Annotated in this window: 195 protein-coding genes, 7 tRNA genes, 3 rRNA genes, 2 other RNA genes and 1 pseudogene (2 of these 208 running past the window's edge); 104 read left to right on the forward strand and 104 right to left on the reverse strand. The window is 57.9% G+C overall.

Annotated elements, in window-relative coordinates:
* Nucleotides 1-356, reverse strand: the 5' portion of a protein-coding gene (locus J8Z22_RS01955; protein WP_252008502.1) for a YbaN family protein. Its footprint begins 118 nt before the window's first position; only the first 356 of its 474 coding nucleotides appear in the window; it begins with the start codon at nt 354-356; the stop codon falls past the left edge of the window.
* Nucleotides 357-448: 92 nt separating this feature from the next.
* On the opposite strand from J8Z22_RS01955, the gene J8Z22_RS01960 reads away from it, so the two are divergent.
* A complete protein-coding gene (locus tag J8Z22_RS01960; protein WP_084144406.1) occupies nt 449-583 on the forward strand; it encodes a DUF3149 domain-containing protein in 135 nt (44 codons plus the stop codon).
* An 87-nt stretch (nt 584-670) separates the two neighbouring features.
* Here the strand turns inward: J8Z22_RS01960 and J8Z22_RS01965 are convergent, their stop codons facing one another.
* The 3 genes from J8Z22_RS01965 to J8Z22_RS01975 form a co-directional block, all read right to left on the reverse strand.
* Nucleotides 671-1,090, reverse strand: a complete 420-nt coding sequence (locus J8Z22_RS01965) for a YbaN family protein (RefSeq protein ID WP_084144407.1) — start codon at nt 1,088-1,090, stop codon at nt 671-673.
* Nucleotides 1,087-4,758: a response regulator gene (locus tag J8Z22_RS01970; protein WP_245595583.1), complete on the reverse strand. Its 3,672-nt coding sequence runs from the start codon at nt 4,756-4,758 to the stop codon at nt 1,087-1,089. Before J8Z22_RS01970 ends, J8Z22_RS01965 begins: the two co-directional genes overlap by 4 nt.
* A 115-nt stretch (nt 4,759-4,873) precedes the next feature.
* A complete protein-coding gene (locus tag J8Z22_RS01975; RefSeq protein ID WP_028112869.1) occupies nt 4,874-6,265 on the reverse strand; it encodes a PhoH family protein in 1,392 nt (463 codons plus the stop codon).
* Between the two features lie 191 nt (nt 6,266-6,456).
* On the opposite strand from J8Z22_RS01975, the gene rapA reads away from it, so the two are divergent.
* A complete protein-coding gene (gene rapA / locus J8Z22_RS01980) occupies nt 6,457-9,366 on the forward strand; it encodes an RNA polymerase-associated protein RapA (RefSeq protein WP_252008504.1) in 2,910 nt (969 codons plus the stop codon).
* Nucleotides 9,367-9,428: 62 nt separating this feature from the next.
* On the opposite strand, the gene J8Z22_RS01985 is transcribed toward rapA, so the two are convergent.
* Nucleotides 9,429-9,701 carry a hypothetical protein gene (locus tag J8Z22_RS01985; RefSeq protein WP_252008506.1) on the reverse strand — a complete coding sequence of 91 codons (273 nt, stop codon included), beginning with the start codon at nt 9,699-9,701 and terminating at the stop codon, nt 9,429-9,431.
* Nucleotides 9,702-9,955: 254 nt separating this feature from the next.
* On the opposite strand from J8Z22_RS01985, the gene J8Z22_RS01990 reads away from it, so the two are divergent.
* Together J8Z22_RS01990 and mgtE are read left to right on the forward strand one after the other, a co-directional pair.
* Nucleotides 9,956-10,552, forward strand: coding sequence for a DUF3530 family protein (locus J8Z22_RS01990; RefSeq protein WP_028112872.1), 597 nt, complete (start codon nt 9,956-9,958; stop codon nt 10,550-10,552).
* A gap of 216 nt (nt 10,553-10,768) precedes the next feature.
* Nucleotides 10,769-12,112, forward strand: coding sequence for a magnesium transporter (gene mgtE, locus J8Z22_RS01995; protein ID WP_028112873.1), 1,344 nt, complete (start codon nt 10,769-10,771; stop codon nt 12,110-12,112).
* Nucleotides 12,113-12,157: 45 nt separating this feature from the next.
* Here the strand turns inward: mgtE and J8Z22_RS02000 are convergent, their stop codons facing one another.
* Nucleotides 12,158-13,990 carry a phosphotransferase gene (locus J8Z22_RS02000; RefSeq protein WP_252008508.1) on the reverse strand — a complete coding sequence of 611 codons (1,833 nt, stop codon included), beginning with the start codon at nt 13,988-13,990 and terminating at the stop codon, nt 12,158-12,160.
* A 175-nt stretch (nt 13,991-14,165) separates the two neighbouring features.
* On the opposite strand from J8Z22_RS02000, the gene J8Z22_RS02005 reads away from it, so the two are divergent.
* Entirely contained in the window at nt 14,166-14,525 is a 360-nt protein-coding gene (locus J8Z22_RS02005; RefSeq protein ID WP_028112875.1) for a hypothetical protein, read from the forward strand.
* A 62-nt stretch (nt 14,526-14,587) separates the two neighbouring features.
* Nucleotides 14,588-15,241 carry a thiopurine S-methyltransferase gene (locus tag J8Z22_RS02010; RefSeq protein ID WP_028112876.1) on the forward strand — a complete coding sequence of 218 codons (654 nt, stop codon included), beginning with the start codon at nt 14,588-14,590 and terminating at the stop codon, nt 15,239-15,241.
* 23 nt (nt 15,242-15,264) lie between these two features.
* On the opposite strand, the gene J8Z22_RS02015 is transcribed toward J8Z22_RS02010, so the two are convergent.
* Nucleotides 15,265-16,167 carry a lysine exporter LysO family protein gene (locus J8Z22_RS02015; RefSeq protein ID WP_028112877.1) on the reverse strand — a complete coding sequence of 301 codons (903 nt, stop codon included), beginning with the start codon at nt 16,165-16,167 and terminating at the stop codon, nt 15,265-15,267.
* A gap of 218 nt (nt 16,168-16,385) precedes the next feature.
* Here J8Z22_RS02015 and J8Z22_RS02020 point away from each other — a divergent pair, with 218 nt between their 5' ends.
* Nucleotides 16,386-17,708: a DEAD/DEAH box helicase gene (locus tag J8Z22_RS02020; RefSeq protein WP_252008510.1), complete on the forward strand. Its 1,323-nt coding sequence runs from the start codon at nt 16,386-16,388 to the stop codon at nt 17,706-17,708.
* Nucleotides 17,709-17,765: 57 nt separating this feature from the next.
* On the opposite strand, the gene J8Z22_RS02025 is transcribed toward J8Z22_RS02020, so the two are convergent.
* The 3 genes and pseudogenes from J8Z22_RS02025 to J8Z22_RS22120 all read right to left on the reverse strand — a co-directional run bounded on the left by J8Z22_RS02025 (nt 17,766) and on the right by J8Z22_RS22120 (nt 18,682).
* The gene (locus J8Z22_RS02025) at nt 17,766-18,122 is read right to left on the reverse strand and encodes a ribonuclease E inhibitor RraB (protein WP_028112879.1); all 357 of its coding nucleotides are present in this window, start codon (nt 18,120-18,122) and stop codon (nt 17,766-17,768) included.
* Between the two features lie 95 nt (nt 18,123-18,217).
* Nucleotides 18,218-18,436, reverse strand: a pseudogene (locus J8Z22_RS02030) (RNA-binding S4 domain-containing protein); the annotation flags it as partial.
* Between the two features lie 111 nt (nt 18,437-18,547).
* Nucleotides 18,548-18,682, reverse strand: a complete 135-nt coding sequence (locus tag J8Z22_RS22120) for a hypothetical protein (protein ID WP_256471615.1) — start codon at nt 18,680-18,682, stop codon at nt 18,548-18,550.
* 338 nt (nt 18,683-19,020) lie between these two features.
* Between J8Z22_RS22120 and J8Z22_RS02035 the strand changes: the two genes are divergently transcribed.
* From J8Z22_RS02035 to J8Z22_RS02060, 6 genes are all read left to right on the forward strand, one after another.
* A complete protein-coding gene (locus J8Z22_RS02035; protein WP_252008512.1) occupies nt 19,021-19,629 on the forward strand; it encodes a hypothetical protein in 609 nt (202 codons plus the stop codon).
* Nucleotides 19,629-20,012 (forward strand): hypothetical protein, encoded by a 384-nt coding sequence (locus J8Z22_RS02040; RefSeq protein WP_252008514.1) that lies wholly within the window; start codon nt 19,629-19,631, stop codon nt 20,010-20,012. Before J8Z22_RS02035 ends, J8Z22_RS02040 begins: the two co-directional genes overlap by 1 nt.
* The gene (locus J8Z22_RS02045) at nt 20,005-20,664 is read left to right on the forward strand and encodes a hypothetical protein (RefSeq protein ID WP_252008516.1); all 660 of its coding nucleotides are present in this window, start codon (nt 20,005-20,007) and stop codon (nt 20,662-20,664) included. Before J8Z22_RS02040 ends, J8Z22_RS02045 begins: the two co-directional genes overlap by 8 nt.
* Before the next feature lie 74 nt (nt 20,665-20,738).
* Nucleotides 20,739-21,644 carry a viperin family antiviral radical SAM protein gene (locus J8Z22_RS02050; RefSeq protein ID WP_252008517.1) on the forward strand — a complete coding sequence of 302 codons (906 nt, stop codon included), beginning with the start codon at nt 20,739-20,741 and terminating at the stop codon, nt 21,642-21,644.
* Between the two features lie 65 nt (nt 21,645-21,709).
* Nucleotides 21,710-21,910, forward strand: a complete 201-nt coding sequence (locus tag J8Z22_RS02055) for a hypothetical protein (RefSeq protein ID WP_084144409.1) — start codon at nt 21,710-21,712, stop codon at nt 21,908-21,910.
* 57 nt (nt 21,911-21,967) lie between these two features.
* Entirely contained in the window at nt 21,968-22,105 is a 138-nt protein-coding gene (locus tag J8Z22_RS02060; RefSeq protein ID WP_169629245.1) for a hypothetical protein, read from the forward strand.
* A 107-nt stretch (nt 22,106-22,212) separates the two neighbouring features.
* Here the strand turns inward: J8Z22_RS02060 and fis are convergent, their stop codons facing one another.
* The 3 genes from fis to prmA form a co-directional block, all read right to left on the reverse strand.
* Nucleotides 22,213-22,518, reverse strand: coding sequence for a DNA-binding transcriptional regulator Fis (fis, locus tag J8Z22_RS02065; RefSeq protein WP_028109733.1), 306 nt, complete (start codon nt 22,516-22,518; stop codon nt 22,213-22,215).
* Nucleotides 22,519-22,544: 26 nt separating this feature from the next.
* Entirely contained in the window at nt 22,545-23,504 is a 960-nt protein-coding gene (dusB, locus tag J8Z22_RS02070; protein ID WP_028112881.1) for a tRNA dihydrouridine synthase DusB, read from the reverse strand.
* Between the two features lie 196 nt (nt 23,505-23,700).
* A complete protein-coding gene (gene prmA, locus J8Z22_RS02075) occupies nt 23,701-24,582 on the reverse strand; it encodes a 50S ribosomal protein L11 methyltransferase (RefSeq protein WP_028112882.1) in 882 nt (293 codons plus the stop codon).
* Nucleotides 24,583-24,852: 270 nt separating this feature from the next.
* Between prmA and J8Z22_RS02080 the strand changes: the two genes are divergently transcribed.
* From J8Z22_RS02080 to J8Z22_RS02090, 3 genes are read left to right on the forward strand one after another with little or no spacing between them, the layout of a single operon-like run.
* Entirely contained in the window at nt 24,853-25,554 is a 702-nt protein-coding gene (locus J8Z22_RS02080; RefSeq protein ID WP_028112883.1) for a fumarate reductase cytochrome b subunit, read from the forward strand.
* 12 nt (nt 25,555-25,566) lie between these two features.
* Entirely contained in the window at nt 25,567-27,519 is a 1,953-nt protein-coding gene (locus tag J8Z22_RS02085) for a fumarate reductase flavoprotein subunit (protein WP_252008520.1), read from the forward strand.
* Nucleotides 27,516-28,247: a fumarate reductase iron-sulfur subunit gene (locus J8Z22_RS02090; protein WP_028112885.1), complete on the forward strand. Its 732-nt coding sequence runs from the start codon at nt 27,516-27,518 to the stop codon at nt 28,245-28,247. The genes J8Z22_RS02085 and J8Z22_RS02090 overlap by 4 nt, the downstream gene beginning before the upstream one ends.
* A 48-nt stretch (nt 28,248-28,295) precedes the next feature.
* On the opposite strand, the gene maoP is transcribed toward J8Z22_RS02090, so the two are convergent.
* The gene (maoP, locus tag J8Z22_RS02095; RefSeq protein ID WP_252008522.1) at nt 28,296-28,661 is read right to left on the reverse strand and encodes a DUF413 domain-containing protein; all 366 of its coding nucleotides are present in this window, start codon (nt 28,659-28,661) and stop codon (nt 28,296-28,298) included.
* A gap of 207 nt (nt 28,662-28,868) precedes the next feature.
* Here maoP and J8Z22_RS02100 point away from each other — a divergent pair, with 207 nt between their 5' ends.
* The 3 genes from J8Z22_RS02100 to J8Z22_RS02110 all read left to right on the forward strand — a co-directional run bounded on the left by J8Z22_RS02100 (nt 28,869) and on the right by J8Z22_RS02110 (nt 30,601).
* Complete coding sequence (locus J8Z22_RS02100; protein WP_035415772.1) at nt 28,869-29,210, forward strand: DUF3302 domain-containing protein; 342 nt, start codon at nt 28,869-28,871, stop codon at nt 29,208-29,210.
* Nucleotide 29,211: 1 nt separating this feature from the next.
* Complete coding sequence (locus J8Z22_RS02105) at nt 29,212-30,207, forward strand: HlyD family secretion protein (protein WP_252008525.1); 996 nt, start codon at nt 29,212-29,214, stop codon at nt 30,205-30,207.
* Nucleotides 30,208-30,322: 115 nt separating this feature from the next.
* Nucleotides 30,323-30,601: a winged helix-turn-helix domain-containing protein gene (locus tag J8Z22_RS02110; protein ID WP_252008526.1), complete on the forward strand. Its 279-nt coding sequence runs from the start codon at nt 30,323-30,325 to the stop codon at nt 30,599-30,601.
* A 73-nt stretch (nt 30,602-30,674) separates the two neighbouring features.
* Here J8Z22_RS02110 and udp read toward each other — a convergent pair whose 3' ends face one another.
* Entirely contained in the window at nt 30,675-31,439 is a 765-nt protein-coding gene (gene udp / locus J8Z22_RS02115; protein WP_028112889.1) for a uridine phosphorylase, read from the reverse strand.
* Between the two features lie 536 nt (nt 31,440-31,975).
* On the opposite strand from udp, the gene J8Z22_RS02120 reads away from it, so the two are divergent.
* The 4 genes from J8Z22_RS02120 (at nt 31,976) to J8Z22_RS02135 (ending at nt 37,113) form a co-directional block, all read left to right on the forward strand.
* A 16S ribosomal RNA gene (locus tag J8Z22_RS02120) occupies nt 31,976-33,532 on the forward strand.
* Nucleotides 33,533-33,894: 362 nt separating this feature from the next.
* Nucleotides 33,895-36,783 (forward strand): 23S ribosomal RNA (locus J8Z22_RS02125).
* 92 nt (nt 36,784-36,875) lie between these two features.
* A 5S ribosomal RNA gene (gene rrf, locus J8Z22_RS02130) occupies nt 36,876-36,990 on the forward strand.
* Together the 16S, 23S and 5S rRNA genes with 1 tRNA gene alongside form the textbook arrangement of a ribosomal RNA operon.
* Nucleotides 36,991-37,036: 46 nt before the next feature.
* Nucleotides 37,037-37,113, forward strand: a tRNA-Asp gene (locus J8Z22_RS02135).
* A 1,768-nt stretch (nt 37,114-38,881) separates the two neighbouring features.
* On the opposite strand, the gene J8Z22_RS02140 is transcribed toward J8Z22_RS02135, so the two are convergent.
* The 3 genes from J8Z22_RS02140 to J8Z22_RS02150 all read right to left on the reverse strand — a co-directional run bounded on the left by J8Z22_RS02140 (nt 38,882) and on the right by J8Z22_RS02150 (nt 42,076).
* On the reverse strand, nt 38,882-39,730 hold the full coding sequence (locus J8Z22_RS02140; protein ID WP_252008528.1) for a DNA ligase: 849 nt from the start codon (nt 39,728-39,730) through the stop codon (nt 38,882-38,884).
* A 91-nt stretch (nt 39,731-39,821) separates the two neighbouring features.
* Complete coding sequence (locus tag J8Z22_RS02145; RefSeq protein WP_051252868.1) at nt 39,822-40,499, reverse strand: DJ-1/PfpI family protein; 678 nt, start codon at nt 40,497-40,499, stop codon at nt 39,822-39,824.
* A gap of 203 nt (nt 40,500-40,702) precedes the next feature.
* The gene (locus J8Z22_RS02150; RefSeq protein ID WP_252008531.1) at nt 40,703-42,076 is read right to left on the reverse strand and encodes a hypothetical protein; all 1,374 of its coding nucleotides are present in this window, start codon (nt 42,074-42,076) and stop codon (nt 40,703-40,705) included.
* Nucleotides 42,077-42,537: 461 nt separating this feature from the next.
* Between J8Z22_RS02150 and J8Z22_RS02155 the strand changes: the two genes are divergently transcribed.
* The 6 genes from J8Z22_RS02155 (at nt 42,538) to J8Z22_RS02180 (ending at nt 48,481) form a co-directional block, all read left to right on the forward strand.
* Nucleotides 42,538-43,113, forward strand: a complete 576-nt coding sequence (locus J8Z22_RS02155) for a thiol:disulfide interchange protein DsbA/DsbL (RefSeq protein ID WP_252010437.1) — start codon at nt 42,538-42,540, stop codon at nt 43,111-43,113.
* Nucleotides 43,114-43,121: 8 nt separating this feature from the next.
* On the forward strand, nt 43,122-43,742 hold the full coding sequence (locus J8Z22_RS02160) for a disulfide bond formation protein B (protein WP_028114364.1): 621 nt from the start codon (nt 43,122-43,124) through the stop codon (nt 43,740-43,742).
* 150 nt (nt 43,743-43,892) lie between these two features.
* Nucleotides 43,893-45,683 (forward strand): aryl-sulfate sulfotransferase, encoded by a 1,791-nt coding sequence (locus J8Z22_RS02165; protein WP_252008533.1) that lies wholly within the window; start codon nt 43,893-43,895, stop codon nt 45,681-45,683.
* A 54-nt stretch (nt 45,684-45,737) separates the two neighbouring features.
* A complete protein-coding gene (locus J8Z22_RS02170; RefSeq protein ID WP_252008535.1) occupies nt 45,738-46,499 on the forward strand; it encodes an outer membrane protein OmpK in 762 nt (253 codons plus the stop codon).
* A gap of 23 nt (nt 46,500-46,522) precedes the next feature.
* The gene (locus J8Z22_RS02175) at nt 46,523-47,284 is read left to right on the forward strand and encodes an outer membrane protein OmpK (protein WP_035416229.1); all 762 of its coding nucleotides are present in this window, start codon (nt 46,523-46,525) and stop codon (nt 47,282-47,284) included.
* Between the two features lie 186 nt (nt 47,285-47,470).
* Nucleotides 47,471-48,481, forward strand: a complete 1,011-nt coding sequence (locus tag J8Z22_RS02180; protein WP_051252867.1) for a LysR family transcriptional regulator — start codon at nt 47,471-47,473, stop codon at nt 48,479-48,481.
* 23 nt (nt 48,482-48,504) lie between these two features.
* Here J8Z22_RS02180 and J8Z22_RS02185 read toward each other — a convergent pair whose 3' ends face one another.
* Nucleotides 48,505-48,657, reverse strand: a complete 153-nt coding sequence (locus tag J8Z22_RS02185; RefSeq protein WP_176819274.1) for a hypothetical protein — start codon at nt 48,655-48,657, stop codon at nt 48,505-48,507.
* Nucleotides 48,658-49,047: 390 nt separating this feature from the next.
* Between J8Z22_RS02185 and J8Z22_RS02190 the strand changes: the two genes are divergently transcribed.
* The 6 genes from J8Z22_RS02190 to J8Z22_RS02215 all read left to right on the forward strand — a co-directional run bounded on the left by J8Z22_RS02190 (nt 49,048) and on the right by J8Z22_RS02215 (nt 55,726).
* Complete coding sequence (locus tag J8Z22_RS02190) at nt 49,048-49,257, forward strand: cold-shock protein (RefSeq protein ID WP_028114360.1); 210 nt, start codon at nt 49,048-49,050, stop codon at nt 49,255-49,257.
* Nucleotides 49,258-49,580: 323 nt separating this feature from the next.
* Complete coding sequence (locus tag J8Z22_RS02195) at nt 49,581-51,221, forward strand: ATP-binding protein (RefSeq protein ID WP_252008537.1); 1,641 nt, start codon at nt 49,581-49,583, stop codon at nt 51,219-51,221.
* A gap of 71 nt (nt 51,222-51,292) precedes the next feature.
* Nucleotides 51,293-52,048, forward strand: coding sequence for an HNH endonuclease (locus J8Z22_RS02200; protein ID WP_252008539.1), 756 nt, complete (start codon nt 51,293-51,295; stop codon nt 52,046-52,048).
* Nucleotides 52,045-53,880, forward strand: a complete 1,836-nt coding sequence (locus J8Z22_RS02205; protein ID WP_252008540.1) for a DEAD/DEAH box helicase — start codon at nt 52,045-52,047, stop codon at nt 53,878-53,880. The genes J8Z22_RS02200 and J8Z22_RS02205 overlap by 4 nt, the downstream gene beginning before the upstream one ends.
* A complete protein-coding gene (locus tag J8Z22_RS02210) occupies nt 53,877-54,317 on the forward strand; it encodes an EcoRII N-terminal effector-binding domain-containing protein (RefSeq protein ID WP_252008542.1) in 441 nt (146 codons plus the stop codon). Before J8Z22_RS02205 ends, J8Z22_RS02210 begins: the two co-directional genes overlap by 4 nt.
* A 725-nt stretch (nt 54,318-55,042) precedes the next feature.
* On the forward strand, nt 55,043-55,726 hold the full coding sequence (locus tag J8Z22_RS02215) for an HNH endonuclease signature motif containing protein (protein WP_252008544.1): 684 nt from the start codon (nt 55,043-55,045) through the stop codon (nt 55,724-55,726).
* A 39-nt stretch (nt 55,727-55,765) separates the two neighbouring features.
* Here J8Z22_RS02215 and J8Z22_RS02220 read toward each other — a convergent pair whose 3' ends face one another.
* The 3 genes from J8Z22_RS02220 to J8Z22_RS02230 all read right to left on the reverse strand — a co-directional run bounded on the left by J8Z22_RS02220 (nt 55,766) and on the right by J8Z22_RS02230 (nt 58,270).
* Nucleotides 55,766-56,245 (reverse strand): very short patch repair endonuclease, encoded by a 480-nt coding sequence (locus J8Z22_RS02220; RefSeq protein ID WP_252008546.1) that lies wholly within the window; start codon nt 56,243-56,245, stop codon nt 55,766-55,768.
* Entirely contained in the window at nt 56,245-57,723 is a 1,479-nt protein-coding gene (gene dcm / locus J8Z22_RS02225) for a DNA (cytosine-5-)-methyltransferase (protein ID WP_252008548.1), read from the reverse strand. Before dcm ends, J8Z22_RS02220 begins: the two co-directional genes overlap by 1 nt.
* A gap of 470 nt (nt 57,724-58,193) precedes the next feature.
* Nucleotides 58,194-58,270 (reverse strand) — tRNA-Ile (locus J8Z22_RS02230).
* 320 nt (nt 58,271-58,590) lie between these two features.
* Between J8Z22_RS02230 and J8Z22_RS02235 the strand changes: the two genes are divergently transcribed.
* Together J8Z22_RS02235 and J8Z22_RS02240 are read left to right on the forward strand one after the other, a co-directional pair.
* Nucleotides 58,591-59,034 (forward strand): universal stress protein, encoded by a 444-nt coding sequence (locus J8Z22_RS02235; RefSeq protein ID WP_028114350.1) that lies wholly within the window; start codon nt 58,591-58,593, stop codon nt 59,032-59,034.
* Nucleotides 59,035-59,303: 269 nt separating this feature from the next.
* On the forward strand, nt 59,304-59,747 hold the full coding sequence (locus tag J8Z22_RS02240; RefSeq protein ID WP_252008550.1) for a universal stress protein: 444 nt from the start codon (nt 59,304-59,306) through the stop codon (nt 59,745-59,747).
* 58 nt (nt 59,748-59,805) lie between these two features.
* Here J8Z22_RS02240 and J8Z22_RS02245 read toward each other — a convergent pair whose 3' ends face one another.
* Nucleotides 59,806-60,999 carry an MFS transporter gene (locus tag J8Z22_RS02245; RefSeq protein ID WP_252008552.1) on the reverse strand — a complete coding sequence of 398 codons (1,194 nt, stop codon included), beginning with the start codon at nt 60,997-60,999 and terminating at the stop codon, nt 59,806-59,808.
* Nucleotides 61,000-61,201: 202 nt separating this feature from the next.
* On the opposite strand from J8Z22_RS02245, the gene J8Z22_RS02250 reads away from it, so the two are divergent.
* The 3 genes from J8Z22_RS02250 (at nt 61,202) to J8Z22_RS02260 (ending at nt 64,938) form a co-directional block, all read left to right on the forward strand.
* The gene (locus tag J8Z22_RS02250) at nt 61,202-62,164 is read left to right on the forward strand and encodes a nucleoside hydrolase (protein ID WP_252008554.1); all 963 of its coding nucleotides are present in this window, start codon (nt 61,202-61,204) and stop codon (nt 62,162-62,164) included.
* A 164-nt stretch (nt 62,165-62,328) separates the two neighbouring features.
* Nucleotides 62,329-63,576 (forward strand): GGDEF domain-containing protein, encoded by a 1,248-nt coding sequence (locus tag J8Z22_RS02255; RefSeq protein WP_028114347.1) that lies wholly within the window; start codon nt 62,329-62,331, stop codon nt 63,574-63,576.
* A gap of 120 nt (nt 63,577-63,696) precedes the next feature.
* Nucleotides 63,697-64,938 (forward strand): GGDEF domain-containing protein, encoded by a 1,242-nt coding sequence (locus J8Z22_RS02260; protein ID WP_252008556.1) that lies wholly within the window; start codon nt 63,697-63,699, stop codon nt 64,936-64,938.
* 5 nt (nt 64,939-64,943) lie between these two features.
* Here J8Z22_RS02260 and J8Z22_RS02265 read toward each other — a convergent pair whose 3' ends face one another.
* The 5 genes from J8Z22_RS02265 to pepA all read right to left on the reverse strand — a co-directional run bounded on the left by J8Z22_RS02265 (nt 64,944) and on the right by pepA (nt 73,986).
* The gene (locus J8Z22_RS02265; protein ID WP_252008558.1) at nt 64,944-65,696 is read right to left on the reverse strand and encodes a plasmid partitioning/stability family protein; all 753 of its coding nucleotides are present in this window, start codon (nt 65,694-65,696) and stop codon (nt 64,944-64,946) included.
* A gap of 12 nt (nt 65,697-65,708) precedes the next feature.
* Nucleotides 65,709-66,722 (reverse strand): plasmid segregation protein ParM domain-containing protein, encoded by a 1,014-nt coding sequence (gene parM, locus J8Z22_RS02270; RefSeq protein WP_028114344.1) that lies wholly within the window; start codon nt 66,720-66,722, stop codon nt 65,709-65,711.
* A 2,309-nt stretch (nt 66,723-69,031) separates the two neighbouring features.
* Nucleotides 69,032-71,878 (reverse strand): valine--tRNA ligase, encoded by a 2,847-nt coding sequence (locus tag J8Z22_RS02275; RefSeq protein ID WP_252008566.1) that lies wholly within the window; start codon nt 71,876-71,878, stop codon nt 69,032-69,034.
* A 17-nt stretch (nt 71,879-71,895) separates the two neighbouring features.
* Complete coding sequence (locus tag J8Z22_RS02280) at nt 71,896-72,345, reverse strand: DNA polymerase III subunit chi (protein WP_028114342.1); 450 nt, start codon at nt 72,343-72,345, stop codon at nt 71,896-71,898.
* 135 nt (nt 72,346-72,480) lie between these two features.
* Entirely contained in the window at nt 72,481-73,986 is a 1,506-nt protein-coding gene (gene pepA, locus J8Z22_RS02285; protein WP_028114341.1) for a leucyl aminopeptidase, read from the reverse strand.
* A gap of 237 nt (nt 73,987-74,223) precedes the next feature.
* On the opposite strand from pepA, the gene lptF reads away from it, so the two are divergent.
* Both lptF and lptG read left to right on the forward strand, forming a co-directional pair.
* On the forward strand, nt 74,224-75,324 hold the full coding sequence (lptF, locus tag J8Z22_RS02290; protein ID WP_028114340.1) for an LPS export ABC transporter permease LptF: 1,101 nt from the start codon (nt 74,224-74,226) through the stop codon (nt 75,322-75,324).
* 2 nt (nt 75,325-75,326) lie between these two features.
* Nucleotides 75,327-76,388, forward strand: a complete 1,062-nt coding sequence (lptG, locus tag J8Z22_RS02295) for an LPS export ABC transporter permease LptG (protein ID WP_028114339.1) — start codon at nt 75,327-75,329, stop codon at nt 76,386-76,388.
* A gap of 51 nt (nt 76,389-76,439) precedes the next feature.
* On the opposite strand, the gene J8Z22_RS02300 is transcribed toward lptG, so the two are convergent.
* Complete coding sequence (locus J8Z22_RS02300) at nt 76,440-76,685, reverse strand: GlsB/YeaQ/YmgE family stress response membrane protein (protein ID WP_028114338.1); 246 nt, start codon at nt 76,683-76,685, stop codon at nt 76,440-76,442.
* An 83-nt stretch (nt 76,686-76,768) separates the two neighbouring features.
* Entirely contained in the window at nt 76,769-77,266 is a 498-nt protein-coding gene (locus J8Z22_RS02305) for an RDD family protein (protein ID WP_252008567.1), read from the reverse strand.
* Nucleotides 77,267-77,839: 573 nt separating this feature from the next.
* Between J8Z22_RS02305 and J8Z22_RS02310 the strand changes: the two genes are divergently transcribed.
* On the forward strand, nt 77,840-79,516 hold the full coding sequence (locus J8Z22_RS02310) for a methyl-accepting chemotaxis protein (RefSeq protein ID WP_252008568.1): 1,677 nt from the start codon (nt 77,840-77,842) through the stop codon (nt 79,514-79,516).
* Nucleotides 79,517-79,622: 106 nt separating this feature from the next.
* Nucleotides 79,623-79,709, forward strand: a tRNA-Leu gene (locus J8Z22_RS02315).
* Between the two features lie 147 nt (nt 79,710-79,856).
* Here J8Z22_RS02315 and gltS read toward each other — a convergent pair.
* Complete coding sequence (gltS, locus tag J8Z22_RS02320) at nt 79,857-81,083, reverse strand: sodium/glutamate symporter (protein WP_028114335.1); 1,227 nt, start codon at nt 81,081-81,083, stop codon at nt 79,857-79,859.
* A 353-nt stretch (nt 81,084-81,436) separates the two neighbouring features.
* On the opposite strand from gltS, the gene J8Z22_RS02325 reads away from it, so the two are divergent.
* The 7 genes from J8Z22_RS02325 (at nt 81,437) to J8Z22_RS02355 (ending at nt 85,715) form a co-directional block, all read left to right on the forward strand.
* A complete protein-coding gene (locus J8Z22_RS02325; protein WP_028114334.1) occupies nt 81,437-82,204 on the forward strand; it encodes a DUF4198 domain-containing protein in 768 nt (255 codons plus the stop codon).
* Nucleotides 82,205-82,213: 9 nt separating this feature from the next.
* Entirely contained in the window at nt 82,214-82,825 is a 612-nt protein-coding gene (gene cbiM, locus J8Z22_RS02330; RefSeq protein WP_028114333.1) for a cobalt transporter CbiM, read from the forward strand.
* Nucleotides 82,825-83,358: a hypothetical protein gene (locus tag J8Z22_RS02335; protein ID WP_051252860.1), complete on the forward strand. Its 534-nt coding sequence runs from the start codon at nt 82,825-82,827 to the stop codon at nt 83,356-83,358. The genes cbiM and J8Z22_RS02335 overlap by 1 nt, the downstream gene beginning before the upstream one ends.
* Nucleotides 83,355-84,116 carry a cobalt ECF transporter T component CbiQ gene (cbiQ, locus tag J8Z22_RS02340; protein ID WP_051252872.1) on the forward strand — a complete coding sequence of 254 codons (762 nt, stop codon included), beginning with the start codon at nt 83,355-83,357 and terminating at the stop codon, nt 84,114-84,116. The genes J8Z22_RS02335 and cbiQ overlap by 4 nt, the downstream gene beginning before the upstream one ends.
* Entirely contained in the window at nt 84,113-84,826 is a 714-nt protein-coding gene (locus J8Z22_RS02345; protein WP_028114330.1) for an energy-coupling factor ABC transporter ATP-binding protein, read from the forward strand. Before cbiQ ends, J8Z22_RS02345 begins: the two co-directional genes overlap by 4 nt.
* Before the next feature lie 120 nt (nt 84,827-84,946).
* Nucleotides 84,947-85,255: a DUF134 domain-containing protein gene (locus J8Z22_RS02350; protein ID WP_028114329.1), complete on the forward strand. Its 309-nt coding sequence runs from the start codon at nt 84,947-84,949 to the stop codon at nt 85,253-85,255.
* Between the two features lies 1 nt (nt 85,256).
* Nucleotides 85,257-85,715 carry a NifB/NifX family molybdenum-iron cluster-binding protein gene (locus J8Z22_RS02355; RefSeq protein WP_051252859.1) on the forward strand — a complete coding sequence of 153 codons (459 nt, stop codon included), beginning with the start codon at nt 85,257-85,259 and terminating at the stop codon, nt 85,713-85,715.
* Between the two features lie 39 nt (nt 85,716-85,754).
* Here the strand turns inward: J8Z22_RS02355 and J8Z22_RS02360 are convergent, their stop codons facing one another.
* Genes J8Z22_RS02360 through J8Z22_RS22125 form a run of 4 tightly spaced genes read right to left on the reverse strand, consistent with a single transcriptional unit; the run spans nt 85,755 to nt 88,385 of the window.
* Nucleotides 85,755-86,210, reverse strand: coding sequence for a MarR family winged helix-turn-helix transcriptional regulator (locus tag J8Z22_RS02360; RefSeq protein ID WP_252008569.1), 456 nt, complete (start codon nt 86,208-86,210; stop codon nt 85,755-85,757).
* Complete coding sequence (locus J8Z22_RS02365) at nt 86,173-87,189, reverse strand: DUF2955 domain-containing protein (protein ID WP_252008570.1); 1,017 nt, start codon at nt 87,187-87,189, stop codon at nt 86,173-86,175. Before J8Z22_RS02365 ends, J8Z22_RS02360 begins: the two co-directional genes overlap by 38 nt.
* A 12-nt stretch (nt 87,190-87,201) precedes the next feature.
* The gene (locus J8Z22_RS02370; RefSeq protein WP_252008571.1) at nt 87,202-88,251 is read right to left on the reverse strand and encodes an HlyD family secretion protein; all 1,050 of its coding nucleotides are present in this window, start codon (nt 88,249-88,251) and stop codon (nt 87,202-87,204) included.
* Nucleotides 88,251-88,385, reverse strand: coding sequence for a hypothetical protein (locus J8Z22_RS22125; RefSeq protein ID WP_256471618.1), 135 nt, complete (start codon nt 88,383-88,385; stop codon nt 88,251-88,253). Before J8Z22_RS22125 ends, J8Z22_RS02370 begins: the two co-directional genes overlap by 1 nt.
* Between J8Z22_RS22125 and J8Z22_RS02375 the strand changes: the two genes are divergently transcribed.
* Nucleotides 88,384-88,887, forward strand: a complete 504-nt coding sequence (locus tag J8Z22_RS02375) for a hypothetical protein (RefSeq protein WP_252008573.1) — start codon at nt 88,384-88,386, stop codon at nt 88,885-88,887. The genes J8Z22_RS22125 and J8Z22_RS02375 overlap by 2 nt on opposite strands.
* Here J8Z22_RS02375 and J8Z22_RS02380 read toward each other — a convergent pair.
* From J8Z22_RS02380 to J8Z22_RS02395, 4 genes are all read right to left on the reverse strand, one after another.
* Nucleotides 88,884-90,359, reverse strand: coding sequence for a cell wall metabolism sensor histidine kinase WalK (locus tag J8Z22_RS02380; protein ID WP_252008575.1), 1,476 nt, complete (start codon nt 90,357-90,359; stop codon nt 88,884-88,886). The two genes, J8Z22_RS02375 and J8Z22_RS02380, sit on opposite strands and share 4 nt — an antisense overlap.
* Complete coding sequence (locus tag J8Z22_RS02385; protein ID WP_028114323.1) at nt 90,340-91,038, reverse strand: response regulator transcription factor; 699 nt, start codon at nt 91,036-91,038, stop codon at nt 90,340-90,342. The genes J8Z22_RS02380 and J8Z22_RS02385 overlap by 20 nt, the downstream gene beginning before the upstream one ends.
* A 71-nt stretch (nt 91,039-91,109) precedes the next feature.
* Nucleotides 91,110-91,820 (reverse strand): spondin domain-containing protein, encoded by a 711-nt coding sequence (locus tag J8Z22_RS02390; protein WP_252008577.1) that lies wholly within the window; start codon nt 91,818-91,820, stop codon nt 91,110-91,112.
* A 10-nt stretch (nt 91,821-91,830) separates the two neighbouring features.
* A complete protein-coding gene (locus J8Z22_RS02395) occupies nt 91,831-92,526 on the reverse strand; it encodes a spondin domain-containing protein (protein ID WP_252008579.1) in 696 nt (231 codons plus the stop codon).
* Nucleotides 92,527-93,180: 654 nt separating this feature from the next.
* Here J8Z22_RS02395 and J8Z22_RS02400 point away from each other — a divergent pair.
* Nucleotides 93,181-93,945 carry a TetR/AcrR family transcriptional regulator gene (locus J8Z22_RS02400; RefSeq protein WP_028114320.1) on the forward strand — a complete coding sequence of 255 codons (765 nt, stop codon included), beginning with the start codon at nt 93,181-93,183 and terminating at the stop codon, nt 93,943-93,945.
* Here J8Z22_RS02400 and J8Z22_RS02405 read toward each other — a convergent pair.
* The 6 genes from J8Z22_RS02405 to J8Z22_RS02430 form a co-directional block, all read right to left on the reverse strand.
* Complete coding sequence (locus J8Z22_RS02405) at nt 93,942-94,550, reverse strand: superinfection exclusion B family protein (protein WP_028114319.1); 609 nt, start codon at nt 94,548-94,550, stop codon at nt 93,942-93,944. The genes J8Z22_RS02400 and J8Z22_RS02405 overlap by 4 nt on opposite strands.
* A gap of 108 nt (nt 94,551-94,658) precedes the next feature.
* The gene (locus tag J8Z22_RS02410; protein WP_252008581.1) at nt 94,659-96,323 is read right to left on the reverse strand and encodes a DUF342 domain-containing protein; all 1,665 of its coding nucleotides are present in this window, start codon (nt 96,321-96,323) and stop codon (nt 94,659-94,661) included.
* A 104-nt stretch (nt 96,324-96,427) separates the two neighbouring features.
* A tRNA-Leu gene (locus tag J8Z22_RS02415) sits at nt 96,428-96,514 on the reverse strand.
* 102 nt (nt 96,515-96,616) lie between these two features.
* Nucleotides 96,617-96,703: transfer RNA gene (locus J8Z22_RS02420), tRNA-Leu, on the reverse strand.
* 17 nt (nt 96,704-96,720) lie between these two features.
* Nucleotides 96,721-96,807 (reverse strand) — tRNA-Leu (locus J8Z22_RS02425).
* 99 nt (nt 96,808-96,906) lie between these two features.
* The gene (locus J8Z22_RS02430; protein WP_252008583.1) at nt 96,907-97,929 is read right to left on the reverse strand and encodes a methyltransferase; all 1,023 of its coding nucleotides are present in this window, start codon (nt 97,927-97,929) and stop codon (nt 96,907-96,909) included.
* A 212-nt stretch (nt 97,930-98,141) separates the two neighbouring features.
* On the opposite strand from J8Z22_RS02430, the gene J8Z22_RS02435 reads away from it, so the two are divergent.
* Nucleotides 98,142-100,601 (forward strand): bifunctional diguanylate cyclase/phosphodiesterase, encoded by a 2,460-nt coding sequence (locus J8Z22_RS02435; RefSeq protein WP_252008585.1) that lies wholly within the window; start codon nt 98,142-98,144, stop codon nt 100,599-100,601.
* A 60-nt stretch (nt 100,602-100,661) separates the two neighbouring features.
* Here the strand turns inward: J8Z22_RS02435 and gshB are convergent, their stop codons facing one another.
* The 7 genes from gshB to metK all read right to left on the reverse strand — a co-directional run bounded on the left by gshB (nt 100,662) and on the right by metK (nt 106,833).
* Nucleotides 100,662-101,612, reverse strand: a complete 951-nt coding sequence (gshB, locus tag J8Z22_RS02440; protein WP_252008587.1) for a glutathione synthase — start codon at nt 101,610-101,612, stop codon at nt 100,662-100,664.
* Between the two features lie 12 nt (nt 101,613-101,624).
* On the reverse strand, nt 101,625-102,356 hold the full coding sequence (gene rsmE, locus J8Z22_RS02445) for a 16S rRNA (uracil(1498)-N(3))-methyltransferase (RefSeq protein WP_252008589.1): 732 nt from the start codon (nt 102,354-102,356) through the stop codon (nt 101,625-101,627).
* 10 nt (nt 102,357-102,366) lie between these two features.
* Nucleotides 102,367-103,044, reverse strand: coding sequence for an endonuclease (locus J8Z22_RS02450; RefSeq protein WP_252008591.1), 678 nt, complete (start codon nt 103,042-103,044; stop codon nt 102,367-102,369).
* 64 nt (nt 103,045-103,108) lie between these two features.
* Nucleotides 103,109-103,588, reverse strand: coding sequence for a SprT family zinc-dependent metalloprotease (locus tag J8Z22_RS02455; RefSeq protein ID WP_028114313.1), 480 nt, complete (start codon nt 103,586-103,588; stop codon nt 103,109-103,111).
* Nucleotides 103,588-104,406: an ion transporter gene (locus J8Z22_RS02460; RefSeq protein WP_028114312.1), complete on the reverse strand. Its 819-nt coding sequence runs from the start codon at nt 104,404-104,406 to the stop codon at nt 103,588-103,590. Before J8Z22_RS02460 ends, J8Z22_RS02455 begins: the two co-directional genes overlap by 1 nt.
* 19 nt (nt 104,407-104,425) lie before the next feature.
* Nucleotides 104,426-105,571, reverse strand: a complete 1,146-nt coding sequence (locus tag J8Z22_RS02465) for a hypothetical protein (protein ID WP_252008593.1) — start codon at nt 105,569-105,571, stop codon at nt 104,426-104,428.
* Between the two features lie 107 nt (nt 105,572-105,678).
* Nucleotides 105,679-106,833 (reverse strand): methionine adenosyltransferase, encoded by a 1,155-nt coding sequence (gene metK / locus J8Z22_RS02470; RefSeq protein WP_028114310.1) that lies wholly within the window; start codon nt 106,831-106,833, stop codon nt 105,679-105,681.
* Nucleotides 106,834-107,384: 551 nt separating this feature from the next.
* On the opposite strand from metK, the gene speE reads away from it, so the two are divergent.
* The 3 genes from speE to tkt all read left to right on the forward strand — a co-directional run bounded on the left by speE (nt 107,385) and on the right by tkt (nt 112,301).
* Nucleotides 107,385-108,245 carry a polyamine aminopropyltransferase gene (gene speE, locus J8Z22_RS02475; RefSeq protein WP_252008595.1) on the forward strand — a complete coding sequence of 287 codons (861 nt, stop codon included), beginning with the start codon at nt 107,385-107,387 and terminating at the stop codon, nt 108,243-108,245.
* 13 nt (nt 108,246-108,258) lie between these two features.
* The gene (gene speA / locus J8Z22_RS02480) at nt 108,259-110,157 is read left to right on the forward strand and encodes a biosynthetic arginine decarboxylase (protein WP_252008598.1); all 1,899 of its coding nucleotides are present in this window, start codon (nt 108,259-108,261) and stop codon (nt 110,155-110,157) included.
* 152 nt (nt 110,158-110,309) lie between these two features.
* Nucleotides 110,310-112,301, forward strand: a complete 1,992-nt coding sequence (tkt, locus tag J8Z22_RS02485) for a transketolase (RefSeq protein WP_028114307.1) — start codon at nt 110,310-110,312, stop codon at nt 112,299-112,301.
* 67 nt (nt 112,302-112,368) lie between these two features.
* Here the strand turns inward: tkt and J8Z22_RS02490 are convergent, their stop codons facing one another.
* Nucleotides 112,369-112,845, reverse strand: a complete 477-nt coding sequence (locus tag J8Z22_RS02490; protein ID WP_028114306.1) for a DUF2947 family protein — start codon at nt 112,843-112,845, stop codon at nt 112,369-112,371.
* A 193-nt stretch (nt 112,846-113,038) separates the two neighbouring features.
* Here J8Z22_RS02490 and J8Z22_RS02495 point away from each other — a divergent pair, with 193 nt between their 5' ends.
* The 5 genes from J8Z22_RS02495 to J8Z22_RS02515 all read left to right on the forward strand — a co-directional run bounded on the left by J8Z22_RS02495 (nt 113,039) and on the right by J8Z22_RS02515 (nt 119,990).
* Nucleotides 113,039-115,405, forward strand: coding sequence for a phosphoketolase family protein (locus tag J8Z22_RS02495; RefSeq protein WP_252008600.1), 2,367 nt, complete (start codon nt 113,039-113,041; stop codon nt 115,403-115,405).
* 286 nt (nt 115,406-115,691) lie between these two features.
* Nucleotides 115,692-116,705 (forward strand): erythrose-4-phosphate dehydrogenase, encoded by a 1,014-nt coding sequence (gene epd, locus J8Z22_RS02500; RefSeq protein ID WP_252008602.1) that lies wholly within the window; start codon nt 115,692-115,694, stop codon nt 116,703-116,705.
* Nucleotides 116,706-116,736: 31 nt separating this feature from the next.
* Nucleotides 116,737-117,915 carry a phosphoglycerate kinase gene (locus tag J8Z22_RS02505; RefSeq protein ID WP_252008604.1) on the forward strand — a complete coding sequence of 393 codons (1,179 nt, stop codon included), beginning with the start codon at nt 116,737-116,739 and terminating at the stop codon, nt 117,913-117,915.
* 86 nt (nt 117,916-118,001) lie between these two features.
* Entirely contained in the window at nt 118,002-119,069 is a 1,068-nt protein-coding gene (gene fba / locus J8Z22_RS02510) for a class II fructose-bisphosphate aldolase (RefSeq protein WP_028114302.1), read from the forward strand.
* Between the two features lie 192 nt (nt 119,070-119,261).
* Entirely contained in the window at nt 119,262-119,990 is a 729-nt protein-coding gene (locus J8Z22_RS02515; protein WP_028114301.1) for a YdiY family protein, read from the forward strand.
* Here J8Z22_RS02515 and J8Z22_RS02520 read toward each other — a convergent pair.
* The 4 genes from J8Z22_RS02520 to J8Z22_RS02535 all read right to left on the reverse strand — a co-directional run bounded on the left by J8Z22_RS02520 (nt 119,965) and on the right by J8Z22_RS02535 (nt 124,695).
* Entirely contained in the window at nt 119,965-122,064 is a 2,100-nt protein-coding gene (locus J8Z22_RS02520; protein ID WP_252008606.1) for a PAS domain-containing protein, read from the reverse strand. The two genes, J8Z22_RS02515 and J8Z22_RS02520, sit on opposite strands and share 26 nt — an antisense overlap.
* A 72-nt stretch (nt 122,065-122,136) precedes the next feature.
* On the reverse strand, nt 122,137-122,733 hold the full coding sequence (locus tag J8Z22_RS02525) for a TatD family nuclease-associated radical SAM protein (protein WP_028114299.1): 597 nt from the start codon (nt 122,731-122,733) through the stop codon (nt 122,137-122,139).
* Between the two features lie 46 nt (nt 122,734-122,779).
* Nucleotides 122,780-123,994, reverse strand: coding sequence for an ATP-dependent RNA helicase SrmB (gene srmB, locus J8Z22_RS02530; protein ID WP_028114298.1), 1,215 nt, complete (start codon nt 123,992-123,994; stop codon nt 122,780-122,782).
* 5 nt (nt 123,995-123,999) lie between these two features.
* The gene (locus tag J8Z22_RS02535) at nt 124,000-124,695 is read right to left on the reverse strand and encodes a tRNA1(Val) (adenine(37)-N6)-methyltransferase (RefSeq protein WP_028114297.1); all 696 of its coding nucleotides are present in this window, start codon (nt 124,693-124,695) and stop codon (nt 124,000-124,002) included.
* A gap of 350 nt (nt 124,696-125,045) precedes the next feature.
* On the opposite strand from J8Z22_RS02535, the gene brnQ reads away from it, so the two are divergent.
* Nucleotides 125,046-126,350 carry a branched-chain amino acid transport system II carrier protein gene (brnQ, locus tag J8Z22_RS02540; protein WP_252008609.1) on the forward strand — a complete coding sequence of 435 codons (1,305 nt, stop codon included), beginning with the start codon at nt 125,046-125,048 and terminating at the stop codon, nt 126,348-126,350.
* A gap of 61 nt (nt 126,351-126,411) precedes the next feature.
* Here brnQ and J8Z22_RS02545 read toward each other — a convergent pair whose 3' ends face one another.
* The gene (locus J8Z22_RS02545; RefSeq protein WP_252008611.1) at nt 126,412-127,662 is read right to left on the reverse strand and encodes a hypothetical protein; all 1,251 of its coding nucleotides are present in this window, start codon (nt 127,660-127,662) and stop codon (nt 126,412-126,414) included.
* Between the two features lie 115 nt (nt 127,663-127,777).
* Here J8Z22_RS02545 and J8Z22_RS02550 point away from each other — a divergent pair, with 115 nt between their 5' ends.
* Entirely contained in the window at nt 127,778-128,794 is a 1,017-nt protein-coding gene (locus J8Z22_RS02550) for a hypothetical protein (RefSeq protein ID WP_252008612.1), read from the forward strand.
* Here J8Z22_RS02550 and J8Z22_RS02555 read toward each other — a convergent pair.
* Nucleotides 128,729-129,547, reverse strand: a complete 819-nt coding sequence (locus J8Z22_RS02555) for a hypothetical protein (RefSeq protein WP_252008614.1) — start codon at nt 129,545-129,547, stop codon at nt 128,729-128,731. The genes J8Z22_RS02550 and J8Z22_RS02555 overlap by 66 nt on opposite strands.
* A gap of 134 nt (nt 129,548-129,681) precedes the next feature.
* On the opposite strand from J8Z22_RS02555, the gene J8Z22_RS02560 reads away from it, so the two are divergent.
* From J8Z22_RS02560 to J8Z22_RS02595, 8 genes are read left to right on the forward strand one after another with little or no spacing between them, the layout of a single operon-like run.
* Nucleotides 129,682-130,875 carry a PP2C family protein-serine/threonine phosphatase gene (locus J8Z22_RS02560; protein WP_252008616.1) on the forward strand — a complete coding sequence of 398 codons (1,194 nt, stop codon included), beginning with the start codon at nt 129,682-129,684 and terminating at the stop codon, nt 130,873-130,875.
* A gap of 12 nt (nt 130,876-130,887) precedes the next feature.
* On the forward strand, nt 130,888-131,223 hold the full coding sequence (locus J8Z22_RS02565; RefSeq protein ID WP_028114293.1) for an STAS domain-containing protein: 336 nt from the start codon (nt 130,888-130,890) through the stop codon (nt 131,221-131,223).
* Between the two features lie 20 nt (nt 131,224-131,243).
* A complete protein-coding gene (locus tag J8Z22_RS02570; RefSeq protein WP_252010438.1) occupies nt 131,244-132,383 on the forward strand; it encodes a sugar phosphate nucleotidyltransferase in 1,140 nt (379 codons plus the stop codon).
* Between the two features lie 19 nt (nt 132,384-132,402).
* Nucleotides 132,403-132,837, forward strand: a complete 435-nt coding sequence (locus J8Z22_RS02575; RefSeq protein ID WP_028114292.1) for an ATP-binding protein — start codon at nt 132,403-132,405, stop codon at nt 132,835-132,837.
* An 11-nt stretch (nt 132,838-132,848) separates the two neighbouring features.
* Nucleotides 132,849-134,681, forward strand: coding sequence for a glycosyltransferase (locus J8Z22_RS02580; RefSeq protein ID WP_252008618.1), 1,833 nt, complete (start codon nt 132,849-132,851; stop codon nt 134,679-134,681).
* A 56-nt stretch (nt 134,682-134,737) separates the two neighbouring features.
* Nucleotides 134,738-136,081: a DUF3131 domain-containing protein gene (locus J8Z22_RS02585; protein ID WP_252008619.1), complete on the forward strand. Its 1,344-nt coding sequence runs from the start codon at nt 134,738-134,740 to the stop codon at nt 136,079-136,081.
* 1 nt (nt 136,082) lies between these two features.
* Entirely contained in the window at nt 136,083-137,549 is a 1,467-nt protein-coding gene (locus tag J8Z22_RS02590) for a DUF3131 domain-containing protein (RefSeq protein WP_051252853.1), read from the forward strand.
* The gene (locus tag J8Z22_RS02595) at nt 137,464-138,909 is read left to right on the forward strand and encodes a DUF3131 domain-containing protein (protein WP_252008621.1); all 1,446 of its coding nucleotides are present in this window, start codon (nt 137,464-137,466) and stop codon (nt 138,907-138,909) included. Before J8Z22_RS02590 ends, J8Z22_RS02595 begins: the two co-directional genes overlap by 86 nt.
* 7 nt (nt 138,910-138,916) lie before the next feature.
* On the opposite strand, the gene J8Z22_RS02600 is transcribed toward J8Z22_RS02595, so the two are convergent.
* Nucleotides 138,917-141,163, reverse strand: a complete 2,247-nt coding sequence (locus tag J8Z22_RS02600) for a hypothetical protein (RefSeq protein ID WP_252008623.1) — start codon at nt 141,161-141,163, stop codon at nt 138,917-138,919.
* Nucleotides 141,135-141,758 (reverse strand): HAMP domain-containing protein, encoded by a 624-nt coding sequence (locus J8Z22_RS02605; protein WP_252008625.1) that lies wholly within the window; start codon nt 141,756-141,758, stop codon nt 141,135-141,137. The genes J8Z22_RS02600 and J8Z22_RS02605 overlap by 29 nt, the downstream gene beginning before the upstream one ends.
* Before the next feature lie 51 nt (nt 141,759-141,809).
* Between J8Z22_RS02605 and J8Z22_RS02610 the strand changes: the two genes are divergently transcribed.
* Nucleotides 141,810-142,034, forward strand: a complete 225-nt coding sequence (locus J8Z22_RS02610; protein WP_156897101.1) for a hypothetical protein — start codon at nt 141,810-141,812, stop codon at nt 142,032-142,034.
* Here J8Z22_RS02610 and J8Z22_RS02615 read toward each other — a convergent pair.
* The 4 genes from J8Z22_RS02615 to J8Z22_RS02630 all read right to left on the reverse strand — a co-directional run bounded on the left by J8Z22_RS02615 (nt 142,028) and on the right by J8Z22_RS02630 (nt 150,302).
* Nucleotides 142,028-143,656, reverse strand: a complete 1,629-nt coding sequence (locus tag J8Z22_RS02615) for a glycoside hydrolase family 9 protein (RefSeq protein WP_252008627.1) — start codon at nt 143,654-143,656, stop codon at nt 142,028-142,030. The two genes, J8Z22_RS02610 and J8Z22_RS02615, sit on opposite strands and share 7 nt — an antisense overlap.
* Nucleotides 143,653-145,845 carry a glycoside hydrolase family 2 protein gene (locus J8Z22_RS02620; protein ID WP_252008629.1) on the reverse strand — a complete coding sequence of 731 codons (2,193 nt, stop codon included), beginning with the start codon at nt 145,843-145,845 and terminating at the stop codon, nt 143,653-143,655. Before J8Z22_RS02620 ends, J8Z22_RS02615 begins: the two co-directional genes overlap by 4 nt.
* 139 nt (nt 145,846-145,984) lie before the next feature.
* On the reverse strand, nt 145,985-149,104 hold the full coding sequence (locus J8Z22_RS02625; RefSeq protein ID WP_252010439.1) for an efflux RND transporter permease subunit: 3,120 nt from the start codon (nt 149,102-149,104) through the stop codon (nt 145,985-145,987).
* A 1-nt stretch (nt 149,105) separates the two neighbouring features.
* Complete coding sequence (locus J8Z22_RS02630; RefSeq protein ID WP_252008631.1) at nt 149,106-150,302, reverse strand: efflux RND transporter periplasmic adaptor subunit; 1,197 nt, start codon at nt 150,300-150,302, stop codon at nt 149,106-149,108.
* A 139-nt stretch (nt 150,303-150,441) separates the two neighbouring features.
* Between J8Z22_RS02630 and xerD the strand changes: the two genes are divergently transcribed.
* The 3 genes from xerD to recJ all read left to right on the forward strand — a co-directional run bounded on the left by xerD (nt 150,442) and on the right by recJ (nt 153,935).
* Nucleotides 150,442-151,332 carry a site-specific tyrosine recombinase XerD gene (xerD, locus tag J8Z22_RS02635; protein WP_035416209.1) on the forward strand — a complete coding sequence of 297 codons (891 nt, stop codon included), beginning with the start codon at nt 150,442-150,444 and terminating at the stop codon, nt 151,330-151,332.
* A gap of 88 nt (nt 151,333-151,420) precedes the next feature.
* Nucleotides 151,421-152,131 carry a bifunctional protein-disulfide isomerase/oxidoreductase DsbC gene (gene dsbC, locus J8Z22_RS02640; protein ID WP_028114284.1) on the forward strand — a complete coding sequence of 237 codons (711 nt, stop codon included), beginning with the start codon at nt 151,421-151,423 and terminating at the stop codon, nt 152,129-152,131.
* Nucleotides 152,132-152,210: 79 nt separating this feature from the next.
* Nucleotides 152,211-153,935, forward strand: a complete 1,725-nt coding sequence (gene recJ / locus J8Z22_RS02645) for a single-stranded-DNA-specific exonuclease RecJ (RefSeq protein WP_252008633.1) — start codon at nt 152,211-152,213, stop codon at nt 153,933-153,935.
* On the opposite strand, the gene J8Z22_RS02650 is transcribed toward recJ, so the two are convergent.
* Nucleotides 153,919-155,394 carry a Na+/H+ antiporter NhaC family protein gene (locus tag J8Z22_RS02650; RefSeq protein ID WP_252008634.1) on the reverse strand — a complete coding sequence of 492 codons (1,476 nt, stop codon included), beginning with the start codon at nt 155,392-155,394 and terminating at the stop codon, nt 153,919-153,921. The two genes, recJ and J8Z22_RS02650, sit on opposite strands and share 17 nt — an antisense overlap.
* A 230-nt stretch (nt 155,395-155,624) precedes the next feature.
* Here J8Z22_RS02650 and prfB point away from each other — a divergent pair.
* From prfB to J8Z22_RS02675, 5 genes are all read left to right on the forward strand, one after another.
* Nucleotides 155,625-156,723 (forward strand): peptide chain release factor 2 gene (gene prfB / locus J8Z22_RS02655; RefSeq protein WP_143026609.1). Its coding sequence is split into 2 segments (ribosomal slippage): nt 155,625-155,699 and nt 155,701-156,723, totalling 1,098 coding nucleotides; the frame shifts between segments, so codons are not numbered across the junction.
* Nucleotides 156,724-156,738: 15 nt separating this feature from the next.
* Nucleotides 156,739-158,244, forward strand: coding sequence for a lysine--tRNA ligase (lysS, locus tag J8Z22_RS02660; RefSeq protein WP_028114280.1), 1,506 nt, complete (start codon nt 156,739-156,741; stop codon nt 158,242-158,244).
* Nucleotides 158,245-158,755: 511 nt separating this feature from the next.
* Nucleotides 158,756-160,024 (forward strand): dicarboxylate/amino acid:cation symporter, encoded by a 1,269-nt coding sequence (locus J8Z22_RS02665; RefSeq protein ID WP_252008636.1) that lies wholly within the window; start codon nt 158,756-158,758, stop codon nt 160,022-160,024.
* Between the two features lie 101 nt (nt 160,025-160,125).
* A complete protein-coding gene (locus J8Z22_RS02670; RefSeq protein ID WP_028114278.1) occupies nt 160,126-160,869 on the forward strand; it encodes a ferredoxin--NADP reductase in 744 nt (247 codons plus the stop codon).
* Nucleotides 160,870-160,908: 39 nt separating this feature from the next.
* The gene (locus J8Z22_RS02675; protein ID WP_028114277.1) at nt 160,909-161,499 is read left to right on the forward strand and encodes a glutathione S-transferase family protein; all 591 of its coding nucleotides are present in this window, start codon (nt 160,909-160,911) and stop codon (nt 161,497-161,499) included.
* Nucleotides 161,500-161,554: 55 nt separating this feature from the next.
* On the opposite strand, the gene J8Z22_RS02680 is transcribed toward J8Z22_RS02675, so the two are convergent.
* The 4 genes from J8Z22_RS02680 to J8Z22_RS02695 all read right to left on the reverse strand — a co-directional run bounded on the left by J8Z22_RS02680 (nt 161,555) and on the right by J8Z22_RS02695 (nt 165,040).
* Complete coding sequence (locus J8Z22_RS02680; protein ID WP_028114276.1) at nt 161,555-161,971, reverse strand: nitrate reductase cytochrome c-type subunit; 417 nt, start codon at nt 161,969-161,971, stop codon at nt 161,555-161,557.
* A gap of 11 nt (nt 161,972-161,982) precedes the next feature.
* On the reverse strand, nt 161,983-164,469 hold the full coding sequence (napA, locus tag J8Z22_RS02685; protein WP_028114275.1) for a nitrate reductase catalytic subunit NapA: 2,487 nt from the start codon (nt 164,467-164,469) through the stop codon (nt 161,983-161,985).
* Complete coding sequence (locus J8Z22_RS02690) at nt 164,466-164,729, reverse strand: chaperone NapD (protein ID WP_252008638.1); 264 nt, start codon at nt 164,727-164,729, stop codon at nt 164,466-164,468. The genes napA and J8Z22_RS02690 overlap by 4 nt, the downstream gene beginning before the upstream one ends.
* A 110-nt stretch (nt 164,730-164,839) precedes the next feature.
* On the reverse strand, nt 164,840-165,040 hold the full coding sequence (locus J8Z22_RS02695) for a DUF4250 domain-containing protein (protein ID WP_028114273.1): 201 nt from the start codon (nt 165,038-165,040) through the stop codon (nt 164,840-164,842).
* Nucleotides 165,041-165,227: 187 nt separating this feature from the next.
* Between J8Z22_RS02695 and J8Z22_RS02700 the strand changes: the two genes are divergently transcribed.
* Entirely contained in the window at nt 165,228-166,175 is a 948-nt protein-coding gene (locus tag J8Z22_RS02700) for a DUF3187 family protein (protein WP_252008641.1), read from the forward strand.
* 69 nt (nt 166,176-166,244) lie between these two features.
* Here the strand turns inward: J8Z22_RS02700 and J8Z22_RS02705 are convergent, their stop codons facing one another.
* Together J8Z22_RS02705 and serA are read right to left on the reverse strand one after the other, a co-directional pair.
* A complete protein-coding gene (locus J8Z22_RS02705) occupies nt 166,245-167,129 on the reverse strand; it encodes a folate-binding protein YgfZ (protein ID WP_252008643.1) in 885 nt (294 codons plus the stop codon).
* A 113-nt stretch (nt 167,130-167,242) separates the two neighbouring features.
* Nucleotides 167,243-168,472 carry a phosphoglycerate dehydrogenase gene (serA, locus tag J8Z22_RS02710; protein WP_028114271.1) on the reverse strand — a complete coding sequence of 410 codons (1,230 nt, stop codon included), beginning with the start codon at nt 168,470-168,472 and terminating at the stop codon, nt 167,243-167,245.
* A 178-nt stretch (nt 168,473-168,650) separates the two neighbouring features.
* On the opposite strand from serA, the gene J8Z22_RS02715 reads away from it, so the two are divergent.
* Entirely contained in the window at nt 168,651-169,262 is a 612-nt protein-coding gene (locus J8Z22_RS02715) for a DUF2238 domain-containing protein (protein ID WP_035416203.1), read from the forward strand.
* A gap of 4 nt (nt 169,263-169,266) precedes the next feature.
* Here the strand turns inward: J8Z22_RS02715 and J8Z22_RS02720 are convergent, their stop codons facing one another.
* The 6 genes from J8Z22_RS02720 to J8Z22_RS02745 all read right to left on the reverse strand — a co-directional run bounded on the left by J8Z22_RS02720 (nt 169,267) and on the right by J8Z22_RS02745 (nt 176,150).
* Nucleotides 169,267-169,848: a TetR/AcrR family transcriptional regulator gene (locus tag J8Z22_RS02720; protein WP_252008646.1), complete on the reverse strand. Its 582-nt coding sequence runs from the start codon at nt 169,846-169,848 to the stop codon at nt 169,267-169,269.
* Between the two features lie 9 nt (nt 169,849-169,857).
* Nucleotides 169,858-171,249 (reverse strand): coniferyl aldehyde dehydrogenase, encoded by a 1,392-nt coding sequence (locus tag J8Z22_RS02725; RefSeq protein WP_371878124.1) that lies wholly within the window; start codon nt 171,247-171,249, stop codon nt 169,858-169,860.
* A gap of 138 nt (nt 171,250-171,387) precedes the next feature.
* Nucleotides 171,388-171,936: a glutathione peroxidase gene (locus tag J8Z22_RS02730; RefSeq protein ID WP_051252849.1), complete on the reverse strand. Its 549-nt coding sequence runs from the start codon at nt 171,934-171,936 to the stop codon at nt 171,388-171,390.
* Nucleotides 171,937-172,029: 93 nt separating this feature from the next.
* Nucleotides 172,030-172,686: a ribose-5-phosphate isomerase RpiA gene (gene rpiA, locus J8Z22_RS02735; RefSeq protein WP_028114266.1), complete on the reverse strand. Its 657-nt coding sequence runs from the start codon at nt 172,684-172,686 to the stop codon at nt 172,030-172,032.
* Nucleotides 172,687-172,867: 181 nt separating this feature from the next.
* Nucleotides 172,868-173,308: an Hsp20 family protein gene (locus J8Z22_RS02740; protein ID WP_028114265.1), complete on the reverse strand. Its 441-nt coding sequence runs from the start codon at nt 173,306-173,308 to the stop codon at nt 172,868-172,870.
* 130 nt (nt 173,309-173,438) lie between these two features.
* The gene (locus J8Z22_RS02745) at nt 173,439-176,150 is read right to left on the reverse strand and encodes an ATP-binding protein (RefSeq protein WP_169629310.1); all 2,712 of its coding nucleotides are present in this window, start codon (nt 176,148-176,150) and stop codon (nt 173,439-173,441) included.
* A gap of 99 nt (nt 176,151-176,249) precedes the next feature.
* Here J8Z22_RS02745 and J8Z22_RS02750 point away from each other — a divergent pair, with 99 nt between their 5' ends.
* Together J8Z22_RS02750 and J8Z22_RS02755 are read left to right on the forward strand one after the other, a co-directional pair.
* On the forward strand, nt 176,250-176,708 hold the full coding sequence (locus tag J8Z22_RS02750; protein WP_156897099.1) for a hypothetical protein: 459 nt from the start codon (nt 176,250-176,252) through the stop codon (nt 176,706-176,708).
* The gene (locus J8Z22_RS02755; RefSeq protein ID WP_252008648.1) at nt 176,705-177,739 is read left to right on the forward strand and encodes a hypothetical protein; all 1,035 of its coding nucleotides are present in this window, start codon (nt 176,705-176,707) and stop codon (nt 177,737-177,739) included. The genes J8Z22_RS02750 and J8Z22_RS02755 overlap by 4 nt, the downstream gene beginning before the upstream one ends.
* Before the next feature lies 1 nt (nt 177,740).
* Here the strand turns inward: J8Z22_RS02755 and J8Z22_RS02760 are convergent, their stop codons facing one another.
* The 4 genes from J8Z22_RS02760 to J8Z22_RS02775 form a co-directional block, all read right to left on the reverse strand.
* Nucleotides 177,741-178,334 carry a 5-formyltetrahydrofolate cyclo-ligase gene (locus J8Z22_RS02760; RefSeq protein WP_252008651.1) on the reverse strand — a complete coding sequence of 198 codons (594 nt, stop codon included), beginning with the start codon at nt 178,332-178,334 and terminating at the stop codon, nt 177,741-177,743.
* Nucleotides 178,335-178,414: 80 nt separating this feature from the next.
* A non-coding RNA gene (gene ssrS / locus J8Z22_RS02765) (6S RNA) lies at nt 178,415-178,597 on the reverse strand.
* 138 nt (nt 178,598-178,735) lie between these two features.
* Nucleotides 178,736-178,918: non-coding RNA, 6S RNA (gene ssrS / locus J8Z22_RS02770), on the reverse strand.
* Nucleotides 178,919-178,970: 52 nt separating this feature from the next.
* Nucleotides 178,971-179,309, reverse strand: coding sequence for a cell division protein ZapA (locus J8Z22_RS02775; protein WP_028114261.1), 339 nt, complete (start codon nt 179,307-179,309; stop codon nt 178,971-178,973).
* Between the two features lie 296 nt (nt 179,310-179,605).
* On the opposite strand from J8Z22_RS02775, the gene J8Z22_RS02780 reads away from it, so the two are divergent.
* The 10 genes from J8Z22_RS02780 (at nt 179,606) to J8Z22_RS02825 (ending at nt 190,878) form a co-directional block, all read left to right on the forward strand.
* The gene (locus tag J8Z22_RS02780) at nt 179,606-180,166 is read left to right on the forward strand and encodes a UPF0149 family protein (RefSeq protein ID WP_028114260.1); all 561 of its coding nucleotides are present in this window, start codon (nt 179,606-179,608) and stop codon (nt 180,164-180,166) included.
* A gap of 32 nt (nt 180,167-180,198) precedes the next feature.
* The gene (gene pepP, locus J8Z22_RS02785; RefSeq protein WP_252008653.1) at nt 180,199-181,500 is read left to right on the forward strand and encodes a Xaa-Pro aminopeptidase; all 1,302 of its coding nucleotides are present in this window, start codon (nt 180,199-180,201) and stop codon (nt 181,498-181,500) included.
* A 51-nt stretch (nt 181,501-181,551) separates the two neighbouring features.
* Entirely contained in the window at nt 181,552-182,772 is a 1,221-nt protein-coding gene (ubiH, locus tag J8Z22_RS02790) for a 2-octaprenyl-6-methoxyphenyl hydroxylase (protein ID WP_252008655.1), read from the forward strand.
* Nucleotides 182,766-183,962: an FAD-dependent oxidoreductase gene (locus J8Z22_RS02795; protein WP_252008665.1), complete on the forward strand. Its 1,197-nt coding sequence runs from the start codon at nt 182,766-182,768 to the stop codon at nt 183,960-183,962. Before ubiH ends, J8Z22_RS02795 begins: the two co-directional genes overlap by 7 nt.
* 95 nt (nt 183,963-184,057) lie before the next feature.
* Entirely contained in the window at nt 184,058-185,152 is a 1,095-nt protein-coding gene (gcvT, locus tag J8Z22_RS02800; protein ID WP_028114256.1) for a glycine cleavage system aminomethyltransferase GcvT, read from the forward strand.
* Between the two features lie 25 nt (nt 185,153-185,177).
* Nucleotides 185,178-185,567 carry a glycine cleavage system protein GcvH gene (gcvH, locus tag J8Z22_RS02805; RefSeq protein ID WP_028114255.1) on the forward strand — a complete coding sequence of 130 codons (390 nt, stop codon included), beginning with the start codon at nt 185,178-185,180 and terminating at the stop codon, nt 185,565-185,567.
* A 90-nt stretch (nt 185,568-185,657) separates the two neighbouring features.
* Nucleotides 185,658-188,540: an aminomethyl-transferring glycine dehydrogenase gene (gcvP, locus tag J8Z22_RS02810; RefSeq protein ID WP_252008667.1), complete on the forward strand. Its 2,883-nt coding sequence runs from the start codon at nt 185,658-185,660 to the stop codon at nt 188,538-188,540.
* 147 nt (nt 188,541-188,687) lie between these two features.
* Nucleotides 188,688-189,605, forward strand: a complete 918-nt coding sequence (locus J8Z22_RS02815) for a LysR family transcriptional regulator (RefSeq protein WP_035416194.1) — start codon at nt 188,688-188,690, stop codon at nt 189,603-189,605.
* Between the two features lie 194 nt (nt 189,606-189,799).
* Complete coding sequence (locus J8Z22_RS02820) at nt 189,800-190,579, forward strand: nucleoside phosphorylase (protein ID WP_252008669.1); 780 nt, start codon at nt 189,800-189,802, stop codon at nt 190,577-190,579.
* 77 nt (nt 190,580-190,656) lie between these two features.
* The gene (locus J8Z22_RS02825; protein ID WP_028114252.1) at nt 190,657-190,878 is read left to right on the forward strand and encodes a YgjV family protein; all 222 of its coding nucleotides are present in this window, start codon (nt 190,657-190,659) and stop codon (nt 190,876-190,878) included.
* 13 nt (nt 190,879-190,891) lie between these two features.
* Here J8Z22_RS02825 and J8Z22_RS02830 read toward each other — a convergent pair whose 3' ends face one another.
* Together J8Z22_RS02830 and J8Z22_RS02835 are read right to left on the reverse strand one after the other, a co-directional pair.
* The gene (locus tag J8Z22_RS02830; protein ID WP_028114251.1) at nt 190,892-191,308 is read right to left on the reverse strand and encodes a MarR family winged helix-turn-helix transcriptional regulator; all 417 of its coding nucleotides are present in this window, start codon (nt 191,306-191,308) and stop codon (nt 190,892-190,894) included.
* Between the two features lie 20 nt (nt 191,309-191,328).
* Complete coding sequence (locus J8Z22_RS02835) at nt 191,329-192,045, reverse strand: sulfite exporter TauE/SafE family protein (RefSeq protein WP_252008672.1); 717 nt, start codon at nt 192,043-192,045, stop codon at nt 191,329-191,331.
* Between the two features lie 216 nt (nt 192,046-192,261).
* Between J8Z22_RS02835 and J8Z22_RS02840 the strand changes: the two genes are divergently transcribed.
* Both J8Z22_RS02840 and J8Z22_RS02845 read left to right on the forward strand, forming a co-directional pair.
* Nucleotides 192,262-193,059 (forward strand): hypothetical protein, encoded by a 798-nt coding sequence (locus J8Z22_RS02840; RefSeq protein ID WP_028114249.1) that lies wholly within the window; start codon nt 192,262-192,264, stop codon nt 193,057-193,059.
* Between the two features lie 260 nt (nt 193,060-193,319).
* Entirely contained in the window at nt 193,320-194,252 is a 933-nt protein-coding gene (locus tag J8Z22_RS02845) for a VirK/YbjX family protein (protein WP_051252847.1), read from the forward strand.
* A gap of 75 nt (nt 194,253-194,327) precedes the next feature.
* Here the strand turns inward: J8Z22_RS02845 and J8Z22_RS02850 are convergent, their stop codons facing one another.
* From J8Z22_RS02850 to J8Z22_RS02860, 3 genes are all read right to left on the reverse strand, one after another.
* Nucleotides 194,328-195,251, reverse strand: a complete 924-nt coding sequence (locus tag J8Z22_RS02850; RefSeq protein ID WP_252008674.1) for a M14 family metallocarboxypeptidase — start codon at nt 195,249-195,251, stop codon at nt 194,328-194,330.
* A 169-nt stretch (nt 195,252-195,420) separates the two neighbouring features.
* Nucleotides 195,421-196,389 carry a LysR family transcriptional regulator gene (locus tag J8Z22_RS02855; RefSeq protein WP_028114247.1) on the reverse strand — a complete coding sequence of 323 codons (969 nt, stop codon included), beginning with the start codon at nt 196,387-196,389 and terminating at the stop codon, nt 195,421-195,423.
* Nucleotides 196,386-197,360 carry a LysR family transcriptional regulator gene (locus tag J8Z22_RS02860; RefSeq protein ID WP_084144528.1) on the reverse strand — a complete coding sequence of 325 codons (975 nt, stop codon included), beginning with the start codon at nt 197,358-197,360 and terminating at the stop codon, nt 196,386-196,388. The genes J8Z22_RS02855 and J8Z22_RS02860 overlap by 4 nt, the downstream gene beginning before the upstream one ends.
* 532 nt (nt 197,361-197,892) lie before the next feature.
* Here J8Z22_RS02860 and J8Z22_RS02865 point away from each other — a divergent pair.
* A complete protein-coding gene (locus J8Z22_RS02865; RefSeq protein WP_252008676.1) occupies nt 197,893-200,208 on the forward strand; it encodes an OmcA/MtrC family decaheme c-type cytochrome in 2,316 nt (771 codons plus the stop codon).
* Nucleotides 200,209-200,263: 55 nt separating this feature from the next.
* Here J8Z22_RS02865 and J8Z22_RS02870 read toward each other — a convergent pair whose 3' ends face one another.
* The 8 genes from J8Z22_RS02870 to J8Z22_RS02905 all read right to left on the reverse strand — a co-directional run bounded on the left by J8Z22_RS02870 (nt 200,264) and on the right by J8Z22_RS02905 (nt 210,006).
* On the reverse strand, nt 200,264-201,274 hold the full coding sequence (locus J8Z22_RS02870) for an FAD:protein FMN transferase (RefSeq protein WP_252008677.1): 1,011 nt from the start codon (nt 201,272-201,274) through the stop codon (nt 200,264-200,266).
* Between the two features lie 69 nt (nt 201,275-201,343).
* The gene (locus J8Z22_RS02875; protein ID WP_028114243.1) at nt 201,344-203,092 is read right to left on the reverse strand and encodes a flavocytochrome c; all 1,749 of its coding nucleotides are present in this window, start codon (nt 203,090-203,092) and stop codon (nt 201,344-201,346) included.
* Between the two features lie 15 nt (nt 203,093-203,107).
* A complete protein-coding gene (locus J8Z22_RS02880) occupies nt 203,108-203,854 on the reverse strand; it encodes an outer membrane protein OmpK (protein WP_028114242.1) in 747 nt (248 codons plus the stop codon).
* Nucleotides 203,855-204,201: 347 nt separating this feature from the next.
* A complete protein-coding gene (locus J8Z22_RS02885) occupies nt 204,202-205,410 on the reverse strand; it encodes a HAMP domain-containing sensor histidine kinase (protein WP_252008679.1) in 1,209 nt (402 codons plus the stop codon).
* Nucleotides 205,400-206,074 carry a response regulator transcription factor gene (locus tag J8Z22_RS02890; protein WP_028114240.1) on the reverse strand — a complete coding sequence of 225 codons (675 nt, stop codon included), beginning with the start codon at nt 206,072-206,074 and terminating at the stop codon, nt 205,400-205,402. Before J8Z22_RS02890 ends, J8Z22_RS02885 begins: the two co-directional genes overlap by 11 nt.
* Nucleotides 206,075-206,076: 2 nt before the next feature.
* Nucleotides 206,077-206,820: a helix-turn-helix transcriptional regulator gene (locus J8Z22_RS02895; RefSeq protein WP_252008681.1), complete on the reverse strand. Its 744-nt coding sequence runs from the start codon at nt 206,818-206,820 to the stop codon at nt 206,077-206,079.
* A 200-nt stretch (nt 206,821-207,020) separates the two neighbouring features.
* Nucleotides 207,021-208,991 (reverse strand): bifunctional diguanylate cyclase/phosphodiesterase, encoded by a 1,971-nt coding sequence (locus tag J8Z22_RS02900; RefSeq protein ID WP_252008683.1) that lies wholly within the window; start codon nt 208,989-208,991, stop codon nt 207,021-207,023.
* A gap of 133 nt (nt 208,992-209,124) precedes the next feature.
* Entirely contained in the window at nt 209,125-210,006 is an 882-nt protein-coding gene (locus J8Z22_RS02905) for an AraC family transcriptional regulator (RefSeq protein WP_252008685.1), read from the reverse strand.
* Nucleotides 210,007-210,578: 572 nt separating this feature from the next.
* On the opposite strand from J8Z22_RS02905, the gene J8Z22_RS02910 reads away from it, so the two are divergent.
* The gene (locus J8Z22_RS02910; protein ID WP_028114237.1) at nt 210,579-210,821 is read left to right on the forward strand and encodes a YgjV family protein; all 243 of its coding nucleotides are present in this window, start codon (nt 210,579-210,581) and stop codon (nt 210,819-210,821) included.
* A 3-nt stretch (nt 210,822-210,824) separates the two neighbouring features.
* On the opposite strand, the gene J8Z22_RS02915 is transcribed toward J8Z22_RS02910, so the two are convergent.
* The 6 genes from J8Z22_RS02915 to J8Z22_RS02940 all read right to left on the reverse strand — a co-directional run bounded on the left by J8Z22_RS02915 (nt 210,825) and on the right by J8Z22_RS02940 (nt 217,913).
* Nucleotides 210,825-211,706, reverse strand: coding sequence for an AraC family transcriptional regulator (locus J8Z22_RS02915; protein WP_028114236.1), 882 nt, complete (start codon nt 211,704-211,706; stop codon nt 210,825-210,827).
* Nucleotides 211,707-212,289: 583 nt separating this feature from the next.
* Nucleotides 212,290-213,885 (reverse strand): Ig-like domain-containing protein, encoded by a 1,596-nt coding sequence (locus J8Z22_RS02920; protein WP_252008687.1) that lies wholly within the window; start codon nt 213,883-213,885, stop codon nt 212,290-212,292.
* Nucleotides 213,886-214,147: 262 nt separating this feature from the next.
* Nucleotides 214,148-215,029 carry a helix-turn-helix transcriptional regulator gene (locus J8Z22_RS02925; RefSeq protein WP_252008690.1) on the reverse strand — a complete coding sequence of 294 codons (882 nt, stop codon included), beginning with the start codon at nt 215,027-215,029 and terminating at the stop codon, nt 214,148-214,150.
* A 104-nt stretch (nt 215,030-215,133) separates the two neighbouring features.
* Nucleotides 215,134-216,732, reverse strand: coding sequence for an Ig-like domain-containing protein (locus J8Z22_RS02930; RefSeq protein ID WP_252008691.1), 1,599 nt, complete (start codon nt 216,730-216,732; stop codon nt 215,134-215,136).
* A gap of 223 nt (nt 216,733-216,955) precedes the next feature.
* Nucleotides 216,956-217,585 (reverse strand): triacylglycerol lipase, encoded by a 630-nt coding sequence (locus tag J8Z22_RS02935; protein WP_252008693.1) that lies wholly within the window; start codon nt 217,583-217,585, stop codon nt 216,956-216,958.
* A 40-nt stretch (nt 217,586-217,625) separates the two neighbouring features.
* Nucleotides 217,626-217,913: a hypothetical protein gene (locus J8Z22_RS02940; protein ID WP_028114231.1), complete on the reverse strand. Its 288-nt coding sequence runs from the start codon at nt 217,911-217,913 to the stop codon at nt 217,626-217,628.
* A 212-nt stretch (nt 217,914-218,125) separates the two neighbouring features.
* Here J8Z22_RS02940 and J8Z22_RS02945 point away from each other — a divergent pair, with 212 nt between their 5' ends.
* The 4 genes from J8Z22_RS02945 (at nt 218,126) to J8Z22_RS02960 (ending at nt 223,701) form a co-directional block, all read left to right on the forward strand.
* On the forward strand, nt 218,126-219,607 hold the full coding sequence (locus J8Z22_RS02945; protein ID WP_305881812.1) for a catalase: 1,482 nt from the start codon (nt 218,126-218,128) through the stop codon (nt 219,605-219,607).
* 349 nt (nt 219,608-219,956) lie between these two features.
* A complete protein-coding gene (locus tag J8Z22_RS02950) occupies nt 219,957-221,135 on the forward strand; it encodes an amino acid permease (protein ID WP_252008697.1) in 1,179 nt (392 codons plus the stop codon).
* A gap of 222 nt (nt 221,136-221,357) precedes the next feature.
* Complete coding sequence (locus J8Z22_RS02955; protein WP_252008698.1) at nt 221,358-223,517, forward strand: S46 family peptidase; 2,160 nt, start codon at nt 221,358-221,360, stop codon at nt 223,515-223,517.
* Between the two features lie 110 nt (nt 223,518-223,627).
* A tRNA-Gly gene (locus J8Z22_RS02960) sits at nt 223,628-223,701 on the forward strand.
* 66 nt (nt 223,702-223,767) lie between these two features.
* On the opposite strand, the gene J8Z22_RS02965 is transcribed toward J8Z22_RS02960, so the two are convergent.
* On the reverse strand, nt 223,768-224,982 hold the full coding sequence (locus J8Z22_RS02965; RefSeq protein ID WP_252008700.1) for a LysR family transcriptional regulator: 1,215 nt from the start codon (nt 224,980-224,982) through the stop codon (nt 223,768-223,770).
* Between the two features lie 408 nt (nt 224,983-225,390).
* Here J8Z22_RS02965 and J8Z22_RS02970 point away from each other — a divergent pair, with 408 nt between their 5' ends.
* A complete protein-coding gene (locus J8Z22_RS02970; RefSeq protein ID WP_252008702.1) occupies nt 225,391-227,586 on the forward strand; it encodes an OmcA/MtrC family decaheme c-type cytochrome in 2,196 nt (731 codons plus the stop codon).
* A 95-nt stretch (nt 227,587-227,681) separates the two neighbouring features.
* On the opposite strand, the gene J8Z22_RS02975 is transcribed toward J8Z22_RS02970, so the two are convergent.
* Nucleotides 227,682-228,584: a 1,4-dihydroxy-2-naphthoyl-CoA synthase gene (locus tag J8Z22_RS02975; RefSeq protein ID WP_252008705.1), complete on the reverse strand. Its 903-nt coding sequence runs from the start codon at nt 228,582-228,584 to the stop codon at nt 227,682-227,684.
* A gap of 93 nt (nt 228,585-228,677) precedes the next feature.
* Nucleotides 228,678-229,016 carry the 3' portion of a (deoxy)nucleoside triphosphate pyrophosphohydrolase gene (locus tag J8Z22_RS02980; protein WP_252008706.1) on the reverse strand. 57 nt of this gene lie beyond the right edge of the window, so 339 of the gene's 396 nt are visible here — the last part of the coding sequence; the start codon falls outside the window, past its right edge; it ends in the stop codon at nt 228,678-228,680.

Consider the following 229,016-nt stretch of genomic DNA (forward strand, 5'->3'; position numbering starts at 1 on the left):
GCCAGGGTGATCGCCAGCCCCATGCCCAACCACAGGCTGATCAGGGTCAGGGTTAACTGCCTGGGGCTTACCGGACGCCGATTGAGGTAGGCGTCCAAAGGCGGACCGAGCCAGGGGTGGGTCAGCAACCAGCGTTGACAGCCAGGGTGAGCTTTGCCCAGGCACAGGCTGGCGAGCAGCAGAAACGGCACCGTCGGCAGCAACGGCAGCACCATGCCGATGACGCCAGCCACTACCGACAGGGCGCCGGGGATCAGCCACCAGACGTTGAGGCGGACGGGCTCCAGCGCCTGGGACAGGGCGGGGTTGATGGTCTCGTCGAGCTCGGCAACCTGCTGATTACTCCTGTGCATCATTTGCGCAACACTCCTTGATCCGGATCATGGGGAGGCGGTCAGGCATGGGGTAGGGTAGAAGCCGTATTCACACGTATTACAAGGAGTTTCCCATGTCTCATTGGTTTAACTTGATCATGGACAGCCCCATCGGCTGGATGTCGATGTTGGTGATACTGGCGACCTGTGGCATCGTCGGCTACATCGGTTGGATGTTTTGGAAGAAGTCGGCCCTACCTGGCCAATGACCAGTTAATGATAATTATTCTCATTTTGGGCCGGGCTTCAAGCCGGTGATTGAGGCTAAGTGGGGGAGTGTGAACCGGGTCACGTTGTTAGTCGTGCAGACGGGGCAGCCTGGCAAGATGCACCGATACCGCTAAGCCGATGCCGGCCAGCAGCAGTTTTACCGCCAGCACCGGGGCCAGATAGATGGCGATCCCCATGCCAAACCAGATGCTGGCGATGCTGCCCCACAATTGACGCCGGGTCATCCCTTTCCGTTCCAGGTAGTTGCGCAGCACCGGCCCCAGCAGCCGGTGATTGAACAGCCACGCCTGCATTCGGGCCGATGAGCGGCTGAAACAGGCGGCGGCCAACAGCAGGAAGGGCACCGTTGGCAGCAGCGGCAAAAACATCCCCGCCAACCCCAGGGCGGCACAGAGGCTGCCCAGCCCGATCAGCAGGTAACGGGTCAGCGGGCGGCGCCGGTAGGTTTTGACCTTGGCCGGCGGCTCGATGGGGGCATTACTCATGTCTCGACGCCCTCACCCAGCCAGTGTTTCACGGTGGCGAACAGTTCCGGCAGGATAATGGGCTTGGTAATGTGGTCGTTCATGCCGGCGGCCAGACTCTTTTCGCGATCGCCACTCATGGCGTGGGCGGTCATGGCGATGATCGGCAACTGCTGTTCGTTGGCAAATTCGCGAATGGTGCGACAGGCGGTCAGGCCATCCATCACCGGCATCTGAATGTCCATCAGCACCAGATCGAACTCCTGCTCCTTGACCAGATCCACCGCGACCTGGCCATTTTCCGCGACGCTGACCTGATAGCCGGCGCTCTTGAGCAGTTCGGTGGCCACTTGCTGGTTGATGAGGTTGTCCTCCACCAGCAGGATGTGGGCCTGCTGAGCCGGGGCATCCTGCTCTGGGGTGATGTCCGGAGTCGACTCGATGTTGTCGTTGGAGAAGTTGCTGATCAGCACATCAAACAGCTTCGAGGCGTTGAATGGCTTTTGCATCACCGCCTGAATCTTTCCTTGCTGCACCTGATCCGACAGCGAGCTGCCGGTAAAGGCGGTCATGATCAGAATCACCGGTCGCCGCTCCAGGGTGCCGTCGGCCACCAGTCGGTCGATCTGGTTCACCACTTCGATGCCATCCATGTCCGGCATCATCCAATCCAGCAGCACCAGTTCCGGTTTGGATTGCTTGATGGCGGTGACCGCTTCCTGGCCGTTCTGGGCCAGATCGACGTGGAACTGGAAGTCCCGTAGGTAGGTGGAGTAGATCTGCAGCGCGGTGCTGTTGTCGTCCACCACCAGCGCGGTGAGCTGATTGCCGTGGGGGGAGATCAGCTGGGTCTTCTGCGGTGGTTGCTCGACCCGCTTGGCGTCGATGGTAAAGCTGAAGGTGGAGCCCTCGCCGGGAACGCTGTGCACACTCAGATCGCCGCCCATCAGGTTGACCAGGTGCTTGCTGATGGACAGCCCCAGGCCGGTGCCGCCAAAGCGGCGGGTGGTGGAGCCATCGGCCTGGTTGAAGGCATCGAACAGGAACTTCTGTTTGTCCTCGTCGATGCCGATGCCGGTATCGCGGACCCAGAACTTGAGGCGGATGCGGCCGTTGTGCTCCTTGAGATCTTCACACCCCAGCTCCACTTCGCCGTGGTCGGTGAATTTGACGGCGTTGGACAGCAGGTTGATCAGCACCTGCCCCAGACGCAGGGGGTCGCCAATCAGGTGCAGGTTGGCACTGACCGAGGAGTACAGCTGCAGATCGACCTGTTTCTCTTGTGCCTTGAGCGAGTTGAGGCTGACGGCATGTTCCAGCACCTTATCGAGGCTGAAGCGGGTTTGTTCCAGCTCCAGCTTACCGGCTTCGATCTTGGAGAAATCGAGGATGTCATTGATGATCCGCAGCAGCGACTCGGCGCTGTAACGGGCCTTCTCCAGGTAGTCTTTCTGTTTGGCGGTCAGCTCGGTGCGCAGGGCCAGGTGCATCATGCCGATGATGGCGTTCATCGGCGTGCGGATCTCGTGGCTCATGTTGGCCAGGAATTCGCTCTTGGTGACGTTGGCCAGTTCGGCGTCCTGTTTGGCCTCCAGCAGGATTACTTCGTTGTCTTTCTGCTGGGTAATGTCTTTGTGGGTGCCGAGCAGTCGAATTGGCTCGCCTTCGTCGTCACGCTCCACCAGTCGACCCCGGGACAGAATCCAGCGGTAGTGGCCGTCTTTGCCCTTCATGCGGAACTCGATGTTGAACGGGGTGCTGGAGTCATCCAGGTAGGCGTCGATGTAGCTCTCCACCCGCTGCCGGTCGTCCGGGTGCATCAGCCGGTAGTAGGTTTCGATCAGCAGTGGGAATTCGCCGGACTCGTAGCCCAGCATGGTGTAGTAGGCCGGGTTACAGATCAGCTGGTTGGCATCCAGGTACCAATCCCAGACGCCGTCCTCCACCGAGTCCATGGCCAGGTGGTAGCGCTCTTCCGACTGTTTCAGCTTCTCCTGCTGTTCCGATTCACGGGTGATGTCGCGCCACACCCCAATCAGCCCCAGCAGTTCGCCGCGGCCGTTGTAGAACGGCAGTTTCAGGGTGTCGTACAGCACCGCCCGACCGTTGTATTCGTTCTTCTCGCGGTAGCGCAGCGGCACTCGGTCGCGCAGTACCTGGGCGTCCTCCTCCGCCAGTTGCCGGCCTTTCTCGCCGTCGAGGATGTCGGTGACCGACAGCCCCAGCAATTCGCTCTCCTGGTGGCCGAACAGGGTCTCGGCAGAGCGGTTGCAGCCGAGGAAGCGGCCGTCCACGTCCTTGAACATGATCGCTTCCGGCATGGCGTCGATGAGCGAGCGCATCAGCGAGAAGTCACGCTCACGGCGTTCATTGGCTTCGCGCAGGCGGGCGGTGCGCTTGGCCACCAGTTTGTCCAGGCGCCGATTCTGGGCCGCCAGGTGCTGGGTGTATTGCTGATTCTCTTCAAAGGTGCGGGAGATCAGCTGGAACCAGGGCTCCCAGCCTTCGAGGATCCGCTTCGGCGGCGGTGTCGGTTGGTTGGCGCAGTCTTCCAGGTGGTTGAGCAGCTTGGAGGCCGGGCTGACGAAGGCGCGGCGGGTCAGCCAGTGGACCACGGTCACCAGCAGCGACAGGGCGATGATCACCATCAGGAAGGTGGATTCCAGTTTCTCCCAGGCATCGGCCACCACCTCCTGCTCTGGCTGCAGATACAGCAGCGACCAGGGGGCGTTGGTGAGCTTGATGGCGCGCACGTAGTAGCCGTTGATCAGCTTGGCGTCGGTGTCGTCCAGCAGCCGCTCCAACGGCACGTTGTGCAGTTGCGCTGGAATGCGCTGGCTCAGGTGATAGGTGCGCGGCAATTCATCCAGGTGCATGTCCGGGTAGGACAACACGTTGTTGGCCCGGTCCAGCAGCAGCACCGTGCCCGGAAGATCGAAGTAGCGCTCAATCTGCTCGGTCAGGGTCGACAGCCTCAGCTCCATGTAGATGGCGGCCAGGAAGGTGTCACCCACGTACACCGGAATGCCGACGGTGGTGGCCAGCTTGTCTTCGGCGTTGCGGTGGGCGTCGGACCAGAACACTTTGCGCTCCGGGTTGTTCTCCGGCTTGGCCATGTCAAACAGCGGGCTCTGCAACATCTGCGGCTCGAACTGATGCTCGGGGCCGGGCCAGGGGTAGATGGACATCATCTGCTGAGTCGACAGGTAGTAGATGCTGGCGCTCTTGGGGGCCATCTGTTTGGTCACCGGCAGGCTCAGGGACATCTGGTACAGGGTGTCGAGTTCGCGGTAGAACAGTTCCGAGCGCCCCTCCAATTGGCCCTTACCTGAGATGAAGCCTTTTTCGGCAAAGGTGTTGCGGGCGTTGCGGTAATCCGGGCGCAGCGAGAAACGGTCGCCTTCGCTGACAAACTGGTGCCGAACCTGCAGCTGGGTCATGGAGGCGGCGTCGCTGTTGCGCATGTGGATGGCGGTAAACTCCTGCAGCGCTTGCACCGCCCGTATGCTGGCGTCCAGCAGCAACTCCACCTGATGGGAGTGCTGGGTGACCTGCTCCACTTTTTCGATCAACAGCTGCTGTTTCTGCTTGGTGAACACCATGGCGGCCACCACCAGCGACAGGATCACCACCCCGAGGTAGGTATAGAAAACCGCTTTGTTGTAGTTGTTGAGAATGGGTGTCTTCACAGTGTGCAACTCATGCCCGGCGCCATAATCGAACGGTCAGTGTACCAAAGCTTTGGTCCAGTTGGGATTCTGTGGTGAGATTAGCGCCTGTCCCGTTCAGGAACAGGCGCGGGGATCAGAGTTCGTTTTCGGCGAACTTGGCCAGACGGGAGCGAACCACGCCATTGAGGTAGACGTTGGCACTGCCTTCGAAGTTCTTAAAGCGCTCCACCACGTAGGTGAGGCCGGAGGTGACGGCGGTGAGGTAGTTGGAATCGATCTGCGCCAGGTTACCGGAGCAGACCAGCTTGGTGCCTTCGCCCATGCGGGTAATGATGGTTTTCAGTTGCGAAGGCGTTAGGTTCTGGCACTCGTCCAGCAGCACAAAGGCATTCTGAATCGAGCGGCCGCGCATAAAGTTGATGGACTTAAACTGGATGTTGGCCTTGTCCATGATGTACTGCAGGCTGCCGGCGGGACTTTCGTCCTGCTTGTGCAACACCTCCAGGGTGTCGGTGACCGCCGCCAGCCAGGGGGCCATCTTCTCCTCCTCGGTGCCGGGCAGGAAGCCGATGGACTCGGCGATCTCCGGCGTATTGCGGGTGACGATGACCTTATCGTAACGGCGTTGTTCCACCACCTGCTCCAGGGCGGCCGCCAGCGACAGCAGGGTCTTGCCCGATCCCGCCGGGCCGGTGAGAATTACCATGTCGATGCTGGGGTCCAGCAACGCCTGCAGCGCCATGCCCTGATAGACGTTCTTAGGGTTGATGCCCCAGGCGTGGTAGCCCATCAGCCGTTCCTGGCCCAGGTCCCGCAGCAGTACCTGCTGGTCATTGACCTCCTTGACCTGGCCGCAGAACAGCTTGCTGTCGTCGATGAGGTACTGGTTGATGTAAAGCGACTCCTCCGCCAACTCGTTGCGGGCCAGGGTGTGGTAGACCTCGCGGCCGCGCTGTTCGCTGCTGACCTCCTTAACCTGGTCCCATAGGTTGCCCTCCAGTTCGGCAAAGCCCTTGGCCAGAAACTGGATGTCGTCCACCAGTTGATCGGTGCGGTAGTCCTCCACCTTTTTTAACCCGGCGCCCTTGGCTTTGAGGCGCATGTTGATGTCTTTGGTGACCAGCACAATCTCATCGTCGCTCTGCTGCTGCAGGTACAGGGCCGAGTTGATGATCAGGTTGTCGTTGTTGTCACCGGGCAGGGCCACCGGATTGGCAAACTGAATCTGGTGGTCGGGAAAAATCGACAGGGTGCCCAACTCGTCGTCGGGGGCGTTGGGGTGGTTGAGCAGTACCCCTTGAAGGATCTCCTCCGGTGAGGCATCCACCAGGCAGTCTTCGAGGGTGCGGATGGCAACGCGGGCGTCGCGGCTGACGTCTTTACGGCGGTCTTTTATCTGATCGAGTTCTTCAAGGACGGTCATGGGAATGACCACATCGTGCTCCTGAAAGGAGTAGATGGCGAGAGGTTCGTGCAGTAACACGTTGGTATCCAGCACAAAGCGTTTTTTCTTATCCCTAACCATGGCACCTCCACTATGCTTTATGGATTTAAGGCAAGGTTCTATAGCGATTAAGCGTTGCGCGTGCTTCAGTTCTACCATGGCAGAAGGCGGCGACTTTGGCTAGCACAAATTGAGGATGAATCACTGCCGCAGTTCCGGTAACATACGCCACCTTTTCAGCCTTCTAGCCCATATTAGGAGTCGTTTAGTCGATGTCATTTTCTCTCGGACAACGTTGGATCAGCGATGCTGAATCCGACCTGGGACTGGGTACCGTAGTCGCCGTCGAAGGACGGATGGTATCCGTACTGTTTCCCGCCACCGGAGACAACCGGATGTTTGCGCGGGAAGATGCCCCGCTGACTCGAGTGATTTTCAACCAGGGAGACACCATCACCAGCCACGAGGGCTGGACCCTGGAAGTGGACGCGATACACGAACAGGACGGACTGGTCAGTTACGAAGGCGTCCGCAGTGATACCAATGAGGTGGGGCTGCTGCGGGAAACCATGCTCGACCACCAGATTCGTTTCAATAAGCCGCAGGATCGCCTGTTTGCTGGTCAGATCGATCGCATGGAGTACTTCGTTACCCGTTACCTGTGCCAGCGACAGCGCTTCGGCATGCTGAAAAACCCGCTGCGCGCCCTGCAGGGCCCGCGGGCCGGCCTGATCCCTCACCAGCTGTTTATTGCCAATGAAGTGGGCAACCGCCACGCGCCACGGGTGCTGCTGGCGGATGAAGTGGGCCTGGGTAAGACCATCGAGGCCGGCCACATCATTCATCAGCAATTGCTGTCCGGCAAGGCGGAGCGGATTCTGATCCTGGTGCCGGAAACGCTGCAGCACCAATGGCTGGTGGAGATGCTGCGCCGTTTCAACCTGCGTTTTTCGCTGTTCGATGAGGAGCGCTGCATCGAGGCGCTGGCCGACTGTGACAACCCGTTTGAAACCGAACAACTGGTGATCTGCTCCCTGGACCTGCTGCGCAAGAAAAAGCGCCTGGACCAGGCCAAGGACGCCCCCTGGGATCTGCTGGTGGTGGACGAAGCTCATCACCTGGAGTGGAGTGAAGCGGCCCCGAGCCGCGCCTATCAGGTGGTGGAGACTCTGGCCCAGGAGATCGCCGGGGTGCTGCTGTTGACCGCAACCCCGGATCAGCTCGGCCACCAGAGCCACTTCGCCCGCCTGCGTTTGCTGGATCCGGACCGATTCTACGATTATGACGCCTTCCTCGAGGAGGAGACCAGTTACCAGCAGGTGGCGACCGCCGCCGACGCGCTGCTGGCGGAGCGGCCGTTGAGCGATGACGAACAGCAGGCGCTGGTGGCGCTGCTGGCGGAAAGCGACATCAGCGATGCCCTGAGTCGAATTCAGTCTGGCGACGAGGACCAGCGTCAGCTGGCCTGCCAGGAACTGGTGCGGGAACTGCTGGACCGCCACGGCACCAGTCGGGTGCTGTTCCGCAACACCCGTAGCGGCGTCAGTGGCTTCTGCGGCCGTGAGCTGCACACCTACCCGATGCCCTTGCCCAAGCAATACGCCACCGCCATGCGGGTCAACAGCATGCTCGGCGGCACTCAGAGCACCGACATCAAACTGATGAACCAGCTGTACCCTGAAAAGTTGTACCAGGAGTTTGAAGGCGAGAGCGGTAACGCCAGTTGGTGGCAGTTTGATCCCCGGGTCGACTGGATGATGGAGTTCCTGAAAGCCAACCGCAGCAAGAAGGTGCTGGTGATCGCCTCCAAGGCCCACACCGCTTTGCAGCTGGAAGAGGCCCTGCGTACCCGTGAAGGGATTCTGGCGTCGGTGTTCCACGAAGGGATGTCGATCCTGGAGCGGGACAAGGCGGCGGCGTTCTTCGCCCAGCAGGAGGGCGGTGCCCAGGTGCTGATCTGTTCCGAGATCGGTTCCGAAGGCCGTAACTTCCAGTTTGCCCACCACCTGGTGATGTTCGATCTGCCGCTGAACCCGGACCTGCTGGAGCAGCGCATCGGCCGCCTGGATCGCATCGGCCAGACCCAAACGGTGCAGATTCATGTGCCGCTGCTGGAGGGCACGGCGCAGCAGCCGCTGCTGCGTTGGTACCACGAAGGGATGAACGCCTTTACCCACACCTGCCCGTCTGGCCACCTGATCCACAGTGAATTTGCCGATCAGGTGCGCAGTGAGCTGGCGGGGGAAACCGATGCCGGCGCCCTGGAGACGCTGATCGAGACCACCGCGGCTCGCAACGCCGAACACCAGGCCAAGGCGGAAGCCGGTCGGGATAAGCTGCTGGAGCTCAACTCCAACGGCGGTCAGCAGGCGGCACAGTTGGTGACGGCCCTGGAGCAGGCCGACGACGACACTGACTTCATCAGCTTTATGCTGAAGCTGTGGGACGTGATTGGGGTGTCTCAAGAGGACAAGGGGGAAAACGCGGTGGTGCTCAAGCCCACCGAGCACATGCTGTTCCCCAGCTACCCGGGACTGTCGGAAGAGGGCGCCTCGGTGACCTTCGATCGTGACACCGCCCTGTCGCGAGAAGATTTCCAGTTCCTGACTCCGGCGCACCCCTTGGTGGCGTCCGGCATCGACCTGGTGACCAGCGGCGATACCGGCAGCACCTCGGTGGCACTGCTGAAGAACAAGGCGCTGCCGGCAGGCACCCTGTTCCTGGAGATGATCTTCAAGGTCGAAGCCATCGCCCCGTCCGAGGTGCAGATCGGTCGCTTCCTGCCTCCGACGCCGGTGCGGGTGTTGATGGATAAGAGCGGCAAGGACCTGGCGCCCAACGTCACTTTCGACAGCTTCAACCGTCAGCTGATGCCGGTGAACCGCCATACCGCCAGCAAGCTGGTCAATGCCAGCCAGCCGGTGTTGCATCCGCTGCTCAAGCAGGGCGATGACTACGCCCAGGCGCAGATGACCGAACTGGTGGCCCAGGCTCAGAGTGAGATGGAGCAGCAACTGGGGGCCGAACTGGCCCGTCTGGAAGCGTTGAAAGCGGTCAACCCCAACATTCGTTCGTCGGAGCTGGATGCGGTGCGTGAGCAGATCAGCATGGTGACCGCCCATCTGCAGCGGGCGCAGCTGGAGCTGGATGCGGTACGGATGATCGTGGTGACGCCGGAATAGGCAATTTGGCTCAGCAAAAAGGCGACCCTCGGGTCGCCTTTTTTATGGCTCGGCGTTTAGGGTCAGTCCTGGCGGGAGTTGATCACTTCTCCTTCGATGATCACCCCTGAGGCATGGTCGACATCGGTATCCCGGGCACTCTGAGTGCGGCCCGGGCGGCGGTAACGCCAGGCGGTGTTCATGGCCCAGAACGCCAGGCTGCTCAGCAGCACCAGCGGCAGCATCAACAGCAGCAGCGGCACCATTAACAGCAGCAGAATCAGACCGGCACCAGAAGGTTTAATGATCCGGAATCGATGCTGCCAACCTGCAATGCCACTGGAAAACTGATTCATAATTGGCCCTTAAGTTACCTAGTCGATGGGGGAATGCGGCGCCGCTAAAGTCACGGGTATCACCATCCATTTTATCTGTACTTAGGGCTTTGACAAGGAAAGAACGATTAAGTTTGCAACACTTTACCTCCAACAGGGGCGTCGGTCAGCCCGGGTTCAGCGAGGCCATGGTGGTGGAAAATTGGCGATAGCAACTTGGGTCAGGCCCCGGGGCAGTGATACATTGGCGCCACCGACGCTGCCGATGCCTGAATATGATTGCCCGTTTACTGTTGTCCCTGTTGTTGTTTTGTGGCCTGACTCAGGCCGGTGAGCCCAATCTGTATCCCAGCAACCTGGCGGGGGTGCGGGCCGAAGTGGTGTTGGTGGAGCCCCAGCGAGGCAGCCCCTACCCGGGTCTGGCCCAGGCGCTGATCGCCCAGTTGCCGGATCTGGGTTGGCAGGTGCGGCTGGTGCCGACCCTGCCCGAGGATCCCAGTGAGGTGCTGGGTGGCGACACCGTCTGGCTGGCCCAGGGGGAGGTGGTGGGCACCCTGGCAGCCAAATTGGCGGACGGCAAACTGGAGCCGCCATTGGCGCTGGTCAGCATTGGCGGGTTTCAGTGGCCGCAGCAGGACGTTCCCACCCTGGCGGCCCGACTGGTGATGCAGCCGTCGCCGGTGCTGGATGTGATCTCGGACTGGGATCATCCGCTATCCTTAGCGGGGCAGAAACAGCGTGCCATCGAAGCCAGTCGCAGTAACAAACGCAACTATCGGCAGTGGCGCAACTACCTGGATTACCAGCAGGTGGACGACCATCAGGAGCTGATCACCCGCATCCATGGCTGGCTGAGTCGACAATTGCGTTAACCGGGCCTCTATTGTCTTGATGTGGCTGATGAATGCGCCTACAATCGGCGCGCCTAATTATTTGAGTAAATCAAAAATGGACCCAAGCCCGAGTAGTCCCAGTTGGGACGAAACGAAAACCATAACTTACAATCTGTTTGACGGCCACGAAGTCCACTTCTCATAGGGATACTCTCCCTCCCTGCCTGCTTCGTAGCCAGCCTTTGGAGACGAAGCATGCAAAAAGACACCCTTTTTGCCACCTTAGAGCACGCCATGATTGCCGGCGACAAGCAGTCCGCCCGGGCGACGCTGGAACTGGCTCATGCCGCCGACATTGCGGCGGCGATCTGCGAATTTACCGCCGAACAGGCGGCCCGGTTCCTGTCGATGCTGTCGCTGCCGGATCACGCCAACCTGTTTGGCTACCTGGAGCCACTGGCTCAGGCGGAGATCGCCCGCACCATGAATCGCAACGATCTGGCGGCGCTGTTTTCCCAGATGGAAGCGGACGAACGGGCGGATCTGTTCAACCGCCTGTCTGAAGAAGACCAGCACACCCTGTTGCCCGGCCTGGCCCAGGCGGAGCGGGAGGACGTTCGCCGTCTTGCCAGCTACCCGGAAGAGACCGCTGGCGCCCTGATGACCTCGGATTACGCCACCCTCAAGGGCCACTGGCCGGTGCGTAAGGCGTTGAAACGACTGCGACTGGAAGCGCCGGACAAGGAAACCATCTACCAGACTTACGTTATCGATGCCGATCGCAAACTGCTGGGCACGGTGTCGCTGCGGGAGTTGATTCTGGCCAACCCGGATCGCCTTATCGATGACCTGATGCGTACCGGCGTGGTGCACGCCCGGGTCGATGAAGACCAGGAAGAGGTGACCCAGAAGATTCGTCACTATGACCTGCTGGCCCTGCCGGTACTGGACGGTGACGATCGGCTGGTGGGCATCGTGACCTACGATGACGCCATGGACGCGGCGGTGGAAGAAGCTACCGAGGATGCGCAGAAGAGTGCATCGGTGGCCAAGCTGGACGCCCCCATGAACCAGGTCACCGGCTGGGAGTTGTACCGTAAGCGGGTGTTCTGGCTGGTACTGCTGGTGTTCGGTAGCCTGTTGTCCGGGGCCGGCATCGCCTATTTCGAAGACACCATCGCCAAGTACGTGGCGCTGGTGTTCTTTATGCCGCTGCTGGTGGGCAGTGGCGGTAACGCCGGTTCGCAGTCGGCGGCCCTGATGGTGCGAGCCCTGGCCACCGGTGAGGTGGACATGAAGGACTGGGCCAAGGTACTGGGGCGGGAGTTCCTGGTGGCCGGTGCCCTGGGGCTGACCATGGCGGTGGCGGTGTTCGCCCTCGGCTGGTTCCGCGGCGGCGCCGAGATTGCGCTGGTGGTGGCGTTTGCCATGGTGTCGGTGGTGATGGCCGGCTCCCTCATCGGCCTGTGTCTGCCGTTTATCCTCAGCCGGGTAAAACTGGACCCGGCCACCGCCTCCGGGCCGCTGGTAACCACCATTGTCGATGCCACCGGGGTGCTGATCTACTTTAGCTTTGCCACCATGATTCTCGATCTCTAAGCCGGCTTGCCCCGCACAGAAGAACGCGCCCGATGGCGCGTTTTTTTATGCCTTGGGCTGTCGCAGCCGAGCCAGGGTGGTGCGCGGCGGCGTCAGGTAGTGCACCGGATGACGTGGCCGGGGCACGAAGTGGCGGGTGTTCTTATAGGGCAGCTTCATAAAGCCGGAGATCCCCTGTTCCTGGATCTGGCTGACCTGGGCCAGGATCCGCTGCAGGCACTGGCTGAACTCCTGTTGCCGCTGCGGATCCAGCAGTTTCAGGTAGCTGTGCAGTTTCAGGTGAGTGGGCAGCACTTCGAAGATGATGCAGCCGGTGTGGTGAATGTCGTTGAGGCGCCCCAGTTCGGCCATGATGCCGGCGGGCAGGGACAGGTTTTCGTCCGGGTCGCGGCCATCTTCGAAGTAGCTGTGCAGCCGGGTTTTGTCCTCCAGCTCCGGCACCTCGGCCACCTCAAACGGGATCGCCTGCTCCGGCGCTGGCTGAAACGGCAAGCGGTCGTTGTCCCGCTCGATGTGCAGGGTATCGCGGGCGTTAAAGAAGCAGGCTTTGAACACCCCATGATGGGGAATCGACTGGGCCAGCCGCACCAGGTTGTTGACCGCATGGGCAAAGGGGGCCCTTAAGGTTGGGTCAAACAGGTTGAGGCTGGAGTCGATGGCGACCCCGCCGCCGTGCCAGTGCAGCGCCAGCCCGCCCAGGATTGGAAACTCGCCCAGGCGCCCTACGGCGGTGACAAACGCCTTTTCGCAGTCGCCCATGCCCACCAGGTAATCGCGGTAGTAGCGGTCGATCTGCAGATCGCCGCTGGGGGCCCGGCTGCCGGGGCTCAGGTGTTGCTGCAGAAACGATTTGCGCGAACTGTAGGCGACGGTATCGATGGCGTGACCGAACTGGTGTACCCACACCGGCAGTTGCGCAGTGATGGCAGGCTCGGCCTGCGACGGCGGCTGCCAGGCCGGGCCCCGGGTCAGGCGGTCGATGAAATGGTCGCCGCCCTGGCGCTGGCGAATGGGGTCGTCGCTGAGCATGGCATCCAGGGTGTCTGCCAGGGCCTTGGGCAACCCCAGGCTGGCGGCGGGCAACACGCTGTTGCCGAAGCGGGCCGGCAGTCCCGAGGCCAGCGAGTAGAGGGTGCCGGCCACCCCCTGTTCATCGAACCGCGGCGACGAGCTGTTGCCCGCCAACTGCTCGGCACCGATGAAGTAGAGATCGCCCATGCGAGCGTTGCTGCGCAGCGGCTCGCCGCCCACCCCCAGGCCGGTCTGAGCGATGGGCTCGCCGCTGGCGTCCTGTTGGGCAAACACCGCCGAGCCCCAGTCGATCAGCGACAGGTGATGGTTGCTGGGATCAAACACCAGGTTGGAGGGCTTGATGTCGCCATGGACGATGGGGCGGGGCAGATCCTGCCTCAGGTAGCGCAGCAGTTGCGCCAGTTGCTGGGCGATGGGGGCCAGCCAGCTCAGGGGCAGGGGGCCACAGCGCAGGGCCAGCTGGGCCAGATCCCGACCCGGGGCCAGGGTCATCACCATGATCCCCTGCAGTTTCAGCTGCTGGTAGCGGATCAGCTTGGGAATGTTGGGGTGGTCGACCTGCTCCAGCATCCAGGCTTCCTCCTCCAGCCGCGCCTGCAGATGGGCGGGCAGGGTGATGCGAGAGAATTTAAACACCTGTTCCTGGCCATTGGGGTGGCGACCGGCAAAGACGAAGCCATACACCCCCTTGCCGACGAAGCGGATGTGGCGGTAGCCGAGTCGGGCCAGCTGCTTTTCACACAGCCGTAACCACTGCTTCAGCTTCTGGGCATCGTGGTGACCAAGAAGATAAATCGACTGTTCTTCGGCGATGTAAAATTGCTGTAACGGCGCCGTGTCTGCCATGGAACTCCCTGTTTTACTGGCCATCGTGACGATTTGTCCGATTAAGTTACGCTTTTCTTCCCTGTTCAGCTTTGTAACCGCCACATAGAAGCGTTCACTTCTTTGATCGAAATCAATGGATTCGAGTTCGATTGTGTGATGATTGGATCCGCATTGTAACACGGGAGGGCTAGAGATGGCCGACGTTGCAGCCGCGCCCAAAGTCGCCGAGCTGATTGAATTGTTAAAATATCCGCGCAACAAAATGCGGGATAATATGGATGTGCGTTTTTGTCCTCACGCGGTGTTTTATAACCCGGTGGACGAACGCTGCATCTACTGTCACCAGGGTATGGAATGCAAATGGCTGAACCATAACGACGAGCTGGTGGCCAACGAAACCAAACCCCTGAAAGCGTTCCGCCGTGAACTGACTCAGGCCTGTGACTATGTCGAAGCCCAGTTGACCCCGGCACACCTGTCTCGCCGAGCCTGCAGTTGCGACAACTGCAAGTGGCTGGAGAAGGTTCGCATCGTATTGGATCAGGAGTGGTAGTGTACAACCGCTGACAGAGCCGTTAAGGTGCCAGGCTTGTTTCTAGCAGGATTGGCAAAAAAATGGACGCAGCATTTTGGCACGATAAGTGGGACCGCCAGCTTATCGGCTTTCATCAGGACGACATAAATCCCTTTCTAAAACGCCACTGGCCCGCGATTTCTCATTCGCCGGGCCGGGTTTTGGTGCCCCTGTGCGGCAAGTCGCTGGACATGGTCTGGCTGGCGTCGCTGGGCGACGACATCGTCGGCAGCGAACTCAGTGAATCGGCGGTGCGCAGCTTCTTTAACGAACAACAGCTCGAGCCCGTCTCCGACACTCACGGCGAGCTGACTCGTTTCTGCGACGGCCCGTTCGAGCTGTGGCGGGGCGACCTGTTTGCCCTTAGCCCTGAGCACATCAAACCGGTGACCGCCTTCTACGATCGCGCCGCCCTCATCGCCTTGCCGGAACCGATGCGGCAACGTTACTGGCAGCACCTGGCCAGCCTGCTGCCCGCCGGCACCCCCGGATTGCTGATCACCCTGGATTACCCGCAGCAGCAGTTGTCCGGCCCGCCGTTCAGCGTGACCGAGTCCTGGGTGCGACAGCACAGCGAGGGCCTGTTTGAGGTGGAGTTGCTGGAGCGCAGCGACGTGCTGGCGGACAACCCCAGGTTCGTGAAAAAGCAGGTGGCGAGTCTGGACGAATTGGTGTTCAAGCTGACCCGGCTGTAAGCCGGGCCAGCGTGCTGTCGTGGCTACGCCAGCGACAGCAGGAACGGGATCAGTACCGGGCTGGCCAGGCTCAGCAGGAAGCCGGACACAATGGCCACCGGCACCACCGGGGCGCCGCCGGTTTGCTGCAGCACCGGCAGGGTGAAGTCCATGGCGGTGGCACCGCCGTAGCCGATGGCCGACGCCGGCGAGCGGCGCATCAGCATCGGAATGATCACGATGGCGATCAGTTCACGGCTGAGATCGAACAGGAAGGCCACCGACCCCATCACCGGTCCCAGGCCGTCGGTGATCAGGATGCCGCTGAGAGAATACCAGCCAAAGCCGGCCGCCAGGGTGACGCCGTGAATCACCGGCAGCCCGGCGATCAGCGCGGTCAGGGCCCCGGCCAGCAGCGAGGTGCCGGCGACGATGGCGGCAATGGCCAACCCCCTGGGGTTGAGTAAAATGGCTCGCAGTCCCAGGTTGGAGGCCCGCAGCTGAATGCCGATCAACCCCAGCAGTAGCATCAACGCGGCGTTGGCCCCGGACTCAATGGCATGATGGCCGATGGGCAGCACCAGCCCCAGCGCCACCCCGCCGATCACCACCGCCGCCAGTTTCAGCGATTCCAGCATCATCTTAGCCAGCGGCTGCTGGCCGTTGCTCAGGGTCAGGGCCATGGGCCAGCGCCGATCCACCAGCGGCAACAGCGCCAGGTTCAGCACCAGGCTCAGGCCAATCAGCAGCGCCACCAATTGCAGGATGCTGCTCAGTTCGCCAGCCAGGTTGTCCACCTGGGCCAGCGACAGGCCCATTAACGCCAGAATCAGATAGACGATGGCACTCAGCAGCTTATCGATGCCGGTCAGCAGGGCCGGGCGGGTTACCGGGACCAGATAGCCGGCAAACAGAGGTAGAAGAATAACCAGAGATTCGAAGGACATGGCGCTGTTGGTTGTGAATACGAAGGCTGGCAGAGTAGCAGCCAGACTCAGGCACCACAACCATGGTGGCCAGGGTCATAACCAGCGCCCATGGCGCCCATAGTCGCGGCTTCTGTCCGCTGGCGGGTTCGGGGCCACAATGGCGGTGCTGATGGCCTACTTCCGCCCGGGTTTGGTGTATACTGGGCGCTTTATGACATCCCGCAGGAGACACCCCTTTGCAATTTAAAGAACTGGGCTTGGATAAGCGCTTAGTGGAACGTATGGATCATCAGGGCTTTCAAGGTGCCACTGAGATTCAGCAACAAGCCATTCCGGTGGTGATCGCCGGAAAAGATCTGCTGGCCTCCTCCAAAACCGGGTCCGGTAAAACGCTGGCCTACCTGTTGCCGGCGATGCAAAGGGTGATCAAGCAAAAGGCGCTCAGCAAGCGCGATCCCAGGGTGGTGGTGTTGGCCCCGACCCGGGAACTGGCCAAACAGGTCTACGGTCAACTGCGCGGCCTCACCGCCGGCAGCAACGTCAAAGGGGTGCTGATCCTCGGCGGTGAAGACTTCAACCAGCAGAGCAAGGCGCTGGCCAAGGATCCGCAGTTTGTGATTGCCACCCCGGGGCGGCTGGCGGATCACCTGGAGCACGGTCACCTGGAGCTCAAGGGGCTGGAGATGCTGATTCTGGATGAAGCGGATCGGATGCTGGATCTGGGTTTCTCCAAGCAGCTGACTGCCATCCATAAGGCTGCCGACCACCGTCGTCGGCAGACGCTGATGTTCTCCGCCACCCTGGATAACGCCGTGGTTAACGAGTTTGGCGCCGATCTGTTGTCGGCCCCGGCCCGAGTGCGTATCGATGCCGAGCAGCAGATGCATGACAACATCAGCCACAGCTTCCTGCTGTCGGATCACCTGGATCACAAGCAGGCGCAGCTGATGGCGCTGCTCAAGCAGCGAGACTACAAGCAGGCGATGCTGTTTACCGCCACCCGCGGCGATACCGAGCGGCTGGCCAACTGGCTGGCGGAGCAGGGTTTTTCCACTCTGGCCCTGTCCGGCGATCTCAACCAGGCGGCGCGCAACCGCATCATGGACGAGTTTGCCGCCGGTAAGGCGCAGTTGCTGATCACTACCGACGTGGCCAGCCGCGGCCTCGACATCAGCCAGGTGCAGCTGGTGATCAATTTCGACCTGCCCAAACACTCGGAAGAGTACATTCACCGGGTCGGCCGTACCGGCCGTGCCGGAGCCAGTGGCGCCGCGGTGTCTCTGGTGGGACCGAAAGACTGGGCGGCAGCCATGGCGCTGCAGAGCTTCCTCGGTCACAGCTTGAGCTTTGACGCCCTGGAAGGGCTGGAGGCCAAGTTTACTGGTCTGAAGCCGAAAAAAGCCCCGGCCAAGGCCAGCGACAAGGTGACCAGGACTAAGGCTAAACCGGCCCGTGCCCGCAAATCGGCGGCGCCGAAGAAGGTCAAGAAGACCGCCTTTGTGCTCAAAGACGTCGGTGATGTGCCGTTCGGCAAAAAGAAGGCGCCCCAGGGCGACTAAGGCCGTTGGTCAGGCACAAAAAACGCGCTCAAGGGCGCGTTTTTTTATGGGCCGGTCTTAATCCAGACCGTCGTCGCTGTCGTCGTCTTCCGGCTCCAGCATGCCCCAGCCGTCCACCTTGCCTTTGTACTGCTTGCACAGGGCCTGCAGGGTGGTTTCGATGTCGTTGATGGGGCCATGCTCAGGCACCATCTCTTTGATCAGCCGCAGCTCCCAGTCACCACTTTGTTCGTTGTGGTTCAGAAACAGGCCACAGCCCTCAAACTCTTTTTGGACCCGCTCGGCGGCACGTTGGCCCTTGGCTTCGTCGGCAAACAGCACGTAGAAGTCCAGCATGTAGGGCTGGCTGAGATCGATGCCTTCGTCTTGCATCAGTTGCAGCAGTTCGCCGGTGGGGTCATTGGGAAAAGACATGGATACCTACTCGATGGTTAAAACTGAATAGAGGGGCGAGGTTTCTTCCTGGCCACCTTGGGTTTGTCGTTGCTGGCGGGGCGGGCGTCGGCACTGGCTGCGCCGATGCTGACCTGTTCACCATTGAAGGCCACCACGTCGCCTTCAACCAGCTTGCAGCGCTTGCGGGTTTCCACCTGGCCATTGACCTCCACCAGGCCTTCGGCGATCACCAGTTTGGCGTCGCTTCCGGAGCCGACCCAGGCTTGAATCTTAAGTACTTTGTACAGTTCGACAAAGTCGCAGCCGGGCATCAGTGGCAGTTGTTCGCTCATTGTGGCGTGTCCTCACAGTGTAATGGCCTCATTATAACGGCAAACACCGGTGAACTGGGAGCGACAGGGGTAAGAAAAAAAAGGTGCAGCCTGGGGTTTGTGGTCTGCACCTCAAGGTAACGCTCTGGGTTGGGACAGGTGAGCGTCGATCGGTTCTGGCACAAAGCCACTGATGGCGCTATGGCCCATCAGGATCACCGCACTGCTGTCGACCCCAGGGGTGTTGGTGTTGTCGACCCGATCCAAGCTACGGCGCTAACGGGCCGGGCACAAGGGCGCATGCTTGCCAGGCGCGTAAGTGATTGACCCCAGTAGGAGTGAAAAAAGGCAGATAAATTGGTGGGATACAAAAAAGCCCGCCACGGTTTCCCGGGCGGGCTTTTGAATCAATACTTCAGAGCCATGCCCTGAGCCACGGGATCCCTTTGGTAGAGGTCCACTGCTGAATTGGAGTCGAAGGCGAAAATATTGGTTTGAAGTGACTATGGTTCTGTGCAAGAGTACGAGCCCATTAAAAAAATTATTAATTTTTAGTGGCTTGTGTCTTTGTTTGGCCGATCCACCCCATTCTTCAAGGATGAAAAATGAAATCGATATTGAATACCCTCGACGTACTTCTGGGCCACCTGGTGGCCGGGGGGATGACGTTAGTCCTTTATTTCTGCCTGGCAGTGGTAGCGATCGTTTCTCTGGTTGCGATACCGGGTACTTTTTTTGAGTATGCCTCTGGAATCAGTGATCTGGACTTGTCTGAAATCGGGGTGCTGTTGTTGCTCGGGTTGGTCACATGGCGATTTTTCAGCAGAGGGAAATCGCAATACTGGACCCCCTGGCAGTTAATATGCCGTTTTGTCCATGTTGTTGCCGTCAGTGTAATGGTCATGGCCTTCATTTTGTTCGGCGTTATGGTTCGGGTGTTGTGGATGCAGGGAACTTTACAGCTGAGTGATTTTGCTCGAGCTCAGGAGTTGGTCACCTTTGCCGCTAACCTGATCATTATCATAACTGTCTATGCTGCGACCCCGCTGCCTCCTGTGTTCAACAAAGGCAAAGGTCGCGATCCCGTCGCCTCCGCAGAGCCTGACATGGTCGATTCGGTCGATGACTTGAATCGCACTGCCGACAATGCGGGAGGCGTGCTTTCTAAACTGAAGAGCCTGAATGTCCCTCAAAACCCATGGAAGAATGCCTGATGACTGACTTTAAACGCGGCCTGTTGGTCGCCTTGATGCTGGTGAGCGGTTCACTTCAGGCGAAAGAGATGCCATTTGGGGCCGATGATGCTCAGCTTTTGCAGCAGTCGTGCCGGGAAGTGTTGGAGATCTTTGAGCGCAAAAACCAGGCGGCATCGTACGCGGCAGTGCACACCTCTCTGGCGGAAGCGATGCGGGCCGGGTACTGCATCGGCGTGGTGGTGCAGTACAGCCAACAGTCTCACGACTGTTATTCGAGTCGCTACGTGCGCAGCAGCTGGTTTGAGATGGCCAAGGCCATTGCCAATGAGTCTATTGGGGAAATGGCGCTGAAACGTACTGATGTGAGCGCTTTGTTGCAGCGGGCGTACTGCTATGACTAGTCGCCTTACGATTCCTGAAGCTATCAGGCAGCTGTTTGATCTAGACATGGCCGGGCTGAGCCCTCAGTTGAAATACAAAGCGATGTCATTAGAGCGTAATGGCTTGATAAAGGTAGAGAAGGAGTCAAAGGTTCAGCGGAAAAAGCTGTATCTGGCGCCCGGGCAGTTGACCGTGCTGTACAACGCCCTGCTGCTTAACGCGGTGTTTCCTGACCCCAAACAGGTCAAGGCCATATTTACCGAGCCCCTTCAACGTCAACACTGCGCCGGCATTGTTCAGTCGATGTTTGAAGGCAGCAACTCCTTGATGGGAATCGCCCTCAGTAGCTCTGCCGCGAGGGAGTTTACTCTGGCCCTGGCGGGAGATTTTGATCTATACCACAATCGCTTGCCTAACCCGTTTTCGGTGCTGCCTCAGCTGGCGCTGGGAGACAACCTGAGTTTAATGCATGCACTCCTGGCCCAATCTGCGGCGATGAATCCGGCGGATAATCTGTTGCTGGCTTATCTTCAAGGGGACTTGGATAAGGCCATGACGCTGCTCTCTTCAATGGATAATGATGCTGTCGAACCGCTGCGGCTTCATATAGAGAAAGCGCATAGACAGGCGGTTGAGTTTGATGACCTTTTGGAACAGTTCAGAAATCTGTAGTTTCTTTCATTAATGGCTTGTTAGTGCATTGCACTGAGTGAACCTGCGTTTGTCATCAACAAACGGAGCTTACTATGACAAGCGTGAATGAGATGGTCATCAACTTTCATATGACCGAAACCTGTAACTACCGCTGTGAGTATTGTTATGCCACCTGGGAAGGCAATGATTCACAAGCGGAGTTACATCACTCCTTCGGGGATATCCAATCCCTGTTACGTAAACTGTCGAACTATTTCTTTACCAGTAATGCCCTGAAAACGGCCTTGGGGTATCGCGCGGTCAGAATTAACTTTGCGGGTGGCGAACCGGTGATGCTGGGAGGACGCTTTGTCAAAGCCGTACTGCTGGCAAAGTCCCTGGGGTTTCGTACATCGATAATCACCAACGGCCACCTGCTGTCTACAACGATGATGCGCCGCATCGGCCCTCATTTAGACATGCTGGGATTGAGTTTGGACACGTCGGACGCCCTGTTGGCGCAAAGCATTGGACGGGTAGACCGGAAAGGTGCCTGGTTATCACCTGAAAACGCGTGCGACATTGTGTCTGCCTACAGGCAAGCGAACTCATCCGGAACGGTCAAGATCAACACCGTCGTTAATGCCTTCAATTGGCGAGAAGATATGTCGTCGATGGTCGTGCAGTTGCAGCCTGAACGGTGGAAATTACTGCGGGTACTGCCGGTTTACACCCACCAGTTGACGGTCACGTCTTCCCAGTATCGAGCCTATGTTGAACGGCATGCGGCGTTTTCTGACATTGTCACTATCGAAGACAACCAAGATATGTGGCAGTCCTATTTGATGCTGAATCCACAAGGGTGCTTCTATCAAAATTCCGCTGCCTGTCAGGGCGTGGTTCAAAGCCCACCGGTTCTGGAGGTTGGCGTAGAGGCGGCATTGGAGTCTATCGACTTCAATGCACAGGCCTTTGCCAAGCGTTACCCACATGCTCATTCAGATGCTTCCCAAGCCTGATTCACCCGTTGGAAGAGTTCGTTTTCCATGGCGTGGCTGGCTGCGGGCTCGAATGGAGTTACTCGATGAAAAGATACAGTACAGATAAGGACATTAACTTGCTGGTGCATCAACTGTTGTACCGCCAGGGCTGGACCATCAGGCGAGGGCGCCACCCGGTGCTGATTGCTCCGTCAGGGAAGCGGTTGGCGGTGCCCAGTACTCCAGGGTCACCAAGTTCCTATTTGAACTTTCGTCTCGAGATTCGGCGTTTGCAGAGGGAATGACCAGGATTGCATTGCCGGTTTCGAGTTCATTTATTGCCAACAACCAAGGAGGGCTTTATGCCTGATACCTCAGAAATGTCACAGGATGAATTGGACATCTGGTCGGATATTAATAATCCGAATAACGATGCCGATATGGATGACTGGGCAGATGCTCATAACCCTAATAATGACAACTATTTGGGAGAAGAGTAGTGGGATTAACCCGTTCACCCCTAGCTGGTGATATGGGTTAACAAAGCAAAAAAGCCCGCCACGGTTTCCCGGGCGGGCTTTTGAATCAATACTTCAGAGCAATGCTCTTAGTTCATGCCGTACTTTTTCAGCTTCTTGCGCAGAGTACCACGGTTGATGCCCATGATGTTGGCTGCGCGAGTCTGGTTACCGCGGGTGTACTGCATGATGATGTCCAGCAGAGGCTGCTCTACTTCGCACAGTACCATCTCGTACACTTCTGAGGCTTCTTGGCCGTCCAGCTGCGCAAAGTAATTGCTTACGGCGCGTTTAACGGAGTCGCGTAACAGTTGAGGCTTAACGGTACCGTTAGGAGTCTCGATTTGGCCTACTGTCAGTTGTGCTTCTGGATGGGAGTTCTGCTGATCAAACATACTGCCTTGCTCTTCAAATAAATTTGTTAAACCTGGTCAAAAAAACGCGTCAACGCTTCGACTTGCGCTGTGGCACTTTCTAAACGATTAAAATCGCTTCGCACGGCGTCCTGCTGCTGATGCGACAGATACCACCCCACGTGTTTACGGGCGATGCGAAGACCGCGCTCGTCGCCGTAAAACCCGTGCAGGGTATCCAGATGCTCTAGCATGATGCCCCGCACTTCTTCCTGATTGGGGGCCGCTAACTGGGTACCGGTGCGAAGAAAGTGGTCAATCTCTCGAAACAGCCATGGCCGTCCCTGCGCCGCACGACCAATCATGATCGCATCGGCGTTGGTGTCGGTCAGGACCTGACGCGCTTTCTCCGGACTGTCGATGTCCCCATTGGCGATTACCGGTATCGACACCGACTGCTTAATGGCAGCGATGGTGTCGTATTCCGCGTGCCCTTTGTACATGCACTGTCGAGTGCGACCGTGCACGGCCAAGGCCGCGATACCGTGCTGCTCAGCCAATTGAGCGATATCAACGCCATTTCGATGTTCTGGATCCCAGCCGGTGCGGATCTTCAGGGTCACCGGTACGTCTACGGCCCCTACGACCGCATCCAGTATTCGGCTGACTCTGTCGGGTTCCCGCATCAACGCGGACCCAGCCATCTTCTTATTCACTTTTTTTGCCGGGCAGCCCATGTTGATGTCAATGATCTGGGCACCGCGTTCGACATTCAAACGGGCGGCCTGAGCCATTAACTCTGGTTCTGCACCTGCGATTTGCACTGAACGAATTCCATCTTCGCCACTGTGGTCCATCCGCGACCGCGATTTGTCCGTATCCCAAACCCTGGGATTCGATGACAACATCTCAGACACGGCTAACCCTGCGCCTAATCGGCGACACAGCGTTCGGAAAGGAAGATCAGTAACACCTGCCATAGGCGCCACGATCAGCTGGTTGTCCAGTTGATAGGGTCCAATGCGCATGATTAAAAATCTCCTCGTACGTTCACGAGGGAGCGCATGTTACTCCTTTTTGGCAGTGGTGGGAAGGTTAATAAATGTACGAGAAGTAATTTTTTTGCTTGACATTGATCTAGGATCATCAATGTTAACAGGCTGGCCGAAGTAAGTGGGTGCTCACATACTTCGGCGGCCCTATTTTCTGGTCGTTTTTTAGGCGTTATTTCTTCACGCCGCTGATTCGACACCAATCTTCCATAAAGGCGGTGTCATCCAGCTCGAACCACTGACTGTAAATTTTGCGAAGGTCGTCATTCTGCTCCTGCAGCAAACCGGACAGAGCCAGCTTGCCACCGGGCTTCACCAGCGCGGCGATCACCGGCGCCAGTTCCCGCAGCGGACCGGCCAGGATGTTGGCGATCAGCACGTCGGCCTGCACCTGTTGCGGCTGGTCTTTGGGCAGGTACAGCGACAGCCGATCGCTGACGCCATTGCGGCTGGCGTTGTCGTTACTGGCGGTCAGGGCCTGTGGGTCGATGTCGATGCCGACGCAGTGCTTGGCACCCAGTTTCAGTGCGGCTACTGCCAGAATGCCGGAGCCACAACCAAAGTCGACCACCTGCTTGTCGGCCATCTCCAGGCCATCGAGCCACTCCAGGCACAGGGCGGTGGTGGGGTGAGTACCGGTGCCGAAAGCCAGGCCCGGGTCCAGCAGTACGTTGACCGCTTCTGGCTCCGGGGCTTCGTGCCAGCTTGGGCAGATCCACAACCGCTTGCCAAACTGCATTGGCTTGAAGTTGTCCATCCACTCCCGCTCCCAGTCCTTGTCTTCCAGGGCTTCCACTTTATGGGTGAAGCCTTGGCCCAGCTCGGGCTGCTGCTCCAGCAGGGCGACAATCTGCTTCATGTCGGTAATGGCGTCGTACAGGCCAATGACATCGGTGTCACCCCAGAGGCGGGTTTCCCCTGGCATCGGCTCAAACACCGGAGTGTCCTGAGCGTCGACAAAGGTCACGGAGACGGCACCGGTTTCGGTCAGGTGGTCGCCAATGGTTTCGGCCTGCTCGCCGCTGGTGTTAATGCGGATTTGAATCCAAGGCATAGTGTGCTCGGTATCTAAGCTATGAGAATGGCGCTTATTGTATGCGACAACGGCCTTGGCTGCACCCAACGAGCGGTCTAACCCTTTAGCCAATAGCAGAATCGTCGAGCTTTTGTTCGAATTCGGGGCTTTTGTGATTGATTTCACATGAGCTGAATTCGGCTTGGTGATCTTGATCAATAGATGGCACTTTACTCCTTAACGAGTGCGGTTTCGGACTTTATGTTTGTTGCTCCTCGTACTGACCCTACAACAATAATAGGTTTGACTATGACCCCTAAAGGAGTAAGCGGTCGCACTGCGGCGCGATTGGATCGCTGGCAAGGGCTATCCGGCGCGGCACTGGCTGCCTTCCTGCTGTTCCACCTGCATTTCGAGTCCAGCATTCTGTTCGGTAAAGAGGCGTTTTACCGGGTAGTGCGCATTCTCGAGGCGGGTTTCCTCGACCCTGCCGGTCACGGCTTTCCGGCCTTGACCGTACTGGTGGCACTGACTCTGTTTGTGCTGCTGCTGATTCATGCCATCACCGCCCTGCGACGTTTCCCTCAGAAATACCGTCAATGGAAGGCGTTGAAACAGCAAGCGGTGACCTTTCCGCACCTGGACACCCGCTTATGGCTGGTGCAACTGATCACCGGCTTTTCGCTGTTCTTCCTGGTGCCGGTGCACCTGCTGGGGGTGATGCTCGATCCCGCTGCCATCGGTCCCAACCAGTCGGCTTACCGCATCGTCGAGCAGGGCTTTGGCTGGCTCTATCTGTTGTTGATGCCCGCGGTGGTGCTGCACGCGGTCATCGGCGTATACCGACTGGCACTGAAATGGTTTGGTGACAAAGTCAGCCGCGGCGTCAGCCAGAAGCTGGCCCTGGCCATCGGCCTGTGGCTGCTGCTGATCGGCACCGCCAGTCTGGTGACCTGGCTGATCGTCGGCCAGTCGCTGACACTCCCCGTTACCCCCTACAGCCCCAACTAAGGAACAATAATAATGAAAACGATCTATACCGATGCCCTGGTCATTGGTGGCGGGCTGGCCGGACTGCGGGTGGCCATTGCCTGTAAGGAGCGGGGCTTGGATACCCTGGTGTTGTCGCTGATCCCGGCCAAGCGTTCCCACTCGGCGGCGGCTCAGGGTGGCATGCAGGCCAGCCTGGCCAACAGCATCAAAGGCGAGGGGGACAACGAAGACGTTCACTTCCATGACACCGTTAAGGGCTCTGACTGGGGCTGCGACCAGAACGTGGCACGGATGTTTGCCCAGGTGGCGCCTAAGGCCGTGCGCCAGGCGGCGGCCTGGGGCGTGCCCTGGAGCCGGGTGAATAAGGGCGATCGCACCGCCATTGTCAACGCCGAAGAGGTCACCATCACCGAGCCGGCGGAAGCCCATGGCCTGATCACCGCCCGTGATTTCGGTGGTACCAAGAAGTGGCGTACCTGCTACACCGCCGATGGCACCGGCCACTCCATGCTGTACGCCATGGACAACAAGGCCATCAGCCTGGGCATTCCGGTGCACGAACGCAAAGAAGCCATCGCCCTGATTGAAGACGGTGAGCGCTGCCACGGCGCCGTGGTTCGGGATCTGATCACCGGCGAGCTGGTGGCCTACCTGGCTCGTACCACCACCATCGCCACCGGCGGTTACGGCCGGCTGTGGTCGGTGTCCACCAACGCCATCATCTGTGAAGGCACCGGTCAGGGCATCGCCCTGGAAACCGGCAAGGTGGCGCTGGGTAACCCGGAAGCGATTCAGTTTCACCCCACCGCCATCGTACCGGTCGGTATCCTGACTACCGAAGGGTGCCGTGGTGATGGGGGCTTATTGCGCGACAAAGACGGCTACCGATTTATGCCGGACTACGAGCCGGAGAAGAAGGAGCTGGCTTCGCGAGACGTGGTGTCCCGGCGCATGACCGAACACATGCGTAAAGGCAAAGGGGTGGACAGCCCCTACGGCCCGCACCTGTGGCTGGACATTACCCTGCTGGGGCGCGAGCACATCGAAAAGAACCTGCGCGAGGTGCAGGAGATCTGCCAGTACTTCCTCGGCATTGACCCCGCCGAGGAGTGGATTCCGGTGCGGCCGACCCAGCACTACTCCATGGGCGGCATTCGCACCAATGAGCAGGGCGAAGCGCCGCACCTCAAAGGGCTGTTCTCGGTGGGCGAGGCCGCCTGCTGGGACATGCACGGCTTTAACCGCCTCGGTGGCAACTCGCTGGCAGAGACGGTAGTGGCAGGCATGATCGTCGGCGAGTACGTGGCCGACGCCTGTCAGAGCTATCCTATGGGGAGCCATGCTCTGGGTGAGCAGGCGGTGTCCGCTCAGAATCAACAGATCGATGCATTGCTGGCCGGTGAAGAGGGGGAAAGCCCGTTTGCCCTGCGCGAGCACATGGAAGCGATCATGATGGACAAGGTGGGAATCTTCCGCAGCGGTGACGAGCTGGCCAAGGCGGTGTCGGAGCTGCGCGATCTGGTGCGCCGCTCCGATAACCTGGTGGTGATGAATAAGAAGCGTCACGCCAATCCGGAGCTGGTGGCGGCGATTCGGATTAAGAAGATGCTGAAGGTGGCGCTGTCGGTGGCGTTGGCTGCTGAGGCTCGCACCGAATCCCGTGGCGCCCACTCCCGCGAGGATTACCCGCAGCGCAACGACCGTGACTGGTTGAAGCGGTCGTTAGTGTTCTGGGGTGAGGACAACCAGCCGCGACTGGAGTACGAAGATCTGGACGTGATGGCGATGGAGCTGCCACCCGGCTATCGGGGTTACGGTGAAAACAACGCCATCCCCCATCCGGATACCGACAAGCGTGAGGCGGAGGTGGCGGCCATTGCGGCCCGGTTCGAGGACCGACATCAGCGCCAGCAGCAGACCATGGACTACCAGTTGCCAGAGAAATTTATGCCTAAGAACCAGCGCCGAGGAGAGCTATCATGAGCCGAATCCTGACGTTCCGCATCTTCCGTTTCGACCCTCAGGTGCCGGGTGAAAAGCCGATGACCCAGGAGTACCAGTTACAGGAAGCCCCGGGGATGACGGTGTTCATCGCCCTCAACCAACTGCGGGAGCAGCAGGACCCGTCGTTGCAGTTCGACTTTGTCTGTCGGGCCGGCATCTGCGGCAGCTGCGCCATGGTGATTAACGGGGTGCCGACGCTGGCTTGCCGTACCCTGACCAGCAACTACAAAGACGGCGTGATCACCCTGATGCCGCTGCCGGGCTTTGAGCTGATTGGCGATCTGTCGGTGAACACCGGCAAGTTCATGCGCCAGTTGTCGGAGCGGTTGCAGGCCTGGTTGGTGCCCAGCGATGCCAATGAAGACATGCACCGGCTGGAGCGCCCCATGGACCCGGCTCTGGCAGACGCCATCTACGAGTCAGAGCGCTGCATCGAGTGCGGCTGCTGCGTGTCGGCCTGTGCCACCGCGCAGATGCGCGAAACCTTTGTCGGTGCCGTTGGCTTTAACAAGGTGGCCCGCTTTGCCCTGGACGATCGCGATGCGCGCAGCGCCGACGACTACTACCACATCATCGGCGACGAAGATGGCGTGTTCGGTTGCATGACCCTGCTGGGTTGTCAGGACACCTGCCCCAAGGATCTCGACCACCAGGGACAGATCGCCTACCTGCGGCGTCAGTTAAGCCGCAGTCAGCGCATCCTGTAACGCCGCCAAGACGATCAAAAAAGCCAGCAATGATGCTGGCTTTTCTTTTTAGTCTAACTCGATGAGGTCGTCGTCCTCGGCGGAGACACTCTCATCCTCCTCCTCGCCCGCGACCGGCGCCTTGGAGCTCATGGTAAACAGCTTGCGACGCTGGCTTTTGGCAATGTACTTGGTCCAGGCCTGTTCCAGCTTGTTGTCGGCAGGGCGTTCACCTTTGGCCACGGCCACGAACTGTTGTTCCTGGGCGCTGGCTGGGGTCTGAGTGCCCTCTGCCAGGGCGCGCAGGCGCTGTCCGTAGTGTTCCAGCAAGGCGGCTTCATTCAGGGTGAAATGGCCAGATCGGGCGAATCCCCGGGGAAAGTGTTTGTCATCGAAGAAGCGACCGGCAGCCTGAAATCCTTCAATTTGGTTCATGACATTCTCTCTCGTTGTTCAGTCAAACTACGCCCGTTGTTGTAGGGCAATTAATCGATAGATTTGATGGCGTTTTCAAGACACTTTTATTACTGCGACGCGGGGCATTTGGCAAGGGCATAGCGCACATTTGAATAGTCATATTTGTGCTGTATGTATTCCGGATTGTGTTATGTTTAAAAAACGTTAACTCACCGTAGGTGCCTTATGTTTTTGGACTATTTTGCTCTCGGTTTGTTGTTTTTTGTGGGATTGGTGTTGTTCTACGGGGTCATCGTGATCCACGACATCCCCTACGAAATCTCCAAAAAGCGCAACCACCCTCACCAGGACGCCATCCACGTCGCCGGTTGGATCAGCCTGTTTACCCTGCATACCATCTGGCCGTTCCTGTGGATCTGGGCCACCCTGTATCGCGAAGAGCGCGGCTGGGGCTTTAAGGCACTGGCGGAGAGCGAAGCCGCACTGGAAGTCAAAGTGGCCGAATTGGAGCAGCAGCTCAGCAGCCTGCAGGCACAGGTGGCCGACATGAACAACAAGGAGCAATGATATGGACCTGTTATTGATCCTGACCTACACCGCCCTGTGTGTGGCCATCTTTAAGATATTCAACATTCCGCTGAACAAGTGGAGCGTGCCCACCGCGGTACTGGGCGGCGTGGTGCTGATCGGCACCCTGTTGCTGTTGATGAACTACAACCACCCGTTTACTCCATTGGCACGGCACGTGTTTGTGACCACTCCCATTGTGCCGTCGGTGCGGGGACCGGTGACCGAAGTGCCGGTGCAGCCGAACGTGTTGCTTAAGCAGGGCGATGTGCTGTTCCGCATCGACGATACCCGCTACCGGGAAGTGGTGGGCGAGAAGACCGCCACCGTCCGCGCCGCCACCGCCGATCGCGACCGCACCAAGGGGGAGTACCTGAGGTACAAAGAGGGCTACGACAAAGGCGGTGCCTTCACCCGTTCGGAACTGGACATTCGTGAGCAACTCTATCTGGCCGCCGAGGCCAAGTTGAAAGCCCGCCAGGCAGAGCTGACCAAGGCGGAATATGATCTCAGCGAGACCGTGGTTCGGGCCCCCACCGACGGATACGTCAGCCAGGTGGCGCTGCGCCCGGGAATGATGGCGGTACCGCTGCCGCTGCGACCGGTGATGGTATTCATCAACCGCCAGGATTCGGCCTTTATCGGTGCCTTTAACCAGAAGTCGCTGCTGAAGATTCGCAAAGGCTTCGAGGCCGAAGTGATCTTCGAAGCGGTGCCGGGAAGGGTATTCAAGGCCGACGTCAGTCAGGTGATGCCGAACATTGGTGAAGGCCAGTTCCAGGCCCAGGGCACCTTGTTTACCACCGAGCGCTTCCGCCTGAATGGCCGGGCCTTTGTCGAGGTTAAGGTTCAGGACGATCTGAGTCAGTACGATCTGCCCGATGGTGCCAACGCCGAGATCGCAGTTTACTCCGACACCTTTACCCACGTCTCTATCATTCGCCGGGTATTGCTGCGGATGAAGAGTTGGCAGAACTACCTGTTCTTTGAGCACTAAAGTGTGCCGGCCCAGTCACTCTGGGCCAGCATTGATTGTTGGTTTCACAGAAATCTGATAGACCCTAGTCAGGGTGTTGCCGTCGGGATGGCAACCACAATAAGGAAAGCGCACCATGTTGAATCCAACTTTCAGCCGCCGTTTGCTGTTGCTGCATGAGATCGACCAACACGATAAGGCCAGTGTGCCGGAGTTAATGAAGAGTCTGGGCTGGCCACGGCGAACCCTGCAGGACATTATTAAGGCGCTGCCGGGTCTTGGGGTGCAGATTGAGTTTGTCGAAGATGGCGTCCGCCATAATGACGGCCACTATCGCATTACCGACTGGGGGCCAATCAATCCGAAATGGGTTAAGGCGCAGTTGACCGAACTGCAGCAGTCGATTCAGGCCTGACGACGGAATCGCAGAGATAAAAAAAGCTTCGACCCCAGGGTCGAAGCTTTTTTATGTGCGCAGCCGAAACGGCTTAGCTTTCGGCAACCATGCGACGGGCCGCATCAACCACGATGGAAACCGCAGCAGACTCGGTCTTCTTCATGGTGGCTTCGTCTGGGATCTCTTGCTGGGTGCGGTTTACGATCACACCGGCAACGCAACCTGCGTACAGCTTCTGGCTGGCACACATGGTCAGCAGGGTGGCGGATTCCATCTCGTAGTTGAGAACGCCCATGTCCTGCCACTCCTTCATGGAGCCCTGGAAGCGCTTGGTGACCCGACCCGATACGGTGTCGTAACGCTCCTGGCCAGGGTAGAAGGTGTCGGACGATGCGGTAACGCCGACGTGAGGTTCGTGACCCAGTTCGTTGGCGGCGTTAACCAGAGCGGTGGTGCAGGCGAAGTCGGCCACGGCTGGGAACTCCAGTGGAGCGAAGTGCTGGCTGGCACCGTCGAGGCGAACTGAACCACTGGTAACGATAACGTCACCCACATTCACGTAATCCTGAATGGCGCCGGTGGTGCCGACACGCAGGAAGGTGTTCACGCCCAATTGAGCCAGTTCTTCCACTGCAATAGAAGTAGAGGGGCCGCCAATACCGGTGGAGCACACGACCACAGGTTTACCGTCGAGGAAGCCCAGGTAGCTGGTGAACTCTCGGGTGGCCGCCAGGAAAGTGGGGTTCTCCATCAGCTCGGCAATGCGCTTCACACGCTCTGGATCGCCCGGAACGATGGCCACTTTGGCACCCTGCAGCATCTCTTTGTCTAAACCAAGGTGGAATACTTTACTCATGGTCGTTTCCTTAATTGATAAAAATGGCTTGGCAGTTATTAAATGTGAAACTGATTTTCGTAATTAAACAACATTCAGTCCACATCTTTGTAGACCCATGTAGCATAAATAGCCGATTTCGACGCGCTTGCCTGTGATCTAAGCACAAAAAAGGTAAGTTTTACGCCTGAAGGTCAAAAAAAAGCCAGTTGAATTTTTTTCAGCAAATAGCCCTTGCGTTCCGCTGGGGGCTCCCTATAATGCGCTTCCTGTCGACGGGGCACAGCGGCTTACTTCGTTAAGCACTGAGCAACAATTCGACACTCGGAAAAGCCTTTGAAAATAACGCTTGACGGGGATTGAGGAAAGCGTAAGATACGCAGCCTCAGCAACGGGAACCACGGTTCGGTTGCAACGTTCTTTAACAATTAGTCAGACAATCTGTGTGGGCACTCGCGCAGGATTGATATCTCATATATCAATGTTGCACTGAGTGACTATAACAAGTTAATTCAGTAATTCATTGAGTCGAAGTTTTCGGACTTCAAAAAACTTTTTAATTGAAGAGTTTGATCATGGCTCAGATTGAACGCTGGCGGCAGGCCTAACACATGCAAGTCGAGCGGAAACGACAACAAAGATTCTTCGGATGATTTGTTGGGCGTCGAGCGGCGGACGGGTGAGTAATGCTTAGGAATTTGCCCAGTCGAGGGGGATAACCATTGGAAACGATGGCTAATACCGCATACGCCCTACGGGGGAAAGAGGGGGATGCTTCGGCACCTTTCGCGATTGGATAAGCCTAAGTGAGATTAGCTAGTTGGTGAGGTAAAGGCTCACCAAGGCGACGATCTCTAGCTGGTTTGAGAGGATGATCAGCCACACTGGAACTGAGACACGGTCCAGACTCCTACGGGAGGCAGCAGTGGGGAATATTGCACAATGGGCGCAAGCCTGATGCAGCCATGCCGCGTGTATGAAGAAGGCCTTCGGGTTGTAAAGTACTTTCAGCGAGGAGGAAAGGTTAGTAGTTAATACCTGCTAGCTGTGACGTTACTCGCAGAAGAAGCACCGGCTAACTCCGTGCCAGCAGCCGCGGTAATACGGAGGGTGCGAGCGTTAATCGGAATTACTGGGCGTAAAGCGCATGCAGGCGGTTGATTAAGCGAGATGTGAAAGCCCCGGGCTTAACCTGGGAACTGCATTTCGAACTGGTCAACTAGAGTCTTGTAGAGGGAGGTAGAATTTCAGGTGTAGCGGTGAAATGCGTAGAGATCTGAAGGAATACCAGTGGCGAAGGCGGCCTCCTGGACAAAGACTGACGCTCAGATGCGAAAGCGTGGGGAGCAAACAGGATTAGATACCCTGGTAGTCCACGCCGTAAACGATGTCTATTAGGAGTCTGTGCCCTTGAGGCGTGGGTTCCAAAGCTAACGCATTAAATAGACCGCCTGGGGAGTACGGCCGCAAGGTTAAAACTCAAATGAATTGACGGGGGCCCGCACAAGCGGTGGAGCATGTGGTTTAATTCGATGCAACGCGAAGAACCTTACCATCTCTTGACATCCACGGAAGCTTAGGGAGACCTGAGTGTGCCTTCGGGAACCGTGAGACAGGTGCTGCATGGCTGTCGTCAGCTCGTGTTGTGAAATGTTGGGTTAAGTCCCGCAACGAGCGCAACCCTTGTCCTTAGTTGCCAGCACGTAATGGTGGGAACTCTAGGGAGACTGCCGGTGATAAACCGGAGGAAGGTGGGGACGACGTCAAGTCATCATGGCCCTTACGAGATGGGCTACACACGTGCTACAATGGTCGGTACAAAGGGTTGCCAGCTAGCGATAGTGAGCCAATCCCATAAAGCCGGTCGTAGTCCGGATTGGAGTCTGCAACTCGACTCCATGAAGTCGGAATCGCTAGTAATCGTAGATCAGAATGCTACGGTGAATACGTTCCCGGGCCTTGTACACACCGCCCGTCACACCATGGGAGTGGGCTGCAAAAGAAGTGGGTAGTTTAACCGTTCGCGGAGGACGCTCACCACTTTGTGGTTCATGACTGGGGTGAAGTCGTAACAAGGTAGCCCTAGGGGAACCTGGGGCTGGATCACCTCCTTACGAAACAGATACGGTTTTGCGTTGAGTGTTCACACAGATTGTCTGAAATCATCCTAACGGATGATTTTGGCGTTTTTGCTTATGGCAAAAACTTGCTCTTTAACAATTTGGACAAGCTGATAAATTTCTCGAGATATTTGCAATTTTTGCAAGTGCCTTGAATATCTGGCGATAAATTAACGTATTGGTTGTTTAATCGATTAATACAAACCCGAAAAGACCGTTTCGCGACGGGATTTTGGTTTCAGGTTAGGCGAGATTTGAGCGAGTGAGGGAGTTAACGTCCGTTAATGACCGACACGAGCGAAAAACTCAACGACACCTGAGAGCAAAAGAACCAGCGAAACCCATTGGGGTTGTATGGTTAAGTGACTAAGCGTACACGGTGGATGCCTAGGCAGTCAGAGGCGATGAAGGACGTAGTAACTTGCGATAAGCGATGATTAGGCAGTAACAGCCACTTGAGTCATCGATTTCCGAATGGGGAAACCCGGCCACGTAAGTGGTCACTGTGCACTGAATACATAGGTGTATGGAGCGAACCAGGGGAACTGAAACATCTAAGTACCCTGAGGAAAAGAAATCAATTGAGATTCCCTAAGTAGCGGCGAGCGAACGGGGATTAGCCCTTAAGCGCAGAGGGTGTTAGTGGAACGGTCTGGAAAGTCCGGCGATACAGGGTGATAGCCCCGTACACGAAAACTAACTTTGCGTGAAATCGAGTAGGACGGGACACGTGATATCTTGTCTGAACATGGGGGGACCATCCTCCAAGGCTAAATACTCCTGACTGACCGATAGTGAACCAGTACCGTGAGGGAAAGGCGAAAAGAACCCCTGTGAGGGGAGTGAAATAGAACCTGAAACCGTGTACGTACAAGCAGTGGGAGCCGACTTGTTCGGTGACTGCGTACCTTTTGTATAATGGGTCAGCGACTTACATTTTGTAGCGAGGTTAACCGCATAGGGGAGCCGTAGGGAAACCGAGTCTTAACTGGGCGAATGAGTTGCAAGGTGTAGACCCGAAACCCGGTGATCTATCCATGAGCAGGTTGAAGGTTGGGTAACACCAACTGGAGGACCGAACCCACTAATGTTGCAAAATTAGGGGATGACTTGTGGATAGGGGTGAAAGGCCAATCAAACCGGGAGATAGCTGGTTCTCCTCGAAAGCTATTTAGGTAGCGCCTCGTATCTCACCATTGGGGGTAGAGCACTGTTAAGGCTAGGGGGTCATCCCGACTTACCAACCCTTTGCAAACTCCGAATACCAATGAGTGCAATTACGGGAGACACACGGCGGGTGCTAACGTCCGTCGTGGAGAGGGAAACAACCCAGACCGCCAGCTAAGGTCCCAAAGTTCTAGTTAAGTGGGAAACGATGTGGAAAGGCTCAGACAGCCAGGATGTTGGCTTAGAAGCAGCCATCATTTAAAGAAAGCGTAATAGCTCACTGGTCGAGTCGGTCTGCGCGGAAGATGTAACGGGGCTAAACTAGACACCGAAGCTGCGGATGCACACTTGTGTGCATGGTAGAGGAGCGTTCTGTAAGCGGTTGAAGGTGTGTCGAGAGGCATGCTGGACGTATCAGAAGTGCGAATGCTGACATGAGTAACGTTAAAGCGGGTGAAAAACCCGCTCGCCGGAAGACCAAGGGTTCCTGTCCAACGTTAATCGGGGCAGGGTGAGTCGACCCCTAAGGCGAGGCCGAAAGGCGTAGTCGATGGGAAACGGGTTAATATTCCCGTACTTCTTCTTACTGCGATGGAGTGACGGAGAAGGCTAGGCCAGCGCACTATCGGATGTGCGTTTAAGGTTGTAGGCTGTGTGTTTAGGCAAATCCGGACACACATTAGGCTGAGAGCTGATGACGAGGTGCTACGGCACTGAAGTGGTTGATGCCATGCTTCCAGGAAAAACTTCTAAGCTTCAGGTAAGAAGGAATCGTACCCCAAACCAACACTGGTGGTCAGGTAGAGAATACCAAGGCGCTTGAGAGAACTCGGGTGAAGGAACTAGGCAAAATGGTACCGTAACTTCGGGAGAAGGTACGCCGCTGACGGTGATGGGACTTGCTCCCTAAGCTGTTGGCGGTCGCAGATACCAGGTGGCTGCAACTGTTTATCAAAAACACAGCACTGTGCAAACTCGTAAGAGGACGTATACGGTGTGACGCCTGCCCGGTGCCGGAAGGTTAATTGATGGGGTTATTCTTCGGAAGAAGCTCTTGATCGAAGCCCCGGTAAACGGCGGCCGTAACTATAACGGTCCTAAGGTAGCGAAATTCCTTGTCGGGTAAGTTCCGACCTGCACGAATGGCGTAATGATGGCCACGCTGTCTCCACCCGAGACTCAGTGAAATTGAAATTGCGGTGAAGATGCCGTATACCCGCGGCTAGACGGAAAGACCCCGTGAACCTTTACTACAGCTTGGCACTGAACATTGACCCTACATGTGTAGGATAGGTGGGAGGCTTTGAAACCATGTCGCTAGATGTGGTGGAGCCGACCTTGAAATACCACCCTTGTAGTGTTGATGTTCTAACTTAGGCCCCTGAATCGGGGTTGAGGACAGTGCCTGGTGGGTAGTTTGACTGGGGCGGTCTCCTCCCAAAGAGTAACGGAGGAGCACGAAGGTTGGCTAAGTATGGTCGGACATCATACGGTTAGTGCAATGGCATAAGCCAGCTTAACTGCGAGACAGACACGTCGAGCAGGTACGAAAGTAGGTCATAGTGATCCGGTGGTTCTGCATGGAAGGGCCATCGCTCAACGGATAAAAGGTACTCCGGGGATAACAGGCTGATACCGCCCAAGAGTTCATATCGACGGCGGTGTTTGGCACCTCGATGTCGGCTCATCACATCCTGGGGCTGAAGTCGGTCCCAAGGGTATGGCTGTTCGCCATTTAAAGTGGTACGCGAGCTGGGTTCAGAACGTCGTGAGACAGTTCGGTCCCTATCTGCCGTGGGCGTTTGAGAATTGAGAGGAGCTGCTCCTAGTACGAGAGGACCGGAGTGGACGAACCTCTGGTGTTCCGGTTGTCACGCCAGTGGCATTGCCGGGTAGCTAAGTTCGGAATCGATAACCGCTGAAAGCATCTAAGCGGGAAGCGAGCCTCAAGATGAGTTCTCACTGGGACTTTAAGTCCCCTGAAGGGCCGTGGAAGACTACCACGTTGATAGGCAAGGTGTGTAAGCGTTGTGAGGCGTTGAGCTAACTTGTACTAATGACCCGTGAGGCTTAACCATACAACACCCAATGGGTTTTGATATCCCAGATAGTTAAGCGCTTGCAAGAATGCAAACGAGAAAACAGCTTGTGCGAATTGATACAGTTTTTGTCTGACGACAATAGCGCTGTGGCCCCACCTGATCCCATGCCGAACTCAGAAGTGAAACACAGTAGCGCCGATGGTAGTGTGGGAGTTCCCATGTGAGAGTAGGTCATCGTCAGACTCCCTTTTAGAGAATCGACGCAGTCGGTTGTCTACACAGATTGTGCGGAGTGGTAGTTCAGTTGGTTAGAATACCGGCCTGTCACGCCGGGGGTCGCGGGTTCGAGTCCCGTCCACTCCGCCAACAAACGAAATAGCCCTGACCTTTTGGTCAGGGCTTTTTTCGTTTCTGCGGTTTGAAAAAGCACCGCGCCGATCAGTCGTCACCAATCCGGCCCAATAGCACCGTCGCCCTTGCGAACACGAGGGCCCAGTGTCTTGGTTTTGAGTACGGTGAACAAAGCCACTGGGTACCCGCGTGCGCGGGCACGACGGAGGGAAGGTTGCCGTTGCGGTGCCAACGAGCAGTACCGATCTCTGCCGATAGCCCTGACCTTTTGGTCAGGGCTTTTTTCGTTTCTGCGGTTTGAAAAAGCACCGCGCCGATCCGTAGTCACTAATCTAACCCAATAGCACCGTCGCTCATTGCGAACGCGAGGGCTCAGTGTCTTTGGTTGTGGTTTGGGGAACGTAAGACGCTGGATTCTCGCCTGCGCAAGAATGACGAAAGGCACAGCCACTGGGTACCCGCGTGCGCGGGCACGACGGAGGGATGGCTGGGGTTGCGGTGCCAACGAGCAGTACCGGTCTCTGCCGATAGCCCTGACCTAACGGTCGGGGCTTTTTTCGTTTCTGCGGTTTGAAAAAATGCACCGCGCCGATCTGTCGTCACCAATCTGACCCAATAGCACCGTCGCCCTTGCGAACGCGAGGGGCCAGTGTCTTTGGTTTTGAGTGCGGAGAATAAAAGCCACTGGGTACCCGCGTGCGCGGGCACGACGGAGGGATGGCTGGGGTTGCGGTGCCAACGAGCAGTACCGGTCTCTGCCGATAGCCCTGACCTAACGGTCGGGGCTTTTTTCGTTTCTGAACCTGAAAAAATACAGAGCGCTGCTCGGTTACTTTTTACCTTAACAATAACCACCGTCGCCCTTGCGAACGCGAGGGCCCAGTGTCTTGGTTTTGAGTAGGGTGAACAAAACCACTGGGTACCCGCGTGCGCGGGCACGACGGAAGGATGTTTGGGGTTGGTGGGGTAACTAACTGCACCGAGCTCTGCCGATAGCCCTGACCTAACGGTCGGGGCTTTTTTCGTTTCTGAACCTGAAAAAATACAGAGCGCTGCTCGGTTACTTTTTACCTTAACAATAACCACCGTCGCCCTTGCGAACGCGAGGGCCCAGTGTCTTGGTTTTGAGTAGGGTGAACAAAACCACTGGGTACCCGCGTGCGCGGGCACGACGGAGGGATGGCTGGGGTTGCGGTGCCAACGAGCAGTACCGGTCTCTGCCGATAGCCCTGACCTAACGGTCGGGGCTTTTTTCGTTTCTGAACCTGAAAAAATACAGAGCGCTGCTCGGTTACTTTTTACCTTAACAATAACCACCGTCGCCCTTGCGAACGCGAGGGCCCAGTGTCTTGGTTTTGAGTAGGGTGAACAAAACCACTGGGTACCCGCGTGCGCGGGCACGACGGAGGGATGATTGAGGTTGGTGTGGTAACTAACTACACCGATCTCTGCCGATAGCCCTGACCTAACGGTTAGGGCTTTTTTCGTTTCTGCGGTTTGAAAAAATGCACCGCGCCGATCAGTCGTCACCAATCCGGCCCAGTAGCACCGTCGCCCTTGCGAACGCGAGGGCCTAGTGTCTTTGGGTCTGGTTAGGTGCAAGGAAAGCCACTGGGTACCCGCGTGCGCGGGCACGACGGAGGTTATTTGAAAGTGGGTTGTAGCGGTTAGCTCCGAACGTTGAGGCGGGCTCGGCAGCAAGTGTTCCACAACACCCAAAACGTGTCGCCCTTGCGAACGCGAGGGGCCAGTGTCTTTGGTTTTGCTGCGTGCCCAAAAGCTGTTAAAGCATCGGGTGGGGCCTTAGGTAACGGGCGAAACGGGGCAGGCCGGCGTCGGTGGTGCCGTTGTAGCGGTAGGTGATGACGGTGCCGATGGCGGGAGGGTTCTGGCGCTCGGCATCGCTGAAACCACTGCCGATGCGAAAGCGGCGTCCATCCTGGGTTTCTACCTCTACCGCGCCCAGCATGCCCTGGTATTTGCCTTTGCCTTCCTGGTGGGCCACCACTACCGCCTCGGCATCCTGATAGCTCTTGTATTTCAGCAGTTGGCTGGAACGGCCGGGCAGGTACAGGTTGTCTTTGTGGTGCAGCATCAGTCCCTCGCCCCCTAACTCGGTTACCAGTTGCAGTTGTTGCTGTAATGCATCGGGGCTGCTGATCGGTCGCTGCTCAACAACCTCAATGAAGGAGCGGTCGATGCCACGAGCAATGGCTTGAAGGCGTTGATAGCGCAGTTGAAACGGCTCGGTGCCCATGGGCAGATCAAACAGGTACAACCCCACCTGGCGCCACTGTTTTTCGTCGGGTTGTTGGTCGCGCACTATGGACATCAGGGTCTGGAAGCGACCCCGGCCCATCCACAGTTCGCCTTCCAGTTCGATGGCCGGCAGCGGGGCGGTAAACCAGCTTGGGGCGTGGATGCGTTCTCCGCTGCGACTCCATAGGGTGCTGCCATCCCAATAGGCTCGAATGCCATCGAGCTTTTCGCTGACCAGGTACTGACTTAAGTCTAGGGACTGTGGGTAGTCAGAAGCCAGCATCAGTGTCGGGGCCTGGGCGGTGGCGGTGAAGGGGTAGTGACTGAACGTCAGGCTCAGGCTGACAGCCAAAGCCAGAGAGTGGCGATTCATAGGGTACCTCCTTGTACACCTAAGCGTGATGTTGCTGGCCTCGAGTCGAGGTGTCTTACCGAATCAGTGTAGTCGCTTTTACTCCGTTCGCTTACGCGTCAATGGCGAAGGGGTCGTTGTTTGGGTCGTCGTTCCACTGATACTCGGCCAGGGTGGCAATGCGGTCTGCTTCGGCACGGCCACGGTATTGGCTGATCAGGGCCAGGGCCGCGTCGGTGCCGGCAGAAACCCCCGAGGAGGTGATGAACTGGCGATCATCGACCCAGCGGGCCCGGGTTTGCCACTGTACCTTGTGGTTGAGGCTACGCACCCACTCAAACGCCTGCTTGTTGCTGGTGGCCTTGTAGCCTTCCAACAGAGGAGTGGAGGCCAGCAGTGCCGAACCGGTGCACACCGAGAAGACCTTGTTGGAGACATGACACTGCCGGGTCATCCACTCCAGAAACACTTCATCTTTTACCAGGGCACGGGTCCCCATACCGCCGGGAATAATAAACAGATCGCAGTGATGCACCTGGTTGGTGTCCAGGTCGGCCACGACCTTTGGCCCCTGATAGCTGCGAATGATGCTGCGGGAGCCGACCAGCTCAATGTTGACCCCTTTCATGTGGCCCAGCATCTCGATGGGGCCGTGCAAGTCCAGGGTTTCATAGTCATCAAACACCAGGGCGACAATGCGAAATGTGTCGTGATTGCTGCTGGCATAGAGAGGCAGGGAAGCGGCGGCCATTGAGGCGGAGGTCGCCATAAGGAATTGTCGTCGGTTCATGCTGATGTCCTGGTTGGGTACGATGTGCCCCTGTATTCAGGGTGTTGTCAGCGAAGAGAGTAGCCTAGTGCGTTCAGCCTGGGTACAGGCGTGGGCAAAAAACACGCGGTTTTTCAGGTGCCAAAGCGTTAGTGAATGTGTCGAATTGAGGGGATGTTTCACAAATGTAGGCGGATAACTCCATTTGTTCCGCCTTTGGGGGGTTAATCGTTACTGCAGTTGTCTCGGCTGACAAAGCTCTGCAAGACCAGAGGACCGAACTGATCACCGGTATTCAGAGGCACTGAGCAGGAGGTATGCAAATCCAGAGTCTGCTGCAGGCCATCGGCAGTCAGCAACAGCTTGGTCTGAGCCGGCAGGCGTCCTGCTCGGCCACCGGTACCGTTCGCAACCACCACCAGGTTACCGCCCTTGGCGACGCTGGGGGTCAGCACCAGGATGTCGCGCTGCGGTTGATCGAGGCGGAACTTGTGTTGGAAAGTGGCCACATTGATGTTGTCGGCGTTGTTGAGATCGCCGGTGCACTTGAAGTCGTCCCCTTGGTCATTGTCTGAGGCCGCACAACTGCCACCGACGTAGGTAAAGGTAAGTTGCTTTGGCCGACACTCACAGGCGTTTTGCTGCTCCTGAGGCGTTGACAAACCCGCGGCCACCCAGACGAATGACGCCGGATCGATGGTTTTGCTGCCGTCCGGGTTCAGCACGGTGAGGGGGTCTACATAGGGATCGGTTTCCGACAGAATCTCAATCTCGATGAAATCGACGCCGGCGGGAATGGGCACGTTACGAATGTAATCGTCCCACTCGTCGCCTTGGTTGCTCATCAGAGCGTTGGCGTCACGAATTTCGTTGGCCGGATTGTCGCCCACGCGAATCACGACCACCGAGGGGCGATCGTTACCGGTCTGGCCGTCACCTTCTACGCTGGCGACGAACATCGACAGGTTGGCGAAACGCTCGCTGCCGCTGGGGGCGAACTCAAACCGCACTGGAACGGTTGAGCCCAGCGTCTCGGAGAACTTGTCGGTGCCGGGGTAGTTGCGTTCCCACCATGCGGCGTCGTGGCCATCTTTCAGTTGCAGGGCATTGGATGAGCTATCGCTGTAGATCAGCATGATGCCTGCACCATTTTTACCGTCATCACCAAAATCCGGATTGGGTAGAGCGATGTCGTCCAGGCCAGAGATCAACAGGGTATTACTGCCCGGCTGTACCAGGTTTAAAGCGGTAATGTCGGCTCGAATGGTGGCGCTGTAGGCGTTATAGAACGAGATGCTGGGGCTGCCGCCAAACCCTTCGACATACTCACCAATCACCTCACCGGTGACCATGGTTGGGGCGCCGGAGCCGACCCGCTCCACATCAATATCAAGATCATAGCCGGTGTCTTCATCGAACACTTGCCAGTACAACAGAACCCGTTCGATGGTTTCGCCGCTGTTGACGGTAATGCTGATGCTGCCGGGAGTTTCCGGCAGCGAGTGCAGCCCGGTGCCGGCGATGCGGATCTTGCTGCCCCGTTGCAGGGCCTCTATTAACATCTGATTGCCGGCGGTGTTGGCCACATCCCCCAGCATCTCATTGCCTTCTGAGAAGCTGGACGGGGAGAGAAGCAGAGTGGAAGAGAGTAGTAGGGCTGATATAGACCCTTTAGATAAGCGATAAAGGGTTGAATTCATAACATACTCCTTTCAATGCGTGACGTTGGTACGTCTGAAAAGACCCAAGGAGTATAGTCATTGTCTTACTTTTGGCGAGGTGAATGGCTTACTTTTTTGTGGGCGTGAATTTCGGGCTCGGCAAGGATGTGTCACAGCGCGCTGGTGCCCGGTAAAATACCAATTGCTGATATTAGATTATTTAATATCAACCTGAAAATACTGCACTCCATTGGAATTATTGAAAGCGGATTTTTGATGTAATTTTCGTCGTGAGCAAGATCACTAATTGATTTTTATCCGACCATAGAATGAACTCAACACTTAAAACAGGGTTGGGAAATAAAATGAAAAAACTCATTGTCGCATTATCCATGGTTATGGCGTTTGGTGCTTCTGCCGCTAATTATAAAGAGGGGGTTCATTATCAGGTTTTAAAATCTGAGTCTTTTAATGCGCCTAATTCCGTTGTCAAAATCTATTCTGTAAATTGCCCGTTTTGTTATAAATATGAATTGGGCGTTATTCCAAACATGGTAAAAAACCTGCCCGAAGGAATGACGTACGACGCCTACCACATCACTACTAAACCGCCCTTTGGCAAAGAGAAAGCCAGTGTGATTGCGGTGGCCAAAACACTGGGCCAGGACCAGTACAAGAAAGTGAAGATGGCCTACTACGCCCGGTACCACGATCAGAAGCTCAAGTTCGATACCGCCGGCGAAGTGATCGACTTCGGCATTAACCTGCTGGGCATCAGCCACAGTGAGTTCGACGCCAAACTGGCTTCAGACTCGGTGGTGGCGCTGCTCAAGCAGTGGGATCAAGGGGTGGAGATTGCCAAGATTCAGGGCATTCCGGCGCTGGTGGTGGATGGCAAATACCTGATTAACACCAAGTCCATTACCTCGCTGACCATGTTGGACGACCTGGTTGCCGAGCTGGCCCAGAAATAGGAGGCGGTATGGAACTCATTAAACAAGGCTTTTCTGACTTGAAAGCCTCTCCAATGGACACCCTGATGCTGTGGCAGCGACAGCGATGGATATGGCTGTTGATGAGCTCGGCGGCGGCGTTTTTGATTCTCTCGGCCATGTTCTATTTCCAGTGGTTTTTGGAGATGGACCCGTGCGAAATCTGCGTCTACATCCGTTTCAGCCAGTTTTGCATCTTCTTTGCTGGCCTGCTGATTGCCATTAAGCCCGACAACCAGATTCTAAAGGCGTTGGGGCTGCTGCTGGCCTGGTACGGGGTGGTGCGAGGCATGGCCTGGTCCATTGAGCTGCAACAACTGCATATCACCGCCCACGCCCTGGCGGATGCCATTAGCCAGGGGGGCGACCTGTTTGCCGCCGGTGGTGGCGGTGCCGCTTGCTCTACCGAGCCAACGTTCCCACTGGGCCTGCCGCTTAATGAATGGTTCCCGTATGAATTCCAGCCCTCCGGTATTTGCGGTGAAGACGACTGGAGTCTGCTGGGCATGAATATGGCTGACTACTGCGTGATTGCCTATAGCGTGTTTATGGTGGCGCTGGCCTCGGTATCGGTTGCCTGGATTAAAAGCATCATCAAAAAACAACAATAAGCTCGTCCCTGCACTGCTTGGCGGGTCCGCCCGTCCTTTTTATACCCGCTGTCGATGACTGTTCTTTGTCTCACTGTGCCATTCAGTGGGGCTGGATAAGTGCGGCCGGTCGACAGCAACAGACTTAAATATGAAAACTGGATGACTATTATGAAAAAACACTTAATTTCACTTTCTGTTGTGGCGGCATTGGGAGTGTCGACGTTGGCCACCACGGTGAATGCGGCAGGCTTTAAACCTGCCCCGGCGGCGGGCAATCTGGGCGCCATGCTGGTCAACCCCTATGGAAACTCACCGCTGACCGCCATCCTGGATCTGGGTGGCAAGTTCCCCACCGACGTTAAGGTTGAGGTACAGGGCAAAGGCAAAAACGGCGTGGCGATTCGCTATCCGGTCGGGCCCCAGACTATCAACACCTACGACGGTATTCCGGTGTTTGGCCTGTATGCCAACTTTAAGAACACCGTGACCGTGTCTTACCAGCTGCAGGGCAAGCCGGTGTCGGAGACCTATCAGGTGCTGACCGGCGCCATCAGCAACGACTACCTGGACAACCGCAACATCACCGCCATGCAGGAAGTGAAGGTGAAAACCGTGGCCAAGGGCTTTGAAGACCGGCTGTACATGGTGAACTCGCACACCTACAACCAGCAGGGCTCCGACATTCACTGGGCCGGCGAAAAGGGCAAGAGCGCCGACATGTTCCAGTCCTCGCCCGCCAAAGGGGCACTGCCGTTTGAAAACCCGCCGATGACCTACGTGGTCGACACCCAGGGGGAGGTGCGCTGGTGGCTTAACCAGGACGCGGTCTACAACGCCGCCGACATTGACATCAATAAGCGCGGTTACCTGATGGGGTTCCATGACACCGGCCATGGTGGTTACTCTTTCGTGCAGGGCCAGCGTTATGGCTCCTTTACCCTGCTGGGTAACGTTAACTCCCGCCGTTTGCCTCGCGGCTACATCGATGCGTCTCACGAGCACAACCTGATGCCTAACGGCCATTCACTGGTGCGGGCGGCCAAGTCGAACTACGTCAACCAACAGGGTGACCTGGTACACACCGTACGTGACCACATCCTGGAGTTGGACAAGGACGGCAACCTGGTGGACGTATGGGTGTTGCCACAAATTCTCGACCCCTACCGCGATGCGCTGTTGGAAGCGCTGGACATGGGCGCGGTGTGCCTGAACGTCGACATGGACCACCAGGGTGAAACCGCCGAGATGAAGATCGACGCCCCCTATGGCGACATTCCCGGCGTGGGTGCCGGTCGCAACTGGGCCCACGTCAACTCGGTGGATTACGACCCTGCGGACGATTCCATCATCGTGTCGCTGCGACACCAGGGGGTGATGAAGATTGGCCGCGACAAGCAGGTGAAGTGGATCCTGTCGCCGTCTGAAGGCTGGAACAAGGCGCTGGCGCCGAAGTTGCTGACGCCGGTGAATCACAAGGGCAAGGCGATCTCCTGCACGCCTAAGGGCAAGTGTGAGCAAGGCTTTGACTTTACCTACACCCAGCACACCGCCTGGCTGAACCACGACAAGCATCGCCTGACGGTGTTCGATAACGGCGATGGCCGCGGCCTGGAGCAGCCGGCACTGCCCAGCATGAAGTACAGCCGCTTCGTCGAATATAAGATTGACGAAGCCAAGGGCACGGTGGAGCAGACCTGGTCTTACGGTAAAGACCGCGGTTACGAGTGGTACAGCCCGATCACCTCCAACGTGGAGTACCGCAAAGACCACAACACCATCTTCGGATTTGGTGGCTCCATCAACCTGTACTCTCCGGGGGAGCGCACCGTGGGTAAGATCAACGAAATCGATTACGACACCAAAAAGGTCAAGGTCGAGATCGACGTGCTGTCAGACAAGCCCAATACCCCGCACTACCGGGCATTGATTGTGAACCCCACCAGCCAGTTTGGTCAGTAACCGTCGGAGAGTCACCCCGAGGGTCTGCGACGGCCCTCGGGGGCTAGAACAACAATGAAAAAAACAACTGTACTGTGTATTGCGCTGGCGTCGACCGCCTTGATGAACGTTTCGGTCCAGGCTGAGGTGTTGTACCAGGAAAACAGCGTACGGGTGGGGTATCAAACCCTGCTGGATGCCGAAGACAAAAACCCCAACCGGTATGACCAGGGTTACCTGGCCTATTACCACACCACCCTGGCCGACTGGGGCAGTGCCCTGGGTTGGCTGTGGCTGGAAAACCCGCTGGATAACGCCGACAACCAGCAAGGCGACGATGCCGGCGCCACCACCAAAGGCTGGCTGAAAATCGATTACGCCCTCGGCGACACCCCGTTTAACCTGTGGCTGCAATCGTTCTTTATGGGTAACACCACCTGTATGGAACAGAACCTCTACTTTGGCGGCTCCTACTCGATTCGGGCCGACAACCTCAACGGTACCTTTGGCCTGGGCGCTAACTACTCCTATGGCTCGTTCCGCCCGGCCAACAGCAGCTTCAACGGTGCCAATGGCTATGCGGCCGTGGTGGCGCTGGCCTACAACCTGACGCCGTCACTGGTGGCCCGAGGCTACTACGAGGCCCAGTTCGACCGCGACGACGAGTTTCAGACCGCCCTGGGCTACGACCAGTTTGGCTACCAGGTGCAACTGGGGGTGGACTACCACATTAACAGCAGGCTGATGCTTAGCTCCTCCTACATGTACCTCGACAGCTGGGGCGCCACCAAGCGTGACGGCGGCGAGATGCTGTTTGAACTGGGCGTGAAGTTTTAAGGTCGCAAATAGGGAGAGAGACGATGCGAATCAATACAGTACGCAGTGGGCTGGCCCTGGCGATGGGGCTGCTGCTGGCGCAGCCGGCACTGGCCGATGTGAAGGTACAGCGCACCAGCGTCAAGGTGGGTTACGACACCCTGCTGTCGGCAGACAAAAATAAGAACCTCGGCGACCAGGGCTATCTGGTGGTCAACCACATGACGGTCTCGGACTGGGGCAGCTTCATTGGCTGGTTCCGGTTTGAGAACCCGCTCGACAGCGCCGAAAACCAGTTGGGTAAGGATCTGGGGCCGGCCACCAAAACCTGGATGAAACTGGATTATGGCCTGGGCGAGTCGCCGTTCAACCTGTGGCTGCAGTCGTTTACCCTGGCCAAGTCCACGGCGGTGGAGGAGAACTTCTACCTGGGTCTGTCTTACGATTTGTCTTATGGCAAGTTGCTCGGCACCGTGAGTATGGGGGCGCAATACGCCTACGGCTCGTTCTCGCCCACCAAGGAAAGCTTCTCTGGGATCAGTGGAATGGCAACATCTTTGATGCTGGGTTATAAGCTGACGCCAAAATTGATCGGTAAGTTTTATTATATAGGTCAATTTTTCCGGTCGGATGATCATCAAAATACCTTTGGCTATGACAGTTATGGGCATCAATTGATCACCGGAGTGGAGTATCACGTTAATAAAAGAGTCTTTGTCGGAACATCTTATAAACACAGAAAGAGCTGGGGCGGGGCATTAGAAGCCGGCGACGAACTGCTGTTCGAGGCTGGTTATAAGTTCTGATTATTACTGACTCATATTAACAGATGGAATCAGTCGCCGTATTTGGTTCATGGCGGTGGACGAATAAGCCTCGATCACAACTGTGGGCCAAATACGCCCTTTATTAAAAAAGCGAATTGAATTAGAACTCAAATTAACCGTAATTTAGATTCACCTGCCGCCCAAATTAGTATTAATGGTTTGCCTATGAATATTAACCAGAATGTTAGAGATTTGTCGGTGGCTCATCTGCAGTTAATTCTGTGCCTGCTTAAGTGCGGCAACGCCAGCGTGGCCGCCGAACAGCTGGGCATGAGCCAGTCGTCGGTCAGCTATCAGCTGCGTCGCCTACGGGTGATGTTTGAAGACGAGTTGTTTCTGCGCACCGGCAGCGGCTTAAAACCCACCGAGCGCTGCCAGCAGATAGGCTTCATTGCCGCCGATCTGGTGGTGCGCATTGAGGAAGACCTGCTGCACGCCGGCCACTTCGAGCCGATGGCGGTACGGCGGGACTTGTCGGTGGTGGCCGACGGTACCATTACCGGCTGGTTTGCGCCGCTGTTTCTGGAGTTTCAGAAGCAGATGCCCCGAGCCCGATTGTGTGCCCGCAACTGGCACCTGAATTCGTTCCAGGATCTGGACAAGGGTGAGGTGCACTTTGGGGTGCACGTGATGCCAGCCGACGGCGCCGGCGTGTGCGAAGTGGAGATGGACCCCTGCTACCGGGTGTTTGTGGTTCGAAAATACCACCCGCTGGCGCAAAAAGGCGCAGTGGCGCTGGAAGACCTGGCCATGTACCCGGTGCTGCTGCACGACCTGTGCGGCATGAACAGCCACGGCAATTCACTGATGGAGCGGGTGATGAGCGATCGCGACCAGAAACTGAACCTGGTGTCGAAGATAGGGGAGGTTCACAGCATCTTCGAGATGCTGCGCTACTCCAATGCCATTACCTATGCGGCGGTGGCCAGCCTGCCCCGGGATCTGAGCGATTTTACCTTGCTGAAGGCGCCGGACTGCTTCAGCGCCATTCAGGGCTTCTATCGCTTGTACGTGTGCCGCTCACGTTACGGCTCCCAGGAGACTAACTGGCTGATCGAGTTTCTGCGCGACTCATTCTGCCGCTACATTCAGCTCAAGCACAGCCGCCCGGAGTTGGCGGGGCTGATTCCCGATGATGCACGGCGGTTGTCGACCGAAGCCAGCAGTGCCCTGTGAGCGCCATCGGTTCCCGGCAGGGATCAGGCGTAAATCTTACTGGTGAGGCGATCTTCGCTGCGGCGGCCGGACAGGTGACGGCGATCGGCCTTGTCCTCTTCGAAGCGCACTTCACCGCGACGCTCCTTGTGGCTGCGGCGGTCGTGATCTCGGCGTTCGGTAGTGGGTGATTTCATGGCGGCTCTCTCCCGGTGGCTGATGATTTAGTTATAGGAGAGGTTGTCGGGGCTAGCCAGTCTGCACCGTGATTGGTCTGAGCAGTACGGCGATGGCGAGGGTGGGCGCGGCCTGGCGCCGGGCTTTCTTGACCGCAGCTGACAAATGATCGCGATAAGATCGATACAATGCTATACAAGTGAAGAAAGTGTGTTACCATCTGCCTCGGCCTGAAATCAGACCTATTTATATGAAACGCAATATTATGCTTTAGAACGCTTCGTCCGGACGCTTACGCATCCAGCATCATGAAGTTTTTCCTATCATAAGTTTTAGCTCACATAAGTAATTCATTTCTTGGCTATATCTGCGCATAATGCGAATTATTTTTTGAAAAATTAGGATTAATCATGTCTAAGTCTACTGGTATCGTTAAGTGGTTCAACGAAGAGAAAGGTTTCGGTTTCATCACTCCAGACAACGGCGGTGCTGACGTATTCGTTCACTTCCGTGCCATCGCTTCTGAAGGTTTCAAGACCCTGGCTGAAGGTCAGCAGGTTTCTTTCGAAACTGAGCAAGGCCAGAAAGGCCCTCAAGCTGCTAACGTAGTAGCTCTGTAAGTCAAAGCCTCGCTTTGAACTTCAAAAATGCTGGCTGAGGCCGGCATTTTTTGTGCCTGGCGTTTGCCGCCAGGCCAGCCAGACAAAGGCGCAGCGGTGGTTACCGGCTGCGCCTTTTCGGTTTCTCTCCCCATCGTTTTCGAAGCCCCTTCAGCTGATCCGCATCAGTAAAGCGCCACCTTCATGGTGTAACTCATTGGTATTTATGGTGATATGCCGTAGATTAACCGGTAACGACTGGTCATTACTGTCCCCAGATTCATCGCCAAGGGATAGCCAAGTCTATATGCTTTATAAATTCAGATATTTGCAGGTGCTCGAACATGAATGATTCAGTGACTACTATGCCTAGGATCCAACACCGAGATATGGTTAACGAGCCAGACCCCTCGCGCTTGATACATGGCCTCCGAGATACTGGGTATGACTTATACACAGCAGCTGCCGACATCATAGATAACTCCATTGCAGCTGGCGCCACAAACATAAACATCAACATTGATCTAACCCGAGACGGGCGCAAATTTGTTTACTTCGGCGATGACGGTCATGGTATGGACGCTGACGGCCTTCACAACGCAATGAGATACGGAGCAAAAATCCGTGAAGACTTGGCTTCATTGGGGAAGTTTGGACTTGGGCTGAAGACCGCTTCGAGTTCAGTGTGTCTGAAGTACGCTCTGATTTCACGAACCGATGTTTCCAGCCCACTGCTTAAGCTCACATGGGACTTGGAGCACGTGGAGAATGTTAATGTTTGGGAAATGCTTGATGAGCCGGTATCAGAAGATGAACAAGAGATTTTTGAAGAACTATGTGGAGATTCTGGAACTCTAGTTGTCTGGTCAAAGTGTGATCGACTTCTTAGTAAGGCGTATGAAGAGCCAGGCGGAACCAAAGAACAAAATGCCGTTCGAACCAGAAGAGCAAAGTTAATTGAGCATTGTGCTCTAATTTTTCACAAGTACCTTAACCAGGAAGAGAAGGAGCATCGCACTGTAAACATCACCGTTAACGGTGTCAAAGTTGAACATTGGAACCCTTTCTACCCTGAGAAATCTGAGCAGGTACTCCCTGATAAATTGACTGTTCTTCCTATACAGCGAGAAGATGGAAGCGTGCACAATGCCATTGTAAAAGCCTGGATTCTTCCTCATGCAAAAGACATGACAAAGGAAGAGAATAGAAAACACGCTAAAATCTCTAACCGCGGCCAGGGTTTTTATATTCACCGGGAAGGAAGAGTAATCCATTATGGTGGCTACCTAGGCCTCTGGCGCTCAGATGATCCACACTGGTCCTTGCTCCGAGTAGAGTTTGATTTCGGCCATCAACTAGATGATGCGTTCCGGGTCGATGTTAAAAAGAGCAGAATCCTGTTGGATCCTGCATTAGAGGAGGCCCTTATTGAATTACTGGGACCTGCTCACAAAGAAGCTGATCGTAGATACCGCCGTAAACAGGCAGTCACAGTAACTAGTGGGATATCACACGGAGACTCCAACAAAACGATCTCCGAAACGAAAAATACTTTAAAAGTAACTGCCGAGTCAGTAGATGAGGATTCTGGAACAGCTGTTGTCTCAAACAACAAAGGCCGCGGTATAAAGATACTTACGCCAATTGAAAGCAATGTTAGCCCTGATTCTCTCTTTGTAAGTCCAGTAGACGGGATACCTAGTGGCGCACTCTGGGAGCCTTGCTTGACCAGTGAGAAAGACACTAACCACTCCACTGGTGTACACCTGAATAAGCAGCATGATTTCTATGCCAAGGTTTATAGCCAAACAAAGTCCGGTGTATCCATCGAAGGCCTCGACCTCTTGTTATGGGCTCTCGCTGCAGCCGAGCATAAGAACACCGATCAAGAGCTGTCTATTATGTGGGAAGATATTAGAGATGAGGTATCTTCAAACCTGAAGAAGTTGCTCAGAGCAATCGAAATTCCCACTTCACAGTCCTGAAAACAAGAGCCATGGGTAACAACGAAATAGAGTCCATTACGGATCAGATTAGACAAAGAACTGGAGCCACGATGCGTGGCTATCAGGACCAAGCAGAAGCGCGCCAAGGGCTTTCATTCTGGTTTTATAATTACAATCGCAGCAGTGGACCAATATTTTCCATTCGCCCAGCTGGGCTTAAGCGACACACTGTGTCACTTAAGCTCGGCCCGTATGCAGCACCGTGCGTAGAACACATACAAAATCGAGCTACACATGATGACTATGCTTTTGCATATGCATTTACCGAGAAGCTTAAGGGCTCATTTGACCTGAAAATAAACGGTTTGCAACCTGAAGCCGGCTGGCAGGTTTCCCCAGATTTAAAGATTTCTGTCACTAGAAGGGTATCTAATCAGCAGTCCACAGATGATATTTTACAATCTATAAATTCAATGATGGTTCCTCTAATTGCAGCAATGGCAGAACTAATCGGGTATGAGGATGAAGATGAAAGGCCTGAGGACATTCATTCAGATGTAGAAGGGACTCTCACTCCAACCCTTATACAAAAGAGAGAACGGAGCCTCAGAAATCGTTTACTTTGTTTATCTCTACATGGAGAAAGGTGCGGTGTGTGTGGCTTTGTAACCCAGGATATCTACGGGAAAGAGCTGACATCAATCCTAGAAGTTCATCATATTGAACCTATCGCAGATATCGAGCAACCAAGAGCATATGATCCAAGAACTGATCTGATTCCACTTTGCCCGAATTGCCACAGAGCCATTCATAGACGCAAACCAGCTCTTACACCAGAAGAGCTAAAGGGAATCATGAAACTATGAATCATTCTCTATCCATGCTGGCACATGACTATCGCAAATTTGAAACAGAAAACTTACCTTATTTGTTCTCCGAAAGGCTCCTTAATCCCGTCCTGTATATTGAAAGGAAACAGAGCAAGTATATCGCGTCTCTTGGGGCAAAAATTCGAAAGGCAGGTCAATATCATTTTTTACCTTGTCTAAGTATTCAACACAACTGGTTGTTGGACGGAAATCGGATTAAACCGCTCCCTCACGATGTACCTAAGGTTGTCTGCAATGCACTGCTCGAGGTTAACCCTCAGGATCTGCGTTATCCGGAAGTTTTAAGCCTTATACGAAACGGAATAGAAGGTATTGAGATAAGCGTTGCTCCAAGCGTTACTGAAAAGGCTAACGCAAGATCTGCCGCCATGTCGTTGCCGACAGTCACACAAGGATTGAATGCGTCTTTATATCCTTACCAAGAACATGGAGTAGCTTGGCTGAGTGAGACCCTCGATAGTATTGGCGGAGCAATACTAGCTGACGAGATGGGACTTGGGAAAACACTCCAGATAATTGCAGCCCTTCTTATAAATAAGCCTACTTCAGAGAACCCCGCTCTTATAGTTTGCCCTACAACCTTGATTGCAAACTGGTGTCGAGAGGTGCATAGATTCGCACCCTCGTTCACACTTATGGTGCATAGAGGAGGTGATCGGACGGGTTATTACAAAGACTTAATGCGATCAGACATTGTCATTACCACATACGATACACTGGTCAATGACGTTACCTTGTTCAGAGGTATTGAATGGAGCTATGTCATTTGCGATGAGGCTCAGGCAGTAAAAAATCCAGATGCAAAGAGGCGTATTGCGTTGAGCTCGCTGCCTAGGCGATACACGATACCGGTAACAGGAACGCCGGTGGAAAATTCACTTATGGACCTGTGGTCTTTAGCTGATCTTGCAGTCCCTGGCATCTTAGGGCCTAAAGAAGAATTTCCTGATTTTTATCCGGATACAGAAGAAGGCGCTCAATCTCTGAGTACCTTTTCAGATACTATCGTTCTTAAGCGTCAGGTAAAGGACGTTGCAGATGACCTGCCAAAACGAACTGACGTTGATCTTCCTGTTGAGCTTGATTCTGTAACCATCGAGGAATACGAAAGAATCAGAGAAGAAACAATTGCTGAGTATGGTGCAGCTGGAAAACTGGTTGCTGTTGGACAGTTAGCAATTTATTGCGCGCACCCATGGCTAAGGCTTAAAAAGTCTGGAATCTCTGATTGGGAAGAGCATGTAGAGCTTCATCCTGATCCTAGCTATCCGCTGATGACTCCAAAAATGAAGCTCTGTATTCAATTACTCAGTGAGGCTACTAGAAACAAGAAGAAAGTCCTGATATTTGCTGCTTACAATTGTTGTGGATATCTGATCAAAAAAGCTGCCGATGAGCGTAATGTTCATGTTAGTTATTGGGACTCGATTAACGGATCTACACCTCAGGAAAAACGACAATCTATAGTGGATAACTTTACGTCAGTGAACGGATCTGCAGTGTTGGTTCTAAATCCGAAAGCAGCTGGAGCTGGACTTAACATAACTGCAGCGACCATAGTGATCCACTACACACAAAGCTGGAACCCAGCATTAGAGATGCAGGCTTCGGCAAGGGCCCACCGTCGCGGGCAGGATAAACCAGTCACAATATATCGCCTCTTCTACAAGGGAACTGTTGAGGAAACGATGGTTGAAAGAAGCTTATGGAAAAGGGAGCTAGGGGAAGAAGCCATCCCAATTAGCACTCGCGATGAACAAGATTTTAGAAAGGCACTTTTGGAAAGCCCCGCAAAGGAGGTGAAATGAATACATCTTACGAAAAAGTTCTTACAAAAAATGATACTGGCGAAACCGGCGGGCATCAGGCTGGAATCGTGGTACCGAAGAAAAACCAAGAGCTTATTAATTTTTTCCCTGCACTTGAACTTGAAGAGTTTAACCCAGACGCTTGGTTAGTTTGCATAGATGCTGATGGTGAACAATGGCAAATGCGTTACATTTACTATAATGGAAAGTCTTTTGCTCCCCCCAAAAGTACCAGAAACGAATACAGAATCACTCACATGACCAAGTTTCTTTCTAAATGGGGAGCAAAGCCTGGTGATTCGGTGCAATTTACTTCAACTGAAAGATCGAATACTTTCAGGATTAAAATTAAGCGTAGAGAAAAAATAATTGAAGTACAAAATACGATAGGAGAACCCAAGCCCGTTGTACTTAAGGGATGGAGTCCTGTTTATTGACTTGCTAATTGTTTGTTTCTTTGATGCTTAGATATTCTTCAGAGCTGGTAGCATAAGTCATTCAGTTCTGAAGATTTTTCATTTACCTTAAAGAAGGTTGAAAAAGCGTCATTAGGTTGATTGTCACATGCATTAACGTCGCCACCAAATTGGTTCTATTATTTAGGAATAAACTTAAATAAGGATGCTAAATCGAGGTTTGAATCACTAAGATGCATTCATCGCTGGAATTTTTAATTTTTATCTTAGACCGGGACTCAGGGTTTGCCCTGCTGGGCAGTCTTGGATATTGCTGTTAGATGAGGGGGAGTTCGTTAAATCGGGTTGATGGCTGATACGTTCAGGAGTGACGTACAGTGTATCTAGCCGAGATAAAACAAGGCTAGCACATCATTCATCATATATTATATATTATACAGTTGAAAAAGGGCTCCATTGTAGTAGTTTTGGAATCTCTGATACCAAATTAAATAATACAGTCGCTACTGAAAATGAATAAGGTGCTAGTTGGGAGGAAGACTATGGAGATCGGTATGTCTATCCTGAGTGTGGTCAATAAAACCACGAAAAATCCGTGAGGGGGCGTTTATTACCTACTTCATTCTTGATATATTATACGGCTTCATAATGGCAATTTAAAATTGAAGTTGCTGTTGAATATGTTCATGAATACGCTAATGTGCTTAATTTTAATCATAAAACTATGTTAGTGAGAAAGGTATAATATGTGGGATAAAGTGTTTGATAATTTTGGGATTAAAAAAGTCACCAAAACGGATAAAAACAAGGAGGCTTATGTACCTAATGGAGGGCAAAAAAGTGCACTAAAAGCTGCAGGAAAAGATCCTGATTTGCGCAGCGATATTGAGCTAATAATACTTGGTGATTTTCATACTAATAAATTAGTATCCTCTTATTATTCTTCTGTAAGAGCGGCATCAGCGGGAAGATCGCCTGAAGAAAGGATGGGTAAAGAACTGATTGCAGACTGGCTTGATATTGGTGATGAGGTTGTAATTGGAAATATTGGTAGCGAAGTATATGCTGCAAAAAACATAATTGGATTTAAAGGCATTAAGGCTATCGTTGAACAAGCGGCCAAAGAAGCAAAGAAAAAGCCAAAAAAATCTAAGGTTCTAAAAGATGAATTTGAAAGAAATCCAATGGTTGTTAAGCATGCTTTGCTAAGAGCAAATGGTAAGTGTGAAATGCCTGGTTGTACTACGGCTTTATTTAAGAAGCCCAATGGTGAGGTTTATTTAGAGGTTCATCACATAGAATACTTATCAGAAAATGGCGATGATAGTGTGGAAAATGTTGCAGCGCTTTGTGCTAGTTGTCATAGGGAATTGCACTACGGAGATGGCAAGGATGTAAAAAAGAAGAAATTAATCGATAGCATGGTATGATATATAGATTGTGGTTGAGTGTGTTTTCTAGAGGCGCGTTCATATGTAATTGTCGTGCCTTCTGATTCCTTTGTTATCAATCTCGCAGTTGTAATCTATAGCTAAAATCCATTCTTCCAAACGTTCCATTAGATCTACTTCACTCATGCGTTTCTTTCCTTTTAGTGAGCACTCCCAAACTGTAAGCTGTTTGAACCCTAATTGAGCTATTAATTTGGCCTTTTCAACATCTCTGGCTTTGTTGGTATCGAGCTTTTCTCTCCAGAATTCAGGATTTGTAGTCGGATACTTGAATAAGTAACAATCATGCGCATGCCAGAAGCATCCATTGATCCAAATCACTGCATTATATCGGGGTAAGAAAATATCGGCTTTTACAGGAAGGTTTGAGGGGTGGATACGAAATCTGAAGCCAATTCGGTGCAATAACTTCCGAATGTAGACTTCAGGTTTCGTATTCTTTGAGCGAATTGCTCTCATGTTCTTTGAGCGAATCGCTTTTGGGTGGACGTCAACCATCAGGCAAGAGCCCGTTCAGCCTCTTTCTTAATGGCATTTTTCTTATCTGCCTCAATCGCTTCCATGATATAGGGTTTCATCAGTTTAGCTACCGCGGCAAAAACTGGTACTACGACAGAATTGCCGAACTGGCGGTATGCCTGAGTATCGCTAACAGGGATTTTCCACTCAGCTCCATCTGGCTTATCGAAACCCATCAGGCGCGCGCATTCCCTAGGTGTCAGGCGGCGAGGGCGATTTTCTTGGTTTTCTTCATTCCAGAAGTCGCTTTCTGCTAGGGACATATCCCAGCCTTTGTAATCGACAAGAATTTCAGAGCCGTCTTTGTGGTAACGGGCGGACAGAGTGCGAGCAACAGCAGAAGAATTCTTTGGATCAACGAGTCCAAAACCAAATCCATTACCCTTCGCAGCATGCTTTTTCGCGTATTCAAAAAGGTATTCCCAGAGTCGGGGAGTTAGCTGGTACTTGGCATCAATATCTTTCTCGAGAATGCTGGTAAAAGTAGGCCACTCGTTTTTGGAAGGGGCATGCTCATAGACGTCCCTTAAGGTGAACCCTTCATGGACATCCAGATCCTTGCGAAAGCCAACCAGAACAATACGTTCACGGTGTTGAGGCGTAAAGTGCTTGCCATCAATGATCTTCGGGTCTTGCGAGCCTTTGGCATCGACATCCGCAACCCAATAACCCAAACGGTCCAGCGTTTCTTGGATGATGCGAAATGTATTGCCATGGTCATGGCTTTTCAAGTTTTTCACATTTTCTAGAACAAAAGCTTTTGGCTGCATTGCCTTGATGATCATTTCGACATCAAAGAACAAAGTGCCTTGGGTCTCACATTCAAAACCATGTGCTCGACCTAATGAGTTTTTCTTGGAGACACCAGCAAGAGAAAATGGCTGACAGGGGAAACCGGCAAGAAGCACGTCAAGTTCACCTGGAAAATGAGCTCTGATATTTTCAAGCACTTTTTCTTCAGAAACATAGGGGTGTTTCTCTTTGTTACTGAGAGTAATATCAGTGATATCTTCGTTGAAAACATGTTCATCATCGCAATACCAGTTTGCCTTATAAGTCTTGCGAGCAAATTTATTCCACTCACTTGAGAATATGCATTCCCCTCCAATAGCTTCGAAGCCTTTGCGAATCCCGCCAATACCGGCAAACAAATCGGCGAATGTAAAATCAGCACTACCATAGTGGGCTGGCTTTTGAGGTACTATTTCCTCGGACAAGTACTTGTGCTCTCCTGCCGTCAGGGGGCGATTAATGAATTCTTCCTTGATACATTTTCTTAAAATGTCCCGGTTCCACTTGTCGCCACAACTGACTTCATTTAGGAAGTTACTAATCTGTATTAAATCCCAGCTTTCCTGAAGACGCTCAACTAGTGCGGTATCGCGTTTGGAGTATAGTAGCTTTTGTTGTTGATCAAGATCACGACAGGCAGCCGCTTTTTGTTCTGGAGTGCTCATTTTCAAACCTCTGGGTCAATCGCGCGAGAAATTGTCGCACGTTTCTACCTAGATTGCTCGATGTTTTTGTATCATCCAACGGTTCGAATTCCCGGGGAGTCAATCAACACCATTCCCTTTAGGACCTCTCACCAAGCAGTGGTAAGGAATCACTTTATGGCGATAGTACAAGCGACTAAATAGTAAGCCGAAGTATAGAATACAGTAAGCACCTCAAGTCTTACGGTGCCTTGTATTTTACTTAGAGCCATTAGACTACTACACCTTTGAGGCGTTGAACGAAAGGCCTTTGACTTAACTGTGCACACGAGAATGGTTCGATTCTATTGTGGGAGTTAGCTTGGTGACTCAATTAAATGTTATTTAACAGAGGGCGCACATTTAGCCTATCCAGGGGTGCCAATTTACGCCAAGGGCAGTACAAACTAAAAAGGCGCAGCGGTTACTAACCGGCTGCGCCTTCCTGTATATGGTGGCCCCTGGGGGACTTGAACCCACGACCAAGCGATTATGAGTCGCCTGCTCTAACCAACTGAGCTAAGGGGCCTTATCTGTTTAGCGGGCATGAGGCCCACTGAGCTGCTGAGTATATCCAAGCCAAATCCCGTTGTCATCCGCTCTGTGGGCGTGAAAAGCCGTTGCCGGTGGCGTTTGCCTAAGAAAACGCCAGTGAGGGCGAATTGGGGTTCGAACACGGGTAAAAACCACCTGTGTTTGTGGTGGCCAAGTAGCGGCGCCGGCGTTGATTAGGATCATGGTTTGCCGACGGTCACTGTGGTGCTATGGCGGTGAGGGCAGGGTCTGCGAATGAGTGTGTTAGCTTAGGCATTCACTTCGTACCGTTTCACTAACCGATGGAGAATCAGGATGAACGCATACAAAAAGGTATTGATGCCACTGGATTTTCACAGTGATAACGATCAGATCATGGCCAAGGGCCGACAGATGGCCGAAGCCAATGATGCTGAGATGTACCTGCTGCACGTCAACGAACCCATGGCCGGGGTCTACACCTTCGAGGCGGTCAGCTTTGGCGACCAGATGGAGGAGTTCAAAGAGCGAATCCGCAGTGAAGCCAGAGAGCGTCTGAACCAGTTTGCCGGCGATCTGGGCATTGCCCCGGAACGGCAACTGATTCGTGAAGGCAAGGCGTCGCGCGAGATTGAAGAGGTGGTCAACGACTTTGGCATCGATCTGGTCGTTATGGGTACCCATGGTCACTCCGGCCTGCAGCGGCTGCTGGGCTCCACCGCCAACAGCGTGCTTAACCACGTCGATTGCGACGTGCTGACGGTGCGCATTAAAGAGTAAGCGTCAGGCGCGCTTCGAGCGCCGATTCGGCGGTGAATGGCAGGGGAAGTGGGCGTTGGCTCGCGGCCCCTTTAGCACCATCGGTTTGCCGCCATCTAAGGCTGTTTTCTAATTCCCCTTTGTTTGTTGATTGCGCCGCTGTCGATTCAATCACCTACAATTAATGGGGATTAACAGGGTTTTTGCTGTTGCCGTGGTCAGGTTAGGGCTGTTGTGTGGCCAAAGCTGACACTGGCGCCGCCGAAGCCGGCCATCGCGGGAGGTTTGAAATGAGCGTTTACAGCAAGGTTTTAATACCGCTCGATTTTCATGGTGACAATGAGTGGATCGTTGCCAAGGGCATGAAGGTGGCGGCCGATCATGGCGCCGAGTTGTTTCTGCTGCATGTGGATGAGACGCTGGCGGAGCGCTACCTGTTTGAGTCGGCCAGTTTTAGTGGCCACCTGAAGGGGTTCAAGCAGGAGATCTGCCAGGAGTCGCAGCAACGGATGCGGGCGCTGGCCAAGGATATGCAACTGGACGACGACCACGTGCTGGTGCGTGAAGGTAAGGCGGCCAAGGCGATTGAGGCCACGGTCACCGAGCTGGGCATCGACCTGATTGTAATGGGTACCCATGGCCACTCCGGCCTGCAGCGGTTGCTGGGCTCCACCGCCAACCGGGTGCTGCACAGCGTCGACTGCGACGTGCTGACGGTGCGTAGCAAAGAGTAACGGCGGGTGCTGGCTCAGTAAGCGGTTAGAGCATTGGTTCAGGGGCAGGGGTGTCGGCTCAGGAGGCGGTGCGCGCGACCCGGGTGACCAGTTGCAGCTTGTGTGCCAGCAGCACGATCAGCGCGTAGCAGCCGAGGCTGGTGGCCACCACCAGGTGCCAGCCGCCGTATTCCCAAATCGGCAACAGCACAAAGCCACCGAGGCTGGCGCCCAGGTAGTAATGCACCAAATACAGGGAGCTGGCCTTGGCCCGCTCTTTGACCGCGTTTTTGCCCACCCAGCTGTAGGCCAGGCTGTGAATCTGGAAAAAACCCACCGAACACAACAGCAAGCCAACAATGATGATGCGCAGGTCCGCCGACAGGGTGATCACCGTGCCCATGATCAGGAACAGGGCGCCGGTCTGCATCCCCGCCGGGGCGGTGTAGTAGCGCAGCCAGCGGCCCGACAGCTGGGCCGAGATGCTGCCGGCCAGGTAGGTCAGAAACAGCAGTGACAGCTGAAAGGTGGTCAGGCTCCACGGGGCCTGAGACAGCTGGAACGTCAGCACGGTAAACAGGTTAACGAAGGTGCCGAAGGTCAGCCCGGCAATCAGGAACGCCGGTTGCAGCTGCGGGTTTTTCAGGTGGGCCATCAGCCCCTTGGCGGCGTGGCGCAGCGAGGTGGTGCTGGGCTGAAAGTTGCGTTGCTGCGGCAGCATTGTACTGAGCATCAGTGCGGCGGCGCAGCTGAGCACCACCAGGGTAATAAACGGCACCTGCCAGTTGTCGAAGTAACTGGCCATGCCGCCGATCAACCGGCCGCTGAGGCCACCGATGGCGTTGGCGGCCACGTAGCTGCCCATGGCGGCGGGCAGGCGCTGGGCGCCAATCTCTTCCGACATCCAGGCGGCGGCCACCGCCACAAAGCCTGCCAGCATAATGCCGTGAACAATGCGCAGCACAATGAACCACTCGACGCTGCTGGTGTTGAGCAGGGCCAGGTTGATCAGCGGCAGGCTGGTGAGCGACAACAGCATAATGGGGCGGCGACCGATGGCGTCGGAGACCATGGCCCAGGGGATCAGGAATATTGCCAGCGCCAGCGGCGCCCCGGCATGCAGCCAGTTGGCGGTGGCGGCGTCCAGCTCAAAGGCCTCAGCCAGCATCGGCAGCATCGGCTGTGCCACGTACAGGTTGCAGAACACCACCATGGCCGCCAGGGTGAGGGCGGTCAGGGCTTTGAGGTAGTTGCGGCCGGCGAGGGTTGCCATCTATGGGTTACTCTGTGCTGTCAGTGTCCACAGAATACTCTCGTTTCAGAGTGTGGAATAATACAAATCATCAATGAAGTCTTAGATTTGACCTTATCCGGTAAACGCGGTAGAGCGCGCAGAAATCCTGCTGAGGGTTGCCGATAATGGCGTCATCTCTGTGGTATTGCCTTCGGGCAGAAGAATAAAAAACGAGTCTACTATGTCGCAAAAGATTATTTTTGATACCGATCCGGGCATCGATGATGCTATGGCCCTGCTGTTTGCCCACGCCCACGACAACGTCGATATGGTGGCGATCACCACGGTGTACGGCAACGGTGTTATCGAAGATTGCACCCGTAATGCCTGTTACATCAACGACACTTTTAATATGGGCGCCACGGTGGTGCAGGGTGCCGCCGGTCCGCTGACTCGCGATCCGGTCGGTCCCACGGTGGTGGTGCACGGTGAGCATGGTCTGGGTACGGTGGAGGTGCCGCTGGATTACCCCATTAACATCGACCCTCGCCCGGCCCACGAATACATGTGCGATATGGCTCGAGAGAACCCCGGCGAGATCACCCTGGTGGCAGTTGGCCCGCTGACCAACCTGGCGCTGGCGCTGCAGCACGACCCGGAGATCGTTAACAACGTTAAAGAGGTGGTGATCATGGGGGCGGCCTTTGGCGAAGGCGGCCATCGCGGTAACGTGTCACCGGTGGCCGAGGCCAACATTCACGACGACCCTCACGCCGCCGATCAGGTGTTCTGCGCCGACTGGCCGGTGACCATTGTCGGCCTGGACGTAACCCACCAGACCTTCTTTACCGGCGACTACCTGGATAAGCTGCGCCACAGTGCCGGCGAAGTGGGTGAATTCATCTGGCAGGTGAGCCGCTTCTACCTCAAGTTCTACTCCGAGAAAGTGGGCGTCGATGGCTGCCATGTGCACGATCCGTCAGCGGTGGCCTACGTGGCCGACCCGAGTCTGTTCGGGGTGCGCAAAGGCCCGGTACGGGTGGTCACCGAAGGTCCGGCCATCGGCATGACCATCCAGAAGAGCGACGAGCGTTTCTACCATCACGACGAGTGGTCTTGCTTCCGGGCGCAGCAGGTGTGCGTCGAGGTCGACAACCAGCGTCTGCTGCAGATGTACCAAGACAGCATCAACTCGCTGGCGTAAATTCGAGCGTTAGAATCGGTTGGCTTAAAGTTTGCCTTTTCGGGGTCGCTTTAAGCCAACTATTGCTGGAGATCCCATTACCGGATGCGGTATTTTAGGTGGGTGTCACAATAGGTTTTTGAAAAGGCAGTTTATTTGAGGCGGAGATTACAAGGACTCATGGTATGTCGCATCGCCTGATCCAGTTGAGTCTGGCGCTGTTTCTGGCGGCCAGTGTGCTGTTTCTACCCTCCTGGCTGGTGTCGTCCAGCAATGAAATTCAATGGTTGATGCAAAACCTGCCCTGGGTGCTGCTGACCAGTGCCTGGATCGTCAGTCGCATCTATCGCCTGCAAAAACTCAGCTTTATGGTGCTGGTGTCGCTGGCCAGTTATTTGGTGATCCAGTGGAAGCTGCAGGTGCCGCTGCCGCAGGGCAACACCGAGCTTATTTTCTGGGGCCTGTGCCTGCTGGCGCCGCTGCTGGTGTTCCTGTTTGATGTGATGCCGGAGAAGTGGATCGCCACCGGTCATAACGGTTTCGCTTACGCACTGCTGCTGGCTCCGGTTGCCCTGTTCTCGATGCTGCTCAGCTCCAGTGCCGAGGCCACTCACCAATGGCTGGCGTCCTGGGTAACGGCGCTGGGTGGCTACCCGCTGCCCTGGGTGCTGACCCTGATGATGGCCTGCTATTTTGTCATCTCCACCCTGATTCAGACCCGCCGCCGCGATAAAGGCGACTCGGCGGCGCTGCTGTGCCTGATGGCACTGGGCCTGACCTGCTATCAGTTCGACACCCCTGGGGTGTCCTCCTCCATGTTCACCATTTTGGGGCTGTGCCTGCTGGTGTTGCTGGTACTGCACAGCTACCGGCTGGCGTTCTTCGACCTGCTGACCGGGGTGCGCAACCGTCGCAGCCTGGATGCGCTGATGCAGGGGTTGTCTGGCCGTTACCAACTGGCGATGGTGGACATTGACCACTTCAAGAAATTCAACGACACCTTTGGCCACGACGTCGGCGATGACGTATTGCGACTGGTGGCGCAGATGCTGACTCGAGTAAAGGCCGGCGGCACCGTCTACCGCTATGGCGGTGAAGAGTTCACCATCGTGTTTCGCAGCCGCGAGCGCAAACGCTGCCTGGCGGCGCTGGACGCCATTCGTGAAGAGATTGCCGCCTACCCGTTTTACGTGCGCAGCCCGCAAAGTGCCGGGGTGGCTCGCCGAGGCCGCAGCCAGGCGCCTAAGGTGGCACCGCAAACCATCACCGTTAGCATGGGGCTGGCACAGCCCCGGGCCGATGATGCCAGTGTCGACCAGGTGGTGAAGCGCGCCGACGAGGCCCTGTACCAGGCCAAGCAGGCCGGCCGCAACTGCATCAAGGCCGACCGCCTTCTCAACCGGCGTCCCAGCCGTCGCCGGGTGGCGGCGTAAGCCATTTCTCACTGTTTTTATATGCCTTTGACTATCCCTTAGGCGAGAGTCGACTACCCTTTACAGATTGGATACAAAACACGGCCCATCAGAGTCGTGGTAATCGGATAGGATGTCCTTATGGTGTTTCGTTCAGTGCAGCTGCTGTTGCCTGTACTGTTGGGTGTATTGGCGGCGTTGTTGCCGGCATGGGTGGCTCAGGCACAGCCGCTGGTGCATCAGGGGGTGCTGCTGCTGCCGTGGTTACTGCTGCCCATCTCGTGGATGGTCAGTCGTCTGTACCGCCAACCTAAAGTCAGTTTTCTCATTCTCATCAGTCTGTTGACCTATTCGCTGCTGCAAAGTCAGCGGCTGCACCCTGAGCTGGCGACCAATACCGAGTCGGCATTCTGGTTGTTGTGCCTGCTGGGGCCGCTGTTGATCATGGTATTCAGCTGGCTGCCGGAGGAGATGACCGGCGAAGCCAATAATTGGAAATGTTACCTGATCATCGCCACCATCGGGGTGGTGGCCCTTAACCTGTTGCAGCAGTTTCCTGAGCAAACTTCGTACTGGATGCAGCAGTTGCTGGCGCTGGAGCCGGGTATGCCCCCGGTGGTGCCGCTGCTGTTGCTGACGCTGTACTTGCTGGTTACCGGGTTGTCGCTGATTCGCCGTCAGGAAACCAGTGACGGCGTGGCGCTGCTGGCATTGCTGAGCATGGGGTTTGGCTTCTGTGGCTTTAATACCGAATGTGGGCCCGAGGTCAGCTTTGGCTTGTTTGCCCTAGCGGTGGTCACCCTGCAGGTGCTGCACAGTTACCGATTGGCATTTTTCGATCCGCTCACCGGTTTGCGCAACCGCCGCAGCCTGTTAAGCATGCTGCTGGACCATCCGAAAGGCTACCACCTAGCGATGGTCGACATTGACCACTTCAAGGATTTCAATGACGCCTTTGGTCACGACGTCGGGGACGAGGTGCTGCGGGCGGTGGCCAAGGTGCTGGAGCGGGTTGGCGCTGGCGGCAAGGTGTTTCGTCTCGGCGGTGAGGAGTTCGTGGTGGTGTTCGTTAGTCGTGATCGTAACGCCTGTATCGGCGCGCTGCAGGCGGTGCGGGAGATGGTGGCCCATTATCCGTTTACGGTGCGCCAGCCGCTGAATGCGTCAGCCCAGCAAGCGGCGACGCCGTTGCAGCCCCAGCAGATTACCGTCACCATCGGTCTGGCTCAGCACAGCCCTCAGGACGACAGCGTCGATGCGGTGCTGGCCCGGGCCGATAAGGCGCTGTATCGGGGTAAAAGTCGAGGCCGCAACTGTCTGGTGGTGGACGACGGCAAGCCGGTGCCCTGGGTTACCATCGGCGGCGAAAAGCGGCTGGTGTAGCCGCGTTACCAGATTCCTTTCGATTTCACTTTGCTGGCCAGCGCCAGTTGGGTATCCAGGCTGGGTGCCTCGGCATCGGCCGCAGTCGGCGTTACGCTGCCACTGCTGATCTGGCTGCGCAGTGCTTTTAGCTGGGCCATCAACTTATCCTGCCCCTGCTTCAGTGCCACAAACTGGCTGCCAAGGTCGACATGCGCATCCGGCTGAGCCGTCGGTGTGCTGTTGCCCTGGCTGGCCAACTGCTGCAGCTGGGCCAGAATCTGCTGCTGTTGCTGCTCTAACTGGGCCAGTGCGCCGGACAGGTTGCTGTCGGATTGTGCCGGTTGCGGCCGGTTAGCAAGCTGCTCCAGCTGTTGCTGCAGCGGTGCCAGGTTGACCTCGGTGCTGGCCTTGGGGGCCGCCATGGAGGTCTTGAGCATCGAGGTCAGCTTGGTCCACTGGCCCTCAGACAGACCGGCGCCGCCGTCGCTATCGACACTGACGCCGCTGGCGGCCAGCAGTTGAGTCAGGGTCTGGCCCTGCAACCGCTCTTCCACCAACGCCTGGGCCAGCATCGCAGGCAACTGCGGCGACAATTGCTGCAAAAACAGGCCAGACAGATACAGGTCGCGATGGAAGCCATTGCGGCGCAGCTGTGCCACCTCATTGCTGTCGCCGCGCCCCTTCTCCTGCTGCTGCCATTGGCGCAGGGTATCCACGGCGTACTGGTGTGAGCCGTGGAGCTCAGGTTCCAGGGTAAAGCTGCATCGAATGCGCATGGGCTGCCCTTATTAAACCGCTTCGGCCGGCTCGGCGGCGTGGTAGCAGCAGATCTCCCGGGACAGGGCTTCCTGCGGCTCCTGAACCAGCACAATCTTGTCGCCCAGGGTCGGGTAGGCGGCGCGAATGGCGGTTTCGATCAGCATGGCGCCACCGCCCACCAGGTAGATGCGGTTGGGGTTGCGGGTGAAGGTTTTGGCTTCGTAGGCAACGGCGGCGCCCAGTTCGGTGATCTTGTCTTCGATGCGCTCCAGTACCCAGTCAACTTTGGACAGGTCGTTGATCACCTCGTTGACGAAGTCGCGGTCGTGGCGGCGCTTTATCAGTTCGTTGGCGACCAGGTAGCTGGCGTCGCTGTCGGCGGCGGCCAGTGCCTTACGGGCGGCATTGGTGACCATGGACACACCAATTTCGGCATTGCCGTACACCGCCGACACGTCATCGAATTCACCGACGATCACGCCCATGTCCAGGGTGGTGCCGCCGCAGTCGATGACCAGCGATTTGGTGAACTCGTTGACGCCGGAGTCCATCAGGGTGGTCAGTACCGCCGGTAGGCTTTCTGGTAGCACTTCGACGTCGACAATTTCAAACAGCTCGCCCTTGTTGAGGCTGATGTCGCGCATCAGGTTGGCTTTCTTACGGGCGATGTTGTCTTCGTTCTTCTGACAATCGTCGGCTTTGTAGTACTCGGTGATTGGCAGGGTCACCAGAATGCTGACCGGGCCGGGTTTTACGCCGGTTTGCAGCAGAGCGTGGTGCACCGACAGCAGGTTCAGGTCGTCGTACTGAAAGGCCACGTGAGTGGTGGACAGGGCTTTGTCGGAGGTGGCGTCGTAGGTGTATTTGGTGGCACCAATCTGGTAGTTGAAGACCTTGCGGTCGCTCAGCAGCGCGGCGCTTTTCCAGTCTTTTCTAAAGGAGTTGGGGGAGGTGACACTGCGCACCAGGCCCTTTTCGATCCAGCTGATTTTAACGTTGGTGGAGCCATCATCGATGGCGAATTTCATGTTGGCTGACTGCATCCCAGTTCCTGTAAAAAAAGCCCACTACCGTGGGCTAATGCGACCCCTGAATCCACAAACTTAAATCGAATTTTGAAAAAAGTGAGGTAGGTGCGCCGGAGAAGAGGGCTGACTGCGGATGCGAGAGGTCAGTGTCTCCACCCCGTCGCCCTTTCGAACGCGAGGGTCCAGTGTCTCCACCCCGTCGCCCTTGCGAACGCGAGGGTCCAGTGTCTTCATCCCGTCGCCCTTGCGAACGCGAGGGCCCAGTGTCTTCATCCCGTCGCCCTTGCGAACGTGAGGGGCCAGTGTATTCACTCCGTCGCCCTTGCGAATGCGAGGGTCCAGTGTCCTCACCCCGTCGCCCTTGCGAATGCGAGGGTCTAGTGTCTTCGGTTTTGGGTTGGAGCAACAAAGCCACTGGGTACCCGCGTGCGCGGGCACGACGGAGGGATGGTTGGGGTACGTGGGCAACGGCTAGCACCGAGCTCTGCCGATACCGCAATAACTGTTCAGTTAGCACCAGCCCTGCCCATGAGCACTGTCGCCCTTGCGAAGGCGAGGGGCCAGTGTCTTCACCCCGTCGCCCTTGCGGACGCGAGGGCCCAGTGTCTTCGGTTTTGGGTTGGAGTAACAAAGCCACTGGGTACCCGCGTACGCGGGCACGACGGAAGGATGTTTGAGGTACGTTGGTAACGGCTAGCACCGTGCTCTGCCGATACCGAAATAACTGCTCAGTTAGCACCAACCCTCCCCATGAGCACCGTCGCCCTTGCGAACGCGAGGGGCCAGTGTCTTAGGTTTTAAGGCGTTAAAGCCGCTGGATTCTCGCTTGCGCAAGAATGACGAGAGGCACAGCCACTGGATACCCGCGGGCACGACGGAGGGATGGTTGGGGTACGTGGGCAACGGCTAGCACCGTGCTCTGCCGATACCGTAATTGCCACCCAGTTCGCACTACCTCTATCGACTAGCACTGTCGCCCTTGCGAACGCGAGGGCCCAGTGTCTTCACCCCGTCGCCCTTGCGGACGCGAGGGCCCAGTGTCTTCGGTTTTGGGTTGGAGTAACAAAGCCACTGGGTACCCGCGTGCGCGGGCACGACGGAGGGATGGTTGAGGTACGTGGGTAACGATCAGCACCGAGCTCTGCCGAAACCGGAATAACTGCCGGTTTACTACCAATTCATCCAATTCGCACTGTCGCCCTTGCGAACGCGAGGGGCCAGTGTCTTTGGTTTTAAGGCGTTAAAGCCGCTGGATTCTCGCCTGCGCAAGAATGACGAAAGGCACAGCCACTGGGTACCCGCGTGCGCGGGCACGACGGAGGGATGGTTGGGGTACGTGGGTAACGATTAGCGCCGAACTCTGCCGAAACCGCAATAACTGCTCAGTTAGTACCAGCCCTGCCCATGAGCACCGTCGCCCTTGCGAACGCGAGGGGCCAGTGACTTTGGTTTTGGGTTGGAGCAACAAAGCCACTGGGTACCCGCGTACGCGGGCACGACGGAGGGATGGTTGAGGTACGTGGGTAACGATCAGCACCGAGCTCTGCCGAAACCGGAATAACTGCCGGTATACTACCAATTCATCCAATTCATCCAATTCGCACTGTCGCCCTTGCGAACGCGAGGGCCCAGTTTCTTCGGTTTTGGGTTGGGTGCAAAAAGCCACTGGGTACTCGCGTGCGCGGGCACGACGGAGATTATTTGAAAGTGGGTTGTAGCGGTTAGCTCCGAACGTTGAGGCGGGCTCAGCAGCAAGTGTTCCGCAACACTCAAAACGGGTCGCCCTTGCGAACGCGAGGGGCCAGTGTTTTAGGTTTTGGGTTGGAGCAACAAAGCCACTGGGTACCCGCGTGCGCGGGCACGACGGAAGGATGTTTGAGGTACGTGGGTAACGATCAGCACCGAGCGCTGCCGAAACCGGAATAACTGCTCATTTAGCAGCAACCCTGCCGATGAGCACCGTCGCCCTTACGAAGGCGAGGGGCCAGTGACTTTGGTTTTGGGTTGGAGCAACAAAGCCGCTGGGTACCCGCGTGCGCGGGCACGACGGAAGGATGGTTGGGGTTGGTGTGGTAACTAATTGCACCGAGCGCTACCGATACCGTAATTGCCACCCAGTTCGCACTACCTCTATCAACTAGCACCGTCGCCCTTGCGAACGCGAGGGCCTAGTGTCTTTGATTCTAAGGCGTTAAAGCCGCTGGATTCTCGCTTGCGCAAGAATGACGAGAGGCACAGCCACTGGATACCCGCGGGCACGACGGAGGAGCGGGCACAAAAAAAGCCACCGCATGCGGTGGCTTTTTGGTCTCTGGAGTCAGAGCTTACAGCGCTTTGAGCTGCTCTTTCTGCTCTTCCAGCTTGCTGACGTCGCGCTTGGCTTCATCCAGCTTGGCTTGTTCCTTGGCCACCACCGCTTCCGGTGCCTTGGCCAGGAAGCCCTGGTTGGAGAGTTTCTTCTCCACTCGCTCGGCGTCCTGGGCCAGCTTGGCGATCTGCTTGTCGATGCGGGCCACTTCGGCGGCCACGTCGATGAGGCCGGCCATAGGAATCAACAGCTCCATTTCGCCAATCAGCTGGGTGGTGCACATCGGTGCGTCGCCGGACAGCACCTCGATGGACTCCAGGTTCGCCAGACGGTTGAGGAAGGTGCGGTTGGTTTCCACTCGGGCCAGATCCTGCTCACTGGCGTGCTTCAGCAGCACGTTCAGCGGCTTGGAGGGTGCCACGTTCAGTTCACCGCGGATGTTACGAACCGCGACGATGAACTGCTTCACCCACTCCAGGTCCGCTTGAGCGTCGGCGTCCATCAGGGCGGCGTCGAAGCTTGGGAATTCCTGCAGCATGATGGTGTCGGCCTCGATGCACACCAGCTTAGAGACGGTCAGCCAGATCTCTTCGGTGATGTACGGCATCAGCGGGTGCAGCATCCGCAGCATCCCTTCCAGCACAGTCAGCAGGGTGTGGCGGGTGCCACGCTGCTGGGCGTCGCTGCCGGAGCTCAGGACCGGCTTGGTTAGCTCCAGGTACCAGTCACAGAACTGGTTCCAGGTGAACTCGTAGGCGATGTTGGCGGCGATGTCGAAGCGGTAGCCTTCCATCGCTTCGCGGATGTTTTTCACGGTGTCGTTGTACTGGGCCAGAATCCAGCGATCCGCCAGAGACAGCTCCAGTTCGCCACCGCCAAAGCCACAGTCGTGCTCTTCGGTGTTCATCAGCACGTAGCGGCTGGCGTTCCACAGCTTGTTAGCGAAGTTGCGGTAACCTTCCAGGCGGTTCATGTCCCAGTTGATGTCACGACCGGTAGAGGCCATGGCGGCCAGGGTGAAGCGCAGGGCGTCGGTACCGTGAGGGGCGATGCCGTCAGGGAACTGCTTGCGGGTGCTCTTCTCAATCTTGGCGGCCAGTTGCGGCTGCATCATGTTGCCGGTGCGCTTTTCAACCAGGGCTTCGAGGTCGATGCCGTCGATCATGTCCAGCGGGTCCAGGACGTTGCCCTTGGACTTGGACATCTTGTCGCCGTTCTCGTCGCGGATCAGACCGGTGACGTACACCGTTTTGAATGGAACCTGAGGCTTGCCGTCTTCATCTTTGATGAAGTGCATGGTCATCATGATCATCCGGGCAACCCAGAAGAAGATGATGTCGAAACCGGTGACCAGCACGTCGGTGGGGTGGAAGGTCTTCAGATCTTCCAGGTTGTCCGGCCAACCCAGGGTGGAGAAGGTCCACAGGGCGGAGGAGAACCAGGTGTCCAGCACGTCGTCGTCCTGACGCAGCACGGCGTCGGCGGCGATGTCGTTGTTGGCGCGCACTTCGGCTTCGTTGCGGCCGACGTACACCTTACCGGATTCGTCGTACCAGGCCGGAATGCGGTGGCCCCACCACAGCTGGCGGGAGATGCACCAGTCCTGAATGTCGCGCATCCAGCTGAAGTACATGTTTTCGTACTGCTTTGGCACGAACTCGATGTCGCCGTTCTCCACCGCTTCGGTGGCGGTTTTGGCCAGCGGCGCGGCGCGCACGTACCATTGGTCGGTCAGCATCGGTTCGATCACCACACCGCCACGGTCGCCGTAAGGCACCTGCAGCACGTGGTCTTTGATCTCTTCCAGCAGACCCAGCTCTTCAAACTCGGCAACCACGGCGCGGCGGGCGGCAAAGCGCTCCATGCCGTGGTATTTGGCCGGCAGCTCGTCGCTGTAGACGTCGGAGGCTTCACCGTTGAAGTCGAACACTTCGGCGGCGTCACGAATGTCGCCGTTGAAGGTCAGGATGTTGATCATCGGCAGCTTGTTGCGCTTACCCACTTCGTAATCGTTGAAGTCGTGGGCCGGGGTGATCTTCACACAACCGGTGCCCTTCTCCATGTCGGCGTGTTCGTCGGCGACAATCGGGATGCGACGGCCAACGATGGGCAGCAGCAGCTCTTTGCCGATCAGATCTTTGTAGCGCGGATCTTCCGGGTTCACCGCCACACCGGTGTCGCCCAGCATGGTTTCCGGACGGGTGGTGGCTACCACGATGTAGTCTTTGCCATCGGCGGTTGTAACGCCGTCGGCCAGCGGGTAGCGGAAGTGCCACATGAAGCCTTTCTTTTCCTTGTTTTCCACTTCAAGGTCAGAGATGGCGGTGTGCAGTTTCGGATCCCAGTTAACCAGGCGCTTGCCGCGGTAGATCAGGTCGTCTTCGTACAGGCGCACGAACACTTCCTGAACCGCTTTGGACAGGCCTTCGTCCATGGTGAAGCGCTCACGATCCCAGTCCACAGAGGCGCCGAGGCGACGCAGCTGCTTGGTGATGGTGCCGCCGGACTCGGCTTTCCAATCCCACACCTTGTCGATGAAGGCGTCACGACCCAGCTCCTGGCGAGTCTGGCCCTGAGCAGCCAGTTGGCGCTCTACCACCATCTGGGTGGCGATGCCGGCGTGGTCGGTGCCGACCTGCCACAGGGTGTTTTTGCCCTGCATCCGCTGGAACCGAATCATGGTGTCCATGATGGTGTCCTGGAAGGCGTGACCCATGTGCAGGCTGCCGGTGACGTTCGGCGGCGGGATCATGATGCTGTAGGCGTCTTTGCTGGTGTCGCCGTGAGGCTTGAAGTAACCCGCATCTTCCCAACGCTGATAATGGCGCTGTTCAATCGAGTTAGGATTGTAAGTCTTATCCATGGGTGTTCCGAAATCAGTTAAAACGAAAGCGGCTGCTTGGCCAGGTCATGGGTGGTTAGGGCCACCTTAAGCTGTCGGTAGGCGCGAAAGCGCTCCCGAGCCTGAACCTTGGCATCGTCTGCAGCCGGCACAAAATCGAAAATTTGGGCAAATTCTACCGCAAATTGCGGCACAGTGGCGGACAGGTTTATTAAAACTGGCCGTTTTTTTGAGCTGAACTGGTCATTATGACCGATTTCCACCGGAGCGCCACCCCTGGGGCCCTCGCCAACCAGGTTGTGGGGCACGAATCGCTGTGGGTCAAATTGCCATAACTTCTCGTCGATCTCATGGCTCTGGCCCTGATCCTGGCAGTGAATGTACACCGGCTGGCCACGGCGGTAGCAGTCGGACGCCAGCAGGCAGGCCAGGGTCAGGTGATCCGGCTCGGCGTCGGGCGCCATTACATAGAAGGTGGCATTGGCCATGTTCGCGGGGCTTCCTCTGGTGGTGAAGGCGTTATTCTACCCGGTTCATGCGGCCAGGGACAGGCGGTCGCACCGGGGTGGTGTGGCGATAAAAAAAGGGCGCCCAACGGCGCCCTGATTCGGTGTCGAGACCAATTACTCGGCGTCGAGTTCGCCTGCCTTGGACAGCAGGAACTGGGTCAACAGCGGTACCGGACGACCGGTAGATCCCTTGTTGGCGCCACTTTCCCAGGCCGTACCGGCGATGTCCAGGTGAGCCCAGCTGTACTTCTTGGTAAAGCGGGACAGGAACGCGGCGGCGGTAATGGTACCGGCCGGGCGGCCACCCAGGTTGGTCATGTCGGCAAACGGGCTCTTGAGCTGCTCCTGATAGTCGTCCCACAGCGGCATGCGCCAGCAGCGGTCACCGGCTTGATCGCCGGCGTGTTGCAGGTCGTGGGCCAGGGAGTTCTGGTTGGACAGCAGGCCGGAAGCGTGCTTGCCCAGGGCGATGACGCAGGCACCGGTGAGGGTGGCGGTGTCGATCACCAGCTCAGGGTCGAAGCGCTCGACGTAGGTGAGGGCATCACACAATACCAGGCGGCCTTCGGCGTCGGTGTTGAGCACCTCCACGGTCTGGCCGGACATGGTGGTGAGGATGTCACCGGGGCGATAGCTCTTGCCGTCGGGCATGTTTTCGCAGCCGGCCAGTACGAACACGATGTTGATGTTCAGGCCCAGTGCGCACACAGCCTTCATGGTGCCCAGGACACCGGCGGCGCCGCCCATGTCGTACTTCATCTCATCCATGCCTTCCCCGGGTTTCAGGGAGATACCGCCGGAGTCGAAGGTCAGGCCTTTGCCCACCAGCACGATGGGGCGCTGTTCGTCGCTGCCGCCGCGATAGTGACACACGGTCATCAGCGATTCGTTTTCACTGCCACGGCCCACGGCCAGGTAGCTGTTCATGCCCAGTTCGGCCATCTGCTCTTCGCCGATCACTTCCACCCGTAGGCGGTCGTATTGCTCCGCCAGTTGGCGGGCCTGGCTGGCCAGGTAGGCCGGGTTGCAGATGTTTGGTGGCATGTTGGCCACGTCGCGGCACATCTTGCTGCCGGCGGCCACACCCAAGCCATGGGTGATCGCCTTTTCGCCGATGGTCAGCTCGCGGCGGGTCGGTACGTTGAATACCATCTTGCGCAGGGGCCGACGGGTTTCGTCCTTTTTGCTCTTCAGAGCGTCAAAGGTGTACAGGGTGGACTGAGTGGTCTCAATCGCCTGGCGCACCTTCCAGTAGGTGTCGCGGCCCTTAACGTGCAGTTCGGTCAGGAAGCACACCGCTTCCATGGAGCCGGTCTCGTTGAGGGTGTTGATGGTTTTGGCGATGATCTGCTTGTACTGGCGCTCGTCCAGCTCCCGCTCCTTGCCACAGCCAACCAACAAGACCCGCTCGGACAGCACATTAGGTACATGATGCAACAGCAGCATCTGACCGGGTTTTCCCTCCAGGTCGCCCCGACGCAGCAGGTTGCTGATGTAGCCGTCGCTGATGCGATCCAGCTGCTCACCTACGGCGGACAACCTGCGCGGTTCAAATACGCCTACGACGATGCACGCGCTACGTTGCTTCTCTGGGCTACCGCTTTTTACACTGAACTCCATGCCATCTCCCGGTTTCGTAAAGACAAAGCGTGTTAATTGTTAGATAATGGTCCCTTTATCGGCTTCTGAAAGCTTCATTGCAAGGTGGGTTTTGCTAAACTCCCTGCGGTATTGCTTGTTCCCTTCACTGGGATCAGAAGGCCCGGGCTGGTTACAAAAACATCTGAAAGTAACCAGTTTACTTAAATAACTTCTCGTTTCCAGAGAAATTACAAGTTTGCAAGTTGAGCTCCGACTTTGATTATCTTTCGCTACTTGTTGAAGGAAGCGTTTAGAGCACAGATTGCCGTATTGGCTGTGCTGGTTTCCATTTTTGTTAGTCAACAATTTGTCCGCATTCTGGCGGATGCCGCCGAAGGCCAGTTGCCAGGGAAGCTGATCGCTACTCTGGTGGCCTTAAACATGCCTGAATTGTTGTCGTTAATCCTGCCTTTATCGCTGTTTTTGGGCATTTTGCTCGCTCATGGGCGTTTGTACGCCGACAGCGAGATGACCGTGCTGCACGCGGTGGGGGTGTCCGAGTGGTACGTGACTCGGGTGACCCTGGTGCTGGCGGTGATCATGGCCATACTCTCCGGAGTGATCGCCATTAACGTGGCGCCCTGGGCCAAAGAGACCGAATACCAGGTGTTGGAGAAGGCGGAATCGGAAGCGGGGCTGGCGGCACTGGTTCAGGGCCGGTTCCAGCAGGCGTCCAATGGCAAGGCGGTGATCTACGTCGAAGGCCTGTCCAAGGGCAAGCTGGAGAACGTGTTCGTGGCCATGCTGCCACCGAACGACAAGCCCGACAGTGAAACCTCCATCGTGATCGCCGAGGCCGGTTCCATGGTGGAGGAGCGCAATGGTTCGCAGCGGTTGCAGTTGAGCCAGGGCACCCGCTACAACATGTTCTCGGGCACGCCGGAGTCCAACCAGATCACCTTTGATACCTACCAGATGGAGATCAAAGAGCAGGAGGTGGACAAGAAACGGCGCAAGCTGTCGGCCTATTCCATGACCCAGTTGCTGGAAGAGGGCACCCCCCACGCCTGGGCGGAGATCCACTGGCGACTGGCGGTGCCGCTGGCGATTCCACTGCTGACGCTGATCGCGGTGCCCATGGCCCGAACTAATGTGCGTCAGGGTAAGTTTGCCAAGATGATGCCGGCGATCCTGATGTATCTGGGGTACTTTGCCCTGATGATGGCCGGGCGTAAGGCCATCGAAGATGAGGTGATTCCCGCCACCTTCGGCATGTGGGGCATCCATCTGGCGGCGCTGGTGATCGGGGTCATTCTCGTCGGCAAGGGACGCCCAACCGGTAAGAAGATTGCCGCCAAGCTGGTGAGGACCAAGTGATGCTGAAGATCCTCGACCTCTACATTGGCCGCACCATCATCAGCACCTCGGCGCTGTGTCTGTTGGTGTTGACCGGGCTGTCCGGTTTGATCAAGTTTGTCGACCAGTTGCGCTACGTCGGCCGTGGTGATTTCGACATCTTCGATGTCGGCCTGTACGTGCTGTTCCTGGTGCCGCGAGACATCGAGATGTTCTTCCCCATCGCCGCCATGTTGGGGGCGCTGATCGGCGTCGGCATGCTGGCCTCCAGCTCCGAGCTGGTGGTGATGCAGGCGGCGGGAATGTCCAAGTTTGAGATCACCATGTCGGTGATGAAGACCGCCATTCCGCTGATGCTGACCATCATGCTGGTGGGTGAGTATGTGGCGCCAGCGTCAGAGGCCACCGCCCGTGAGATGAAGGCACAGAAGATCTCCGGCGGTGATCTGATTGGCGGTGCCCGGGGTTCCTGGGCCAAAGACGGCGACAGCTTCGTTAACATCGGCCGGGTTCAGGACACCGGCCATCTGGCCAACATCACCATCTACCACTTCGGCAAAGACAAGCACCTGGATGAGGTGACCTTCGCTAAGCAGGCGGTGTTTGATGGCGATGCCTGGCGCATCATCGACATCACCGATACTCGGCTGACCAAGCCGCAGGTGACCGTGACCCATCGCGAACAGGGCCGCTGGAAGTCGACTTTGACCCCAGACAAACTGCAGGTGGTGACGGTGCATCCGGAATCGTTGTCCATCAGCGGCCTGCTGGATTACCTGGATTACCTCAAGGTAAATCAGCAGGACCCGACCCGCTACGAGCTGGCGCTGTGGCGCAAAGTGGGGCAGCCGGTGACGGTGGCGGTGATGATGCTGTTGGCGTTGTCGTTTATCTTCGGTCCGCTGCGCTCCGTGACCATGGGCGCCCGGATTCTGCTGGGGGTGATCACCGGTTTTGGATTCTACCTGACCAGTGAGATCTTCGGCCCCATGAGCCTGGTGGCCAACCTGCCGCCGTTTTTGGGGGCCTTCCTGCCGGCGATGCTGTTCGCGGCGGTGGCCATCTATTTGCTGCAGAAACGCTAGCAGTATGGTCCATCAAAAAAGGCGCCCTGAGGCGCCTTTTTTGGTGATGGTCTACTTCATTTTGTTGTAGATAAACAGCACCAGCAAGGCCCCCAGGGTGGCCACCACCAGGCTGCTGATGTTGAAGCCGGTGACGGCGCCAAAACCCATCAGGGTCGCCAGGTAGCCGCCGACCACGGCGCCGACGATCCCCAGCAGAGTGGTCATGATAAAGCCGCCGCCGTCTTTGCCCGGCATGATCCATTTGGCCAGAATGCCCACCGCCAATCCCAGCACAATCCAGGTCAGTATGCCCATGGTGTTTTGCCTCTTTGCGTTGATTTTACTCCACTAAGCGTAGCCGAGTGGCGCCAGGGCAAGCGGGAAATTGTGGCGTTAGGTTACTGCCCCAGGCGGGCGCGGTTCTGCTCGATGCTCAGCTCTACCAGCTCGGTGTGGCTCCACTTATCGTGCAGGCTGCGCTTGTCGTCGCTGAAGACCATGGTCAGGGCCATCAGCCCGAAGCCGGAGGTGATGAGACGGATCAGTGCCTGGTGCCAACTGATTAAGCTGCCGTCAATATTCTGCAGTTTCAGCCGCCAGGCACGCATGCCGATGGTCTGGCCGCTTTTCTGCCAGAAGTAGCTGAAAAACAACATCACACCACCCCATTTGAAGCCTTCGTTGGCCAGAGTCCAGCCGGGGCTGCTCTGTAGGATATCGATGGCATGCTGCTGCTCGGGGTTGCTGATGACTCCCTGCGACACCAGGGCACCGAACAGCATAAAGAACACCGCCCCAAAGGCCATGTACACCGCCAGGCCCAGCAGGCTGTCGTAGAGCAAGGTGGCCAGGCGACGCTTGAGGCTGGCCCGGGGGGCATTGGCGTGAGGGTGCATGAACAACGTCCTTATTACTGAATTGGCAGCAGTGTATCAGAGATAGAGGCGGAGGCTGAAGTTGTGGTGTCGATCACGCGGCTGGCAATCTGGTGTGCGCCGAAAGCACAGAACTCCGAGGTTCTGTGAGTGGGGTTACAAGTCACTGGTGATTTTGAGAGATTCGCTTCAGTAGGTGGCTGTTTTGTGACAAATTACACTCGCTTCGGTTTCGGGTCGCTTTGAGAAGTAGATAGCTTCTTACGGCCATTTTTTTGAGTCTTTTAGTCGTACTTGACTCGAATCGGTGATCTGGGATTTATTTCTTTATTATCAATGTATTGAGTTTTAATCGGTGATGCTGACCAGGAACCGGGCAGCCGTTTACGGTCGAACAGGCCGAATCTGTATCAAGTTCAGTGCTTGCCAGCCGATAACAGGGCTATAACCGGGGCAGGAGATCCGGGCGTCAGAATCACAAGGTTGTGAAGTTCAGTCACCTCGAACACGTTTTTGTGATCGGGGAGGGGCAATGGTTGCCATCTAAGGGCGTAGACCCGCACAACATAACTATGTGGTTAATGGAGAAAGTGTATGAAACGACTCGGATTAATGGGCAAGATGTTGTTATTGGCGGCGTTGCCGTTAATCATGACCATCGTGGTCGTTTCGGGCAGTTCGGTGTACTTCAAGACTCAGACGCTGGAAGAGCAGGTCGCCACTTTCACCCAGGATCTTCGCGACCAGAAGATCAAGCAGGTGGAAGATGCGGTGACCATCGCCGTTGGCGTGGTCCGCAACCAGATTGCCGCTCAGCCCGGTCGTGATCCGCTGGAAGTGGTGAGCGAAACCCTGGCCAAAATTGAGTTTGGTGATGGCGGCTATTTCTTCGTGTACGACATGGCCGGGACCAACCTGTTCCATGGCCTCAAGCCGGAGGTGGAAGGTAAGAACCTCATCCACCTTAAAGATCCCAACGGCACCGCCTTTATCGTTGATCTGATCAACGCCGCCAAGCGTGGCGGTGGCACCTCCTCCTATTTCTATCAGAAGCCCGGCGTTGCCAACCTGGTTGAGAAGATCAGCTACGTGAAACCGCTGGATGAATTCGGCTGGTGGCTGGGCACCGGTGTCTACGTGGATGAAATCGATGCCGCGGTGGTGTCATTCAAGTCCGATGCCGAAGCCATGGCTCAGAAAGAAACCACCACCAACATCCTGGTGTCCATCGTGATCATGGCGCTGGCGGTGGTGGGCATCATCATCATCTCCCGCCGCACCGTGCGGCCGGTGAACGACATGCTGGAGAACCTGCAGGAGATTGCCCAGGGTGAAGGGGATCTGACCAAGCGGCTGGTAGTGACCGGTGAGGATGAGATTGCCCAGTTGGGGCAGGCCTTTAACCAGTTTACCTCCAAGCTGCAGGAGACCATCAGCCAGGTGGCCGATGCCACCGAGCAGGTGGGCATGGCGGTGGACAACATCAACAGCCAGACCTCCACCATTACTCAGCAGTTGGCGGTGCACAACGACGAAACCGAGCAGGTGGTGACCGCGGTCACCGAGATGAGCACGGCGGCGGCACAGATTGCTGGCAACGCCAATCAGGTGGCCGATGCCACCCAGGCCGCCACCGATGACGCCAACACCGCCCAGGACAAGCTGGGCAACTCGGTCAACTCCATCAACGAGCTGGTGGGTGAAGTGGACCTGGCGGCTCAGCATATCGACCGTCTCAGTGAGCAGTCGTCCAAGATTCACAGTGTGCTTGGGGTGATTGGCGACATTGCCGATCAAACCAACCTGCTGGCGCTGAACGCCGCCATCGAAGCGGCCCGGGCCGGCGATCAGGGCCGTGGCTTCGCGGTGGTGGCCGATGAGGTGCGTGGCCTCGCCAGTCGCACCCAGACCAGCACCCACGAGATTAAAGAGATGCTGGATGAGCTGCACCAGTCGGTGTCCAAGGCGGTGGTGACCATGGGCAACAGCCAGTCCAACTGCGAAACCACGGTGCAGTCGTCGTCGGAGATCACCACCAGCCTGAACGCGGTGTCCGGGGCGGTGACTGAGATTAATGATATGACCAGCCAGATCGCCACGGCGGCCACCGAGCAGAGCTCGGTGACCGAGGAGATCAACCGTAACATGGTCTCCATCCGCGACATCGTGACTGAACTGGTGCACGCCAGTGAAGAGTCGGCGCAGATCTCCGAACAGCTGGGTCACTCCGGCAATCAGCTGCGGCAGTTGGTGGGTCAGTTCAAGGTTTAATGGCGGCTGGACCGGGGCGTTGGCCCCGGTTCGGCGGATTTCTATGCAATTGAATCAGCAAGGGGTTGCGCTCAACGCTGAGCTGTCTATAATGCAACTCCACTAAGCCGAGGTGGCGGAATTGGTAGACGCAGCGGATTCAAAATCCGCCGGTGGTGACACCTTGAGGGTTCAAGTCCCTCTCTCGGTACCAAATTAAGAGAAAGGCCCAGTCGAAAGACTGGGCCTTTTTCGTTTGTGGCGTTTGTGGCGTTTGTGCCGCAAGGCGGGCGACGCTTCTCCCTAGCGGCGACACCTTTGACACACTCCTTCCTGTTTGCCCCCTGTTTTCATCAAGCCGTTAAAAATTGCTCAAGAAATAGGGAATCATCAGTGCGTTGGCCAGATCGATGAAGAAGGCGCACACCAGCGGCACCACAATGAAGGCCAGTTGCGAGTTGCCGTACTTGTGCGACACCGCCGACATGTTGGCCATGGCGGTGGGGGTGGAGCCCAGCGAGATGCCGCCGAAGCCGGCACAGACCACCGCGGCGTCGTAGTTTTTGCCCATGGCCGGGAACACCACCAGCAGGTTGATGGCGATGGCCACCAGGAACTGCGCGCTCAGAATGGCGAAGATCGGCCCGGCCAGATCCACCAGTGTCCACAGCTGCATGCTCATCAGCGACATCGCCAGGAAGGTGCCCAGAGAGATGTCGGCGATCAGCGCCAGGGCGGGCTTGCGCGCCGGCCACTGAGTTCCGGTGATGCGGGGAAAGCCGTTGGGCATGATGTTGGTGATCAGGATGCCGGCAAACAGGCAAGTGACAAACAGAGGCAGCTGCAGACCCAGTTGCTCAACCCCTTCGTTGAGCAGGAAACCGACGATGATGCACATGTGGATGGCGAAGATGGCGTCCAGAAAATCGAAGGCGTTGATGGTGCTGTCGTCGTCGTTGGCCAGGCCGACATTGGGTTGATCATGTTTGGCTGGCTTAAGGTCATGCTTGTTGATCAGATACTTGGCGATGGGGCCGCCCATCAGGCTGGCGAGGATCAGGCCAAAGGTGGCGCTGGCGATGCCGATCTCCATGGCGTTGCTGATGCCGAACTGTTCGCCAATGGAGGGGGCCCAGGCGATGGCGGTGCCGTGACCGCCGATCAGAGAGACGCTGCCGCCCAGCAGGCCAACCGGGGTGCCTAAATCAAACAGGCCGGCGACGCCGATGCCGGTGAGGTTCTGCAGTACCATGTAGCCGATGGTCACTGCCAGCAGAATCAGCAGTGGTTTTCCGCCTTTAAGCAGATCGCCCAGGCTGGCGTTGATGCCGATGGTGGTGAAAAAGTACACCAGCAACACGTCGCGGGCGTTGAGGGTAAACTCGATCTCGACGGCGGTCAGCAGGTACACCAGGGTCAGCAGCAGAGAGACCAGCAGGCCGCCGGTCACCGGCTCCGGAATGCTGAACTCCCGCAAAAAACCGACGCTGGCGTTGAGGCGCCGCCCCAGAAACAGCACAAAGATGCCTATGGTGATGGTAAAAAATGGGCTGATGGTCAGGACGTTGTTGTCCAGGATGAGATCCATAGGCTGTGCTCCGACTCCTTGGGGACAGTGGTTATTTTGCAAGCTAACACAAATTGTATCGAAGTGAAGCTTGTCGCAGCATGAATCAGTTTCACAATAAATATCATATTGATATCGCCGATTACGGCCGTGCTTGTTGCCCTCGGTTGTCCGTTGATTGGTACTCTGCGGCTTTAGAAGGCGGTTTCGAAACGGTGGCAGGTCTTCGTCGAGTACCGAAGAGGCCTGAATCTAACTCATGCTTCAGGTCACAGATTCGACATAAGCCTGTGCAGAAACTGCGCCATTAAATTGTATGAAGATTTTCGTAAGAGTAATATTTTCTCCAGTAACCCTGATACTGGATTGTGTTGATGAACCGCTTTTCTCGTACCCTGCTGGCCGCGCTGGCGCTGATCTCTTGTTCTACTTCGGCCCATTTTCAGGAGCTGATTCCCTCGTCGAGCCTAGTTACCGACCAGGGACCGGCTGAGTTGGAGCTGGCCCTGACCTTTACCCACCCGATGGAGCGTGGCCCGGCCATGGCCATGGGCCAGCCGGTGCAGTTCGGCGTGCTGGGTCCGGCAGGGCATCAGGACCTGCGTGATCGGCTGGTGCCGCACCAGGTCGACGGTCAACCCAACTACCTGGCCCGCTACCGGGTTACCCGCCCCGGTGACTACCTGTTCTATGTCGAGCCGGCGCCTTACTGGGAGCCGGGTGAGGGCAAGATGATCGTCCATTACACCAAGGTGGTGGTCGATGCCTATGGCTATCAGGAGGGCTGGGACGCCGACGTGGGTTTCCCGGTGGAGATTGAGCCCCTGGTGCGGCCGTTCGGGTTGTGGACCGGCAACCTGTTTCAGGGCATCGTCAAGCAGGATGGCCAGCCGGTGCCGTTCGCCGAGGTTGAGGTGGAGTGGAAAAATGACGGCAGCGTTGAGGCCCCGGCCGACGCCTTTGTGACCCAGGTGATTCGTGCCGACGCCAATGGCCTGTTCAGTTACGCCATGCCTCGTGGCGGCTGGTGGGGCTTTGCTGCCTTGCTGGAATCCGAAACACCGATGACCAACCCGGAAGGGGATAAGGTACCGGTGGAACTGGGGGCGCTGATCTGGGTCAATGCCCGTGACATGAAGTAGGAGCAAACCATGGCACACATCCCTGACGGAGTGTTGTCGCTGCCGGTGCTGATCACCGGTGCGGTAGTGACCGCAGCCACGGTGGCGGTGGCGACCCGGCGCATGGATTACGATCGCATTCCTCAGGCGGCGGTGTTGGCGGCGGCGTTTTTCGTGGCGTCGCTGGTCACGGTGCCGGTGGGGCCCTCCAGTGTGCACCTGATCTTGAATGGCCTGATGGGGGTGCTGCTGGGCTGGGCGGCGGTACCGGCGGTGCTGATTGCGCTGTTGATGCAGGCGATGTTCTTTGGTTATGGCGGCCTGATGGTGTTGGGGGTCAATACCGCCAACATCGCCCTGCCGGCGCTGTTGTGCGGGGCGCTGATCGCGCCCAGGTTGCACGCCAGCGAAGGCCGGGCCACCCTGATGTGGGGGGCGCTGGCCGGAGGGTTGGCGGTGGCCCTGACCGCGGTGATGGTGAGCCTGTCGCTGCTGCTCAGCGGACCGGAATACCTGCCGGCAGGCAAGGTGGTGGCGCTCACCTATCTGCCGTTGATGGTGGCCGAGGCGGCGGTGACCGCGGCGGCACTGAGTTTTATGCAGCGGGTAGCACCTGAGTTGCTGCTGGCTGGGAGAGTATGATGAAACGACGAATTTCGATGATGGCCGCACTGTTGATGCTGGTCAGTGGTGCCTGTCAGGCCCACCTGCTGAAGGTGTTTGCCTACGTGGAGGGCGAGGCCCTGCACGGCAACGCCTATTTTGCCGGCGGCGGCCCGGCCACCGGCGCCCGCATCGAACTGCATAATGGCAGCGGTGAGTCGGTGGCGACACTGGTGCCCGATGCCAACGGTGAGTTTGCCCAGATGTCGTTGCCCGCCGAGGTCACCGAAGTGGTGGCGGTGATTGGCGATGGCCATCAGGCTCGCTGGCCATTGCAGCGGACTGCGGCGCCGACGGTGTCGGCGCCACAACCTGTGACCCCGGTGAATGCGGCCCTGGATGCGGATGCGTTGGCCAAGTTGGTGGAGCAGGCCGTCGCCCGCCAGGTGGGGCCGCTGCGCCAGGAGTTGCAGGCCAGTGAGGCCCGGGCGCGTCTGTCTGACATTGTCGGCGGCCTGGGAATGATCTTTGGCATCGCCTTTGGCCTGATGTGGTGGCGCGGGCGCCGATGAGTCTGCTGCCCGCGACCGGGGCATCGAGCTGGCCCGCCTGGGCCGCGGCGCGGGATCCGCGCCTGCCGACCCTGTGCGCGCTGCTGGCGGCGGTCACCGCCGTGTGTCTGAGCCAGTTGCCGGCGCTGCTGTTGCAGTTGGCGTTGATGCTGGCCCTGGCCGCCCTGCTGGGCACCAACTGGCGCACCCTGGGACGGCGGCTGTTGGCGCTGGAAGGCTTGATGATCATGCTGCTGCTGACGCTGCCATTTACCGTGCCCGGCGACCCGCTGTGGCAATGGCACAGCCTGACGCTGAGTCTGCAAGGGCTGGAACGGGCGGCGGTGGTGGCCTTGCGGGCCAACATTGTGGTGATCGCCATGGTGGTGTTGCTGGGGGCACTGGCGCCGGAGCAGCTCGGTCATGCTCTGGGTCGACTGCGGTTGCCGGATAAACTGGTGCACCTGTTTCTGTTTACTGCTCGTTACCTGGTGGTACTGCAGGAGGAGTATCGGCGCCTGCGTACGGCGATGCGGGCGCGCGGGTTTGTGGCCCGCTCCAATCGCCATAGCTGGCGCAGCCTGGGATGGTTGGTGGGCATGCTGTTGGTGCGCTCGATGGAGCGGTCGCAGCGAGTCACTCAGGCGATGAAGTGCCGTGGCTTCAAGGGTCGGTTTTACTTGCTGAATCCGCAATCCTGGTGCCCGGCTGAGACCGGATTGTTGTTGTCCTTTGGTGGCCTGATGTCGCTGCCGCTGTTGCTGGAGTACCTGTTATGAGCGAGCCGTTGATCCAACTTGAGGAGATCGCCTTTGGTTACGCCGGACGGCCGGTTTTCTCCGGCGTGAACCTGAGCCTGCAGGCCGGGGAACGACTGGCACTGGTGGGCGGTAACGGCGCCGGCAAGTCGACTTTGCTGGAGTTGATGGTGGGGCTGCGTCAGCCCAGCTTCGGTTCGGTACAGCTGCTGGGGCAGCGCTGCAGCAGCGAAGCGGAGTTTCAGCCGATGCGTGGCCAGGTGGGGCTGCTGTTTCAGGATTCCGACGACCAACTGTTTTGCCCGACGGTGCTGGAAGATGTGGCCTTCGGGCCGCTGAATCAGGGCCTGGATGAGACCCAGGCCAAGGCGGTGGCGATGCGCACCCTGGCCAGCCTGGGGATGGAAGCTTTCGCCATGCGCATTACTCACCGACTCTCCGGGGGCGAGAAACGCCTGGTGGCCCTGGCCTCGGTGCTGGCGATGCAGCCTAAGGTGCTGCTGCTGGATGAGCCCACCAATGGCCTGGACGACAACGCCCGCCAACGGTTGCTGGCCCACCTGCTGAGCCTGCCCCAGGCGATGATTCTGGTGTCTCACGACTCCGGCGTCATCGGTACCCTGGCGACCCGGGCCGTGTTGCTGCAGGAGGGCACCCTGACCGAAGGGGTGTTGCACCGTCACCCCTATCAACACAGCCACAATCAGCTGCACATTCACCCCACTTCCTGAGATCGCAATGGCCCGGCCCTGAGCCAGGTTCGTGGCGGCGATCACTAAACTCACTTTATAACTGGCATATGCCAATAACTGGGCGTAGAGTAATTGGCAAATGCCAACTACGAGGTGGTTATGCCAAGACCAAAACTGACCCGCAATGTGCGTTGCCGTGCTCCCTACAGCCTGTATAAGCCCAACGGCGTTCCCGGTAAGCAGCTGCAGAAAATCGATCTGGGTGCCGATGAGCTGGAAGCGATGCGACTGGCGGACATGGAGGGGATGAGTCAACAGCAGGCCGCCAACGAGATGGGCGTTTCACGACAAACGTTAGGCAACATACTGGCTTCAGCGAGAAAGAAAGTGGTCTGCGCCCTGGTGCAGGGTCACGCCCTGGAGATGGAGTCGTCGTTGCCCTACCCACAAGATTCAAGTGAGGAATAACATGACTCTAGCGATTGCTGTAACCCCGGATTTCCGGGTTGCCGGCCACTTTGCCAAGGCCCCCGGATTCGCCATTTACGACGCCAGCGGCGCCCTGGTGGACACTCTGGATAACGACGCCAATGCCAGCGGCTGTCAGCAGAAGAAAAAGATGATGGCGCAGTTTCGTCACCTGGGGGTATCCCGGGTGGTACTGAAGAACATCGGTGAACGTTCCCTGGCCCGACTGCTGGGCGCCGGCATTCAGGTGGACAGTGTCCGCGGCCGGGCGACGGTGTCTGACGTACTGGCCGGAGCGGTGTCGGTCTCGACCCTGACCGAGGCGTCTCAGGGCCGCCCCTGCAAACCCAAGTCGTCGTCGCACAAGTGCTGTGGCAGCCACAGTCACGACAATAAGATCATCAGCGGTGGTTTGGCCAAGGGTGACGCCAAATTGAAGCGGGTTAGCCTGAGCTTCTAACTCTCCCCGATCGGTTGGCACCAGGACGGTGCCGGCCGATCAATCCACCCTGACGTCGTCACGCACCAGCTTTTTCAGTATCCCCATTAATTGTTGCTGTTCCTGCAGAGTGACGCCGGCAAAGAACTCCTCTGATATCGCCTGAATCACCGGGGTACAAGCCTCATTGACACGATGACCCTCGGCGGTCAGCGACAGCATGCGCGCCTTCTTGTTGGTGTCGCTCTTACTGGCTTCAATCAACCCTCGTTTAATGCCATTGTCCACCAGCCGTTTGGCCACCGAGCGGTTGCGCTTCAGTACGTCTGCCAACTGTTGCTGAGGAATGCAGCCCAGCTGTTGCAGCGCCCGCATTGCCCCTACCATCTCCAGGCTAATATCGAATTCCGCCATCAGTCGCTGAGTGCACAGGGCCCGGTATTGCTTCTGGGCCAGGCTCATCAGAAAGGTCATGCTGTTATCCAGCGCGGTGATTGAGGTGATGCTCTGTGTCATGGTGTGTGCGTCCGTAAATCAGCCCGCTGAGGGCCAGTAGCAAAAACAGGGTCACTGACAATTGCCAGCCGCGCAGGAAGGTGTCCTGCAGGCCGATGTCGGTGGTGCCCATGTACAGCTGAATGGGTAAGGCTATCCCAAGCAGGGCGTCGCCGTGAAGATCTTTTTCTGCGCCCTGGCTGCGGCCGATGAGCCAGGCCAGGGCCAACACCAGCAGAAAAACGCTCAGGCTGTAAAACAGCACCAGTTGTTGGTGCCACAACAGCAGCAGCTGAAACAGCATGGCCAGGGCGCAGCCTCCAACCTGGGCGGTGAAGCGGGCCCGAATCACCGCCAGGTAGCCAGGCTTGCGGGTCTGGGCGGCGGCGATGATCACCGGCACCATGCAGAAGGTGGCCGAGATCAGATCGACAATCATCAGAAACGCCAGCCCGGCTCCCAGTAACAGCAGGTACCAGAGTCGGTCTCGATAGCTGACCGGCTGCGGCGGCGGTGCACAAGCGGCCGCTTGGCTGGTGCGGGGAAACAGGCCGTTCATCGCTTTCATCACCACTATGGTGATCACCAGGCTCAGGGCGATCTCTCGAATCCGATCCGCCATGACGAAGCTGGGCTGCTGAGCAAAGACCACGATCATCATCCAGTTAAAGGTCGGCAGAATCAGGCCGCCGAGCTTGGCCGGGGTGGTGGCCCGGCGCCGAAGCTGATCGAACCCCACCAGGCTCAGGCTCCAGACGATGAAGGGGTGATCGCTGAACAGCTCTACGGTCAACAGGGCCAGGGTCGCAGCAACCACCACCGGCAGAAACATCTTGATCAAACCGGACCAACGGTAATCGCGGGCCTTGGTCACCGACAGAATCGGAAACAGGGCCAGGTACACCGGAGAGCTCAGGTGCAGGTAGCGGCCGGCCAGCATACACAGGGTGACCGTACCGGCAATGCGGCCCACTTCGTTCCAGTCGGTAGTGCGTTTCATTCGGGGCTCCCCTTAGTACAGATAGCGCAAATTACTGACTACCTGCATCCACAGCCGGGCGCCGCTTCCCCACAGGCTGTCGGAGCGATCAATCATAATGCTGGCTCGGGAGCCGGAGAACAGGCGCGGATCCAGCTGTGATACCTGAATGCGGGTGCGCACCTTCTGCTGTTCGCGGATCCAGCGGCTGTCGTTGGTGATGTTTGCCAGGCCACTGGTCTCGGAAGAGGCGTCGTAGATGGCCTGTTCGCGGCTGGTGATGGCCCCTTCAAACAGTTTCCCGGGAATGGCATCGAAGGCCACCAGCACTTTGGCCCCCGGTTGCAGCAACGCCAGGCCTTTCTCGTTGAAGTCGGCGTTGATCCAGCTGTCGTTATCGTTAACCAGAAACAGCACTGCGGTGCCGCTGCCGACGTAGGTACCCGGGCGCAACTGCAGGTTGGTGATGGTGCCATCGGTGGGGGCGGTGATGCGGGTGCGGGTCAGGTCCAGCCGGGCAGTTTCAAGTTTGGCTTCGGCCAGGGCAACGGCGGCGTTGCCGTCGTGTTCGGCCAGCTGTACCCGCAGCCGCTGAATGTCAGCCTGTGCGGCGACTACGGCCGAGTCGGCCACCGCGGCCGCGTTGAGGCTGTCGTCGACACTTTCTTGAGTGACCAGGCCCTGGGTGACCAGAGTCTGGTGACGATCCAGTTTCAGGTGGGCATTACTGGCCTGTTGCTGCTTCTGCACCAGGGTGGCTTCGGCGACGTGCAGTTCTTCAAATTTGGCCTGATGATCCTGGCGAGCCTGTTTCAGCTGGGCCTGGGCTTGCTTGAAGGCCAGTTGATAGCGGCTGTCATCGAGTTGCATCAGCAACTGGCCCTGGCGGACATGGTCACCGTTGTTGACCGCGATGGCGGTGATCTCCGCCGACACTTCCGGGGCGATTTCGGCGATGGATTTTCGGACTTCTGCCTGTGTGGTAAAGGGAGCCTGGTTATCGGAGCTGATCAGAAACAGCGAAAAAGTCAGGGCGCTCCCCAGCACCAGGTACAGGCCCCATTGGTAGATGTATTTGCTCATTATGTTTCACCTGCAACAATATTGGCAATAAGGATAGCAGGTTTTGTTTCATTGGCAACAAAAATTGAATTGAGCAGGACGTCAGCCCGGGATTCGGCTATGGTGAAGTTTTCACCAGCAGGGAATCGCGACATGAAGACAGCCCTTATCTGGGGGGCATTGCTGTTGGCGGGATGCAGCAACCTCAATACCACCTTTAATCGCCCCTATGCGCAGCCGGAGTCGGTTGCGGTTTCGGCCGCGGAACCGCCGCCCGAGCCGTTGTCGCAGACTCGTGCCGAGGCCGGAGAGGTGCAGGTGGTGGCCGTGTTGGGGATGACACCGCAGCGGCAGATGCGGTTGCAGCTGGCGTCATCGGCGACGGAGCAGTGGGTGACTCTGACGGATGTGGACTTGCCCGGGCTCAGTGACCGCTGTCCGCTGGAGAGGAATCTGGCCCGGGGACTGAGCTACTGGCTGCAGCAGCAGTTGGACCAGGGCGCTCGGCTGGTGCTGAGCCAGCAGCGCCGCAGTGGCGATCGCAGCGTGCTGGCTCAGGCCCACCTCGATGGCCACCCGCTTGGGCCGCTGTTGCTGGCCGAAGGGCTGGCGCAGCCGTTCGGCAGCGGCCGCTGGTGCCCAGAGTCAGCGCCCTAGGCCCATTGCAGCTGGAAGCGAAATTCGGTGCCCTGCTGTACCTGACTGGAAACCTCAATCTGGCTGCGGTGCAGGGCCAGCAGTCGCTTGGTAATGGCCAGTCCCAGGCCACTGTGGGCGCTGTCGCCGCGAATGCTGTTGGCGGCTTTGTAGTGGGCATCGAAGATGTGGGGCAGGTCTGAGGCGGGGATGCCGATGCCGCTGTCGCTGACCGACACCTCCAGGGCGTCGCTGGCGGCCACAAAGCGGACGGTGATGGTGTCGCCGGCCTGGCAGTGGCGCAAGGCGTTATCCACCAGATTGGTGAATACTCGCTCCAGCTTTTCGATGTCGGCCACCACCTGCAGGCCGGGATCCTTGGGGTGCAGATCCAGCAGCACCTGTTTGGCCTCGGCGGCGGGGCGGTATTTCTGCAGCACATCCTGAACCAGCTCGGCGATGCCGACGGACTCCATCTGCATCGGTACCTGGTCGCTTTCCAGTCGCGCCAGCTCCATCAGTTGGTCCACCATCTTATGGATCTTACCGGCATTCTGGTGGGCGATGTCGATGTAGGTGGGATCGGGCTGTTGGCCCTGTCGGTGCTGCATCATCCAGGTTTCCAGATAGCCCTGCAGCGATGCCAGCGGCGTGCGCAGATCGTGGCTGACGTGGGCCAGCAATTCCCGCCGCATCTCATCGACGCTTTTGACCTTCTTATATTGTTTCTGCAGTCGCTGCGACAGGGTATTGAACGCCTGTTCCAGTTGCTGAATCTCCCGCGCCGGGGCGCGGCTGTCCAGCTGCAGCGCCGGGGCGTGGAAGCCCTGGCGCTGCAGCTGGCTGATGGCGCCACTGAGCCGACTCAGGGGCCGGGTCAGCCAGGCAAACAGCCCCAGGGTGGTCAGCAGCAGAAACAGGGCACCGCTGATCAGCATCAGCATTGCCAGTGGCAGCCAGCCACTGGCTTCCACCTCTGAGGCCAGCGAATCGTAGATCTCGCCGTTGATGATGATGTACAGGTAGCCCTGCAGGCGCTCGTCCATCACCACCGGCGCCACCGAAAAGATCTTGTTGCGATCGCCAGAGCGGGGATCCGGTCCCCGCAGCGGCAACCTGGCCTGGCCGGACAGCGCCTCATGAATGGCGGTCATCGGTAGGGTAAAGCGTTGAATCTTCTCCTTGGGGGCCGAGTAGTTCAGCACCTTTCCGGTAGGGGAGAGCAGGTAGAACTCAAACCCCTTGCCGAGGATCATCATGTTGTGGAACGCCTTTTCCACCGCCACCGGGTCCGGCTCATCGCCTTTAAACAGCGGCCCTTCGTGGACAATGTGTTCGGACAGGGAGAAGTGCAGCCTTTGGGTAACCTCATCCTGAAAGTTGTTGTCCAACTGGCGGCTGAACCATACCAGCATCAGCGCCAGCAGCAGGAAACTGCTCAGCAGTACCAGTGCCAGCCGGGAAAACAGCGAGTTAAATCGAAAGCCTGTCATTGAATTTGTACCCTATGCCCCACACGGTGAGGACGTACCTGGGGTTGCCGGGATCGTGCTCCAGCTTGGCCCTGAGTCGGTTGATGTGGGAGTTGACGGTGTGCTGATAGCCGTTGTGCTGATAGCCCCAGACCGCTTCCAGCAACTGATCCCGTCGGTATACCCGGCCCGGGTGTTGCGCCAGGTACCACAGCAGGTCAAATTCGGTGCTGGTGAGATCCACCGGCTTGCCCTGCAACTGCAGTTCGCGCCGCTCCGGATCCAGCTGCAGATCGCCGTGGTTGACCAGGCTGGTGCTGGGGGGCGCCTGGGTCAGTTGGGCCCGCCTCAGGTGGGATTTGACCCGGGCCTGCAGCTCGCGAACGCTGAAGGGCTTGCTGAGGTAGTCGTCGGCGCCGCTCTCCAGCCCCACCACCCGGTCGGTCTCGCTGTTGCGGGCGGTCAGCATCAGGATCGGGGTGTTGCAGCCTTCCCGGCGCAGGGTTTGACACAGGGTCAGACCGTCCATCCCCGGTAACATCAGGTCCAGAACAATCAGGTCGAAATCGCCACGGCGGGCTTGCTGATAGCCGTCGTGGCCATCGTGACAGCGGTGGATATCGTGATTCAGCGCTTGCAGATGCAGGGACACCAATGCGTTGATGTCGGCATCGTCTTCAATCACCAGTAATCGTGCCATACGGCCTCCCTTGCCAGTCGGTTGCCGTTGCCTCGGGCGCGGCGCCGGGGCAACAGCAGAGTAGACCGGGGTTACTGGCTTCGCATTACAGTCAATCTTGCTACCGGGGCGTCGAAGCTATGGCGGCCGTCCAGAGCCGAGTCGGCGGCGCCGTCCTGATTGCCGACCACGCCGGGGTGACGGGCGACGAAGTCGACGTCATCGCGACTGCTGTCGAACCCGGCGCCACCGCCTGCCGGACCGGGAATGGTGGCCGCCAATTCCGAGTTGGCTTCGGTGCCGGCGTCGTACACCTGCAGGGTGACGGTCATGCTGTCACCCACCGCCAGATCGGTGAGGTTCCAGCCGTTGATGCCGGCAAAGGCATCATTGGTATTAACCAGCATGGTGGCGCCGGTCAGCATCAGGGTGTTGCCGGTCTCCAGGGTCAGGCTCAGGGTCTGGCTGGCCCCGGGCATCAGGATGCCGTCACCGCTGGCCGTGGCGAAGGCGCCGTTGTCAGTGGCACGGCTGAGCCAGCCACTGCCGTCACCGGCTTCCGCCAGTTGCTCCAGTTCGACGCTGGCGGCTTGACCGAAGCGCCAGCCACTGGCGGTGCCGTTGTGCAGGTAGGCGGCCACCGGCGACATCGGTTGAGCCGCGGTCAGGTTGATCACCGTGACCTCGAAGGTGGCCATCTCGGGCTCCTGCGGCGCGGGAATGATGGCGTTGCTGTCATTGTCGCTGCAACCGGCCAGCAGGCTGGCGGCGGTCAGGGTGAGGATGGGGAGCGTGCGATTCATGCCGACCTCCTTACTGTACGGTGACAGTGATGCGGGCGACGGGGTTCAGCCAGCGATGAATGCGGCTGTCGACGTCACTGATGCCACCACTGGCATTGCTGTCACCGAGGTTGCCGCGGTGAATGTGCACCTTGGTGTTGGGTTCTTCGGTGGTGACGCCGCTGGCGCCGCTGCCGCCATTGGTGCCGGGAATGGCGGGCATTCCTGGTGTGCCGGGTGCGCCACCGGCGCCGGCGACCAGCACCTCGTCATTGGCTTCGGTACCGGCATCGTAGGCGTTGAGGTTGATGGTGTAGGTGCCGGGCTCGGAGGGAATCGGCCAGCTGTCCAGGCCGACAAAGCCGTCGTTGCTGGGCAGGATCATGGCGGTGACCGACAGCACCATGCCGCTGTCCACCTCCAGGCTGGCATTGGTGCTGGCCGCCGGCGCCAGCAGGCCCTGAGCCGGGTTGGCGGCGGAAACGGCGCCGATGCTGTCGGCCAGGGTCACCAGTCCGGCAATGTCCCCGCCCTCGGCCATGGCAGTCAACTCGGCAGAGGCGTCGGTACCGGATTGAAACAGGTGGTATTGGGCGTCGTGGGCACTGACGAGCAGTGGGGTAAAGTAGATGCCCTGAGTCAGGTTGGTGATTTCAACGTTGACGGTCTGGGCGCCGGCGGCCGGTACGGCCAGCAGGGCGGCCAATGCGAGGGGTTTGAGGGTCATGGTTTTCCGTCTCCTGGGTTAAGGTTCACTCCAGTCTAGGAGGGGGATCTCAACAAGGTTTCACGGATTTATCACAATTTGGTCACGATTTGTCGGGGCGGGCGAGGGCGGCGGAGGAGCGGGCACTGCCGCCGATATATTATTGCCAGCGACACTGGACAAGTTGTCGAATTATCCTCGTAATACAGTAATTAATCATTGTGAGAATAAAAGCGAGCGCCTGAATCTGGCCGAAAAAAACAAATTGGTTGTCATTTGATAATTGCAGATAATTAGTTTTGCTCTTGGTTAAGAAACGGGAAAAATTGTTAATGACTGCGGTTATTTCCTATTTTCACCGTCTCTCGGCCACCGCAGTGGCAGGCCCCTGGCCGGCGGTCGCAGACTGGGATCGACCGCATGCCGGTGTCTGAGTGCGATGTGACGTGGCCCCGTTTCGGGCCCGCAAAGCGGCGCCAGGCGGCGGATGGCGGGGCTGAGTCGGTTGCCCTTCGGCGGTTTCATTTTGTCGTTGAGGGCGAATTGTTGTTATTGAATGTGCGGGCCTTCAAAATTTTCGTTACTGGCTTTCATTAAACGTGGTGTAGCTAACATTCGGTTTCAGTTTAGAGGCGTACAGTTGCTTTAGATTCAAAAATTAAGGAGTTCTAGTATATGGAGCAGGAAGCCAAGTCAGGGCTTAACTCGAGCCATTGGGCTTCGCCTGTGCATGCGCGTTTCCGGCAACGGGACCAGGCACTGCTGAGATTGGGAGAAAGCCTGGTTAAAGAACAGGGCATTGTTTCATTTCGTTTCTCCGAATTGGCACCCCGCGCGGGATGCAGTGCCGGCACTCTGTACAAACATTTCAACTGCAAAGAAGATTTGCTGGTGGCGATCTTCGCCAAGCACGTTGAGTTGTTAACAGAGCGTCAGCCCGAGCTGATGAGTGCCGACCTCAACCATGCCGAGCGTTGGCTGGCGATGCACCTGTACGGTGCCATGGCCGTCAAACAAACCAGCTGGACCCTGGGGTTCAATGCGCTGGCTGGGGCGCACGGCATTGTCGATAAGGTCAGTGACTATCGGCTGCAGGAGATGCAGATGTTCGTTGAGCAAGCGTGCTCGACGGCGAAACGAGTAGTGGAAGCGGCGCGAATCGAAGGGCAACTGGTGTCCGACGATTCGGAAATCGAGGTGGCCCATGCCACCATGGTGGCCTGTCAGCGCGGTGCGACCACCATGATCAACAATCCAATGATCGCCAAGAATCTGAATTTTGATGAGATGGCGAAGCTGTATCAGAGTCTGGCTCTGATCACCAACACCTTGAACTGGCGGGTCGGCTTGACCAGCGAGTCCCGAGAGCGGGTCATCAAGGCGGTGGAAGAGCAGCTATTGGCGCTGGAACAGGAGCATGAACTGGCCGCAGCCTTTTAAGCGGCGTGGCGGCCACTGCGATTGAGGTTCGCCGCAAATTCCGGTCGACTGGCCAGCAGCCGTTCCCGCTGCTGGTCGCTCAACTGCCCTTCCGGTAGCCGCAGTACTTTGCGGGTCAACTTGGTGCGTGCCGCCGCGGTGATCTTCAGCGGAGCCACCGGTCCTTCGATGGCGTACTCTTCTACTGCACCCGCCCGGGTGAGAATGCCAGATTCGATCAACTCGTTGACGCCGTGATGGTTCAGCGGCATGGCAATGCTGCCTTTTCCTTGCAGGACGAACTCACGCAGGATGGCCCGTTCGGTGTTGTCCAGGGTGAGGATCTTCTCCGCCACTTTCTGTCGAATCTGTCCCTGATAGCGCTGGTTGAGCACCTGACCGAACACCAGTCGCAGTCCCAGGGTGGCCAGGTAGGCACCACTGGCGACGGCGGTCAGGCCAATCCAGGAGGCGTAGCTGCTTATCCACTGTTGCAGAAACAGCGACTGGGCCAGGTTCAGGGGTAACCACAACAGGGCGCAACTGGTGATCAGCAGCCATAAGGCCAGGGTGTGGCTCGAGGCGAATCGGGTTGGCGAGTGAAGCAGGGTGTTGCGGCTTCCCATGTCAGGGTCCTTGTGTCGAAATTTTGGCGGAGTGGATCGATACCAGTGTAAAGCAATTCCGGTGCCAGCTGAAAACCGTCACACCGGAACTGAGGCCTAGCTTCTTGGCTAGCTGGTAATGGCGTCGATTTTCAGATGGTTGCCATCGTTGCTGACCTTAGAGGGGCCGTACTCCCGATCGGTGGTCAGGCTCTGCAGGCCGATCTCCATCTCCACTTGCGGGAACAGGCTGTGGCTGGCACTGATGCTGACCCGGGAGAAAAATGACTCGATGCGCTCCTCGGTTTCCGCCAGCAGCAGTTGGGCTTCGCTGAGTTTGGCGCTGTTTTGCTGCTGGGCCAGGGTAAACTGCTCCACCAGTTTTTTGCGCTCTTCGTCGCTCTTGTCGTTGGCCATGGTGGCCTTGTTGATCGCCTGCCTGAGCTTGTAACTCTGGGCCAGCAGTGCCTGTTCGCGTTGCTGATACTCTTTGGCGGCGTGGCGCAGGCGGGTGATGCCGGCACCGGCGCGAACGCTGCTCTGAGTGGCGGCCCGGGAGCCGAGGTTGATGCTACTGAGGGAGTGAATCACCACGGCGCGCCCGCCCACCAGATCCCCTTTCTTGCCATTGGCCACGCCGACGGTGAGGTTGTCACCACAGTGGGTGTGGCAATGAATCAGCTGGGTCTGGACGTGGATGTCGCCGGCCGATTTCAGGGTGGCGTACTGGGCGAAGCTGACGTGAATCTGCCCTTGGGCTTCCAGGGTGGTGGTCAGGGACTCATCCGGGCGCTGACGGCCGATGACCCCTTTGGCGACGATGATGTCGCCACCGGCTTTGAGGGTGGCGTTGTCGACAAAGCCATTGACGGTAATGTCGCCACCGGCGGTCACTTCCATGTCTTCTTCGATGTTGCCCTGAATGACGATGGCGCCATGGTATTGGATATGGCCGGTGCCGACGTCGACGTTTTTCAGGGTCAGTACTTCGACAATCTCCAACCCGTCTTTGGTTTCTTTGGGCTGGCCGTCGGTGGTGGCCAGCAGCAGGTTGTGATCCTGCTGGGCGGCGATGGTGCCTTTGCCGGCTTTGAGTTTACGGTCTTTGCCGGGTTTGGCTTTGAGTACTTCGCCGATGACGTTGTAGCCGTCAATGCCCGGGCGGGGTTCGTGTTTGCGCATCACTTCATCGCCGTTGCTGACGGTGATGATCTCGCCCAGATCGCGCATGTTGACCTTGCCGTTGTCGAGCACTTTGGGTTTGAGCAGCCGTTCCCGTGACAGCTTGACCAGCCGCTCCAGTTTGGCGTCTTTGCCGTGAACCGGCGGTTTGCCCTTGGCAATGGTGGCACTGATGCTCTCGCCCGGGGTGCCGTGCTCGGCTTTGGCCAGCAGCGCATTGATGTTGTTGCTCAGAAGACCGTTTTTGATTGCCAGGCGCTGCAGTTCCTGTACCAGTTCGGCGAAGCCGATTTTGCTGCCGCCCTGAGGGCAGGTGAGGGTGGCGGTGACCTGCATCTTGTCGGTGGACAGGCTCAGCTGACAGCTGCCGTCAATCTGTTGGGCGATGGGGATTCGCTGCGACTGGCCCTTGTTGGCGCCTTTGGCCTGATGCTTGAGCAGCTGCAGGGCTTTGCGCACGTCGTGATCCAGAAACGCGAATTCGCGGTACTGGGATGAGAGGTGCAGCTGCTGCAGTTCATGCAATTCAACCAGCGCGTGACGTTCGGGAATCAAGTCCACGCACAGCAGTTGATGCTCATGATCAAAATAGAGTAAATCGGTTGCTATCATCGCGCCGGTACTTATGATTATTTGGCGAGTCTAGGGAGTATACCGGATTGAATTAAAACGGGAATAGCAAAAAGCCCCGACCAAAAGGTCAGGGCTTCGAAATTTGGTGCAGATGGAGAGACTTGAACTCTCACGTCCTTGCGGACACTAGCACCTGAAGCTAGCGCGTCTACCAATTCCGCCACATCTGCGTATTACATTTTTTGCTCGCTGTCAGAGATCATAGCTGAACTCTCACCGGTTGCGATACCGAATTAAGACTTCGGTGGGCCTATCAACCACTCAAAAAAGAGTGGTGCAGAAAGAGAGACTTGAACTCTCACGTCCTTGCGGACACTAGCACCTGAAGCTAGCGCGTCTACCAATTCCGCCACTTCTGCATCGTGACATCAATGAGTGGTGCAGATGGAGAGACTTGAACTCTCACGTCCTTGCGGACACTAGCACCTGAAGCTAGCGCGTCTACCAATTCCGCCACATCTGCTCTGCATTTACTCATTGGTACGGGGGCGCATTATAGAGAGATTCCGTTGGCCGTCAACAGCAATATTCAAATCATTTTCCGTTCGGCCAAAATTTAAGCTTAAACTCTGCGATCCGCGTAGATTTTGAACTTTTTGTCCTGGGCAATGATGTTGACCCGGCCAAAGGCCGCCTGCAGCGCATCGCCATAGGGCAGATGATGATTGGCGACAAACACCAGTTGGCCGCCGGGCTTCAGGTGGCGACGGGCGTGGGCAATGAAATGCTCGGCGGTGGCGAAGGTCTGTTTGCCGGCGTGGTGGAACGGCGGGTTGGACACAATCAGGTCGAATTCACCATCGATGTCGCTGAAACCGTCGGACGGGTAGACCTTGGCTTCCAGGTTGCTGGCGGCCAGAGTGGCCTGGGTGCAGACCAGGGCAAAGGCGTTGATGTCCACCATCTCCACCTTTGTCTGTGGCGCACGCTGTTTAATCAGGGCGCCGATCACGCCGGCGCCACAACCAAAGTCCAGCACTCGGCCGGTTAGCGGTGGCAGGTGCTGAAGCAGCAGTTCGGTACCGGCGTCCAGTTCGCCCTGGCTGAAGACGCCCGGCAGGGCGCACAGGGGCAACTGGCCCAGCTGGGTATCGATGACCCGAGGCTGGTCAGCGGTCAGGGCCGGTGCCTCGCACGGTTGGCTTAGGCCGGCGATCATCTGGCAATGGGCGCCACTGGCAAATTTACTCACCTGATCGAAATGCACCGCCATTGCCTTGGTGGCGCTTTTGATGCCGCCCTTGTTGTCGCCCACCAGGTAGGTGGGGGTGTGAGCGGGCAGCACGCTGGCCAGCCATTGCATCAGGTGAGCGGCCAGGGCCTTGGCCTGGGGCAGCACCAGGATGGCGGCGTCGATTCGACTCAGGTCGCCGAGTTGAGGCTGGCAACCAAAATGCAGCGGTGACACCTGCAACTGTTGCAGGTGGCGCTGCACCAGGTAGTCGTGACTGCAGGCGATGACCTCGATGCCGTCTCGATTCAGCTCGGGGATCAGGCCGTCGGCCATGGGGTTTACAATCAACAGGCGGTGGCCGAAGTCGTCGGCGTACTTACGAATTAAGCGGCTGGGGTTGGTCAGAGTCATGGCAGGGGTCCAAAAAGCGATGCTGGCAGTATACCAATCCCGGCAAGCCCTTGACCAACTTTCCCATTCGCGTCGATCGATCCGGTGTCGGGTCTCAGCTGTTCTACACTTGAAGTGACTTGGACGTTTTCAATTGCAGGTACAGTTATGGAACAGCGAAAAAGCCTGCGAGCTGGGCTGGGAATGGGTCTACTTTTTCCGGGGGGACGGTGATGGCGTCACTCCCTTTGCCTTTTGTCAGCTTGCGCTGGAAGTTTGTCATAGCCTTGATGGTGATGATGGTGGTGCTCAGTGGCTTCCTCGGCCATCTGGCGTTGCAGCGCTTCGATCGTCAGATGGATGCCATGCTGGTGCAGCGGGCGGAGTTTTTAAAACAGGATTACGAGGAGACCCTGAGCATCATCGAGCGGCGGCTGGGGGTGGTGGCTCAGGAGCTGGCCCAGAGCTTGAATGGGTCTGCGGGACAGCCGCTGGAGTCCTCGTTGCGGGCCCAGTGGGTGGAATTGAAACCGCTGTGGGGATTGGCCGGGCTGTCGCTGTACGACATGGAGCTGAATCCGGTGGCCCGGGTCGGCAGCCACCCGCTGCCCGCCGACGGTTGGCTGGCGGCCATTGAAACGCCGGAGCAGCGCCTGAGTCGACAACGCTGCCGCCAGAGCTGCGTGCTGGATGCGGCGTTTCCTGTGGTGCTCGGTGGCCAGTTGCACCTGCTGGTGCTGGTGACGCCGCTGGAAGAGGTGCTGACCATCATCAATGAACACCATGATTCGGAGATGGCGATTCTCGGCCAGGTCCAGACCAGTAACCTCAACCCCTGGGGACGCTCGATCCTGAGCCTGACCAACCGTGATGCCAACTACCCGAGGCTGCTGGCGGCCTCCGGGCAACTGGAGTTCGAGCAGATGCTGCAGGGGCCACAGGCGGTGGCTCTGGGCGACCGCCACTGGAGCTTTGTGGTGTGGCCGGTGGATCCGTTTCACAGCCTGCTGCTGTTTTCCGATGTCACTGAGCTGGAGCAGGGCCAACAGGCCTACCTGAGGGATCTGGCCGGGCTGGTGTTTATCTGCATCGTGGTGGCTGGGCTGGTGGGCGGGGTGCTGTTCTGGCGGCCTCTGGGGCGGATTCAGCAACTGCAGAAACTGCTGCCGCTGTTGCCAAGCCGGGAGTTTTCCCAGCTCAAAGCGCAACTGAAACGACCGCATATCGGTTTTCCCGATGAGGTGGATCAACTGGAACAGGCGGCCGAGGATGCCGCCAATCAGCTGGAGCAGCTGCACGAAGAGGTGGATCGCTATACCCATGAGCTGGAGCGGCTGGCGATGATGGACACCCTAACCGGTCTGCCCAACCGCACCATGATGCACCATGAACTGAGCAAGTCTCTCAGCAGCCTGGGGCGCACCGATGACAAGATTGCCCTGCTGTTCCTGGATCTGGATGAGTTTAAGCGCATCAATGACACCCTGGGCCACGATGTCGGCGACGAGTTGCTCAAGACCGTCGCCAACCGCTTGAAGAAGAGCGTCCGCTCCATGGATACCGTTTGCCGCCTTGGCGGCGATGAGTTCACCATCATCATCCGTGGTCTGGGGGAAGGCACCAACATTCACCGCATCATCCATCAGATCTTTGTGTCGCTGCAGCAGCCGGTGCAGCTGGGGCGCCATACCCTGATCGTCACCACCAGCATCGGGGTGGTGTTCTGTGATAACCCGATGCTGCGGCCGGAGGAGTTGCTGAAGCGGGCGGACCTGGCCATGTACCAGGCCAAACAGGCGGGCCGTTCCAACTACCGGGTGTTTGATGAGCAGATGCTGGAACTGGCCAGTCGTAAGCTGATGCTGGAGGCGGATCTTCGGGTGGCGCTGGAGGAGGGGCAGATCGCCATCAGCCTGCAGCCGATTCTGTCCATTAAAGATCAGCGGGTGGTGGGGTTTGAGTCGCTGGTGCGCTGGTACCACCCCAGCCGTGGTTTGTTGATGCCGTCGGAGTTTATTAATGACCTGGAGGGCAGCAGCGAGATTCTGGCCCTCAGCGACTGGGTGATTCAGAAAAGCATGCAGTTGATGCTGAAGCTGAGCAAGCTGGCGGGCAATCAGGAGTTTTACATCGCGGTGAACCTGTCGCCGCACCAGTACCTGCATGCCAGCCTGGGGCATCGCATTGAGCAGTTGCTGAATGAGCTGCAGGTGCCGCCGAACCGATTGTTGCTGGAGCTTACCGAGGAGAGCCTGATTAAGAACCTGGATCAGGCGCTCAGCACCATGGAGCGCCTCAAGGGGATGGGGGTGAAAATCGCCATCGATGACTTCGGTACCGGCTACTCATCGCTGAGCTACCTGAAACAGTTGCCGTTTGACATCCTCAAGATCGACCGCAGTTTTGTTCGTGATCTGGACAGTTCCGACGTCGACCGCAACATCGTCAGTTCGGTGATCGATCTGGCCCACAACCTGCGTCGCACGGTGATCGCCGAAGGGGTAGAGAGCCATGACCAGCTGCAGTACCTGATCAAGTCTGGTTGTGATCATGCCCAGGGCTACCTGTTTTCGCCGGCTCTGGACGAGCAGCAGGTGATGGAGTTGATACGGCAGATGGGGCCGCAGCTGGAGTGGGCCAACATCGAGTCGTTGCAGGCGGTGTTCCACCCCTTAAGTGGCAATCGCAGCTAAGGTTTGCCACTGCGAAACCACACAGGCCGCCCTGGGGCGGCCTGTGTGGTTATGGGCGGTTTACGCCCTGGCCAGGCGGGCCTCGATGGCGTCGTACAGCATGGCGGTGATGTCCACCTCGAACTCGGCTTCGATTTCGCGAATGCAGGTAGGGCTGGTGACGTTGATCTCGGTGACCTTGTCGCCGATGACATCCAGGCCAACGAAGATCAGGCCGCGGCGTTTCAGCTCCGGACCGATGGCCCGGGCGATGGCCCAATCGCTGTCAGACAGGGGCCGGGCTTCGCCACGGCCGCCGGCGGCCAGGTTGCCGCGGGTCTCGCCTCCCTGGGGAATTCGGGCCAGGCAGTAGGGCACCGGTTCGCCGTCGATGATCAGGATGCGCTTGTCACCCTGTTTGATCGCCGGCAGGTAGTCCTGAACCATGGTGTACTGGTTGCCGAGGTTGGTGAGGGTTTCGATGATCACCCCCAGGTTGTCGCCATCGGCCTTGACCCGAAAGATGGAAGCGCCGCCCATGCCGTCCAGCGGCTTGATGATGATGTCGCCGTGCTGGCGGTGGAACTCGCGGATCTTGTCGGCCCGACGGGTCACCAGGGTATTGGCGGTGTAGTCGCTGAACCAGGCGGTGAACAGCTTTTCGTTGCAGTCCCGCAGGCTCTGGGGCTTGTTGACGATCAGGGTGCCGAGTTCCTCGGCCCGCTCCAGTATGTAGGTGGCGTAGATGTATTCGGTGTCAAACGGTGGGTCTTTGCGCATCAGCACCACGTCCAGATCCGCCAGTGGCCGCTCCTGCGGCTCTGCCAGGGTGAAGTGATTGCCCGCCTCGTTGCGCACCGTCAGAGGCTGCATGCGGGCCATGGCCTGGCCCTGTTCCATATAGAGATCACTCATCTCCATGTAGTGCAGCTCATAGCCGCGCTGCTGAGCGGCCATGAGCATGGCAAAGCTGCTGTCTTTTTTTATGTTAATGGACTCGATGGGATCCATTACGATGCCGAGTTTGATCACGGGTTTCTCCTTTTAGCCCAGATCGCCGAAGCGGGTTTGCAGGGCGGTAATGGCGGTCAGGGAAGCGGTTTCGGTACGCAGTACCCTGGGCCCCAACAGTATGTCGACAAAATGGTGTTCGCGGGCGGCGGCAATCTCGTCGCCGCTGAGGCCACCTTCGGGACCGATCAACAGTCGGGCTCGGGTCATGGGCTGCGGCAGGGTCTGAATGCTGTAATCGGCCCTGGGGTGCAGGTTGAGCTTGGTGGCCTCGGTGGCTTCACCCATCCATTGCTGCAGTTTCATTACCGGCCGAATCAGCGGTACGCGGTTGCGGCCACACTGCTCGCAGGCACTGATGGCAATCTTCTGCCACTGAGCCAGCTTCTTATCCAGCCGATCCCCCTGCAGCTTGACGCCGCAGCGCTCCGACCACAGCGGGGTGATGGTGTTGACGCCCAGTTCCACCGATTTCTGAATGGTGAACTCCATCTTGTCGCCGCGGGAGATCACCTGTCCCAGGTGCAGATTCAGTGGCGATTCCCGGTTGATCTGCTGTTGGGTCAGCAGCTCCACCAGCACCTGTTTCTTGCCGCTGTCACGAATGATGGCGTCGAATTGGCTGCCGTCGCCGTTGAACAGCTCCAGTGCCTGGCCGGCCTGCATTCGCAGCACCCGGCCAACGTGATTGGCACCGTCGGCGTCCAGCGCCACGGTGGTGCCGGCCGCTAGAGGACCGGGCTGATAAATTCTTGGGACTCGCATGAGGCTCCGTTTATTGACATTGCTGGGCCACGTAGGGGTTGGGCCACCCTTGCAGCTGACTCACCTGCCGGTGCCGCTGGCATTCCAGTTCGGTGACCGGGTAGAGGCGGTTCCAGCTTTGCATTAACTGTAACTGAGATCGGGATAGCTTAACCTGATATTGCTGCTGCATATAGAGGTAAGTGCGGGCGATGGCACCACGGGCGCGATTGGGCGGCTGCACCTGCTTGGCTTTGAAATCCACCACCATCTGGCATTGACCATATTGATAGGGGGTCTGGCCCATGTCGGAGAAGCGGTAGTTGGAGCGGTCCCCGTTGACCTCGCCGATGGCCGGCACCAGGTTGTGCAGATCCGCTTCCATTTGTTTAAAGGTCGGATCTTTGCGGCAGTGTTTGCGGCCGCCTTGCTGCCAGCACTGCAGCTGGTGACCAAAGGCCCAGGCGGGCATCACGTGCTCCCATTCGATTCGCTGGGCCCGGGGCGCCTGTTTACGCACCTGATAGCCGCAACTGGCCAGGGAGGGGATCAGTTTCTTGCCGTTCTGCTGATAGTCGCAGCCGCAATAGAAGGTCTGAGCCGGCAGGTTGGCATAGAGGGTAACCAGTTGTTTTTTGGCGGCCCGAAAGCTGCTGGGGGCAGCCAGGGCAGTGTGGCTGATTAACAGCAACAGGAGCAGTTTTTTCATTACTTTTTTTCTTATACGAGCGGGAGTGAGCGATGGTAATCCGTTGGTGACGACGGGGCAACGATCAGGCCGGGGTCAACGTCTGGCCGCAGCGGCGACACTGGTAGTTGGCCTGGCCCCGCTGCACCTTGTTGTGGCGCCTCAGGGTCAGTGGGTGGCTCTGGCAGCCACAGCGGTAGGCAAAGGTGGCCGGCTTTACCGAACTGACGTCGAAGCTGTGGCGGGTTCGGGGTGGGCAGTCAAACACCTCGGCCATCAGCCGTTGCCACTGCGGGCCATGGGGGCGAACCCGGCCATGCAGTTGCCACACCAGCAGGTGCGCCACCTCGTGGGGCACCACTTCGTCGACAAAGGCCTGGGGGTTTTCCTGCAGCAGCACCGGGTTAAAGCGCAGCCGGTTGTCGGCCAGGTGAGCGGCCCCGGCGCTCATCCCCCGCAGGGTGAAGCCGACCTCGGGGTAGGGGAAGCGGCGGCCAAGGCGGGCTTCGGCCTGGCGATAGCACCACTGCAGCTTGGCGTCGATTGCCTGGGTCAGTGCCTCCATCAGACCTGCTCTTCCAGTTGGGTGCCGCAGTGGTTGCAGAACAGGGCGTCGTTGTCATGGCCGCTGCGGTCGCAGTTTTCACAGCGGCGCAGATCCCGGTGCAGGTTCATCTCCTGGCTGATCTGGGCGGTAAAGATGCCGGTGGGGACGGCGATCACCGAGTAACCGATGATCATGGTTACCGAGGCGATGAACTGACCCAGGGGCGTTTGCGGGCTGATGTCGCCATAGCCGACGGTGGTGATGGTAACGATGGCCCAGTACACCCCTTTGGGGATGCTGGTAAAGCCACTGGCCGGGCCTTCGAGGGCGTACATGATCGAGCCCATGATGCAGGCCAACAGCAGCACGAAGGTGAAAAAGACGGTGATCTTTCTCAGCGAGGCCTTGATGGAGCGCCACAGCATGTTGGCTTCCGCCAGATAGCGAATCGCCTTGATGATTCGAAACACCCGCATCACCCGCAGTAGCCTCAGTACCAGCAGGTACTGACTGCCAGGCAGCAGCAGTTGCAGGTAGCTGGGCAGAATCGCCAGCAGATCGATGATGCCGTAGAAGCTCTTGGCGTAGTGGCCGGGTTTCGGCGAGGCCCACAATCGCAGCAGGTACTCGAAGGAGAACAGCAGGGTGAAGCCCCACTCGGCATAGCGGAACCAGGGGCCCCACTGGGCCTTGAGGGCATCGATGGAGTCGAGCATCACCACCACCACGCTCAGGCCGATGGTCAGCAGCAGCGCTATGTCGAAGCGCTTGCCCGCCGGGGTGTCGGTGCCGAAGATGACGTCGAAGACTCGCTCTTTTAAGCTGTTGTATTGCATGGAACAGGGGGTCTCAAGGTTAAAGGGCGGCAATGGCCTGGGTTAGCATCGCCTCAATTTGGCGGACGATGGCGGTTTCGGTTTCCCGGTCGTACTGGGCGATGCGCGGGGTGTGGATGTGGCCCACGCGCGTCGGGCTGCCCAGTTGATTGGCTAGCAACACGGCGCGGTAGCTGATCTCATTGGACAGGTAGCCGCCACCGGAACCGGACACTGAGGTTTGGCCATCCAGTTGCGCCAGGGAGTCCGGTTGCCACTGGCCTTTCTCCAGGGTGGCGATGTGGCGATTGTCGTTGATGGCCCAGGGGCCGTCGGCTTTTTGCATGGCGCTGACCGGCAGGGAGAACTCCACAAATTCCGGTCCGTTCAGCGGCTGGTCCAACAGCCGTGGCGGCAACGGTGCCTCTTTAGTGGCGCCGGTGAGCACATTGCGGTTGCCCGGTGCGGCGGCACTGCGGTTGCGACCGGGAAAGCGCTCAAGATCGAAATCGTCCCGGCCCATGGAGACTGTGGCCACCATGTCGACGTGCGGGTGGCGCAGATAGGGGGTCAGCAGCGATTCGATCATGCCCTGGTCGAAGTCCTCGAACCGTACCGGAATCATCGCCGTCTGAATCTGTGCCTTACGGCCGTTGAGCGTCAGGGTGCGGCCATCCAGCGCCAGCGCTGCCAGGCCGGAGGGGTTGGACTGATTCAGGTGGCGGTCGAGGAAAAAGGGATCGAAGCCGGTCACCAGGATTTTCACCTCGGCGTCGTCGTCGAAGTGGATGTCGCCGAAGCCTCGGGAGCTGCGCTCAAAGCCGTCGATTGCCGCCTGCGTTTGGGCGTCGCTGGCGCGAAAGGCCGGCGCTTGCTGCTTGAGGTCCCTGCGCAGTTGCAACCGGCTCCAGTACAGGGGCCGGTCATCCATGTGGCCGGACTGCACCAGTGTTACCGCCTGTCGCCATAACCTCTGGCCGGAGTCGGCTGCCGCCTGGCTCAGGCTGGCTTCGTTGCGGCTGCTGCGGTGTTGTACCACGCCGGTATCCAAGCTGGTCGCCAGTGGCGTTAATAGCTGCGGCAGCTGTTGGGCCACATCGGCCACTCGTTGCTCCTCTACATCCAGGGGCAGGGCAGACAAGGGCAGGCTGGTGCAGAGGGTCAGCAGGGTGGTGAGCAGGCGCATTGGGGACTCCGTGTCGGGGTGAGAACTGAGCAGTAAGGGTATCCTAGTTTGCCCTGAAAACGAAAAAGCCCCGGCCGTGGCCGGGGCTTGCTGTTTGTCGGGGCGGATTACAGGCCGGCGTCGGCGCGCAGGGCTTCCGCTTTGTCGGTTTGCTCCCAAGGGAACTCGACACGGCCGAAGTGACCGTAGGCTGCGGTCGGCGCGTAGATAGGACGCTCCAGCTTCAGCATCTCGATCAGGCCGTATGGGCGCAGGTCGAAGTGGCGACGAACCAGCTCGATCAGCTTCTCTTCTGGCAGCTTGCCAGTGCCGAAGGTTTCGATGCTGATGGAGGTGGGCTCTGCCACACCGATGGCGTAGGACACCTGAATTTCGCAGCGGTCGGCCAGGCCAGCGGCAACGATGTTCTTGGCCACATAGCGAGTGGCGTAGGCTGCGCTACGGTCTACCTTGGATGGATCTTTACCGGAGAAGGCACCGCCACCGTGACGCGCCATGCCGCCGTAGGTATCGACGATGATCTTACGGCCAGTCAGGCCACAGTCACCCATGGGACCACCGATAACGAAACGGCCGGTTGGGTTGATGTGGAACTTGGTGTCTTTGGTGATCCACTCGGTAGGCAGAACGGGCTTGATGATGGTGTCCATCACTCCGTCACGCAGATCGGCAGTGGAAACGCTGTCGCAGTGCTGAGTAGACAGTACTACGGCATCGATGCCAGCTACGGTACCGTCGGCGTTGTAGGCGAAGGTCACCTGAGACTTGGCGTCAGGACGCAACCAAGGCAGAGTGCCGTTCTTGCGAACTTCGGCTTGGCGCTTCACCAGACGGTGAGAGTAGGTGATAGGCGCTGGCATCAGTACGTCAGTTTCGTTGCTGGCGTAGCCGAACATCAGGCCCTGGTCACCGGCACCCTGCTCACGTGGGTCAGCTTTATCAACACCTTGGTTGATGTCTGGCGACTGTTTACCGATGGCAGACAGCACCGCACAGGAGTTGGCGTCGAAACCCATGTCGGAGTGGGTGTAGCCGATGTCACGGATGGTCTGACGGGTCACTTCTTCGATATCAACCCAGGCAGACGTGGTGATCTCGCCACCCACCATGACCATGCCGGTTTTAACATAGGTTTCGCAGGCGACGCGCGCTTTGGCGTCCTGAGCCAGGATGGCATCCAATACGGCATCAGAGATCTGGTCCGCGATTTTATCCGGATGGCCTTCAGAGACAGACTCTGAGGTAAATAGGTGACGTGCCATGGCAATCAACTCTCAAATTAGAAACAGGGGGCAGATGCTGGAAAGTGACGCTGCGACGCCTTGGTTTCAAGCTCGCAACATTAGACGCATCTACATCTAGACGGCTATTTTATGTGTTTGGATTTCAAAATCCAGTGAAGTACAGCATATTTTTTGCCGAATCTTGGTGGGCTTGTCAGTTTAACTTGCCAGTTGTGCCGAATTGGCCGGGGTTGTGGCCCGGTTCGATGGGGCTCGATGAGGGCCGGAAAAATTGCCGGGCGGGGTATGGTGCAAATGGAAAAATGGGAGTATAAAGCGCTCAGTGGCAACAGCCCCAATACTTACGATTAACTGACTGAGGTTTTATGGTTCTCGTGGCGTAAGCCGCTCAACCCTGATTGGCGTTGAAGCGGCATCCCGTAGGATAGGAATACATCTATGATCATCTCCCCTGTTTCAGGGCCTGTTCCGGCCCGCTCGCGACCCGTCACCTCTGTTGTATCTACACTGTCTTTGTCTCTGTGCCCCGGCGTGGGAGCATGGATGTTATCTGGTTCGGAGAGAGCGTCATGAGTGACACCCAATACCTAGAGACCCTGTACCCGGGGTATGGCCAACAGTTTGCTATGGACACGGTGTTGTTCCGTGCGCCGACTGAGCACCAAGAGTTGATCATCTTTGATAATGAACGCTTTGGTCGGGTGATGGCGCTGGACGGCATCATTCAGACCACCGAAGCCGATGAGTTTATCTATCACGAGATGCTGACCCATGTGCCGATTCTGGCCCATGGCAGTGCCAAGAAGGTGCTGATCATCGGCGGCGGCGATGGCGGCATGTTGCGCGAGGTGATCAAACACCAGGCGGTGGAGCGAGTGGTGCAGGTGGAGATCGACCATACGGTAATCGAGATGTGCAAGCAGCACCTGCCTAACCACAGCCAGGGTGCGTTTGACGATCCTCGGGTGGAGATCGTTATCGATGACGGCAAGGCGTTCGTGCTGGGCTGCCAGGAACAGTTCGACGTGATCATCTCCGACTGCACCGATCCCATCGGTCCCGGCGAAGCATTGTTTGAGTCCGATTTCTATAAAGGCTGTAAGCAGTGCCTGACCGAAGGCGGCATTTTTGTGGCTCAGAACGGCGTGCCCTTTATGCAACAGGGCGAAGCCGAGACCACCTACCAGCGCCTGGCGCCCTATTTTGCGGATCGTCACTTCTACGTGGCGGCGGTGCCCACCTACATCGGTGGCGCCATGAGTTTTGCCTGGGCCAGCGACAATGCCGCGGCCCGGCAGGTGGATGTGGAGCTTCTAAGCCAGCGATTTGCGGCGGCGAAGCTCGACACCCGTTACTACAACCCGGCCATTCATGTGGGCAGCTTTGCACTGCCACAATACCTGGTCGACCGTCTGGCTAAAGTCAGTTAGTTGGAGAGCGCCCGTGAGCTGGAGCGTCCAAGATGCGCAGCATCTTTATAATGTGCCCTATTGGGGACGTGGTTATTTTCAGATAAACGACGACGGACAGGTTGAGGTACGCCCCAACCCCGCCGAACCTGAGTGTAAGGTAGCGCTGACCCGATTGGCGGAGCAGCTGGCGACGGAGCGTGGCGCTCAGTTGCCGATGCTGGTGCGTTTTCCGCAGATTCTGCACTCCCAGGTGCAGGGGTTGTGCAGTGCCTTTACCACCGCCATCGACGATTATGGCTATCAGGGCCATTATCTGGCGGTGTACCCGATCAAGGTGAATCAGCAGCGCACCGTGGTGCAGGGGCTGCTGGCCGGTGGTGGCCAGTCTCTGGGGCTGGAAGCCGGTTCCAAACCGGAGTTGCTGGCGGTGCTGGCGATGGCCCAGGACAGCGCCCAGGTGATCGTCTGTAACGGTTACAAGGACCGCGAATACGTGCGCCTGGCCTTGCGCGGACAGCAGCTGGGTTACCAGGTGTTCCTGGTGATCGAGAAGATGTCGGAGCTGAAGCTGGTGTTGGAGGAAGCCCGCGAGCTGGGGGTGACTCCGCTGCTGGGGGTGCGAGCCCGCCTGGCGTCCCAGGGCAAGGGCAAGTGGCAGGCGTCCGGGGGCGAAAAGTCCAAGTTCGGCCTGTCGGCGGCGCAGATTCTGAAGCTGGTGGAGACCCTGCGTGAGGCCAATCGCCTCGATTGCCTGCAGTTGCTGCACTTCCATCTCGGCTCTCAGATTGCCAGCATTCGCGACATTCAGAAGGGGCTGACCGAGTGCGGCCGCTTCTATATGGAGCTGCGCAAACTGGGGGCGCCGATCACCACGGTGGACGTGGGTGGCGGCCTCGGGGTGGATTACGAAGGAACTCGCAGCCAGAGCAATTGCTCGGTGAACTACTCGCTGCAGGAGTACGCCAACAACGTGGTGTACGCCATCGGCGACGTCTGCCGCCAGTACCATCTGCCACACCCCAGGCTGATCTCCGAGTCCGGCCGGGCCATGACCGCGCACCATGCGGTGCTGATTGCCGATGTGATCGGGGTCGAGGCCTATGAGCCGGAGACGCTGCCGGCGCCGGGTACCGGCGCACCGCTGGTGCTGAAGAACATGTGGCAGACCCTGGAGGACGTTCGTGAGCACACCGATGCTCGGGCCCTGGGGGAGATTTACCACGATACGGTGAATGATCTGGCGGATGTGCACGCCAAGTACAACTACGGGCTGCTGGATCTGTCCCAGCGGGCGTGGGCGGAGCAGGTGCACCTGCAGGTGTGCTATCAGGTGTCGCGGGAGTTGTCGCCCAAGAACCGCTCTCACCGGCCGATCATCGACGAGCTGAACGAGAAGCTGGCGGATAAGTTCTTCGTTAACTTTTCTCTGTTTCAGTCGTTGCCGGATGCCTGGGGCATCGACCAGGTGTTTCCGGTGTTGCCGCTGTCGGGGCTGGACACCAAGCCGGACCGGCGGGCGGTGATACTGGACATCACCTGTGATTCCGATGGCACCATCGATCAGTATGTGGATGGTCAGGGGATTGAAACCACTCTGCCGATGCCCACATGGAGTGCCGAGCACCCGTACCACGTGGCGTTTTTCATGGTCGGGGCCTACCAGGAGATCCTGGGGGACATGCATAACCTGTTTGCCGATACCGACGTGGTGGACATCAAACTGGATGAGCGGGGCAATGCCGAGGTGGTGGAGTACCTGCAGGGCACCCAGGTCAATGAGGTGCTGGAGTACGTCAACCTGGATCCCCAGTGGATGTTGACCCGCTATCAGCAGCGACTGGAGCAGTGTCGGCTTGCCGAGGACGTGCGTGAGCAGGCGCTTATGGAGCTGGAACAGGGGCTGATTGGCTATACCTATCTGGAATCCTGAGTGAATTTGCTCGAGTGACTCGCTGAAATAGCACTATAAACGGCCGAAAGGCCGTTTTTTTATGGGAATGATTTGCTAAGGCGGTCACAAATGGCGAAAATATGCCCCCAGAATTACAGAGCATAACCACCTAGATAGAAGTTGGAGCCAAGATGTCATCTCGTAAAGAGCTAGCTAATGCTATCCGTGCCCTCTCCATGGATGCTGTACAGAAAGCCAATTCCGGCCACCCCGGTGCCCCTATGGGGATGGCAGACATTGCCGAAGTACTGTGGCGTGATTTTCTGAAGCACAATCCAGGCAACCCTGAATGGGCCGATCGTGACCGCTTCGTGCTGTCCAATGGCCATGGCTCCATGCTGCTGTACTCTCTGCTGAACCTCAGCGGTTATGATCTGTCCATCGACGATCTGAAGAACTTCCGTCAGCTGCACTCCAAGACTCCGGGCCACCCTGAGTACGGTTATGCCCCTGGCGTTGAGACCACCACTGGCCCGCTGGGTCAGGGCATCACCAACGGCGTGGGCATGGCCCTGGCCGAAAAGGTGCTGGCGTCGCAGTTTAACCGTACCGGTCACGACATCGTCGATCACCACACCTACGTGTTCATGGGCGACGGCTGCCTGATGGAAGGCATCTCCCACGAAGCCTGCTCCCTGGCTGGCACCCTGAAGTTGGGTAAGCTGGTGGCGTTCTGGGATGACAACGGCATCTCCATCGACGGTGAAGTGGAAGGCTGGTTCACCGACGACACCGCCGCCCGTTTCGAAGCCTACGGCTGGCACGTGATTCGTGACGTCGACGGTCACAACCCGGAGCAGATCAAGACCGCCATCGAAGCGGCCAAGGCGGAAAGCGACAAGCCGACCCTGATCTGCACCCGCACCATCATCGGCTTTGGTTCGCCAAACAAGTCCGGTTCTCACGACTGCCACGGTGCCCCTCTGGGCGACGCCGAAATCGCTGCCGCCCGCGAGTTCCTGAACTGGCCACACGCGCCGTTCGAGATTCCGGCCGAAGTGAAGCAAGCCTGGGATGCCAACGAAGTGGGCAGTGCCCGTGAGTCCGACTGGAACAGCCGTTTCGACGCTTACGCCGCCGCTCACCCTGAGCTGGCCGCCGAGCTCAAGCGCCGCCTGGCCGGCGACATGCCCGCCGACTGGGATGCCAAGGTGGCCGAGTACATCGCCGACCTGCAGGCCAACTCCACCAAGGTGGCGACCCGTAAAGCGTCTCAGAACTGCCTGAATGCCTTCGGCCCGATGCTGCCGGAATTCCTGGGTGGCTCTGCCGACCTGGCGCCGTCCAACCTGACCATCTGGAGTGGTTCCAAGTCCATCACCCCTGATGACGCCTCCGGCAACTACGTTCACTACGGTGTGCGCGAGTTCGGCATGAGTGCCATCATGAACGGCGTCACCCTGCACGGCGGTTTCAAGCCTTACGGTGCCACCTTCCTGATGTTCATGGAGTACGCTCGTAACGCGGTGCGTATGGCGGCGCTGATGAAGCAGCCTTCCATCTTTGTCTACACCCACGACTCCATCGGTCTGGGTGAAGATGGCCCGACGCACCAGCCGGTTGAGCAGATTGCCTCCATGCGTCTGACCCCGAACCTGAGCACCTGGCGCCCTTGTGACTCGGTGGAGTCCGCCTACGCCTGGAAGCACGCCGCCGAGCGTAAAGATGGCCCGACCGCGTTGGTGTTCTCCCGTCAGGGACTGGCGCCGATGGCTCGCGATGCCGAGCAGTTGGCCAATGTCGCCAAGGGCGGTTACGTGCTGAAGGACAGCGCCGGTGCGCCAGAGCTGATCCTGATTGCCACTGGCTCCGAAGTGGAGCTGGCCATGAACGCCGCCGCCGAACTGGAAGCCCAGGGCAAAGCGGTACGGGTGGTGTCGCTGCCGGCCACCGACGTGTTCGAAGCTCAGAGCGCCGAATACAAAGAGTCGGTACTGCCTGCGGCAGTGACCAAGCGAGTGGCCATCGAAGCTGGCATCGCCGACTACTGGTACAAGTACGTGGGCCTGAACGGCAAGGTTGTGGGCATGACCACCTTTGGTGAGTCGGCGCCTGCGGACCAGCTGTTTGAGATGTTTGGCTTTACCGTCGCCAATGTGGTTGAGGTGGCCAACTCACTGTAACGGTGAGCGTCAGCTAAGAAAAAACCGGCCTCGGCCGGTTTTTTTGTGTCTGACTGTCGGCAGCGTCCTAGCTGGGGCGGTTGCCGATGCGCAGCAGGGTGTCGTCGACAAAGAACAGCGCCTGCTGGCGGCGCTTGCCGATCACCAGCGCCGCTTCGTCGGCAAACAGGAAGCACTTCCAGTTGCGGCGGAACACCCGCCAGTTGGTTTCCAGCACGTGGTCGCTGCCGTAACAGATCCACACCACGGTATTGGGATCCCACTCCAGCTGCTCGTCGACCGCCTCGGGCAGGGCGTGGTCGTCGGCCTCAAAGGCACTGTCCCACCGGGTCTCGGTGGTCCAGGTGTTCTGGTTTTTGGCCCAGTCGCCTTTTCTCAGGTCGGTGCAGTGGTTGCCATTTTTACTGATTTGCGCTTGCCAGAGCTCGTCCGCCGCCCTGGGGGTGAGCGGCTTGATCTGGTCCATATCCACGGGGTCCACGCCCATGTCGTCGCGTTTGAAAACCCATAGGTAGGGGTAGAGGCTGAAGTCGCTGTATTTCATCTTTGAGGTCCGCAAATCTAATCCCGCTAACTTTACCAGATGGGCTACTCTTATTCAGCAAACTTGAAATTCAAAGTCCTCTACATTTTTGGCTTGTTTTGTAATTTAATTTCACAAAAGCATGCTCTGTGTCACAAAATTCGTCCGCTTGTCGGTGTAACTTTAAGCATCACTTGTAAGGGAGCAACGAAACATGGCAACTAAGAAAGAAATTGGTGCACTAAAAAAACTGGTGCGCGCAAGCAACTTTCTGTCTGTAGCACAAATTTACCTGAAGCAGAACGTACTGCTTCAACGTGATCTGCAACACGACGACATTAAGCCTCGTCTGCTGGGTCACTGGGGTACCTGCCCGGGCATCGCGTTTGTTTACGCCCACATCAACCGTCTTATCTGTAAACACAACCGCCCATTCCTGTACCTGGTCGGCCCTGGCCACGGCTTCCCTGCCGTACAAGCCAACCTGTTTATCGAAGGTTCCCTGTCTCACTTCTACCCTGACACCATCCCGTACAAAGAAGCGGGCATGAAACAGATTTGTGAGAAGTTCTCTGCCGCTTATGGCTACCCATCCCACGCTAACCCTGAAGCCCCTGGCCAGATTCTGGAAGGTGGTGAGCTGGGTTACTCCCTGGCTGTCGGCTACGGTGCCGCCCTGGATAACCCAGACCTGATCAACGTGGTTCTGGTGGGTGACGGTGAGTCCGAAACCGGCCCTCTGGCGGCTTCCTGGTACGCCAACCGCCTGATCGATCCTAAGAACTCCGGTGCGGTACTGCCGATTCTGCACATCAACGGCTACAAGATCTCCGGTCCTACCCGTCTGGGTCGTATGGACGACGAAGAGATTCGCATGGAGTTCACCGGTCTGGGCTACGAAGTGCTGTTTGTCGATGACGAGAAAGAGCAGGACGTGTACGAGCAGATGGCCGACGCCATGGATCGTGCCTACGAGATCATCACCGACATTCAGACCCGCGCTCGCAACGGCGAAGACGTGTGCAAGCCGCGTTGGCCTGTTATCGCCATGCGCACTGCCAAAGGCTGGACCGGTACCAAAGAAGCCGATGGCAAGAAGCTGGAAGGTAACTGCGACTCGCACCAGGTCATCATCAACAACTGCGCCAAAGATCCTAAGCATCTGAGCATGCTGAACGAGTGGCTGGCCAGCTACGAATTCGACGAGCTGTACAGCATCGGCGAAGATGGCGCCCTCAAGTTTGACGCGGAAATCGAAGGCCTGATCCCACGTGAAGACCTGCGCATCGGTCGTCAGATTCTGTCTTACGGTGGTGAGGTGGTTCGTCCGCTGAACAAACCTGACCTGAAAGCCCTGAGCTACGGCTCCGAGACCCCGCGTGGTCAGCGTGGTGTGTCCATGCAGAAGATGGGTCAGTGGATGCGTGATGCCTTCCGTCTCAACGCCGAGCAGAAGAACCTGCGTATCTTCTCCCCGGATGAGACCTACTCCAACCAGCTGCAGGCGGTATTCGAAGAAACCAGCCGTGCCTGGCAGTGGCCTATCAAAGAGTGGGACCAGGACATGAGCCGCGATGGCCGCGTCATGGAACTGCTGTCCGAGAACCTGCTGTTCGGTATGCTGCACGGTTACACCGTGACCGGCCGCCACGGCATGTTCCCGACCTACGAAGCGTTCGCGCAAGTCGTGTCCTCCATGTGTGACCAGTACTGTAAGTACGTGTACGCCTCTCAGGGTGTACCGTTCCGCAAGCCGGTACCGGCGTGCAACGTGGTATTGTCTTCGCTGCTGGAGCGTCAGGATCACAACGGTTACTCTCACCAGAACCCGTCCCTGCTGGGCGCGATGCTGGAGAAGCACCCGACCATCATCTCCGCCTACCTGCCTGCCGACGGCAACAGCACCCTGTGCTACACCGAGAAGGCGTTTGACGATCGCGACAAGCTGAACGTGATTGTGGCCGGTAAGAAAGATCTGCCTCAGTGGCTGACTCTGGATGAAGCCAAGAAGCAGTGTGACGAAGGCATCATGACCTGGGACTTCGCTTCTGACGAAAACCCGGATGTGGTGCTGGCGTCTTGCGGTGACTACGTGACCCAGGAGTGTATGGCTGCTCTGGTACTGATTCGTGAGCTGCTGCCGACTCTGAAGATTCGCTTCGTCAACATCTCCGAGCTGACTTCTGACGGCATCGGTAGCCTGAAGTACGGTCAGAACCCGACTCTGCTGGATGAGTACTTCACCGCCGATAAGGGTGTGGTCATCAACTACCACGGCTACCCGAACACCATCCACAAGTTGCTGTTCAACTACCCTGGTATTCAGCGTTGCCGAGTTAAGGGCTACGTGGAAGAAGGTTCCACCACCACTCCATTCGATATGGGTGTTCGTAACGGTACTTCCCGTTACCACCTGGTGATCGACATGGCGTACAAGGCCTTCCAGCAGGGCGTGATCACCGATGCTCAACACGTCGAGATCACCACCGACATGCTGCAGCGCCTGGTTGACCACCGCAACTACATCAAAGAGTTCGGTGTGGATCCTAAGGAAATCACCGATTGGGTTTGGTCTCGCTAATCCCGGTTTGATGCACAGAGAGGGCCCCCAGGGCCCTCTTTTTTTATTTTCGATTTACTACTGTTTTGTGTTTTTATTACGAATTTGATGACTAATGTTGAGACTGCTGACCCGTTATGGTGATTTGGTGTTATTGCCTTTCGTTTTGCTGGGGTAAACTGGTGCCCGATTTCTTAATGTGGGGCCGGATTGGGGCGGCGCGCGCGCCGATAGCCGCTTAAGCCTTTGGGTGCGGGGCGGTTCTGAGCTAAAATGGCGTCCGCTCAGCATCAACATTAAGTGAATAATGACAATACGGGTCGCCATTAACGGGTTTGGCCGCATCGGCCGTTCCACCTTGCGAGCGCTCTACGAGAGCGGTTTACGTGAACAGATTGAGGTTGTGGCCATCAATGAACTGGCTTCGCCGGAAGCCATCGCCCATCTGACTCAGTTTGATACGACCCATGGCCGTTTTGGCCAGCGCGTCAGCCTGGGGCAGGACTGTCTCCATGTGGGGGCCGATTGCATCGCCCTATACCACTGCGACGACCCGGCCGCCTTGCCCTGGCGGCAACTGGCGGTAGACATCGTGCTGGAGTGTACCGGCAAGCTCAGCAGCCGCGACGACGCTCAGCTGCACCTGAATGCCGGTGCCGGCAAGGTGCTGTTTTCTCATCCGGCGGCGCCGGATGTGGACGCCACCGTGGTGTTTGGCATCAACGAATCCAGTCTTCGGCCTGAGCATCGGATTGTGTCGAACGCCTCCTGCACCACCAACTGTTCGGTGCCGGTGATTACCCTGCTGGATGAAGCCTTTGGCATTGAACGTGGCGCACTGACCACCATCCATTCGGCGATGCATGATCAGCAGGTGATCGACGCCTACCACAGTGATTTGCGCCGCACCCGCGCCGCCAGTCAATCCATCATTCCGGTGGACACCAAGCTGGCCCGGGGCATCGAGCGCATCCTGCCGCACCTGGCAGACAAATTTGAGGCCATTGCCGTTCGCGTTCCCACCATCAACGTGACGGCCATGGACCTGTCGCTGACCTTAAAGCAGCGAGTCGACATAGCGACCATTAACCGTACCCTGGCCGAAGCCGCCAGCGGCAGATTACGGGGGATTCTGGACTATACTGAATCGCCATTGGTCTCCAGTGATTTTAATCACGATGCGCACTCCAGCATCGTCGATGGCACCCAGACCCGAGTGGCCGATGGTCACCTGGTGAAGTTGTTGCTCTGGTGCGACAACGAGTGGGGCTTTGCCAATCGAATGCTGGACACTTGCCTGGCAATGTCGGCACAGAAGTAGATTTTGATTATGAACTTTACGAGGAAATAAAATGAGCGTTATCAAGATGAAAGAGCTGGCCCTGGCCGGCAAACGAGTTCTGATTCGCCAAGATCTGAATGTGCCAGTGAAAGAGGGCAAAGTGACCTCGGACGCTCGCATTCGTGCGTCTCTGCCGACCATCAAGCTGGCCCTGGAGCAGGGTGCCAAGGTGATGGTGATGTCTCACCTGGGTCGCCCGACCGAAGGCGAGTTTGCCGCCGAATTCTCCCTGCAGCCTGTGGTGGATTACCTCAAGGCCGAGCTGGATTGCCCGGTGCGTCTGGCCGCCGACTATCTGGATGGGGTTGAGGTTGCCGAAGGTGAGCTGGTGATCCTGGAAAACGTTCGTTTTAACCCAGGCGAAAAGAAAGACGACGAGACACTGTCCAAGGCTTATGCAGCTTTGTGTGACGTGTTCGTGATGGACGCCTTTGGTACCGCCCACCGCGCCCAGGCGTCTACCCATGGTGTGGCTAAGTACGCCCCGGTTGCCTGCGCCGGCCCACTGCTGGCCGGTGAACTGGAAGCCCTGGGCAAGGCCCTGGACAACCCGGCCCGGCCGATGGTGGCCATTGTTGGTGGCTCCAAGGTGTCCACCAAGCTGACGGTTCTGGAATCCCTGGCCGGCATCGTTGACCAGCTGGTGGTGGGGGGCGGCATCGCCAACACCTTCATCGCTGCCGCCGGTCACCCGGTAGGCAAGTCGCTGTTTGAGGCGGATCTGGTCGAGGAAGCCAAGAAGCTGACCAGCGAAGCCCAGAGCCGTGGCGGTGACATTCCGGTACCGACCGACGTGGTGTGTGCCGACAAGTTTGCCGAAGACGCCACCGCGACCCTGAAGCCGGTGGCCGAGGTCTCCGACGAAGACATGATTTTCGATATCGGCCCCGACAGTGCCGCGGCCCTGGCGGAGATTCTGAAGTCTGCCGGTACCATCGTCTGGAACGGCCCGGTAGGGGTGTTCGAGTTCGATCAGTTCGGCAAGGGTACCGAAGCCATTGCTCGTGCCATCGCCGAGTCCAAGGCATTCTCCATTGCCGGCGGTGGCGACACCCTGGCGGCGGTCGACAAGTACGGCATTGCCGATCAGGTGTCCTACATCTCTACCGGTGGCGGTGCTTTCCTGGAGTTCCTGGAAGGCAAGACCCTGCCGGCGGTTGCCATGCTGGAGCAGCGGGCGAAAGCGTAATCTCGCCGCTGCCATACAATAAATATAATCAGGCGCGCAGGAACGCGCGCCTTTAAAAACCTTACATCTATAACAGGAGCCCTTCCATGGCACTAATCTCTTTGCGCCAAATGCTGGATCACGCCGCCGAACACAACTACGGTGTGCCTGCCTTTAACGTTAACAACCTGGAGCAGATGCGTGCCATCATGCAGGCCGCTGAAGCCACCGACAGCCCGGTGATTGTGCAGGCGTCTGCCGGTGCCCGTAAGTACGCCCGTCCTCAGTTCCTGCGTTACCTGATGAACGCAGCGCTGGAGCAGTACCCGGACGTGCCTGTGTGCATTCACCAGGATCACGGTACCTCTCCGGACGTGTGTCAGCGTTCCATTCAGATGGGTTTCAGCTCGGTAATGATGGACGGCTCCCTGCGGGAAGACGGTAAAACTCCGGCGGACTATGGTTACAACGTTCAGGTGACTCAGCGTACCGTCGCCTTTGCACACGCCTGTGGTGTGTCTGTTGAAGGGGAAATCGGTTGCCTGGGCAGCCTGGAAACCGGCATGGCCGGTGAAGAGGACGGTGTCGGTGCCGAGGGCATTCTGAGCCACGACCAACTGCTGACCGATCCGGAAGAAGCGGCGCGCTTTGTGGCTGCCACCAAGGTGGACGCCCTGGCCATCGCCATTGGTACCAGCCACGGTGCCTACAAGTTCTCTAAGAAGCCGACCGGTGACGTGCTGCGCATCGACCGCATCAAGGAGATTCACGCCCGCATTCCTGACACTCACCTGGTGATGCACGGCTCCTCCTCGGTTCCTCAGGAGTGGCTGGAAGTGATCAACATGTACGGCGGTGCCATTCCGGAAACCTACGGGGTACCGGTGGAAGAGATTGTTGAAGGCATTAAGCACGGCGTACGCAAGGTCAACATCGATACCGACCTGCGCCTGGCCTCTACCGGTGCGGTGCGTAAGTTCCTGGCGGAAAACCCGTCTGAGTTTGACCCGCGCAAATTCCTGAAGGCGTCCATGGAGGCGATGGCGCAGATTTGTACCGATCGCTTCGAAGCCTTTGGCTGTGCCGGCCAGGGTTCCAAGATGAAGCCACTGTCGCTGCAGGCGATGTACAAGCGCTACCAGACCGGTGAGCTGGACCCTAAAGTCCACATCTAAGTCTCTGAACGACTCGATTGAAGAAGCGTCCTGCCTGGCAGGGCGCTTTTTTTATGCCGCAATCAGAAAAGGCGCCGACAAAGCCATCATTTGCCGAGGCGTTTGCCCCAAGTTGTGATAAATTTGTTGCCATTGAGGCCGGTGGACACGTTCGGCCTCGTATTTAGGGAAGCAGTAAAAAAGGAATGCGTGATGAAACAGCTATTTTTGGCCACCGCAATGGCGGCCGTGTCTTGCGGTGTCTGCGCCGCCGATGAGGCCATTGCGCCGTCAGGAAACGTCGAGTTTGGTTTTTCCAGCACCACCGGGAACAGTGAAGTCACCACGGTAAAAGGCAAAGCCGAGTACACCCATTGGCTGGGGCAGTTTGAAAACCGCTACCTTCTGGAAACCCTGTACACCGAAGATGAGGACCAGGTCTCCAAAGAGCGCTATTACGGTGAGGCGCAAACCAACAACCGCTTCAGCGAAACCTCTTACCTGTTTGGCTTCCTGTCTAACGACATCGATAAGTTCTCCGGCTACCGTTACGTGGCGACCGTCGCCGCCGGTTACGGTCATCGTCTCTACCAGGGCGATAAGATGCACCTGGATGGTGAACTTGGCCCGGGTTACAGCTACAAGCGGGTGGATACGGCCCAGGCACCGGATGCGGACAACGAGTCCTCGGTCATTGCCCGTGCCAACCTGGATTTCTGGTGGGCGTTTTCCGACAATGCCGAGTTTCGACAGAAACTGTCGTCGGACGTGAGCCTGTCCGGCAACGCCACCATCAGCAAGGCGGAATCGTCAATTACCGCCAACCTGGTAGGGGCGCTGGCGATGAAGTTTGCATTTAATATCAAACACACCACCAAGCCAGTAGACGACAAAGAGTCTCTGGATACCGAAACCTCTATGACTCTGCTGTATAAGTTCTAGCGTCATTGGGCGGCTGGCGGTCCCCCACCCAACTGATGGGGTGGCCGCTGGGCAGTCGCTTGTTGGCGTCATCCAATTGGGCCAACCCTTCCCGCAGGGAGCGGCCCGTCGCCAGCCAGGTGGCGCTGATGCGCAGCTCCACCGGGGTGTCCTCGAAGCGCTCATTGAGCCCCTGCGCCAGGGTTTCTGCCTGACTGGTGCTGCTCTGGCTCAGCAGTACCACCAACTCTTCGCCAAACTGGGCAATGCAGCTATGACGGGGGGCCAACTCCTTGAGGTGCTGCACCACGATGCGTTGGTTGATGGCCCAGCTTTGCGGCTGCTGATGGCGGGCGCGGAACTGGCGTAGGTTCAACAACGCTTCCGGCCCGCTGGCGTCCTGATGCATCAACTGCATCTCCCGGAACCCGGCCAGTGGCGGATTGCTGGCGTCATCGCTGCCCTGCCGATCTTGCAGGGTGAGTATCCACTGACTCTTATCGTCCCCCTGGTTGACGCTGGCCAGGCGCGGCTGCATGCCGTGGTGATGAGTCTTGAGCCATACCGGCTGTTGCCACAGACCGTCGCGAGCGACACTTTGCTGCAGATCGCTGAACTCCATTCCCTCCGGCAGGCTGATCAGCCGGTCGAGTGGCAGCGGCCGGTTGTCATCCGCATCCCGCCCCAGCCACTCCCTCAGGCTGGCATTGCACAGTTGCAGATTCAGTTCATTGTCCATCAGTGCCAGCCCGACCTGGGACTGGGTCAGGGAGCGGTAGGCATTCTCATCATCGGTAACCGGCTGCAGGTTGGCGATCACCAGTGGGAACAGGTTGTTGCTGCTGCTGTGACGCAGCTCTATCGCCAGAGAGCGGTCCTGACCGCCTGGCGACAACTGCCCCTGCCATTGGCCTTTCTCCAGGGTGTGCTCCCAGCCGCGCTGAGCACGATCGCTGCCAAATAACTGGTGGAACCACAATCCCTGGTTGCCGCTGGCTTTCAGGCCCAGCAGGCGATGGGCCGACGGGTTGGCCAGAATCAGCTTGCCCGAGGGGGAGAACAGCAGCGTGCTGCCGGCGTGCTGATACAGCTGCTCTGCCACATCCATCGCCAGTTGGAAGTGGCCCTGCTGTTTCTGTAGGCCGTGCTTTTGAATGGTGAGCCAGCACAGGAACAGAATCAGCACCAGTCCCAGGGAGCCGACGATGCGGCGATGATCCCGGGCCAGCAACAGCAGTTCATGGTCATCGAAGTAGCTGACCAGATAGAAGGGTTCAAAATGGCCAGCCTTGACCCGCAGGAACAAAAAGTTGCGGTCTTCAATGTTGAGCTGACCGAACTCCTGCCCCTGAATCTGCGGCCACAGGGCGGCCATCCGCTGCTGGTCTTGCTCGCTGAGGCGGTCGTTGCCACCGGTGTGGCTGAGCTTAAAGGCTTTGCCCTCGATATCGAACAGCATCAGCGGAATCTCTCCCATCTGGTCGACACGATAGAAGGCGCTGAGCACCGGAGTCAGATCGGCATAAATGGCGGAGTATTCGACCCCATGGGGGTTGGCGGGTACGGGCACTCGCTGCCAGTGAGAGACCCGGTGCTGGCCGGTGTCGATCAGCAGCGGTGAGTAGCGGGCCTGGCCCTCTCCCTGGGTTTCCCGATTGTCTGCCTGGCCTTGATAGTGCGGCGAGGGCGTGAGGGTACTGGCCACCACCTGGTTGTTGCTGTCGTACAGCTCGATGCGTTCTATCGCTTCCAGTTTGTCGGTCAACCCCTGCAGATAGCTCTGTAGCTGTTCGGTGTCCAGTTCCGGCGCATTGAGCAGGAACCGCAGCACGCCGATCTGCGAGATCACCTGGCCGCGGCTCTGCAGTGACAGCAAACGATCGGTGATGCGATCACTGTACAACTGAATCTCGGAAAAACGGTGGTTACCCAGCTGCTCTTTCTGAAGCTTGAGGTTGACGCCAAAGGCCCAGCCCAAGGCGACTGCGGTCAGACAGATGATGATCGCAATCTGTGGCCAGAGCATGTCGAACTTGCGGTTGGAGCCGCGCAGTTCCGGCATCGAGTCCAGAAAGGTGGTCAGCTTATGGTTCATCGTTGCGTGTTATTCACTGAAGGTAGCTCACTGTATCACCAGAAGGTGCCGTCGGCTATGGAGCCTGGGGCGCTAACCGACCACGTCCAGGTGGCGGTGTTTGAATTCCACACCGGCGTCGTCACAGATGCGCTGGCAGGCGGCGATATCCACGCCTTCGAGGCCGTCAATGGCCGACACCGAAACCGAATCGATGTAGCTCGGCGCCAGGCGAATAAACTCACGGACGGCGTCGTAGCTGCCTTTGAGTTTGGGCTGGCAATGACGTTCATAGGTGGCCTGATCCTGGGCGTTGAGGGAGATCGACAGGCTGTCGATGCACTCTCCCAGTTCCGGCAGGATGTTGCGCCGGTGGAACAGGTTGCCCAGGCCATCGGTGTTGATGCGGGTGTTGCCGCCCTGGGCTTTGACGTGGCGGGCGATGGCCAGCAGCGGCGCCAGGTTGAGGGTGGGCTCACCGTAGCCGCAGAACACAATCTCGTCGAAGTCGGTCACCGTGCCGAGCAGGGGGATGATCTCCTCCGCTGTCGGCTGTTTATCCAGCTTCAGCTGATACTGATGCACCTCGGTGCTGCCGTTGTGCTTGGGGCAGAACTGGCATCTCAGGGTGCAGCGGCCGGTCAGGTTGATGTAGCGGCTGTTGCGAATGTCGTAGACCAATTGGCTCATGGCAGGACCTCAGTCGCCCACCGGGGTGGGCGACAACGATGGGACATTATTTTTTCTTGGCTTTTTTGGCTTTCTTCGCCTTGGTGGCCGGCTTTTTCTTCTTCGGTGCGCTGGGCTCTTTGGTCTGAGGCTTCAGATCCTGAATCACCCGGCGGCGAATGGGCTCGCCAACGTAGCGCTCGATCTTACCCAGGTAAGGGTGATCGTGGGCCTCCACCAACGAAATGGCACAGCCTTTGGCGCCGGCGCGGGCGGTGCGGCCGATGCGGTGCACGTAGGTGTCGGCGTGGCGGGGCAGATCGTAGTTGAACACATGGGTGATGCCATTGATGTCCAGTCCCCGGGCGGCGACGTCGGTGGCGATCAGCACGCGAATGCCGCCGTCTTTGAAGCGGGCCACGGCGGCGTCGCGCTTGGCCTGGGGCATTTCACCCTTGAGGCAGTTGGTGCGGATTTTGGCCCGATCCATTTGTGCCACCAGCTTTTCGACTCGTTCTCGAGTGCGAACAAACACCACTGCCTTGGTGCACTCTTCATCCGCCAGCAGCCGCTTTAGCAGCGCCAGCTTGTGCTGGGCATCGTCGGCGCGGTAGTAGTACTGGATGATCTTCTTGCGTTCTCGGCGCGACGGTTCGGCGTCGACTCGCATCGGTTCGTCCAGCAGTTCGCGGGCAAAGCCCTCGATCCCCTTGCCTTCCAGGGTGGCGGAGAACAGCATCGATTGCTTACGCCAGCGGGCTTCGGCGGCGATGCGGTCCACATTGGGGCCAAAGCCCATGTCCAGCATGCGGTCGGCTTCATCGATGATCAGAATCTCGATGTCGCGGCAGGCCACCTTCTCTTTCTCGATGTAGTCCAGCAACCGCCCCGGGGTGGCCACCAGCAGATCCAGGTTCTTGGCCAGCATCTGGTTGTCTTGATCGAAGTCGACACCGCCGGTCAGGGTGCCGGTAGTAATGCCCAGATCGCCGATCAGCTTGTCGGCGTACTCTTTGACCTGGGTGGCCAGCTCCCGGGTCGGGGTCAGGATCAGCACCCGAGGGTGGCCGGGCTCCCGGCGGGGGAAGTCCAGCATGTGCTGCAGGGCCGGCAGCAGGAAGGCGGCGGTTTTACCGGTGCCGGTGGGGGCATTGGCAAGAATGTCTTTCTGCTCCATCGCCGCCGGAATCACCTCTGCCTGAACGGCGGTCGGCTCGGTATAACCGGATTTGGTCAGCGCCCGAATCAGGCGATTGTCGAGCTCTAGGGTGTCGAAACTCATGTTATTTATCCATTCAGATAGAAGTTGGCCGTCAGGTGTTTGAACTCATCGCTGTACACCCCCTGATGGTGGTGGATGACCAGCTGTGTCTGCTCACAGGTGACGGCCTGGCGAGCAAGTTCAAGTAGATACAGTTTATCAGGCTTACGGGCGACGGTTTTGACCGCCGTCAGCCGACTCAGGTGCAGCGCGTGTTCAGCCCGGGCCTGTTGCAGTGAGGCGAGGGCCGTCGCCGGAATCACCAGGCTGATTCGTCCCTGCGGGTGCAAGCGCGTTACCAGAGCGTCGAGCAACTGGTTAAAGGGCAATCCGTGCCTGGCCCTGGCCCGCTGGGGACAGGGGGCAACCACTCCGGCTTCAAAGTAGGGAGGGTTGCTGATCACATGGTGATAGCCATGAGTCTGGGTGCGGGCAAATGCACCGAGTTCCTGCCGAATCACCTCGATCTGGTCTGACCAGGGGCTGCGTCTGACGTTGCTGGTGGCCTGATCGCAGGCGGCCGGGTCCAGCTCTACCGCATCGATGTGAGCCTCACTGCGCTGAGCGCACATCAGCGCCAGCAGTCCGCTGCCGCTTCCCGCATCCAATATTCGCCCTTGTTGGGGCAGCCTGGCCCAGCAGCCCAGCAGGACGGAGTCGGTACTGACCTTCATGCCGCAGCGGTCGTCATCAACATGAAACTGTTTAAAGGTAAAGCCCATCTCTATGCCCGCCGCAGAACAGGGGGCGAATTCTACCAGATTTGTGGGTAAAAACCCTGCGCTTGTGCGCACAATGAATGTTAACGGCTTGGTGTTACTTGGTTTCATTTCATGGTGAGGCTATTGCGCTCACCGATGGCGCATGGTATTAGTTGCGCTGTGATTTGATGGTGACTTGAATCGCGATTTCGAAAAAAGAACGAGAAAACAACCAGGGATACTCGCTTTTACCAAACGATTGGTTAGAAAAGCCTCAATGACTGAGGCAATAAGAGAAAATTGGCTGTAATCGAAAGTTTACACGTGAAGGCTTTCGAGCAGAAAGTTTAAAGAGAGAAGAAGAGGCAAGTTTGGAAAAGCGATTGACAGTAATGGACACCCTGAGTGTCGGCTTTATGACCTTCGCGTTCTTTTTGGGCGCAGGTAACATGATTTTCCCTCCCATGGCCGGGTTCCTGGCCGGGGACAACTATTTCCCAGCCATGATTGGCTTTCTGTGCACCGCGGTGGGACTGCCACTGCTGGGCCTGATCGCGGTCGCCAAGGCCGGCGGCAGCATTCCGGTGATCACCGCCAAGCTGCCCGCCTGGATTGGTGCCACCATCGCCTGTGCCATCTTCATTATTATTGGTCCGGCGTTTGCTGCTCCCCGTGCCGGGTTGGTGGCTTATGAAATGGGGGCGGTGCCCTTTCTCAACGGCGATAACGCCACCACTCAGGCGCTGTACTCGGTGATTTTCTTCGGCATCGCCATGCTGCTGGCGTTGTTCCCGGGCAAGCTGGTGGACAGTGTGGGCAAGGTGCTGACTCCGGCGCTGATCGTGCTGTTTGCCATTCTGGCGCTGGCGGCATTTATTTTCCCTCAGGATCCCATCGTGGCGGCCCAGGGCGGCTATGAAAGCGGCGCCTTTACCAAGGGCTTCCTCGAGGGCTACGGCACCATGGACGCGCTGGCATCGCTGGTGTTCGGCATGCTGATCGTGGATCTGCTGCGCAAGAAGGGCATCACTGAAAGCGGTCAGCAGGCCAAGTACCTGGGTATTGCCGCCATCATCGCCGCCGTCGGCCTCAGCTTTGTGTACGTGCCACTGTTCTACCTGGGCGCCACCAGCTCGGTGCTGGGGGCGGGCGCCGATACCGGTGGTGCCATTCTGACCACCTTTGTCAATCAGGTGTTCGGCGCCTATGGCGTGGTGATGTTGGGTGCGGTTGTGACCCTGGCTTGCCTGACCACGGTGATCGGCCTGTTGTCGGCCTGCTCCGATTACTTCGGTGAGTTGCTGCCGAAGATTGGCTACCGGGGCTTTGTGGTCATCAATGCGCTGTTCTGCGCGGTGGTGGCCAACGTGGGCCTGAGCCAGCTGATCACCATCAGCATTCCGGTATTGATGGCGGTCTACCCCATTGCCATGGCGCTGATCGCCTTCTGCTTCGTGCGTCCCTACCTGCAGAATGAGCGTGCCGGCCTGATCATGATGGTGGCGGTATCGACCCTGTTTGGTGTCATTGATGGGGTCAAGGCGGCCGGTGTCAACACCGATGCCCTGAACTTCCTGCCGTTCTATGATGTGGGCATGGCCTGGTTGCTGCCCACTCTGCTGGCAACCTTCGTGGCCCTGTTTGCCAAAGCCAGCCCGCAGCCGGCGATGCGTTAATTGGCACTATGGCTGAGAACGCGCCACGGCTTACCGTGGCGCGTTTTTTTATGCCGCTGTTTTACGCCGGTACCCCGGCTTCCCGAGCCAGTTTGAGCGGACTGAACAGTTCCTGGCGGCAGATGGCCTCGATGTCGGCATCATCCACGACCTCTGCCATGGCCTCAACCAGGGTGTTCCACTGGGATTCATTCATGGACTCGATCAGGCTGGCAAACTCATCGGATATCGGCTGCGCTGGCACGTAGAAACGGTACATCTTGACGATGGATTTCAGCATCGGCAGATAAGGGGACAGCTCGGAGGTGGTGGAGAGGGCATCGCTGTCGATCCAGCCAACCGCCACCTTGCCGATGCGGTGCGGGCTGAGTAGCTGCGACTTCAGCAGCAGTTCCATGTCAAAGGCAAATTTGGTTTCCATCATCTCCCGGGTCAGCGGGGTGACGAACTCGCTGCGGAACATCTTGAAGCCACACTGGGTGTCGATGATGTTGTGCAGTTGCGGCAGCAGGCGTTTCCACAAGTAGATAAACAGCTTGCCCCTGTGGTTGCGCATCCCCTGTTTGACCACCACCGAGGTGGGTTCGCGACGAGAGCCGCAGGCGATGATGTTGTCGTGGTGGCTCAGGTTGTCCACCAGCAGCCCCAGTTGCCCCAGGTGGGTCGACAGATCGGCGTCGGTGTAGGCGATGAAGTGGTTCTTGGTTGGCCCGGTGCGGGCGGCGTGCCACATACCATAGGCGATGGAACCGCCTTTCTGGCTGTCGGCGGTGGAGGTCAGAGAGGCCGCCGGCCCCTCTTTGGCAGCGATGGCTCGACTGAGGAAGCGAACCTCAATCTTGTGTCCCTGCTCCAACTCCTCGACCTGCTTCTGGGCGCACTGGCCACTGCGCTCCGGGCAGCCGTCGTCCACCAGAATCATGCGCCAGTCGACGTTGGGCAGATCCTTGCACAGCCACTGCAGTTGCTCGCTCTTGCGGCGAATAAAGTCTTCACCATGGGGGTGCTCCATGGGGCTGAGCATTCGTTGATGTTCTTTATACATGGCAAAAACCACACTTATCAGCGTGTTAGGTCTACACTTCTGTAAGCAGAGTTTGGATATGGCTAGCTTGACGGCCATCTTGGCGGCCAGGGCCTGATGCAGGATCAGTTCCTGCTCCATGGCTTTAAGCTGAAACAGATCCATGCCGGAGTCGAGTAACAGTTCTGCCATGGCGGTCAGCTTGGCCAGGTGCTGACCATTGGTGAGATTGAGTTGGTGGGTCAGTTCGCCCTGCTCGACCATGAGCGCCGTCAAAGTCTCCCTCATAACCCCTCCCTGGGTTGTGGCTAGGTTGTTACTTTAACGCTAGGACAGGATTCTGATTTGTACCAAAAAATTAGCCGGAATATTTAGGCCCTAGGAATTAGGGGGAGCATTCAGTGTGAAAGTGCCGATATGCCAGGGATTGGCGTTAGGGCTGTGGTTGGCCCTGAGTTCCGCTTGCGTGGTGGCGGGCGAAGGCGAGTTTTACCAGCAGGCCGCCAAGGCGGCACCGCCATCGTCGTCGTCGCCACTGACGCCGGCGATGGCGTCGGAGGCTGAGACTCAGGCTGCGCCCGCGTCGGAGAGCTGGAATGGCGTCTGGACCGGGGTGTCCAGCTCTTTTGCTCTGCCCTTTGGCGAGTGGCTGGATGAGCAACGCCCCTGGTACAGCGGCTGGTCTGGTGGTCTGGCTGCCTATTACCCACTGAAAGACAGCGTGATGGCGGCCGACCCTGACAACAATGTCGGCGGCATCGAAGGTACCAACCCGTCGCTGACCGCGACTTTCAAGTACAGCCCCATCGGCAACTGGTTTGCCACCGTCAGCCTGTATCACTACTTTGATGGGGATCTGCAACAGCCCTGGGAGCCGGACTACACCTATGTGTTTGGCTACAGCGACTGGCGCCCCTATACCTTGAGCTTGATCTACTCCAACTACGGCGGCAACCGATTCAGCCCGGAGCCCGGGGAAAGCAGCACCTATTTCCGTCGTGGCACCTGGTCTTTGGGGTGGAAGTTTCCGGTGCCGACGCCCTGGCTGCGGCCGTTTTCGATATTTGACGATGCCGCCATGGGCTGTCAGACCGACTTTCACTATACCCCGGAGTATTTTGATCTCGAAGGGGACGCTTATCTTGAGCACGGCCGCAGCCTGAGCCTGGGATGCAAGTACACCATCACCGGCAACTGGTATTTGAATTTCTCGCTGTTCTACTACCCGGACAGTGCCCAGAAGCAGCCCTGGAGTCCGGATTTCACCTATGGCTTTGGCTATTTCGACTGGCGACCGTTTACCTTCTCTTTGCAGTACAACAACTACTCAGGTAACCGTTACCCCTGGAACCCGTCAGTCGATGACACAGGTCGATTCAAAGATGGCGCTTTGATGCTGGCCTGGAGTTGGGCCCTGTAGGGCATCGACGGGACTGAGGCTGATGCAGTAGCGATTGGACAGCGGCTTGAGGTCCAGCCAGCGATTGCTGGTGTTGAAGCCGGTGGCGGAGACTTGCACCAGGTAGCGGCCACTGGGCAGGGCCAGTCCCTGAACGAAACGGGGGCTGATATTCAGAATCTCGATGCGGGCGTGGGCGGGCTCGGTCTTGATGTACAGCGGCACGACGCTGATTTCGTCACTGTGCTGCTGCTCCTGTTGCTGCTGCCAGCGGGCGTCGAACTGCTGCTGACGTTCGCTCAGGCTGCTCAGTTGTCGTTGCTGTCGGTGCTGCTGCTGTTGCAGTTGACGCTGTTGCTGTTGCAATTGACGCTGTTGTTGACTGACTTGAGTCAATGCCTGCTGCAGTGCCGGATCCGCAGTCAGCGATGGAGGTGGCGGTGGTGCCGGGGTGTCGACACTCAGCGGCTGTGGCAGCGGCGCTAGGGTGACCAGATACAGCACCAGAAACTCATCGAGGTCCACCTCTTCGGTACGGTAGCCGTAACGGCTGAGCCGCTCCAGCTCGGCCCAGGGCAATTGAGGCTGATCGCGCCACTGCTCGAGCCGATGCTCAATCAGACGGTTGATCAGCAGTCGCTGATGCAATTGCTGTTGCTGGTGTTGCAACTGCTGTGATGAGATCGACAGCCGCCAGATCACCAATACCAGGATCAATGCCAGTCCCAGCCACACCCAGGTTCGTACCCGGGAAATTCCACTCGCCTTATCCATGGCAGTGTTCCTACTCCCTGTTCTAGTTAGCTATTTAAGTGTAGTTCAAAATGCAATCAGGTTTGCCGACTGTGGTTTTGTCGACTAGCGTTAGTTAAGCACAGCGAAAAATGCTGACAGGGATGTGGGGCGTTATGAAGCTATTGATTGTTGAGGATGCCATGGATGTTCGCATGGTGTTGGCTGCCGCGTTGCGCCGGTTTGGCCACGAGGTGCACCAGGCCGCCGACGGTGCCGAAGGGCTGGCGATCCTTAAAAACGATACCAGCATACAGCTGGTGATCTCTGACTGGTCGATGCCGGTCATGGACGGGTTCGAATTGTGCCGACGCCTGAAGCAGGAGCAGCAGGTCGAGCGCTTCGTGTACTTCATTATGTTCTCCTCCAATGACGATGAAGAGCGAATCATCGCCGGCCTGGAGGTGGGCGCCGACGACTTTATTGCCAAACAAGCCCCCAAGGCAGAGCTCAATGCCCGCATCCGCGCCGGCGGCAGGCTTATCGATCTGCACAATGAGCTGCAGCGCAAACAGGAGAAGCTGGAGAAGGCCTATGCCAGCATCGAAAACGACGTGATGCTGGCGGCGGAGATGCACCACAAGCTGTTGCCGACGGTAAAGGAGTTGCCCGGCGTGCAGTTTTCCTGGCTGGCCACCAGTTCGGCCTTTCTCGGGGGAGACATGTTTGACTACCGCCGCCTGGATGAGCATCACATCTCGTTCTATTTGCTGGATGTGTCCGGCCATGGGCTGCCATCGGCGTTGCTGTCGTTTACCCTGAAACACGTGATGTCGCCGTCGCAGAAGGGCTTCAGTGTCATGAAGCGACACCTGCCCCAGCCTCCCTTCTATGAGATCGTCGATCCCGCCGAGGTGGTGGCGACCCTCAATGATCGCTTCCAGTCGCAGGGGGACAACAGCCAGTATTTCACCATGGTCAATGCGGTACTGAATGTGCAGACCGGCTTGCTGAAACTGTGCCAGGCCGGTCATCCCGGCCCGCTGCATCAGACCTCTTCCGAGGTGATTGAACACACGCAAAATGGGTTTCCAGTGGGGATGTTGCCGGACCTGGAGTACAGCTCCTATGAAGTGCAGCTGGCCCCGGGGGATCGCATCTATCTGTACTCCGATGGTGTCACCGAGTGTTTCAATGCCACCAAAGAGGAGTTTGGTGTGAGCCGCTTCATTCAGTCTCTGCAGCAGCAGCGCGACTCGAGCATGGATACCCAGCTGCAGAGCCTCAAGACCCAGCTGGATCGATGGAATGTCGGTCCGGATTTTGACGACGACGTATCAATTCTGGCCATTGAATGGCAGGGACAATAGAGGAAGTAAGCGATGGACATGCGAACTGAAAAACGAGATGGATACTTGGTGATTAGCCTGGAGCAGAGCCGGTTGGATGCGGCCTCGGCCCCGGGGTTTCGCAGCGGGGTGGAGACGGCAATTTCCGAGGGTAATCAGCGGATTGTGCTGGACTTATCCAAGGTGAATTTCATGGATTCCAGTGGCCTGGGAGCGGTGGTGGCCGTGTTGAAGACCCCCAACTGCGGGGAGCTGAGGATCGTGGGGTTGCAGCGGGCGGTGCAGGAGCTGTTCCGGTTGACCCGCATGGACCGAATCTTTGAGTGTCATGACGATGTGCCCGCCGCCTTGAAGGCGGTGAAGGCCTAGGGGGGAAAGCCGTGCAAGGTATGATTTTAGGAGCGGGAAAGGGCACCCGGGTGCGGCCGATCACCGAGATGATCCCCAAGCCGATGATTCCGATTCTGCGCCGGCCGGTGATGGAGTCCATCGTGCAGCACTTTAAGTTGCACGGCATCGATGAAATCGTGGTGAACACCTGCTATCTGGCGGCCAAGATCGAGGACTACTTCCGCGACGGTTATCAGTACGGTGTCGACCTGTGTTACTCCTACGAGGGGGAGATGCAGGGGGGCAAACTGGTGGGCAAGGCCCTGGGCAGCGCCGGTGGCATGCGCCGGGTACAGCAGAACTCCGGCTTCTTTCATGACACCTTCGTGGTGGTGTGCGGCGATGCCTGGATCGACCTGGATTTTACTGCGGCGGTGGCCTGGCATAAACAAAAGGGCGGCCTGGCGACCATCATCACCAAACGGATGGCGGCCGACACCCTGCACCGCTATGGGGTGGTACAAACCGATGATCAGGGGCAGGTACTGGCGTTTCAGGAGAAGCCGGCTACCGGGACGGCGGTCAGTGACATGGTCAATACCGGCATCTACATCTTCGAACCGGAGATCTTCAACTACATTCCCGCCGAAGGGGAGTACGACATCGGTTCGCAGCTGTTCCCGGAGCTGGTGCGGCAGAAGATTCCATTCTACGCCACCGCGTTTGAATTTCAGTGGGTCGACGTGGGCCAGTTGAGCGACATCTGGCAGGTCACCAGCAGCATCCTCAAAGGCGAGGTGCAGAACTACCCGATTCCCGGCCGGGAGGTGGCACCGGGGATCCACATGGGCATCAACTGCGTGGTGGATCTGGAGATGCTGGATATTAAAGGACCGGTGGTGATCGGCAATGGCTGTCGCATTGAAACCGGCGCCAAGCTGCGCGGACCGCTGGTGATCGGCCACAACTGCATCATCGAAAAGGGCGCGGTACTGGAGAACAGCTCGGTGGACGATTACACCTACGTCAGCGGTATCGCCGCCATCGTCGATCGCATGATCTTTCAGGATCACTGCATCGATCATTTTGGCAACCACTTTACCCTCAAAGAGATTGGGGCCCACGAATTGCTGTGTGACAGTCGAATTCAGAATCGTCAGCGCTGGCAGTCGCCCCCTTGCCTGATCAGCGCCAAATGACAACCTAGGGAGCAAGGCAATGGAATGCTGCATCACCCTGAAAGGCACCGCCAGTTACGACGTGGTGGCGATGATGGCCAAGTCGGTGGCCGCCATGTACCAGCTGTCGGCCTTGCCGCTGGAGGACGCCGGTCTGGTGGAGTTGGCGGTGGCTGAAATTGGTAACAATGTGGTGGAGCACGCCTATGGCAACCGCCCCGGCGGCAGTCTCGAGATTCGGTACCGGCAGTGGGCCGACGGCATTGAGATTGTGCTGGTGGACGAGGGCATCGCCATGCCGGAGGCTCAGCGCCAACGGGTGACCGAGCCACAACTGCTGGAGCTGAACCCGGATGATCCCAGTACCTGGCTGACCAGCGGTCGGGGCCTGGGCATTGTCGGTCAGGTGATGGACAGCCAGAGCTACTCGCGGGAAGACCAACGTAACTATTTTCGCATGACCAAACAGGCATAAGGACGGCCGTTATGGGTTTTTATTTCGAAGGCTTCGAGGATCGGAAGCCGCCACCGCCGCTGCCCCACAGCCAGGCGCGGGAACTGTTGTTTCAGCTGCTGGCGACCATCAACCTGACTCTTGGTGCCTGGTACATCTGGTGGCGCTGGACCGATTCCCTGAACTACGATGCGCTGTGGTTTGCCATTCCCCTGGTCGTGGCCGAAACCTGTGCCTACATCGGCCTGGTACTGTTCAGCATCAATCTGTGGCAGACCCGGGATTACCCGCGACGGCCGCCGCCAGAAACCATCAACGACTGCCTGGCGCAGCCGTTGGAGGAGGACAGGCCGCTGCACGTGGATCTGTTTTTCCCCTCCTACGATGAGGAGCCGGAACTGGTGCGGTTGTCGATACGCGATGCCAAGGCGGTGACCTACCCCCATGGCATCGACATTCGCATCGCCATCCTCGATGACGGCAAGCGGCCGGCCATGGCCGCGATGGCGCAGGAGGAGGGGGTGGGGTACATCACCCGCGAAGACAATGTCGGCTTTAAGGCCGGCAATTTGCGCAACGCCATGGAGCAGACCAGTGGCGATTTCATCGTTATCTGTGATGCCGATACCCGCCCTTTTTCCACCATACTGGAACACACGCTGGGCTATTTCCGTGACCCCGATGTGGCCTGGGTACAGACGCCGCAGTGGTTTTTCGATCTGCCCGAGGGCAAGCGGTTGCCGCAGTGGTTGCAGGCTCGTTTGGGCACGCCGGGCCACTGGCTGGGGCGGCTGGCGGAACGGGTATACGGACCGGTGACCATAGGTCAGGATCCCTTCGTCAATGACCCACAGATGTTCTACGACGTGATTCAGCGGCGGCGAAACTGGGCCAACGCCTCGTTTTGCTGCGGTGCCGGTTCCATCCACCGCCGCGAAGCGGTGATGGAGGCGGCTCTGAAATCGTACTCTGAGAACATCGACAAGCAGCGACGCCAGCAGGATCAGAAGATCAAGGCCCTGACCGGAGAACAGGAGTTGAATCCGCAGCTGCAGCAGATGATGGATACTCAGACCATTCTGGATACTGAGTTTACCCCCTATAAGTTTCATGTCTCTGAAGACATCTACACCTCGGTGGTACTGCATTCTGACCCGGATCGAAATTGGAGGTCGGTGATGCATCCTCAGGTGGAATCCAAGATGCTGTCGCCCCAGGACCTGCAGACCTGGATGATTCAGCGGTTTAAGTACGCCGGCGGCACCCTGGACATTGCCAAAAACGACAACCCGCTGTTTCGCCCTGGCATGACCTTCAGGCAGCGGTTGATGTACGCCACCACGGTGTGGAGTTATCTCGGCGCGCTGTGGAACGTGGTGTTCCTGCTGTCACCCATCGTCTACCTGCTCACCGGTATTGCGCCAGTGTCGGCCTATTCTCAGTCGTTTTACCTGCATTTCATCCCGTTTATCGTGATGAATGAGCTGGCGACCATGGCGGCCACCTGGGGGCTGGCGGGCTTTAAGGGTAAGGCCAATTATCTGGCGTTTTTCCCGGTGAACCTGCGGGCGATCTGGACCGTGCTGCGAGGTCGGCAGATCAAGTTTCCCACCACCCCCAAGGAGCGGCAGGAGGGCAACTTTTTCCACCTGGTGTTGCCCCAGGCCGGGGTGATGGTACTGACCCTGCTGGCGTTGGTGCTGGGATGGCTGAATATGGAGTTTCAGTGGTACGGCGATCACTCCCTCAGCGGCATGATCGTCAATACCTTCTGGGGATTGAATAACGTGGTTGCCATGTCAGGCCTGGTGTTTGCCGCCTTCTGGCGACCGGATGTGGCGCCCGCGGAGGCGTCAGCGCCTTGAGGCCCTGAGGGGTGCTGGGATTGTTGCTAATGGATAATCGATAGGAGAAAGCAGGGATGGCTTTCAAACAAAATGTGCTTAATGCCCGCCACCACCTGGTGTTCCTGCTGGGACTGGGGTTGGCGTTTACTCTGGTCATGAGCCTGGAGCAGCAGGAGTTCAATAATGATCTGGTGGATAAGCTGCACTTCTCCGCCACCATTCCTGATCCTCAGCCCCGGCCGCTTACCGTTCAGGAACGGCAGTGGGCCGAAACCGCCTGGCAGTACTTTGAAGCCAATACCCAGACCGGTACCGGACTGGCTAACTCGGTGGACGGTTACCCCTCCACCACCATGTGGGACACCGCCTCCTACCTGATGGCCATCATCGCAGCCGAGCGGTTGCAGCTGATCTCCCGCCATCAGTTCAGTGGTCGTCTCAGCAAGCTCTTGTCCAGCCTGGGCAAGATGCCGCTGTTTGATGATGTGCTGCCCAATAAGGTGTACGACACCCGCTCACTGGCGATGGTGAACTATGACAACACTCCCAACCCCAGAGGCATTGGCTGGTCGGCCATCGACATCGGCCGGTTGCTGGTGCCGTTCAACATTTTGGTGTGGCAATACCCGGAATTTACCCCTCAAGTGCAGCAAGTACTCGGCCGCTGGAATCTGCAGCCGATGTTGCAGGACGGGGTGATGTTCGGCGCTCGGGTCACCAATGAGCTGACGGAGTTTGTTCAGGAGGGGCGCATCGGCTACGAGGAGTATGCCTCCAAGTCGCTGTCGTTGATGGGGCAGGATCTGTCTCAGGCCCTGAGGTACACCGACTTTCTGCAGATGGTGGAGATCGACGGGGTTCAGGTTCCTACCGATAAGCGCGACCCCCGTCGCTACAAGGCCCACAACTACGTAGTCAGCGAATCCTACATTTTAGATGGCCTGGAGTTTGGTTGGGACCGCATCTCCCATGAGTTTGCCTGGCGGGTCTATCAGGCCCAGAAGGCCCGTTTCGAGCGCACCGGCATCCTGACCGCCGTCAGCGAAGACAACATCGACCGTCCACCGTATTTTGTCTACAACACGGTGTTCTCCAGTGGCCAGCCCTGGCATGCCACCACCGATACCGGAGAGGATGCGTCTGAGTTTCGCAGCCTGTCCACCAAGGCCGCCTTTGGCTGGTATGCCCTGTATCAGGACGACTACAGCCAGCAGTTACTGAGCCAGGCCGCGCCGCTGACCAGCCCGGATCGGGGTTTCTACTCAGGGTGGTACGAACAGCTTCAGGAAACCAATACCGCCCTGACTGCCAACACCAATGGCATCGTGCTGGAGTCGTTGCTGTATATCCGTGAGGGCAAGCTGTTGAATGTGGGCCGGCAACAGGCGCTGGTGCAACTGGCGGTGCAGGAGGAATAGCATGCGAAATTGGCTGGTGGGAAGTGTGGTGGTGCTGTCGGCGTGCGCGAACCCCTTGTTGGAGGCGCCGAACGAGGCCATGGTGGCCACCGAGCCCGGTGACGGCATCGGCGTGGCACGGCCGGCGCCAGAGCCGCCGGAGGTGGCGGTGCCCGGACCTCGTCGTGGTCCGCTGACCGAACGGGAGATGGCCATGGCTCGAGTGGCCTGGCGCTATTTTGAAAACAATTATCAACCGTCTACCGGCCTGGTGAATGCGGTGGATGGTTACCCGTCAACCACTCTGTGGGATACCGCCTCCTACCTGGGGGGTATGGTGGTGGCCCGGGAGCTGGGGCTGATCGGGAAGCGCGAGTTTGATGACCGGATGGTGCGGATGGTTAAGACCCTCAACACCCTGGACCTCTATCGGGGGGAGGTGCCGAACAAGGCCTACAACACCCTGACTGCCGCCAAGGTGGATTACGGCAACAACCCGGGCGAGATTGGCTATTCGGCCCTGGACCTGGGGCGGTTTCTGATCTGGATGTGGATCATCAAGGAGCGCTACCCGGAACACGCTCCGGGCATCGATGCGGCCATATTGAGATGGAATTTCTGCAACGTGGTGGATGAGCACGGCACCATGTTCGGTGCCCTGGGTTCCGATGGACAGCCGACCCAGTACCTGCAGGAGGGGCGACTGGGGTATGAGGAGTACGCCGCCAAGGGGTTTCAGCTGTGGGGGTTCTATACCGAGCGGGCCTCCAAACCCGAGCCTTACGATCTGATCAACGTCTATGGCATCGATATCCCCTATGACTCACGGGATCCCCGAGAGTTGTCGGCGCACAGCTATGTGGTGACCGAAAGTTACGCCCTGGATGGCATCGAATTCTCCTGGGACCACCCCTGGGATAAACAGACCGACAGCGAAGACTTCAGTCACCTGTGGATGGCCGATTTCGCCCAGAGGGTGTACGCGGTTCAGGAAGCCCGCTACCTGGATACCGGCATCATTACCGCCCGCACCGAGCACCAGCTGGATAAGGCGCCCTATTTTGTCTATGACACCGTCTACACCGACGGCTACAGCTGGAACACCATCTCTGAGAAGGGCGAATACATGCCCCAGTACGCGGCGGTGTCCATCAAGGGGGCCATTGGTCTGTGGGTGTTGTGGGATACCCCCTACACCGACGTTCTGTTTGAGCACATTGCCGATTTGTACAATCCGGAGAAGGGGTTTTATGAGGGAATCTATGAGAATGGCACCGGCCTTATTAACACCTATACCTCCAACAACAATGGTATTCTGCTGGAAGCCCTGGGCTACAAAGCCTTTGGCAAGCTGGCGGAGCCTCATCCTTGGCACCCACCCAGCCGTTGGGATGCCGAGCTGAATGATGAGTTTAGCCTGCATCTGGGCCAATGTTTGCCGTCTCGCCACAGCTGCAAGAGCTGCCGCCATTGCCCTGATTGCGGCTAGCCTGATTGGTGGCTGCGGGGTGGTGGTGCGGGGTGTGCAGGACTCCTACAATGGCCTGGCTAACTCCGACTGGTTCTGGCATGGTCGCCACGGTGATCTGACCGAGGAACAGCGTCAGTGGCTGGCTACGGCCTGGCGCTATGTGGCCAACAATACTCACCCGACCACCGGGTTGGTGGGGGCCATCGACGGCTATCCGGTGTTTACCATGGCCAACGTCGCCGAGTACCTGGCGGCACTGCATACGGCCAAGCAGTTTGAGCAGGTGGGAGCCAAAGAGTTCGATGAGCGGCTGTCACTGTTGCTGGATTTTCTTAACACCATGGCGTTGGTCGACGGCGTGCTGCCCAACCGCAGTTATCACACCGCGTCCGGGCAGATGGTGGATGCGGCGGCTCAGCCGGGCATCGTTGGTTGGTCGGCCATCGATCTTGGTCGGCTGCTGATCTGGCTGAACTTGTATCGCCGTCACTACCCCAGTTTTGCCGAGTACATCGATAAGGTGGTACTGAGGTGGGATTTCTGCCGCTTGCTTGATGGCCGCGGCCAGCTGACCCGGGGCGAGTACCGGGACGGAGGCTGGCTGCCGGTGCAGGAAGGGCGGCTGGGGTACGAGGAATACGCGGCCTACGGGTATTACCTGTGGGGCCAAATGCCGACCCTGGCCGACCGCTTTGAGCCCTATGAACGGCGCCAGTTCTACCAGGTGCCCCTGCTGGTGGATGGCCGTGATCCCAGGGTGGATCGGGTGATCGATCCGCTGTTACCGACCCCTTATTGGTACGCCGGCATGGAGTTTAACTGGGATCGTTGGGACCAGCTCGATGACGATGACGATACCGATTACGGTCGGCTGGACTTGGCCCGGCAGGCCCACAGCCTGTATCTGGTGCAGGAGCGGCGCTGGCGTCGCGATGCACTGTACACCGCTCGGGCCGAGCACATCCTCAGCGAGGCGCCCCATTTTGTTTATGACGCGGTCTTCGGTCTTGGCAGCCCGTTCCCAACCCTGGATGCCCAGGGACAGTTTCATAACGAGGCGGCGCTGGTGTCCACCAAGGCGGCGTTTATGATGTGGGTGCTGTGGGACACCGAGTACACCGACGCCCTGATGGGGGTAATGCGCCACCTGTACGACCCCGAGCGGGGCTGGTACGAGGGCCGCAAGGAGCGTACCGCGGGCTATGATCAGTCGCTGACCCTGGCCACCAATGCGGCGGTGCTGCAGTCGATGCTGTACAAGCAGCAGGGCAAGCTGTTTCGGGCGCCGCCACCAATGTCGAGACTGCAGCGGGTGCTGGGGGATGAGTTTATTCACCCTGGCCGTTGTCAGCCGGTGTTAGAATTTTCCTCTCGCTAACGGGTTCTTAATACCAGCCGTAGTTCAGCACGGTGCCGGACAGCGGGGTGGCGGTGCGATTGGAGAGCATCAGCTGAGGGGTTGCCACCGGGCGTTGGTGATGCAGGAAGCCGGAGTCGGGCTGGTATTTACGCCAGGGATAAGACAGCTCCGTAAGCGGGATGTAAGCCCGGAACCGGTGCTGTTCGGCATCGGCATAGCCAAGCAGCCGCGCGCTGCGTTCAAAACCGTGAGCATCCACCAGGCCTATGAACAGGCCATCGTCCAGCGGTGTGGTCAACGCCAACTCCAGCCACAGTCCGCTGGCATTCGGCTGTCGCCGCAGCGGCAGTCGTTGTTGCTGCCATTGACTCAGGTCTATGGGGTGAGGGCCGCGATTATGGGTGAGCGGCACGGCCCCCTGGGGCAGGGTTAGGGTCAGCAGCGGCTGGCCGCCGTTGCGCTCGGTCAGGGTGGCCGGGCCGTGGAGGCCGGCAATGGGCAACGACAGGTGCAGGCGATCGCCGGCGCCGCTGAGGATCTGGCCCCGGTTGGTGGTTAGTTGCCAGTGCAGCCAGCGATTAAAGTTGAGGCTGAGGTGCTGTGGGCTCTGCCGCTGTGCCACGATGCGGGCGTCGTCCTGGCGCTGCGGCGCCATGGCCGCCAGGGTGGCGGCGGCGGATTTTGGTTTAAGTTCCCGGGTAAACAGGCCGAAATGGGGTTCGGATTCGGCAAACCAGCCCTGTTGTCCCGGGTCGTCTACGGCGGAAAACCAGTTGATGGAGAACAGGTTTTGTTGGCGAAGTGCGGGCAGAATCCGCGCCAGCTTTTGCAGTTCAACCTGTTGCCGCTGTTGCCAGCCGGGCTCCGAGGGCAGGGCGCTGTAGGCCAGCATAAAGGGTTTGTTGTGATCCTGCTTAAGCCGCTGGCTCAGGCGCAGGGTGCGCACCCAGGGGGACCAGTCCGGAGACTGATGGCTCAACTCGGTGTGGGGGGAGACCATCAGCATGGCGGCGGTAAAATCCCCCATGGCCAGCACCTGTTGCAGTTGCGGCGACGGTGGCTGTGCCACCGGATCCCAGTCGCCGAGAACCAGGGCCACCTGAATCTGCGGCGCCCGCTGGCGGATCAGGGCAAACGCCTCCTGCATTAATTGTGGCCAGCCGGGCCACTGTTCGATGCCGTTTTTGTTGAACTCTGGTTCCAGTAGCAGGTAGGCCTGCGGCAACTGCTGCAGCAAGGGGATAAGCCGGTTGCTGAGGGTCTCCAGGTAATCCTGGCGGTGTTGCTCCACAAACTCAGGGCTTATTTCGTCACCGAAATACCAGAACGCGATGCTGGGGGTGTAGCCGGCGCGACTGGCGGCCCTGAGCAGATCCGGTTGCAGCCAGCTCCAGTCACTGTGGCGGCTGATCCACAGGGTCAATTGCTGCAGCGGCAACTGGCTCTTGGGCAGGTGATACCACAGTGGCCGGTAGTCCTGGCCAGAGCCAACCGGGTGGTCCAGACTGAGGCGGGCGCCGGCGCCCCAGATTACGCCGGTGTCGTCGAGGGCTGGAGCGGCGGCAGGCGACACCAATGCCAGTGCTGCGGCCAGCCGTTGCTGCCAGACCCGGTGCAGCAGTGAGTCACCGGGCAGCGTTTGCGGCAGTTGTTGCAGGGTTCGGGTTAACTGTTGCCCGGCCAATGCGGGTTGCTGCAGGTACAGCTGACAGATGGCGTAGCCCAGCCCCGCTTCCAGGGCGGTTTCGCTGTCCGGGTATCGGCGCATCAGCGCTTGGTAATGCTCTGCCGCCCGTTGTGGCTGATTGTGCCATTCCAGTTGCACCAGCGCTTGCTGCAGGGCCAGCCTCGGAGTGAGTGCCGAGTCGGGAAATTGGCTGAGGAAGACCTGACTGCGGCGCTGAAAGTGCTGAGGTTGCCCCTGTTCCAGCAGTCGCTGCAGCTGCAGGTATTGTCCCAGCGTTGGCTCGTGGCGATAGCGGCGAATCAGACCGTGGTAGTGACGGGCCTCGATGCGATGCACCGAGTCATGCTCCTGACTGAGATAGGCCGCAAACTGATCCAGGGCCTGTGACCAGTTGCCATCGGCGCTGCTTAACCTCGCCTGCAGATAGAGCCAGTCGCCGTGCAGTGGTCCCTGCTGTCTGAGCAGTTGAGCGGCGGTGGTGTCATCCCCCTGGTACAGCGCCATCAGCGCCCGGTGCTGGGCCGGTAAGGCAGAGGTGGTCGGAATCAGCATCAGGCTAAGGGACAGCAGAATCCACTTCATCACTGTTTTTTTGCTCCAGGGTCTCGAACCAGTTCAGGTTTATGCGGATGGCCTGCAGTTGCTGCTGCAGTCGCTGCCGATCCGCCTCGCCGGCGGCCTCACTGGCGGCTTCCAGTGCTTCCAGGTTGGTTTTAATGCCCCAGACCATCACCTGAAGTTTGCTGACGGCCTGGTTGATCTCGTCGGCCACCTCCTTGAGTTCATCGTCCTGGCGCAGGGAGAGTTGGGCCTGAAGATCGCCGTTGCCCACCCGCTGCAGGTGCGAGCGGATGGCCAGGGTGGGGCCGGCGATACGGCGACTGAGCCACAGGGCCGCCAGGCCGGCAAACAGGGTGTTGACCAGCAACAGTGGCACAGTCCAGACGGCGAGGGCCCAATGCAGGTTGGGCAGTTGCCGGCTGATTTCGGCCAGCTCATGGGGCAGCAGCTGAAACGCCAGCAGTTGTGCCAGCTCATTGAGGATGTGGTCGTAAAACAGGTAGAACTGCAGGGCGCTGATGAGGCAGAACAGCAGACACAGGACACCGATACGAACCGTGATGGTCCAGGGCAGCGGGCCAGCCAGACGAGAGTAGAGATTTCGTATCCGTCGTTTCATGTTGTTTCCTTTGACTATACTGATCGCGGGGAATCAAGGAGGAAGCCCACGATGCTAAAAATGCCCATTGTCGCTGTTTGCCTGGCCGCGCTGCTGTGTGGCTGCCAGTCGTTGCCGTTTTCCCATTCCGCCGGGGGGCAGCCCCAGGCCTCGACCACCGAGCGTCAGGCGCTGTGGCAGCGACTCCGGCATCAGCAGGCCGATTCCCTTGCCACCCAGCCTCGTTCGGCGGGTTGCAGCCACCATCGCTGCAATCACAGTCTGGACTGTCAGTGACTCGCAGCGGTGTCTGCCGGGTGTGGGCCGGGGCCATGCAGCAGTTGCCCGATCAGGCCAATGGCGGCGGCGTTGTAGTCGATGGCAAACTCGTTGACCGAATAGTCCCGGGCGTCGTCGACGTAACTGAGCATGCCCTGTCCTTTGGGAGCGATGCTGGCCTGACTGTCCTCATTGGGCCCTCCCACCATCATGCCCGGTGGTGAAACCTTAGCGGCCCTGGCCCAGATGTGATGCAGGTTACGCACCGGCCGGGCCCCAAGCCCGGTAACGAAACTCTGATTGAAAGGGTTAAGGCCCATCAGGTAATGCCATTGATGCCAGGCCAGCTGCCGGTAACGGCGATCGCCACTGAGGCTGGCGCACTGGGCCAGCAGGATCCCCTGTTCGGCCACCATCTTATTTGAGCCCCAGATGAAGCGCTGATTAGCAATACGAAACTCGCTGGCCTCGGCCTGGGTTTTCAGTTGCCGGCAGCGTTGCAGCAGGCGCTCACTGAGCAGGGCATGCAGGGGGGCGGCGCGGCTGCTGGCCAGCAGGTGGATCACCCCCATGACGCTGGGATCCTTCCACTCAAACAGGCCGATGGTGGTTGGCAGATGTTGACTGGCGTACTCCAGGTAGTCGGCCTGGCCGGTGGTCAGGAACAGTTCGGCGGCGGCCCAGAAACGATCGTCGCGATCGTGCTGCAACGACGGCTGTTGATCCCACTGGTTGTAGATATAGGGACCGGAACCGCCATCGTCCCCCGGGTGCCAGTCGATGCGTTGTTGTGGCTGGCTTTGCAGCCAGCGCCAGCCGGACTCGGCGGCGGCCAGGTAACGCTGTCCGAGTTCAGGCTGCGCTGGCATTAACTGGCGGGCCGCCTGAGCCAGCACCGCCGAGGCTTTGGCGCTGTCAGGAGTGGATACGCCATAGATGTATCTGGGCTGGCGATCCTGATGAGGCGGCACCAATTCGGGCCAGCTGGCGCCGCCTACCTTGCGGTAGAAGGCGCCATCGAGTCGTTGCATCTTCAGTAGCCAGTCCAGACCAACCTGCGCTTCTTGAATCAACGCCTGGGCCAGAAGGGGATCCCTCGATTCGGCTTGCTGACCGGCGTCCAGCAACCGTGCTGCGGTGATGGTGGTGGTGGCGAGGTATTTGCCGTAGTCACCGGCGTCGTACCAGCCACCGCTGGCGTCCAGGTAGTGTCCCTGTGGATGCAGATCGTCGTCATGGGCCAGGCGGCCATCCTGAAGATGGGCGGCTGGCCGGCGCAGGCCGGTGGCCGGATCCAGCAAGGGTTGGCCGGCGTGTTGATAGTGGAACGCCCGCAGCAGCAACATCAGGCTTTGCTTCTGACTGTCGAGGCCAATGGGAAACACCTCGGAGCGATGCTGTTCGTTCTCCAGCAGGTACCAGCCGGGCCCCAGGCCGATGGGCAATGACAACCAACCGTCGGCGGGCGGGGATAGGGTGGCGATGATGCCATCGCTGCTGGCGCTTTTCAGCAGCAGAGTCTGCCCGGGCGGGGCCTTGATCTGGCCCGGTTCAGCGGCCAGGTAGCCGCTTTGGTTCACCAGGATCTGGGCCGGCAGTTTCAGACTCAGCAGAGCCAGCAACATCAGTAGGGGTTTCATGGTTGTACCTCAAAAGTGAACTGACTGCTGGCCAGGTGGCGGCCGTGGTCGTCATGCAGGGTCGCTCGGGCCAGGTAGCGGCCCGGTGTCAGCAGGCGGTTGGGAAATGGCGCCAGCGCCAACACGCTGTCTGGCTGGATGTGCAGCTGCTGCTGGCGGTGGTCGACGACGACGTCGCCCTGGTGCAGCGTCAGGGTCAACTGGCTGCCGGGCAGGGTATGCAGGTGGTCGTTGATGATCACCACCGGCAACGGCACCGGCTCATGACGGCTGAAACGATCGCGGTGGTGCATGATGCTGGGCAGCAGCGGCTGGTAGGCCTGCTTCAGCGCCTGGTATCCGGGCTTGGGGTTACGGCGATAGTCGACGATGCCCCAGTTCATGGAGGGCCAATGCTCCACAAACATAAACTGGAAAATGGCCCCCACCGGCTGGTATTTCTGGCGGCGGTAACTTTCGGCAGCAAAGCGGGTCAGGGTCTGTTGGTAGCGCTGGGTGTTGTCTATCAGGCTCAGGACGTTCGGGCCGGGTTCGATGCCCGCCAGCTCAAAGGTCTCATGGGGCTGGAAGTTGTGGTATTGCCACTGGCTCCAGTCATCGGGCAGTGCCGGCCAGTCGGCCGGTGCCTGCAGCAGTTGGTACAACACCGGCGCATCGGGCAGCGCCTGAGCGCCAAATTCGGTGATCAGCTTCTCCTTGGCCGGGGCGCCGTAATCGGTCCAGTGGCCGCTGTACCAGCCATACCAGGGGTGCTCTGCGGTGCGTGACAGGGCGAAGCTGGGCCGGTGCGGATCCAGTCGTCGCAGGCTTTGGTACAGGGCCAGGTCCAGCTGTTCATTCTGTTTGGGGTGGTAGTCCTGATAGCGGTAGCGCATCCAGTCGGCGTCCCAGGGCGGCTCATTGTGTGCCGACCAGGTGATGATGCTGGGATGGTGATGAAACTGGGCGACCATCTCGGCCAGCTGCCTCTGGGCATCGCGGTGGAAGGCGTCGCTGTCCTGGTAGCCCCATTGCAGGGGAAAGTCCTGCCACACCAGCATGCCCATGCGATTGGCCAGATCGTAGAACCGTTGTGGCAGCAGGTGGGCGTGGACCCGGACCACGTTGATGTGGGCCTGCTGCATCAGTTGCAGGTCCTGCAGCAGCAGCGAATCATCGGCCTGAGACAGGAACTGATGGGCGATGTAGTTGGTGCCGCGCAGAAACAGCGGTTGGCCATTGACGCTCCAGCGTCCCAGTTGGCCGTCGTAGTCGATGCTGCGAAAGCCGACGGTCTGTTGGCTGTGAAGCAGGGTCTGGCCGTCGCTGACAAATCGAGCCTGCAATCGGTACAGATTCGGTGCGCCCCGTTCCCGAGGCCACCACAGTGGCCGCTTGGCCTCGGGGATCAACAGGGTTACCTGGCCGTCGCCAGCGGGCAGTTGCCCCGGTTGGCGCCAGGTTTCTGCCTGGCCTTGAAAGTTAACCGGAGTCAGGCTCAGTTGCCATTCGCCCAGATGCTGCTGCTCACTGAGGTAGCTTAATTGCCACTGGCCCCGGCTGAGGTCGGCGTCGATCTGGCTGTGCCAACGCTGGCTGTTGAGACGCACCTCCCCCTGGGGCTGCAGCCATACCCGACCCCAGATGCCACCGGTGTTGCGCTCCTGACCGCGATCGCTCCAGGCGCCTCCGGCGCGGGTGTCATGGTGGCCCAATACGCCTTTGATCAGAGTCTTATGCAGCGACCAGGAGTCGCCCTGCTGGGATTCCAGCGGACTGTCTACCCGCACCGCCAGCAGATTGGCGCCGGGTTTCAGCTCAGTGTCGACGTCAAAGTAGAAGGCCCCGAAGTAGCCGCGGTGTTGCCCCAGATACTGGCCGTTGAGCCAGACCTCGGCCTGGTAGTCTACGCCCTCAAACCAGAGCCGCTGACCGGCCGATTGGGATTGAGGCTGCCATTGAAAACGGGTTCGGTACCAGTGCGCCCCCTGGGTATCGAAGCCCTGGCTACTCCAGTTGCCTGGCACCCGAATCTCGGGCCAGTGGCTGTCATCGAATTCCGGCTGTGCCGGCGCGGCATCGACGGCGATCTGGGGTTGAAACCGCCAGTGGCCGTTGAGGCTCTGGGATTCGGCCGGAAGGCGGGGTGACGATTGGCACCCCAGCAGCAGGGCCGCCATCCATAGCAGGCAGAGTGTTGCGTAGGGCATTCCTTTCCCATTGGCTGTCTGGTTTGAAAAACACAGGGCTTTTCAAAAGCCTAGTCCAGGGATTGGTGGCTGGCAAACCGGAAGGTGGCGCTGGGGCAAAACAAAAGGGACCCGAAGGTCCCTTGTGGATATTGCTGAATTACTCGGTGGCGGCCGGACGCCACCACCAGTGGTAGAAGCGCTTCAGTACCCGTTTGAAATCATCCAGTATCAGGTACAGGCAGGGCACCAGGATCAGGGTAACGGTGGTGGAGAACAGAATGCCGAAGGCCAGAGAGGTGGCCATGGGAATGACGATCTGGGCCTGCAGGCTCTTCTCGAAGAACACGATGGGCGCCAGTCCCAGGAAGGTGGTCAGCGAGGTCAGGGTGATGGCCCTGAATCGCTGGGTGCCCGCCTGGATCACCGCATCCCGCACTCGTATGCCGGCCTTTCTGGCCTGGTTGACGAAGTCCACCATGATCAATGAGTCATTCACCACCACCCCGGCCAGGGCGATGATGCCGCACAGGCTCAGGACGTTCAGGCTCAGACCCAGCACGTAGTGGCCGATGGCAGCACCGATCATGCCAAAGGGGATCACCGACATGATGATCAGTGGTTGGCTGTAGGAGCGCAGTGGAATCGCCATCAGGGCGAAGATCACAAACAGGGCCAGTACCGCCCCTTGCCCCAGACTCACCAGGGCATCGCTCTCTTCGGCGCTGGCCCCGTCCAGTTCGGTATCGACGCCGGGGTAGCGTTTCAGTAGCTCCGGCATGAACTGGTCGCTGACCTCCTGGGTGACCTTGCCGGGCTCGACAATGGCTTTGTCGGCACGGGCGGTCACGGTGATGGCGCGGCGGCCGTCGGTGCGGGTAATGGCACTGTAGCTTTCCGCCAGTTCGACTCGAGCAACGGCGGAGAACGGCACTTCGACGCCGGCCGGGGTGCGAATGCGCATGTTCTCCAGGTGGCCGAGGCTACGGCGTTCGCTCTCCGGATAGCGCACCATCACCTTGACCTCCTCCTTTTCCCGCAGCATGCGCTGGGCTTCGTAGCCATAGAAGCCGTAGCGTACCTGGCGGGCCAGGTCGGACAGGGTCAGCCCCAGGGATTCGGCCTCGGGCTTAATGGCCAGCCTCAGCTCCTGACTGCCGGAGGAGTAGTTATCGTTGATGTCGCTCAGGCCCTCGTAACTGCCCAGGTGCCGTTTCAGCTCGGCGGCGGCGGCGGCCATCTGTTCCATGTCTTTGCCTTCCAGGCGGAAGGCGATGTCGGCGCCGGCGCCGCCGGTGGATCCTTCGATGTCGATGGACTTGACCCCTGGCAGGTCACCGATGGCGTCGCGCCACTGGTTGCTGATCTGCACCGTATCCAGTACCCGGTCTTCGCCTTTGGTCAACTCGATGAAGAAGGAGCCGGAACTGCGGCTGTCCAGATCCGCCAGCACGTGTTTGACCATGGTCTGGCCGTACTCCTGCTCCCACTGCGCTTCCAGGTTCGACAGTTGCTGCTCCATGTGCTGCAGGGTAATCAAGGTGCTGTTTTCCGAAGTGCCCTGCTCCATGGTCAGGTTAACCTGAATGAAGTCGGAGGGGATGTCCGGGAAGAACACGAATCGAATGTGGCCGGCGGCCATCATGGCGATCACCAGAATCAGGCCGCTGACAAAGCCGGTGAACACGGTGTAACGGCGGTTGAGGCAACGCTCCAGCATCGGCTTGTAGCTGTGTTCGATGTGATGACGAATCCACAGGTTAAAGGCGTGCTGGCGTTTGCCCAGCCAGCCCAGTTGCTGTTTTTTCTTCAGCTTGGTGTGCACCAGGTGCGCCGGCAGGATCCACTTGGACTCCACCAACGAGAAGGCCAGACACAGGATCACCACCCAACCGATGGTTTTCCAGATCACCCCAAAGGGGCCGGGCACCAGCAGCATGGGCACAAAGGCGGCGATGGTGGTCAGTACCCCGAAGGTGGCGGGCATGGCGACCCGCTTGGCCCCGGCAATGACGTTGTCGGTGGTGTGGCCGTGACGTTCAATTTCGCTGTAGGCGGACTCGCCGATGACGATGGCGTCGTCGACCACAATCCCCAGCACCAGGATGAAGGCAAACAGGCTCAGCAGGTTGATGCTCATCCCCAGGGGCGGCATCAGGAACAGGGCGCCGAGGAAGCACACCGGCAGGCCCATCATCACCCAGAACGCCACTTTCAGTTCCAGGAACAGTGCCAGGATGATGAACACCAGCAGGGCGCCCATGGCCATGTTTTCCAGCATCATGTTGAGGCGCCCTTCCAGGTAGAAGGTGACGTCGCCCCAGTGCTCGATCTCGATGCTGGCGGGCAGTTCCTGCTTGAGCTCGTCGACCTTGTCCCGCACCTGCTCGGAGATGGTCAGGGCGTTTTGATCGCCGACACTCTTGATGGAAACGAACACCGAAGGTTTGCCGTTGAAGCGGGTGTAGCGCAGGCCTTCGACAAACTCATCCTTGATGTAGGCTACGTCCGACAGCATCACCCGAGTGCCGTCGCTGCGGGTTAGCACCAGAGTCTGGGCGAAGTCTTCGTCGGTGTAGGCCTGGCCTTTGGTGCGCAGCAGAATGTCGCCGTCCTGAGCGCGAATGGCGCCACCGGGAAGGTCGATGGAGCTGCGCTGTACCGCCTGAGCCACCTGCTCAAAGGTGAGGCCGTACTCCCTGAGTTTGTTTTCCGAGACTTCGATGCTGATCTCATAGTCGGGGGCACCGACGATGTCGGCGCGGCTGACCGAGGGCAGGTTGGTCATCTCATCGCGTATGGTCTTGGCCAGTTCTTTGAGCTCGGTCAGAGGGGCGTCGCCGTAGATGGACAACCAGATGACATCCTGCTCCGGGCGGATGCGATACACCTCCGGCTTTTCGATACTTTCGGGGAAGGTGGAGATGGTGTCGATGCGCAGCTTGACCTCATCCAGCACCTCGGCGGGATCCGCTTCGTCTTCCACCTCAATGGTGACGCTGCCGGAGGAGTCGGAGGCGACCGAGGTGACTTTCTTGATCCCCTGGACGTCCTTGATCGCTTCCTCGATCTTAATGGTGATGCCCTCTTCAATCTCCTGCGGAGCACCGCCGGGGTAGCCGACCGAGACCCTGAGCAGGTTGAGCTCAAAGCGAGGGAACACCTCTTTGTTGATGGTGAAAGTGGCGATGATGCCGCCGATCAACAGGCCAAACATCAACAGGTTCGCCGCAACACTGTTGCGGGCGAACCAGGCGATGATGCCGTTGCGAGTATCGATATCACTCATTGGCATTGGCCTCCGCACTCAGGCTGCCGCCGACGTTGGAGGCGGGCTCCGGTTCACCGAGAATCTTCACTTCGCTGCCGTCCTGGAACGAGTTGAGGGCGGTCAGAGAGATGCGCTCGCCCTTCTTGAGGCTGTCGCGAATGTAGACGGAGTTGAGATCGGTATGGACCACATCCACCGGGCGACGCTCCAGCAGATTGTTGTCGTCGATCACCATCACCGCACCGTTGCGGACGCTGTGGCGAGGCAGACGGACGATGTTGTCCAGGGTGCGGCCTTCGATCTCGGCGTTGACGAAGCTGCCGAACTTCAGCGGCCCGGCAGCCAGTCGGCCCTCTTTGTTGTAGGGGTCGCGCAACTCGGCCACCAGGTAGATCATGCGGCTCTGCTCATCGATCACCTGCTCGGAACGCACCAGGTGAGCCTGCCACTGTACCGGGCCGGTGGCACTGGCCTGGGTCAGGGTGACCGGGCTGTCCGGATTGTCAGGGTGGTTAATGAACTGCAGCTGATCGGCGGCCAGGGGCAGACGCACTTCGGCGACGTCGGTGCCCAGCACTTCGCCCATCATCACGCCCAGGCTGACGTACTGGCCGAGATCGACGTTACGGCTTTTGATCAGTCCATCCAGAGGCGCTCGAATCACGGTGCGCTCCAGGTTGCGCTGGGCGCGGGCCAGGGCGGCTTCGGCGGAGCGCAGCTTGGCCTGCTCCTGAGCCAGTTGCGGTTTACGCAATCCCAGCTCCGGTGGAATGCCGGTGGTGACGCCCTTCCACTCCTGCTCGGCCACTTTTCCGCGGGCAATTTCCTCTTCGAGAACCGCTTTGGCCTGGGCCAGGTTGGCCTGGGCCTGCATCAGGTCGGCCTGGTAATCGGCGGGCTCGATGCGGGCCAGGATCTGCCCCTGGGTCACTTCGCCACCGGCGATGAAGCTGGGATCCAGCGCCACTACCCGGCCGCTGACCTCAGCCACAAGCTGAGTCTGATGACGAGGCTGGACCACGCCGTAGGACTTCATCTTCAGGGTGATGTTATCGCTGCGAATCTCACTGACTTCAATGATCGGCAGGATCTTGCGCTGCTCTTTGACCTCAGGTTGAGTTTTGGTAGCGAAGATCACTGCCAGCCCGACAATCAGCGCTGCAAGGATGATGATAATAGGCAATAATCGTCGAGTCCAAACCGACATAGTCGCGTTCCTTTGTCATAATTTTACGTTATGGTGCCACAGGTTAACAAAATGTTGTCTCCCGAGTCAGAGATATTTGTAAGTGAGTTTTTTTATTCGGTAAGGGGAATGCTTACCTTTGTAATCCAAGGTGTTAACCATGTCTGATGCCGATGTTATTGAAGGGTTCTTAGACCACTTATGGGCCGAGAAGGGCCTGTCCGACAATACCCTGAATGCCTACCGCAGTGATCTGAATCGATTCCGGGAGTTTCTGCAGCACCGTTCGCTGGGGCTGCTGCAGGTGTCGGACGAACCGGTGCGCCAGTATCTGGCCCATCGCCAGCAGCAACAGGTGGCCAAGACCAGCACCGCCCGTAGCCTCAGTGCCCTGAGGCGTTTCTACGGTTACGCCCTGCGCCAGGGGTTGTGCGATCGCGATCCCATGACCCGCATCAAGCAGCCCAAATTGAGCCGAACCCTGCCCGAGACCCTCAGTGAAGATCAGGTCAGTGCCCTGCTGGACGAGCCTGATCGTGACGACCCGCTGGAACTGCGTGATGCCGCCATGCTGGAACTGCTGTACGCCACCGGATTGCGGGTGTCGGAGTTGGTGGGGTTGCAGTTGGAGCAGGTGGGACTGCGCCAGGGGGTGGTGCGGGTGGTGGGCAAGGGCAGCAAAGAGCGGCTGGTGCCTCTGGGAGAAACGGCCCTGGAGCTGTTGCTGGCATACCTTAAGCTGGGCCGGCCGGTGATGCTGGCGGGGCGGGATTCCGACGTGCTGTTTCCCAGCAAGCGCGGCTTGCTGATGCAGCGCCAGACCTTCTGGCACCGGATTAAACTGTACGCCAGCCGCGCCGGGATTGACGTGTCCATCTCGCCGCACACCCTGCGCCATGCGTTTGCCACTCACCTGCTGAATCATGGCGCCGATCTGCGGGTGGTGCAGCTGTTATTGGGCCACAGTGACTTGTCGACCACCCAGATTTACACCCATGTGGCACAAGCAAGGTTACAAAAAATACATGAGCAACATCACCCTAGAGGGTGAATGAGGCTTGGCGAATCTATCCCCATACTGTAATTTCTGCTGACTAGGCCCGGTCTATACTGCTGTGGCATCATGGAGTTTATAAACAATGAAAAAACAGATTTTTTCTCTGCTGGGTATGCTGGCACTGGTTGCGGGTACCGCCTCAGCGGGAGAAGCGGAAGTCAAAGCGGCGCTGGAGCAGAAGCTGGGCATGCCGGCAGAAGCGATTGCCCCGGCCCCCATCGCCGGACTGTATGAAGTGGTGACCCCTCAGGGACTGTTCTACGTCACCGAAGATGGCAGCAAGCTGATTCACGGCCAGGTGTACGATCTGAACAACAAAATGGCCAACCTGACCGAGCAGCGCATGGCCAGCGTCCGTAAGGAGTTGCTGGCGAAGGTGGCCGACACCGCCATCGAATTCAAATCTCCGAAAGAGAAGCACGTGGTGACGGTGTTTACCGATACCACCTGTGGCTATTGCCGTAAGCTGCACAACGAGATGCAGTCCTACCTGGATGCCGGCATTACCATTCGCTACCTGGCTTACCCCCGTGGCGGTGAGCGCAGTGGCGCCTGGAAGGAGATGGAGAAGCTGTGGTGTGCCAAGGACCCGAAAGCGGCCATGGGCGACGCCAAAGCCGGCAACAAGCTGCCGGCCGCCAACTGCGACAAGGCTTCGGCCATTGCCGAACATTACGCCCTGGGCAACACCTTCGGTGTCAACGGCACTCCGGCACTGGTGTTGGAAGACGGCACCCTGGTGCCCGGTTATCTGCCGGCAGAACGCTTGCAGATGCAGCTGAGTACCCGTTAAGCTGAGATACCCAGACCGAAGCGGGCCCAGGCCCGCTTTTTTATTGCCTCCATGCTGAGACTCCGGAACGTAGCGCCCCATGACTAAGATTGTTCGCCGCCCCACTGTCGATGACAGCCACCTGCCCGCCCACCTGCCCGATCTGTTGCGCCAGCTGTATGCCCGTCGTGGAGTGAGTGGCGGTCACGAACTGGAGCGGGAGCTGAAAGGGCTGTTGAATCCGGCCACCCTCAAAGGCACCGAGGCGGCGGCGACGCTGCTGGCGGAGGCCCTGCAGCGCCAGCAGGCGATTCTGGTGGTGGGGGACTTCGATGCCGATGGCGCCACTTCCAGTGCCCTGACGGTGATGGCGATGCGCATGATGGGGGCACAGAAGATCGATTACCTGGTGCCGAACCGGTTTGATTACGGCTATGGCCTCAGCCCGGAGCTGGTGGATCTGGCCGCCGGGATGCAGGCCGAGGTGCTGGTGACCGTGGACAACGGCATCTCCGCCCACGAAGGGGTCGATGCCGCCAAGGCCGCGGGCATGACGGTGATCGTGACCGACCACCACCTGCCGGGGGAGCGACTGCCAGACGCCGATGCCATCGTGAATCCCAGCCAGCCGGGTTGTGAGTTTGCTTCGAAGGCGATGGCCGGCGTGGGGGTGGCGTTCTACCTGATGCTGGCCCTGCGGGGCCAGCTGCGACAGCGAGGCTGGTTCGAGCAACAGCAGATTGCGGTGCCGAACATGGCGACCCTGCTGGATGTGGTGGCCCTGGGCACCGTTGCCGATGTGGTGCCGCTGGACGCCAACAACCGGCTGCTGGTGCAGCAGGGGATTCAACGGATTCGTGCTGGTCGTTGCCGTCCCGGCATCAGCGCTTTGCTGGAGGTGTCCGGTCGCAGTGCCGAGCGGCTGGTGGCCTCGGATTTGGGGTTTTCCGTTGGTCCCCGGCTCAATGCCGCCGGTCGCCTGGATGACATGTCACTGGGAATCGAGTGTCTGTTGGCAGACAACCTGGTGACTGCGCGGCAGCTGGCCAGCCGTCTCGATAGCCTCAATGCCGAGCGGCGTGAAATTGAGGCCGAGATGCAACAGGAGGCGGTGCAGGCGCTGGAGTCGTTGCAACTGCGGGACGACGACCTGCCCTGGGGGGTGGCGCTGTATCAGGCCGACTGGCATCAGGGGGTGATCGGCATCCTGGCGTCGCGCATCAAGGAGCGTTATCACCGGCCGGTGATCGCCTTTGCCGATGCCGGCAAGGGTGAATTAAAAGGCTCGGCTCGCTCGATTCCCGGCTTGCACATGCGCGACCTGCTGGAGCGCATTGATACCCTCAATCCGGGCATGATCCTCAAATTTGGCGGTCACGCCATGGCCGCCGGCCTGAGCCTGAAGGCGCAGAGCTACCCGGCGTTTGCCAAGGCCTACGACCAGGCAGTGCATGAATTGCTGGATGAGTCGCAGTTAACCGGCGAGCTGCTCAGCGACGGCGAACTGGCCGCCGCCAGCCTTAGCCTGGAGACCGCCCGGGTGCTGCGGGAAGCCGGCCCCTGGGGCCAGGCGTTTCCCGAGCCGCTGTTTGACGGTCAGTTCCGGCTGCTGGATCAGCGCCTGGTGGGGCACAAACACCTGAAGATGGTGGTGGAGACCGCCTGTGGCAGTCTGCAGCTGGATGCCATCGCCTTTAATGTCGACCTGAAGCAGTGGCCGAATGCCGCGGTGCAGTGGGTCGAGCTGGCGTACCGGCTCGACGTCAATCACTGGCGCGGCAACGACAGTGTTCAGCTGATGGTGGAGTTTATCGATCCTCGCTGAGTGAGCGGCGCCGTCGCTGGCTCAGCATCAGCATCACAATCAGCAGCAGCGGCCAGATGATCAGCAGTGACACCTGTTGGCCTGCCAGGGTGAAGCCCAGCAGGGCCAGGGTGGCGGTGAACAGCGCCAGGGGCAACTGGGTGCGGACGTGATCCACCGGGGTGCAGCCACTGGCGGTGGCACTGAGCACCGTGGTGTCGGAGATGGGCGAGCAGTGGTCGCCAAACACCGAGCCGGCCATGACCGCACTCAGCGCCGCCAGCAGCAGTTCGGGCTGCAACTGATGTGCGATGTCGGCGCCGATGGGAATCATCAGGGCAAACGTGCCCCAGCTGGAGCCGGTGGCGAAGGCGGTGACCGCACACAGCAGGAACATCCCCGGCAACAACAGCCCGGGGTGCAGGTGAGCGGCAGCCCAGGTTGCCATCACCTTGCCGGTACCCAGGTCGCCGATGGCGCGGCCAATCATCCAGGTAAACATCAATATTGCCAGCGCCACCGCGACGCTACGCAGGCCATGGCCGGCATTGACCAGCAGGGTTGGCCATGACTGCTTGCGCCGACGCAATAACCCCAGTGCCAGGGCGACCGCCAGCAGACAGGCGTTGCGCATGGCGCCGCCGATGTCGGCATTGGCCAGCCATTGCAGCAGGTCACTGCCATCACTGCGCTGGGCGCCGGAGACAACAGCCAGGAGCAGGCTGCCGAAAATTAACACCGCCACCGGCAGTCCCAGTAACCAGGGGGAGCCTTCTGGCGCCGCTTCGACGGAGCTGGTAACCGGCGCCGGCAACGGACCGCGAAAGCCCAGGTTGGTCCAGGCGACAATCAGTGCCAGCATCAGGGTGCCGATGGCATAGAAATTAAAGCTGGCGATGGTCACAAATGCCGCCAGCGGCGGCACCGTCAGGAAGCTGATGCTGGCCAGCAGGGTCATGACGTAGGGGCCCCAGCTGGAAAATGGCAGGATCGAGCACAGCGGCGAGGCGGTGCTGTCCACCAGGTAAGCCAGCTGAGTATTGCGAATGCGGTAGCGTTCACTCAACGGCCGGCTGACGTTGCCGTTGGCCAGGCAGCTGAAGATGCCGTCGATGAACACCAGCCATCCCAGCAGCACCACGGCCAGTCTGGCCTGGCGCCGAGAGCGAATGCGGGGGAACAGCCAGTCGGCAAAGGTGGCCACCGCGCCGCTGCGGGCCAGCAGTTGCGTCAGCACCCCCAGCAGCGCGATGGTGGCGATGACGTCCAGGTGCCAGCGTTGCCACTGGCCGTCGGCATACAGCTGGCCGATGAAGTTATGGCCTAGGTACTGCAGCGGTCCACTGAGACTGCCCCAGTGCAGAATCAGCGCAGCCAGCAGCAGGCCGCTGCCCAGTGCCAGCAGAGTACGGCGCAGCAGCAGTGCCATGGAGATGGTCAGCAGCACCGGCATCAGGCTTAAAAGTTCTTTGGATATCATTGCGTTGTTGGCCGTCCTTTGGAGTGTTGCCATCATGCCCCAAGGGTTAAGGCAATTGCCAGCGCTGGCTGGCTTTTTCACCCATTCACTATGAGCTGTCCCGGTTGCGATTGGGATGGCGGCTGACCGGGATAAAAACTGCTCAATTCCTTTGGCCCGATAGGTGCAGTGGCGCTGACTTTCGGTTAAAATTGCCGGTTTGCATAGTGTCATCAATCTGTAGGACGGAAATGTTCGAAATTAATCCGGTTCAAAACAAGATTAAGGAGTTGTCTGAGCGGACAAATCTCCTTAGGGGGTACCTTTGACTATGACGCCAAGAAAGAGCGTCTAGAAGAGGTCAATGCCGAGCTGGAGCAGCCAGATGTGTGGAACGAACCTGAGCGCGCTCAGGCATTGGGCCGCGAACGGGGTGCTCTGGAAGAGGTGGTGAAAACCATCGATGATCTGGACCAGGGTCTGGAAGATGTGGCTGAGCTACTGGAGCTGGCGGTGGAAGAGGAAGATGAAGACAGCTTCCTGGAGACCCAGTCCGAGCTCGAGGAGCTGGAAGCGCGTCTGGCCAAGCTGGAGTTCCGCCGCATGTTCTCCGGGCCACAGGATGGCAGCGATGCCTACCTGGATCTGCAGGCTGGTTCCGGCGGTACCGAAGCCCAGGACTGGTGCAACATGCTGCTGCGCATGTACCTGCGCTGGGGGGAGGCCAAGGGCTTTAAGACCGAGATTTTCGAACTGTCCGAAGGGGATGTGGCCGGCATTAAGAGTGCCACCATCAAGTTCAGTGGCGAGTACGCCTATGGCTGGCTGCGCACCGAAACCGGCGTGCATCGCCTGGTTCGCAAGTCGCCGTTTGATTCCGGCGGTCGTCGTCATACCTCCTTCTCGTCGGCGTTTGCCTACCCGGAAGTCGACGACAACATCAACATCGACATCAACCCGGCTGAGTTGCGCATCGACGTATACCGGGCATCCGGTGCCGGTGGTCAGCACGTGAACACCACCGAATCGGCGGTGCGGATTACTCACCTGCCGACCAATACCGTGGTGCAGTGCCAGAACGAACGTTCTCAGCACAAAAACAAAGATCAGGCGATGAAGCAGTTGAAAGCCAAGCTCTATGAGCTGGAGCTGCAGAGCCAGAACGCGGAGAAGCAGGCAGCGGAAGACGCCAAGTCCGACATCGGCTGGGGCAGCCAGATTCGCTCCTACGTATTGGATGACTCGCGCATCAAGGATCTGCGCACCGGGGTGGAAAACCGCAATACCCAGCAGGTACTGGATGGCGATCTGGATCGCTTTATCGAAGCCAGCCTGAAATCCGGCCTATAAGATTGAGTAGAGAAAATGACTGAACAGGTTCAAGACGAAAACAAGTTGATTGCCGAACGTCGTGCCAAACTGGCTACGATTCGTGAAAATTGCCCTGCCAATGGCCACCCCAACAGCTGGCGCCCGGAGCACAAGGCTTCCGAGCTGCAGGCTCAGTTTGGTCACAAGACCAAACCTGAGCTGGAAGAGGAAGGCCACATCGTTTCCATCGCCGGTCGCATCATGGCCAAGCGTGGTCCTTTCCTGGCCATTCAGGACGTCAGCGGTCGCATCCAGGGGTACGCCTCCAAAGAGGTGCAGAAAGAGCTGAAGGCCATCGGTGGCCTGGACATTGGTGACATCATCGGCATCAAAGGCCAGCTGCACCTGTCCGGCAAGGGTGACCTGTATGTGGACATGGGTGAGTACCAGCTGCTGACCAAGGCGCTGCGTCCGTTGCCAGAGAAGTTCCACGGCCTGACCGACCAGGAGCAACGCTATCGCCAGCGTTACGTGGATCTGATCGTCAACGAAGAGTCCCGCAACGCCTTCGTGATCCGTTCCAAGCTGGTGGCGGCCATTCGTCGTTTCATGGAGTCCAAGCAGTTCATGGAAGTGGAAACGCCGATGATGCAGCTGATTCCTGGTGGTGCTACCGCCCGGCCATTCATTACTCATCATAATGCCCTGGACCAGGAGATGTTCCTGCGTATCGCGCCGGAGCTGTACTTGAAGCGTCTGGTGGTGGGCGGCTTTGATCGGGTGTTTGAGATTAACCGTAACTTCCGTAACGAAGGTCTGTCTCCTCGTCACAACCCCGAGTTCACCATGATGGAGTTCTACATGGCGTACGCGGATTACAACGATCTGATGGATCTGACCGAGGAGATGCTGCACGCCGTTGCGGTTGAGGTGCTGGGTGCCAGCTCCATGCCGTACGGTGATGAAACCGTCGAGTTCGGTGGTACCTATGCCCGCATGAGCATGCTGGATGCCATCAAGCACTACAACCCGGATCACGCCGACATTCAGGCGCTGACGTACGAGTTGGTACAGGATCGCGACCACATGGCGGCCATTGCCAAGTCGGTCAACGTCGAGGTAGAGACGTTCTGGACCTGTGGTCAGTTGCTGGAGGAGATCTTCGGTGAGACCGCCGAGCCTCAGCTGATTCAGCCCACTTTCATTACCGAGTACCCGGCCGACATCTCGCCGCTGGCCCGTCGCAATGACGATAACCCATTCATTACCGACCGCTTCGAGTTCTTCATCGGTGGCCGCGAAGTGGCCAACGGCTTCTCCGAGCTTAACGACGCCGAAGATCAGGATGCTCGCTTCAAGGCTCAGGTGGACGCTAAGGACGCCGGCGATGACGAGGCGATGTACTACGACGCCGACTACATTACCGCACTGGAGCATGGTTTGCCGCCGACAGCCGGCCAGGGCATCGGCATCGACCGTCTGGCGATGCTGTTCACCAACACCCACACCATCCGCGATGTGATTCTGTTCCCGGCGATGCGACCTCAGTCCAACGGCTAAGGATTTCGCACAGCGACAAAAACCGGGCACTCTGCCCGGTTTTTTTATCTGTGCAGATGGGTGAATAATTCGGCAGTCACCACCGTCAGTCGCCCTGAGCTCTGCCGATGTTGACAATGTTTCCAAGTTGTTACTGCCTTATCTGCGGCCAGGTCTGGCCTAGGTCGACGATCTCACTGTTAAATCAGCCTAAAGCCAGTTAAAAAACAAGGTGATGGGATTTATGCGCAGTGTGCCTCTGAGTGCACTTGTGATTTTGTGATCTCGATCACCTAGTGAGTTATGCTGGCTGAAACCGGTACGTTGGCGGATGAAACTGGGGTTTTGCCGGTTTTGCGCTGGATGTTTTCTCTGAACTTGCCTTTGTAATTGGATAAATCAACTGTTAACGAGCTGGCAACCGCTGCCATTTCGCTGGTAGGGGGCGTATGATGCGATGCCAACAGTGACGGTACCAGGGAAAGGCACCGTGACAACGAGCAGGACGCCGGCGGCAGTATCGGAAATCATCATGCAATCACACTCGCTCTCCAAACGCATCTTTACCGGCCTGTTCAGTGGCCTGGTTCTCGGCGCCCTGATTCAGTTCGTGCTTAGTGACGTCGACTTTTTCCAGCAGACTCTGGTGGGGCTGGCCAGCATGGGGGGGCAACTGTTCGTAAACCTCATCATGCTGCTGGTGGTGCCGCTGGTCTTTTTCTCCATCGTCAGTGGCGTGTGTGAATTGCCGGACATCAAGGCCTTTGGCCGTCTCGGCAGCAAGACCTTTGGCCTTTACATCCTCAATACTCTGGTGGCCATCAGCGCTGCGGTGGCAATTGCGCTGCTGTTCGAACCGGGCTCCGGGGCCAACCTGGTGGCCATGGGCACTGCCGAGATCAAGGCCACCGAGTTGCCAAACATCACCGATCTGATTCTCAACATCGTCCCTCGCAACCCCATCGACGCGTTTGCTTCCGGCAACATGCTGCAGGTGATCTTTATGGCACTGCTGCTGGGGGCTGGCATCAAGAAGCTGGGTCAGGAGGTAGAGGGGGTGGCCCGAGCGTTCGCCACCGGCAATAAGATCATGATGACCCTGATCACCATGGTGATGAGCCTGGCCCCTTATGGGGTGTTCTGCCTGATGCTGAAGCTTGGCGCGACCCTGGAGGCAGAGACCTTCCTGTCGGTGATGGGCTACCTGGGGCTGATTCTGTCGTTGCTGTTGTTCTGGCTGTTTGTGGTGTACCCGACCGTGGTGGGGATGACCACCGACATGAGTGCCTCGGAGTTCCGTCGTAAGACCCAGGAGCAGGTGCTGTTTTCCTTTTCTACCGCCAGCTCCAACGCCACCATTCCGGTGACCATGCGTACCCTGATCGATAAGATCGGCGTCAGCCGGGCCACCGCCGGCTTTGGTGTGCCCCTGGGGGCGACCATGAACATGAGCGGCGTGTCCATTTACATCACCATCGCGGCCTTTTTCCTGGGCAACGCCTATGGCGCTCCCATCACCATGGAGCAGTTGCCGTCGCTGGTGACCGCCTGTTTCTTGCTGTCTGTGGGCGCTGGCGGCGTTCCCGGTGGTGGCATGGTGATGATTGGGGTGTTGATCCACCAGATGGGTCTGCCGGTGGAAGCCTTTGCCCTGGTGGCGGCGCTGGATCGGGTCATCGACATGGTGCTGACCTCCACCAATGTGGTGGGCGATACCGCCGTGGTGACCATAGTCGATAAGACTGAACCGGCGACGGAGGCCGAGGTTCAGCCACAAGCCCGCCCTCAACATTCGGCCTGATTTTGGTTCGAGCCCGATTAAAGACCCCGCCAGTGCGGGGTTTTTCTTTATGGGGAGTCTGTTATGCTGGTCAATAATGCGGCGCAATCAGGGGCAATGGAATGAGCGTTTGGGTTAATGGAACCGTAGTAGAGCGTATTGATTGGAATGACAAACTGTTCACTCTCAAGGTGGAGGCGGACACCGATCCCTTCGTTGCCGGCCAGTTTACCAAGCTGGGGCTGGAGCAAGAGGGGGAGCGGGTGCAGCGAGCCTACTCCTACGTCAATGCCCCATCCCAGCAGCAGCTGGAGTTTCTGGCGGTGGCGGTGGAAGAGGGCAGTTTGTCGCCGCGACTGCAGGATTTGCACCCGGGTGACCAGCTGATGGTGGCCAAGCGAGCCACCGGCTTCATGGTGCTGGATGAAGTGCCGGCGGGCCGCGACATGTGGATGCTGGCCACCGGCACCGCGGTAGGCCCGTTTCTGTCGATGCTGAGGTGCGACGATACTTGGGAGCAGTTTGAGACTTTTAACCTGGTGTACGCGGTGCGCGAACTCAGAGACATGGCCTACCTGGAGGAGATTCGGGCACTGCAAGCCGCCCGCCCGGAGCAGTTTCGGTTTGTGCCTGTGGTCAGCCGCGAGAGCATCGATGGCATGCTGCAGGGACGGATTCCGGAGTTGATCACCCAGGGTAAGATTCAGGACTACGCCGATACCCCTATCACCCCGTCTCGAAGCCAAGTCATGATTTGCGGCAACCCGGACATGATTCGCGATACCGTGGCGGTACTGGAAGGAATGAAGCTGCGGAAGAACTTGCGCCGGACCCCGGGGCAGATCACCATGGAAAAATACTGGTAACGGCCGCTGCGCCTTAAGTGGTGGCCGGAGGTGAGTGTGATGATGCTGTATTACTCCGATGCCTCCCCCTTTGCCCGCCTGGCACGAGTGGTGGCGCGGGAGCTGGCGATGGAAGGCGTTAACGAGATCCGCTGGAGCCCGTTTGACGACGAAACTCGCCTGCACAACCCATTGGGAAAGATCCCTTTCCTGATCATTCGTGATCGTCAGGTGCTGTTTGACAGCGACGTTATCTGTCGCTACTTCGACTCCGAGTGGGGCAATCAGACCCTGTTCCTGCCATTGGCCCATCACTGGGGCCGCCAGTCAATGAATGCACTGTTGCAGGGGCTGCTGGAGACGGCGGTGGCACTGCGGATTGAGCACAGCCGCGAAGATGAAGGCAGTGCGTCGCCATTCTGGAATCAGCGCCACCGGGATACCCTTCATCAGGGGCTCACGGTCCTGGCGTCACAGCTGTCGTTGTTGCCGGAAGAGTGGTCGATTCTGGACATTAAGTTGGTGTGCCTGCTGGAGTACCTGGATTTTCGTCATCCCGGCCTGGGCTGGCGCAAACACCACCCTCGACTCAAGACCTGGCTGGAGTCGGTAAAGGATCGACCCAGCCTGATCGCCACCCGGCCGCATTAGCGGCAAGGATCAAAAAAGCGGCCCGAAGGCCGCCCGAATGAGACTGGAGTATCACTCAGTTCTGGTAGTTATTGCCGACGTCCGGTTCCCGGTTGCTGGCCTGCGGCACGTGACACTGGGTGCAGTTGTAGAAGCGGTTGTCCAGGTTGCCGTCGCCCAGGTAGTGACTGGGGTCGATGGCGGTGGTCTTCATCCGCTCGGCCTTTGCCGGCGCGTGGCAGCTGACGCAGCCGTTGCGCTTCAGGTTGATGGGGTAGCTGGCCTTGTGCGGTATCAGCGGCGGCTGATGCGCCATGGTCCGCTCGATGGACTTGCCCTTTTTCGGATACTGGGCCGCCGCCTCCGGCGCACCCTGTTCGGCCACCGGGGTGGCGCCGCGCAGGGAGTGAGTGACGGCGTCGTCCGCGGCTCTGGTCGCGAAGGCCAGGGTCAGTGTGCTCACCAGGGTGGTGATGATAATGGCTGTTTTCATTGTGCTTCCCCTTACGCCTTAACCACTTTAACCGGGCATTTCTTGAAATCGGTCTCTTTCGAGAGCGGGTCGGTGGCGTCCAGCAGCAGTTTATTGACCAACTGACGGGCGTCGAAGAACGGCATAAACACCAGTCCCTGAGGCGGCTTATTGCGGCCCTTGGTTTCGACCCGGGTGCGCACTTCGCCCCGTGGGCTGGAAACCACCACTTCGTCGCCCTGTTTCACGCCCCGTTGCTTGGCATCCTGAGGGTGCATGTAGATCTTGGCGTGAGGATAGGCCTTATCCAGCTCGGCCACCCGCTTGGTCATGGTGCCGGTGTGCCAGTGTTCCAGTACTCGCCCGGTGGACAGCCACAGGTCGTACTCTTGGTTCGGCTCCTCCACCGGTGGCTCGTACGGCGAGGCGATGATCAGCGCCTTGCCGTCCGGCTTACCGTAGAAGTCGAAGTCGGAGCCCTTCTTGGCGTACGGGTCCATGCCCTCTTTAAAGCGCCATTTGGTTTCCTGGCCATCGATCACCGGCCAGCGTTTACCGCGAACCTGATGATAGACGTCGAACTGATCCAGATCGTGCTTGTGGCCACGGCCAAAGTCGGCGTACTCCTCAAACAGGCCTTTCTGCACGTAGTAGCCGAAGTCGTCGGATTCATCGTTGTAGCGGCCTTTGCACTCGGAGCGCGGGTATTTGTCGACCACGCCGTTGGCGAACAGCACCTGGTACAGGGTTTTGCCGCGGTATTCCGGTTTTTGCATCAGCAGTTCATCGCCCCAGACCTCTTCCACCTTGAAGCGCTTGGAGAACTCCATGATCTGCCACAGATCCGATTTGGCACCGGGCTGGGGTTTAACCATCTGGTGCCAGAACTGGGTCCGGCGCTCGGCGTTACCGGTGGCGCCCTCTTTCTCCACCCACATGGCGGTGGGCAGCACCAGATCCGCCACCATGGCAGTGACCGTTGGGTAGGGGTCGGATACGATGATGAAGTTGTCCGGGTTAAGGTAGCCTGGCAGGGCTTCCTCGTTGGTGTTGGGGCCCGCCTGCATGTTGTTGGTGCACAGGGTCCAGTAGACGTTCATCTTGCTGTCTTTGAGCATGCGGTTGTGCAGGACGGCGTGGTAGCCCGGTTTGGCCGGGATGGTGCCAGCTGGCAGTTGCCACTTGCTTTCGGCGATGGCGCGGTGCTTGTCGTTCATCACCACCATGTCGGCGGGCAGACGATGGGCGAAGGTGCCCACTTCCCGGGCGGTGCCACAGGCGGATGGCTGGCCAGTGAGGGAGAACGGGCTGTTGCCGGGCTCGGAGATCTTGCCGGTCAGCAGGTGCAGGTTGTAGATGGAGTTGTTGGCCCAGACGCCGCGTACGTGCTGGTTGATGCCCATGCACCACAGGCTCATCACCTTGGTGTTTGGATCGGCGTAGACCTTGGCCAGTTGCTCCAGGTTCTCCTTGGGCACGCCGGACATTTGATGGGCGTACTCCAGGGTGTAGCTGGAGACGTATTTGGCGTAGTCGTCAAAGCTGATCCCCTTCATCTTGCCGTTGCCGGGGTTCTTGGCTTTTTTCTCCAGCGGGTGCTCAGGCCGCAGGCCATAGCCGATGTCCGGAGTGGCTTCGGCAAACTTGGTGTGCTTGTTGACGAAGTCGGTATTCACCGCTTTGTTTTGAATGATGTAGTTGGCAATGTAGTTGAGGATCACCAAGTCTGATTGCGGCTTCATCACCATTTTGTTGTCCGCCAGTTCGAAACAGCGGTTTTCATAGGTCGACAGCACGTGCACGCTGGTGCCCGGATTGGACAGGCGACGGTCAGACATGCGTGACCACAAAATGGGGTGCATTTCGGCGGCGTTGGAGCCCCACAGGATGAAGGCATCGGCGTGTTCGATGTCGTCGTAGCAGCCCATGGGCTCGTCGATACCAAAGGCGCGCAGGAAGCCGACGACCGCAGAGGCCATACAGTGGCGGGCATTGGGGTCGATGTTGTTGGAGCGGAAGCCGGCTTTCATCAGTTTGGCGGCGGCGTAGCCTTCCCAGACAGTCCACTGACCGGATCCGAACATGCCCACCGAGGTTGGGCCTTTGGCCTTCAGGGCGGTTTTCCATTTATCGGCCATCACATCAAATGCCTGATCCCAGTTGATGGGCGTCAGTTCACCGGATTTGTCGAACTTGCCATTTTTCATGCGCAGCAGCGGTTGGCTCAGACGATCCTCTCCGTACATGATCTTGGGCAGAAAGTAGCCCTTGATGCAGGTCAGGCCCTTGTTGACCGGGCTTTCCTGATCGCCCTGAGAGGCCACGACACGGCCATTCTTGGTGCCCACCATGACCGAGCAGCCGACGCCACAGAAGCGACACGCGGCTTTCTCCCACTTGATCTCCTGGTTGGCTTCGGTAGCGGCTTCTACCACCTTGACCGGCAGGGTGGCGCCGACGGCGGTGGCGGCGGCAACGGCGGCGTTGGCCTTTAGAAATTTACGACGGCTGATGCTCATGCAGTGTCCTCGTCTTCGAACTGTTCGACTTGGTGATAGGCCAGGGCTGATGAGATGACGCCCTGAAGTTGATTGATGGTCTCGATGCCATTGAGCACCGCCTGGCGGCTGTCGCCCTCCAGGGTGACGACCAGCTTATGGTCTTCGGTGGTCGCCACCAGATCGGCGCCGGCCACCTCAGCAATCTGCTGCTGCAGTTGCTGTTGATGGGTAGGGTTGGCGTGAACCGCCAGACTGACTACGTGGTATTCCTGACTCATGGCTCGTTCCAAAAGCGGGTTTAAAATCAGTATGGTTTTGCGACCGTCACAGCCAAATACCCCCTTAGTAATAACGGGCAAAATGGCCGATCTCGGTCACTGTATCCGGCCTATTTTGTAAATGACTTGAATTGGTTTTGATCGGCTTGATACTGAAAACCAATGGTTTTTAACCTAGACTCAATCTGTTGCCGGGACAGTCCCAGGTCGTCTTCCAGGGCGGCCAGGTCGTCGCAGTCGTGCCGCAGCCGTTCATTGACGATGCCCAGCAAGATGTTGGCATCCAGTCGTTCCGGGTGGTCAATTTCCATGGGACCTCCGCTGGTTTATGGCCCGGTTGGACTTAACTATAGACCAAGTTGCTGAGGATGATTCAGCGCTGGGGATGATCGGGAAATGATCAGCAGAATCAGAAATCTATTTTGCAAAATCAGCTCTTTAAAACCCAAGAGCGTCAGGGCACTATGACTTAGGGAAGCGCAAAGGAATGAGAAGCCGATGAGAACACTAGCCTGGTTGTTGCCACTGCTGAGCCTGTCCCTGCCCTGTTGGGCTCAGGACTACGGGCCCCTGGTTGTGAAGGCCCAGTCGCCACTGCAAGCGCAGAACTACACGCCGATGCTGCGCAGCGGCGAGGTGCTGGAGACCGGCACGGTGGAGTGGCTGGTGAACGGCACCATCGCCAGTGTTTGGGCCGAAACCCCGGACTACGTCATGGATTACTATCATAACGAAGTCAATGTTGGGGTGCGATTTGCGCCCATCGAACGGTGGGAGTTTGAACTCAACTACCAGTATCGTTTCGCCGCCAACAATGGCCTCGACAGCGTTACCGAGAAGTTTCATGACTTTTTTGGCCTCGGGCAAAATGGCCGAGATGACGTGCCGAAACACCGTTTCTACATCGAAGCGCCCGGTGTATTGCTGGAGGATTTTAAGGGAGAGACCCTCAACAATGCGATAAGTGGCTACGCCGGCTATCAACTTTACCGCGATGGCCCTCAGGCGCTGTCGGCGGGGATCGGTCTATTCTATAACTACGTGGCGTCGGGACCGTTTGAGGTGAGCTCGTTTGAGCAGGTGCTGCAGCTGAATTATCGTTACGATGCCGGCGGCAACCATGGGTTTTATGCCACCGTGGGCACCGCCCACAGCAGCAACGCCGAAACCTCTGGCGGACTGGAGCTCAGTGACTGGGCCTGGATGTTGGCGGGCAGTTACCAGTATCGGTTCAACCCCAGACACAGCCTGCTGCTGGAGTACCACGCCTACAGCGGTGAAACCAAAGAGGTGGATGAACTGGACGAAATCTCCCATGAATTTCTGTTGGGGTATCGTTACCACCTGACCCGTGGCGCCATCGAATTCACCATGATTGAGAACGTGTTCAATATGGACAACAGCACCGACATCGCCTTTTCTCTGGGCTACCGCCATCGGCTCTGAAACCCTTGGCGTGTCTTAGAAACCACAACGCCGGCAATTGCCGGCGTTGTGCTGTGTTGGGGCTGGAGCTTAGCTGTCGCCAAACAGCGGGTAGGGGCGAGGTTGCAGTGTCAGTTCGACCTCCCCTAAACGCAGACGCGTGTCCGCCTCAATCTCTTTGGCCAATATGGTGGTCAGCCACAGCTGGCCGTCCACCAGTGCCTGGTTCAATACCACGCCGGCCCGGCGCCAGTTGTCACCGATGGCCATCTGCAGTTCGCTGTCATCAGGCAGCGCCTGCGCCGGCCCCATGGCGACGTACATGGCGCGCTTATTGCCACCGCGGAAATGCATGCGCGCGATGGTTTCCTGGCCGATGTAGCAGCCCTTGTCGTATTGAATGCCGCCGACGGCGTCCAGGTTAAGCATCTGCGGCACCAGTTCGCCGCTGTGCTCCTGGGTCAGCATTGGCCAGGCCTGTGCCACTTCGTGGCGTTGCCAATGAGACAGGTCAGCGGCATCCAGGTTGGCCAGGGCATCGGGCAATGCACCGACAATCAGGGCGCTGTGGCTGTCTCTGAGCAGCTGAGTGTCGCCAAGACGGCGCAGAGTGTCATTGCCCGGGAACAGGGCATCGGCCTGGGCCAGGGCATCGTCACCCAGCATCCCGTGCAGTGGCAACTGGTCGCTGATGTCGCTCAGTTCCACCTTATTGAACACGGCGTACTTCTGCATCTGCGGCAGATCCACCGTAATCAGGTCCCGCGGCATGATCAGCAGTACCTCGGCATCCCGTTTGAAGATGCGAAAGCTGGCCAGCAGCTTGCCTTTGGGATCGCAGTGGCCGCCCCAGCTCCAGTGGGTGGGCTCCAGCTGGTTCATGTTGCAGGTCAGCTGACCCTGAAGGAATGCGGTGGTGTCATCACCAGTCAAACGGACAATACCCAGGTGGGTAAGGGGAATAAGCTGCGCCATGGCGAGTCCTACAATAGGGATACGGTTATGGCGGTTAAGTTTAAGTGATGGCGGGCGGGAAAAAAACCACGCTAAGTCCCCATTTTGCAAAGGGACTTAGCGTGGGGATGGTGTTAGTGGAGAATGCGGGCGCGAATGGTACCGTCGATGGCGTCCAGTTGCTCTAAGGCATCGTCGGCATGCTGGGTCGCCACGTCCATGACCACGTAGCCCAGATCGCCTTTGGTTTGCAGGAACTGCGCCAGAATGTTGATCTCCTTGGCGGCGAATGCCTGGTTGATCTGATTCAGGATGCCGGGCACGTTGCGGTGGATGTGCAGCAGGCGGCTGGCGCCGGTGTGCTCGGGCAGAGACACTTCCGGGAAGTTGACCGCCGACAGGGTCGAGCCGTTGTCGGAGTATTTGGCCATCTTGGCCGCCACTTCGATGCCAATGTTTTCCTGGGCTTCCTGGGTGGAGCCGCCCACATGGGGAGTCAGGATGACGTTGTCGAACTCTCGCAGTGGCGTCAGCAGCTCTTCATCATTGGACTTGGGCTCCACCGGGAACACGTCGATGGCGGCGCCACGAATGCGCTTGCTGGACAGGGCGGCGCACAAGGCCGGAATGTCGACTACGGTGCCCCGTGAGGCGTTGATCAGGATGCTGCCCTGGCGCATGTGTGCCAGGGTGTCGGCGTTGATCATATCCTTGGTGGAACGGGTTTCAGGTACGTGCAGGCTGACGATGTCGGCCTGGCTCAGCAACTGCGGCAGCGACGGCATCTGCCGGGCGTTGCCCAGCGGCAGCTTGTTTTCGATGTCGTAGAACATCACCTGCATGCCGAGGCTCTCCGCCAGCACCCCCAATTGGGTACCGATATGGCCGTAGCCGACGATGCCGAGGATTTTGCCCCGGGCTTCAAAGCTGCCGCTGGCGCTCTTAAGCCAGCCGCCTCGGTGGGCGAGGGCGTTCTTTTCAGGAATGCCCCGCAGCAGCAACAGGATCTCACCCAGCACCAACTCGGCAACCGAGCGGGTGTTGGAGAAGGGGGCGTTGAACACCGGGATGCCGCGACGGGCAGCGGCTTCCAGGTTGACCTGGTTGGTACCGATACAGAAACAGCCAATGGCCACCAGTTTCGACGCGCCGTTGATGACCTTTTCCGTTAGCTGAGTTCTCGATCGAATGCCGATAAAGTGCACATCCTGGGTGCGCTCAATCAGCTCCTCTTCGCTCAGCGAGGTTTTCAGGACATCGACGTTATCGTAACCGGCCAGCTTAAAGCTCTCGATGGCTCGGGGATGAACGCCTTCCAGCAGTAGAATTTTGATTTTACTTTTGTCGAGGGAGTAGTGGTTCATGGTTCTGCTTCCATACAGCGAAAGTCACGATGGCTTGGAGTCCGCGGGCGTGCTGCTGTGAATAGTTATGCCAAAAATGCGGATTCCACTACCTTACCCTAAATCCTTTTTCTATGAACAGCGTATTTGCTGGTTATACTAAGGTTCAATTATTTTATTGCATAAATAGATAGTGTTAATGACTGCTACCCTGTCCCGAATTGTCTGGGCCGCGATATTTTCCGCGGTACTCATCTGGTCTGCCATCGAACCGAAAGACACCTTTACCTGGTTCCTTGAGGTGCTGCCAGCCTTGATCGGTGCCGCCATCCTGCTGGCGACGCTCAAGCGCTTCCCCTTAACACCGCTGGCGTACCAACTGGTGTTGGTGCATTGCATCATTCTGATGGTCGGCGGCCACTACACCTACGCCGAGGTGCCGCTGTTCGACACCATCAGCGACTGGTTCGGCTGGCAGCGCAACAACTACGATAAGGTCGGCCACCTGGCACAGGGCTTTATCCCTGCGATGTTGGCTCGGGAAATATTTGTTCGTAATCAAGTGGTTAAGATGGGAGGCTGGTTGTTCTTCCAGTGTGTCTGTTTTGCCCTGGCGCTGTCGGCTTTCTATGAGCTGATCGAGTGGTGGGTGGCTGTGGGGACCGGTGAATCGGCGGAGGCCTTCCTCGGGACTCAGGGCTATCAGTGGGACACCCAGTCCGACATGATGTGGGCCATGTGTGGGGCGATTCTGGCGCAGTTACTGCTGGCCGGGCGCCACGATGCCCAGATGGCGGCCCTGAAGTCCTAGTGGCTTAGATCTGGTGTCCTGGCTTGGCCAGGGCATTCCAGAATATCGCCATGGCCGCCTGCTGGTGAGCGGAATCCTCTCTGAGCTGAGGGTGATCGATGAAGTAGGCGGCACTGGTCATAAACAGGGTATGGCACACCTCCATCATCAGGTCGTCGGGATAGTCGGCGGTCACGCCCTCCCTCCTGCCCATCTGCAGCAACTCCAACACAAAGCCCAGGGTCTCGAACTTGGCGGTTTTGCGGGCCTCGGCTGTCAAAAACGGCGACTGGTAATAGGCCAGCAAAAAGCGAATCTTATCCGGGTGCGTCAGTGCCCAGTTCATGGCGCCCTGCCAGATGGCCGAGGCCATCTCCAGGGTTCGAGCCTCGGCGTTCAGTGGCGGCAGAGTATCGGCCATCTGCTGCTTGATCTGCAGGTACAGGGCCGAGATCAGCTCCTGTTTGTTGGCAAAGTGGTGAAACAGGGTGCCGGTGGCGACTCCGGCGGCCTTGGCAATCTTGGCCGTGGCCGCGCCCTCCAACCCCTGTTGCACAAACAACACCAATGCGGCATCCAGAATTTGTTGACGTTTCGACGCGCTCACCCCGTCTCCTTAACGTAGGAAAAGTTTAAAAATCAGAGTTTGAATCCACTTGCCATAGGGCGGGTGCATCAGAATGCCGGAGCTGAACTTACCCTGGGTCAATACCGTTTTGGCCTTGGAGAAGGTCTTGAAGCCCTCGATGCCGTGGTAATGACCCATGCCAGACGGGCCGATGCCGCCAAAGGGGGCGTCGTCTGCCGCGACGTGGAACAGGGCGTCGTTGATGCACATGCCGCCGGCGTGGGTTTCACTGATGACCTTTTGCTGCAGCACTTTATCATAACTGAGCAGGTACAGCGCCAATGGGCGAGGGCGGTGACGAATGTAATCCAGGGCGTCGTCGATGCTGTCGTAGGGGATCACCGGCAGCAACGGGCCGAAGATCTCCTCCTGCAACACCGTCATCTCTTCGGTGGTGTTCAGCAGCAGGTGGGTGGTGAGGCGCTGGCGGCTGTCATCGCGGTGCTGACCTTCGGCGCAGGGAATGGCGGTGGCGCCTTTGGCGGTGGCGTCCTCCAGCAGTCCCAACAGGCGTTGATACTGACGGTCGTTGATGACCGAGCCGTAGTCGCGGCTGTGGACCCCTTTGGGGTACATCAAGGAGAAGTTTTTCTGATAGCTGCTGACAAAGTCGTCCAGTTTGTCGCGGGGTACCAGCACGTAGTCCGGCGCGACACAGATCTGGCCGGCATTGAGGCATTTGCCGTAGCTCATGCGTTCGACGGCGTTGTCGATGTCGACGTCCGGGCCGACAATGACCGGCGACTTGCCTCCCAGCTCCAGGGTGACCGGGGTCAGGTTATCGGCGGCGGCGTGCATGACGTGGCGGCCGATGTTGGTGGAGCCGGTAAACAGCAGGTGATCGAACGGCAGTGAGGTGAACTGCGCCGCCAGCTTGGCATCGCCTTCGATGCAGGCCACTTCGTCGTGGTCAAAGGCGCTGGCCAGCATCTGCACCAGCACGGCGTTGGTGTGGGGAGTGAATTCGGACAGCTTTACCATCGCCCGGTTGCCGGCGGCAATGGCGGTGATCAGCGGCCCCAGTGACAGCATTACCGGAAAGTTCCATGGCACCACGATACCCACTACGCCCAAGGGCTGATAATGCACCTCGACCTTGGCCGGCGACAGCAGTAAGCCGGCGTGACGGCGCTCGGGGCGGGCCCATTTTTTTAGCCGCTTGCAGCTGTACTTGATGTTCATGATGCAGGGCAGAATGTCGGAGATCAGGGTGTCCTGGGTACTGCGGCCGTCGTAATCCTGATTCAGGGCTTCACAGAGGCGATCCTTATGGGCGAGTAGGGCGGCCTTGAGCCGTTGCAGGCTGTGGATTCGAGCCTCTACCGAGGGCATGGGCATCTGCTGAAACGCCGCGCGCTGTTGGGCAAACCGATCCAGCATCCGTTGATGATCATCCGATACTTGATTGAGTTGTTGCTCGGTCATGGTGATTCCTCGATATATTGCTGGCCGACTGATTGGTCGGTCTAATCATCGTCCAAAAAAAGAGCGCCGTCAAGGCGCTCGGTTTGTTTGAGGTTAGATGCTGTTTTGCGGGTGCATCAATTGCTCTATCTCGGAGACGATTTTCACATCGTTCGGCTTGGTGGTCGGCGCCCAGTAATCCACCACCTGTCCCGCGGGATTCACCAGGTATTTGTAGAAGTTCCACTTTGGCGAACCGCCCTGGCGAGCCAGCTCCTTGAAGATGGGATCGGCGCTGCTGCCACGAACGGAGATGGGCGACAACATGGTAAAGCTGACGCCGTAGTTGCGGTAGCAGACCTCGGCGGTCTTGGCTTCGTCATCCTCTTCCTGAAAGAAGTCATCGGAGGGAAAGCCTATGACCACCAGGCCCTGATCGGCGTATTGTTTGTGCAGCGATTCCAGCTGTTTAAACTGGGGAGTGTAGCCGCAGTTGCTGGCGGTATTGACGATAAGTACCGGCTTGCCGGCGGTCAGGTCACACAGGTTGACCATCTCCTTGTCGTGCAGGCGGCGTTTATTGACGTTGAGCCAGTCCGGACAGCTGGCGGCGGTAACACTGAAGCTGGCAAGCAAAGCCAGGGTACAAACTAGGGTGCGCATCGCAATCTTCCTTGTAGACCTGAAAACGGGATTCCATAACCGTTTACGGTGAGGGGGTGGCAGCCGATCACCCAGAAGGTGACCGGCTCGAGCTTACTTGATGGTCTTGACCCCTTCCGGAGTGCCCAGCAGCAGCACGTCGGCGCCGCGGTCGGCAAACAGACCGTTGGTCACCACGCCGACGATGGCATTCAGCTGGGTTTCCAGCTTGGCCGGCTCCATGATCTTCATGTTGTACACATCGAGAATGATGTTGCCGTTGTCGGTGATGACGCCTTCGCGGTACACAGGGTCACCGCCCAGCTTAACGATCTCGCGGGCGACGTAGCTGCGGGCCATGGGAATCACTTCCACCGGCAGAGGGAAGTCGCCAAGAATGTCCACTTGTTTGCTGCCATCGGCGATGCAGACGAAGGTTTTGGCCACGGCGGCCACGATCTTCTCCCGGGTCAGGGCGGCGCCGCCGCCCTTGATCATTGCCATGTGCGGATTGATCTCATCGGCGCCATCCACATAGACCGACAGTTCATCGACGCTGTTGAGGTCAAACACCGGAATGCCGAGGGCTTTCATCTTGGCGGTGGAGGCTTCGGAGCTGGACACCGCACCTTCGATGCTGGATTTTTTGGTGGCCAGGGCATCGATGAAGTGGTTGACGGTTGAGCCGGTGCCTACGCCGACAATGCTGCCATCTTCTACGTATTCAAGTGCGGCCCAGCCAGCGGCCTTTTTCATTTCGTCTTGTGTCATGGGGCAATCTCCAGGAAGTTTGCCCGAATTATAGTTCCCTTAGGGCACAGAGATAAATAGATGTCTGACAGACAAAGGGGAATTGAGGTGGAAACTTGTGGTTGTGGCTGCAAATGGCGGGGGTTGGGGTGAGCCTTCTTATCGGGGCCGCAGGGAGGAGCGGCCCCGATGGGGTCAGGTTTTAGGCGTCAACCAGACGACCTTGCTGCTTGATGGCGATCTTTTTCGGTTTCATCGCTTCCGGAATCTCCTGCACCAGATCCACGTGCAGCAGGCCGTGTTCCATATTGGCGTTGCTGACCTGTACGTGGTCGGCCAGCTTGAAGCGGCGCTTAAAGTTGCGCTCGGCAATGCCTTGGTGCAGGAAGTGGCGGCTCTGTTCGGTTTTGGCCTTGGTACCATCGATGCGTAGGGTATCTCCCTCGACTTCAATGGCCAGTTCATGATCGGCAAATCCGGCCACGGCCATGGTGATTCGGTAGTGGTTTTCCTCTACCAATTCAATGTTATATGGGGGGTAGCCATTCTGGTTTTCACTGCGCTGGGCTTCGTCCATTAACTTGGCGAAACGCTCGAAACCGATGGCGGATTTGTACAGGGGGGCAAGATCAAAACTACGCATAATGTGTGTCCTCAATTGAGCAACAAATAGAAAGTATCGGTACCTTGGACTGGCCTCCATTGAGCACCAGCCCGGTACACTTACTAGATGGGGTTGGGGAAACGGCTTTCAAGCCCTGGCACACATTTTTTTAGTTGGCGGCCTCGGCATTGGCTGGATTGAGACGGCTTATTGCGCTAAGAAGCTGTTGTTTTTCAAATGGTTTTGGTACGTAGTAGTCCATTCCAGCGTCGTAGCAGGCACGAACGTCGTCATCGAGGACGCTGGCGGTTAGGGCGATGATGGGCACGCGGCGGCGCTTGTGCCCCTCCTCGATCTGACGAATCTGCCGGGTGGCCTCGAACCCGTCCATTATCGGCATCATGCAATCCATCAGAATGATGTCAAATTCCCGCTCTAGCACCAAGTCGGTGGCGATCTGGCCATTTTCGGCGACGGTGACCTGGTAACCGGCTTTTTTCAGGATGATTTCTGCCACCCGTTGGTTGGTCTTATTGTCTTCCACCAGCAGCAGTTGATTGTGGGCATCGTGGCTGTGCCTGGCGTACCCTGGGGCGTCGCTGGCCCGCCGTTTCGGAGTGCGTGTGTGGGGGATGGGCTGCTTGACCTGACTCAGCAGCTTCAGCAGGTTTTTGGCCAGCCGCTCGCCGCGGACCGGGGTCATCAGCATCTGGGTCGGGGCGTTGATCTGTCCCAGAGTGAGTCCGGATGACAGATCGTTGAGTACCAATACCGGCAGTGGCTGGTGGCTCAGGGTCAGCAGTTGGTTGAGATCATTCAAGCCGTCGCTCAGGCTGGAGTAACGTACCATCATCAGATCAAACTGGTGATGGTCGTGGTCCCTCAGCAGGGTTTCAGCATCCTGCAGGCGACTGGCGTAGTTGACGCTCATGTGCCAGGCGTTGAGTTCGCGGGTGTAGCGTTTGGCCGAGTTCAGGTTGGTGTCGAGCAGCAGCACTTTGGTGCCCTTTAAGTTGCTGCCATACCCATCCGGACTGGCATTGATTTCGGCGCAAATTCGAACGCTGAAACAGCTGCCCTCCCCCTTGGTGCTGGAGACCACGATGTCGCCGCCCATCAGTTCGGTGAGCTGGCGGCAGATGCTCAGCCCCAGGCCGGTGCCGCCAAACTGGCGGGTGGTCGAGCCGTCCTCCTGCTTAAAGGGGTGAAAGATGTCCTCCAGTTTGTCGGCGTCGACGCCGATGCCGGTGTCGCTGACCGACATGGTCAGCATCACCATGTTGTCGGCTTGCCGCTGGCCCTGACAAGACAGCAGTACCTCGCCGTCGTTGGTGAACTTGACGGCATTGGAGAGCAGGTTCAGTAGCACCTGTCGCAGTCGGTGGCCGTCGATCATCACGTGAGACGGCAAATCCGGTGGGAAATCCACATCGAACTGAATCTGTTTCTCCATTGCCTTGGGGGCGATGACGCTGGCGACTTCATAGAACAGCTCGCTGAGCTTGGTCTTGATGGGGGAGATCACCAGGCTGCCGGCTTCGATCTTGGACAGATCCAACACGTCGTTGATGATCGACTGCAGCGCCCGCGAGGAGTTTTGAATGGTGTTGAGGTACTCGATCTGCTCGCCGTCCATGCTGGTGGAACTGAGGATGTCGGTCATGCCGATGATGCCGTTCAGCGGGGTTCGAATTTCGTGCGACATGTTGGCCAGGAAGATGCTTTTGGCGTGGTTGGCCTGCTCGGCCTCTTCCTTGGCCTGAATCAGGCTGGCTTCGAAGCTGCCTCGCTCCTGAATCAGCCGGTTGAGGGTGGCGCCGAGGCGGGTCAGTTCGTCGTTGCCCGGCAGTTGAATGCGGGTGCCATAGTCGCGGCTCTCCTCGACGGTTTTCATGGTGGTGCCGATCACCTCGATGCCGCGGTTAAGGTGCCGGGACAGGCGCATCGCCATTAAAATCAGCAACACCATCATCGACACCAAAATGGTGAGATTGATGATGAAATTCTGTTGTCTGTGCGCGTAGGCCGAGGCCGCCGTGGCGGCGATGTCCTGGCGTACCGAGTTCAGCACTCGGCTGAGCAGTTCCATGCGGTTGTCGGTGGCGCTGTGGTCGCTGCTGTCGCTAAAGTCCCCGCTCAGCAATCGCTGCTTGAGGGCGTTGCCCGAGGTGAACGCCGCTTCGGTGAAGGTATCCAACAGCAGGTTGATCTGGGCCTCGGTGGCGTAGACGGTCAGGTATTTGTCCAGAACCGACTGTTGCAACAAGGACAGCTCAACCAGCCGGGCCTGCATCAGCGGGTGCAGGTGTTGCTGTTGCAGGGCATCATTGACGATCACCTGCTCCTGGCGGGCATACTCCTGCATAAACAGCAGTTGGTTATAGGCTTGAATGCCTTCGCGGACGATGCGGCTTTCTACGTCGACCGGCAGGGATTCCACCAGCCGCAGGCTGCCCATCTGCCAGTCGTTGACCAGCGTCAGCCATTCCCAGATGGTATCCCGCCCCTGAGCCGGGTCCGGCAGGCTGCCGATCAACATCTCCAGCTCTTCGAGGTGCAGGGACAAATCGCCACTGCTGGTTTCAAACAGGGTGCTGAAGGCGGGGTCGCCGAGTCGGGTTCTGGCCAGTTGGGCGTCGGACAACAGGGTGGCCATGTGGGTGACCGAAGGAGCCAGAATCAGCTGCTGACGCAATTGATCCATGGTGCACATGCCCAGTTGAAAATCGGAGATCAGCTGATAGCGCTCGTCAATCTGCTTTAAGTCCTGCAGCTCTTGGTATTGCCACAGTAGGTAACGGCCAAAGATGATGGAGCAGAACAGCACCGGTATGGCCACCAACAGGCGGATTTTCGCACGCAAAGACAGACTGACGGCCATGAGCATCCCTTCTCAAGCAGCAAAAGTCGAAGAACTTTCTATACTGTTAGCTAAAGCCTAGCAACTAATCTCAATTTTGCTGCTCAAGGATGGGCGTTGATGAAAACACCTTGGACAATTGGTGGCCGGAGGCTGCTGCTGGTATTGGCACTGATGTGGCCAGGCGTTGGCCTGTGTGGCGATTATGTGCTGATCACCCTCAATGATGCCATGCCCGCCATCAGCGAAAGCAAGGCCAAAATGTTGTACTTGGGCAAGCTGAGATCCATCGAGGCCTTTGGTAAGGTGGAATTGGTGGACTGGCCCGAGGGCAGCCTGGAAAAACAGACCTTCTACAAATCCTTTCTGAATAAATCCATCCCCCAGATCAACAGCCGCCGGGCGCGGATGGCGTTTTCTGGCAAGGGGCAGCCACCAGACGCCATCAGGGAGGCGTCCTCCGAAGCCATCTTACAGTGGCTGTCTGACCACCCAAGAGGCATCGCCTATGTGGATCGGCAACAGGTGCCCCAGGGGGCGCGGATTATTCTCGATATCGAACAGGGAGTGGGTCGATGAGAGCAGCAAACGTTGTGTTGATGATGGCCTTGGGACTGGTTGCCGGACCGGCCTGGGCGGGCATCGCCTTATGGGATGATTACCTGGTGCTGTCGGGATTTGCCTCGGTGTCGGCGGCCAAGAGCGACAACGCCACGCCGCTGTACATTCACCGTCGCTTCGATGATGACTGGTGCTTCGATTGTGACACCACGGTGGGGTTGCAGCTGGATTCTCAGCTCAGTGACTCGTGGCGGGCGTCGGCACAGGTGGTGAAACGGCCGCAGGATACGTTTTCCGATCCTCAGTTTGAGTGGGGCTATCTGGGCTGGCAGTTGACCGACAATCTTGAGGCTCGAGGTGGCCGGTTGCGACTGCCGCTGTTTGTGGCCTCGGAGTACTACTACGTGGGCAACGCTTACCCCTGGGCTCGGCCCCCCATCGACGTGTACGGCACCATGCTGGGGATCACCGCCTTTAATGGCATCGACCTGTTGTACAACTACAGCCTCGGCGATGAACTGCAGCTGCAGCTGCATCCTTTTTATGGCGGTCATAACCATGAGAATGTGGATTTCGGGCCGTCGACACTGGAGATCGAAACCGAGGTGCAGGCCGGCATCAACCTCAAGCTGCACGGCGCTCGGTTCCTGCTCAATTTCACCTACTTTTATGCCGATTTTGAGGTGGGCGGTGATCCCGACACGCTGGATGTGTTCTCTCTCGGTGGTCGCTATGAGTTTGATCAGTGGGAGCTGTGGGCCGAGTTTGAGCGCGACAAACTGCAGCATGCCGCTTACGTGGCCGCTGCCTGGCACCTGGAGTTGTGGCAGCCTTATGTGATGGTATCCCAGGCCTGGAAGCGACTGGAGTCTACCAGTTACATTGCCGGTGTCCGCTATAACTGGATGCCGAATCTGTCGGTCAACCTGGAGTATCAGCTGGCGGATGCCCGTAATGGCAGTGTTGGCCAGTTTACTCTGCCTCCCCAGGTGATGGGGGAGTCGAGCGAGGCCAACCTGGTGACCCTGATGCTGAGTTACAACTTCTGAACTAACGCCCTGGCTGACACTGCAGCCACTGCGCAGGCGTGGCGATGGCGTCGATGTCGATGTCCCAGGGTTGCGGCGGCAGCGAAGCAACCTGCTGGCATTGGTGAGCCACGCCGATCAGGTGGCGGGGCCGGTTTGGCCCGGCCAGAAAGCGATCGTAGAAACCGCCGCCCATTCCTAACCGGTGTCCCTGTGCATCGAATCCCACCAGCGGCATCAGCATCACCTCCAGCTGATGTTTCAACACCAGTTCGCTTTGGTTCCAGTAGGGCTCGGCGATGCCAAAATGATTGGGTTTGAGTCGAGTGTCGGGGGCGTAGCGCTGAAACAGCATTCGCTCCCGGCAAAACGGGTGCATCACCGGCAGTGCCAGGGTTTTCCCCTGTTGCCATAACTTTTGGGTCAGAAGCTGCAGATCGGGTTCGCCGTCCTGGGGCAGGTACAGGGCGATAACCCGGGCGTGTTGAATCTGTGGCTGCTGACTCAGTCGCTGGCACAGTTGCTCCGCGGCGAGCCGCTGCTGGGATTGAGTCAGGGCCCTGCGGGCCTGGCGCAGCTGTTTCCTGAGCGTCTGTCGGGGATCAGTACAAGTCATGATTCAGGGATCGATGGAATCGAGGGTGAGGTTACCCTACCGCAAAACCGGAGCAGGAAGAAGGCGAGTACCGAGAGATGGTGCTCCCCGTTGATGCCGCTGTAAGGTGTAAGCCCGTGAACCGTAGGTTCAGGGCGGAATCGCTGTCATCACCGTAGGCTTCTCGGTACGTGCCGAGCCTGCACAATAGTAACGAGCAGTGACCCCTTGGATCTTAAGCATCGGCCAGGGACATAACCTACTGGCGAACATCACAGGGAGCTCAGTATCTGTAGAGCATTCTAGCTGGCGGTACCTGAATCCAGCCTTAGCCGCCGAGTGGACGGGGATGGCGGACGCCGATTGTGGCAGAGGCACCATTGCACTTAGCCTGTGCAATTACTTGAAGCCGCATGGGCGTGAGTTTCCCCGTAGATGCCGCTGTCAGGCGTAAGCCCATGAACCGTAGGTTCAGGGCGGAATCGCTGTCATCACCGTAGGCTTCTCGGTTCTGGCCGAGCCTGCACAATAGCAACGAGCAGTGACCCCTTGGTTTGTAAGCATCGGCCAGGGACATAACCTACTGGCGAACACCACAGGGAGCTCAATAAGTGTAGAGCCAAAACCCTTACGGCGCCTTAACCCTACGTCTTCAGTCTATTGTGGCTCGGAGTCGGACTCAACCGATTTCGGTCGCTCCTTTGCGCGATCGCACAAAGCCTGTGCAATTGTTTTCTCAAGTGCTTGAATTCGCTTCGATGTTAGTTGTTGCTGTTCATCGGCACGGGTCTGGTAGGCGAGCAATTCATGGGTCAGGTTCAGGGCCGCCATTACCGCCAGCTGATCGATGGTCAGCAGGGCGTTGCGTTGTTTCAGCTCCATGAAACGACGATTCAGCAGTTGGCTGACGTGTTGAAGGGTGGCCTCTTCTCCCGGTGGGCAGGCGATGGTGTATACCCGTTCAAGTAACGTAATTTCAATGGTGTTGGAGCTCATTCTGGTTCCCGGTAACCTGGCTGGTTGCCGACTGTATATCGGCGTGACGAATTGTTCAATGCCGAAGGCGTGTCATGGGCTCAATGGCATTGATATTGCTAGATTAGCACAGATAGTGGCGGCTGCGTGGATTGTGGAATCCGGTTTCTGCCCAGTGGCATTGTCATGGCGTCGGGCGGCGGCGGGGACTGACGTGGATTCGGCGACGATCTCGGCCTGGCGGTAAGGGCGAAGATATGGAGCGTTGCAGTTGCCCGTGATAGCATGAGCTCACTTCTAATGCGGGAATTAAACTCATGAAATGTAACTCACCTTTGTTGATGAATAAGCTGGAAGCGGCGCTGAACAAGTCAGACCTGACTATGTTGCCCAGTGAGTTCCACGGCCTGATGACGGGCCTGGTCTGTGGCGGCATTCGCCTGGACAAGCGAGGGTGGCAGAAGAGTTTCCTGGAGCTGGCCAATGATGGCCAGCCATTCAGCGGCGAACTTGAGCAGGTGATGAAAGACGTTTATCGCTGCATCGATAACGGCTTGTCCGAAGATCCGGAAGTGCCGTTCCAGCCACTGCTGCCCGATGAAGACGAAGCCCTGTCGGAGCGGCTGGAAGCATTGATTGAGTGGATTCAGAGCTTCTTCCTTGGGTTGGCCCGGCTGCAGCCGTCCTTCAATACCGTTAAGGGGGAGCTGGGCGAGATGCTGGGTGACTTGCGTGAGATCACTCAGGTCGAGTTTGACGTCGAAGACAACCAGGAGAATGCCGAGGGCTTTTCGGTGTTGGTGGATCACGTCGTCGATACCTGCTGGAAATGCCTGCTGGAGTTCGGCACCCTGCCCGGTGATAAAACCCTGCATTGATAACGACAACTATGGAATAGGAATTCAGGCCCATGGAAATCAAGGATTTCGTTGCTCATAGGCAACAGTTGCTTCAGGCCCTACCTCAAGGCAGCGTGGCGTTGCTGTTTGCGGCCCAGGAGCGCACTCGCTCTAACGACACCGAGTATCACTTTCGCCAGAACAGCGACTTTTTCTACCTGACTGGCTTCAATGAGCCGGATGCGGTGTTGATGTTGCGTCCGGGCCAGAGTCCGGAGTCGGTGCTGTTTGTTCGTCCCACCGACAAGATGGCGGAGATCTGGCACGGTCGGCGTCTCGGCGTCGATGCCGCTCCCGGAGAACTGGCGGTGGATCAAGCCTATGACATCGGTCAGTTGGCGGAGTTGCTGCCGGATCTGGTTAATGGCAGTGACACATTGGGCTACTTGCCGGGACAGTGTGCCCGCGGTGACGCCGTGGTGGCCGAGTTGCTGACGACGCTGCGCGGCGGTAGCCGGCGCGGTCTCAAATCGCCGTCGCAGATGCTGGATCTGCGTCCGCAATTGCACGAGATGCGTCTGCATAAGTCGAAGGCGGAAGTAGCGGTGATGGCCCAGGCCGGTGAGATCAGTGCCAAGGCGCATATTCGGGCGATGCAGTCCTGCCGTCCCGGCATGTTCGAATATCAACTGGAGGCGGAAATCGCCCATCACTGCGCCATGCTGGGGGCCCGTTTTATGGCCTACAACACCATTGTTGGCAGTGGCGACAACGCCTGCATTTTGCATTACACCGAAAATGAAGCCCCCATGGGCGACGGTGAGCTGGTGTTGATCGATGCCGGCTGCGAGTATCAGGGCTATGCGGCCGACATTACCCGAACCTTCCCCGCCAATGGCCGTTTCAGCGACGACCAGAAAGCGCTGTACAGCCTGGTGCTGGAAGCGGAGAAAGCCGCTATCGAGATGATCAAGCCCGGGGTCTCCATCAAGGAGGCTAACCACAGGGTGTTGCAGATCATGGTGGGTGGCCTGGTGGCGCTGGGGATCATGGAGGGCGACGTCGATACCCTGATTGCCGACGAAGCCTACAAAGCGTATTACATGCATGGCCTGGGCCATTGGATTGGCATCGATGTTCATGATGTGGGTGACTACCACAGTCCGGATCGCAGCCGTCCGCTGGAGCCGGGTATGGTACTGACCATTGAGCCGGGTCTGTACATTGGCCCCGATGCCGAAGTCGATCCCCGCTGGCGAGGCATCGGCATTCGAGTGGAAGACGATGTACTGGTGACCGAGGACGGTCATCGAGTGTTGACCGCTTCGGTGGCCAAAGAGATTGACGAGATTGAGGCCATCATGGCCATGTAAAGGCTGCGGCGGTCGTTGGCCGCCGTGGACGCACTCTACGGACAGTATGTGATGCAACAGGTTGATATTGCAATTGTGGGTGGCGGCATGGCCGGCACGACGCTGGCGTTGGCTCTGGCGCAGCAGGAGTTCAGCCCTGCCGGCGAGGCGCCGCGTCGCTGGCGGGTGGCACTGATTGAAGCCAGGCCAGTCAGTGACACTGACCACCCGGGTTTCGACAGCCGCGCCATTGCCCTGGCCCACGGGTCGGTGCAGCACTACCAGCAACTGGGGCTGTGGCCCTTGCTGGCCGGTGGCGCGGCGGCCATCGACCGCATTCATGTCAGCGATCGTGGTCACTGGGGCCAGGTACGGATGAGCGCCGCCGAACAGGGGGTGGATGCCCTCGGTCAGGTGGTGGAGCTGGAGCGGGTGGGGCCGGTGCTGCACCGGGCGTTGGCCGACACCGAGGTGCAGCTGTATTGTCCGGATCAGCTGGCGTCGATGAGCCAGCATCGGGACTACTGCGAACTGAGTCTGACCTCGGGCCAGACTCTGAAGGCGGGGCTGGTGGTGGCCGCCGACGGTGGCACGTCACGGGTTCGCCAGCATCTGAACTTGCCACTGCAGCGCAGCGACTATGAGCAGGTGGCGGTGATCGCCAACGTGCGCATGGCCAACGTTGGTTCGACCGCGTTTGAGCGCTTTACCGATGAAGGCCCGCTGGCGCTGCTGCCCATGAGCGACGGCCGTTACTCGCTGGTGTGGGTGCGCAGTCAGCCGCAGGCTGAGCGCATTTTGCAGCTGAGTGATGCGGCCTTTGCCGCCGAGTTGCAGCGTGCCTTTGGTTTCCGGCTGGGAGCGGTGGAGCAGGTGGGCAAACGCGCCAGCTACCCACTGGCCCTGCAGCGGGTCAGCAAGCCGGTGCATCACCGGGTCGTGCTTATCGGCAACGCCGCGCAAACTCTTCACCCCATCGCCGGCCAGGGCTTCAACCTGGGCCTGCGCGATGTCATGACCCTGTCTCAACGACTGCAGCTGAGCCTGCAGCAGCAAGCAGATCCCGGCGCCTTCTCGGTACTGGATGACTACTGGTGCGCCCGTCAGGCCGACGTGGAACGTACCGTCAGCCTCACCAATGGCCTGGTGAAGCTGTTCTCTAACAACAACCCTGTGCTGCAGGTGGGTCGCAATCTGGGGCTGATGGCCATGGATTGGATGCCTACCCTGGCGCAGGGACTGGTGTCCCAGACCATGGGGCAAGGTTCGTCAGTAAGGAAAGCACAATGGTAATGGCTCAGTCGGTACAGGTCGCAATTGTCGGGGGAGGCATGGTGGGCATGGCCACGGCGCTGGGGTTGGCTCGAGCCGGTATTTCGGTGGCGGTGATCGACCGCGCCAAGCCGGAGGCGGCCAGCGGCCCCTATGACGTTCGGGTTAGCGCCATCAACCGTGCCAGCGAGTTGTATCTGCGCCGGCTCGGCGCCTGGCAGCGAATGCCGGCGCAGCGGTTGTCGGCCTACACCGGCATGAAGGTGTGGGACAAAGACAGCATCGGCAACATCGAGTTTGATGCCGCCGATTACCAGCAGCCGGATCTGGGCCACATCATCGAAAACCGGGTGATTGCCCATGCCCTGTGGCAGCAGGCGGAGCACGACGCCAACATCAGTTGCTTCTTCGGTGCGCCGCAGTCGGTGGCCTTTGGTGAGCACGAGGCCTGGATCACTCTGGCGGATGGCGGCATGCTCAGTGCCCGGCTGTTGGTGGCCGCCGACGGCGCCAACTCCTGGTTGCGACAGCAACTCAATGTCCCCCTGAGCTTCCGCGACTACGGTCACCATGGTCTGGTGGCCACGGTACAGTGCAGCCGCCCTCATGAAGGCATCGCCCGCCAGGTGTTCCTGCCACAGGGACCGCTGGCGTTGTTGCCGTTGCCGAATCCCAACCAGTGTTCCATCGTCTGGTCTCTGCCGCCGGAGCAGGCACAGGAGTTGACCGAATGCGATGCCGAGGCATTTTGTCAGCGCATCACCCTGGCCAGTGAGGCGGCACTGGGTAAGGTGGAGGTGGTCAGTGATCGTCTCGCCATTCCGCTGACCATGCGTTATGCCCGCGACTTTGTGTTGCCACGGCTGGCGCTGGTGGGCGACGCCGCCCACACCATTCACCCGCTGGCGGGGCAGGGCGTCAACCTGGGGCTGGCCGACAGTGAGCATTTGGTGAGCGTGATCAACGACGCCGCCGCCAAAGGACGCGATATTGGAGACCTGAAGTTGCTGCAGCGCTACGCTCGGCCCCGCAAGGCGGCGGCTCAGGAGATGATCGCCGCCATGTCCGGATTCAAGTGGCTGTTCGCAGGACAAGATCCTGTTAAAAAGGGCGTTCGCGATATTGGATTGGCGCTGGTTAACCGAATTCCTGGATTAAAGCGGAAGTTTATTGAGCAAGCCCTAGGGGTTGCCACCACCAACTTACGGTGAAATTGTATACAAACCAGAAGGGTTGGGTATAATGCGCCCAACCCCTAAAATAGACCCTGATCACAAAAGGGCAAAAAGCCAGACAAGGAACACAGATGGCGAATCAAACCGTACTCTACGCTAAGCACCTGGAGTCCAATGCCAAGATGGTGGATTTCCACGGTTGGGAGATGCCGATCAACTACGGCTCCCAGGTTGAAGAACATCATCAGGTACGCACCGACGCCGGCATGTTTGATGTGTCCCACATGACCGTGGTCGACATCACCGGTGACCAGGCTAAACCCTTCCTGCGTAAACTGCTGGCCAACGATGTGGCCAAACTGACGGTGGCGGGCAAGGCCCTTTATGGCGGCATGCTCAACGACCAGGGTGGGGTCATCGACGATCTCATTACCTATTATCTGAGCGACACCCATTACCGAATGGTGGTGAACTCCGCCACCCGGGAAAAAGATCTGGAGTGGATCGGTCGTCAGGCGGCCGACTTCGAGGTGACGGTGTCTGAGCTGCCGGACTTGGCGATGATCGCCGTGCAGGGTCCGAAGGCCATCGAACGCACCGCTTTGGTATTGTCTGCCGAACAACAGGCGATGGTGGCGGGGATGAAGCCCTTCTTTGGCGTACAGGCCGGCGATCTTTTCCTGGCGACCACCGGTTACACCGGCGAGGCGGGTTACGAGATCATGGTTCCTTCAGCGCAGGCGGCGGATCTGTGGGAACAACTGCTGCAGGCTGGCGTCAAACCCGCAGGCCTGGGTGCCAGAGACACACTGCGACTGGAAGCGGGCATGAACCTGTATGGTCAGGACATGGACGAAAGCGTAAATCCACTGGCGGCCAATATGGGTTGGACGGTGGCCTGGGAACCCCAGGAACGTGATTTTATTGGCCGTGATGCGCTGGCGGGCATCAAGGCTCAGGGAACCGATAAGCTGGTTGGCCTGGTGATGACCGACAAGGGGGTGCTTCGCAGCGGCCTTAAGGTGTTCTTTACCGATGCCGACGGCGTTGAGCAGCAGGGGATCATTACCTCTGGCAGTTTCTCTCCGACTCTGGGGTACTCCATCGCCATGGCGCGGGTGCCTCGCAGTGTCGGTGAACAGGTCGAAGTGGAGATGCGTAAAAAGCGGGTAACGGTTCGCGTGATCAAGCCCAGCTTCGTACGTAATGGAAAACAAGCGTTTTAAGACACATTGATGGGGAAACACAACAATGAGCAATATTCCATCTGAACTCAAGTACACCAACTCCCACGAGTGGGTGCGTGCTGAGGGCGACAACGAGTACACCATCGGCATTACCGAGCACGCTCAGGAGCTGCTGGGTGACATGGTGTTTGTGGACCTGCCGGATGTGGGTGACGACGTGAATGCCGGTGAAGACTGTGCCGTGGCAGAGTCGGTAAAAGCGGCGTCCGACGTCTACTCGCCATTGACCGGTGAAGTGGTGGCCATTAACGAAGAGCTGGAAGACGCCCCCGAGCAGGTCAACAGCGATCCGTTTGGCGACGGTTGGTTGTTCCGGGTGAAAATCACCGACGAGTCTGAGCTGGCCGGTCTGCTGGACGCAGAAGCCTACCAGACCGTGATCGACGACGAATAAACAACAATAAAAAAAGCCCCCGCAGAGGGGCTTTTGTCTTCTTATCTGTGCCGCGACCCTACCACGCTGGCAGAACAAGGATTTTGGATAATGAGCGAGCAGCAGTCTCTGTCCCATCTGTTTAACGGGGACGAATTTCTCCCCCGTCATATCGGCCCCACCGACACCCAGCGCCATGAGATGCTGGCGGCCATCGGTGCTGACAACCTGGAGCACCTGACCGCCCAGATTGTCCCGGAAGGGATTCGCCTGCCTGGCCTGATGGGCATTGGTGAGCCACAGCGCGAAGTGGACGCGCTGGCGACCCTCAAAGGTTTTGCCGAACAGAACCAGGTGTATACCTCCTACATCGGCATGGGTTACTACAACACCCACGTGCCGTACGTGATTCAACGCAACGTGTTGGAAAACCCGGGCTGGTACACCGCCTACACCCCCTATCAACCGGAAATTGCTCAGGGTCGCCTGGAAGCGATCCTGAATTTCCAGCAGCTGACCATGGACCTGACCGGCCTGGATCTGGCGTCCGCCTCGCTGCTGGATGAGGGCACCGCCGCCGCCGAAGCCATGGCGCTGGCCAAACGGGTGTCGAAGAATAAGAAGTGCAACCTGTTCTACATTGCCGACAACGTGTTCCCGCAAACCATCGATGTGGTGGTGACCCGGGCTAAGCACCTGGGCATCGAGGTGCTGGTAGGCCCGGCGGCGAACGCGGCAGAGCACGACATCTTCGGGGTGCTGCTGCAGTACCCGGATCGCCATGGCCAGGTCACCGACTTCAGCCAACTGGCGGCGGACGTGAAAGCCAACAAAGGCATCGTCTGTGTGGCCTCGGATCTGCTGGCGCTGGTGAAACTGACCGCCCCGGCCAAGCTGGGGGCCGATGTGGTGCTGGGCAGTGCCCAGCGCTTCGGGGTGCCGATGGGCTATGGCGGCCCGCACGCCGCTTTTTTTGCCACCCGTGACGCTTACAAGCGTTCCATGCCGGGTCGCATCATCGGTGTCTCCAAAGACAGCCGCGGCAAGCCGGCCTTGCGGATGGCGATGCAGACTCGAGAACAGCACATTCGTCGTGAGAAGGCCAACTCCAACATCTGTACCGCTCAGGTGCTGCTGGCCAACATGGCTTCCTTCTACGCCGTTTATCATGGCCCCGACGGCTTGAAGCGCATTGCCGAGCGGACCCACCGTTTGACCACGGTGCTGGCCCATGGCCTCAAACAGGCCGACGTGTCGCTGATTAACGACAACTGGTTCGATACTCTGAGCTTTGAGGTTGACGATGCCGAGGCCTTGTTGGCCCGCGCCGATGCCGCTCGTATCAACCTGCGCCACGACGGTGAAGGCCGTTTCGGTGTCAGCCTGGATGAGACCACCACTACGGCGGCACTGCAGGTGTTGTACGCGGTGATCACCGGCAACGACACCAAGCTGGACGCTGACGCCATCGACGCCGAGACGGCCACGCCGTTGTCGCCACAGCTGGTGCGGGTGGATGAAATTCTGTCCCATGAGGTGTTTAACGCCTACCACAGCGAAACCGAGATGCTGCGATACATTCGTCGCCTCGAGGGCAAGGATCTGGCCCTGAACCACAGCATGATCTCGCTGGGTTCCTGCACCATGAAACTGAACGCCACCGCCGAGATGCTGCCCATCAGCTGGCCGGAGTTTGCCAACCTGCATCCCTTCTGCCCGCAAACACAGGCCAAGGGTTACCGCGCCCTGGTGGATACCCTGGCGGACTGGCTGGTGAAGGTGACCGGTTACGACGCCATGTGCATGCAACCTAACTCCGGCGCCTCCGGTGAATACGCCGGCCTGCTGGCGATCAAGGAGTATCAGGAGTCTCTGGGTCAGAGCCATCGTGACATCTGCCTGATCCCCAGCTCTGCCCACGGAACCAACCCGGCATCGGCGATGCTGGCCAGCCTGAAAGTGGTGGTGGTGGCGTGCGACAGCAAGGGCAACGTCGATATGGACGATCTCAAGGCCAAGGCCGAAGAGCATGCCGAGCGGCTGTCCTGCATCATGATCACCTACCCTTCTACCCACGGGGTGTACGAGGAGACGGTGCGCGAGATCTGCGACATCATTCACCACCACGGTGGCCAGGTGTATCTGGACGGCGCCAACATGAACGCCCAGGTGGGCATTACCGCTCCCGGCTTCATCGGCGCCGACGTGTCGCACCTGAACCTGCACAAGACCTTTGCCATTCCCCACGGTGGCGGTGGCCCAGGCATGGGCCCCATCGGTGTGAAAGCGCACCTGGCCCCCTTTGTGGCCGGTCATAGCATTGTCAAAACCGGGCTGGTGTCTCAGGATAACGGTGCGGTCAGTTCTGCCCAGTACGGCTCGGCCAGCATTCTGGCCATCAGCTGGATGTACATCGCCATGCTGGGGGATCGCGGCCTGGCAGAATCCACCCAGGTGGCGATGTTGTCCGGTAACTACCTGGCCAACAAACTGGGCGAGCACTATCCGGTGCTGTATACCGGTCGCAACGATCGGGTGGCCCATGAGTGCATCATCGACCTGAGGCCGCTGAAAGAGGCCAGTGGTGTAACCGAGATGGACGTGGCCAAGCGATTGATGGACTACGGCTTCCACGCGCCGACCATGAGTTTCCCGGTGGCGGGGACTCTGATGGTAGAGCCGACCGAGTCGGAGTCCAAGGTGGAGCTGGATCGTTTTGTCGAAGCGATGGTCAGCATTCGCAATGAGATCGACAAGGTGCAGTCCGGAGCGTGGCCGGCGGATAACAACCCGCTGCGCAACGCACCCCATACTCAGGCCGACATCATGGACCCGGGGTTCGATGACCGACCTTACAGTCGTGAGCTGGCGGCTTTCCCGACCCAGGCCACCCGCGACAATAAGTTCTGGCCGACGGTGAATCGCATCGACGACGTGTTCGGTGATCGCAACCTGTTCTGTGCCTGTGTGCCCATCGACGCTTATCAAGACTAGAGGCGTCGATTCACAGACGGCGTATAAAGCGAGCCTGCGGGCTCGCTTTTTTTGTGCCTGCCGACACAACTGCGGTGATGGCCATGGAGAGATGGGGCGGGATTTCGCTACTATGAAACCGATTCCGATCGGGGAGCTGGGATAACCATGAACAAGCACGGCAAATACGATGCCTATCAGATGATCATCTTCGATGCGCTGGCGTCGACGGGCAGCTTTACGCTGGCAGCAGAGCGGCTGGAAGTGTCGATCTCTCACGTCAGCAAGCAGGTCAAGGATCTCGAGCAGCGCCTGGGAGTGAAGCTGGTTAAGGTCACGCCCCGGCAGTTGACGTTGACCCGTGAAGGGGCGTTGTTTGCCGAGTCTTGTCAGCGAATGATCGCGGTGATGGATCAGGCCACCGAACAGGTGCTTGACTCAAAAGAGGCGATTGCCGGCGGGGTGCGCATTGCCATGTCCCACTCGTTGGGGGCCCGTTATATGGTGCCTATTGCCCAGGCGCTGCAGGCGCGCTATCCGGGACTGGCGCTGGAGGTGACTCTGGGGGATTGCCGCGTCGATATGCTGGAGGACGACGTGGATCTGTGGTTTACCACCAGCAAGCAGATCAGTCCTGGCTACATCGCCCAGCGCTTGTACGATGTGGACTTTGTGTTGCTGGCGTCCACGGCCTATCTGCAGCGTCATGGTGCGCCCAGCCATCCAGACCAGCTGAGTCAGCACAACTGCATCATTTATCGCAGCAAGACCCGGGACTATCACAACTGGTCGTTTTGCCGCGACGGCCAACACCTGGATGTGGCGGTGTCGGGGAACTTTGTCATCGACAGTGCCGAAACGGTGCTGGATGCGGTGAGTTCGGGCCTGGGCATCGGCTACATCGCCGATTACCTGTTGCCCAAACATGCCGGGGCCGAGCCACTGGTGCCACTGCTCAAGGAGTGGCGCACCGACCTGACCATGCCGGTGTACGCGGTCTACCCGTCCCGCAAGGCACTGCCGAAGCGCTTCAAGGTGGTGATCGAGGCGGTCAGGGAATCTCTGAATCACCCGCCAGGCCGTTGAGGCAAGTCGAGTGCACGCGGGAGCCTGAGGGCTCCTTTTTTGTTGTTTCTCAGCAGGAAAAACAGCTTTTCCATCTGGCTCTGTGTGGCCCTGGTGACCGACGCTAAGATGAAGCCGTTGATTCGCCGGCGAGGAGGGTTCCTCCTCGACCAAGGAGACCGCACAGAGGTCGTCAGATGACCAAGAGGGCTGTTATGACTGTTGTAAACAAAGATGAAAAAACCCAGGGCATTCGTCAGTACCACATCGGTATGGTTGATGGTGATGTGGCCGAGTATGTGCTGCTGCCGGGTGACCCCTTCCGTACCGATATCATTGCCAAATACCTGGACGATGCCGAGTTGGTGGCTCACAAGCGCGAGCACAAAACCTACACCGGCTTCTATAAGGGGGTTCGCATCTCTGTGACCTCCACCGGCATGGGCTGCCCCTCTACCGCCATCGCGGCGGAGGAGCTGGCCAACATCGGGGCCAAGGTCTTTATCCGTCTGGGCAGTTGTGCGGCCCTTCAGGATGAGATCGACATCGGCGATCTGGTGGTGACTACCGGCGCGATGAAAAATGAAGGCACCTCCAAATTCTACGTACCGGATAACTTCCCGGCCATCGCCGATCTGGAGGTGACCTCGGAGCTGATCTCGGTGGCCAAGGAGTACTGCACCGATAAAAGCGCCAAGGTGCACTGGGGCATCACCTCTACCGACGACTCTTTCTATGGTGAAAGTCCGGAGTGGATTCAGAAATTGATCGATCTGGGGCTGAAAAACATCGAGATGGAATCCTCGGCGCTGTTTACCGTCTGTCATCGACGCGGCCTTAGAGGCGCAACCATCTGTGCGGCGGCGGCCAATCATAAGCGCGGAGAAAACCTGTGGGGTAAGCGCAACCTGCCGCTGGAGGAGGGGATCGAGCTGGAGACCCAGATCGCATTGGAAACCCTGTATCGCCTGCATCAGGGTGGCTTGACGCTGTAATGACTTAGGAGTGCGTTGTCCGGGGCTTGTGCGGCCTTGAGGCAACCCGCTCTCTCCCGCAATTAAGGAGACCCAGTATGAGTGTTGAGTTGATGGGCTACCTGGGATCGGCGCTGATCACCGTGTCACTGCTTTCGGCCAACGTGTACTTCCTGCGGACCTTTAACTCGCTGGGGTGTTTGATCATGGCCGGATACGGGCTGGCCATCGAGGCCTATCCGGTGACCTTGATGAACGGCGCCTGTGTGCTGATCAATCTGGCGCAGATGCTCAAGGCTCGCCGCCATCACCGGCGCTGATGGCGACTTAGGGTTAGAACTCCCGGTTCATTTGTATCAGACAATTGAGCAGCGCCTGCTGCTGTGTCGTATCCAGCCCGGAGGTAATTTGCTGGGTCAGGTCATGATGAAGCGCGTCGTGATTTTGGTATATCTGCTGACCTTTTTCGGTGAGCTCCACCAGAATAGAGCGACGATCCGTGTCGTGGGGTCGTCGCCTAACCAGGTCCGCTTTTACCATGTTATCGACCTGTACCGTCATGGTGCCGGTGGTGACTGACATCTTCATGGCCAGCTCTTTCATCCGCATCGCTCCGTGAATCCCCAGCAGTTCTACGGCGTGGACATGGGCCAAAGTGACGCCAATCTCCTTGACCACGCTGTGTTCCCATGAGGAGAGCTTTTCGTAAAATTCGATAATGGCATGATTGAGTTGGTCAAGATGGGGCATTGAATCTCTCTGCTGTTTAATTAAAACAGGTAGCTGGAGTAGAGAGTGTACACACCGAACCCGATAGTCAACACCCCCACGCTGCGCATAATGGCGGGTTCAATCCAAGGCTTTTGTAATTTTCGCATGGCGCTGGTGGCTCGAAAGATGGCAAAAATCACCGCGGCCATGCTGATGCCAGTACCCACGGCGTAGATGAAAAATACCGCCACGGAGTTGGCGGTGTTGGCAGCGGTCAGGGAGTAGGAGTACATCATGGCAACCGTGGGGCAGGGGACGATCATGTTGACGAAGCCGATGGATGCCAGTCCAAATGCGGTGGCCTTTTTCAAACTCTTGGGTTTGCCATGGCTGTGGCAATGCCCGTGGTCATGGCTGTGCCCATGACAATGTCCATGGTCATGGTCGTGGTCATGAGAATGCAGCAAATGGGGGCGCCAGAGTAGGATGGCCCCTAGGGCAATGATGATGATAGCGGTGACAATATCAGTGATATGAAGCACTTGTTCCGGCAGCCCGGAGGACAATAAACCCAGAGCCAAACCAATGGCCAGGCAGCCCAGAGTCGTGCCCACAATGAAGGCAGCGGTCAGGTTGGAGACGTGTTTGCCATCCTTGCTGCCGGCGACGAAGGGAGCCAGTACTAACCAGGAGTGACCGCAGGGGTTAACTCCATGCACCAGGCCAAGCACCAGACTGGATTGCAGCGCGACGTAAAACAGGGTGTCGAATTCCATTAGAAAACCTACTTTGTTTGAATTTCAAAGTAATGTAATGTCAAATTGTTTGAGCATCAAGATAAATGTGCTCGCCGCAGCCAAGGGCTGGCGAAGTCAAACACCTGGGTGTCGGCGCTGGAGGGGACCGGGGGGGAATATCGAACCGGGGTCGATAAGCGAGCCGCTTCTGGGCTAGAATGGCCGCCCCATCCTCAAGCCTCAATAAGAGTGTGAATGACTGAACTGGATCCGCGTTACCGCATCATGCGCGCCGCCGATGACGCGCACTTTCACACTTGCTTCTATTGCGGCTGCATCGCCACCGACTCGGATTTCGCGCCGCCCCGCGACCATTGGTATGCCTTTGCGGATCATCAGCAGGCCGCCGATAACCTGCAGGTGCCGGCCTGCAAGGAGTGCCTGACTCTGCTGAAAGGCTGCACCATGGGATTGCTGCTGCAGCGCCGGGATGTGGTGCAGGCCAAGTTGGCCAACAAATATAAGCAGGCCATTAATGTCTATCTGCGCTGGAATCAGGATGAGGTGGCCCAGCTGGATCGTTCACTCAGTCACAGCATTGCCGCCGGCCTGACTCTGGGTGAAGAGGCCCATCGTCGCAGCCAATACCCTGGCTATGCCTACGAGTTGGAAGGCAGCCGTATCGAAGTGACTCAGCTTCAGCCACAACCGGTGCGGGTGTTTGGAGAGCGTTTTGATAGCCTCAAGGCCGCGCTGGTGTACGCCAGCCGTACTTACGGCATCAAGCAGGGGCAACTGGCCGAAGCGCTGGCTAAGCACAACCACAACCTGGATGCGGCGATTCTGGCGTTTCAGCAGCAGCAGAAACAGCAATTGTCGGAGCGGGAGCTCAACCGTCATTGTGCCGCTTTTGCCAAACAGCATGGTCAGTCCCGTCGTTATGTGGTCAATGCGGTGCACCGCTACCTGGATCGGGACGAGACTCTGACGGTGGCCGAGGCACTGGATAAGCTGTATCAGGAGCGAATTCAGCATTTTCTGAAATCACCCTGAGTCAGCGTTAGCCATTGTGGCTGCGTTAAGCCGCCCTTTTTGTCGCCGGCATGCGGATGAGCGTCTATGTGGCTATCCGCCCGTTGCGGATTTCAGCCGAATTTCCCACCGTTCAAGTCGCTTGATGTAAGCGTTTGTCAGGGCGTTTGTCAGCCTGTGTCAGCGCCCTGCAGAGGTGGCCCAGGATCACATTTTTGCTGCCCCCATTTCTCCTAACCTTGCGCCTTTGTTTTTCGTGTCGCGCAAGCTAAGGGGTAAAAGTGTCCATCAGAGAACGAGTGGAGAATCAAAAAGCGTTGTTGTCGCTCTCGCGGTCACTGAACCGAAAACACCGGGGGCTGAAACGCCGGTTTCGGGTCGCTTCGACCCTGGTCTGGAGTAACCTGCATGCGCGGGACATCGCCCGGGTTACCCGGGTTCTGGATGCCGAGTGTCTGAAACCGGTGTTGCAGATTAACCCCAGAGTCGTGCGCAAGCCGTTTCGCCCCTATGTGTGCATCGGCTGGGGCAAAGAGCGTCGTATCGACGAGATCAATGGTCACCACCAGTGTCTGCTGCAGCGCTTTGGTTCTCGCGTAGAAGCGATCTATACCGGTCATGGCATCAAGCTACTGGAGGTTCAAGATAACGAGGAGCAGCCCTATGAGGTCTATCTGGATCAGGGGCTGAACAAGGAGGGTGGCCTGGGACTGAGCCTGAAAAACAGCTTGGGGCAACGGGTGTTCACCATCAGTTTCAGCCTGTCCGAACGCGATGGCGGTGTCATGTACATCGGGGCCGTTCAGGGGCCCACCAACCGGGTTGAGAATCGTGAGCAGGTGATTCGGGCATTGACCAAGGGAATGCACGGTCTAAGACCCAAATCGCTGGTGGTCGAGCTGGCGTTGATGCTGGCGCGGCAACTGGGGCTGGCGAAGGTGTACGCGGTGACCAACAAGGGGCATATCTACCAGTCTCCTCGCTACATTGGCCGCAAGCGCAATGCGGTGCGATTTGATTACGACGCTCAGTGGCTGGAACACAGCGGCGAGCCGGTGAATGAGCACTTCTTTCAACTGCCGCTGATGCCGGTACGAAAGGACACCGCCACTTTGAAACGCAGCAAGCGGCGGTTGTACACCAAACGCTATGAGTGGCTGGATGGCCTGGAGCAGCAGTTTGCCCAGCAACTGCATGAGGTGACACTGCATTGACAAATCGGCCCAGGCGCCGACTCTGGTGAGATTCAAAAAAGGCCGCCGTGTGCGGCCTTTTGGGTATGTGGGTGCTTACTCTTCTGTGGCGTTGAGGTAGTCCAGCGCGGCACAGACCGCCGCCACTTGTGCCTGATTGCACTGCTCGGCAGTGGCTGAGGGGCTGTCCGGGTACACCTCGGTGGTAGTGACAAACGGGGCATCACTGAGTCCGGCGCACAGGCCCAGCTTCTTGGTGGGGTAGTTGATCACCCCCGGTTGTTGCAGGGGGGAACCGATGATGTTGCCCTGATCATCGGCGGGGGCGATGTGGGTTACCTGGCGTACCGCGGCGATCATGGCCGCCTGAAACTCGGGCTCGGGCTTGTCGCTGTCCCCCACCAGGTAGAAGCCATCGGGAATGATCCCTGGCACGTATTCGACCCCATCCCGTGCCGCCAGGGCCGGACGAAACTCCAACTCATCGGTGTCGGTGGTTTCATGGAGATCGATGTGGGCCAGCAATTCGACCTGTAACGACTCAATCAACCGCATCAACGCCGCCGACTCCTGGGCCGGACTGTTTGGGTAGAAGGAACGGTTGGGATCGACCGCATTCGGGTTCCAGCGATTGATGGTTTCATAGCCCCAAGGGCTGATGCACGGAGCAATGATCAGGTTGAAGCGGTCTTGGTAGTCCTGTACCCGCTCGCGAGCAAACGTCAGGGCGCCATGGACACCGCTGGATTCATAGCCATGAACGCCGCCGCTGATAAGGACCGTGGGCTTGTCCTGATGCCAACCTGGGCTTTTCAGGGCCAGCAGCGGGTAGCGTTCTGGATCGTACGACAGGGCTCCGTATTGCAGCAGTTCGAACCGATCGGCCAGGGCCCGAATGGCATTGACCACCTCACTCTGATAACTGCGCTGAATCCGGGTGCTGGCCCGCCAGGCTGCCTTTTCGGCGTCGTTCCACGGGGTGTGGAGCCGCCCAATGGGGTAGGGGCGAGAGTCGATCATGGTTCCCTCTTATGAGTCGGTTGCTTGGCCGACCAGTATAGGCGGGATTGTGCTGGCAGAATACCGCCGCTAGTAAAGGGACTGATCTGGCTGCCTCTGTCGGCGGATTCAGTGGGTCATTGGGGTAAAGGGAGCCCACCGGGGTTCAGTTGCCTCGGTGGGGGAGCATCTAACCGGCCTGACCAAGGGAGTGGAGAATGTGCTGCTCCAGGCTCTTTTGTAACCAGATGGGGGTGGAAACCCGTCCATCCTGATCGTGCTTGAGCCACAGGTAGATGGTCTTTGGGGTCTTAAAGCTGACCAACTCTTCAAACTGGCGCGAGCTCAGTTGAATTGCCTGGATGCCTTTCAGGTCGCGGAAGAAACTGGCGCAAGAACTGAAGGCCAGCAGTGACACGGCGTCAGACTCCAGCAGCGAGTTGGACATGGCCGCCATGTCCGAGGCGATGGAGTCCAGTTTGAAGGGGATGCCCTTGCGCTTACAGTAGAACTTCATCGGCGACTGGCTGTTGGGGTAACAGGAGTTGCCATAGAGGATATGGGGGTAGCTGGCGATCTGCTCCAGGCTGGGGTTGTCCCAGATAGGGTGGCCTTCACGGGCCACCAGGTAGACCTTCTTTGGGGTGGCAATGGCCTTGGACAGGATCCCTTCTCGCTCGGCCGGAGTGAAACTGATCACCGCATCGGCGCGGTTGGAAGCCAGTTCATCCAGGGTGGAGTCATTGAACAGCTTCAGATGAATGCTGTGAGGATCGTTGTTGCTATCGGCGGCGCAGCGCACGCTGTGGATAAGGTTGATGGCCAACTGCGGTGGCGTGATGATGTGCAGGTTATTGTGCTGATCCATCTCCTTGTAGTGACCGATGGCGGCGATCTCTTCGGATTCGCCTAATAACCGGCTGAGGATCGGGTACAGGTTGTCTGCCAGTGGAGTGGGTTCAAAACCGTGCTGCCGACGTATGAACAGCTGATCGGAAAAGGACTGCCTCAGCGCATTGAGACTGCGGCTGATTTTCGATGGTGGCACATCCAGAATGCCGGCCACGGCGATGGAGTTACCGTGTTGGTACACCAGACAGAAGGCGCGAATAACAAACAGGTTGATGTCTTTCAATTTGTCGATATTGACGCTGGTCATGGGTAGTCCTTGGATTCAATCGGCGGCAGCACCACGGAGTTAATGATGAATTGCTCGATGCAGGACAGCAGCCATTCCGGCATCTGCTGTTGCCTTGGGTGGCTGAGCAGGTAATAGTTCGGCACGCCCATGCGCTGGTGCAGCAGGTCAAATTGATCCTGAGGCAGGCGGCGGATGCTGATGTCACTGAGACGATCCATAAATTCGGCGGCGTATTTCTGACCGATAAAGGTCAGCCCACGACTGGTTTCCAGTTGATCAGCCAGTTCGGTGAGGCCACTGACTTTGGTTTCAATATTCAGATGGCGGCCGATGTCGTTGGCGTACACTTCCAGGGGATCAATGCGGTCGTTAAACGCAGGGCAGTCGGTGACAATAAACGGATAATCAATGATCTCTTTTAATTGAGGTTGAATACTGCGCTGCCAGATGGGGTGTTGATGATTACCGACCACAAATAACGCATTGCCTTCGGTAATAAACTGACTGCGCACACCTTCAGCGGTAGAACTCTCGAAACTGATGGCAACATCAATATCCCCATGCTGAATTTCAGAATCAATATGATGAGTGATCGGTTTCACATTAAAAGTAAAATGCTGATTATTCTCATTTGCGCTTGCCTGAAGATACTGTGCCAGTTTAATACACAGGCCAGTAGGGCAGGCGATAACGATCTCTTGTTTCAGGCGATTATTCTCTTCTTGACCGAGGCTGCATGCCTGACCAGCCAACTCCAGCACCCGCTTCATCTCGGGATAGATGCGGGTGGCCATTTCGCTGGGTTCAAAGCCGTACTGTTTGCGATGGAACAGAGGATCGTCCAACGCATGACGTAAGCTATTTAAACAGCGGCTTATTTTAGATGCAGGTACATTCAGTGTCTGAGCCACACTTAGGGAATTAAGTGACTCGTATACAAGTACGAAGACCTGAAAAGAGAAAATGTTGATGTCTCGTAATTTGTCCATCGCCCGGGCTCGCCCTACTTTTTATCGCACTATACGTTATCGAGTGAATCAGGTGTCTGACTGGAATCACAGAACTAGCAAGAATTAATGCAGCAAGTTTATTGTTATTCACTCGAAAACGACTAGGCCGTAGCGATATATACAATTTTATTGATAGTAGTGTCACTTATTCTAATATTTTTGTCGCTTTATAAGTCAGCAATGTAAGCAGTTGAGGCTTTCTCGAACTGCATTAATATCCATTCTACCTCAAATACTCAGACAGAATTGCTGAAAACCGGTTTCATAAATGCAGCCTGTGAAACTGTCTCGCATATTCCAAAGCTGCATCGGTATTACATCATACATTTTGATAACAATTGCGCAATCAGTCAGTTGTGCTGCCTGTTGGTTGTTTTTCAGTGTTTCTGCGTGCTCATCACTGTTTTCTAATACAGTGACTCTGGTCAAATTCAGGGTTTAGCCACTTCAAATAGTATTTCTCCCAGCCACTTAGAGGGCGAATTCCATTTTTGGAGAAATGATGATGAGAATGACAAGAAAAGCACCGTTGGCGTTACTGATTGCATCGGCTTTGATGATGGCCGGTTGCAGCGATGGTGACGATGGCAAGGATGGCGCTCCGGGACAGCCTGGAGATCCGGGCCAGCCGGGAGAGCCGGGCTTGCCTGCAGGCAGCTTTGCCGACACCATTGAATCCGCCGCAGAGATGACCATTACCCTGTTGCCCGAAAACCTGGCCATTGCCGCCGGGCAACCGTTCTCGGTCGCGTTTAGCGTGACTGGAAAAAATGCCAAAGGGGAAGACGTGCCTTTCCTTGGCATGGATAAGGTGGCGCTGTATGTATTGAATCAACAGGCCAACGACGCCGGTGGCGCGCCCAAGCAGTGGGTCAACCACGTGATGGCTAATGAGGCCGGTTATTACATGTATTGCACCCCGGAAGGGAAAACCCTGTCCTGGGGCAATGAGGTCAATGCCTGTACTCTGGTGGAAGATGAAGCCAACCCGGGCACCTACACCGGAACCTGGAGCCACGAAGGGCCGGCGCCGGTGATTCTGGCCTCTGCCAGTGCCGACGATCTGCACCGGGTGTTCATGAGAGCCTACAACGTGGTCAATGCCGCCGGTGTCGGCATCGCCGATAAGATCTTCTCGTCACCGCTGGATTACATTCCGGCCACCGGCGAGTTGGCTCAGTCTGACAAGGACACCGTCAGCAACGCCGCCTGCATTCAGTGCCACGGCGAGCAGGATGGTCGCATTGCCAACATCGAAGCCCACCACAACTATCAGAAAGTGGAAAACTGCGTTGCCTGCCACAACCCGGCACTGAGCGGCGGCCAGGATGATCCGGCCATCGGCTGGAATGCCGACTTTGGTCCCATGGTGCACACCATCCACGGTGGTCATAAGATTCATACCATTCTGGGTAAAGAACTGACTGGCGAAGCCCACGAGATGTTCGGTGAAATCGGATTCCCGTCCGAGCTGAACGAATGTACCGTGTGTCACGATGGCGAGCCAAGCTGGCAGACCAATGTTTACGCCGAAGCCTGCCAGGCCTGTCACATCGACTTCAGAAATGACGACTCGCTGGCGGTGCCCCATGCCGGCATTGACGCCGCGGCGTGCAGTGGTTGTCACACCACCGAATGGATGAGCAGTGCCCATAATGTCGGCGACCGTACCAAGGCGACGGCATCCATTGCCGCCCAGGTCGTCAACGTGGTCTACAGCGAAAACAGCGAAGCGGTGGACGTGGATGGCACCATCGAGATGCAGGACAAGCTGACCGTGACCCTGGCGGTTCAGCAAGATGGCAGCGATGTCGCCGATGGTTTCGATTTCGGGCCTTATGCCAAGTACTCCACCCTGATGGTGGGCAGCGTGGTGGCCGACGGTACCGTCACCAAGAATACCGATGTTGATTTTGCCGGGGCCGCTGCCGCTGCCGGTGAAGTGGAAGCGTCGGCCATTGGTAATCTGAACTTGGATGGGCAAAGCCTGTACCTGGCTTCGCGCTTGTCACTGTGCAGCAAAGACGGTGCCCTGATTGAGTGCTATGAAGGTGGCGATGACACCAAGCCTCAGTATGAAGTGGGTTATGTGGCGGTAACCATGGATACCGCCTACTGGAACCTGGCCAACGCCGATGGCAGCGATGCCCTGGTGTCCCGTTTCAGCCAGCCGGATCGCATCACTGCCGACGAAGCCAAGTGCAACAACTGCCACGATACCCTGGCCAACGCCAAGCACTACGGTAACCTCAAGTTTGACCAGTGCATGAACTGCCACAATGAAACCTGGGGCGGCTCTTATCACGCCGCGGTTGAGTACAAGTCCGACGATGTGGATGCCGATGGCAATCCGGTGTTTAAGACCATCGATGGTCTGAGCTACCACACTCGCGACCTGTTTGCCGTGGCCCACCGTTTCCACACCGGTTTGTGGGACGACAACCGCGGCTTCCCGGCCATCCACCTGGACAGCAGCATGGCGACTCAGGGCTATCCGGATCAGGCCAACAGCTGTGTGGCCTGTCACAAGGATGACACCGCCCTGTTTGCCGCCGACGGTGGTTTGGCGTCCGGCAAGCGTGCCCTGGGCGTGGATCTGAACTTTGATGGCGTCAATGACGGTTACCTGTCGCCTGTCGCCGAAGCGTGCCGAACCTGTCACGCCCACTCCAGCCCAGCGGCGCTGGCGCACTTCAAGAGTAACGGCTCTTACGTAGAGGGTGAGCCTTCTACCAGCGCGGATCTGCCGGTTGAGTCCTGTGGGACTTGTCACGCCGAAGGCAAGACCTACGGTATTGACGTGATGCACGCCGGTGGTGCTCACTAAGACGTTGCATTTCCCTGCAACTGAGTAAAGCGCCTTCGGGCGCTTTTTTTGTGTCTCAGTGGCGGCCGAGCAGCTGCGCGAACGACTCGCTGAAGCGACTGCGGGGGCCGGTACTGGATTGTTCGATGATCATCACCGCCAGGGCGTGTTGCTGGGCGATGGTCAGGGCGTGTTCGGCGTCCAATACCATCAATGCCGTGGCGTAAGCGTCGGCAATGGCGCAGCTGGGGTGGATGACCGTCACCGACAGGGTATTGCTTAGGCTGGGGTAGCCGCTGCGGGGATCGATAATGTGTCCTAGGCGTACCCCGTTGTTCTCTATGAAGTTGACGTAGTTGCCCGAGGTGGCCATCGACAAATTCTTCAGAGGTACGATCTGCTGCAATGCCAGGCTCAGCTTTTCTGGCCGGGTAACGGCAATCTGCCAGTCACGGCCGGGCTCTGGCTGGCCCCGGGTTTTGATTTCGCCGCCAATCTCCACCAAGTAGTGGTCAATGCCCAGTTGATCCAGCACCAGGGCGACCCGATCGACGCCATAGCCCTTGGCAACGGCAGACGGGTTAAAAGCCAGGCCGGCAATCAGCTTGGTCAGGGTGCGCTGCTGCAGCGTAAACCCCTCCATGCCGGTGTGGCTGCGGGCGCGCTCTAACTGGCCCCGATTCTTATGATTGAGATCCCGGGGCCGATGGCCAAATCCCCAAAACTCGATCACCGGTCCCAGAGTGATGTCCAGGGCACCGTCGGTATTGGTACTGATCCGGTTGGCGATGGCAACCACGCTGGCCAGATCCTTCGAGACTGCAATCGGTTGTCCGATGGGAGCCTGATTCACCCGGCTGATCTCCGAGTCGGGTCGAAACACCGACAAGCCGGCATTGATTTGCTCCAGCTGTTGTTGAACGGCCATCAGTACCTGGGCTGGGCTGTGCTCGGGCGCGTGTTGCCGCCACTGGATGGTGTAAGTGGTGCCCATGGTGTCTCCGGCAATGTGACGCATCTGCGGGGCGGCAGAGGAGGTCAGGCTGAGCAGTGCCAGTAGAGCGCAGACGGCGGGAAGAAGCTTCATGGTGGGGTTCCTGAAACGAAAAAGGCCAGCCTCAGGGGCCGGCCTTGTCGGGTGAGTAAAAAACCGGGGTTAGTTGGCGGCAGCCTGCTGACCGGCAAGGCGGCCAAACACGGTAATGTCGGTGATGGCGTTGCCACCCAGGCGGTTGGAGCCATGGGTCATGCCGGTGACCTCACCGGCGGCAAACAGGCCCTCAATGGGTTGACCGTTGTCGGCGATGACCCGGGTGTGGGTGTCGGTGACCAGGCCACCCATGGTGTGGTGTACCGATGGCTTGGCAACCAGCATGTAGAACGGAGGTTGCAGCAGCGTCTTCAGGCCTCCACGGTGGTTAAACTCCTGGTCTTTGCCCTGTTTGGCAAACTGATTGACCCGGCCTACCTGGGCCATCAGCGCTTGCTTGTCGATGCCAAACTTGTCGGCCAACTCTTCGATGCTGTCGGCTTTGTACATGTAGCCTTTGCGGTTCAGTTCTTCGAACTCATCTTTGTGTACCCCCACCACTTTGGCGGCTTGTTCGATTTCATTGCCCCACAGTACATACGCCTGCTGGTTGGTCTGGGCCAGAATGGCACGGCTGATGACGTCACGACGCTCCAACTCTTCCACAAAGCGTTTGCCTTCCTTGTTTACCAGCAGGGCGCCAAAGAAGCGGGAGTCGGCGATCAGCGAGATCACACCGGTGTCCACGTGGCAGATGGGGTAGGTTTGAATCGAGGACATGTTGTGGGTCTTGGCGTGCAGCTTTTCCGCCATCACGATGCCGTCACCGGTGATGCCGCGGGCGTTGGTGGTGCCATAGCGGTTATCCAGTTCGGGGACGTAGCGGGTACGCATCTCGACGTTGGCGCCAAATCCACCGGTCGCCAGCACCACACCTTTGCTGGCGAAGTAGCTGATGGTCTTGCCATTTTTCTCGGCTTCCACGCCAATAACCCGGCCATTCTGATCCTGAATCAGGGCCTTGGCTGTGGTACGGGTATGGATGGGGATCTGCAGCTCATCGGTTTTGGCCATGAACTTGCTGATCCACTCGGCACCGGTGTGGTTTTTCGGGATCAAGGCGCGTTTGACACTGTGACCACCAAACTGGAACAGTTGATCTTTATAGAAGTCGACGTGGATGTAATCCCGCAGCCACTCGGCTGCCGGCAGAGCCTGTTCTGCCAGAATCTGAACCATCTCGGGATCGCCCAGGTAGTCACCGCCCTTGAGGGTGTCTTTGACGAACAGTTCGATGCTGTCTTCGATCCCTTTCTGTTTCTGAACCCAGTTGCCTGGGACGTTCATCTGACCACCGGTGATCAGGCTGTTGCCGCCGACGGTCGGCATCTTCTCGATGATGACCACATTGGCCCCGGCGTTTTTGGCAGTGATGGCGGCGCTGAATCCGGCGCCCCCGGAGCCGACAACCACCACATCGAACTGTTGCTCGGTGGCGACGTCTGCCTGCTTCTTGGATTTGGCGGCCCCGGCAATCAGGGTGACACCGGCGGCGTCCAGGGAGTTGTCTACCGCTTCCTTAAAGGCGCCACTGGTGATGGTGGCGCCACTGATGCCGTCTACCTCGGTGCTGTTGCTGGCGATCATGGCGTCTTTCATCTCGGTGAAGACCGAGGCGGCAAGCACCTTGTTTTCGTTCTGTTTCAGAACCTGGATGTCCACCAGTTGGCCATCTTTGACCTCGGTTTTTACCTGGATTTCGCCATGTTTGCCAAAGGCCTTGCCTTCGCTGGTGACGCTGGGGTTGTCAACCTGGCTGCTGCAGCCGACGACCAGGGCCAGGATGGCGCTGGAGATAAGGGTTTTCTTTAACACAGGGATTCTCTCTCTTTAAAAACTCATGCCGATGGCGATGCCGTACTCGATGCCGTCGTTGGGGGTGGCGCCCCAGCTGTCGAACTGGGTCAGGTGCAGCTTGGTGTACAGGGACTCGGTCAGGTTGGTTTTCAGGGTGGTGATGAGCTGATGACCGTAGCTGTCGTAGCCCAGAGTCTGCTTGTGTTCGTCATCGCGGCCGAATTGACCTTCGTAGTTCACGGTGAGGCTGTGTTTCAGGCCTGCGAGGGCGAAGGGGTAGCGGGCGTTGATGACGGCGGCACCACCACTGAGGCCATCGAAGCTGGCATTGGTGGGGCTAAAAGAGGCGGCGGAATAGTTAATACCGATACCGGCGTTAATAAACAGACCATTAAATTTTTGATTGGTAGTCAGACCTAAATACAGGTTGTCTTCCATAACGGTGCGATTTGAAGACAGGAAGTTTTGCATCCACAGGTTGTGATTGCTGCTGCCAATCTGTTTATCGACAATGGCCAGAGATTTTACCGTTAATTTGCCGTCGGCACCGTGTTGAGCGTCCTTAACTTCGCCGGGATTCTCCAGTTTTACATAAGCAAACAGTGTGCCCCAATCGGCTTTGTTAAAGTGGCTCAGTTTTAAGAAAGGTTGGTTGTAGGCGCCGGCGTTGTCGTCTCGGGTATCCGATGTATAGGCTTTGTAGCCCAGGTCCAGAGAGGTGGCTGACATGGCGGGAGCCACCAGCAATGCTGACAGTGCTGCGATTAACTTGGTGTTCATCCGAGGGATTCCTAGCTGAAAATTCCTGGTCAGAATACCGGGTTGAAAATAATGGACTGGGAGATGCTTCCGGGACTGGGTTGTCGGTGATTAAAGTGTGTGGAATAAGGCAGTGAATGAAATCATTTTTACCTGTGGTGTTGGGTTTTGTGAGCTCGTTTAAATAAACCTGTGGAACTTGACTGGTTTGGCTTTTTATTGATTTGGTGCCTTTGTGAAATTAACGTCAAAATAATATTTTTCAATTTTTTATTCAACTAAATAATCGCAGTTGTCGATTGTTTATAGGCCACCAGCAACGAAAACGGCGCCCAAAGGGCGCCGGTGTGCATTCGATTGAATCAACCTCAGGGCAGCGTCAGTGAGGCTCGAAAGCGGTTGTCGCTGGTGTCGATCTCAAACTGCCATTCCAGTTGCGTGGTCAGACGCTTGACCAGCATCAATCCCAGGCCGAAGCCACTGTGGTTATTGTTGGCCATGGGGTTGCTGATAACGATGCATTTGCCCCGCTGTTGGATGTCGATGCCATCGGCGCCGTGTTCCAGGCTGTTTCGAATCAGGTTGTTGAGCACGATGGACAGGGGCTCTTTCAGTGTGGTCAGTCGGGTGGCGTCACCATTAAGGTTGACTGCAACGCTGCTGCCCTGGGCGTGTTGCTGGTCTTCGACAACCTGACTCAGCATCTGGCTCAGGTGCACCGGTGACGGGTCCATGGAACTGCAGTCCGGATCCATCATCCACAGCAGGGTTTCGGTGATCGACTTCATCTGGGCGGTGGCTTGGCGAGCGTGCAGTGTCGGTCCGCTCAATTGACCTTGCTGCAGGGTCAGAATATCGAATGAGGATTGGCAGATGGCGATGGGGGTACGCAGTTCGTGGCTGGCAAAGCGCAGAAAACTCAGTTCCCGCTGTTGCGCCTGTTTCAGTTGCCGTATCGAGCCCTCGAGGGCGTCAACGATGGACTGCAGTTCGGCGTAGCACTGCTTGGGGAACTGCAGTGGCAGCATTTTTTGCCAGTCGTGTTGCTTGATGGCCTGGCTGATCTGGTGCACCGGGGTGATGACTTGACTCTGCATATAAAACGCCAGGCTGGCGACCACGCCGAAGGTCATGACGATCAGCAGCAAAATGGCGGTCATGTTTTTAGGGGCAAACACCAGGTCGTGAGTGGCATTGTAGTGCAGCCAGACGTAGTAGGGACGTTGGTCCTGGCCCTGATACAGCATCAGGGCATCGATGAAGGGGCCATCGACGTGTTGGTAGTGGATGGACTGCGGCTGTTTGGGCGGAACAAAGTCGCTGATGGCACGTACCTGCCTGGGAACCGATTGCCAACGGTCAAACACCTGAATGTTTTCGGTAACAAAGGCTTTTCCGCTGCTTTTGAACAACTGCTCGGCGGCCTGACCGGCGTTATTCATGGTGATTTCATGCATCGAAAACATGCCGGTGCACATCATGCATAGGGGGATGATGCTGTTGATGGCCAGGGTGATGGCAAGGAACGCAAGACCGTAGCCCTGATAGACCCGCTTGAGGCTGAGTTTAGGTTTCATCGCGACTTACCTTGAGACATAAGCCGACGCCGCGCAGGGTGTGGATCAGTTTGCTGTCGAAAGGCCTGTCGACCACTTTCCTGAGCAGGTGCAGGTGGCTGCGCAGGCTGTCACTGTCCGGTGGCGTGTCGGGCCACAGCATACGCTCAATCTCTTCTCGTTCCACCGCTTCCGGGCTACGCCTGGCCAGCAGCGACAGGATCTGCCAGCCGGTTTTCGATAGCGCCAGTGGTTGCTGCTGGCGCCAGGCCTGATGACTGCCAAAGTCGATTTCAAGGTCGCCCAGCGTGAGCACCTTGGGCGCCGGCCGGCGCTCGGCGATCACTCTCAGGCGGGCTACCAACTCCGGCAGGGCGAAGGGCTTCACCAGGTAGTCATCGGCGCCGACCTCAAAGCCTTTGAGTCGGTCGTTGAGGTTGCCTCTGGCAGTCAGCATGATGATTGGGGTCGGCAGGCACTGGGCTTTCCACTGCTGGCAGGCCATAACGCCGTCACCGTCGGGCAGATTCAGATCCAGTATCAGGGCATCGTAGTGGCGCTGGAACAGCAATTCGCCCCCCTGGTGCAGGGTGCTGGCGTAATCGCAGTCGATGCCGTTGAGCTCAAGAAAGTGAACAATATTCTTCGCTAACAGGCGGTTGTCTTCGACCAGGAGGACGAGCATGTTCAGATAATCTCCAGTTGGTGGGCGATGTGGATCAGGTTGGCACGATTGCTGGCAGCCAGCTTTTTTCTCATCGCTTCGAGGTGGTACTCCACCCCTCTTACCGTCAGGTGCAGCTGTTCGGCAATCTGGTGGTTGTGCAGTCCCCGCGCGGTCAGGGCCAGGACTCCGAGCGCCGTGGAGGTGAAGACTCGGCCCTGACGGTAGGGGTTGAATCGCTCTCGTCCAAGCTGGAATAGCTTCATTTGGGCGATCTCCAGAGTACTGCCTAGCTGCTCAGTGTCGATGCTGTTGTCGCTGAGCAGGGTAAAGCGTCCCGCCCAGGAGTGGCAGTCGGTCTGAAGCAACGGCCAGCTTAATACCTGATGAATACCATGACTGTGAAACAGGCGGCCGGCCTTGGTGGTGTCCGGATCCAGACCATAGCAATAGGGCTGTTGCAGCTGCAAGGCGGCGGCAAAGTTGGGATCCGATGTCGCGACCCGGCTCACGTAGTGCTGGTGCAGCTGGCGGATCTTTGGCGATGAACACAGCACCCCTTGAGCCCGTCGCAGGGTGTGGGGGGTAAACAGGTTGCTGCGGCAGTTACTGTGATAATTGTCGTAGGCGCAAAGGGCGACTCCCTGAAACCAGAACCCCTGAATGCCGTGGTGGAAGATGGTCGGCTTGATGGTATCCAGTATCTGCTGCCATGGGGGCAAAGACCCCGCTATCCGGGAGGGGAACTGTGCGAGAGAGGTGTTCATCGACCGATCCGAATGCCTGCTGTGGGAGAGGGAATACCCGGACTGTACTCAGGAGGGTCGCTGGCGGTAAAGGCCTTTGGCACCGATCTTCAGGGTGCACAACAAAAGCGCAATTTCGTTATTTCAAATGCAGTATTTTGACGTGATTTTGATGTCCTGCGAGTTAAAATCGTAGCGGCCTATGGGTGACGGCCGCGAGCTTACACCGTGGCGGCACGGCTGGGCAGCCTGTTACTCAGTCGTTCACTGAAAGTGGGGGCTGGCTCCGGCCGTCCGTACAAATACCCCTGCAGCAGGGTGCAGGATTTCTCCCTAAGCAGTCGTGACTCGGCCTGGGTTTCGACTCCCTCGGCGACAACCTTCAGATTTCCCTGGCTGGCCAGTGACAGGATCATATCGACGATGGCGGCGTTGTCGGCCACGGTGTCGATACCCGAGACAAAGGCCCGATCGATCTTCAGGGTGTCGATGGGCAAGCGCTGCAGGTAGGACAGGGAGGAGTAGCCGGTGCCGAAGTCGTCCAGGGCAATGGTGACGCCGGTCGCCTTGAGTTGTTGCATGGTCTCGACCACGCGTTGCGGATCGGCGGCGGCCACCTCTTCGGTGATCTCCAGTTCCAACAGGCGGGCGTCGATGCCGTGGCGTGCCAGGCAGTCGGACACGGTCTGGGGAAAGGCTGGATCCGCAAATTGCTGAGCCGAGACGTTTACCGCCAGCGGGTAGAGCGGCCGATCCTCCGCTTTCCATTGAGCTTGCTGGCGGCAGGCTTCATTCAATACCCAGTTACCCAGAGCCACAATCAGTCCGCTTTGCTCGGCGACGGGAATAAACTCGGCGGGCGAAATGGTTTTGCCGTTGTGGTGCCAGCGAATCAGCGCCTCGGCCCCAGCGATTTTCAGGGTTTTGGCGTGAATTTTAACCTGATAGAACAGCTCAAATTCATGGTTGCGAATGGCGTGTCGAAGGGCGGCCTCGGTGGCCAGCCATTGCTGGGTTCGCTCGGTCAGTTCGCGGTCGTAGAAACGGTAGCTTTGGTTGCTGCCGCTGAGACTGTGAATGGCGGCATCGGCGTTGCGCATCAGTTGATCGCTGTCGTTGCTGTCCTGAGGGTAGCGGGTAATGCCGATCTTGCCGCTCAGGTTCAACAGCCGTTGCTGCACATACAGCGGTTCGTCCGCCAGTTGGGCCAGCTTGGTAGCCAGTTCGCTGAGTTCACGGGCCTGATGGCTGTGATGGACGGTCACTGCCCAACTGTCTTCACCGAAGCGGTACAGCTTGGTGGTGCAACCACTGTTGCTAAGGCGTCGCTGAATCCATTGGTTGACGGCAATCAGAACCTCGCCGCCAAAGCTGTGACCATAGGTGCCGGTGAGCAAGGCATAGCGCTCCAGCCGCAGCAGAATCAAGGCGCCAGCGTCGGTGTGTTGCAGGTTATCAGACAGATCCTGGGTCAGGGTTCGACGGTTGGGTAGCCCGGTAAGGGAGTCGTAAAATGCAAAACGGAACAGTTGATCGCGGTCTTTGAGCCGCAAATACAAGGTCATCAAGACAAAGGCCGATACTGCCAGTATGGCGATGCTGAAGCCGACCAGCAGACGTGACAATTTGTTGACTTCAGACAGGGCGGCTTCGCTGTCGTTCATGGTGGCCATGCGGATCTTCGTCTGCCATTGATTCAATTGCTCATGGGCAGTGTCGACCACCTGTTGTGCATCGGACAGGGTCTGACGGAGTTTATCCCAATCCCTGGGGCCGCTCATCTGGGTGTCAAACTGGGCCGCATGAAGGTTGAATTGAGTAATGCTCTGACGCAGAACGGTGGCGTCACGGGCGGTGATGCCGAGATCTTGCAGGTGGGCAATGCCGCGGTTAATGCTCAGATTGAGCTCGCGGGATCGAGAGAGATAAGGGGGCCGATCGGTGGTGGCATAGTAGAGGTATAACTGATTCACCTGTTGACTCAATGCCGCCTGCAGCACGCCGATGGCTTCCATCTCCGGAATGTGGCGCTGGACCATCTGCTCGGAGTCTTCCTGAACCATGAAACCGGTTCTGACGCTGACCCAACTCATAGCCGCGACCATCAGTGCCACCACCAAGAATACGGCAAACAACCAGGTGGCGGTGCGTTTTGAGCCGGGCCGGGCTGCGATCATGGCGGTGTGGTTCATGGCAGATGAATTTCATTGCAAACAGAACTCGGCAGTGTAGCAAAGTTGGCTGGCTTTTTGTCCATCCATATGAAAAACGGGCATTTAAAACGCTTCTTTGCTGGAGCCCAAGGCGGGGCTGGGGGAACCTGTGCTATCCCTCGTAGGCTCGCTTGAAGGCGGCAGGGGTTTTGCCGGTGTGGCGTTTGAAGTACTTGATGAAGTGAGTGGTGTCCTCAAACCCCAGTTCAAAGGCAGCCTGCTGGACCGAGCAGCCTCCCAAAGTCAGTTTGCGTTTGATCTCGAGGATAATGCGGAAATCGATCAACTGTTTGGCGGTGTGGCCGCAGCAAACTTTGCAAAGCTGGTTCAGGGATTTATAGCTGGTATGCAAGAGTTGGGCGTACTGGCTTGCCTCCCGACTTTCGGTGAAGTGGTTATCGACCAGGCGCAGAAATTCGCCAAAACGGTTTTTTTGTTGTTCGCTGAGATGAGCGAGATGGCGGTCTCGTTGTTTGGCTAGCTTGATCAATAAGGCCGAGAACAGCAGTTGCACAATGACGCTGCTATCCGCCCCCTCAGTTAAGGCGGTCTTCATCTCATTCAATAGCGCTCGACTGGTCTCTTTTAACCCCGGACAGAGGTGAAGAATGGGAAAAGCACTCAGGCTTTGGTGGACCGGTACAAAATAGGAGGTGCGAATATTGGCGGAGGCGGCTGAGAAAAACTCTGGTGTCAGAATGAGCAGCTTACCCTTGGGCCTGTCTTGTTGATCAAACGCGTGTATCTGCCCTTTGTTGACAAAGATGATGCTGTTGGATTGATAGGGGTACGAATGACAATCAATGGAGTGTTGACCTTTCCCCTGTTCCAAAAAAATGAAACAGAAATAGCTGACGCGGTGCGGCTCGTAGGGATGGACTCCCTGCTGGCTTAAGTTGTTGAGGAACTGTGTTAAGTCCAGTATGTCGATGCCAATCTTATCCAATAGTGGACTGCCGTAGCTGATGTTAGGAATGTCGTCGAATTTGTCCATTGGTTGGCCTTGTTACTGAAAGGTGGCAAAGAGCTCTCTGCCAACACTAAGGCATTGGCTATCGATGACTAAACTGGCATCGACACTCGAAGCCGATACCTCCACGAAGCCTCTGATTTAAAGATGAACTGGTTTCATTCTAACAGCTCGCTCCTCGAAGTTCTGTTTCTGGCAGCCTCACCACCCCGACTATCGTGACTCTGCTAACTCAGTCTGGCGCCATCGACCGGTTCGGGCTTGGACTGCGCCTTGCTGTTTTCAGTGGTGACGGTGCCGGGGTTCTCAAGCGGTTCGAGCTGGAACCGTGGTGAGTAGCCTTGTACAGGAGGAAAAATACTGCTGGAGTCGCCTGGGAAACAGGTCGGCAACGGTCTGAAAATTGCCGTTAACATACCGGGTGAAGGGAGTGTGATCGGGGTAGGCTTTGGATCTGTGACCCAGGGCGAACCGAGGCCGTAGTGTGGGGGTAAATGGGGCTGGTGGGCCGGATCAGGAGGGATGATGTGCAATGGTGGCTGACTTGAGCCTCATTGCCACTACAATGAAGGCAGGACTTCGATAGGGGATAAGCCATGGAATTGCACTGGATTTGGGAGTGGGTAGGGTACGCGGCCTCCATCGTGGTCGCGGTGTCGCTGATGATGGCAGACATTAAAAAGCTACGCTGGTGGAATCTGTTGGGAGCGGCGCTGTTTGTTCTTTATGGCTGGGCCATCGGTGCCTACCCGGTAATGTTGGTGAATGCCTTTATTGTGGTGATTGATATCTACTACCTGGTGAAGCTCTATCGCCATGAAGCGGAGGAGGCCAGCTGAGCCTCAATCCCCTTGCTCTCGCTTAAAGGCCGCCGGGGTTTTGCCTGTGTGGCGTTTGAAGTACTTAATAAAATGGGTGATGTCTTCAAACCCTACTTCAAAGGCGGTGTCCTGAACCGAGAGACCGTCCATGGTCAGTTTGCGCTTAATCTCGAGGATGATGCGAAAATCGATCAACTGTTTGGCGGTGTGTCCGCAGCAGGTTTTACAGAGTTGGTTCAGATATTTGTAACTGCTGTGCATCATCTGGGCGTATTGGCTCGCCTCGCGGACCTCGGTGAACTGCTCATCCACCAAGCGCAGGAATTCTCCGTAACGCGCCTTCTGCTGTTCACTGAGGTGGGCCAGGTGGCCCTGCCGCAGCTTGGTCAACTTCAGCAACATGGCTGACAGCAGCAACTGTACGATGACGCCGCTGTCCGGCCCTTCCTTGATCGCGCGTGTCATCTCGCTCAGCATCGCCCTGGTGCTTTCGTTGAGGTCGTCAGAGAGAGGCAATATCGGAAAGGCGCTCAGGGTTTGATGCGCTGGTACAAAATAGGAGGTGCGGATGTTGGCGGCGCCAGCGGCGAAGAACTCCCGGGTCATTAGTACCAGCGTGCCTTTGATTTTGTTGTCCCTGTTGAAGGTATGGATTTGGTATTTATTAAGAAATATCACGCAGCCAGATTCATAAGGGTAGGAGTGAAAATCGATAGGGTGTTGCCCCTCGCCCTGCTCGACAAAAATGAGGCAGAAATGGCTGACCCGATGAGGTTGGTAAGGGTTGGCGCCCTGATCACAGATATCCTGAACAAAGGTTTCCAGATCCAGTATGTCCATACCAGCCTTACGAAGCTGAGGGCTGTCGTAGGTGATTTGGGGAATGTTGTCGATTTTATCCATCTATCAGGCTTCTCAAGGGAGGCAGCTCAACTGGCTGGGTTTAGGCATTGAGGATTGGTGTTGAAAAAAGAGGTGTCAGCTTAAACCGCTGACACTTCTTAAAACTGAGTACCTTAGAGGTGTACTCGTTTTACTTTAGCGGCCGTTAGCGTCTTTATCGGTGCATTGGCCGCAATGGGTTCATCATTATTTCCCTACAGTAGGTAACAGGGCGGCACGCTTGGCTTATCGCCGCTGCGAACCAGGCCGTGTCCATGTAAAAGTAATGGTGAACTCGGCATTGAAACAGGTCGAAACAGGCCTGAAAATTGCCGTTAAAGTACCGTGCGACGGGAATGTGATCGCCGCCATCTGGAAACGGTGACATGGATCTTAAAAACGCCTCTTTGAGCGTCAAAAGAGTGCCTGCCGGGCGCGTGTTTAAAAATAGTCATTCGAATGGGGGGCATCAAAGCCGGGGTTCGAGGCGGTCTTTTGCCCCGTGTCGGGGGGACCGAGGCTGTCCAACACGGCCATGGGGAAACAACAAAGCCGGCATCAGTTCGGTGCCGGCTTTAGGCTTTCGGTTACCCGCTGGTGGACGTTACTTGTGGATCTTGCCTATCTGAGCGGCTCTAGCGTCGTAGTCTTCGGCATGACAGCCTTGACAGGCGTCGGAAGGTCGCAGCCACGGCTGGCTGTAAACGCCGTCCTCTGAGTAGTGGTAGCTATCGTCAGAGGGGGCAGAGATATCGATCTTGAACAGATGTGACCGGGAGGGCATATGACAGTTTCTGCAATCTGTGCTGCTGTGAATCATAGCGGCCATGCCATTCCCTCCCTCGGCGTTGGCAAACTCCATCTGGTGACAATCGGTACACTCTCTTTTCAAGCCGCCTTCGTGGCCGGGTTTGTCCCTGAAGTGGGTAGACATATGGCTTTCGTGGCAGGTACTGCAGTGCATGTTTTGCTTCTTGCCTTCGGCCACGCCGGTATCCGGGTTATAGCCCATAATCGCATCACCAGCGATACGACCTCCAAGCCCCCCCAGGCCCGCTGTGCCTTTAGGGATCAGGCCTCCGACGGCGTAACCGCCAAACTTTTCGGTGTAATGGGTTAGATATTCTGGGTAGGTCTTATCGCCTTTTTTAGTATGGCATTCGGCACAGGCAACCGCTTGGCCGAAGGCCTGGTCCTCGGCCTTCATATCCGCCGCGGTACGAGGTTCGGCCAGGCGGGTTATGTTGTTGCTGGATGGGGATTTGATGTGGTCGCTGCCCGCACCGTGACAGGATTCACACTGGACGCCGGTCTGGTCGAAGGTCCCCAGAATACCCTCCAGGCCATCCTGGTGATGGTTGTTTCTATTGTCCCCCTCCGCGGAGGTGAAGTCCTTCCAGCCGGTGGTATGGCAACGACCACAGTGATAGGGTCTGACTTCGGGGCCCAGGTTTTCTCCAAATGACCATATATCAGAGATATAGCCATCTCCGTCGAGCTTGCCGATCACCTTTTCACCAGTGATTATGTAGCCATCCAGACCCACCCACTGAACTGCTTGCTTGTAGCCACCAATCACGTAAGCAACCTCTTCATAGCTGGTGGGAGCACCACCCGGGTTGATCACGCCATCTATCATCTCCAAGGCGCCGGCGATGTTGGTGAAGGGGTACTCGGGCATCTGGCCATCGACCACCTTAGCCAACTTAAAGGGGGGGCCGGATGTCAGGAAGCTTTCTTTGTCGTTGTGACAGCTCAGGCAGGTCTGGGTGCCCACATAACTCAGTTGCTCCGCTGGCTCGGTTGCGATTGTGACGGTGACGGTGGATCTCGCCTCACCGCCCCGGCCATCGCTAATCTCGTAGGCCAACTTGGCCTCGCCGGTTTTTTCCGGTTCAAACAGAAGTTTGTTGTCCTCAATGGAGACTCTGCCGTTTCCCGTTACCAGGTCAACCCGGTCCAGGGTCAGGGGATCGCCATCGGCATCACTGTCGTTGGCCAGGACGTCGATGATCACCTGGCTGCCAACGGTGGCCTCGGCGGTGTCGGCAGTGGCTATCGGGGCCGCGTTCTTCTGCGGAGGAGGCGGTGCAACCGAGTTGTTGTCGCTGTCGCTGCCGCAGGCGGTCAGCAGGCTGAGCAGGGCAGTGGCTGCCAGCGTTTTCATCGGCGCATTGAGCGTATTGGGTTTCATCATCATTATTTCCTTTCAGTAGCTAACACAGTGGTGCGCCCGGCTCCAAGGGAGCGGGTGCACCAGGTTTTGCACCGGGGAAAATAGTGGCTGGAGCTGCCGATGAAACAGGTCAGTAAAGGCTGAAAAGTTGCCGTTACCGTACCTTGCTGTCGAAAGTGTGACTGCGCCCAGAAGAATTGGGGAGTAGGGCTCTAGATTTTTTCTGTATCAATATCAAGTAATTGCCTAGTGATGGCGTTAAGCGCTGATTGGCCTTAACGGTTCTTCAGCATTCGTTGTCCCGCTTAAAGGCCGCCGGGGTCTGGCCAGTCAGGCGTTTGAAATACTTGTTCATGTAACTGGTGTCTTCGAAGCTAAGGTCCGACGCGATCTCCTGGGAAGATAACCCATCCATGACCAGCTTGCGCTTTATCTCCAGAATGGTGCGAAAGTCGATCAGTTGTTTGGCGGTGCGGCCACAGCATGTTTTGCATAATTGACTCAACGTCTTGTAACTGGTGTGCATCAGGTCGGCATAGTGACTGGCCTCCCTGGCTTCGGGGAAGCACTGCTCCACCAAAGTTAGAAACAGGTCGAATCGCTCCTTCTGATGTTCACTGAGGTGGCTTAGGTGGCTTTGTCGTCGTCGACCCAGTTTGATCAACAGCGAAGAGATCAGCAGTTGTACGACCACGTCATCATCGGCGCCCTCATGCTGGGCCTTTCTGACTTCCGTTAGTAGCGCCTTGCAGCTGTCTTTCAGGTCGTCGCTCAGGGACAGTACCGGTGATGCGGCCATGCTCTGGTGAAAGGGGGCGAAGTACGAGGTGCGAATATTGGAGGCACTGTCGGAGAAAAAGGCGGTGGTGATGTTGATCATCTTTCCTTTGGGGCGATCGGCGCTATCGAAGGCATGTACTTGATTGGGATTGACGAAAATGACGCTGCCGGATCGATAGGGGTAGCGATGAAAGTCGATCAGGTGTTCTCCCTCGCCCTCATCGATGAACAGGAAGCAAAAATAGCTGACGCGGTGCGGTTGGTAGGGGTTGAAACTGTAGTCGTTGAGCCGGTCTCGGAAGCGTTCAAGATCCAGCACTTCGATGCCAGACTCTTCCTGAGAAGGTGCACGGTAGCAGATGTTGGGAATAGGGGCGCTGCTGTCCACAAGAACTCCGGTGACTGTTGTTGGTGTAATGATGACAGGTTTGAGGGGAAGTGCCAAAAGCGGTAAAAATCAGCCAGCGACGCGCTGTCGCTGGCTGGCAGGGGTTACTGGTGAATCTTGCCTATGCGAGTGGCACGTTCATCATAGTCATCCTCGTGACAACCGGAGCAGCTGTCATAGGCACGAAGCCATGGCTTCATGTAGTCGCCGTCTGCCGAGAAGTGCCGTGGATCGTCCTTGGCACCGTCAAGATCGATCTTGAACAGATGGGATTCGCTGGGCATATGGCAATCGGTACACTTGGCGGTGAACTCGTGGGCGGCGGCGGCGATGTCACTGCCTGGAGCGTTGGCAAACTCCTTGGTGTGACAATCGTTACATTCGCGCACCATGGCGTTTTCGTGGCCTGGTTGGTCCTGATTGTGCTCAGACTGGTGGGGGTTATGACAGGTCGCGCAGGTAAAGCCCTGCTTCTTGCCCATGGCTTCACCGGTGTCCGGGTCAACCCCAATCAGGGTTGTGCCCGCATGACGGCCGCCACGGCCATCCCGGCGGCCTTCAGGGCCGAAACTGGTCATCACTTTCAAGCGTCCACCTTGAGTGTCGCCACCGAAAATTTGGTTGTTAGGAGTCACATAGTCTGGATAGCGTCTCACGGTGTCATCGGTCACATGGCACTCGTTACAGGCGATGGCCTGGCCGAAGCCCATGTCCTGTGCCTGGTAGTCGTCGACAGTGCGGGGCTCGGCAAGCTTGACGATGTTGTGCTTGGACGGACTCGTGATGTGAGCCAGACCGGCACCGTGGCAGGCCTCACATTGGACCCCAGTCAGGGCAAAGGTGCCGCCCATGCCTGGCATGTCGTCCTGGCGGTTCAGGTTGCGGTGATCGCCACTGCCTTCGGTGTAGTCTTTCCAGCCGGTGGTGTGACAACGGCCGCAGTAGTCATAGGGGTGAGAATCTGGAGCGTCTGCGGGGTTCCAAGGCCACATATAAGGAACCTGACCACCTTTGGGGGCCAGGCCGGCACCGGTTTTGTCGCCGGTCATGATGTAGCCATTGTTATCGATAAACATGGCACCGGTCTTGTAGCCGCCGATGACGTAGCTGATGTCCGCCCAACTGGTTGGATTACCCAGTGTGTTGTTGGTATCGATTTGCTCCAACGCCCCTGAAATCGAAGTGAATGGGTAGACGGGTTCCTGATCGCCTTCAACCTTGGTCAACTTAAAGTTGTGGCCGGTTTCCAGGTAGGATTTCTTATCGTTATGGCAGGATAGGCAGGCCTCGGTGCCCACATAGCTGAGCGCCTGGGCGGAGACCGAAATGGTGACCGTGGAGGCGGCCTGGCCACCGTTGCCGTCGGAGATGCTGTAGTTGAGGATGGTGGTCCCCACTTCCAGCGGTTCAAACAAGATTTTGTTGTCCTTGATGGATGCCACACCGCGGCCGTCGAACAGGGTGACCGCCTCCAAAGTCAGGCTATCGCCGTCGGCATCGGTGTCGTTGGCCAGGGCATCGATCAGGCTGTTGCTGCCCATGGTGGCATTGGCGTCTACCGGGTTGGCAACTGGAGGCGTATTGTCAGGCATGGCGGGATCGCTGCCATTGTTGTCGTCACTGCCACATGCGCTTAGCAGGCTGAGTAACATGGCAGCGCTGAGGGTTTTTAGGGGCAAACTGGGCCCATGGAGTTTCATCATCATCATTTCCCTGTAGTAGGTGACACAGTCGGCGCCTGGGCATGGGAGAGCGCCCGAAGCGCAATAAGTTGTGCACCTGTGAAAGTAATGCTGAACCCCGGTTCAAAATAGGTAAGAAAAGTCCGGAAACTGGCGATTTTTGTACCTGATTCACAGACTGTGATCCGGGACTGTGACTAAGCACAGCAATGACAATGATTCGGTAAGTTGTGATGGATTGGGGTTATTGTTCAACAGGTTGATGCTGAAAATGACCATGACTCAGAAAGAGATGGGTTTGTCTGGCGACCTCGGCGGACAGCAGCATGCTGGTGTGGCTAACCGGTAGCACAATGTGATCACTCATGCCGTCGATTCGAGTCTCATCGACGGTGACGGTGCCGTCATTGGGGGTGTTACTGAGGTTAGCCAACAGCTTGCCCATGCCGATGCCAGCGTCTCCGGCAAGACTGCCCAAGGGCGTGTCGGCATTGTAATCTCGCCGTTCTGTCGGTAGCAGGCCGTGCTCATGGGCATTGCCCAGCAGTCCCAGCAGATTCCACTTCTGCAGTTGCCGGGTCACTGTGGCACCTTGATGAGGAGACCCCAGGGTAACCAAGCGGGAGCCCGGGGGCAGCGGATGCTGCTCGGCGTACTGGCGAATCAGCACGCCTCCGAGGCTGTGCCCCAGCAGGTACATGGGCTGACCGGGGCGCCGTCGCCGGTCCAGGCGCCGAAACAGCACGTCCGGGTCGATGGCCAGGCTGTTGTAACTGAAACCGTCCACCTGCCAACCCTGATTACGCATCAGGGCGGCGAGGGGACGCATTATGGTGTGGTGCATGTAGAGCCCATGAAGCATCACCAGCTGCATTGGCTTCTCCCTAACCGATGTCTCAGATGATCAGGGTACGCTAGTTCTTGCGTTTTTGGATCATGCTCAGGGTTTCATTCTTAGGCTTGTTGCCATAGAAGTTGTTGTAGTTGAGCAGGTCGATCTGATTCACGCCGGTGACCGGACAGCGACGCTCTTTCTTCATGGTGGCGCTGCCTTTGATGCGTTTGGCGTTGGCGTCAAAACAGTGTGAGGCCGAGATATTGACCCCGGCTGCCGGACCTGGGTTACCGCCGCCACCGCCGCCGGTGGCCAGTGCTGTGGAGCTGAAGAACAGGGTAACCAGAGTAAACAGTAACGTTTTCATGATGGATCTCCGTTTTTTGTGCTCATCACTCAGAGTAGACCGGTTGATACGCGTTTTTGTCACAGCTGGATTGTTTTTTTGTAATCGATAAAAACGAACACCAATATCCAATCTAATCATTTTTATATTTTAGGAATGGCATCCATAATTGATTTTAACGATTGAGGAGGGGGTTATGTGGCACGGCCTCTATGAGTGGATTGAATGGCGCTATGGCGCAAAGGAGCAACACCATGACACAGCATCTGACCGCACAAAACGGCGCACCCATCGCCGATGACCAAAACAGCCTGACAGCAGGACGACGTGGCCCGGTTGGCCTTCAGGATTGGCACTTAATTGAAAAATTGGCGCATTTCAACCGTGAGCGGATCCCTGAGCGGGTGGTTCACGCCAAGGGCAGTGGCGCCTATGGCACCTTTACTTTGACCCAGGATCTGTCCCGTTACACCCTGGCGGAGCACTTCAATGAGGTGGGCAAACAGACCGAGGTGGTGGTGCGTTTCTCCACCGTTGGCGGTGAAGCTGGCAGTGCCGATGCCGAGCGGGACCCTCGAGGTTTTGCGGTGCGTTTCTATACTGAAAACGGTAACCATGACATCGTTGGTAACAATACTCCGGTATTTTTCCTGCGAGACGGCATCAAGTTTCCGGACTTTATTCACACCCAGAAACGCAACCCCATTACCAACCTCAAAGACCCCCAGGCGATGTGGGACTTTTGGTCGCTGAATCCGGAGGCGCTGCATCAGGTCACCATCTTGATGTCAGACCGTGGTATTCCACTGAATTATCGCCATATGAATGGCTACGGTTCTCACACCTTTTCCCTGTGGAACAAACAGGGGGAGCGGTTCTGGGTGAAGTTCCACTTCAAGACCCAGCAGGGAATCAAAAACCTCTCCAATGCCGAAGCGGATAAACTAAAGGGCATTGACCCGGATCATGCCCAGCGGGATCTGTACGGGGCCATTGCCGATGGGCAGGCGCCCAAGTGGACGCTGTATCTGCAGATCATGCCGGAGAAGGACGCCGACAGCTATGGCATCAACCCGTTTGATTTGACCAAGGTCTGGCCTCACAGCGATTACCCGCTGATTGAAGCCGGAGTGCTGGAGCTGAACCGCAATCCGCAAAACTACTTCAATGAGATTGAGCAGGCGGCCTTCGCTCCCTCTAACCTGGTGCCCGGAGTCGGCGCATCACCGGACAAGATGCTGCAGGCGCGTCTGTTTGCCTACGCCGATGCTCAGCGCTATCGCATCGGCGGTAACTACAACCAGTTGCCGGTGAACTGTCCCCATGCGGCTCAGCCGAACCATTACCAGCGCGGCGGTGCGATGGCCGGTGGCGGTTGCCCTTACCACGGTGCCCAGCAGGAGTCCGGCGTGAATTACGGTCCCAATACTCAGCAGGGGCCGGAGCAACAGCCGCAGTATGCCGAGCCGCCGCTGGCGGTGGACGGCAACCTGGACCGTTTTGACCGTTTCGAGGAGGAAAACGTCGAGCAGGCCGGCAACCTGTACCGTCTGATGAGCGACGCTCAGCGTCAGTCCCTGGCCGACACCATTGCCGCCACCTTGTCTCAGGTGACTGCACCGGTGCAGCAAAGAATGCTGGCGCAGTTTGCCGATGCCGATGCCGACTACGGCCGACGGGTGGCCCAGGCCATCGACGCGGTGCGAGGCGAGTAACCGCTTAGGGGGGAGCAATCCCTGTCACCCTGAAGCTGGAAAAATGTGAGCCGGGTCTCTTGTTTCGCCAAGGTGGACGCTGTTAGTCTTCTTGGGTTGCGGGAGACCCGCCATTTGCTTTCAGGTAGAGATGATGTCATTAACCATCACTTTTATCGCTCGATTTTGCCAGCCTCAATGGCATGGAGAGCGGTAACATAGATCGCTAACCACGCCATTGGGGCTAATTGAACCGACACCAACCGGGTCGGGATTCAATTGGCAAGGTGGTGTGTGCAACCTGACGCAGTCCTTCCTCTTTTCTCCCTGACCCGTTGTAACTTCAAATTTTTACACCGGGAAGACCATTTTGAATAGCAAGCTTTTAGGCGCAACACTGATCGTTGCTGGCACCAGTATTGGCGCCGGTATGTTGGCGCTACCCATCGCCGTATCCCACATCGGATTCTGGCCTGCCATGGCACTGATGGTTCTGATCTGGGGACTGTCTGGCTACACCGCGCTGTTGCTGACCGAAGCCAACCTTAGGGTGGGCTGCGGCCTGAATTTCCACGGTATGGCCGGCAAAGCGCTGGGGCCCTGGGGACAGCTGATCTGCTCCGCCAGCTTCCTGGCTCTGCTGTACGCCTTAACGGCTGCCTACCTGACCGGCGGCGCCTCACTGGTGACGCTGAAAGCACAATCTCTGTTGTCACTGCCGCTGGACAGTACCCCGGCGACCTTGATCTTTGCCTGTACTTTGGGATTGGTGGCCGCCTTTGGGGTTAAATATGTGGATCTGTTAACCCGTGGCCTGTTCAGTCTGAAGATGGTGGCGCTGCTGATTCTGGTGGCGATGCTGCTGCCTCAGAGTGAGCCGGCGAACCTGGCCCTGAATCTGCAGGCCACCCTGGGCAACAGTCACTACCTGATTGCGGCGCTGCCACTGATCTTCACCTCGTTCGGTTTCCATGTCTGCATTCCGCCGTTGGTGAAGTACCTCAATGGCGATGTCGGCCAACTTCGAAAAGCATTCCTGCTGGGCAGTGCGCTGCCGCTGCTGTGCTACAGCCTGTGGTTGTTGTCGGTGTTCGGTCCGATGGGCGTGTCGCAACTGCAAACCCTGGCCGAGGGTGACAGCCTGGCCAACCTGGTGACGGCCATGACTCAGATCACCGGCTCCGGTCGGGTCGGCACCCTGGTAACCCTGTTTGCGGATCTGGCGCTGGTGACCTCTTTCATCGGCGTGACCTTGAGTTTGTTTGAGTATCTGGCGGAACTGCGTGGCCGTCGCAATGGCAAAGTCAGTACCTGGTTGATCACCTTTGTGCCGCCACTGACCCTGGCCCTGGCGATGCCGGAAGGGTTCATCGCGGTGTTGGGGTTTGCGGCGATTCCACTGGCGGTGCTGATCGTGTTCCTGCCGGTGGCGATGGCCATCAAGCTGCGTCAGCCCGGCCAGGGTGGCTATCAGGTGAGAGGGGGCAAGCCGGCGCTGGCGTTGGTGACCGTACTGGGGGCAGTGATTGTGGCGGCGCAACTGGCCTGACGGCGCCCGATACCAGGACGTTAGTCACAAAAACCTTGCCAGATGAACAGCCTGACGGCGAAATTGCATCATGATGTTACGGTGAGGTTATGCCCTTCGCTGGCTTGTGATACAGTGACTTTGAACATAGAACAGCCGCCTTTTCAGGGCGGCTTTTCTAAACCCCCTAAGGAATCTCCGCTCACCTTTCCTCAGAGACGGAGTCTGAAAAGGATCATAACGATGAAATCTTGGTTAACTGCGGCCATGGTCGTATTGCCCCTGACGGCGATGGCCGATGAAGGGATGTGGCAGCCTTATCAAATTCCCGCTCTGGAAGACAAGCTGACGGAGATGGGCCTGGAAATTGACGCCAAGACCATGTCGGATTTGGGCGCCTTCCCAATGAACGCCATCATCAACTTTGGTGGCTGTACCGCCTCTTTTGTTTCTCCCGATGGCCTGGTGGTCACCAACCACCACTGTGGTTACGGTGCCATTCAGTACCACTCCACTCCGGAAGACAACATCCTGGAGAATGGCTTCCTGGCCAAGACCAAGGCGGAAGAGAAAGAGCCAGTTCCCGGTTACAAAATCTGGGCGACTGAGTCGATGGTGGACGTGACCGACAAGGTACTGGCCGGTACCCAGGGCGCCGATAATGGCGAGGCGTATTACAGCACCATCGAAACCAACACCAAGGCGCTGGTTGCCGAGTGTGAGGTGAGCAAGGATTACCGCTGTGACGTGTATAACTTTCACCGTGGTGCCCAGTACTTCCTGATCAAGGAGCTGGAGATTCGCGACGTGCGCCTGGTGTACACCCCTTCCATGTCCGTGGGTAAGTACGGTGGCGACATCGATAACTGGATGTGGCCCCGCCATACCGGCGATTTCTCATTCTTCCGTGCCTATGTTGGTAAAGACGGTCGTCCGGCGGATTACAGTGAAGACAACGTGCCGTTCCAGCCGGAGCGGTTCCTGAAGGTTTCCGCCAAGGGTGTCGAGAACGGCGATTTCGTGATGGTGGCCGGTTATCCGGGGCGCACCAACCGTTATCGCACCGCCGAAGAGGTTCAGACCTACTTCGAAGCCATTTACCCCAAGTCTAAGGTGGCTCGGGAAGCGATCATCGATCTGATCAAGTCCACCTCTGCCGATGGCAGTGATGCACGGATCAAGTATGAGAGCACCCTGGCCAGCCTGGCCAACTATGCCAAGAACTTCCAGTCAATGATCGAAGGCTACGCCAAGACCGGCATCCTGGCCAAGAAGCAGGGTGAAGAGAAGGCGCTACTGGACTGGATCAACAGCGACAGCAAGCGGGCCAAGCAGTATGGCGATGTGATTAATCAGCTCAACGCCTTGATCGAAGAGGATCACGCTCACCTGGATCGTGACATTATTCTTGGTTACCTGCGTTACAACCAGATGACCAGCATTGCTGCCCGCCTGTACCGTTTGTCTCAGGAGAAGCAGAAGCCGGATCTGGAGCGCGAGCCTGGCTATCAGGAGCGCGACTGGGACGGCATCGAGGCCGCCATGCAGCGGGTCGACCGTCGTTACGACGTTGAGGTGGATAAGGCGATTCTGGCGCTGCAACTGGGCCAGTATGCTCAATTGCCCGCTTCTGAGCACCTGGAAGATCTGGATCGGGTGTTTGGCCTGTCCGGTAAGTTTGACGCCGAAGCGCTCGACAGCAAACTGGACGCCATGTACGCCACCACCGATCTGGGCAAGGTGGATACCCGTCTGGCGTGGCTGAACAAGACGCCGGCAGAGTTCCAGGCCAGCAACGACCCCTTCATTCGCTACGCGGTGGCGACCTATGACGCCAAAATGAAGCGTGAAAAGCAGGCCAAGGATCTGTCCGGTCGGCTGCTGCAGGTGCGTCCCGACTACATGGGCGCGATCATCGCCTACAACGAGAGCCTGGGACTGCCGGTGTACGCCGATGCCAACTCCAGCCTGCGTTTGACCTTTGGTAGCGTGGTGCCGTACTCGCCACAGGATGGCTTGGTGGCGGTGCCGTTCACCACTCTGGAGGGCCTGGCGGCCAAGGCCACCGACGAGGCCCCGTTCGATGCCTCTGCCAAGCAGTTGCAGCTGATCAAGGATAAGGTCTACGGCCCTTACAAGCAGGAATCTCTGGGTAGCGTGCCGGTGAACTTCCTGTCCAACCTGGATTCCACTGGCGGCAACTCCGGCTCCCCGACCATGAACGGCCGTGGTGAGTTGGTGGGGCTGCTGTTTGATGGGGTGTACGAATCCATCACCGCCGACTGGAGTTACAACAACGAACTGAGTCGTTCCATCCACGTCGACAGCCGTTACATGCTGTGGGTGATGAAGTACCTCGACGGTGCCGATAACCTGTTGGCTGAAATGGAAGTGGTGAAGTAATCATTTCGATGCAGTGTTGAACCTAGCCTCGCAATGCGGGGCTTTTTTCGGCGGTTGGCGTGGTTGTGGTTGCGTTCAGGCCATCGAATTGCATAAGCTAAGCCTCTGATGCGGCTATCGTATAGTGGTATTACCCAAGCTTCCCAAGCTTGTGAGACGGGTTCGATTCCCGTTAGCCGCTCCACAGACATAAAAAAACCGACTCTCCGGAGTCGGTTTTTTATTGCGTGGCTGCCACAGCGCCGAGCCATTATTGGTGCGATTCCAGCACATAGTTTTCCAGGCACCGTTGCAGCCAGGGGGGAGTGGCCAGCCTCCCTTGAGCGTCCTGTTTCAGCCATAGGTAGGTGCTGGGTGGGCTAAAATGATCCAGCACCTGCTTGTCTTGCTGATAGCCCATCTTCTGAGTCCTGAGCCCCTTAAATTGCTTCAGGTAGTCCACGGCAGAGCGAATGCCGATGATGATAAAGCCCTGGCTGTTGAGCAGCAGTTGGGCGGCGCAGCCAAGATCCGGTACCGTCGCAAGTTCATCCAGATGGGTTCCCTGAGAGCGGGCATAGCAGGCCAGCGGCGACTGGTTGTCCGGGAAGGGCAGGGAAGCCAGCTTGACCAGTGGGTAGTTCAGCAGCTGGTCTGGACAAGGGTGGTCCCAAATTGGGTGGCCTTCTCTGGCCACCAGATAGCCGGATCGGATCTGAATGACTTTTTTACTCAGGATCCCCTCCCTGTTTGCCGGTTCAAAGGCGATCACCGCATCCACGTCATTGCCGCTCAGGCGGTTGATGGCGTCCCGGTTCCAGTAATCCATTTTCAGAGTCAGCTTGACCTGGTGCCGCTCGGCGGCGCTCTGCAATGCCAGTGGCAGTGACATGGCCAGTTGCGGCACCGTGGTGATGGCCAGGCTTACCGAACTCCCATCCTGTAGCGCATCGCCGGTATCACAGGCTTCTTCACACAGCATGACCAGTTGCCGCAGCATTGGGTAGAGGTCGTGGCCAACCTCTGTGGGCTGCATGCCTCCAGACTGCCGGGTTAACAGCGGGTCATCAAACACCAGTCTCAGTGTCTTCAGGTTACGATTGAGTTTGGAGGTGGTGATGCCCAGCTGCTCGGCCAATGGCGCGATGCCGCTGCCATTGTACAGGTGGCAAAACAGCTCCAGGCTGAACAAGCTGAGCTTGTGCAATGGTTCTGACTGGCGGAGCGGGTAAGGGCTGTTTTGGTACAGCTGCTGCATCCGCTTGAGCACCGGATAGAGCTGCTCGGCGACCTGGCTTCGTTCAAACCCGGCTTGGCGGCGGATAAACAGCGGGTCACCAAGGGCATCTCGTAAGGCGTTGAGGCCGCGGCTGATGGCGGCGGGGGTTGTGGCCAAACTCTGGGCCGACTCTTTGGCATTGAGACGCTCATACACCTCAATAAAAACCGTCAATTGGAAGAGGGTACAGTGGCGTAACTTTTTCACATTCCATACCTCCTGATAACACTTAGGGGGCTAATTTAATGGCAATGACTGTGATTGGCGATGGCCCGAAAGCAGAAAAGTGATCTTTTATCGACGACTCTGGTCGATTTCGTGATCCCGCCCCGAAACCGGTGCCGTCAGGCTGTCAAAAACCAGTATTGCCAAAATCGACATTCGATAATTCATTTTGCGGCATTTGGCTATTACTCCGGCTTGGTCGGTGCTCATGGCGGATTTGGCTCTCACTGTGCCTCCTGGTAGTCCAAGTCTCCAAAAGTGACTACTCAGGCAGTCTTAATGCCTTTCCTGTTGCGGCGGGGGACGGGGTGACCTTGGTCAAGGTTGGTGGCCGTTAGGCTCAATACCATGGCTGCGACCACGGAGATGATGGTCTAACGGAGAATGATAATGATGAAAACACCGAAGGCACCTTTGGCGCTGTTGATCGCTTCTGCCCTGTTGTTGGGCGGTTGTGGGGATGGAGACGATGGTAAGGATGGTCAGCCCGGCAGCCCGGGCCAGCCAGGGGATCCCGGGGATCCGGGCAGTGTTGGCCTGCATATCGATATGGCCCAAGAAGCCATAGCCCAGATAACAGGGGCAATGTACCGCGACGGCATCATCAGCGTCGAGTTTGAATTGACCAATTCACAGGGGGTTGGCCTGTTTGGTCTGGATGGCCACAACCCCTTCCACGACTTCCGCTTCTCGGTGGCCCAGTTGGCGGTGGATGGCAATCTCAAGCAGTGGCAGTCGCTGCTGAATGAGACCACCAATGATGCCGGGACCACCTTTGAGCAGGGCTTTGAAAAGCTGCAGGACTGTCCGGATTGCCTGCAGGATAATCGGGATGGCAGCTACCGCTACACCTTCCACACCGATCTGCTGCAGTGGCAGGATCCCGCCGGTGTGACCTTCGAGCCAGCCCTGACCCAGAGGTTGGCCATCGAGATGCAGTTTGAGTACGACTCTGGCCATGAACTGGCAGAGAACGCCCATTATGACTGGATTCCCGCCAGTGGCACTCAGCAAGGGCTGGAGACCCGACAACTGGTGTCGATGGAGAGTTGCTATACCTGTCACCAGCCGGACAGCCTCAAGGCCCACGGTGGACGACGCCTGGACCTGGAGAACTGCCAGTCCTGTCATAACGGCATCGTCTCTGATCCCGAGGGGGTATCGGTGGAGCTGGGGCACATGGTTCACGCCATCCATATGGGGCCCAGTCGTCAAGGTAAGGACCAACAGGGTGATGTCGTACCGATGCCCTATACGGTTTCGGGCTATCACGGCGCTCACGCTTTCGATTATCCGGCTTTCCCCACCAAACCCTTTATGGATTGTAGCGTTTGTCACGTCGAGGATGGCTCTCTGGCCGACGTCGATCTTTGGTTAAAAGACGCCAATGCCAACGCCTGTATTGGCTGTCATACCGACAGCCCGGTGCAGCATAACTCGGCCAAGAACCCGGAGTTGACCTGTACCGATTGCCACAGTGGTGTGGATCACCGTCAACATGGTGCCCCCTATGACGCGGCTGCAGGCTACCAGGTAACGGTATCCAACATTCAAGTTAACGCAGAAAACCTGTTGGAGTTTGATGTTCAGGTGACTGACTCAGAAGGGGGGCTGGTGACCATCGACCAGGTCTACCAGCAGGGGTACTCCAACCCCTACATGGTGGTGAGCTGGGATGTGGACAAGGACTACCCCGAGCAGTCGGTGACCCTGGAAGGCGCCGACTTCAGCGAGGGCACGACCTATGAGCACCGCCGTTTCAGTCTTAAAGGCGATGGCTCTACCACCTATGCCAATGGCACCTTCCACGTCACCACCGAAAAGGTGAAACGAGGCATGACCTATAGCCTGGATCTGCCCGCGGATATCAACCAGAGAACCCTGGAGATCCTGCCTGTGGTGAAGGTGTGTTTCGAGGACAACAGCCCGGTGCGGACCGATTGCACCAGTGCAGGCGCTTATCCTGCCTATGTGCAGAGTGAGCCTGTGCGCACCATTCTGGGGCAGGCTGGTGCCGAAGTGCCACAGCGTCGGGCCATTATCGATGAAGCCAGTTGCTTTGGCTGTCATTCCAAGGAGTTCTACCACGATTCCAACGGAGTGAACTGCATCGCTTGCCACACCAACGACAAGAAACTGGTCGATGTCGAGGTGGATCATCAACCCACAGGTTACCTGAAGTCTTCCAGCTTTATGTACAAGGCCCACAAGGCCGAGGGCCATGATAATGGCCATGGTGGCAGTGGCACCCTGCTCAAGACCGATTGCATGACCTGTCACTCAGCCGAGCAGGGCTGGAGTGGTCTGGATTATGGTTTCGAGTTGGGACGTAATGCCGGCGCCGCGCTGGTTGTGCCCAGCACCGTCACTGAGAAGGACGTGGCCGAGACCTGGTACGCCTCTGCGGACGTGGGCGCCTGCATGAGTTGCCACCAGAAGTACCTGTCCGATGCGGCCCTGTCTCATATGGTCAGCAACGGCGGCTATTTCGGTGACGACAAGGCTCAGGCCCAGGCAGCCCAGGAAGCCTGTGCCGTGTGCCATACCCCTGAGAAGGTGATGGCCCATCATGGCCACAAACTCTAAGTATCATCATTACTTGCAGTGACCCAAAGCGCCCGTCAGGGCGCTTTTTTTATAAAAAAAGGGCCGCTCGAAAGCGGCCCTTTTCACAATCTACCTTAGTAATGCCAGGGGAACTCGGAGAAGTCCTGGTCGCGCTTTTCCAGGAAGGCATCACGCCCTTCCTGGGCTTCGGCAGTGCCGTAGGCCAGTCGAGTGGCTTCGCCGGCAAACAGTTGCTGGCCCACCAGGCCGTCGTCAGGCAGGTTGAAGCCGTATTTGAGCATGCGCATGGCGGTAGGGGACTTGGAGTTGATCTCCCGGGCCCAGCGCAGTGCTTCGGTTTCCAGATCGGCGTGCGCTACCGAGCGGTTGACCATGCCCATATCAAAGGCTTCGTCGGCGCTGTAGTTGAAGCCGCAAAAGAAGATCTCTCGTGCCCGCTTCTGGCCGATCATCTTGGCCAGGTAGGCGGAGCCGTAGCCGGAGTCAAAACTGGCCACGTCCGGATCGGTCTGCTTAAAGACCGCATGCTCCTTGGAGGCCAGAGTCAGATCGCACACCACGTGCAGACTGTGGCCGCCGCCGACGGCCCAGCCGGGAACGACCGCAATCACCACTTTAGGCATAAAGCGGATCAACCGCTGTACTTCCAGAATGTGCAGACGGCCCATGCGAGCCACGTCGGCCTTGCCTGCCTCCTCGCCTTCGTACTTGTAGCCATCTTTGCCGCGAATGCGCTGATCACCACCGGAGGAGAACGCCCACTGGCCTTTGGCTGAAGGGCCGTTGCCGGTCAGCAGCACACAACCGACATCAGACCATTGGCGGGCATGATCCAGAGCGACATAGAGCTCATCAACGGTTTTGGGACGAAAAGCGTTGAGGCAGTCGGCGCGATCGATGGCGATCCGTACCGTGCCCTGATCTTTGGCTCTGTGGTAGGTGATGTCTTCGAAGTTAAAGCCTTCGACCTGTTCCCATAGGGAGGGGTCAAAGATATCGGAAACCGCGTTGCTCATGGAGATACCCTTCTGATTTATCTGGGCCAAAGGCTAGGCGGAAAGCCCATTGAGGTCAATGGCGGAAGTGAGGAGTATGGTCAGGCTGTGACCTTATTCCTGTGGTAATGCGTTGATAAGGGCCTGCAGCAGTGGCAGATCGGCCGCGGCCAGGGTGGTGGTGTCCACGTCTTCGGGGGCGAGCCACTGCCATTGATCATGGCTGCCGGTGAGACGGATGGGTTGTGGCTGCCAGGGGCACAGAAATCCATGCAGGCGTACGCCTTTACTGCCGTAGTGATGTTCGTTGCAGCCGAGGCTGGGGCCAACGGTCAGGCTAATGGTCAGCTCTTCCATCAGCTCTCTGGCCAGCGCTTGCTGCAGGGTTTCTCCCGGCTCCTGCTTGCCGCCGGGAAACTCCCATAAGCCCCCTTGACTGCTGTCGGGGTGACG

Origin of the sequence: Ferrimonas sp. SCSIO 43195, assembly GCF_023716685.1 — a bacterium.
Lineage (GTDB): Bacteria > Pseudomonadota > Gammaproteobacteria > Enterobacterales > Shewanellaceae > Ferrimonas > Ferrimonas kyonanensis.

Excerpts from the sequence above, each read along its gene's own strand:
- J8Z22_RS01960 (WP_084144406.1), top strand. The coding sequence starts at position 449 with ATGTCTCATTGGTTTAACTTGATCATGGACAGCCCCATCGGCTGGATG.
- J8Z22_RS01965 (WP_084144407.1), bottom strand. The coding sequence starts at position 1,090 with ATGAGTAATGCCCCCATCGAGCCGCCGGCCAAGGTCAAAACCTACCGG.
- J8Z22_RS01975 (WP_028112869.1), bottom strand. The coding sequence starts at position 6,265 with ATGGTTAGGGATAAGAAAAAACGCTTTGTGCTGGATACCAACGTGTTA.
- rapA (WP_252008504.1), top strand. The coding sequence starts at position 6,457 with ATGTCATTTTCTCTCGGACAACGTTGGATCAGCGATGCTGAATCCGAC.
- J8Z22_RS01985 (WP_252008506.1), bottom strand. The coding sequence starts at position 9,701 with ATGAATCAGTTTTCCAGTGGCATTGCAGGTTGGCAGCATCGATTCCGG.
- J8Z22_RS01990 (WP_028112872.1), top strand. The coding sequence starts at position 9,956 with ATGATTGCCCGTTTACTGTTGTCCCTGTTGTTGTTTTGTGGCCTGACT.
- mgtE (WP_028112873.1), top strand. The coding sequence starts at position 10,769 with ATGCAAAAAGACACCCTTTTTGCCACCTTAGAGCACGCCATGATTGCC.
- J8Z22_RS02000 (WP_252008508.1), bottom strand. The coding sequence starts at position 13,990 with ATGGCAGACACGGCGCCGTTACAGCAATTTTACATCGCCGAAGAACAG.
- J8Z22_RS02005 (WP_028112875.1), top strand. The coding sequence starts at position 14,166 with ATGGCCGACGTTGCAGCCGCGCCCAAAGTCGCCGAGCTGATTGAATTG.
- J8Z22_RS02010 (WP_028112876.1), top strand. The coding sequence starts at position 14,588 with ATGGACGCAGCATTTTGGCACGATAAGTGGGACCGCCAGCTTATCGGC.
- J8Z22_RS02015 (WP_028112877.1), bottom strand. The coding sequence starts at position 16,167 with ATGTCCTTCGAATCTCTGGTTATTCTTCTACCTCTGTTTGCCGGCTAT.
- J8Z22_RS02025 (WP_028112879.1), bottom strand. The coding sequence starts at position 18,122 with ATGTCTTTTCCCAATGACCCCACCGGCGAACTGCTGCAACTGATGCAA.
- J8Z22_RS02035 (WP_252008512.1), top strand. The coding sequence starts at position 19,021 with ATGAAATCGATATTGAATACCCTCGACGTACTTCTGGGCCACCTGGTG.
- J8Z22_RS02040 (WP_252008514.1), top strand. The coding sequence starts at position 19,629 with ATGACTGACTTTAAACGCGGCCTGTTGGTCGCCTTGATGCTGGTGAGC.
- J8Z22_RS02045 (WP_252008516.1), top strand. The coding sequence starts at position 20,005 with ATGACTAGTCGCCTTACGATTCCTGAAGCTATCAGGCAGCTGTTTGAT.
- J8Z22_RS02050 (WP_252008517.1), top strand. The coding sequence starts at position 20,739 with ATGACAAGCGTGAATGAGATGGTCATCAACTTTCATATGACCGAAACC.
- J8Z22_RS02055 (WP_084144409.1), top strand. The coding sequence starts at position 21,710 with ATGAAAAGATACAGTACAGATAAGGACATTAACTTGCTGGTGCATCAA.
- J8Z22_RS02060 (WP_169629245.1), top strand. The coding sequence starts at position 21,968 with ATGCCTGATACCTCAGAAATGTCACAGGATGAATTGGACATCTGGTCG.
- fis (WP_028109733.1), bottom strand. The coding sequence starts at position 22,518 with ATGTTTGATCAGCAGAACTCCCATCCAGAAGCACAACTGACAGTAGGC.
- dusB (WP_028112881.1), bottom strand. The coding sequence starts at position 23,504 with ATGCGCATTGGACCCTATCAACTGGACAACCAGCTGATCGTGGCGCCT.
- prmA (WP_028112882.1), bottom strand. The coding sequence starts at position 24,582 with ATGCCTTGGATTCAAATCCGCATTAACACCAGCGGCGAGCAGGCCGAA.
- J8Z22_RS02080 (WP_028112883.1), top strand. The coding sequence starts at position 24,853 with ATGACCCCTAAAGGAGTAAGCGGTCGCACTGCGGCGCGATTGGATCGC.
- J8Z22_RS02085 (WP_252008520.1), top strand. The coding sequence starts at position 25,567 with ATGAAAACGATCTATACCGATGCCCTGGTCATTGGTGGCGGGCTGGCC.
- J8Z22_RS02090 (WP_028112885.1), top strand. The coding sequence starts at position 27,516 with ATGAGCCGAATCCTGACGTTCCGCATCTTCCGTTTCGACCCTCAGGTG.
- maoP (WP_252008522.1), bottom strand. The coding sequence starts at position 28,661 with ATGAACCAAATTGAAGGATTTCAGGCTGCCGGTCGCTTCTTCGATGAC.
- J8Z22_RS02100 (WP_035415772.1), top strand. The coding sequence starts at position 28,869 with ATGTTTTTGGACTATTTTGCTCTCGGTTTGTTGTTTTTTGTGGGATTG.
- J8Z22_RS02105 (WP_252008525.1), top strand. The coding sequence starts at position 29,212 with ATGGACCTGTTATTGATCCTGACCTACACCGCCCTGTGTGTGGCCATC.
- J8Z22_RS02110 (WP_252008526.1), top strand. The coding sequence starts at position 30,323 with ATGTTGAATCCAACTTTCAGCCGCCGTTTGCTGTTGCTGCATGAGATC.
- udp (WP_028112889.1), bottom strand. The coding sequence starts at position 31,439 with ATGAGTAAAGTATTCCACCTTGGTTTAGACAAAGAGATGCTGCAGGGT.
- J8Z22_RS02140 (WP_252008528.1), bottom strand. The coding sequence starts at position 39,730 with ATGAATCGCCACTCTCTGGCTTTGGCTGTCAGCCTGAGCCTGACGTTC.
- J8Z22_RS02145 (WP_051252868.1), bottom strand. The coding sequence starts at position 40,499 with ATGAACCGACGACAATTCCTTATGGCGACCTCCGCCTCAATGGCCGCC.
- J8Z22_RS02150 (WP_252008531.1), bottom strand. The coding sequence starts at position 42,076 with ATGCTGGGGGATGTGGCCAACACCGCCGGCAATCAGATGTTAATAGAG.
- J8Z22_RS02155 (WP_252010437.1), top strand. The coding sequence starts at position 42,538 with ATGGCGTTTGGTGCTTCTGCCGCTAATTATAAAGAGGGGGTTCATTAT.
- J8Z22_RS02160 (WP_028114364.1), top strand. The coding sequence starts at position 43,122 with ATGGAACTCATTAAACAAGGCTTTTCTGACTTGAAAGCCTCTCCAATG.
- J8Z22_RS02165 (WP_252008533.1), top strand. The coding sequence starts at position 43,893 with ATGAAAAAACACTTAATTTCACTTTCTGTTGTGGCGGCATTGGGAGTG.
- J8Z22_RS02170 (WP_252008535.1), top strand. The coding sequence starts at position 45,738 with ATGAAAAAAACAACTGTACTGTGTATTGCGCTGGCGTCGACCGCCTTG.
- J8Z22_RS02175 (WP_035416229.1), top strand. The coding sequence starts at position 46,523 with ATGCGAATCAATACAGTACGCAGTGGGCTGGCCCTGGCGATGGGGCTG.
- J8Z22_RS02180 (WP_051252867.1), top strand. The coding sequence starts at position 47,471 with ATGAATATTAACCAGAATGTTAGAGATTTGTCGGTGGCTCATCTGCAG.
- J8Z22_RS02185 (WP_176819274.1), bottom strand. The coding sequence starts at position 48,657 with ATGAAATCACCCACTACCGAACGCCGAGATCACGACCGCCGCAGCCAC.
- J8Z22_RS02190 (WP_028114360.1), top strand. The coding sequence starts at position 49,048 with ATGTCTAAGTCTACTGGTATCGTTAAGTGGTTCAACGAAGAGAAAGGT.
- J8Z22_RS02195 (WP_252008537.1), top strand. The coding sequence starts at position 49,581 with ATGAATGATTCAGTGACTACTATGCCTAGGATCCAACACCGAGATATG.
- J8Z22_RS02200 (WP_252008539.1), top strand. The coding sequence starts at position 51,293 with ATGCGTGGCTATCAGGACCAAGCAGAAGCGCGCCAAGGGCTTTCATTC.
- J8Z22_RS02205 (WP_252008540.1), top strand. The coding sequence starts at position 52,045 with ATGAATCATTCTCTATCCATGCTGGCACATGACTATCGCAAATTTGAA.
- J8Z22_RS02210 (WP_252008542.1), top strand. The coding sequence starts at position 53,877 with ATGAATACATCTTACGAAAAAGTTCTTACAAAAAATGATACTGGCGAA.
- J8Z22_RS02215 (WP_252008544.1), top strand. The coding sequence starts at position 55,043 with ATGTGGGATAAAGTGTTTGATAATTTTGGGATTAAAAAAGTCACCAAA.
- J8Z22_RS02220 (WP_252008546.1), bottom strand. The coding sequence starts at position 56,245 with ATGGTTGACGTCCACCCAAAAGCGATTCGCTCAAAGAACATGAGAGCA.
- dcm (WP_252008548.1), bottom strand. The coding sequence starts at position 57,723 with ATGAGCACTCCAGAACAAAAAGCGGCTGCCTGTCGTGATCTTGATCAA.
- J8Z22_RS02235 (WP_028114350.1), top strand. The coding sequence starts at position 58,591 with ATGAACGCATACAAAAAGGTATTGATGCCACTGGATTTTCACAGTGAT.
- J8Z22_RS02240 (WP_252008550.1), top strand. The coding sequence starts at position 59,304 with ATGAGCGTTTACAGCAAGGTTTTAATACCGCTCGATTTTCATGGTGAC.
- J8Z22_RS02245 (WP_252008552.1), bottom strand. The coding sequence starts at position 60,999 with ATGGCAACCCTCGCCGGCCGCAACTACCTCAAAGCCCTGACCGCCCTC.
- J8Z22_RS02250 (WP_252008554.1), top strand. The coding sequence starts at position 61,202 with ATGTCGCAAAAGATTATTTTTGATACCGATCCGGGCATCGATGATGCT.
- J8Z22_RS02255 (WP_028114347.1), top strand. The coding sequence starts at position 62,329 with ATGTCGCATCGCCTGATCCAGTTGAGTCTGGCGCTGTTTCTGGCGGCC.
- J8Z22_RS02260 (WP_252008556.1), top strand. The coding sequence starts at position 63,697 with ATGGTGTTTCGTTCAGTGCAGCTGCTGTTGCCTGTACTGTTGGGTGTA.
- J8Z22_RS02265 (WP_252008558.1), bottom strand. The coding sequence starts at position 65,696 with ATGCGCATTCGATGCAGCTTTACCCTGGAACCTGAGCTCCACGGCTCA.
- parM (WP_028114344.1), bottom strand. The coding sequence starts at position 66,722 with ATGCAGTCAGCCAACATGAAATTCGCCATCGATGATGGCTCCACCAAC.
- J8Z22_RS02275 (WP_252008566.1), bottom strand. The coding sequence starts at position 71,878 with ATGGATAAGACTTACAATCCTAACTCGATTGAACAGCGCCATTATCAG.
- J8Z22_RS02280 (WP_028114342.1), bottom strand. The coding sequence starts at position 72,345 with ATGGCCAATGCCACCTTCTATGTAATGGCGCCCGACGCCGAGCCGGAT.
- pepA (WP_028114341.1), bottom strand. The coding sequence starts at position 73,986 with ATGGAGTTCAGTGTAAAAAGCGGTAGCCCAGAGAAGCAACGTAGCGCG.
- J8Z22_RS02300 (WP_028114338.1), bottom strand. The coding sequence starts at position 76,685 with ATGGGCATACTGACCTGGATTGTGCTGGGATTGGCGGTGGGCATTCTG.
- J8Z22_RS02305 (WP_252008567.1), bottom strand. The coding sequence starts at position 77,266 with ATGCACCCTCACGCCAATGCCCCCCGGGCCAGCCTCAAGCGTCGCCTG.
- J8Z22_RS02310 (WP_252008568.1), top strand. The coding sequence starts at position 77,840 with ATGAAACGACTCGGATTAATGGGCAAGATGTTGTTATTGGCGGCGTTG.
- gltS (WP_028114335.1), bottom strand. The coding sequence starts at position 81,083 with ATGGATCTCATCCTGGACAACAACGTCCTGACCATCAGCCCATTTTTT.
- J8Z22_RS02325 (WP_028114334.1), top strand. The coding sequence starts at position 81,437 with ATGAACCGCTTTTCTCGTACCCTGCTGGCCGCGCTGGCGCTGATCTCT.
- cbiM (WP_028114333.1), top strand. The coding sequence starts at position 82,214 with ATGGCACACATCCCTGACGGAGTGTTGTCGCTGCCGGTGCTGATCACC.
- J8Z22_RS02335 (WP_051252860.1), top strand. The coding sequence starts at position 82,825 with ATGAAACGACGAATTTCGATGATGGCCGCACTGTTGATGCTGGTCAGT.
- cbiQ (WP_051252872.1), top strand. The coding sequence starts at position 83,355 with ATGAGTCTGCTGCCCGCGACCGGGGCATCGAGCTGGCCCGCCTGGGCC.
- J8Z22_RS02345 (WP_028114330.1), top strand. The coding sequence starts at position 84,113 with ATGAGCGAGCCGTTGATCCAACTTGAGGAGATCGCCTTTGGTTACGCC.
- J8Z22_RS02350 (WP_028114329.1), top strand. The coding sequence starts at position 84,947 with ATGCCAAGACCAAAACTGACCCGCAATGTGCGTTGCCGTGCTCCCTAC.
- J8Z22_RS02355 (WP_051252859.1), top strand. The coding sequence starts at position 85,257 with ATGACTCTAGCGATTGCTGTAACCCCGGATTTCCGGGTTGCCGGCCAC.
- J8Z22_RS02360 (WP_252008569.1), bottom strand. The coding sequence starts at position 86,210 with ATGACACAGAGCATCACCTCAATCACCGCGCTGGATAACAGCATGACC.
- J8Z22_RS02365 (WP_252008570.1), bottom strand. The coding sequence starts at position 87,189 with ATGAAACGCACTACCGACTGGAACGAAGTGGGCCGCATTGCCGGTACG.
- J8Z22_RS02370 (WP_252008571.1), bottom strand. The coding sequence starts at position 88,251 with ATGAGCAAATACATCTACCAATGGGGCCTGTACCTGGTGCTGGGGAGC.
- J8Z22_RS02375 (WP_252008573.1), top strand. The coding sequence starts at position 88,384 with ATGAAGACAGCCCTTATCTGGGGGGCATTGCTGTTGGCGGGATGCAGC.
- J8Z22_RS22125 (WP_256471618.1), bottom strand. The coding sequence starts at position 88,385 with ATGTCGCGATTCCCTGCTGGTGAAAACTTCACCATAGCCGAATCCCGG.
- J8Z22_RS02380 (WP_252008575.1), bottom strand. The coding sequence starts at position 90,359 with ATGACAGGCTTTCGATTTAACTCGCTGTTTTCCCGGCTGGCACTGGTA.
- J8Z22_RS02385 (WP_028114323.1), bottom strand. The coding sequence starts at position 91,038 with ATGGCACGATTACTGGTGATTGAAGACGATGCCGACATCAACGCATTG.
- J8Z22_RS02390 (WP_252008577.1), bottom strand. The coding sequence starts at position 91,820 with ATGAATCGCACGCTCCCCATCCTCACCCTGACCGCCGCCAGCCTGCTG.
- J8Z22_RS02395 (WP_252008579.1), bottom strand. The coding sequence starts at position 92,526 with ATGACCCTCAAACCCCTCGCATTGGCCGCCCTGCTGGCCGTACCGGCC.
- J8Z22_RS02400 (WP_028114320.1), top strand. The coding sequence starts at position 93,181 with ATGGAGCAGGAAGCCAAGTCAGGGCTTAACTCGAGCCATTGGGCTTCG.
- J8Z22_RS02405 (WP_028114319.1), bottom strand. The coding sequence starts at position 94,550 with ATGGGAAGCCGCAACACCCTGCTTCACTCGCCAACCCGATTCGCCTCG.
- J8Z22_RS02410 (WP_252008581.1), bottom strand. The coding sequence starts at position 96,323 with ATGATAGCAACCGATTTACTCTATTTTGATCATGAGCATCAACTGCTG.
- J8Z22_RS02430 (WP_252008583.1), bottom strand. The coding sequence starts at position 97,929 with ATGACTCTGACCAACCCCAGCCGCTTAATTCGTAAGTACGCCGACGAC.
- J8Z22_RS02435 (WP_252008585.1), top strand. The coding sequence starts at position 98,142 with ATGGCGTCACTCCCTTTGCCTTTTGTCAGCTTGCGCTGGAAGTTTGTC.
- rsmE (WP_252008589.1), bottom strand. The coding sequence starts at position 102,356 with ATGCGAGTCCCAAGAATTTATCAGCCCGGTCCTCTAGCGGCCGGCACC.
- J8Z22_RS02450 (WP_252008591.1), bottom strand. The coding sequence starts at position 103,044 with ATGAAAAAACTGCTCCTGTTGCTGTTAATCAGCCACACTGCCCTGGCT.
- J8Z22_RS02455 (WP_028114313.1), bottom strand. The coding sequence starts at position 103,588 with ATGGAGGCACTGACCCAGGCAATCGACGCCAAGCTGCAGTGGTGCTAT.
- J8Z22_RS02460 (WP_028114312.1), bottom strand. The coding sequence starts at position 104,406 with ATGCAATACAACAGCTTAAAAGAGCGAGTCTTCGACGTCATCTTCGGC.
- J8Z22_RS02465 (WP_252008593.1), bottom strand. The coding sequence starts at position 105,571 with ATGCGCCTGCTCACCACCCTGCTGACCCTCTGCACCAGCCTGCCCTTG.
- metK (WP_028114310.1), bottom strand. The coding sequence starts at position 106,833 with ATGGCACGTCACCTATTTACCTCAGAGTCTGTCTCTGAAGGCCATCCG.
- speE (WP_252008595.1), top strand. The coding sequence starts at position 107,385 with ATGAGTGACACCCAATACCTAGAGACCCTGTACCCGGGGTATGGCCAA.
- tkt (WP_028114307.1), top strand. The coding sequence starts at position 110,310 with ATGTCATCTCGTAAAGAGCTAGCTAATGCTATCCGTGCCCTCTCCATG.
- J8Z22_RS02490 (WP_028114306.1), bottom strand. The coding sequence starts at position 112,845 with ATGAAATACAGCGACTTCAGCCTCTACCCCTACCTATGGGTTTTCAAA.
- J8Z22_RS02495 (WP_252008600.1), top strand. The coding sequence starts at position 113,039 with ATGGCAACTAAGAAAGAAATTGGTGCACTAAAAAAACTGGTGCGCGCA.
- epd (WP_252008602.1), top strand. The coding sequence starts at position 115,692 with ATGACAATACGGGTCGCCATTAACGGGTTTGGCCGCATCGGCCGTTCC.
- J8Z22_RS02505 (WP_252008604.1), top strand. The coding sequence starts at position 116,737 with ATGAGCGTTATCAAGATGAAAGAGCTGGCCCTGGCCGGCAAACGAGTT.
- fba (WP_028114302.1), top strand. The coding sequence starts at position 118,002 with ATGGCACTAATCTCTTTGCGCCAAATGCTGGATCACGCCGCCGAACAC.
- J8Z22_RS02515 (WP_028114301.1), top strand. The coding sequence starts at position 119,262 with ATGAAACAGCTATTTTTGGCCACCGCAATGGCGGCCGTGTCTTGCGGT.
- J8Z22_RS02520 (WP_252008606.1), bottom strand. The coding sequence starts at position 122,064 with ATGAACCATAAGCTGACCACCTTTCTGGACTCGATGCCGGAACTGCGC.
- J8Z22_RS02525 (WP_028114299.1), bottom strand. The coding sequence starts at position 122,733 with ATGAGCCAATTGGTCTACGACATTCGCAACAGCCGCTACATCAACCTG.
- srmB (WP_028114298.1), bottom strand. The coding sequence starts at position 123,994 with ATGAGTTTCGACACCCTAGAGCTCGACAATCGCCTGATTCGGGCGCTG.
- J8Z22_RS02535 (WP_028114297.1), bottom strand. The coding sequence starts at position 124,695 with ATGGGCTTTACCTTTAAACAGTTTCATGTTGATGACGACCGCTGCGGC.
- J8Z22_RS02545 (WP_252008611.1), bottom strand. The coding sequence starts at position 127,662 with ATGAGGGAGACTTTGACGGCGCTCATGGTCGAGCAGGGCGAACTGACC.
- J8Z22_RS02555 (WP_252008614.1), bottom strand. The coding sequence starts at position 129,547 with ATGGATAAGGCGAGTGGAATTTCCCGGGTACGAACCTGGGTGTGGCTG.
- J8Z22_RS02560 (WP_252008616.1), top strand. The coding sequence starts at position 129,682 with ATGAAGCTATTGATTGTTGAGGATGCCATGGATGTTCGCATGGTGTTG.
- J8Z22_RS02565 (WP_028114293.1), top strand. The coding sequence starts at position 130,888 with ATGGACATGCGAACTGAAAAACGAGATGGATACTTGGTGATTAGCCTG.
- J8Z22_RS02570 (WP_252010438.1), top strand. The coding sequence starts at position 131,244 with ATGATTTTAGGAGCGGGAAAGGGCACCCGGGTGCGGCCGATCACCGAG.
- J8Z22_RS02575 (WP_028114292.1), top strand. The coding sequence starts at position 132,403 with ATGGAATGCTGCATCACCCTGAAAGGCACCGCCAGTTACGACGTGGTG.
- J8Z22_RS02580 (WP_252008618.1), top strand. The coding sequence starts at position 132,849 with ATGGGTTTTTATTTCGAAGGCTTCGAGGATCGGAAGCCGCCACCGCCG.
- J8Z22_RS02585 (WP_252008619.1), top strand. The coding sequence starts at position 134,738 with ATGGCTTTCAAACAAAATGTGCTTAATGCCCGCCACCACCTGGTGTTC.
- J8Z22_RS02590 (WP_051252853.1), top strand. The coding sequence starts at position 136,083 with ATGCGAAATTGGCTGGTGGGAAGTGTGGTGGTGCTGTCGGCGTGCGCG.
- J8Z22_RS02595 (WP_252008621.1), top strand. The coding sequence starts at position 137,464 with ATGATGAGTTTAGCCTGCATCTGGGCCAATGTTTGCCGTCTCGCCACA.
- J8Z22_RS02605 (WP_252008625.1), bottom strand. The coding sequence starts at position 141,758 with ATGAAACGACGGATACGAAATCTCTACTCTCGTCTGGCTGGCCCGCTG.
- J8Z22_RS02610 (WP_156897101.1), top strand. The coding sequence starts at position 141,810 with ATGCTAAAAATGCCCATTGTCGCTGTTTGCCTGGCCGCGCTGCTGTGT.
- J8Z22_RS02615 (WP_252008627.1), bottom strand. The coding sequence starts at position 143,656 with ATGAAACCCCTACTGATGTTGCTGGCTCTGCTGAGTCTGAAACTGCCG.
- J8Z22_RS02620 (WP_252008629.1), bottom strand. The coding sequence starts at position 145,845 with ATGCCCTACGCAACACTCTGCCTGCTATGGATGGCGGCCCTGCTGCTG.
- J8Z22_RS02630 (WP_252008631.1), bottom strand. The coding sequence starts at position 150,302 with ATGTCGGTTTGGACTCGACGATTATTGCCTATTATCATCATCCTTGCA.
- xerD (WP_035416209.1), top strand. The coding sequence starts at position 150,442 with ATGTCTGATGCCGATGTTATTGAAGGGTTCTTAGACCACTTATGGGCC.
- dsbC (WP_028114284.1), top strand. The coding sequence starts at position 151,421 with ATGAAAAAACAGATTTTTTCTCTGCTGGGTATGCTGGCACTGGTTGCG.
- recJ (WP_252008633.1), top strand. The coding sequence starts at position 152,211 with ATGACTAAGATTGTTCGCCGCCCCACTGTCGATGACAGCCACCTGCCC.
- J8Z22_RS02650 (WP_252008634.1), bottom strand. The coding sequence starts at position 155,394 with ATGATATCCAAAGAACTTTTAAGCCTGATGCCGGTGCTGCTGACCATC.
- lysS (WP_028114280.1), top strand. The coding sequence starts at position 156,739 with ATGACTGAACAGGTTCAAGACGAAAACAAGTTGATTGCCGAACGTCGT.
- J8Z22_RS02665 (WP_252008636.1), top strand. The coding sequence starts at position 158,756 with ATGCAATCACACTCGCTCTCCAAACGCATCTTTACCGGCCTGTTCAGT.
- J8Z22_RS02670 (WP_028114278.1), top strand. The coding sequence starts at position 160,126 with ATGAGCGTTTGGGTTAATGGAACCGTAGTAGAGCGTATTGATTGGAAT.
- J8Z22_RS02675 (WP_028114277.1), top strand. The coding sequence starts at position 160,909 with ATGATGCTGTATTACTCCGATGCCTCCCCCTTTGCCCGCCTGGCACGA.
- J8Z22_RS02680 (WP_028114276.1), bottom strand. The coding sequence starts at position 161,971 with ATGAAAACAGCCATTATCATCACCACCCTGGTGAGCACACTGACCCTG.
- napA (WP_028114275.1), bottom strand. The coding sequence starts at position 164,469 with ATGAGCATCAGCCGTCGTAAATTTCTAAAGGCCAACGCCGCCGTTGCC.
- J8Z22_RS02690 (WP_252008638.1), bottom strand. The coding sequence starts at position 164,729 with ATGAGTCAGGAATACCACGTAGTCAGTCTGGCGGTTCACGCCAACCCT.
- J8Z22_RS02695 (WP_028114273.1), bottom strand. The coding sequence starts at position 165,040 with ATGGAAATTGACCACCCGGAACGACTGGATGCCAACATCTTGCTGGGC.
- J8Z22_RS02700 (WP_252008641.1), top strand. The coding sequence starts at position 165,228 with ATGAGAACACTAGCCTGGTTGTTGCCACTGCTGAGCCTGTCCCTGCCC.
- J8Z22_RS02705 (WP_252008643.1), bottom strand. The coding sequence starts at position 167,129 with ATGGCGCAGCTTATTCCCCTTACCCACCTGGGTATTGTCCGTTTGACT.
- serA (WP_028114271.1), bottom strand. The coding sequence starts at position 168,472 with ATGAACCACTACTCCCTCGACAAAAGTAAAATCAAAATTCTACTGCTG.
- J8Z22_RS02715 (WP_035416203.1), top strand. The coding sequence starts at position 168,651 with ATGACTGCTACCCTGTCCCGAATTGTCTGGGCCGCGATATTTTCCGCG.
- J8Z22_RS02725 (WP_371878124.1), bottom strand. The coding sequence starts at position 171,249 with ATGCTGGATCGGTTTGCCCAACAGCGCGCGGCGTTTCAGCAGATGCCC.
- J8Z22_RS02730 (WP_051252849.1), bottom strand. The coding sequence starts at position 171,936 with ATGCGCACCCTAGTTTGTACCCTGGCTTTGCTTGCCAGCTTCAGTGTT.
- rpiA (WP_028114266.1), bottom strand. The coding sequence starts at position 172,686 with ATGACACAAGACGAAATGAAAAAGGCCGCTGGCTGGGCCGCACTTGAA.
- J8Z22_RS02740 (WP_028114265.1), bottom strand. The coding sequence starts at position 173,308 with ATGCGTAGTTTTGATCTTGCCCCCCTGTACAAATCCGCCATCGGTTTC.
- J8Z22_RS02745 (WP_169629310.1), bottom strand. The coding sequence starts at position 176,150 with ATGGCCGTCAGTCTGTCTTTGCGTGCGAAAATCCGCCTGTTGGTGGCC.
- J8Z22_RS02750 (WP_156897099.1), top strand. The coding sequence starts at position 176,250 with ATGAAAACACCTTGGACAATTGGTGGCCGGAGGCTGCTGCTGGTATTG.
- J8Z22_RS02755 (WP_252008648.1), top strand. The coding sequence starts at position 176,705 with ATGAGAGCAGCAAACGTTGTGTTGATGATGGCCTTGGGACTGGTTGCC.
- J8Z22_RS02760 (WP_252008651.1), bottom strand. The coding sequence starts at position 178,334 with ATGACTTGTACTGATCCCCGACAGACGCTCAGGAAACAGCTGCGCCAG.
- J8Z22_RS02775 (WP_028114261.1), bottom strand. The coding sequence starts at position 179,309 with ATGAGCTCCAACACCATTGAAATTACGTTACTTGAACGGGTATACACC.
- J8Z22_RS02780 (WP_028114260.1), top strand. The coding sequence starts at position 179,606 with ATGAAATGTAACTCACCTTTGTTGATGAATAAGCTGGAAGCGGCGCTG.
- pepP (WP_252008653.1), top strand. The coding sequence starts at position 180,199 with ATGGAAATCAAGGATTTCGTTGCTCATAGGCAACAGTTGCTTCAGGCC.
- ubiH (WP_252008655.1), top strand. The coding sequence starts at position 181,552 with ATGCAACAGGTTGATATTGCAATTGTGGGTGGCGGCATGGCCGGCACG.
- J8Z22_RS02795 (WP_252008665.1), top strand. The coding sequence starts at position 182,766 with ATGGTAATGGCTCAGTCGGTACAGGTCGCAATTGTCGGGGGAGGCATG.
- gcvT (WP_028114256.1), top strand. The coding sequence starts at position 184,058 with ATGGCGAATCAAACCGTACTCTACGCTAAGCACCTGGAGTCCAATGCC.
- gcvH (WP_028114255.1), top strand. The coding sequence starts at position 185,178 with ATGAGCAATATTCCATCTGAACTCAAGTACACCAACTCCCACGAGTGG.
- gcvP (WP_252008667.1), top strand. The coding sequence starts at position 185,658 with ATGAGCGAGCAGCAGTCTCTGTCCCATCTGTTTAACGGGGACGAATTT.
- J8Z22_RS02815 (WP_035416194.1), top strand. The coding sequence starts at position 188,688 with ATGAACAAGCACGGCAAATACGATGCCTATCAGATGATCATCTTCGAT.
- J8Z22_RS02820 (WP_252008669.1), top strand. The coding sequence starts at position 189,800 with ATGACTGTTGTAAACAAAGATGAAAAAACCCAGGGCATTCGTCAGTAC.
- J8Z22_RS02825 (WP_028114252.1), top strand. The coding sequence starts at position 190,657 with ATGAGTGTTGAGTTGATGGGCTACCTGGGATCGGCGCTGATCACCGTG.
- J8Z22_RS02830 (WP_028114251.1), bottom strand. The coding sequence starts at position 191,308 with ATGCCCCATCTTGACCAACTCAATCATGCCATTATCGAATTTTACGAA.
- J8Z22_RS02835 (WP_252008672.1), bottom strand. The coding sequence starts at position 192,045 with ATGGAATTCGACACCCTGTTTTACGTCGCGCTGCAATCCAGTCTGGTG.
- J8Z22_RS02840 (WP_028114249.1), top strand. The coding sequence starts at position 192,262 with ATGACTGAACTGGATCCGCGTTACCGCATCATGCGCGCCGCCGATGAC.
- J8Z22_RS02850 (WP_252008674.1), bottom strand. The coding sequence starts at position 195,251 with ATGATCGACTCTCGCCCCTACCCCATTGGGCGGCTCCACACCCCGTGG.
- J8Z22_RS02855 (WP_028114247.1), bottom strand. The coding sequence starts at position 196,389 with ATGACCAGCGTCAATATCGACAAATTGAAAGACATCAACCTGTTTGTT.
- J8Z22_RS02860 (WP_084144528.1), bottom strand. The coding sequence starts at position 197,360 with ATGGACAAATTACGAGACATCAACATTTTCTCTTTTCAGGTCTTCGTA.
- J8Z22_RS02865 (WP_252008676.1), top strand. The coding sequence starts at position 197,893 with ATGACAAGAAAAGCACCGTTGGCGTTACTGATTGCATCGGCTTTGATG.
- J8Z22_RS02870 (WP_252008677.1), bottom strand. The coding sequence starts at position 201,274 with ATGAAGCTTCTTCCCGCCGTCTGCGCTCTACTGGCACTGCTCAGCCTG.
- J8Z22_RS02880 (WP_028114242.1), bottom strand. The coding sequence starts at position 203,854 with ATGAACACCAAGTTAATCGCAGCACTGTCAGCATTGCTGGTGGCTCCC.
- J8Z22_RS02885 (WP_252008679.1), bottom strand. The coding sequence starts at position 205,410 with ATGAAACCTAAACTCAGCCTCAAGCGGGTCTATCAGGGCTACGGTCTT.
- J8Z22_RS02890 (WP_028114240.1), bottom strand. The coding sequence starts at position 206,074 with ATGCTCGTCCTCCTGGTCGAAGACAACCGCCTGTTAGCGAAGAATATT.
- J8Z22_RS02895 (WP_252008681.1), bottom strand. The coding sequence starts at position 206,820 with ATGAACACCTCTCTCGCACAGTTCCCCTCCCGGATAGCGGGGTCTTTG.
- J8Z22_RS02900 (WP_252008683.1), bottom strand. The coding sequence starts at position 208,991 with ATGAACCACACCGCCATGATCGCAGCCCGGCCCGGCTCAAAACGCACC.
- J8Z22_RS02905 (WP_252008685.1), bottom strand. The coding sequence starts at position 210,006 with ATGGACAAATTCGACGACATTCCTAACATCAGCTACGGCAGTCCACTA.
- J8Z22_RS02910 (WP_028114237.1), top strand. The coding sequence starts at position 210,579 with ATGGAATTGCACTGGATTTGGGAGTGGGTAGGGTACGCGGCCTCCATC.
- J8Z22_RS02915 (WP_028114236.1), bottom strand. The coding sequence starts at position 211,706 with ATGGATAAAATCGACAACATTCCCCAAATCACCTACGACAGCCCTCAG.
- J8Z22_RS02920 (WP_252008687.1), bottom strand. The coding sequence starts at position 213,885 with ATGATGATGAAACCCAATACGCTCAATGCGCCGATGAAAACGCTGGCA.
- J8Z22_RS02930 (WP_252008691.1), bottom strand. The coding sequence starts at position 216,732 with ATGATGAAACTCCATGGGCCCAGTTTGCCCCTAAAAACCCTCAGCGCT.
- J8Z22_RS02935 (WP_252008693.1), bottom strand. The coding sequence starts at position 217,585 with ATGCAGCTGGTGATGCTTCATGGGCTCTACATGCACCACACCATAATG.
- J8Z22_RS02940 (WP_028114231.1), bottom strand. The coding sequence starts at position 217,913 with ATGAAAACGTTACTGTTTACTCTGGTTACCCTGTTCTTCAGCTCCACA.
- J8Z22_RS02945 (WP_305881812.1), top strand. The coding sequence starts at position 218,126 with ATGGCGCAAAGGAGCAACACCATGACACAGCATCTGACCGCACAAAAC.
- J8Z22_RS02955 (WP_252008698.1), top strand. The coding sequence starts at position 221,358 with ATGAAATCTTGGTTAACTGCGGCCATGGTCGTATTGCCCCTGACGGCG.
- J8Z22_RS02970 (WP_252008702.1), top strand. The coding sequence starts at position 225,391 with ATGATGAAAACACCGAAGGCACCTTTGGCGCTGTTGATCGCTTCTGCC.
- J8Z22_RS02975 (WP_252008705.1), bottom strand. The coding sequence starts at position 228,584 with ATGAGCAACGCGGTTTCCGATATCTTTGACCCCTCCCTATGGGAACAG.